Annotated in this window: 198 protein-coding genes, 1 tRNA gene, 1 pseudogene and 1 riboswitch (2 of these 201 cut by a window edge); of the genes and pseudogenes, 99 read left to right on the plus strand and 101 right to left on the minus strand. The window is 36.8% G+C overall.

What is annotated here, in order from left to right; translation table 11 throughout:
* On the minus strand, positions 1 to 151 hold the 5' end (the start) of the coding sequence (locus tag DEU39_RS19365; protein ID WP_120233043.1) for a DNA polymerase III subunit alpha. Its footprint begins 2903 nt before the window's first position; only the first 151 of its 3054 coding nucleotides appear in the window; the start codon lies at positions 149 to 151; its stop codon lies off the left edge, out of view.
* Between the two features lie 7 nt (positions 152 to 158).
* Positions 159 to 1301 carry a DNA polymerase IV gene (gene dinB, locus DEU39_RS19370; RefSeq protein ID WP_120233044.1) on the minus strand — a complete coding sequence of 381 codons (1143 nt, stop codon included), beginning with the start codon at positions 1299 to 1301 and terminating at the stop codon, positions 159 to 161.
* Positions 1302 to 1362: 61 nt separating this feature from the next.
* On the opposite strand from dinB, the gene DEU39_RS19375 reads away from it, so the two are divergent.
* Positions 1363 to 2139: an XRE family transcriptional regulator gene (locus tag DEU39_RS19375; protein WP_120233045.1), complete on the plus strand. Its 777-nt coding sequence runs from the start codon at positions 1363 to 1365 to the stop codon at positions 2137 to 2139.
* 129 nt (positions 2140 to 2268) lie between these two features.
* On the plus strand, positions 2269 to 2883 hold the full coding sequence (locus tag DEU39_RS19380; RefSeq protein WP_120233046.1) for an alpha-ketoglutarate-dependent dioxygenase AlkB family protein: 615 nt from the start codon (positions 2269 to 2271) through the stop codon (positions 2881 to 2883).
* On the opposite strand, the gene DEU39_RS19385 is transcribed toward DEU39_RS19380, so the two are convergent.
* Both DEU39_RS19385 and DEU39_RS19390 read right to left on the minus strand, forming a co-directional pair.
* Positions 2869 to 3711 carry a hypothetical protein gene (locus DEU39_RS19385; protein WP_120233047.1) on the minus strand — a complete coding sequence of 281 codons (843 nt, stop codon included), beginning with the start codon at positions 3709 to 3711 and terminating at the stop codon, positions 2869 to 2871. The genes DEU39_RS19380 and DEU39_RS19385 overlap by 15 nt on opposite strands.
* Before the next feature lie 16 nt (positions 3712 to 3727).
* Positions 3728 to 4765, minus strand: coding sequence for a hypothetical protein (locus DEU39_RS19390; RefSeq protein ID WP_120233048.1), 1038 nt, complete (start codon positions 4763 to 4765; stop codon positions 3728 to 3730).
* A 159-nt stretch (positions 4766 to 4924) separates the two neighbouring features.
* Between DEU39_RS19390 and DEU39_RS19395 the strand changes: the two genes are divergently transcribed.
* The 7 genes from DEU39_RS19395 (at position 4925) to DEU39_RS19425 (ending at position 16577) form a co-directional block, all read left to right on the plus strand.
* Entirely contained in the window at positions 4925 to 5206 is a 282-nt protein-coding gene (locus DEU39_RS19395; protein WP_120233049.1) for a helix-turn-helix domain-containing protein, read from the plus strand.
* 98 nt (positions 5207 to 5304) lie between these two features.
* Positions 5305 to 6759 (plus strand): DUF3945 domain-containing protein, encoded by a 1455-nt coding sequence (locus DEU39_RS19400; RefSeq protein WP_120233050.1) that lies wholly within the window; start codon positions 5305 to 5307, stop codon positions 6757 to 6759.
* Between the two features lie 20 nt (positions 6760 to 6779).
* A complete protein-coding gene (locus DEU39_RS19405) occupies positions 6780 to 8867 on the plus strand; it encodes a type IA DNA topoisomerase (protein WP_120233051.1) in 2088 nt (695 codons plus the stop codon).
* A gap of 645 nt (positions 8868 to 9512) precedes the next feature.
* On the plus strand, positions 9513 to 12515 hold the full coding sequence (locus DEU39_RS19410) for a type I restriction endonuclease subunit R (protein WP_120233052.1): 3003 nt from the start codon (positions 9513 to 9515) through the stop codon (positions 12513 to 12515).
* The gene (locus DEU39_RS19415; protein WP_120233053.1) at positions 12508 to 13779 is read left to right on the plus strand and encodes a restriction endonuclease subunit S; all 1272 of its coding nucleotides are present in this window, start codon (positions 12508 to 12510) and stop codon (positions 13777 to 13779) included. Before DEU39_RS19410 ends, DEU39_RS19415 begins: the two co-directional genes overlap by 8 nt.
* Positions 13780 to 14934 (plus strand): AAA family ATPase, encoded by a 1155-nt coding sequence (locus DEU39_RS19420; RefSeq protein WP_120233054.1) that lies wholly within the window; start codon positions 13780 to 13782, stop codon positions 14932 to 14934.
* A gap of 5 nt (positions 14935 to 14939) precedes the next feature.
* The gene (locus DEU39_RS19425) at positions 14940 to 16577 is read left to right on the plus strand and encodes a type I restriction-modification system subunit M (RefSeq protein ID WP_120233055.1); all 1638 of its coding nucleotides are present in this window, start codon (positions 14940 to 14942) and stop codon (positions 16575 to 16577) included.
* A 115-nt stretch (positions 16578 to 16692) separates the two neighbouring features.
* Here DEU39_RS19425 and DEU39_RS19430 read toward each other — a convergent pair whose 3' ends face one another.
* Complete coding sequence (locus tag DEU39_RS19430; RefSeq protein ID WP_120233056.1) at positions 16693 to 16938, minus strand: helix-turn-helix domain-containing protein; 246 nt, start codon at positions 16936 to 16938, stop codon at positions 16693 to 16695.
* Positions 16939 to 17604: 666 nt separating this feature from the next.
* Between DEU39_RS19430 and DEU39_RS19435 the strand changes: the two genes are divergently transcribed.
* Genes DEU39_RS19435 through DEU39_RS19445 form a run of 3 tightly spaced genes read left to right on the plus strand, consistent with a single transcriptional unit; the run spans position 17605 to position 24458 of the window.
* On the plus strand, positions 17605 to 20595 hold the full coding sequence (locus DEU39_RS19435) for a SusC/RagA family TonB-linked outer membrane protein (protein WP_120233057.1): 2991 nt from the start codon (positions 17605 to 17607) through the stop codon (positions 20593 to 20595).
* 10 nt (positions 20596 to 20605) lie between these two features.
* Complete coding sequence (locus DEU39_RS19440; protein WP_120233175.1) at positions 20606 to 21979, plus strand: RagB/SusD family nutrient uptake outer membrane protein; 1374 nt, start codon at positions 20606 to 20608, stop codon at positions 21977 to 21979.
* A complete protein-coding gene (locus DEU39_RS19445; RefSeq protein ID WP_120233058.1) occupies positions 21966 to 24458 on the plus strand; it encodes a prolyl oligopeptidase family serine peptidase in 2493 nt (830 codons plus the stop codon). The genes DEU39_RS19440 and DEU39_RS19445 overlap by 14 nt, the downstream gene beginning before the upstream one ends.
* Positions 24459 to 24472: 14 nt before the next feature.
* Here the strand turns inward: DEU39_RS19445 and DEU39_RS19450 are convergent, their stop codons facing one another.
* The 3 genes from DEU39_RS19450 to DEU39_RS19460 form a co-directional block, all read right to left on the minus strand.
* A complete protein-coding gene (locus DEU39_RS19450) occupies positions 24473 to 24742 on the minus strand; it encodes a DUF6520 family protein (protein WP_076597476.1) in 270 nt (89 codons plus the stop codon).
* Between the two features lie 12 nt (positions 24743 to 24754).
* Positions 24755 to 26275 (minus strand): DoxX family protein, encoded by a 1521-nt coding sequence (locus DEU39_RS19455; protein ID WP_228436851.1) that lies wholly within the window; start codon positions 26273 to 26275, stop codon positions 24755 to 24757.
* Between the two features lie 201 nt (positions 26276 to 26476).
* Positions 26477 to 26713 (minus strand): hypothetical protein, encoded by a 237-nt coding sequence (locus tag DEU39_RS19460; protein ID WP_120233059.1) that lies wholly within the window; start codon positions 26711 to 26713, stop codon positions 26477 to 26479.
* 277 nt (positions 26714 to 26990) lie between these two features.
* Here DEU39_RS19460 and DEU39_RS19465 point away from each other — a divergent pair, with 277 nt between their 5' ends.
* Both DEU39_RS19465 and DEU39_RS19470 read left to right on the plus strand, forming a co-directional pair.
* Positions 26991 to 28694: a helix-turn-helix domain-containing protein gene (locus DEU39_RS19465; protein WP_120233060.1), complete on the plus strand. Its 1704-nt coding sequence runs from the start codon at positions 26991 to 26993 to the stop codon at positions 28692 to 28694.
* 46 nt (positions 28695 to 28740) lie between these two features.
* Positions 28741 to 29586, plus strand: a complete 846-nt coding sequence (locus tag DEU39_RS19470) for an RteC domain-containing protein (protein WP_120233061.1) — start codon at positions 28741 to 28743, stop codon at positions 29584 to 29586.
* A 51-nt stretch (positions 29587 to 29637) separates the two neighbouring features.
* Here DEU39_RS19470 and mobC read toward each other — a convergent pair whose 3' ends face one another.
* The 4 genes from mobC to DEU39_RS24225 form a co-directional block, all read right to left on the minus strand.
* Positions 29638 to 31638 (minus strand): conjugal transfer protein MobC, encoded by a 2001-nt coding sequence (mobC, locus tag DEU39_RS19475; RefSeq protein WP_120233176.1) that lies wholly within the window; start codon positions 31636 to 31638, stop codon positions 29638 to 29640.
* 124 nt (positions 31639 to 31762) lie between these two features.
* Positions 31763 to 33016 (minus strand): conjugal transfer protein MobB, encoded by a 1254-nt coding sequence (gene mobB / locus DEU39_RS19480; protein WP_120233062.1) that lies wholly within the window; start codon positions 33014 to 33016, stop codon positions 31763 to 31765.
* Positions 33013 to 33447 carry a conjugal transfer protein MobA gene (gene mobA / locus DEU39_RS19485; RefSeq protein WP_120233063.1) on the minus strand — a complete coding sequence of 145 codons (435 nt, stop codon included), beginning with the start codon at positions 33445 to 33447 and terminating at the stop codon, positions 33013 to 33015. Before mobA ends, mobB begins: the two co-directional genes overlap by 4 nt.
* 371 nt (positions 33448 to 33818) lie before the next feature.
* Positions 33819 to 34040: a hypothetical protein gene (locus tag DEU39_RS24225; RefSeq protein ID WP_147367628.1), complete on the minus strand. Its 222-nt coding sequence runs from the start codon at positions 34038 to 34040 to the stop codon at positions 33819 to 33821.
* A 37-nt stretch (positions 34041 to 34077) separates the two neighbouring features.
* Between DEU39_RS24225 and DEU39_RS19490 the strand changes: the two genes are divergently transcribed.
* Genes DEU39_RS19490 through DEU39_RS19500 form a run of 3 tightly spaced genes read left to right on the plus strand, consistent with a single transcriptional unit; the run spans position 34078 to position 35877 of the window.
* Complete coding sequence (locus tag DEU39_RS19490) at positions 34078 to 34845, plus strand: ParA family protein (RefSeq protein WP_120233064.1); 768 nt, start codon at positions 34078 to 34080, stop codon at positions 34843 to 34845.
* Positions 34846 to 34849: 4 nt separating this feature from the next.
* A complete protein-coding gene (locus DEU39_RS19495) occupies positions 34850 to 35245 on the plus strand; it encodes a DUF3408 domain-containing protein (protein WP_120233065.1) in 396 nt (131 codons plus the stop codon).
* Between the two features lie 11 nt (positions 35246 to 35256).
* The gene (locus DEU39_RS19500) at positions 35257 to 35877 is read left to right on the plus strand and encodes a hypothetical protein (RefSeq protein WP_120233066.1); all 621 of its coding nucleotides are present in this window, start codon (positions 35257 to 35259) and stop codon (positions 35875 to 35877) included.
* Positions 35878 to 35907: 30 nt separating this feature from the next.
* On the opposite strand, the gene arsB is transcribed toward DEU39_RS19500, so the two are convergent.
* From arsB to DEU39_RS19520, 4 genes are read right to left on the minus strand one after another with little or no spacing between them, the layout of a single operon-like run.
* The gene (gene arsB, locus DEU39_RS19505; RefSeq protein WP_120233067.1) at positions 35908 to 36939 is read right to left on the minus strand and encodes an ACR3 family arsenite efflux transporter; all 1032 of its coding nucleotides are present in this window, start codon (positions 36937 to 36939) and stop codon (positions 35908 to 35910) included.
* A 21-nt stretch (positions 36940 to 36960) separates the two neighbouring features.
* A complete protein-coding gene (locus DEU39_RS19510; RefSeq protein ID WP_120233068.1) occupies positions 36961 to 37572 on the minus strand; it encodes a low molecular weight phosphatase family protein in 612 nt (203 codons plus the stop codon).
* 14 nt (positions 37573 to 37586) lie between these two features.
* Positions 37587 to 38060, minus strand: a complete 474-nt coding sequence (locus DEU39_RS19515) for a DUF6428 family protein (protein WP_120233069.1) — start codon at positions 38058 to 38060, stop codon at positions 37587 to 37589.
* A 58-nt stretch (positions 38061 to 38118) separates the two neighbouring features.
* Positions 38119 to 38445, minus strand: a complete 327-nt coding sequence (locus DEU39_RS19520) for an ArsR/SmtB family transcription factor (RefSeq protein ID WP_120233070.1) — start codon at positions 38443 to 38445, stop codon at positions 38119 to 38121.
* Between the two features lie 211 nt (positions 38446 to 38656).
* On the opposite strand from DEU39_RS19520, the gene DEU39_RS19525 reads away from it, so the two are divergent.
* The 11 genes from DEU39_RS19525 to DEU39_RS19575 are packed head-to-tail and all read left to right on the plus strand — an operon-like array spanning position 38657 to position 47617.
* The gene (locus DEU39_RS19525; RefSeq protein WP_120233071.1) at positions 38657 to 38962 is read left to right on the plus strand and encodes a DUF4134 domain-containing protein; all 306 of its coding nucleotides are present in this window, start codon (positions 38657 to 38659) and stop codon (positions 38960 to 38962) included.
* A gap of 10 nt (positions 38963 to 38972) precedes the next feature.
* Positions 38973 to 39305 carry a DUF4133 domain-containing protein gene (locus tag DEU39_RS19530; RefSeq protein WP_120233177.1) on the plus strand — a complete coding sequence of 111 codons (333 nt, stop codon included), beginning with the start codon at positions 38973 to 38975 and terminating at the stop codon, positions 39303 to 39305.
* A complete protein-coding gene (locus DEU39_RS19535) occupies positions 39302 to 41812 on the plus strand; it encodes a TraG family conjugative transposon ATPase (protein WP_120233072.1) in 2511 nt (836 codons plus the stop codon). The genes DEU39_RS19530 and DEU39_RS19535 overlap by 4 nt, the downstream gene beginning before the upstream one ends.
* Positions 41813 to 41833: 21 nt before the next feature.
* Positions 41834 to 42466 (plus strand): DUF4141 domain-containing protein, encoded by a 633-nt coding sequence (locus tag DEU39_RS19540; RefSeq protein WP_120233073.1) that lies wholly within the window; start codon positions 41834 to 41836, stop codon positions 42464 to 42466.
* 1 nt (position 42467) lies between these two features.
* Complete coding sequence (gene traJ / locus DEU39_RS19545; protein ID WP_120233074.1) at positions 42468 to 43460, plus strand: conjugative transposon protein TraJ; 993 nt, start codon at positions 42468 to 42470, stop codon at positions 43458 to 43460.
* Between the two features lie 12 nt (positions 43461 to 43472).
* The gene (gene traK / locus DEU39_RS19550; RefSeq protein ID WP_120233075.1) at positions 43473 to 44096 is read left to right on the plus strand and encodes a conjugative transposon protein TraK; all 624 of its coding nucleotides are present in this window, start codon (positions 43473 to 43475) and stop codon (positions 44094 to 44096) included.
* A 1-nt stretch (position 44097) separates the two neighbouring features.
* Positions 44098 to 44376 (plus strand): hypothetical protein, encoded by a 279-nt coding sequence (locus DEU39_RS19555; protein ID WP_120233076.1) that lies wholly within the window; start codon positions 44098 to 44100, stop codon positions 44374 to 44376.
* Between the two features lie 3 nt (positions 44377 to 44379).
* Positions 44380 to 45678 carry a conjugative transposon protein TraM gene (gene traM / locus DEU39_RS19560; RefSeq protein WP_120233077.1) on the plus strand — a complete coding sequence of 433 codons (1299 nt, stop codon included), beginning with the start codon at positions 44380 to 44382 and terminating at the stop codon, positions 45676 to 45678.
* Positions 45679 to 45693: 15 nt separating this feature from the next.
* Positions 45694 to 46596, plus strand: coding sequence for a conjugative transposon protein TraN (traN, locus tag DEU39_RS19565; protein ID WP_120233078.1), 903 nt, complete (start codon positions 45694 to 45696; stop codon positions 46594 to 46596).
* A 1-nt stretch (position 46597) separates the two neighbouring features.
* On the plus strand, positions 46598 to 47158 hold the full coding sequence (locus tag DEU39_RS19570; protein ID WP_120233079.1) for a conjugal transfer protein TraO: 561 nt from the start codon (positions 46598 to 46600) through the stop codon (positions 47156 to 47158).
* A 12-nt stretch (positions 47159 to 47170) separates the two neighbouring features.
* On the plus strand, positions 47171 to 47617 hold the full coding sequence (locus DEU39_RS19575; protein ID WP_120233080.1) for a DUF3872 domain-containing protein: 447 nt from the start codon (positions 47171 to 47173) through the stop codon (positions 47615 to 47617).
* A gap of 254 nt (positions 47618 to 47871) precedes the next feature.
* On the opposite strand, the gene DEU39_RS19580 is transcribed toward DEU39_RS19575, so the two are convergent.
* On the minus strand, positions 47872 to 48315 hold the full coding sequence (locus DEU39_RS19580; protein ID WP_120233178.1) for a RadC family protein: 444 nt from the start codon (positions 48313 to 48315) through the stop codon (positions 47872 to 47874).
* Between the two features lie 508 nt (positions 48316 to 48823).
* Here DEU39_RS19580 and DEU39_RS19585 point away from each other — a divergent pair.
* The 3 genes from DEU39_RS19585 to DEU39_RS19595 all read left to right on the plus strand — a co-directional run bounded on the left by DEU39_RS19585 (position 48824) and on the right by DEU39_RS19595 (position 52070).
* On the plus strand, positions 48824 to 49867 hold the full coding sequence (locus DEU39_RS19585; RefSeq protein ID WP_120233081.1) for a YhcG family protein: 1044 nt from the start codon (positions 48824 to 48826) through the stop codon (positions 49865 to 49867).
* Positions 49868 to 50314: 447 nt separating this feature from the next.
* Complete coding sequence (locus DEU39_RS24495) at positions 50315 to 50476, plus strand: hypothetical protein (RefSeq protein WP_183037448.1); 162 nt, start codon at positions 50315 to 50317, stop codon at positions 50474 to 50476.
* Positions 50477 to 50495: 19 nt separating this feature from the next.
* The gene (locus DEU39_RS19595; RefSeq protein ID WP_120233179.1) at positions 50496 to 52070 is read left to right on the plus strand and encodes a recombinase family protein; all 1575 of its coding nucleotides are present in this window, start codon (positions 50496 to 50498) and stop codon (positions 52068 to 52070) included.
* On the opposite strand, the gene DEU39_RS19600 is transcribed toward DEU39_RS19595, so the two are convergent.
* Together DEU39_RS19600 and DEU39_RS19605 are read right to left on the minus strand one after the other, a co-directional pair.
* A tRNA-Leu gene (locus tag DEU39_RS19600) sits at positions 52024 to 52103 on the minus strand. The genes DEU39_RS19595 and DEU39_RS19600 overlap by 47 nt on opposite strands.
* Before the next feature lie 93 nt (positions 52104 to 52196).
* The gene (locus DEU39_RS19605) at positions 52197 to 52964 is read right to left on the minus strand and encodes an MBL fold metallo-hydrolase (protein ID WP_120233083.1); all 768 of its coding nucleotides are present in this window, start codon (positions 52962 to 52964) and stop codon (positions 52197 to 52199) included.
* Between the two features lie 54 nt (positions 52965 to 53018).
* On the opposite strand from DEU39_RS19605, the gene DEU39_RS19610 reads away from it, so the two are divergent.
* Positions 53019 to 54446, plus strand: coding sequence for a hypothetical protein (locus DEU39_RS19610; protein ID WP_034692241.1), 1428 nt, complete (start codon positions 53019 to 53021; stop codon positions 54444 to 54446).
* Positions 54447 to 54458: 12 nt separating this feature from the next.
* On the plus strand, positions 54459 to 54908 hold the full coding sequence (locus DEU39_RS19615) for a GAF domain-containing protein (RefSeq protein ID WP_062671360.1): 450 nt from the start codon (positions 54459 to 54461) through the stop codon (positions 54906 to 54908).
* 52 nt (positions 54909 to 54960) lie between these two features.
* Here DEU39_RS19615 and DEU39_RS19620 read toward each other — a convergent pair whose 3' ends face one another.
* From DEU39_RS19620 to DEU39_RS19635, 7 genes are all read right to left on the minus strand, one after another.
* The gene (locus DEU39_RS19620) at positions 54961 to 55428 is read right to left on the minus strand and encodes a cupin domain-containing protein (RefSeq protein ID WP_120233084.1); all 468 of its coding nucleotides are present in this window, start codon (positions 55426 to 55428) and stop codon (positions 54961 to 54963) included.
* 53 nt (positions 55429 to 55481) lie between these two features.
* Positions 55482 to 56222, minus strand: coding sequence for an ABC transporter substrate-binding protein (locus DEU39_RS19625; RefSeq protein WP_120233085.1), 741 nt, complete (start codon positions 56220 to 56222; stop codon positions 55482 to 55484).
* Between the two features lie 26 nt (positions 56223 to 56248).
* A complete protein-coding gene (mgtE, locus tag DEU39_RS19630) occupies positions 56249 to 57571 on the minus strand; it encodes a magnesium transporter (RefSeq protein ID WP_047432715.1) in 1323 nt (440 codons plus the stop codon).
* A 346-nt stretch (positions 57572 to 57917) separates the two neighbouring features.
* A complete protein-coding gene (locus tag DEU39_RS24500; protein ID WP_157885751.1) occupies positions 57918 to 58067 on the minus strand; it encodes a bacteriocin-like protein in 150 nt (49 codons plus the stop codon).
* A gap of 153 nt (positions 58068 to 58220) precedes the next feature.
* A complete protein-coding gene (locus tag DEU39_RS24505) occupies positions 58221 to 58367 on the minus strand; it encodes a bacteriocin-like protein (RefSeq protein ID WP_002980914.1) in 147 nt (48 codons plus the stop codon).
* Positions 58368 to 58400: 33 nt separating this feature from the next.
* Entirely contained in the window at positions 58401 to 58541 is a 141-nt protein-coding gene (locus tag DEU39_RS24510; RefSeq protein WP_157885750.1) for a bacteriocin-like protein, read from the minus strand.
* A gap of 534 nt (positions 58542 to 59075) precedes the next feature.
* Positions 59076 to 59624 carry a hypothetical protein gene (locus DEU39_RS19635; protein WP_062671354.1) on the minus strand — a complete coding sequence of 183 codons (549 nt, stop codon included), beginning with the start codon at positions 59622 to 59624 and terminating at the stop codon, positions 59076 to 59078.
* A gap of 173 nt (positions 59625 to 59797) precedes the next feature.
* Here DEU39_RS19635 and rpsO point away from each other — a divergent pair, with 173 nt between their 5' ends.
* A complete protein-coding gene (gene rpsO / locus DEU39_RS19640) occupies positions 59798 to 60067 on the plus strand; it encodes a 30S ribosomal protein S15 (protein ID WP_034692246.1) in 270 nt (89 codons plus the stop codon).
* Between the two features lie 301 nt (positions 60068 to 60368).
* On the opposite strand, the gene DEU39_RS19645 is transcribed toward rpsO, so the two are convergent.
* Together DEU39_RS19645 and DEU39_RS19650 are read right to left on the minus strand one after the other, a co-directional pair.
* Complete coding sequence (locus DEU39_RS19645; protein ID WP_120233086.1) at positions 60369 to 60728, minus strand: DUF4260 domain-containing protein; 360 nt, start codon at positions 60726 to 60728, stop codon at positions 60369 to 60371.
* A 126-nt stretch (positions 60729 to 60854) separates the two neighbouring features.
* Positions 60855 to 62276, minus strand: a complete 1422-nt coding sequence (locus DEU39_RS19650; protein WP_120233087.1) for a sugar MFS transporter — start codon at positions 62274 to 62276, stop codon at positions 60855 to 60857.
* Positions 62277 to 62715: 439 nt separating this feature from the next.
* On the opposite strand from DEU39_RS19650, the gene DEU39_RS19655 reads away from it, so the two are divergent.
* Positions 62716 to 64989 (plus strand): polyribonucleotide nucleotidyltransferase, encoded by a 2274-nt coding sequence (locus DEU39_RS19655; protein ID WP_120233088.1) that lies wholly within the window; start codon positions 62716 to 62718, stop codon positions 64987 to 64989.
* 95 nt (positions 64990 to 65084) lie between these two features.
* Here the strand turns inward: DEU39_RS19655 and DEU39_RS19660 are convergent, their stop codons facing one another.
* From DEU39_RS19660 to DEU39_RS19685, 6 genes are all read right to left on the minus strand, one after another.
* Positions 65085 to 67502 (minus strand): TonB-dependent receptor, encoded by a 2418-nt coding sequence (locus tag DEU39_RS19660; protein WP_120233089.1) that lies wholly within the window; start codon positions 67500 to 67502, stop codon positions 65085 to 65087.
* A complete protein-coding gene (locus tag DEU39_RS19665) occupies positions 67499 to 67948 on the minus strand; it encodes a MarR family winged helix-turn-helix transcriptional regulator (RefSeq protein WP_120233090.1) in 450 nt (149 codons plus the stop codon). Before DEU39_RS19665 ends, DEU39_RS19660 begins: the two co-directional genes overlap by 4 nt.
* A 102-nt stretch (positions 67949 to 68050) precedes the next feature.
* The gene (locus tag DEU39_RS19670) at positions 68051 to 71293 is read right to left on the minus strand and encodes an ABC transporter permease/M1 family aminopeptidase (RefSeq protein ID WP_120233091.1); all 3243 of its coding nucleotides are present in this window, start codon (positions 71291 to 71293) and stop codon (positions 68051 to 68053) included.
* 2 nt (positions 71294 to 71295) lie between these two features.
* A complete protein-coding gene (locus DEU39_RS19675; protein ID WP_120233092.1) occupies positions 71296 to 72168 on the minus strand; it encodes an ABC transporter ATP-binding protein in 873 nt (290 codons plus the stop codon).
* A gap of 187 nt (positions 72169 to 72355) precedes the next feature.
* The gene (locus DEU39_RS19680) at positions 72356 to 72559 is read right to left on the minus strand and encodes a helix-turn-helix domain-containing protein (protein ID WP_002980904.1); all 204 of its coding nucleotides are present in this window, start codon (positions 72557 to 72559) and stop codon (positions 72356 to 72358) included.
* Between the two features lies 1 nt (position 72560).
* Positions 72561 to 73076, minus strand: coding sequence for a DUF2975 domain-containing protein (locus DEU39_RS19685; RefSeq protein WP_120233093.1), 516 nt, complete (start codon positions 73074 to 73076; stop codon positions 72561 to 72563).
* A gap of 334 nt (positions 73077 to 73410) precedes the next feature.
* On the opposite strand from DEU39_RS19685, the gene DEU39_RS19690 reads away from it, so the two are divergent.
* Positions 73411 to 73752, plus strand: coding sequence for a TfoX/Sxy family protein (locus tag DEU39_RS19690; RefSeq protein WP_120233180.1), 342 nt, complete (start codon positions 73411 to 73413; stop codon positions 73750 to 73752).
* Between the two features lie 171 nt (positions 73753 to 73923).
* Here the strand turns inward: DEU39_RS19690 and DEU39_RS19695 are convergent, their stop codons facing one another.
* From DEU39_RS19695 to DEU39_RS19705, 3 genes are read right to left on the minus strand one after another with little or no spacing between them, the layout of a single operon-like run.
* A complete protein-coding gene (locus DEU39_RS19695; protein ID WP_120233094.1) occupies positions 73924 to 74991 on the minus strand; it encodes a DNA polymerase beta superfamily protein in 1068 nt (355 codons plus the stop codon).
* Between the two features lie 19 nt (positions 74992 to 75010).
* Positions 75011 to 75643: a hypothetical protein gene (locus DEU39_RS19700; protein WP_120233095.1), complete on the minus strand. Its 633-nt coding sequence runs from the start codon at positions 75641 to 75643 to the stop codon at positions 75011 to 75013.
* A gap of 6 nt (positions 75644 to 75649) precedes the next feature.
* A complete protein-coding gene (locus DEU39_RS19705) occupies positions 75650 to 76399 on the minus strand; it encodes a DNA polymerase beta superfamily protein (RefSeq protein WP_120233096.1) in 750 nt (249 codons plus the stop codon).
* Between the two features lie 451 nt (positions 76400 to 76850).
* Here DEU39_RS19705 and cobT point away from each other — a divergent pair, with 451 nt between their 5' ends.
* The 3 genes from cobT to DEU39_RS19720 are packed head-to-tail and all read left to right on the plus strand — an operon-like array spanning position 76851 to position 79177.
* Positions 76851 to 77855 (plus strand): nicotinate-nucleotide--dimethylbenzimidazole phosphoribosyltransferase, encoded by a 1005-nt coding sequence (cobT, locus tag DEU39_RS19710; protein ID WP_120233097.1) that lies wholly within the window; start codon positions 76851 to 76853, stop codon positions 77853 to 77855.
* Complete coding sequence (locus DEU39_RS19715; protein WP_120233098.1) at positions 77856 to 78638, plus strand: adenosylcobinamide-GDP ribazoletransferase; 783 nt, start codon at positions 77856 to 77858, stop codon at positions 78636 to 78638.
* A complete protein-coding gene (locus DEU39_RS19720; protein ID WP_120233099.1) occupies positions 78623 to 79177 on the plus strand; it encodes a histidine phosphatase family protein in 555 nt (184 codons plus the stop codon). Before DEU39_RS19715 ends, DEU39_RS19720 begins: the two co-directional genes overlap by 16 nt.
* 260 nt (positions 79178 to 79437) lie before the next feature.
* Here the strand turns inward: DEU39_RS19720 and DEU39_RS19725 are convergent, their stop codons facing one another.
* On the minus strand, positions 79438 to 81192 hold the full coding sequence (locus tag DEU39_RS19725; RefSeq protein ID WP_120233100.1) for a hypothetical protein: 1755 nt from the start codon (positions 81190 to 81192) through the stop codon (positions 79438 to 79440).
* 274 nt (positions 81193 to 81466) lie between these two features.
* Entirely contained in the window at positions 81467 to 82267 is an 801-nt protein-coding gene (locus DEU39_RS24850) for an RtcB family protein (protein ID WP_394360852.1), read from the minus strand.
* 739 nt (positions 82268 to 83006) lie between these two features.
* Between DEU39_RS24850 and DEU39_RS19735 the strand changes: the two genes are divergently transcribed.
* From DEU39_RS19735 to DEU39_RS24515, 3 genes are all read left to right on the plus strand, one after another.
* The gene (locus DEU39_RS19735; RefSeq protein ID WP_120233102.1) at positions 83007 to 83342 is read left to right on the plus strand and encodes a HopJ type III effector protein; all 336 of its coding nucleotides are present in this window, start codon (positions 83007 to 83009) and stop codon (positions 83340 to 83342) included.
* A gap of 70 nt (positions 83343 to 83412) precedes the next feature.
* Entirely contained in the window at positions 83413 to 84432 is a 1020-nt protein-coding gene (locus DEU39_RS19740) for a helix-turn-helix transcriptional regulator (RefSeq protein WP_120233103.1), read from the plus strand.
* A gap of 106 nt (positions 84433 to 84538) precedes the next feature.
* Complete coding sequence (locus DEU39_RS24515) at positions 84539 to 84676, plus strand: hypothetical protein (RefSeq protein ID WP_167348772.1); 138 nt, start codon at positions 84539 to 84541, stop codon at positions 84674 to 84676.
* Between the two features lie 86 nt (positions 84677 to 84762).
* Here DEU39_RS24515 and DEU39_RS24230 read toward each other — a convergent pair whose 3' ends face one another.
* The 3 genes from DEU39_RS24230 to DEU39_RS19750 form a co-directional block, all read right to left on the minus strand.
* Complete coding sequence (locus DEU39_RS24230) at positions 84763 to 84942, minus strand: hypothetical protein (protein ID WP_147367629.1); 180 nt, start codon at positions 84940 to 84942, stop codon at positions 84763 to 84765.
* Positions 84943 to 84962: 20 nt separating this feature from the next.
* On the minus strand, positions 84963 to 86147 hold the full coding sequence (locus DEU39_RS19745) for a DUF1501 domain-containing protein (RefSeq protein WP_120233181.1): 1185 nt from the start codon (positions 86145 to 86147) through the stop codon (positions 84963 to 84965).
* A 169-nt stretch (positions 86148 to 86316) separates the two neighbouring features.
* Positions 86317 to 87699 carry a DUF1800 family protein gene (locus tag DEU39_RS19750; protein WP_120233104.1) on the minus strand — a complete coding sequence of 461 codons (1383 nt, stop codon included), beginning with the start codon at positions 87697 to 87699 and terminating at the stop codon, positions 86317 to 86319.
* 374 nt (positions 87700 to 88073) lie between these two features.
* On the opposite strand from DEU39_RS19750, the gene DEU39_RS19755 reads away from it, so the two are divergent.
* The 7 genes from DEU39_RS19755 (at position 88074) to DEU39_RS19785 (ending at position 94938) form a co-directional block, all read left to right on the plus strand.
* The gene (locus tag DEU39_RS19755; protein WP_120233105.1) at positions 88074 to 88637 is read left to right on the plus strand and encodes a hypothetical protein; all 564 of its coding nucleotides are present in this window, start codon (positions 88074 to 88076) and stop codon (positions 88635 to 88637) included.
* A gap of 116 nt (positions 88638 to 88753) precedes the next feature.
* Positions 88754 to 89803, plus strand: a complete 1050-nt coding sequence (locus DEU39_RS19760; protein WP_120233182.1) for a glucokinase — start codon at positions 88754 to 88756, stop codon at positions 89801 to 89803.
* A gap of 143 nt (positions 89804 to 89946) precedes the next feature.
* Positions 89947 to 90513, plus strand: a complete 567-nt coding sequence (locus DEU39_RS19765) for a YceI family protein (protein WP_062671305.1) — start codon at positions 89947 to 89949, stop codon at positions 90511 to 90513.
* A 78-nt stretch (positions 90514 to 90591) separates the two neighbouring features.
* On the plus strand, positions 90592 to 91218 hold the full coding sequence (locus DEU39_RS19770) for a YceI family protein (protein WP_062671303.1): 627 nt from the start codon (positions 90592 to 90594) through the stop codon (positions 91216 to 91218).
* A gap of 108 nt (positions 91219 to 91326) precedes the next feature.
* The gene (locus DEU39_RS19775; RefSeq protein WP_120233106.1) at positions 91327 to 91992 is read left to right on the plus strand and encodes an alpha/beta hydrolase; all 666 of its coding nucleotides are present in this window, start codon (positions 91327 to 91329) and stop codon (positions 91990 to 91992) included.
* Positions 91993 to 92075: 83 nt separating this feature from the next.
* A complete protein-coding gene (locus DEU39_RS19780; RefSeq protein WP_120233107.1) occupies positions 92076 to 93419 on the plus strand; it encodes an ammonium transporter in 1344 nt (447 codons plus the stop codon).
* 100 nt (positions 93420 to 93519) lie between these two features.
* Positions 93520 to 94938, plus strand: a complete 1419-nt coding sequence (locus tag DEU39_RS19785; RefSeq protein ID WP_120233108.1) for an L-serine ammonia-lyase — start codon at positions 93520 to 93522, stop codon at positions 94936 to 94938.
* Positions 94939 to 95046: 108 nt separating this feature from the next.
* Here the strand turns inward: DEU39_RS19785 and DEU39_RS19790 are convergent, their stop codons facing one another.
* The 7 genes from DEU39_RS19790 to DEU39_RS19820 form a co-directional block, all read right to left on the minus strand.
* Complete coding sequence (locus DEU39_RS19790; RefSeq protein ID WP_062671297.1) at positions 95047 to 95889, minus strand: prephenate dehydrogenase; 843 nt, start codon at positions 95887 to 95889, stop codon at positions 95047 to 95049.
* A gap of 234 nt (positions 95890 to 96123) precedes the next feature.
* Entirely contained in the window at positions 96124 to 96678 is a 555-nt protein-coding gene (locus tag DEU39_RS19795) for a hypothetical protein (protein ID WP_120233109.1), read from the minus strand.
* Between the two features lie 13 nt (positions 96679 to 96691).
* Positions 96692 to 97930 carry an SH3 domain-containing protein gene (locus DEU39_RS19800; protein WP_120233110.1) on the minus strand — a complete coding sequence of 413 codons (1239 nt, stop codon included), beginning with the start codon at positions 97928 to 97930 and terminating at the stop codon, positions 96692 to 96694.
* 52 nt (positions 97931 to 97982) lie between these two features.
* Entirely contained in the window at positions 97983 to 99221 is a 1239-nt protein-coding gene (locus DEU39_RS19805; RefSeq protein ID WP_120233111.1) for a hypothetical protein, read from the minus strand.
* A 5-nt stretch (positions 99222 to 99226) separates the two neighbouring features.
* Entirely contained in the window at positions 99227 to 101878 is a 2652-nt protein-coding gene (locus DEU39_RS19810) for a hypothetical protein (RefSeq protein WP_120233112.1), read from the minus strand.
* Between the two features lie 3 nt (positions 101879 to 101881).
* Complete coding sequence (locus DEU39_RS24520) at positions 101882 to 102733, minus strand: PAAR-like protein (RefSeq protein WP_183037450.1); 852 nt, start codon at positions 102731 to 102733, stop codon at positions 101882 to 101884.
* A 1-nt stretch (position 102734) separates the two neighbouring features.
* A complete protein-coding gene (locus tag DEU39_RS19820; protein WP_120233113.1) occupies positions 102735 to 103757 on the minus strand; it encodes a LysM peptidoglycan-binding domain-containing protein in 1023 nt (340 codons plus the stop codon).
* 432 nt (positions 103758 to 104189) lie between these two features.
* Between DEU39_RS19820 and DEU39_RS19825 the strand changes: the two genes are divergently transcribed.
* Positions 104190 to 104864, plus strand: a complete 675-nt coding sequence (locus DEU39_RS19825; RefSeq protein ID WP_120233184.1) for a hypothetical protein — start codon at positions 104190 to 104192, stop codon at positions 104862 to 104864.
* Here the strand turns inward: DEU39_RS19825 and DEU39_RS19830 are convergent.
* The 9 genes from DEU39_RS19830 to tsaE all read right to left on the minus strand — a co-directional run bounded on the left by DEU39_RS19830 (position 104845) and on the right by tsaE (position 112390).
* The gene (locus DEU39_RS19830; protein ID WP_120233114.1) at positions 104845 to 105384 is read right to left on the minus strand and encodes a hypothetical protein; all 540 of its coding nucleotides are present in this window, start codon (positions 105382 to 105384) and stop codon (positions 104845 to 104847) included. The genes DEU39_RS19825 and DEU39_RS19830 overlap by 20 nt on opposite strands.
* Positions 105385 to 105417: 33 nt before the next feature.
* Positions 105418 to 105921, minus strand: coding sequence for a hypothetical protein (locus tag DEU39_RS19835; RefSeq protein WP_228436853.1), 504 nt, complete (start codon positions 105919 to 105921; stop codon positions 105418 to 105420).
* Positions 105922 to 106004: 83 nt separating this feature from the next.
* On the minus strand, positions 106005 to 108284 hold the full coding sequence (locus DEU39_RS19840; protein WP_410493232.1) for a cation:proton antiporter: 2280 nt from the start codon (positions 108282 to 108284) through the stop codon (positions 106005 to 106007).
* A 96-nt stretch (positions 108285 to 108380) separates the two neighbouring features.
* The gene (locus tag DEU39_RS19845) at positions 108381 to 108770 is read right to left on the minus strand and encodes a hypothetical protein (RefSeq protein ID WP_110009323.1); all 390 of its coding nucleotides are present in this window, start codon (positions 108768 to 108770) and stop codon (positions 108381 to 108383) included.
* 109 nt (positions 108771 to 108879) lie between these two features.
* Entirely contained in the window at positions 108880 to 109590 is a 711-nt protein-coding gene (locus tag DEU39_RS19850) for a LytR/AlgR family response regulator transcription factor (RefSeq protein ID WP_110009233.1), read from the minus strand.
* The gene (locus DEU39_RS19855) at positions 109565 to 110338 is read right to left on the minus strand and encodes a histidine kinase (protein WP_120233115.1); all 774 of its coding nucleotides are present in this window, start codon (positions 110336 to 110338) and stop codon (positions 109565 to 109567) included. The genes DEU39_RS19850 and DEU39_RS19855 overlap by 26 nt, the downstream gene beginning before the upstream one ends.
* Positions 110339 to 110353: 15 nt before the next feature.
* The gene (locus DEU39_RS19860; protein ID WP_120233116.1) at positions 110354 to 110725 is read right to left on the minus strand and encodes a DUF4258 domain-containing protein; all 372 of its coding nucleotides are present in this window, start codon (positions 110723 to 110725) and stop codon (positions 110354 to 110356) included.
* Positions 110725 to 111915: an alanine dehydrogenase gene (locus tag DEU39_RS19865; RefSeq protein ID WP_062671272.1), complete on the minus strand. Its 1191-nt coding sequence runs from the start codon at positions 111913 to 111915 to the stop codon at positions 110725 to 110727. The genes DEU39_RS19860 and DEU39_RS19865 overlap by 1 nt, the downstream gene beginning before the upstream one ends.
* A 67-nt stretch (positions 111916 to 111982) precedes the next feature.
* Positions 111983 to 112390 carry a tRNA (adenosine(37)-N6)-threonylcarbamoyltransferase complex ATPase subunit type 1 TsaE gene (gene tsaE / locus DEU39_RS19870; RefSeq protein ID WP_120233117.1) on the minus strand — a complete coding sequence of 136 codons (408 nt, stop codon included), beginning with the start codon at positions 112388 to 112390 and terminating at the stop codon, positions 111983 to 111985.
* A 103-nt stretch (positions 112391 to 112493) separates the two neighbouring features.
* Here tsaE and dnaG point away from each other — a divergent pair, with 103 nt between their 5' ends.
* Positions 112494 to 114479 carry a DNA primase gene (gene dnaG / locus DEU39_RS19875; protein WP_120233118.1) on the plus strand — a complete coding sequence of 662 codons (1986 nt, stop codon included), beginning with the start codon at positions 112494 to 112496 and terminating at the stop codon, positions 114477 to 114479.
* Positions 114480 to 114591: 112 nt separating this feature from the next.
* Positions 114592 to 115278 (plus strand): ATP-dependent Clp endopeptidase proteolytic subunit ClpP, encoded by a 687-nt coding sequence (clpP, locus tag DEU39_RS19880; protein ID WP_027373257.1) that lies wholly within the window; start codon positions 114592 to 114594, stop codon positions 115276 to 115278.
* A gap of 182 nt (positions 115279 to 115460) precedes the next feature.
* On the opposite strand, the gene DEU39_RS19885 is transcribed toward clpP, so the two are convergent.
* Positions 115461 to 116564, minus strand: a complete 1104-nt coding sequence (locus DEU39_RS19885) for a T9SS type A sorting domain-containing protein (protein WP_120233119.1) — start codon at positions 116562 to 116564, stop codon at positions 115461 to 115463.
* Between the two features lie 62 nt (positions 116565 to 116626).
* Positions 116627 to 116818, minus strand: a riboswitch (cobalamin riboswitch).
* A 225-nt stretch (positions 116819 to 117043) separates the two neighbouring features.
* On the opposite strand from DEU39_RS19885, the gene DEU39_RS19890 reads away from it, so the two are divergent.
* Entirely contained in the window at positions 117044 to 118312 is a 1269-nt protein-coding gene (locus DEU39_RS19890; RefSeq protein ID WP_120233120.1) for an esterase-like activity of phytase family protein, read from the plus strand.
* A gap of 75 nt (positions 118313 to 118387) precedes the next feature.
* Here the strand turns inward: DEU39_RS19890 and tpiA are convergent, their stop codons facing one another.
* The 5 genes from tpiA to DEU39_RS19915 all read right to left on the minus strand — a co-directional run bounded on the left by tpiA (position 118388) and on the right by DEU39_RS19915 (position 123521).
* Positions 118388 to 119146: a triose-phosphate isomerase gene (gene tpiA, locus DEU39_RS19895; protein ID WP_079240960.1), complete on the minus strand. Its 759-nt coding sequence runs from the start codon at positions 119144 to 119146 to the stop codon at positions 118388 to 118390.
* Positions 119147 to 119198: 52 nt separating this feature from the next.
* Positions 119199 to 121325, minus strand: coding sequence for a S9 family peptidase (locus tag DEU39_RS19900; protein WP_120233121.1), 2127 nt, complete (start codon positions 121323 to 121325; stop codon positions 119199 to 119201).
* A gap of 30 nt (positions 121326 to 121355) precedes the next feature.
* Entirely contained in the window at positions 121356 to 121703 is a 348-nt protein-coding gene (locus DEU39_RS19905; protein WP_034692300.1) for a TerB family tellurite resistance protein, read from the minus strand.
* A 140-nt stretch (positions 121704 to 121843) separates the two neighbouring features.
* Positions 121844 to 122953, minus strand: a complete 1110-nt coding sequence (locus tag DEU39_RS19910; RefSeq protein ID WP_120233122.1) for a BT_3928 family protein — start codon at positions 122951 to 122953, stop codon at positions 121844 to 121846.
* Position 122954: 1 nt separating this feature from the next.
* The gene (locus DEU39_RS19915; RefSeq protein ID WP_062671258.1) at positions 122955 to 123521 is read right to left on the minus strand and encodes a DUF1599 domain-containing protein; all 567 of its coding nucleotides are present in this window, start codon (positions 123519 to 123521) and stop codon (positions 122955 to 122957) included.
* 312 nt (positions 123522 to 123833) lie between these two features.
* Between DEU39_RS19915 and folP the strand changes: the two genes are divergently transcribed.
* The 7 genes from folP to ilvA all read left to right on the plus strand — a co-directional run bounded on the left by folP (position 123834) and on the right by ilvA (position 132197).
* On the plus strand, positions 123834 to 124700 hold the full coding sequence (gene folP, locus DEU39_RS19920) for a dihydropteroate synthase (RefSeq protein ID WP_120233123.1): 867 nt from the start codon (positions 123834 to 123836) through the stop codon (positions 124698 to 124700).
* A gap of 368 nt (positions 124701 to 125068) precedes the next feature.
* Complete coding sequence (ilvE, locus tag DEU39_RS19925; RefSeq protein ID WP_062671254.1) at positions 125069 to 125941, plus strand: branched-chain-amino-acid transaminase; 873 nt, start codon at positions 125069 to 125071, stop codon at positions 125939 to 125941.
* Between the two features lie 180 nt (positions 125942 to 126121).
* Positions 126122 to 127804, plus strand: coding sequence for a dihydroxy-acid dehydratase (gene ilvD / locus DEU39_RS19930; protein WP_120233124.1), 1683 nt, complete (start codon positions 126122 to 126124; stop codon positions 127802 to 127804).
* 6 nt (positions 127805 to 127810) lie between these two features.
* Positions 127811 to 129535 (plus strand): biosynthetic-type acetolactate synthase large subunit, encoded by a 1725-nt coding sequence (ilvB, locus tag DEU39_RS19935; RefSeq protein ID WP_120233125.1) that lies wholly within the window; start codon positions 127811 to 127813, stop codon positions 129533 to 129535.
* Between the two features lie 11 nt (positions 129536 to 129546).
* A complete protein-coding gene (locus DEU39_RS19940) occupies positions 129547 to 129828 on the plus strand; it encodes a hypothetical protein (protein WP_062671248.1) in 282 nt (93 codons plus the stop codon).
* Positions 129829 to 129876: 48 nt separating this feature from the next.
* The gene (gene ilvC / locus DEU39_RS19945; RefSeq protein WP_034692308.1) at positions 129877 to 130923 is read left to right on the plus strand and encodes a ketol-acid reductoisomerase; all 1047 of its coding nucleotides are present in this window, start codon (positions 129877 to 129879) and stop codon (positions 130921 to 130923) included.
* An 11-nt stretch (positions 130924 to 130934) separates the two neighbouring features.
* Complete coding sequence (ilvA, locus tag DEU39_RS19950) at positions 130935 to 132197, plus strand: threonine ammonia-lyase (RefSeq protein WP_120233126.1); 1263 nt, start codon at positions 130935 to 130937, stop codon at positions 132195 to 132197.
* A gap of 598 nt (positions 132198 to 132795) precedes the next feature.
* Here the strand turns inward: ilvA and DEU39_RS19955 are convergent.
* From DEU39_RS19955 to alaS, 6 genes are all read right to left on the minus strand, one after another.
* A complete protein-coding gene (locus DEU39_RS19955; protein ID WP_120233127.1) occupies positions 132796 to 134265 on the minus strand; it encodes a M20/M25/M40 family metallo-hydrolase in 1470 nt (489 codons plus the stop codon).
* Between the two features lie 8 nt (positions 134266 to 134273).
* Positions 134274 to 134510 (minus strand): hypothetical protein, encoded by a 237-nt coding sequence (locus tag DEU39_RS19960; protein ID WP_062671616.1) that lies wholly within the window; start codon positions 134508 to 134510, stop codon positions 134274 to 134276.
* Between the two features lie 75 nt (positions 134511 to 134585).
* Positions 134586 to 136913 carry a hypothetical protein gene (locus DEU39_RS19965; RefSeq protein WP_228436855.1) on the minus strand — a complete coding sequence of 776 codons (2328 nt, stop codon included), beginning with the start codon at positions 136911 to 136913 and terminating at the stop codon, positions 134586 to 134588.
* 306 nt (positions 136914 to 137219) lie between these two features.
* The gene (locus tag DEU39_RS19970; RefSeq protein WP_120233129.1) at positions 137220 to 139034 is read right to left on the minus strand and encodes a cytochrome-c peroxidase; all 1815 of its coding nucleotides are present in this window, start codon (positions 139032 to 139034) and stop codon (positions 137220 to 137222) included.
* A 65-nt stretch (positions 139035 to 139099) separates the two neighbouring features.
* Entirely contained in the window at positions 139100 to 140575 is a 1476-nt protein-coding gene (locus DEU39_RS19975) for a hypothetical protein (protein ID WP_120233130.1), read from the minus strand.
* 497 nt (positions 140576 to 141072) lie between these two features.
* Complete coding sequence (alaS, locus tag DEU39_RS19980; RefSeq protein WP_062671236.1) at positions 141073 to 143676, minus strand: alanine--tRNA ligase; 2604 nt, start codon at positions 143674 to 143676, stop codon at positions 141073 to 141075.
* A gap of 254 nt (positions 143677 to 143930) precedes the next feature.
* Between alaS and DEU39_RS19985 the strand changes: the two genes are divergently transcribed.
* The 4 genes from DEU39_RS19985 (at position 143931) to msrB (ending at position 146400) form a co-directional block, all read left to right on the plus strand.
* The gene (locus DEU39_RS19985; protein ID WP_120233131.1) at positions 143931 to 144485 is read left to right on the plus strand and encodes a sigma-70 family RNA polymerase sigma factor; all 555 of its coding nucleotides are present in this window, start codon (positions 143931 to 143933) and stop codon (positions 144483 to 144485) included.
* A gap of 6 nt (positions 144486 to 144491) precedes the next feature.
* Positions 144492 to 144761, plus strand: coding sequence for a hypothetical protein (locus DEU39_RS19990; RefSeq protein WP_062671232.1), 270 nt, complete (start codon positions 144492 to 144494; stop codon positions 144759 to 144761).
* Between the two features lie 80 nt (positions 144762 to 144841).
* On the plus strand, positions 144842 to 145285 hold the full coding sequence (locus DEU39_RS19995; protein WP_062671229.1) for a DUF417 family protein: 444 nt from the start codon (positions 144842 to 144844) through the stop codon (positions 145283 to 145285).
* 17 nt (positions 145286 to 145302) lie between these two features.
* Complete coding sequence (gene msrB / locus DEU39_RS20000) at positions 145303 to 146400, plus strand: peptide-methionine (R)-S-oxide reductase MsrB (protein ID WP_062671612.1); 1098 nt, start codon at positions 145303 to 145305, stop codon at positions 146398 to 146400.
* Positions 146401 to 146442: 42 nt separating this feature from the next.
* On the opposite strand, the gene DEU39_RS20005 is transcribed toward msrB, so the two are convergent.
* The 3 genes from DEU39_RS20005 to DEU39_RS20015 form a co-directional block, all read right to left on the minus strand.
* Complete coding sequence (locus DEU39_RS20005; protein ID WP_120233132.1) at positions 146443 to 147093, minus strand: hypothetical protein; 651 nt, start codon at positions 147091 to 147093, stop codon at positions 146443 to 146445.
* Between the two features lie 125 nt (positions 147094 to 147218).
* Complete coding sequence (locus DEU39_RS20010; protein WP_120233133.1) at positions 147219 to 148064, minus strand: ABC transporter permease; 846 nt, start codon at positions 148062 to 148064, stop codon at positions 147219 to 147221.
* 2 nt (positions 148065 to 148066) lie between these two features.
* Entirely contained in the window at positions 148067 to 148969 is a 903-nt protein-coding gene (locus DEU39_RS20015) for an ABC transporter ATP-binding protein (protein WP_062671223.1), read from the minus strand.
* Positions 148970 to 149085: 116 nt separating this feature from the next.
* On the opposite strand from DEU39_RS20015, the gene DEU39_RS20020 reads away from it, so the two are divergent.
* The 5 genes from DEU39_RS20020 (at position 149086) to DEU39_RS20040 (ending at position 154143) form a co-directional block, all read left to right on the plus strand.
* Positions 149086 to 150438 carry an AAA family ATPase gene (locus tag DEU39_RS20020; RefSeq protein WP_120233134.1) on the plus strand — a complete coding sequence of 451 codons (1353 nt, stop codon included), beginning with the start codon at positions 149086 to 149088 and terminating at the stop codon, positions 150436 to 150438.
* Positions 150439 to 150488: 50 nt separating this feature from the next.
* Positions 150489 to 151592, plus strand: coding sequence for an NAD(P)/FAD-dependent oxidoreductase (locus DEU39_RS20025; protein WP_120233135.1), 1104 nt, complete (start codon positions 150489 to 150491; stop codon positions 151590 to 151592).
* 17 nt (positions 151593 to 151609) lie between these two features.
* Positions 151610 to 152101, plus strand: coding sequence for a hypothetical protein (locus DEU39_RS20030; protein ID WP_147367630.1), 492 nt, complete (start codon positions 151610 to 151612; stop codon positions 152099 to 152101).
* Positions 152102 to 152245: 144 nt separating this feature from the next.
* On the plus strand, positions 152246 to 153358 hold the full coding sequence (gene prfB, locus DEU39_RS20035) for a peptide chain release factor 2 (protein WP_062671212.1): 1113 nt from the start codon (positions 152246 to 152248) through the stop codon (positions 153356 to 153358).
* An 86-nt stretch (positions 153359 to 153444) separates the two neighbouring features.
* Positions 153445 to 154143, plus strand: coding sequence for a DedA family protein (locus DEU39_RS20040; RefSeq protein ID WP_062671210.1), 699 nt, complete (start codon positions 153445 to 153447; stop codon positions 154141 to 154143).
* Between the two features lie 278 nt (positions 154144 to 154421).
* Here the strand turns inward: DEU39_RS20040 and DEU39_RS20045 are convergent, their stop codons facing one another.
* From DEU39_RS20045 to DEU39_RS20055, 3 genes are read right to left on the minus strand one after another with little or no spacing between them, the layout of a single operon-like run.
* Complete coding sequence (locus DEU39_RS20045) at positions 154422 to 155291, minus strand: alpha/beta hydrolase (protein ID WP_120233137.1); 870 nt, start codon at positions 155289 to 155291, stop codon at positions 154422 to 154424.
* A gap of 50 nt (positions 155292 to 155341) precedes the next feature.
* A complete protein-coding gene (locus DEU39_RS20050; RefSeq protein ID WP_120233138.1) occupies positions 155342 to 156733 on the minus strand; it encodes a serine hydrolase in 1392 nt (463 codons plus the stop codon).
* Positions 156734 to 156761: 28 nt separating this feature from the next.
* Positions 156762 to 157244 carry a tetratricopeptide repeat protein gene (locus DEU39_RS20055; RefSeq protein WP_183037452.1) on the minus strand — a complete coding sequence of 161 codons (483 nt, stop codon included), beginning with the start codon at positions 157242 to 157244 and terminating at the stop codon, positions 156762 to 156764.
* Between the two features lie 155 nt (positions 157245 to 157399).
* Here DEU39_RS20055 and DEU39_RS20060 point away from each other — a divergent pair, with 155 nt between their 5' ends.
* Entirely contained in the window at positions 157400 to 158284 is an 885-nt protein-coding gene (locus DEU39_RS20060; protein WP_062671202.1) for a DUF808 family protein, read from the plus strand.
* 138 nt (positions 158285 to 158422) lie between these two features.
* Here DEU39_RS20060 and dnaJ read toward each other — a convergent pair whose 3' ends face one another.
* The 5 genes from dnaJ to proS form a co-directional block, all read right to left on the minus strand.
* The gene (dnaJ, locus tag DEU39_RS20065) at positions 158423 to 159541 is read right to left on the minus strand and encodes a molecular chaperone DnaJ (protein ID WP_062671200.1); all 1119 of its coding nucleotides are present in this window, start codon (positions 159539 to 159541) and stop codon (positions 158423 to 158425) included.
* A gap of 101 nt (positions 159542 to 159642) precedes the next feature.
* Entirely contained in the window at positions 159643 to 160182 is a 540-nt protein-coding gene (locus DEU39_RS20070) for a nucleotide exchange factor GrpE (RefSeq protein WP_394360850.1), read from the minus strand.
* Positions 160183 to 160611: 429 nt separating this feature from the next.
* Positions 160612 to 161946, minus strand: a complete 1335-nt coding sequence (locus DEU39_RS20075) for an Nramp family divalent metal transporter (RefSeq protein WP_120233139.1) — start codon at positions 161944 to 161946, stop codon at positions 160612 to 160614.
* Positions 161947 to 162059: 113 nt separating this feature from the next.
* Positions 162060 to 163385, minus strand: a complete 1326-nt coding sequence (locus DEU39_RS20080) for an OmpA family protein (RefSeq protein WP_120233140.1) — start codon at positions 163383 to 163385, stop codon at positions 162060 to 162062.
* 118 nt (positions 163386 to 163503) lie between these two features.
* Positions 163504 to 164979: a proline--tRNA ligase gene (gene proS / locus DEU39_RS20085; RefSeq protein ID WP_120233188.1), complete on the minus strand. Its 1476-nt coding sequence runs from the start codon at positions 164977 to 164979 to the stop codon at positions 163504 to 163506.
* Positions 164980 to 165123: 144 nt separating this feature from the next.
* On the opposite strand from proS, the gene DEU39_RS20090 reads away from it, so the two are divergent.
* Together DEU39_RS20090 and DEU39_RS20095 are read left to right on the plus strand one after the other, a co-directional pair.
* Positions 165124 to 166221: a prolyl-tRNA synthetase gene (locus DEU39_RS20090; RefSeq protein WP_120233141.1), complete on the plus strand. Its 1098-nt coding sequence runs from the start codon at positions 165124 to 165126 to the stop codon at positions 166219 to 166221.
* Between the two features lie 54 nt (positions 166222 to 166275).
* Positions 166276 to 167661, plus strand: a complete 1386-nt coding sequence (locus DEU39_RS20095) for an OmpP1/FadL family transporter (protein ID WP_228436857.1) — start codon at positions 166276 to 166278, stop codon at positions 167659 to 167661.
* Positions 167662 to 167762: 101 nt separating this feature from the next.
* On the opposite strand, the gene DEU39_RS20100 is transcribed toward DEU39_RS20095, so the two are convergent.
* From DEU39_RS20100 to DEU39_RS20115, 4 genes are all read right to left on the minus strand, one after another.
* Positions 167763 to 169415: a RagB/SusD family nutrient uptake outer membrane protein gene (locus DEU39_RS20100; protein ID WP_120233143.1), complete on the minus strand. Its 1653-nt coding sequence runs from the start codon at positions 169413 to 169415 to the stop codon at positions 167763 to 167765.
* A gap of 10 nt (positions 169416 to 169425) precedes the next feature.
* Entirely contained in the window at positions 169426 to 172164 is a 2739-nt protein-coding gene (locus tag DEU39_RS20105; RefSeq protein ID WP_120233144.1) for a SusC/RagA family TonB-linked outer membrane protein, read from the minus strand.
* A gap of 279 nt (positions 172165 to 172443) precedes the next feature.
* Positions 172444 to 173172 (minus strand): ZIP family metal transporter, encoded by a 729-nt coding sequence (locus DEU39_RS20110; protein WP_062671185.1) that lies wholly within the window; start codon positions 173170 to 173172, stop codon positions 172444 to 172446.
* Positions 173172 to 173897, minus strand: coding sequence for a class I SAM-dependent DNA methyltransferase (locus tag DEU39_RS20115; protein ID WP_120233145.1), 726 nt, complete (start codon positions 173895 to 173897; stop codon positions 173172 to 173174). Before DEU39_RS20115 ends, DEU39_RS20110 begins: the two co-directional genes overlap by 1 nt.
* 137 nt (positions 173898 to 174034) lie before the next feature.
* Between DEU39_RS20115 and DEU39_RS20120 the strand changes: the two genes are divergently transcribed.
* The 3 genes and pseudogenes from DEU39_RS20120 to DEU39_RS24755 form a co-directional block, all read left to right on the plus strand.
* On the plus strand, positions 174035 to 175201 hold the full coding sequence (locus tag DEU39_RS20120) for a class I SAM-dependent RNA methyltransferase (protein ID WP_062671180.1): 1167 nt from the start codon (positions 174035 to 174037) through the stop codon (positions 175199 to 175201).
* Positions 175202 to 175220: 19 nt separating this feature from the next.
* Positions 175221 to 175643 (plus strand): hypothetical protein, encoded by a 423-nt coding sequence (locus DEU39_RS20125; RefSeq protein ID WP_062671177.1) that lies wholly within the window; start codon positions 175221 to 175223, stop codon positions 175641 to 175643.
* Positions 175644 to 175699: 56 nt separating this feature from the next.
* Positions 175700 to 175840: pseudogene (locus tag DEU39_RS24755) on the plus strand (class I SAM-dependent RNA methyltransferase); the annotation flags it as partial.
* A 256-nt stretch (positions 175841 to 176096) separates the two neighbouring features.
* Here the strand turns inward: DEU39_RS24755 and DEU39_RS20135 are convergent.
* On the minus strand, positions 176097 to 176903 hold the full coding sequence (locus DEU39_RS20135) for a helix-turn-helix domain-containing protein (RefSeq protein WP_120233146.1): 807 nt from the start codon (positions 176901 to 176903) through the stop codon (positions 176097 to 176099).
* Positions 176904 to 176942: 39 nt separating this feature from the next.
* Positions 176943 to 177956: an SDR family NAD(P)-dependent oxidoreductase gene (locus tag DEU39_RS20140; protein WP_120233147.1), complete on the minus strand. Its 1014-nt coding sequence runs from the start codon at positions 177954 to 177956 to the stop codon at positions 176943 to 176945.
* Positions 177957 to 178164: 208 nt separating this feature from the next.
* Here DEU39_RS20140 and DEU39_RS20145 point away from each other — a divergent pair, with 208 nt between their 5' ends.
* Entirely contained in the window at positions 178165 to 179169 is a 1005-nt protein-coding gene (locus DEU39_RS20145; RefSeq protein ID WP_120233148.1) for a glycosyltransferase, read from the plus strand.
* Positions 179170 to 179364: 195 nt separating this feature from the next.
* On the opposite strand, the gene DEU39_RS20150 is transcribed toward DEU39_RS20145, so the two are convergent.
* The gene (locus tag DEU39_RS20150) at positions 179365 to 180594 is read right to left on the minus strand and encodes an aminotransferase class I/II-fold pyridoxal phosphate-dependent enzyme (protein ID WP_062671169.1); all 1230 of its coding nucleotides are present in this window, start codon (positions 180592 to 180594) and stop codon (positions 179365 to 179367) included.
* Between the two features lie 157 nt (positions 180595 to 180751).
* Here DEU39_RS20150 and DEU39_RS20155 point away from each other — a divergent pair, with 157 nt between their 5' ends.
* Positions 180752 to 181210, plus strand: a complete 459-nt coding sequence (locus DEU39_RS20155; protein WP_034695278.1) for an Lrp/AsnC family transcriptional regulator — start codon at positions 180752 to 180754, stop codon at positions 181208 to 181210.
* A 17-nt stretch (positions 181211 to 181227) separates the two neighbouring features.
* Here the strand turns inward: DEU39_RS20155 and DEU39_RS20160 are convergent, their stop codons facing one another.
* The 4 genes from DEU39_RS20160 to DEU39_RS20175 form a co-directional block, all read right to left on the minus strand.
* Positions 181228 to 182313 carry a serine hydrolase domain-containing protein gene (locus DEU39_RS20160; protein WP_120233149.1) on the minus strand — a complete coding sequence of 362 codons (1086 nt, stop codon included), beginning with the start codon at positions 182311 to 182313 and terminating at the stop codon, positions 181228 to 181230.
* 200 nt (positions 182314 to 182513) lie between these two features.
* Entirely contained in the window at positions 182514 to 183545 is a 1032-nt protein-coding gene (locus DEU39_RS20165; RefSeq protein WP_062671165.1) for a bestrophin family protein, read from the minus strand.
* Positions 183546 to 183752: 207 nt separating this feature from the next.
* Positions 183753 to 185825 (minus strand): thiamine pyrophosphate-dependent enzyme, encoded by a 2073-nt coding sequence (locus DEU39_RS20170; protein WP_062671163.1) that lies wholly within the window; start codon positions 185823 to 185825, stop codon positions 183753 to 183755.
* Positions 185826 to 185900: 75 nt separating this feature from the next.
* Positions 185901 to 188024 carry a S8 family peptidase gene (locus DEU39_RS20175; protein ID WP_120233150.1) on the minus strand — a complete coding sequence of 708 codons (2124 nt, stop codon included), beginning with the start codon at positions 188022 to 188024 and terminating at the stop codon, positions 185901 to 185903.
* A gap of 258 nt (positions 188025 to 188282) precedes the next feature.
* Here DEU39_RS20175 and dnaE point away from each other — a divergent pair, with 258 nt between their 5' ends.
* From dnaE to DEU39_RS20190, 3 genes are all read left to right on the plus strand, one after another.
* The gene (gene dnaE / locus DEU39_RS20180) at positions 188283 to 192950 is read left to right on the plus strand and encodes a DNA polymerase III subunit alpha (protein ID WP_120233151.1); all 4668 of its coding nucleotides are present in this window, start codon (positions 188283 to 188285) and stop codon (positions 192948 to 192950) included.
* A gap of 344 nt (positions 192951 to 193294) precedes the next feature.
* Complete coding sequence (locus DEU39_RS20185; protein WP_120233152.1) at positions 193295 to 196576, plus strand: fibronectin type III domain-containing protein; 3282 nt, start codon at positions 193295 to 193297, stop codon at positions 196574 to 196576.
* Positions 196577 to 196746: 170 nt separating this feature from the next.
* Entirely contained in the window at positions 196747 to 199071 is a 2325-nt protein-coding gene (locus DEU39_RS20190; protein WP_120233153.1) for a GEVED domain-containing protein, read from the plus strand.
* 195 nt (positions 199072 to 199266) lie between these two features.
* Here DEU39_RS20190 and DEU39_RS24525 read toward each other — a convergent pair whose 3' ends face one another.
* Both DEU39_RS24525 and DEU39_RS20195 read right to left on the minus strand, forming a co-directional pair.
* Positions 199267 to 199425 (minus strand): hypothetical protein, encoded by a 159-nt coding sequence (locus tag DEU39_RS24525; protein ID WP_156106430.1) that lies wholly within the window; start codon positions 199423 to 199425, stop codon positions 199267 to 199269.
* A 43-nt stretch (positions 199426 to 199468) separates the two neighbouring features.
* Positions 199469 to 200296, minus strand: coding sequence for an ion transporter (locus DEU39_RS20195; protein ID WP_120233154.1), 828 nt, complete (start codon positions 200294 to 200296; stop codon positions 199469 to 199471).
* 250 nt (positions 200297 to 200546) lie between these two features.
* Here DEU39_RS20195 and DEU39_RS20200 point away from each other — a divergent pair, with 250 nt between their 5' ends.
* From DEU39_RS20200 to DEU39_RS20210, 3 genes are all read left to right on the plus strand, one after another.
* Complete coding sequence (locus DEU39_RS20200; RefSeq protein ID WP_120233155.1) at positions 200547 to 201395, plus strand: hypothetical protein; 849 nt, start codon at positions 200547 to 200549, stop codon at positions 201393 to 201395.
* A gap of 124 nt (positions 201396 to 201519) precedes the next feature.
* Positions 201520 to 202617, plus strand: a complete 1098-nt coding sequence (locus DEU39_RS20205) for a Nif3-like dinuclear metal center hexameric protein (RefSeq protein ID WP_062671150.1) — start codon at positions 201520 to 201522, stop codon at positions 202615 to 202617.
* Between the two features lie 2 nt (positions 202618 to 202619).
* Positions 202620 to 203396 carry a zinc ribbon domain-containing protein gene (locus tag DEU39_RS20210; RefSeq protein ID WP_120233156.1) on the plus strand — a complete coding sequence of 259 codons (777 nt, stop codon included), beginning with the start codon at positions 202620 to 202622 and terminating at the stop codon, positions 203394 to 203396.
* A gap of 324 nt (positions 203397 to 203720) precedes the next feature.
* Here DEU39_RS20210 and DEU39_RS20215 read toward each other — a convergent pair whose 3' ends face one another.
* Positions 203721 to 204395: a hypothetical protein gene (locus tag DEU39_RS20215; protein WP_062671147.1), complete on the minus strand. Its 675-nt coding sequence runs from the start codon at positions 204393 to 204395 to the stop codon at positions 203721 to 203723.
* Positions 204388 to 206166 (minus strand): AMP-dependent synthetase/ligase, encoded by a 1779-nt coding sequence (locus tag DEU39_RS20220; protein WP_120233158.1) that lies wholly within the window; start codon positions 206164 to 206166, stop codon positions 204388 to 204390. The genes DEU39_RS20215 and DEU39_RS20220 overlap by 8 nt, the downstream gene beginning before the upstream one ends.
* 345 nt (positions 206167 to 206511) lie before the next feature.
* On the opposite strand from DEU39_RS20220, the gene DEU39_RS20225 reads away from it, so the two are divergent.
* Both DEU39_RS20225 and DEU39_RS20230 read left to right on the plus strand, forming a co-directional pair.
* On the plus strand, positions 206512 to 207651 hold the full coding sequence (locus tag DEU39_RS20225; RefSeq protein ID WP_120233159.1) for an acyl-CoA dehydrogenase: 1140 nt from the start codon (positions 206512 to 206514) through the stop codon (positions 207649 to 207651).
* A gap of 21 nt (positions 207652 to 207672) precedes the next feature.
* Positions 207673 to 208038, plus strand: coding sequence for a hypothetical protein (locus DEU39_RS20230; RefSeq protein WP_034695305.1), 366 nt, complete (start codon positions 207673 to 207675; stop codon positions 208036 to 208038).
* A 267-nt stretch (positions 208039 to 208305) separates the two neighbouring features.
* On the opposite strand, the gene DEU39_RS20235 is transcribed toward DEU39_RS20230, so the two are convergent.
* The 4 genes from DEU39_RS20235 to DEU39_RS20250 form a co-directional block, all read right to left on the minus strand.
* Positions 208306 to 209250, minus strand: a complete 945-nt coding sequence (locus tag DEU39_RS20235) for a DUF4349 domain-containing protein (protein ID WP_120233160.1) — start codon at positions 209248 to 209250, stop codon at positions 208306 to 208308.
* Between the two features lie 358 nt (positions 209251 to 209608).
* Complete coding sequence (locus DEU39_RS20240) at positions 209609 to 211204, minus strand: peptide chain release factor 3 (RefSeq protein ID WP_120233161.1); 1596 nt, start codon at positions 211202 to 211204, stop codon at positions 209609 to 209611.
* Between the two features lie 148 nt (positions 211205 to 211352).
* Positions 211353 to 212075 carry a hypothetical protein gene (locus tag DEU39_RS20245; protein ID WP_120233162.1) on the minus strand — a complete coding sequence of 241 codons (723 nt, stop codon included), beginning with the start codon at positions 212073 to 212075 and terminating at the stop codon, positions 211353 to 211355.
* A gap of 13 nt (positions 212076 to 212088) precedes the next feature.
* Entirely contained in the window at positions 212089 to 212778 is a 690-nt protein-coding gene (locus DEU39_RS20250; protein WP_120233163.1) for a hypothetical protein, read from the minus strand.
* 108 nt (positions 212779 to 212886) lie between these two features.
* On the opposite strand from DEU39_RS20250, the gene DEU39_RS20255 reads away from it, so the two are divergent.
* From DEU39_RS20255 to DEU39_RS20290, 8 genes are all read left to right on the plus strand, one after another.
* Complete coding sequence (locus DEU39_RS20255; RefSeq protein ID WP_062671134.1) at positions 212887 to 213717, plus strand: CPBP family intramembrane glutamic endopeptidase; 831 nt, start codon at positions 212887 to 212889, stop codon at positions 213715 to 213717.
* 29 nt (positions 213718 to 213746) lie between these two features.
* Positions 213747 to 214334, plus strand: a complete 588-nt coding sequence (rdgB, locus tag DEU39_RS20260) for an RdgB/HAM1 family non-canonical purine NTP pyrophosphatase (RefSeq protein WP_394364000.1) — start codon at positions 213747 to 213749, stop codon at positions 214332 to 214334.
* Between the two features lie 68 nt (positions 214335 to 214402).
* A complete protein-coding gene (locus tag DEU39_RS20265) occupies positions 214403 to 215317 on the plus strand; it encodes a ribonuclease Z (RefSeq protein WP_120233164.1) in 915 nt (304 codons plus the stop codon).
* A 7-nt stretch (positions 215318 to 215324) separates the two neighbouring features.
* Positions 215325 to 216095 (plus strand): TIGR02757 family protein, encoded by a 771-nt coding sequence (locus tag DEU39_RS20270; RefSeq protein WP_410493233.1) that lies wholly within the window; start codon positions 215325 to 215327, stop codon positions 216093 to 216095.
* Positions 216096 to 216106: 11 nt separating this feature from the next.
* On the plus strand, positions 216107 to 216673 hold the full coding sequence (locus DEU39_RS20275; protein ID WP_062671130.1) for a DUF1003 domain-containing protein: 567 nt from the start codon (positions 216107 to 216109) through the stop codon (positions 216671 to 216673).
* Between the two features lie 193 nt (positions 216674 to 216866).
* Positions 216867 to 219227 carry a choice-of-anchor L domain-containing protein gene (locus DEU39_RS20280; protein WP_120233165.1) on the plus strand — a complete coding sequence of 787 codons (2361 nt, stop codon included), beginning with the start codon at positions 216867 to 216869 and terminating at the stop codon, positions 219225 to 219227.
* Between the two features lie 168 nt (positions 219228 to 219395).
* A complete protein-coding gene (locus tag DEU39_RS20285; RefSeq protein WP_062671126.1) occupies positions 219396 to 222980 on the plus strand; it encodes a choice-of-anchor L domain-containing protein in 3585 nt (1194 codons plus the stop codon).
* A 287-nt stretch (positions 222981 to 223267) separates the two neighbouring features.
* Positions 223268 to 225625, plus strand: coding sequence for a choice-of-anchor L domain-containing protein (locus DEU39_RS20290; protein WP_062671124.1), 2358 nt, complete (start codon positions 223268 to 223270; stop codon positions 225623 to 225625).
* A 129-nt stretch (positions 225626 to 225754) separates the two neighbouring features.
* On the opposite strand, the gene rsmA is transcribed toward DEU39_RS20290, so the two are convergent.
* Positions 225755 to 226525 carry a 16S rRNA (adenine(1518)-N(6)/adenine(1519)-N(6))-dimethyltransferase RsmA gene (gene rsmA, locus DEU39_RS20295; RefSeq protein ID WP_062671122.1) on the minus strand — a complete coding sequence of 257 codons (771 nt, stop codon included), beginning with the start codon at positions 226523 to 226525 and terminating at the stop codon, positions 225755 to 225757.
* Positions 226526 to 226616: 91 nt separating this feature from the next.
* Between rsmA and DEU39_RS20300 the strand changes: the two genes are divergently transcribed.
* The 6 genes from DEU39_RS20300 to rluF all read left to right on the plus strand — a co-directional run.
* A complete protein-coding gene (locus DEU39_RS20300) occupies positions 226617 to 227516 on the plus strand; it encodes a cell division protein FtsX (RefSeq protein ID WP_062671119.1) in 900 nt (299 codons plus the stop codon).
* A gap of 2 nt (positions 227517 to 227518) precedes the next feature.
* A complete protein-coding gene (locus tag DEU39_RS20305; RefSeq protein ID WP_062671117.1) occupies positions 227519 to 227815 on the plus strand; it encodes a DUF3098 domain-containing protein in 297 nt (98 codons plus the stop codon).
* Positions 227816 to 227926: 111 nt separating this feature from the next.
* Positions 227927 to 228745, plus strand: coding sequence for an undecaprenyl-diphosphate phosphatase (locus DEU39_RS20310; RefSeq protein ID WP_062671115.1), 819 nt, complete (start codon positions 227927 to 227929; stop codon positions 228743 to 228745).
* On the plus strand, positions 228745 to 229155 hold the full coding sequence (locus DEU39_RS20315; RefSeq protein WP_120233166.1) for a hypothetical protein: 411 nt from the start codon (positions 228745 to 228747) through the stop codon (positions 229153 to 229155). The genes DEU39_RS20310 and DEU39_RS20315 overlap by 1 nt, the downstream gene beginning before the upstream one ends.
* Positions 229152 to 229850, plus strand: coding sequence for a tRNA pseudouridine(55) synthase TruB (truB, locus tag DEU39_RS20320; RefSeq protein WP_062671113.1), 699 nt, complete (start codon positions 229152 to 229154; stop codon positions 229848 to 229850). Before DEU39_RS20315 ends, truB begins: the two co-directional genes overlap by 4 nt.
* A gap of 272 nt (positions 229851 to 230122) precedes the next feature.
* On the plus strand, positions 230123 to 230686 hold the 5' portion of the coding sequence (gene rluF, locus DEU39_RS20325; RefSeq protein WP_062671111.1) for a 23S rRNA pseudouridine(2604) synthase RluF. Its footprint extends 159 nt past the window's final position; the window shows 564 of its 723 coding nt (coding positions 1-564); it begins with the start codon at positions 230123 to 230125; its stop codon lies off the right edge, out of view.

Below are 230686 nucleotides of genomic sequence, written 5' to 3' on the forward strand. Positions count from 1 at the left end.
AAAGTTTGTAGAAATCATAGATCCCAGTAATGGTATTGATGTCTGTAAGAGCCAGAGTTTTAATATTAAAATGTACAGCCTGATCAACCAGTTCTTTAATAGAAATGGTTCCATACCGAAGACTGTGATAAGAATGACAATTCAGAAACATCTTGTACTTATTTTAATAAACCTGAGGCTCTTCCTACACTTGAAGTTCCAAACCTGTTCTTGATTTTATCCATTGTCTGATACAGTGATATCAACTCTTCCGTATCTTCAAAGAGATCCATTTGATGGCACCCGTGAACCAGTCCGGTAAACTTTACTCCCACTAACCTGATTCTAATACGTCTGGTATATACTTTTTTAAAGAGTTCTAAAACATACCTGAGCAGGGTATGGTCAGCTGAGGTGTAAGGAATCCTGCATTGCTTGGTTTCCGTATCAAAATTGGAATACCGGAGTTTTACCACCACTACCGATACCAGCCACTTCTCTGCCCGGAGCTGATAACAGAGTTTTTCAACCATTCCGGAAAGAATACTTTGGATACCCTGAATATCGATGCTGTCCTGAGCAAAGGTATCTTCTGTAGAAATGGATTTTCGTTCCGAATAAGGAACCACAGGATTTTCGTCAATTCCGTGTGCTTTTTTCCAAAGTTCATTTCCATTTTTACCAATCAGCTGCTGAAGCACATCAACAGGCATTTCTGAAAGCGTTTGTATGGTTCTGATCCCCAGTCTTGACAGCAGCTGAAAGGTTACATCGCCGACCATAGGAATCTTCTTTACCGAAAGTGGGTTTAAAAACGGCTGAATATCAGATTGTTTGACTTCTAATCTTCCGGTTGGCTTTGATTCTCCGGTTCCGATTTTGGATACGGTCTTATTGGTGGATAAGGCAAAACTTATCGGTAATCCTGTATTTTTCTGTACGCTTTCTGCTATTTCATGGGTCCATTTATAGCATCCAAAAAATTGATCCATCCCGGATAAATCCAGATAAAATTCATCAATGCTTGCTTTTTCGAGAACAGGTACTTTTTCCTGAATAATCTCCGTTACCATATGAGACATATTAGAATACATTTCCATATCTCCTTTAATGACTTTTGCTTCGGGACACAGCCGTAAAGCCATTTTAATCGGCATCGCGCTTCTGACTCCGAAAAAACGGGTCTCATAAGAGCAGGACGCTACTACACCACGGTCTCCACCTCCTATGATCACAGGCTTATTCTCCAGTTCAGAGTTTTTCAGCCTTTCACAGGAAACAAAGAACGTATCCAGATCCATATGTACAATTGCTCTTTCCATGTGACAAAATTAGTTACGTTTTGAAACAAATTTTGTATTTTTGTTGTCTAAAATTGTAACAATGTCAAAATTCTCTGATAACATCGTGTTTTTGAGAGGAAAGAAAAATATGACTCAGCAAGAACTGGCAGATCTATTAATTCTTACCCGATCCAGATATGTCGCCTATGAATATGGCAGAACAGAACCTCCTATTGAAATATTGCTTAGAATTTCAAAATTCTATAATATCAGCATCGATCTATTGTTGACTGTAGATGTCAGAAAATTTTCTATAGAGGAACTCATGGAGCTTCCTGAGAATAGGATTGTTCTGCCTATAAAGGTTGATCAGGATGGAAACAATCAGATTGAGATTATTCCCCAAAAAGCCTCTATGGGTTACCTGAATGGCTATGGAGATCCGGAATACATAGAAAGTTTGGAGACCATATCATTACCTTTTTTAAAAGGGGGTAAGTTCAGGGCATTTCCAGCTGACGGAGATTCAATGCCCCCCTATAAGAACGGAACCTATATCGTGGGAAAATATGTAGAAAATCTTTCGGACCTGAAAACGGACAGAACGTATGTTTTCATTACCACCAATGATGGTATCAGTTACAAAAGGTTTCAGTTTCATGAAGCAGATGGTATCTGGGTTAAGTCTGACAATCAATTTTATGAGCCTTATAAAATTCCATTACCTGAAATTAAAGAAATCTGGGAATTTGCCTGTAGTATTACTACCAAAGAATATGAGCCTGATGAATTTGCAGAGCACCATATTCAAAACTTTATCACAGAAATTAAAACCGATATCAAACAGATCAAAGAAAAAATGGGAGATAAGAATTGAATTTATTTTGAGTACATAGCATAATCAAAAAACTTCCCCGAAGGGAAGCCAAAAACACAATTGATGAAAAAAAATTATTCCTGTAGAAACGGAATAAGACAAAGTTAAATGATTTAAAGAAAAATTACAATGAGTCAGCTTAGTTTATTTGACGCAGAAGATTTGTATGAGTTTCCCAAAGATCTTTTGGAATACAGAGAGAAGTTCCTGAGTAGGGAAGAAGCTGATCTGCTTAAAAATAAATTGTTAGAAACGGCTCCCTGGGAACAGCGTACCCAGAAAATGTACGATAAGATGGTGCTTACTCCACGGTTGACTGCTTGGTATGGCGATGCAAAATCCTACGATTCTGCCGATAATAATACCACTAAAAGAAATGAATGGACTCCCGAACTGTATGCTTTAAAAGAAAGAATAGAAAAAGAATTTGGCTGCCAATTCAATGGCGTTCTGTTAAACCTATACCGTGATCATAATGACTCCGTTGCCTGGCATCGGGATAAGGACAGTCGATATGGAAAGCGACCTGTCATCGCATCCATAAGCCTTGGACAAACCAGAAACTTTGATTTCAGAAAAAAAGACCATCATCAAAGCAAATACAGTTTACCATTGCCTCATGGTTCCTTACTTATTATGAAAGGTGATCTTCAGGAAAGTTGGGAGCATCGGATCGCTAAGTCTACTGTTCCAATGAAAGAAAGAATTAATCTCACATTTCGTTTAATATTAACCAATCTTTAAGCTTTTGAAGACGGATTGATAATCGTTTTTAAGAGTTTCTTCATTTAAATGATATTTTCCAAAATTCAAATAAGAAAAGAAATCTTCATTTTGGAAATCTTTCAGGGCTTTGGGATAAAAATCATCAGTATTTAATATTTCAACATTATCAGCATATGTATTGAAATCGATAGTTTTATTAAAATGATTTTGATTACCATAAAACCATTCTATACGAAGGGAGCCATTTATAATACTTCCTGCAAAACCGGTATCATTGCCTTGTCCAACATAGATAGTTGATCCGAACGCAATATTGCTTCTATACTTATTCTTTTGATCAAGCTTAAGATAATCAGTATAATCTTTAGTGGTCTTATTAAAGTATATCTTAATATAAAAATTACTTATATGTTCCTGTCCTAAGATGAAAAGTCTCAGTGGAGTAATATCTACATAACCTAATAAATCACTTGTCATAATTTTGCATCCTGCATGCTTCGCAAAATATCGATAGAGGTTCATTTTAGATACTCTCCAATCATTGCTAAAGATTTCTTGATAGTTAATTTGGTTTGAGGTTTCTATCATATTATTGATAAGATCAATATTTTCAAAGAATTCGGTATAAGCAATATCTGCATTTCTTGTCTGGTTATTGTTACAGTCAATGCAAATTACTTTTGGGAATTTGATCAGTTTATCTTTTGGTGAATTGAATGGATGCGAATTTTCACCATCGTAATAGATGGCATCAAATGACTTACCGAATTGACGCCTGATATCTGAGGCCTTAAATTTATGTTCCTCGGAATTTGCTTCATTATTTTGACATATCCAACATTTCATAATTTTTCAAGGATTTTTAAGAGGTTTGATTCTTTCGTTTTAAGTCTAAAATTTCTTTTATATTAGGAGGATATTCTCCATTAAAATATTCATAGATCAAGGGATTTCTAGAAAAAAAATGACCTGTCAGATCTACCCAAGTTTCGACAGGTATTTTCCCATTTATTTTAAACAATTTTTTTGACTTTGACTTAATTTGGGAATCATCTTTTCTGTTATAGTTAAGGTCAGAATCCCGTCTTCGGAAATATTCTTCTTCAGTATAGAAATGAAAAGCTCCATCAAAATGTCTAAAATTAAGGGTGTTCATATCAAATTCTGCATGGACATATCTGACAGGAAAATAAATAATATCATCAATTTTTACTTTGATATGTTCACTTTTAAATTCTTCTGCCTGAAACGTTTTAATATTTTTTGATAAAGCCCATTTGATATCTAAGGAGTATGTATCTGCAAAGAAAAAGTTAATTTCAGAATCGTTAAAATCAGGAGAAGGCCTTAGTTTTACCAATTGATCAGAAATGTTCTCTACATTTTGATTAAAAACAGAACCATACCAGGTATCTAACTCTAAGATGGCAGCATTATTTACATCAATTTTTAAATTGTGTTGATCCAAGCTTATTTTTATTTCATCATAAGTAGTTGGCTCCATAGCCCAAAATTTATTAATGAATCTAGGCTGGAAGCCATTTAACGAGGAATAGCTTCGTCGGAATAATGGACTAGCCATTGTTATATAATTGTCTGCAAAAAAATAGCCGTCAGAGAATATTTGTTTTTTAAATTTAGAACTGAGCAATTTATAATCTAAAAGACCGTCTTTATCAGGAATTAAATCTTCATTTAACTTCAAAAGTATGTCAGGTGATTCAACAACAACACCCGATATTTGGGTATACTTGAAGTCCTGAGTAGTTAATTCTACATTTTTATTAGCAGCAAAGTGTATAAAGTCAAGAATTATTTTTTCATTGTCTTTTAATGCTTTTTCCGCTTCTTTTTCAAGTTGTTTAATATAATTTTCTTTAAAATCAGACATTTCACTCATAATCGGTAATCCTTGCTATCAAATGCTTTGTAAGTTACAATCCTTTTGTCAAAGATTCCATCATTCTATATTCTTTTTTCGTTACTACGAAAAACTAGTGATTTTATATGATTTCTCTTGTTCAATTTTACATCACCAACAATCATAAAAATCATCATTATGAATATTGAAAAAACAGAATTTATAGCTTGGATGGAACGAATCATGGAAAGGTTTGATATTTTAAAAGAACAGATGCTTAAGAACCAATCCAGATTTATAGAAGTAGACGGAGAGCAGCTTCTGGATAACCAGGATGTTTTACAGCTTTTAAAAATAAGTTCCCGATCATTACAGCGATACCGGACTGATAAAAAGCTGCCTTACTATACCATTAGCGGAAAGCTGTACTATAAGCTTTCTGATGTCCATCAATTAATTAGAGAGTGTTTAAACTCTTGATAGTAACAAGACATCTACAGCCAAATCATTCATCACTATTCCAATCTTCATAATTTTCTTAATTGAGCCAATATCTTGGTTCCATTAAATGAAATACAATGGAAAATGAATTGATAACCCCTCAGGAACCCAAAGAACTAAAACCAGCAACAGACATACTCCTTGTCCTGAACATTCATACCAACCAGGTTGAAATGGTCAAAGGAATTGATCAAGATGGGAATCTTCAAAAAGTTTCTCCACAAGAAAAAAAAGATAATGAGCAGCTGATCAGAGTTGATAAGCACGGCGATCTATTCTCCAACTTCTTTTCCAATTTTTACCGGCAGCTTAAAAATCCCACGCATTTCAACTTTTTCAAAGTATCAGAATACGATGCTGTCAATACCGCTAAGGATCTTCAAAAATATGTAGATCAGGCATCCCCCGAAGAAAAAGAAAAGCTGAAAAACTATGAAGTTTTACCTCAACACAACAATAATCCAAAAAATCAAAATACAATGGACAACAACACAGACAATCAGGAATATCGTTTTCAGCCAGAACAGATCGACTGGAAAACGATGGAGAAGTTCGGACTTAATCAGGAGAAGCTTGAAAAAATGAATGCAATGGATTCATTACTCCGAGGTTTTAAAACCAACACACTAATTCCTATCACCATTAATCTGGGAACGGCAGTGAGCAAAATGGATGTTCGATTATCTCTTCAAACAGGAGATACAGGACAGGTCGCCGTTCACCTGCATGGAATCCGAAAGGAACCCAATCTCAATAATAAATTCCTCGGACATGAGTTCACTGATGAAGATAAAAAGAACCTTAGAGAAACCGGGAATATGGGCAGGGTAGTAGATCTTGTCAATCCTAAAACAGATGAAATCATTCCATCAGTGATCAGCCGTGACCGTTTAACCAATGAATTGGTTGCCTATAGAGCGGAGTACATGAAGATCCCTGATGAAATCAAAGGAATAAAGCTCGATGAACATCAGAAACAAACCCTACTGGAAGGAGGACCATTGTATCTTGAAGGCATGACCTCTAAAAAAGGTGAACTTTTCGATGCCACCGTACAGTTCAATGCGGATAAGCGGTATGTGGAATTTTTATTCAACAATAATCAGGCACCGAAGCAAAGTCAACAACAGCATCATAACCAACAACAAACTCAACCTACGGATAAAGAAGCATCCAAAATATTCAGAGGAAAAGAACTGGACGATTCACAATATGAAAAGTTCAAAGCCGGGCAAACCGTGTATGTTGATGGCCTTACCGATGCTAAAGGTAAAGCCTATCAAGGTTATATTACCTTCAACAAAGAAACCTCCAAAACCGACTTTTCATTCACCAATCCTAATAAGCTCAAAGAGGAGACAAAACCTACGGAAGATCATAAAACCCAAACTGCGGTTAACACCCAGGGTAAAACCAACGAAGCTACTAAAAATGTGAAGGAGCCTTTAGAATCAAAACAGCAGCAACCTGCCAATAAACAGCAGGAAGACCAGCAAAAAAAGATTAGAAAACCAAGAGGACAAAAACTATAATAATCATCTAAATCCATCATATGAAAGCAATCATCGCAGAAAAACCGAGTGTCGCAAGAGAAATCGCACAATTATTAGGAGCGCATGAAAAGAAAGATGGGTATTTATCCGGGAACGGCTATTGTGTCACCTGGGCATTAGGGCATCTGATCGCATTAGGAATGCCGGAGGATTATGGTATAAGAGGCTTTAATAAAGCCTCTTTGCCTATCTTTCCGAATCCTTTTATTCTAACTCCTAAAAAACTAAAGAAAGCAAAAGGCGATGAGCCTGATCCTTCGGCTTTAAAACAACTCAACACCATAAAGCAAGTCATTAGTCAATGCAGCAGTATTATTGTCGCCACAGATGCTGGAAGGGAAGGAGAGCTGATCTTCCGCTATATCTATCACTACATACAATGCAATAAACCTTTTGAAAGATTATGGATCAGTTCCCTTACCGAGAAGGCAATACAGGACGGTTTTAAAAACCTTCAGCCAGGCTATACCTTTGACGGTTTGTATGAAGCTGCTAAAGCCAGAAGCGAAGCGGACTGGTTGGTGGGAATCAATGCCACCCAGGCATTAACCATCGCAAGAAACCAAGATGTTTATTCATTAGGCAGAGTACAAACACCAACTCTTGCTTTAATCTGTCAAAGATTCCTACAAAATCAAAACTTCACTAAGCAAAAATACTTTCAGATTCAGCTGAGCCATAGAAAAGAATATACAGACTTTACCAGCCTCTCATTATTACAATGGGAAGAAAAAAAGCAGGCAGAACAAATCCAAAAATCCATAGAGCGGGAGGGAAGAGCCGTTGTAGAAGATGTATCCATTACAACAGTACAGGAGCAATCTCCGTTACTTTTCGATCTCACAGAATTACAGAAAGAAGCCAACAGAAAGTTGGGGCTTTCTGCTGATGAGGTTTTACAGATTACCCAAAGCTTATATGAAAAGAAATTCATTACCTATCCCAGAACCGGCAGCAAGTATATTCCTGAAGATGTATGGTCTGAAATTCCTGAACTGGTCAGAATCCTCAATGCAACCGATCATTTCAAGCCACCCATATCTACTTTAAAGTTCGGAAATTTCAACAAGCGGATTGTGAATGATCTAAAAGTGACAGATCATCACGGTTTACTCATCACTACGAAAGTTCCATCCGCACTTAGTGCTACGGAAAAAGCCATTTACGAGATGATTGCTTACCGTTTATTAGAATCCCTATCCCATACCTGTATAAAACAAGTCACCCAAATCCAGATAAAAGTACATCATTATGAATTCCAGATCAAAGGCTCTACAATCCTAGAGAAAGGCTGGAGAGCCATCAAAGGAATTCTATCTGACAATGAAAATTCCGATAATAAAAATGAAGTCCTTACTGAACTTCCGGAATTCAAAATCGGAGATGAATTGAAGATCTCAAAAACCGACTTACTTGAAAAAACAACCCAACCTCCCAAACTTTATACAGAAGCCGACCTTTTATCAGCGATGGAAAATGCAGGTCGATCTATTGAAAACAAAGAAGAACAAAAAGCACTCTCCAATATCGGCATCGGAACTCCAGCCACCAGAGCTTCCATTATTGAAACCCTGCTCAGCAGAAACTATATCATCAGGAAAAGCAAAACGCTGCATCCTACAGATAAAGGCTTGCAGGTTTACAACCTTGTCAAAGACAAAAAAATAGCCAATGTCCAAATGACCGCAGAGTGGGAAATAGCACTGGATAGAATTGAAAAAGGTGAACTCAATAAACCCCAATTCATAAGCGACATTCAACACTATACAACTGAAATCACCAACGAACTCTTATCACTTCATATTCCCCAAGAAAATGTTCCCCAACTAAAATGTCCCAAATGCCAACAAAATCATCTTATCATCAAAGACAAAATTGTAAAATGTCCAGATGAACAATGCGGTTGGATTCTCTTTAGAACCATATGCGGAATACAGCTCAGTAGTAAAGATCTTACTTTACTATTAACTCAAAACAAAACATCATTAATCAAAAACATGAAAAGCAAGAACGGTAAAAAGTTTGATGCTTTCATCATTCTTAAAAATGATTTCAGTACATCATTTGAATTTGGAAACAAGAATTAATTTCAAAAAAATAATACTGTAAAGAAGCAGCCGATGAGCTGCTTCTACATTTTACATTTTATCCAAGTCTAATCCCCCTTTTTCGTGCTCTTGAGGTTTTAGTTTTGGTCGCTTTGGTTGATTGGGTTACCCTTCTTCTTCTTCTGTCAGGTTCTCCATCTGGTTTTTTAGGCTTTGGCCCTGGTGTGATTGCTTCGATTGTATTCATAGTACAAATAAAGATTAATTAATAATTATTTTGATATCAAAACAGATTAAAACCAGATCAAAAGTAAATTTTTTTGGTCATTATTTTCATTACGGAAAGCCGTAACCGTTGGTTTCTGAAAGGGTCAACAGGTAGACAGCTTTAATTCAGTATAAAACTAACAAAAGAACGGAGGGATTGGTTTTTTGCTACACCCTAATCAGGAAGCTTTTAAAAATTTCATTTTATCAATTTTTCCATTAAATATTTCTTATATTAATTTTGCTAATCAATTTACCTATTTATTTATATAGAAATGATTCAAAATTGTAAGTCAATTATAGCTACGACAGAGAATAAATGTTTAAAGTTTTATTTATTATAAGGCATTGACGTTTCCTATTTCGGCTGCTAGTTGTATATTTGAAAGTTAAAACGTTTACTCAGATTAAATAAACATGACCAAAGAACAACATATTGAAGATGATTTAATTAAACAATTAATTGAGCAGAAATATAGCTATCGTCTAGATATTAGAAACCGCGAAAGTCTAGAAAAAAACTTCAAAGAAAAATTTGAAACACTTAATCGTGTCAAATTAAGCGAAAGTGAATTCAGTCGTCTAAAAGAAGAAATTATACAGCCTGATGAATTTAAGGCTGCTAAATTGTTACGTAATCGTAATACCTTTTATAGAGAAGATGGTACACCATTACAATATACTTTAGTTAATATCAAGGATTGGTGTAAAAATGATTTTGAAGTGATTAATCAATTACGGATCAATACGGAAGATAGTAGCCATCGTTATGATGTTATTCTGCTGTTGAACGGTTTGCCTTTGGTACAAATTGAATTAAAGACTTTTGAGATTAGTCCGCGAAGAGCTATGCAACAAATCGTGGATTATAAAAATGATGTTGGTAACGGATATAAAAACTCGTTGCTGTGTTTTATGCAATTATTTATCGTAAGTAATCGCAGTAATACGTATTACTTTGCTAATAATCGCAACCAGCATTTTATCTTTAATGCTGACGAGCAATTCTTACCTATTTATCAATATGCTGATGATAAGAATAAAAAAATAACGGCTTTAGATAAATTCACATCTAAGTTCTTAGCGAAGTGTACACTTGGTGAAATGATTAGTCGCTATATGGTATTGGTTGAAACGGAGCAAAAGATATTGGTGATGCGCCCTTATCAGATTTATGCTGTTGAAGCCATTGTAAATTGTATTGATGAAAACCGTGGTAATGGATACATCTGGCATACGACTGGATCGGGTAAAACATTAACATCGTTCAAAACATCTACTTTATTAAAGAGTAATCCAAACATAGAAAAATGTTTATTTGTGGTAGATCGTAAAGATTTAGACAGACAAACAAGATTGGAGTTTAACAAATTCCAAGAAGGAAGTGTTGAGGAGAATACCAATACAGAAAGTTTAGTCCGTCGTTTATTATCTACCGATTATGCCGATAAAGTTATTGTAACTACTATCCAAAAATTAGGTATTGCACTCGATCCTAAAAATAAAAATAATTATGCTGAACGTTTAGCTCCGCTTAAAGATAAACGTGTCGTATTTATTTTTGATGAATGTCATCGTTCACAGTTCGGAGATAACCATAAAGCTATAAAAGAATTTTTCCCAAATGCTCAATTATTTGGGTTTACCGGTACACCAATTTTTGAAGAAAATGCAAGTTATAAAAAGATTGATGGTGGGGAAGGTCGTTATCAAATTACCGAAGATATTTTTGAGAAGCAATTACACGCATATACCATTACCCATGCTATTGATGATAAAAATGTTTTACGTTTTCATATTGATTATTTTAAAGCAGATGGTGTGCCAAAAGAATTGATTACCGAAGCGGGGGCTCGTAAAGCAGTTGTGGAAGCTATTCTTGAAAAACATGATGGGGCGACCAATCAACGTAAATTTAATGCAGTATTGGCAACGGCTTCTATTAATATTGCTATTGCTTACTATCAGTTGTTTAAAGAACTACAAGCAGAACGTAAAGCATTAGACGAAGATTACCGTCTTTTAAATATTACTTGTGTTTTTTCGCCTCCTGCACAGGCGATTGCTCAGAGTGGTGAAGCTAATTCACAGAAAAATGCAGCCGATATTAAACAGTTGCAAGAAGACTTAATACAAGAAGCAGCAGACAACAAAGTCAATCCTGATGAAAAAAAAGAGGCTTTAAAATCGATTATAGCAGATTACAATCATCAATACGGAACTAATCATACTATTAACGAGTTCGATTTGTATTACCAAGATGTACAAGCACGAATTAAAAACCAAAAATACAGTAACCAAGATGTACCACATAAAGATAAGATTGATATTGTTATCGTGGTAGATATGTTATTGACAGGCTTTGACTCACAGTATTTAAATACATTATATGTAGATAAAAATTTAAAATACCATGGCTTAATACAAGCATTTTCTAGAACCAATCGCGTACTAAATGATACCAAGCCATATGGTAATATCATGGATTTTCGAAATCAAAAGGATTCGGTTGATACCGCAATTGTAAGGTTCTCAGACGGTGATTTAAAACAAGCACGTGAAATATGGTTGGTGGATGAAGCTCCTGTAGTAATTGAAAAATATCAAAGTGCAGTAACTAAACTAAGCAATTTTATGGCTGTGCATGGATTAGATTTTATGCCAGATGAAGTGAGTAATTTACGAGGTGAAGCCGCACGTGTGGAATTCTTGCAGAAGTTTAAGGAAGTACAGCGATTAAAGACACAGTTGGAACAGTACACGGACTTGGACCAAGTACAAACACAACAAATAGAAACGGTATTGCCCGAAGATACTTTGCGTGGTTTTAGAGGAATGTACTTGGAAACTGCGCAGCAATTACGTCAAGGCGAAAAAGGTAAAGACAAGCCAGCAGATTCTCCAGCAGAGCAATTGGATTTTGAATTGGTATTATTTTCCTCTTCTTTGATTGATTATGATTATATCATGGGATTGATTGCCGAATACACGCAACGCGATCCTAAGAAGCAAAAAATGTCTAAAGACAAGCTAATAAGTTTATTGAGTTCTAGTGCAAATTTATTAGAAGAGCGTGATTTGATGATTGCTTATATTAATCAATTGCCATTGGATGAAGCCCTCGATGAGAAAGAGATTCGAGAAGGGTACCAAGCGTTTAAGCAACAACAGCAAGATGCTCAATTAATTGCTGTGGCAAAAAAACACGAAATTCCTTTAGACCTTTTAAAACCTTTTGTAGAATTAATTATGCTAAGAAAGGTATTTGATGGTGAAAAATTAAACGGCCTTACCGAACACTTGGATTTAGGATGGAAAGCCCGTGCACAAAAAGAATTAGCATTAATGGAAGATTTAGTGCCTTATTTAAAACAACTAGCCGAAGGGCAAGAAATAGCTGGATTAAAAGCATATGAATAACGATACAATAAATATAAAATATAGATTTCCAATTTTTAAACAAGAAAAATGGAAGTTACATAAATTGTCTGAGATTGCTAAGTATACAAACGGAAGAGCTCACGAACAAGATATTGATGCTAATGGAAAATATGTAGTTATTAATTCTAAATATATTTCTACTGATGGAGCTGTCGTAAAGTATAGTAATACTGCACATTGTTTAGCTGAGAAGAACGATATATTAATGGTTCTTAGTGACGTTCCAAATGGAAGAGCAATTGCTAAATGTTATTTAGTAAAGGAGAATAGTAAATATACTGTTAACCAGCGTATTTGCAGAATAACACCAAACCAAGGAATTGAAAGTAGTTTGTTATATTATTTAATGAATAGAAATCCCTATTTCTTATCATTTGATGATGGTGTGAAACAAACAAATCTTAAAAATGATGATGTTCTAAATTTTGAAATTTTACTACCATCAAACCAAGCTGAACAACAAAAAATAGCGGCTTGTTTAAGTAGTTCAGATGATGTTATTGCTGGTCATGAAGAAAAGGTAACTGCTTTAGAGGAACATAAAAAAGGCTTAATGCAAAACCTTTTCCCACAAGAAGGTGAAACCCAACCGAAATACCGCTTCCCTGAATTTGAAAATGATGGGGATTGGGTGGAGAAATCAATTATAGATACGGCAGATAAAAATATTAAGTGGAGTTTTACAGGTGGTCCATTTGGTTCTAATCTGAAATCTAGTGATTATACTTCTAACGGCATAAGAATTATTCAACTACAAAATATTGGTGATGGAATTTTTAATGATGATTATAAGATTTATACATCATTAAAAAAGACTAATGAACTTTTAAGTTGTAATATTTATTCAGGAGATATCATTTTATCTAAAATGGGGGATCCAGTTGGAAGAGCATGTATAATGCCAGGAGAAAATCAAAGATTTCTAATGGCTTCGGATGGTATACGTTTGGTCGTTAATGAAAAGGAATTTTCAAAATATTTTATATACTCACATTTAAATTCGGTTCTTACTAGAAGTAAAATTGAAGCTAAATCTACAGGTTCAACAAGAAAAAGAATTGGTTTAGATGCTCTAAAACAAATACCAATATTAGTTCCAAAATCCATTCAAGAACAAAAAAAAATAGCCGAAGTTTTATCATTAGTTGATGAGTTGATTATAGCACAACGCGAAAAGATAGAAATTTTAAAAGAACATAAAAAAGGCTTAATGCAAGGCTTGTTTCCTAAAATAGAGATTTAAATGAGTGCAACGAAATATTACCATTATAAAACCTTTAGAGAAATGGTTGTCCGTCTGAGAGATGACTTAAACAATCATGATTTTGTTTTGTTGTACGCTTACAATGGTACAGGAAAAACACGTCTTTCTATGGAATTTAAAGATTACGCAAAAACAAGGAAGAAAAACCCCGGTGCAGATACGCTATATTTCAATGCCTACACTGAAGATTTATTTTCATGGGACAATGATTTAGATAATGACACAGAGCGAGTACTTAAAATAAATGCTGAATCTAAATTTTTCTCTGGATTAAAAGATTTAGCCTTAGAGGAAAGAATTTTCGCTTATTTAGAACGTTATGCAAGTTTTGACTTCAAAATAGATTATGACAAATGGAATGTTATTTTTAGCAAAGAAGTTAAAAATCCTAATTACAAAAATCCTGATTCTGGCGAACCTGAATTAATAAAAATAGATCACATCAAAGTTTCTCGTGGAGAGGAAAATATTTTTATTTGGTGTCTTTTTTTGGCAATTTGTGAATTGGTAATTGAAGGGCATGAATCTTATAATTGGGTGAAAAATATTTATATAGATGATCCTATTTCTTCATTAGACGACAACAATGCTATTGCTGTTGCTAGTGACTTGGCTCATTTAATAAAAAAAGCAAAAGATAAGGTAAATGTTGTTATTTCATCGCATCACGCATTGTTTTTTAATGTGATGAGCAATGAATTAAGACAACATAAAACAGCTAAACATTTTTTACATAAAAATGGTGAAGAAGGTCATACTATTAGAGCTACAGATGATACACCTTTCTTTCATCATGTTGCCATATTATCAGAATTAAAGCAAGTGGTCGATTCAGGCAAAATTAATACCTATCATTTCAATATGCTAAGAAGTGTTTTAGAGAAAACAGCTACATTTTTTGGATATGATGACTTTTCAAAATGTATCTATGGTGTTGATGATGACGTTTTGTTTGCTCGTGCTTTAAATTTATTGAGCCATGGTAAATATTCAATTTATGAACCCAAGGAAATGGGGGATGATAATAAGGATTTATTTAGAAGAATATTTAACGCGTTTTACGACAAATATCAATTTGAACTTCCAGAATTATTAATTGAGCAGTCTGTTGCAGAAGTAGCAACTGAAAAATAAAAGAGATGACACAAAAAGAACAACAAGAACTAGGTAAAACCCTTTGGAATATAGCAGACGATTTACGCGGTGCGATGAATGCAGATGACTTTAGAGATTACATGCTTTCGTTTTTATTTTTACGCTATTTATCGGCTAATTACGAGCAAGCTGCTGCTAAAGAATTACGTGGAGATTATCCACAATTAGCAAAAGGAGATAATCGTACCCCTTTAGCCGTGTGGTACGAAGAAAATGCAGAAGATATAGCTTTCTTTGAGAAAACAATGCGTAAAAAAATGCATTATGTGATTCAGCCTAATTATTTATGGAATAGTGTTTATGAGTTGGCACGTACACAAAGTAATGATTTACTAAATGAACTTGAAGACGGTTTTAAACATATCGAGAACGAAAGTTTTAGTGGTGAATTTCAAGGTTTATTCTCAGAAATTAATCTTAATTCAGATAAATTAGGAAAAACTTACGAAGCTCGTAACGAACAACTATGTAAAATCATTACTAAAATTGCTGAAGGAATTGCCGGCTTTAGCACTGATAGCGACGCCTTAGGTGATGCCTATGAGTATTTGATTGGGCAGTTTGCCGCAGGCTCTGGTAAAAAAGCGGGAGAATTCTATACGCCACAACGTTTGTCAGATATCTTATCAGAGATTGTTACTTTAGATAGTCAAGAGCCAAGGCTCGGGCGTAAAAAGAATTTGGATAGAGTGATTGATTTTGCATGTGGCTCTGGTTCTTTGTTGTTGAACGTGCGTAAAAACATTGTAAATGAAGGCGGTACGATTGGACAAATTTACGGACAAGAGAAAAATATCACTACCTATAACTTAGCTCGAATGAATATGCTTCTGCATGGTGTTAAGACAAATGAGTTTGAGATTTTTCACGGTGATACGTTAAAGAATGATTGGAATATTTTAAGTGAACCCAATCCAGCAAAAAAAATAGAGTTTGATGCCGTTGTGGCTAACCCTCCTTTTAGTTTAAAATGGGATGCTTCAGAAGCTATGGCTGAAGATTTTCGTTTTAGGGGTTATGGTTTAGCTCCAAAATCAGCCGCAGATTTTGCTTTCTTGTTACATGGTTTTCATTATTTAAGCAGACAAGGCACAATGGCTATCATCTTGCCTCATGGTGTTTTATTCCGTGGTGGTGCTGAGGAACGCATTCGTAAAAAGCTTGTGAAAGATAATAACATTGATGCGATTATTGGTTTGCCAAGTAATTTGTTTTATTCTACAGGAATACCAGTTTGTATTATTGTGTTGAAGAAATGTAAAAAGCAAGATGATATCTTAATAATAAATGCTAGTGAACATTATGGAAAAGGTAAACGTCAAAATTTCTTAAGAGATATAAAGAATCATGGAGTTGATGATGTTCAAAAGATTATTGACACTTTTAGAGATCGATTGGAAGAAGACCGCTATTCAAAACGAGTATCTTTAGAAGAAATCGCTAAAAATGATTACAATCTAAATATTACGCGATATGTGAGTACATCGGAAGCTGAAAAGCAAATTGATTTGAAAGAGGTTAATAAAAAGCTAAACGGACCAAATGGAATCAATTCAAGAATAAAAGCAGCAACTAATTTGCATAATTCTTTTCTCAGAGAACTGGGTCTAGATGAAATATGATGAAATAGTTCCAACCATGTCTTTCTTTTGTAAACAATAAATCTTTATTTCGATTGTTTTGAATGTAATACAAAACTATATAGTTAAAGATAAATAAAAAATCCTAACCTTTGAGTTAGGATTTTTCGATTATTTTAAAATTAAATAATTCTTGTGGTATTACGTCTAATCCTTTAGATAGCTCTAAAATTGTAGACATTTGAATATTTCTTAAACCTTTTTCAATTTTACCAATATCGCTATAGTCAATTTCACAATTTTGAGCCAATTGTCTAAGACTAAGTTGTTTTTCTTCTCGTAATTCCTGAACCCTTTTTCCAAAACCTTTTAGAAATGCAATTTTTTCAGTGTTTGTTGCCATATCAATATCAAATTGACAGCAATTTCCATAGAAAGATAAAATAATTTGTGGGTACAATTTCCCACAATATATTTTTTTTATTATATTTGGAGTAAATTACTTAATAAAGTAATTTTGCGATACTTCAATTTAATGATAGAAGCTATTGCTTAGAATCTCGTACTAGAAAATCGCCAATTTTCAAACAAACGCAACGAGACCATAAGTAAAGTAGCTCACGACCTAGGCGTGGGCTTACTTACGGAGTTTGTTGCAAGGTGTTTGGCGATGCCTCTAGTACAAGCGATGATGTAGTAAGTTCCACGCTTTATTTTTCCTATGTTGCCTATATTCGCTAAAATCTAAGCCCGCTTTCAAAATAGTATCAGACTACACGATACAATAGGAGGGTACAACCTATTGCGGCTTTAAAAAGCTTACACGGGAACACAGATTTCATTCATTAAATTCTTTCCGGTGCCTTGCGGTCACTGCTTTTAGAACCTCACCAGTCCTTTTTCATACTGAAGGGCATCAGGAAAGTCTTTATCTAAAAAATGAATCAAAAAACTACTCAACTTAAAATCAGAAGAAAGAAAAAAGCCCCTTCCCATGCAGTTTGGACACTTACGGGAAAGAGCGCAGTTCAGTAATTAATCTTTAGAAATTAAAAACCTTTACAAATCTATGAAAAATTCCTATTACCATATAGGAGGCATTTTCTTTGGGCTCATGTTTACCGCTGTAAGCATTACTGTAAAAGCCCAGACACGCACCATTTCCGGTACCGTAACCTCATCCGGCAAACCTTTACAGGGAGTTATAATCTCCCAAGAGGGTAGTGATCAGGTAACGATGACCGGCAACAACGGAACCTATACTTTACAGGTTTCAGCAGAAAATACCATCCTATTGTTCAGACACCCTGATTATTCAGAGGAAAAATTCACACTCACTAATCAGAAAGTCGTTAATATCAGCTTAGAACAAAAAGTAAAGGGAATCGAAGAAGTTATTCTCAACGCAGGCTACTACAAGGTTAAAGACAAAGAAAGAACCGGCAGTATCGCCAAAGTTTCAGCAAAAGATATCGAAAATCAACCTGTCACGAATTTTTTATCAACTATACAGGGAAGAATGGCAGGAGTTAATATCACCCAGAATTCAGGAGTTCCGGGAGGTGGCTACAGTATCCAGATCCGGGGGCGTAATAGCCTGAGAACCTATGCCAACAGTGAAATTGATGGCAGCCAGCCCTTATATATAGTAGATGGTGTCCCCGTGGGAAGCGGAATGACTGCTGTTTACGGTGCCAATATTTTGTCAGATGCCAACCTGAATCCTCTAAGTAATATCAGCCCCAATGATATTGAAAGCATTGAAGTTTTAAAAGATGCAGATGCTACTGCGATCTACGGTTCAAGAGGGGCCAACGGAGTGGTACTCGTGACCACTAAACGGGCAAAGAAAGGTTCTTTAGAACTTTCCGTTAATACTTCGTATGCACTAAGCAACAGCCTTTCCAATCTTACCATGATGAACACGGAGCAATATCTGGGAATGCGCAGGCAGGCATATGCGAATGATGGAATTTCAGTATATCCGGCCACTGCGTATGATATTAATGGTACATGGGATCAGAACCGTTATACCGATTGGTTCAGGACACTTCTCGGCAATACCTCGGTAACTTCCAATGTCCAGCTGTCTTTATCGGGAGGCGGGGAGAGGACCTCTTTTCTGGTAAGTTACGGACACAATGAGCAGACTACGGTCTTTGCCAAAGATTTCCGGTATAAAACCAATACCTTACTAGGCAACCTGTCACACCGCTCCGCAGACAACCGTCTAAACTTTACCATGTCAACCCTCTTTTCAAAGCTGGAACATAATGTAATCAGTCTGGACAATACCGGCAGTGCTTTGTTTCTGGCTCCTAATGCTCCGGCTCTGTACGATTCACAAGGGAATATCAACTGGCAGAACAATACTTTTGATAATCCTTTGGCTGCTTATAACAGTACCTATTCCAACAACAATGTACAGTTCATGAATAATTTCACGGCGGGTTACGAATTTTTGAAAAATGTACAGATCAGACTCAATGGAGGGATCAGTTATCAGACCTTTGATGAACTTTCCTTACAGCCCAGTACGATCTATAATCCGTCATTGGGTATAGGTCCTGCCAATTCCAGAGCACTCCAGAGTAATAAAAGCAGGCTATCCTACACGTTAGAACCGCAATTGAACTGGACCTTCAAAAAAGGACGCCATCAGGTAGATGTCCTGGCAGGGGGCACCTATCAGGCTGATCTGAATACTCAGGGTGCAATACAGGGGTATGGTTTTACAAGCAATGCGTTTATTGAAAATATTGCGGCGGCTACTACCAAACTGATCTCGGACCAGGTCAAAACGGAATATAAATATACAGCCGTCTTCGGAAGACTTAATTATCAGTTTGACCGCCGGTATATCATTAATATTACAGGGAGAAGAGACGGAAGCAGCCGTTTTGGAATCAACCGTAAGTTTGCGAATTTCGGTGCGGTGGGAGCGGCCTGGCTGTTTTCCAATGAAAGCTTTATGAAAGAACTATCCTGGCTTTCCTTTGGAAAGCTGCGGGGAAGCTATGGTTCTTCGGGAACTGATAATATAGGGAACTATCAGTATAACGATACGTTTATCACTTCTACTTTAGGGTATAATAATGTAACGGGACTGGTCCCTTCCAAACTGTTCAACCCAAATTTCAGCTGGGAAAAAACCGTCAAATTAGAAGCTGCACTGGAAATAGGACTCTTCAAAGACAGATTAAATGTCACGGCATCCCATTACCGCAACCGCTCCTCGAACCAGCTGGTAGGATATCAGCTTCCTTCAGTAACCGGATTTACCTCGGTGTTGGCCAACCTGGATGCTACCATCCGAAACACGGGCTGGGAGTTTGAGATCACGGGACGTCCGTTGACGGGAACTTTTAAATGGGAAGCATCAGCCAATCTCAGTATCCCAAGGAATAAACTTCTGTCGTTCCCGGGGCTGGAAGGATCTACCTATTCCAACTCTTATGCTATTGGGCAGCCGGTTAATATTTTAAAACTGTACCATCTTGAAGGCATCAACCCTCAGAACGGTCAGTATATATTTACGGATTACAATGGTGATGGTAAGATCAGTTCCCCTGATGACAGGCAGGTGATTAAAAATATAGGCGTAGAGTTTTTCGGTGGCTGGAGCAATAATTTCAGCTATAAAAACTGGTCGCTGTCACTGCTTGTCCAGTTTGTCAAACAGCAGAGCCGCAATTTTAATTATCAAATGTCTTCCCCCGGACTGATGCGGAATCTTCCGGTAGAAGTCCTGAATGTATGGTCACCCAACAATCCGAATGGATTGTATATGCCGTATCACGCTACAGCATCACCCCAGCACAGTTTATTTCAGATGAGTGATGCAACGGTGTCCGATGGGTCGTTTATCCGCTTGAAAAATATTCAGCTCAGCTACCGGATTCCTTTGCAGGGCAAACTCATCAAAGAAGCCAAGATTTATTTTCAAGGGCAGAACCTCTATACCTGGACCCGCTATTTCGGGCTGGACCCCGAGTTTTCATCTTTAGGATTTCTGCCGCCTCTTAAAACCTATTCCTTTGGCATGCAGATTAACTTTTAAAACTATGACAATGAAACTTTATCAACAATTCTATATCATAACAGGATTTGTAGTATTATCGAGTATGAGTTCCTGTGAAAAACTAATCGAGGTAGAACTGCCTTCCAATCAGATTGCTTCCGATCAGGTATTTGTGGATGTGCAGACGGCGGATGCTGTTTTGGCAGGACTATATTCAGGACTACGTGATAGCTCTCCGTTTGCGGGAGATCAGTCCGGCAGATTATTAGGGCTTTACACTGATGATCTGGACTTTTATTCCACTATAGCTACCAATGGACTTCCTGAGATTGCCCACAACCTTCAGAACGATTCCAACGCGAGTATTTATACGGATTGGTCAACTTCTTATAAGCAGTTGTATGTCGCCAATGCCATACTGGAAGGTATTGAAAAGTCAAATTCCATTTCCCAGGCAGACCGCAACCGAATCAAAGGAGAGGCATTAATGGTCAGATCCATGCTGCTGTTATACCTTCAGCAGGTATATGGAGATATTCCATATCCGATAACTACCGATTATCAGGTTAATCAGTCGATTTCAAAAACTGATAAGGCACAGGTGCTTATACAGCTCAGTGAAGATCTTAAAGAATCCATCAGCCTGCTTCAGGACAACTACAGAAATACGGAGAGGATTTATCCTAACCGTAAAATGGCGGAACTGCTATTGGCTAAAGTCTGTCTGCTAGAGGGAAAATGGTCAGAGGCAGAGCTTTTATGCAAAGGTATCATTCAAAGTCCGCTGTACCAGTTTCAGAATGACATTACCAAGGTTTTTATTAAATCGGGAAGCCATATCCTCTGGCAGCTGAAGCCTAAAAATTCGGGGGATGGAACCAAAGAGTCCGGAATTTATTATTTTACCAATTCAGCACCTTCGATGACTGCGCTCAGTTCAGGGCTTGTCAATACCTTTTCTTCTGCAGATCTAAGAAAGCAGTATTGGATGGCTCCGGTAACTTTTAACGGAACAACCTGGTACAGGGCTGAGAAATACAAAAACAGGACTGCCAATACAACGGAATATTCAATCATTGCCCGCCTGGAAGAGGTGTATATTCTTTTAGCGGAGACTTTGGTACGGCAAAATAAAATAGATGAAGCCCTTTCGTACCTCAATAAAACCAGACAGAGGGCAGGAATCCTGCCGTTAGCCATGCCTTTATCAAAGGAAGTTGCACTCAACGAGATTGTCATGGAAAACCGCAGGGAGTTTTTTACAGAAATGGGACATCGTTTTTTCGATCTTAAAAGAATAGGGAAGCTCGATACAGCTTTACAGACGAAGCCCAACTGGAAGCCTTATCATAAGCTTTGGCCGATCCCCCAGCAGGACATTTTATTGAACTCTAATTTAAAACCTCAGAATGAAGGCTATTAAGATTAAACCGTTTCTATGCGCCGTAATCACATTTATCTGGAGTAGCGGTTTGTTGGCGCAGTATAATATGGATTCCATCAAGGAGAGGTATGCTAAATTCTACACCATTGCCAACCTTAAAGTTGATAATGAAAACCAGTGGATTTCCTTTACTAAGATTTATAAAAAAAATACGGATACGACGGTCATTGTTAAAGTCGGTCAACAGCAGGATTTTACGGATGCTTTTGTAGGGGTTTCCGAAAGCTGGTTTTTAAAAGGTAACCGTTTTTTATGGTTAGGAAAAGATAAAGCGGAGCTTGTTGACCTTCGGTCCGGGAATAAGAAAGATTTTAAGGAAGCCGGTACCATCGAGGTTCTTCCTTCTCTTGGTTACTATGCTGTTTTATATAAAAACCGTCTTCTGGAAGTATTTGACAGCAAAGACAAACTTGTTGCTTCCGTCGGCGATGTGGCACAGCTGGTAGGCAATGAAAAGAATCAGCTGTACATCCTTGTGAAGCAGAACAATGTCTTATCTGTTTGGTCACTACAGTCCAAAACATTTAAAAAGGTGTATACTTCTGAGCAGGGTATTAAAAAAGTCATGCTGACGCCCTCACAAAGGTATCTGGCGGTTACAGAGCAGGAGAAGTCTTCTGGTGGATTGCAGCTTGTATTACTCGACACCAAATCACTGAAAGTTTCAAGAGTTGGCAATGGCTTTATGAAAGCAGACTATATCGAGGTTCGTGAGATCAATAACGGAGGTGCTTTTTTTCTGGATTGTACTACCCGTCCAAAACCTGCTCCTGCAACCCAGCCGGAAATAAAATACGGTACCGATCAGGATCTTTGGCTCTATAGAATGGGAGAGCAGTACCGCGAGTACTGGGTGTATAATGTAGAGTCAGAACAGTTGGAAAAGATCAATCGCAACGGGATGTTTATGGCCGCTATGGACCATGACAGGTATTTTCTAAGCTTTGACCGGAAGGAGAGGAATGCGTATGTCAGTTCGGTTTCCTGGTTTGACATTTATTTATATGACCGTGTTGGTAAAACATCAAAAAAGATACTCACACAAACTTCAAACCTCGTAGTCAGCCGGGAAGGAGAGTTTATCATAGGCTTCAATGAAGAGAAAAAACGATGGATACTGTACCATACGTTATCATCGAAAGAAAAAACGATTGCAAATGAAGAAATCCAAAGGCCTGTATTCAGTCAAGATAACCGGTATGTTTTTTTTGAAAGCCAAAGCGGTCTTTACCGGTTTGATCTGCGTGCGGAAAACCTGGCACCAATAGCTGTCACAGAAAATAAAAAAGTAAGCATTGTCAATGTCAAAGAAGAGGCTATCTATGGAACATTAGGTGCGGATTTTCGAATCCGTAGTGTTGACACAAATAATCCCATCATCTTTGAGCAGTATGATCCAAACAGCAATGAAACATCATATGCTCAGTGGTTCCACAGTACAATAAAGGTGCTGCTTCCGGCTACTAAAAACAGGGTTAGCGATTTCAAAATTAATCCCGGGAGTCATACGGTTATCAGTCTGGAAGAGAATTTCAACAGTCCTCAGGCAATTTATCAATATCACGGCGGTCAAAAGAAAAAAGTGTATCAAAGCAACAGGCATGATCAGGAGATCATTATGGCTAGGCAGGAAGTACTTTCATATAAGAATAGTTTAGGTGTTCCCATCAAAGGTGTATTGTACTATCCGCTTAACTTTGATGTCCGCGAGAAGTATCCATTGGTTCTGTCGATCTATGAAGTCCAGAATAAAAGTGCATCGGTGTATCCTTATCCTTTTTTTTCAGGTATAGGGATTAACATCCGGTCATTAATTGATAATGGCTATTTTGTTTTTCTTCCCGATGTGGTTTTGGACAGTCGCGGACCTGGATTTTCCGCGTTGGATTGTGTGCATTCAGGACTGGATGCCCTGAAAGGAAATAACAATATTGACAGCAATAGGGTAGGACTTATGGGGCATTCATTTGGCGGGTTCGGCACCAGTTTCATAGCAACCCGTTCCCATCGTTTTGCGGCCTATATATCAGGAGCAGCGGTTACCGATCTGGTGAAATTTTATTTTTCCTTCAGTCAGGAAAGAAAGCTTCCCAATTATCCCCGCTTTGAAAACGGACAGTTTGATATGAAGGTGCCGTTTTCTAAGAACAAAATGCTTTACTATGATAACAGTCCTATTGCCAATGTAGAGAAAATTAATAAGCCAACCCTACTCTGGACAGGGCTGAAGGATGGAAATGTCCCTTATACTCATACAGAAGAATTGTATACCGGTTTACTGCGGAATCAAAAAAAGGCGGTAGTACTGTATTACAAAGATCAGGATCATGATCTGGCAAAAAATAGTTCTGAGAGCATGGACCTGCATTTAAGAATCCTGGAGTGGTGGGATTACTTTCTGAAAGATAAAAAAGATATTCCCTGGATTGATAAAGAAATGAAAAAGGATGCCCTGTAAGGCATCCTCTTTTTTTACTGTGGAATTTCTCTGAGAACATTGTCACAGAAGGTTTCTGAGACCTGTTCTTTCAGCTGAGTGCCGTCTGACAGCTCACAGATAGGTCCTGTAGGAATGTCACTACAATTTTTACCTGCTTGTTCACACGTGAAATTTCCATTACCATCCGGAACCATAACATATCCCGGTACAATTGCTTTGTTGGTCTGATTTGCCATCTTTGTGGCAAATGCTGTTCCTGTTCCTAGTACCACTAGTAAAGCAGGGAAAAGGATCTTTTTCATAACATGAAATATTTAGTGTTGCCTACTCTGTTGATCGGTTTTCGGCTTCCCCGATTTGATATATTGAGATAATACTTTTGTTATTTTGTATTGGGCGAGCTGATTATTATGGAGAGTGTACAGGTATTTGTCCGTGAAAATGATGTCATTGAGTGTATGATCGTCTTTTTTAAAAATATAGATGCTTCCTACATAACTTTTGGAATCCATGTCATATACATCCAGTACATCTGATTTTTTCCATGCTTTTCTCGATTCGTGCCTGCCCATCAGATTGGATTGAACAAAAAGCAGATTTCTGTACACAACAGATCTTATATTGACCTTCAGGGCAGGTGCTGTCATCTTGTAAGTGCCGTCAGAGAGCTTCGTTGTTTTGATTTGGGCAGTTTTTACAGTATCTATCGTCTTAAGTAATTGCTGCACCTGCATACTGCTGTTCATGACAATCACCTGATTTCTGTAAGTATAGGTATATAGCAGTTTTTTTGTATGCTGTTCATAAGCCATGCTTCCGTCAACGTCGAACAGGCCGTCGGTCTGTTTCTGTAAAACGGTTGTTTTTAGTTGTAATTTCTCAGGACTGTCAATATCAAGAAGCCCTAGAACTAAATGGTTGCTCGGACGTATCTGTGTCCTGATGGCAAAACGGGAAGAGTCGATAACCCTGAGATCATTAAAATAAGCGTCTTTATAACTTATTCTTGTAGTAGATTCAGTCCCAAGCCTGCCTTTAAACAGGATGGGTACCGATCCGTCATAGATATAGAAATGTCCGTTCAATACTATTTGCCTGATGTTTTTATAAGGATGATCGGTTTCTATTCGGGCAGAGGTAGAGGCTGTCCGACGCATCGACGAGTCAACTGTGAGAAGCTGTTGCGGATATTTCTGGTTAGACAGATAAATGTTATGATCATCAAACCCTGCAAAATAATAAAAATTATTGTCCAGCTGTAGTGATTGATGCTCGATGACAGGGTGCTTGATAAATCGCCTTGTAAAATTATTTTCCTTTTTAATGACATGCTCAGAGGAAAGAAACAAACCTATCATTACTATAATGCTTACTACGATTGATGTTACTACCGTTAAAGCGGTTTTTGATGTCCGAACATAAATTTTCTTTTCTATTAAGAATAAGGCAATAATTGCAAGTAAAACACACACTGCATTAAAAATTAAATGTTCAGTCCAGCCGAGTTTTTCCAGAATGCCACCACAGGAACAGGGAACAAAGTCACTATAGTTGAGAATGATGAAAATATAGGTTGTAAATGCTGACATCAAAATCAGTGAGAGATATAGGCCTGCACGTCTGCAAAAGGGTACCAACAGTAAAATAGAAGCAACCCATTCTATAATAATGACGCTGTATGAGACAAAACCTGCATAAGCACTTAAAAGTGGCGACTGTGCCAGTTGAATCTGAAATCTTTCAAAGTCAATAAGCTTACTGACACTGGCGTATACAAATAATAATATAAAGAAGTAGCTTACAAAAGGGGGGATTATATTGAGAAAATTTTTCATATCATGTTATTATGAGGTTAACAGACTTGAACCAATCTCCATTTAATTTTACAACCACAGTATTCGGGCATCGGTTCACCTTTGAAAAGGGGTACGGTAGTCTTGAAATTCCCCATACTTTCCCAGATGCCACTCTTTGGACATGGTAAGCCTGTAACAACTGATATGGAGGTATGAGGAATCATGATTTTATTATAGTTTTTAATTTTGGGTAAGCCGCCAATTATCACCATCCCTCACAGGAGGATCTTTTGTTTCAGGATCTTTAATAGTCTCTATGGATTTAGCAGAATCCTGTTTCATTGCCATACTATTTATTGTAGGTTCTGATTTTTCAATCTTTGCATTATTTGATATTATATCATCATCTCGATGGGTGCAGTTTTGCAAAGAAACTACTCCGATCACTATACTAAAAAATGGGATAAGCTTTTTCATTGTAATAATTTTAATCTGGTTATCCCGGCCGGTTTATATTAGAATTCTGATATCAAAATTATCAGGCTTAAGAGGTAAAAAAAACTGATCTGCGGCTCTATTTTAAAATTGATACGTATCAATTTTAAAATTAACACATCTTTAATTTTAGTGTAATATATTGGTTATTAATGCTTTGTGATTGATTTATTCTTGTGGGTATCTAATTCCTCTAATTTTGATTTATTTAAAACATAAATGATTATTTTTGAGATGGTGAGGTTCTAAATATCAGTTTATGAAAAAGTTTTATTACTTTCTCGTCTTATTTTCTGCATTTTCACATTTTTTATTCTCACAAAAGAAAGATGAAAGAACGTACAGTGAAATCAGAAAACCTTATGAAAAAATGACCATAGATGACATTAATGCAATGCCCTATGTAAAACTCTATATTCAAAAAGCAAAAAATGAAAAGAACTTTTCAAAGCTGATTCAAGGGTATAGGGACGGAAGACAATTCGACTACAAAAACAAAATGAAGTTTGCTGACAGTGCGCTAGTCGTTAGTTTGCAGCATGGAACTCAAGATGATATAAGTAAAGAGTATCTAAGCAAGGGGATTATCTACTATTTTTATCAGAAAAAGTATAAGCTGGCCTTAAATGAATATCTTAAAGCTTATTCATATTTGAAGGGTTCGAAAGATCAATACCACTACTACAAAGTTCTTTATCATTTAGGAATTGTAAAAGGCCATTTAGGCTATTACGATGAAGCCATGAATCATTTTCTTGAATGTACTTCATTTTACAGGTCAAAGTTGGATGAAAGCCATCATGAAAATGAAAAGTTTAATTATGAAAAAGCATACCTCAACTGCTTACATCAATTAACCGTACTCAACAGATATCTGAATAACTTTGATAAAAGCGACAGTTTAAGTATGTTGGGTTACCGGTTAACCGTAGATAATAGCGATTTTGCATTGGAAAAAAGCTATTTTCTCAAATGCATCGGAATTTCCAGATTTCATCATAAAGATTATGTTGGTGCTCGGGATCACTTGCAAAAATCTTTACCCAATATTCTAAAGAGAAATGATTTCGCCTGGGCATCTGTAGTATATTATTACCTGGGTAAAACATATGAAGCACAGGATAATGTAAATAGGGCTGTAGGATGTTATAACAAAATAGATTCTATTTTCAATAAACATGATTTTATACTTCCAGAGGTCTATAAGAGCTATCACTATCTTATCGATCATTATAAAGATAAAGAGGTCGAAAAGCAACTGTACTATACCAATCAGCTTTTAAAAGCTGACAGTTTAATCAGTAAAGATTTTCCCTATTTATCTTTGAAACTTCATAAAGATTTTGACCGACGTACACTGATGGATGCAAAAGAAGAAATCGAGAGATCCAGTACTAAAAAAATAGTATTGGCTCAGATACTGATTGCTTCAGGAAGTGTAGTTCTTGGTTTTTTTGTTGTCCGGTATCGAAGAGATCAAAAGATAAAAAAACAATATCAGCTTCTTCAAAAGAGAATTGCTGAAGGAAAATATAATATGAATGATATTTTAAGAGAAGAAATGATAGAGCTGCCTGTAAGAAAGACTTCTCTTACCCCGGAAATGGCTTTAGAAATAAAAGAAAAACTTCAGAAGTTTGAGCAGGAGCAACATTTCAAAAAGAAAGGGATTACGCAGAAAAGTATTGCTTTAAAGCTGGGAACCAATTCCCACTATCTTTCGGTTTATATTAATGAACAAAAAGGGATTAATTTTAATAAATACATGGCTGAACTGAGAATTAATTATATCACTAACCTGCTTAATACCAACAGTAAATATTTAAATTATACTATCGAGGCTCTGGCTGATGAATGTGGTATAGCGGCACGCCAGAACTTTTCAAATCTGTTCTTTGATATCAATGGGATCAGACCTACCGATTATATAAAGAATCGGAAAAAGGAACTGGGTATTAGTTGATTAAGTAGTGCTTTAGGTAATTTTTGTAAATTCCTTAAAAAAGGACATGGTAACAAAAACAATTTTTAAAAGAGTTTCGAAGTTATTGGAGGATCTGGACCTAAAGATTAACGAAGTCAATGCTGACGGAAATGATATGATCAAAATTTCTGAAAAGGCTTTACTCATTATTGACGAGTCTATAAGGAAATTGAAACTTCTGGTTTCCAACCATCATTTTAATCATATTGCCGAAGAAGTATTGTTTTTTAAAAAGCTAAAACCGCAGTTTATCTCAAAATTTATTTATTATTCTGCAGTACTGGATATTGAATCTCATAAACCGGCTGCTGGAAAGAAGACCTTAAAAAAATATTATGAAGCAGAACAGGAAAAATTGAAAGACTTTTATTTGGAGCATTCTGAATTTTACAGTTACTATAAACGGGAAGCAACCTATCTTGATCATAAAATATTTGTTCGCAATTCCTACGACCTAAAAATGAAGCTTTCATCCGGATTTTATAATTATGATCCGAGTTTTACAACTTCTCACGATCATATAATCGCCAGATTTATTTCCAATGAGCAATTCGATCAGTATTTAAAAAAGCAAATTGAAAATTCGAATGATACCTTTACCACAAAAGTATTTTCTCCTTTGAGCTGGTCGGGGTCAAAGGTCGGACTTATAGAGCTTATCTATGCGCTTTACCAGATGCGTTGTTTTAACGGTGGTAATATAGAGTTAAGCGAAGTGATAAAATTTACAGAAAAGTCATTGGATTGCGATTTAGGTAACTTTCATAAAACCATCTTTGAAATCCGTAACCGAAAACAGGGACCAACCAAATTCCTTCAATTGGTGAGTGACAATTTGAATCAATATTTTATGAACAGTGATGCTGAGTAACATACATACAAATGAAAACCTCAAATCGTATGGTATTTGAGGTTTCATTCTTTAATCCAGTTTCAATAAATGCTGCAAATCAGGATCATTTTTTATTCGATCCATTTCATCTGTGATGATATTTAGAATATCTGACTTAATTTCTCTGTAATTATCTTGAATCTGCCTGGTCATAGAATCATTCCCGTCTTCATCAATAAAGGATCGGATTGGTGGTATCTGCTGAAAGCTTTTCATTTCTTGAGAAAGCTTAACATTGTCTACGACAATCTCGGAATGAAAAATCTTCTGCTGAATCCTTTCATTAAAGTTATCAGATACAGCACCGACAAAAAATCCCTGGGTCAGGGTAGAAATTTTCGAAGCTGGAATCAAACTATCCAATTGGGTAGAGATTGAGGTAGAGGTATCATTCCTATTGATGGATATACTTTGTCTTTTTTGCAGTACTTTTCCAAAGCGTTCGGATAAGGTTTTTGCTGTTTCCCCGACCACCTGACCGCTGAAAATATTGCCGACCGTATTCTGAATGACTTTACTTTCCTTGTCTCCATAATCTCTTGTCAGCTGAGAAAAATCTTGGAATCCGAGACATACGGAAACTTTATTACTTCTGGCAGTGGCAATTAAATTATCCAAGCCTCTGAAATAAATAGTGGGAAGCTCGTCAATAATGACAGAACTTTTTAACTGTCCTTTTTTATTAATTAACTTAACAATTCTCGAATTGTATAGCCCAAGAGCTGCAGAATAAATATTCTGACGATCAGGATTATTTCCAACACAAAGAATTTTAGGCTCATTGGGGTTATTGATATCCAAAGAAAAATCGTCTCCGGTCATTACCCAGTATAATTGTGGTGAGATCATTCTTGACAAAGGAATCTTTGCGGAAGCGATTTGCCCCTGCAATTGATCCTGGGCACCCCCTTGCCATGCATCCATAAAAGGAGATAGGTAGTTTTCTAATTCAGAATAAGAAGTTAATATCGTAAAGACCTCTTCATATTTTTTGTTAAGCAGTTCAATAGCATGTGGAAAAGTGCAGTATTTACCGTTCTTATATATCTTAAGAAACCATATGATGGCAGCTAGCAGTATGATAGGACTCTCAACAAAGAAATCGCCCTGTTTTTGTATCCAGCTTCTGTTAAGGTTTAACATAATGGTGTAGGCAGCTTCATATGCATCAGATATATCCGTCATAAAATCGGGATTTAAAGGATTACATCGATGACTTTTTCTTGGGTCGTCAAAGTTGATGATATAGAATTTCGGCTTTACGGTATAAGCATCAGAATGATTGAGAAGATGGTTGTACGCAATAGTAGACAAATCATCGAATTTAAAATCATAGATATACATGGAAAATCCTTTTTCAATATGTTGTCTTATATAGTTGTTGACAACAGCATAGGATTTTCCTGAGCCTGGAGTTCCTAAGACAATGGTAGCACGAAAAGGATTTACCACATTAATCCATCCCTGATGCCACTTCCCTTGATAATAGAATTGTGTAGGAAGGTTAACAGAGTATTCATTATAGAGTAATTGGGTTTCCTGCTGAAAGCTTTCATTCTCATTGTTAAAAACATCGGTCATTAAGTCTGTTTTGAGTAAACGGCTTATCCAGACTCCTGCCTGCATTAGAAGAATGTATCCGGATCCAGTAGATAGCATGTAAAGTACAGGAGTAAAACTGCTGGCAGATTGTAAGAGGATTGTGTTTAAAAAGAATAAGACGAAACCGATAGAAAAAACAATACTAATTTTTTTCCAAGTGATCTTTTCATTCTTGACTCCCTTTGTCCCGAGGCAACTTAAAGCCAGTAAAACTATTGCAAACAGCTTAGAATAAATAGGTTGCGAAAAAAGGCCTGCTGTCTTATTAAAATTATGAAGTATTTTATTGATGAGTTCCAATGTCCATTGTTGCTTTGCAAAAAATCCGTAACAAAACCAATAGAGATGCATTAGTACTAGAATAATGCTTACCGATCGCATAAACGCCATGATTTTGGCAAGTCCTCTCAAATCGTCTTCACCCTGCATATTACATTTTAGAAGCATAAGTACAGGATTACGTATTCTCAACTACAAATGCGTCATTGCAAGCATAAGTTGTCTGTCTTTGGCTCTTTGAGCATCGTTATAAGACCGTTTTTACAAAAGAAGATTATTTTTTTCTTCTTTTTCTTTGGCGCTTTTTCATTTGAGATGCAAAAATTTGTTCCTCCTGATCCGTATTTATATCTGAAGATAATAAACTGCTAAAAAATCCGTCAAAAACTCCACTGATGCTATCCGTAAGAAATTGTTCTGTCCATACTTCCTCAGATAAATTAAAGTGATCATTATGATCGTATTTTGTTTCACGCTTTATTTCTACCTCATTCCACAGTGTATTGAATGAGTTGGCTGAAAGTTCTTTACTCAGCTGTGAACCATTCCAAACAGATTTGGAGTTATGGTCTATGAATGTAATTCCGTATATTTTTCCATGATTATTTTTTCTAATAACTGTAGCAATTCCCTGTTCCAAAAGTTGAGACTTAAAAGAAGCTTCCGATTTACTCGTGCTGAGGGCAGTTTCTACCGTTCTTTTAAGAATATGTTTTGAAGGATCATTTTTCATTTTCAATTTAGATTTCTCAATGAGCACCTGAATATTTTCTACTCCTGCATGCATACCAAAAAGGGATGATTTAAAAGGATTACTTACTTTTTTCCCATTTTTATCCGTAGCAAAATAGACGATTCCCTTTCTCATCTTTCCATGCAGTTCTCCGCTAACCTCTTCAGTTGAAATATTAAATTGAGAGAGTAAAGCGTTATAAGCACCCATACTTTGAAAGCCATAGGTTTTAGGGATATGTCTTATGACGGATGATAATTGTGTTTTGATATTTCCCTTAGTATAATCTACAAGTTTAAAAACAGAGCTTTGATTTAAATTTCTGTTCTCACCAGCGACTTTCAGGTTATATTGTTTTTCCAGTTTTCTGCAAGCTTCCATTGATCGCGGGTGATCATAGCGATCTGATATTTTTGTCCCATCGATCTGTACACAGGTGGTGACGATATGAATGTGAGTTCTATCAATATCCGTATGTTTAAAAACGACATAGGGTTGGTCGCCATAACCCATTTCCTGCATATATTGCTGAGCCATTTCTCTATAATCTTTGTCATCAACCTTATCATTAGGATCAGGATTAAGAGAAATATGTCTTACCGGTTTTTCAGTTTTGTTATTGGCAATCAAGTAGGGTTCAAAATACTGATGAAAAAATTTAACCGAATAAGGTCGATCCCACAAATCGGGAATCTTATTAGTGAATAAAACCGTTCCATTTTCGTTGTCTACTTTTTGCTGATTGTAGGTGAGGGCACCCCAAAGATTTTCACCTTTTCCAATTTTTGCGATCATTTATCAGTAGTTTTTTGAATATGGTTTTGCTCAAATTCTTTCGTGAGTTCTATCACCTGTTTACAGATTACAGCTAGGTTTTTAGTATGATTTTCCAGTTTAAAGAGATACAGAGAAGCTTTTTTCTCCGTAAAATTTCGATATAAAATTTTTACAATCTGATTGTAATTGTTTCCAATCGACTGAAACTGGTAAAAGAATTTAGTGAGTTGAGTATGATAATCCATCGTTGAAACATCAACTTTTATAATTTTTAATTCTCTCCGAAGCAAAATTGTTGTAATAAATTTTGCTTTGCTGCTCATGCCTGAAGCTTCAAATAATTTTAGAAAACCAACATTTTCTTCATCTGTCAATCGAAATACATACCTGTTTTTACTTGGGTTCAGCTTAGGCTTACGCCCTCCTTTATTGTTTCTATTTGTTTCCATATTCTCTAATTTAATGTTAAGAAAATCACGACTTCGGAGTGGTTTTTAAAGCCCCAGCCAGGGCAAGTTGTTTTGAGGCACGAAAAAAGTTATGAGGCACTCAAAACATAACTTGCCCCTTTCGGGTGAAAGGAAATATCTTGAATAGAATAGATTTATAACATTATACTATTCAGACACTACCATTTCGAAAAACTCTTCAATCGTCTGAAACAAATTAAACCACAATCAATTAGAGAAACGGTATAGTAAACAAAGCCAAAGATGGAAGTGAACTGCCAAAAACTACCATTATAAAAGCACTGAAATAGAAATATTTTTCATTTGCATCAGATTGAGGGCGGGACTAACTGCAAATCCGATAGAATTCTTTAATTCTGGAAATCCTGCATTCTTGACTTCAGGAATGCCAGCTTTCGTGATATCATTTTTGACAGATAGAAGTCAGAAATTTCATCTGTCAGGATTGAAAGACGGATGAGATTCATTAACCAATGCCGGAAGCCAATACAGCTTTCAATGGTCATAGCTAACATTCTTGATGACGAAATATCATGCTTGAGTTTATGATGGTTTGAAGGCTTGCTGTCCATCAGTCTTTCAACTTTGGATTAACTAAAATTCAATATAATGAAAACAAAAAAACAACCCACAATTATTGCTTTTTCCACTCAAAAGGGAGGTGTAGGAAAAAGCACGTTTACAACATTAATGGCAAGCATCCTTCATTATCGAGTGGGATATCAGGTTGCTGTCTTTGATTGTGACTTTCCGCAGTACAGTTTACTCCAGATGAGAGAGCGGGATTTAAAAATGGTGATGCAGAATGAGATTTTAAAAAAGATGGCTCACAAACAATTTACGAGTATTAATAAAAAAGCTTATCCTATTTTTCAGAGTAAAACTGATCAGGTTTTACAAGAAATAGATATGTATGTTGATGGCTTGGAAATAACTCCTGACATTATATTTTTAGATCTGCCGGGAACTGTGAATACTGCTGGTATTTTAAAAACATTGACCAATGTACATTATATTTTTTCTCCTATTACTGCAGATCGTCTCGTATTGGAAAGTACACTAAGTTTCACCGATGTTCTAACCAATGTATTGATGAAAGAAACTCAAACAGGAATCCGGGCTATCCATCTTTTCTGGAATCAGGTGGATGGAAGAGAACGGACGTTACTTTACAAAAATTACAGCAAAGTGATTTCAGATTTAGGGCTGCCGCTTATGGAAACAACCATTACAGACAGTAAAAGATTTCGAAAAGAAGGGGAGACCATTACAAAGGCTGTTTTCCGATCAACTTTACTGCCTGCAGATCCTAAGATGCTAGCACAATGCAGGTTGGATCAATTTATAAAAGAATTTTTAAGAATTGTAAAACTATAAAAGTATGGATCACGACAATAATAACAATCAAGATCACAGTATCGATGAACAATATCTGATGTCCATTATGGCTGGTAGCCCCAAGAAAGAAATTCCTGTAAAAAATGCAGATTCCAAAAAGGAGAAAGCTGTAACAAAAAATAAGTTGAAGAGTCAGAAAAGTAATGATACAAGTTATATGGAGCAGTTTCTTACGTATCATACAATGACTAAGCGTGGTGATAAAAGTATTTATATCCGTCCTGAATATCACGAACGCCTCTCACGCATTATTCAAATCATCGCCGATGACCAGATTCCCCTGTATGCTTATCTGGATAATATACTGGCTTATCATTTTGAAATGTTTGAAAAGGAAATTACTGATGATTTCAATAACAAATACCGTCCAATCTTTTAATCTATCATCTTATGGAACAAATTATCATCATCGGTTTATTAATCATTCTTGTTTTAGTTCTTGTAGACAAAAAATTTTCAATCAATATCCTTGGAAATGATAATGTTACTAAAACTAAGAATCTACCATCTATTATGGGAGATACGAAACAAAGAGAAAGACAAGCATCGCCAATCGATACGAATGAGAGACAAAATGAATCTACTTTACAAACAGAAAATAATTTTGAATCAGAAACCAGAGATGCTGAATTTGATACTATGGGTCAGACTAAAAATCTGGATGATATCCTAGTTACAAATGATGAATGGGAGCAGGAGAATGAAGATTGGAAATATGAGAACTCTACCGTTGAAAGCGGGTTTGCTACGGGGGTTACCTTCCAGGAATTGAGTACTGCGGGTCAGTTGCTTCAACAGAACGTGCTGAAGCCTGACTTAGAACGACAAGCAGTGGATATAATTCAAAAAATCCAAGGGACCGAGCTTTTTGATCTGTTAGAAAACTCTTTAGAAGATGCTTCAAAAAGAATTGCCAGTTTGTTAAACGAGAGTATTTCAAATAATGACAAGGCCGTTACTTCTAAGCATAATAATCCTGCAGATGGTTTCGATATAGGGGAGTTTGTATAGAACTCCCTTTTGTCTATATTAATGTTCGTGTTAAGTATAAACCTTTTTCTTTAGCCATAAACTTATTCTAACAAGCAATATTAAAACTGGTACTTCTACCAAAGGTCCTATAACACCTACAAATGCCTGTTGAGAGTGGATTCCAAAAACTGCAATCGATACTGCAATTGCCAATTCAAAGTTGTTTCCTGTTGCTGTAAAAGCTATCGAAGCATTTTTATCATAGGAGACTCCAAGCGATTTGTTGATAAAGAAACTCACAACGAACATTAGCACGAAGTATACCATTAATGGTATAGCTATTTTTACAACATCTGATGGTAATTCTAAAATCTTATCTCCTTTAAGACTAAACATAAGTACAATCGTAAATAAAAGCGCATATAAAGTCAGTGGAGATATAGTAGGAATAAATTTTCTATTGTACCATTCCAAACCTTTCGATTTGATTAATAAGTAACGGCTCAAAAAGCCTGCTAGAAAAGGAATCCCTAGATATATCAAAACACTTTCAGTAACGTCTCTCATTGATACAGTCACATTTAAATTAGCCAAACCAAGCTTTGCCGGTAAAACATTGATAAAAAGCCAAACCAGAAAACTATAACTCAATACCTGAAATATACTGTTCAAGGCTACCAACAATGCTCCATACTCACGATTACCTTTTGCTAAATCATTCCACACAAGTACCATTGCAATACATCTGGCTAAACCAATAAGAATTAAACCAATCATATAATTAGGTTCATCTCTAAGGAAAATAATTGCTAATAAGAACATTAAAACCGGACCGATAATCCAATTTAGTAACAAAGAAATTCCAATTGCCTTTTTGTCTTGAAAAACTTTAGGCAACAATGAATAATCAACCTTTGCTAACGGTGGGTACATCATAATGATTAAGCCAATTGCCAATGGAATATTTGTTGTTCCGATGGACAAGGAATTTGTAATATTAGAAATACTGGGAAAGAAGTATCCTAGACCTATCCCTAAAAACATAGCCAAGAATATCCATAAAGTAAGGAATCTATCAAGAAATTTTAATTTTGGTTGCATTTACATTTGTTTAATCACTTCTTATTTTTTTATCTGAGAAAAGACATAGAACATTTCTGCACCAATCTGCAAACTTCTTTCATTGTAAACCGCCGTTTGTTCGGGCGTATTATCTGAAATTTTAGGGTCTTCAAACGTTATTGGAATGCGTTTATCTGCCCCTGCAATAAAAGGACATCCTCCATCTGCCTGAGAGCAGGTCATAATCGCAACAAAGCCATTAGTAGGATTAAATGAACTGTCATATCTCTTAGAAAAACCAATAATTGGGTGTTTATCTTCATCATACTTGATAGTGTATACAGGATTTTCTGTATCAGAAATTTTATTGATAAAAAGCCCCTGTTCTTGCAAAGTCTCTACAACTTTGGGAAACATAGCTGTTTCTTCCGTACCTCCTGAATAACAAATTACATTCGACAAATTATAATAAACACTTGCAACCTGTGCCCAAACTTGTGACAAATGGCTTCTTCTTGAATTATGGGTACAAATAAAGTTAATGGTTACTTCTTTTTGTTCTTCAACTCTTTTTTGAATAAAATCAACTAATGGTGCTAAAGTAGCTTTTCTAGCTTCGCTGATTTCCTGATTTTTCAATAACTCTATTGTTTTTAGTAGTTTTGAATACATAATTTTATTTGAATTTAGCAACACCCAGAATTTGGAGTGCAACAAGAGGTTTGATTATTAGAAAGTTCAGATAAGTTTACTTTTTGTTTTTCAGCTGGAATTCCGCAAGCATCCTGAGCTAAGCACGCTGTTGTTTTATTTCTAAGAACAAAATTTTTCCCATTAAACTCCAAATCAAATTTGCCTATTGTAGTATTTTGATACTCAACTTCAATTTCATCATCTTCAATACCAAGTTTTTCTTCTGATAGCTTAATAATATTTAAAAGTTTTGCGGGTTTTAGACGATGTTCAAAATCATCAGCATTCCACAATTGAAAGTTTACTACTTTTTCATTTCTGATTGTTCCGCCACAATCGATAAAATGTTTTGTTACAGTTCCTACTTCTGTTACATGAAAATGCTCAGGAACAAATGTTCCATTTTCTAATTGAAATTCAACATTATCCAATGTTGGTAAGATTTCTTTAATTTCAGATAGTTTCATAAATTTTTATTTATTGGTTAAATGCAATATTACGATATATGTATTTAAAAAAAATGCCTTAACAGCATTTCTGATTTGCAGTTGTCAGAATAATATTTGAAAAATAATCTTTTAGTATTGCAAAAGTATTTTCATCAATACAGTAGCAAATCGCAGTTCCTTCAATATTCCCTTTTATAAGACCTGCATTCTTCAATTCTTTTAAATGTTGAGAAACCGTTGCCTGCGCTAATGGCAATTCGTTAACAATATCACCACAGATACAAGTATTTACTTTCAAAAGATATTCAATAATCGCAATTCTTGCGGGATGCCCTAATGCTTTTGCTATTATAGCAATTTTATTTTGTTCATCTGTAAAATGGTCGGTTTTGGTTGCTCCCATAATTTTGTAAAATAATCTATCGCAATATTACGATTAATTTTTTGAAGTTCAAAAATTAATTTTAGTAGAAGTGGTCATCTTACTATTTAGGTGCCACTAAAAGCCATTCACTTCCCACTGCTGACATTTCCCGATAAGTCTGTTTTTCCAAAGCACATTTGCTGTGAGTCCTGCAGAGTGCAGTTCTCAGTAACAAAAAAATGTTTACAAAATGGAAAAACAAAGAAAAAAACTGATGTATGCATTACTGGCGATCTTGATTGCTCCATATGCTTTTTCACAAGGTAATGGCAGTGCCGGGATCAATGAGGCTACTCAGATGGTCACTTCTTATTTTGAACCCGCTACCCAATTAATTTACGCCATAGGTGCAGTCGTAGGATTGATTGGAGGAGTAAAAGTTTACAACAAGTTCAGCAGTGGTGATCCTGACACCAGTAAGACGGCTGCCAGCTGGTTCGGAGCATGTATTTTTTTAATTGTTGCTGCAACAATCCTTCGTTCATTTTTCCTTTAAAATGATGATTATGAATAGTTATCACATAAATAAAGGAATAGGAAGGACGGTAGAATTTAAGGGACTTAAAGCACAATATCTTTTTATTTTTTCAGGCGGATTATTAGGAATACTCGTATCCTTAATGATCATGTATATGGCTGGAGTTAATACGTATCTGTGTTTAATTCTCGGAGGTGTCAGCAGTGGACTTCTTATATGGCAAACCTTCACACTGAATGGAAAATACGGTGAGCATGGTCTGATGAAATTAGGCGCCCGCAAGAAGCATCCAAAATACATCATCAGTCGAAAGGGTATTTACAGGTATTTAAAAACTAACCGTAAAAGAGCAAACATATGAGAAATTCTTCCAAAGCAGCAACGTTGGAAAGTAAATTTCCATTGCTGGCGATTGAAAATCATTGTATTATTTCAAAGGACGCTGATGTTACGGTTTGCTTTAGGGTAAAACTTCCGGAATTATTTACCGTTGCTTCAGCTGACTATGAAGCGATGCACTCCTCATGGTTCAAAGCAATTAAAACGCTTCCCGACTATACGGTAATACATAAACAGGATTGGTTTATCAAAGAGAATTACAATCCTGATCTATCAAGAGAAGATCAGAGTTTTCTTTCAAAATCATTTGAAAGGCATTTCAATGAGAGACCTTTTTTAAATCATTACTGCTATCTGTTCATCACGAAAACCAGCAAGGAGAGAATACGGATGCAGAGCAATTTTTCTTCTCTCTGCAAAGGTAAACTGATTCCAAAGGAGATTAAGGACAAAGAAGTTATCAGTCGATTTCTTGAAGCTGTCGATCAGCTGGAAAGAATAATGAATGACTGTGGCTATATTTATCTCGAAAGAATGACTGAAGATGAGATATCAGGAACTGAAGATAGTTCAGGACTATTGGAGCAATATCTCACCTTGTCCCGTGAAGTCAATCCGTCATTACAGGACATCAAATTAGGATCGGAAGAAATGCGAATCGGTAATAACCGAATCAGTATGCATACGTTATCGGATACTGAGGATTTACCGGGTACTGTATCATCGCATAGCCGTTATGAAAAGTTAAGTACAGATCGGAGTGACTGTCTTTTGTCTTTTGCTTCTCCTGTAGGACTTCTGCTAAACTGTAATCACATTTACAACCAGTATCTGTTCATTGACAACAGCGATGAAAACCTTCGCCAGTTCGAAAAGTCAGCAAGAAATATGCATTCACTGGCAAGATACAGCAGAGCGAATCAGATTAATAAAGAGTGGATTGAAAAGTATCTGAATGAGGCACATTCCTTCGGATTACAATCTATCCGGGCTCATTTTAATGTAATGTCATGGTCTGACAGCCCTCATGAGCTAAAGCAGTTAAAGAATGATACAGGAAGTGCGTTAGCGCTAATGGAATGTAAACCCCGCCACAACACAACAGATACGGCGACATTATATTGGGCAGGAATTCCAGGCAATGCTGGTGATTTTCCAAGCGAAGAAAGCTTTTATACATTTATTGAGCCTGCTCTATGTTTTTTCACTGAAGAAACCAACTATCAGGATTCGCCTTCACCATTTGGCATTAAGATGGCTGACCGCCTAACGGGAAAGCCCATTCATCTGGATATTTCAGATCTACCCATGAAGCAGGGGATTATTACCAATAGAAATAAGTTTATCCTCGGACCTTCAGGAAGTGGAAAGTCTTTCTTCACCAACCATATGGTACGGCAGTACTATGAGCAAGGCGCCCATGTCCTTTTGGTGGATACCGGAAATTCCTACCAGGGATTATGTGAACTGATTAGAGGAAAAACGAAAGGAGAGGATGGGGTTTATTTTACTTATACCGAGGATAATCCGATTGCTTTCAACCCATTCTATACCGATGACGGTGTCTTTGATATTGAAAAAAGAGAGAGTATCAAAACACTGATTTTGACTTTATGGAAAAGAGATGACGAGCCACCGACACGCTCAGAAGAGGTAGCATTGTCCAATGCAGTAAGTGGATATATTGAAAAAATAAAATCCAATGACCAACATCCGTCTTTCAATGGATTCTATGATTATGTTAAAGATGATTACCAGAAAGTATTGGAACAAAAGAAAGTCAGGGAAAAAGATTTTGATATTGCCAACTTTCTTAATGTTCTGGAGCCTTACTACAAAGGAGGCGAGTATGATTATCTCCTGAATTCAGAAAAGCAGCTGGACTTATTATCCAAACGTTTCATTGTCTTTGAAATCGATGCCATTAAAGATCACAAGATTCTCTTTCCAATAGTTACCATTATCATTATGGAAGTCTTCATCAATAAGATGCGAAGGCTCAAGGGAATCAGAAAACTGATCCTTATTGAAGAAGCATGGAAAGCGATTGCCAAAGAGGGTATGGCCGAATATATCAAGTATTTATTCAAAACGGTCAGAAAATTCTTTGGGGAAGCGATAGTAGTGACTCAGGAAGTTGATGATATTATCCAGTCGCCGATTGTAAAGGAAAGTATTATTAACAACTCAGATTGTAAGATTCTTCTCGACCAGCGAAAGTACATGAACAAATTCGATGATATTCAGGCTATGCTGGGATTAACTGATAAAGAAAAATCTCAAGTACTGTCAATCAACATGAACAATGATCCCAAAAGATTGTATAAGGAAGTCTGGATTGGATTAGGAGGAACACACTCTGCGGTCTATGCGACTGAAGTTTCTACAGAGGAATATCTCGCTTATACTACCGAAGAAACAGAAAAGATGGAAGTGATGAATCTTGCATCTGAACTTGATGGGAATGTGGAACACGCCATCAAGCGGATCTCTCTCAAGAGAATCAAATCGAATACGAAAGACAACTAAATCAATTAAAATTTCACAACAATGAAAAATTTAATCATTAAAACAGTAGTGATAGCATTCTTTGCTACCTTGACCTATGCAAAAGCACAATTTGTAGTAACTGACCCTGCTAATCTGGCATCAGGTATTTTGAACTCTGCCAACGAAATTGTACAGACTTCATCGACGGTATCCAACGTTGTTAAAAACTTCAATGAGGTTAAAAAGGTGTACGAGCAGGGTAAAGAGTATTACGATAAGCTCAAAGCCGTCAACAATTTGGTAAAAGATGCCCGAAAGGTTCAGCAAACCGTTCTTTTAGTGGGTGACGTTTCTGAAATGTATGTCAATAATTTCGGTAAAATGCTAAATGACCCCCGTTTTAATGCGCAGGAATTAGCATCTATTGCCAATGGCTATTCTGCTCTTCTTACTGAAAGTACGGAGCTGCTGAAAGAACTCAAAGAGATTATTACTTCAAATGGCCTCTCGCTTAATGATAAGGAAAGAATGGATGTTATTGACCGGGTGTATAAAGAAGTTAAAGCTTATCATAATCTGGTACGGTACTACACCAATAAGAATATTTCGGTAAGTTATCTCAGAGCAAAAAAACAGAACAACACGCAAAGGGTGTTAGATCTTTACGGAACCTCCAATCAAAAATACTGGTAAAATGGAACCGAACAACTTACACGAAGTACTGCGTTCCGTTTACGAAGAAATGATGCCCATGTGTGCTGATATGGCTGCAGTGGCAAAAGGAGTTGCTGGTCTGGGCGCGTTGTTTTACGTGGCTTTAAAAGTGTGGCAGTCATTGAGTCGTGCAGAATCTATTGATTTATTTCCCATGTTGAGACCTTTTGCCATTGGCATCTGCATTATGTTTTTCTCAACATTGGTTCTAGGAGGATTAAATGGCGTTATGAGCCCAATTGTTCAGGGAAGTCATTCAATGCTGGAAAATCAGGTATTGGATATGAATGACCTGCAGCAGAAAAAGGATCTTTTAGAGAGGGAAGCTATGCTCAGAAATCCAGAGATGGCTTATCTGATTTCCAACGAAGAGTTTGACAAAAAATTGGAGGAGCTGGGTTGGTCGCCTTCGGATCTGGTTACCATGTCGGGAATGTATATTGAAAGAGAGATGTTTGCCATTAAGAAAGATATCAGAGATGGTTTTCGTGAATTTTTAGAAATACTATTCCAGGCTGCTGCACTGGTTATTGATACCATCAGAACCTTTTTTCTGATTGTCCTTTCAATCTTGGGACCCATTGCCTTTGCCATTTCCGTCTGGGATGGATTTCAGACCACTTTAACTCAATGGTTGACAAGATACGTTAGTGTTTATTTATGGCTTCCGGTTGCTGATATATTCAGTGCTATACTTGCCAAGATACAGACTTTGATTTTAGAAAGGGACATCGAAATGCTTGCAGATCCTACGTTCATTCCTGATACTTCCAATACCGTGTACATTATTTATATGGTAATCGGTATCATCGGCTACTTTACAGTGCCAACTGTTACAGGCTGGATCATTCAGGCAGGAGGTGCCGGCAATTTTATGCGCAATGTGAACCAAACTGCTGCGAAATCAGGTAATGTTGCTGGAGCGGCAGTAGGTTCGGCAACAGGAAATATTTCGGGAAGATTATTAAAATAAAAATACAGTTCTATGGAATTTAAAACTTTAAGAAATATTGAGAGCAGTTTCAAACAGATCCGATTATTTACGTTTGTTTTTGTGGTGCTGTGTTTTGGTGTTGTAGGCGTAGTCGTCTTCAAATCTTACCAGTTTGCCGAAGAGCAGCGTCAGAAGATTTATGTGCTGGATAACGGCAAATCCCTGATGGTAGCACTATCACAGGATATATCGATCAACAGACCGGTGGAGGCAAGAGAGCATGTGAGAAGATTTCACGAATTGTTCTTCACGATAGCACCTGATAAAAATGCCATCGAGAGTAATGTGAAAAGGGCCTTCAATTTGGCTGACCAATCCGCATTCAACTACTACAAGGACCTCCAGGAGAAAGGATACTATAACAGAATCATTTCTGGCAATATCCAGCAGAGGATTGAAGTGGACAGTGTTGTAGCGAACTTCGACAGTTATCCTTATGATGTAAAAACTTATGCCAGGCAGTTCATTATCAGATCCAGTAATCTTACTATTCGAAATCTAATTACGAACTGTTCATTGGTTAATTCTGTCAGGTCTGACAGTAATCCCCAGGGATTTACTATTGAAAAATTCAATGTGATTGAAAACAAAGATGTAGAAACTGTCGAACGCTAATATGACCACAATGAAAAAATTAAGAGATAAAATCGAACATTATGTGTTAGAGGTGGAGAATCATTGGAAGGTTCTTCCCGTAGCGAAGCAAAGATTGCTAACCAAAATTTTCTTTGGTGGTTATGCTCTGCTAACAGTCATTGTTATTATCAACGTCTTTATTTCTACAAGCCAAAGAAGTAATACCATGTCGATCCATCACATTGACGGAATTTCTAAGAAAACTCTCGAAAAAGATTCAGGACAGAATGATACAGTAAACTCAAAAGTAAAAGAATAGAGCATGAAAGATTCAGAGAAAATTAAAATCACAGAAAATGATCTTACTCAAAATTCTAATGAGTTGAGTGATCATCCGAAAGGACAATGGGAGAGAGTGAAGAAGCCCGTTATTTATTTTTTGATGGCTGCTGTTTGTGCAACTTGCTTTTACCTCATTTTTAAACCAAAATCCAATAATACCCTAGTTGAAGAGGCTGGATTTAATGCTGCTATTCCGCAGGCAAAGGACGGACAGCTGCAGTCAGACAAGCAAAAAGCTTATGAACAACAACTATTGGAGCAAAAAAAAGAAGAGAAAAGAAATTCAATAACCACCTTATCGGACTATTGGAATGACCAAAACACTTTAAATTCGAACAGTAACCCTTCTGCTTCGATGTCTAATACCAGTACTCTTAAGCAATCCGATCAGAATGCAGTGAACAGTTATCGCAATGCGCAGCAGACTTTGAGCTCGTTCTACGGTCGTGATGATCAGGAAGTCAATCAATTGAGGAAAGAAATTTCAAGGTTAAAGAATGAAGCCCTGCAAAATAGTACTGTTCCTGCAGGTCTTGGAATGAACGATCAGTTAGAGCTGATGGAGAAATCATATCAGATGGCAGCCAAATATCTTCCGACAAATTCAAGGCAGGAAGAACCTTCACCAAAAACAGAGGCTAACAAATCTACTGAAAAGAAGATTAATAACACTTCAGCAAGACCTGCATATTCCGATATTGTTTCCTCATTGTACAGAGAGCCGTCAGACAGTGCTTTTGTTGCAGGTCTGAGTCAAAATAGGTTTTATAATGCTCAGAATGAAACAAAAATTTCGGGCCAATCTAAAAATGCAATAAGAGGTATTGTTTACAAGACGAAGAGCTTAGTCAATGAAGGTACATTATCCATAAGACTTACAGAAGCGATGCAGCTTGGGCATACAGAAATCCCTGCGGGAAATTTGCTTATTGCTGCAGGTAAATTTCAGGGTGGGCGACTTCAGCTAACAATATCCTCCATTCAATATAAGGGCAGTGTCTATCCTGTAGAAATCAATATCTATGATAATGATGGACAATTGGGTTTATATGTTCCGTATTCGCCGGAGCAGAATGCGGTCAGTGATATTGTTGCCAATATGAGTCAGACTTCAGGTACTAACATTATGATGACCCAATCGGCAGGACAGCAGGTTGCAGCTGACTTGAGCAAGGGAGTCATACAGGGATTGTCGGGTTATTTTCAAAAAAGAGTTCGGCAATCAAAAGTTACTGTAAAAGCAGGGCAGCAGGTCTTACTTGTGCCTAAAAATAATTAATCAAAAAATTAAAAAATGAATACACAAAAGAGCCATTATATTCTCATTATATTATTTCTGCTGGTTGTAAGCAGGGTGTCTGGTCAGGATTCCGTGATGAGCTATGTTTCATTAGAACAAGCTAAACTGGAACCTTATAGGTTGCAGATTACTTACAGTAAAACCACTCATGTGATTTTTCCTTCATCAATAAGATACGTTGATCTGGGAAGTGAACTTTTGGTTGCTAGTAAAGCAGAACCTATCGGAAATGTTCTACGGGTTAAGTCAGCTGTCAGGAATTTTGAAGAGGAAACCAACTTTTCGGTTATTACGGAAGATGGAAAATTTTATAGTTTCGATGTTTTTTACAGTGCCTATCCTGATGTCCAGAGTTACGATCTTGTAAAGATGCAGAGAAGCGTTGAAAGGGAATATTCAACTGATGTACTTTTTGAAGATCTCAAAGGAAGCTCTTCATCACTTACAGGATTGATTATGGAAAACCTGTATCAAAAGAGCCGGAAAACCATTAAACATATTGCTTCAAAGAGCTTCGGTATTCAGTTTTCTGTCCGTGCATTACAAGTGAATGACAACAAATTCTACTTTACCTTACAGGTTGATAACAGCAGCAATGTCGCTTACGAAATTGAAATCGTGAATTTTAAGATTGTTGATAAGAAGAGTTTAAAGCGAACTGTTATTCAGGATAAGTTGCTGGAACCGATCAGGGTATATTCGCCGATGATGACTGCAAGACATAATTCTAATGTAACGGTTGTTTATTTACTGGATCAGTTTACATTGTTAAAGGATCAAGTGTTAGAAATTGAAGTTCTGGAGAGAAATGGAGGGCGGCATCAAAAAGTTCAGCTTGAGAACAGAGAGCTGATTAATGCTAAGCTGATCAATAGTTTAAATTTCAAAACCAATTAAGATGAAGAGATTACTTATAGCCGTCCTGTTCATAATTACAATGAATGTAGAATCATTTGCACAACAGATGATTCCGAAGCAAAAAGGGTTTGAAATATCTTATTCTTTATTTCCTAGCTCTCCCGAAAAACAAAATTATGTCTTAGCAGCAGGGCTTATTTCTTATGGAAAGAATGGGAATTATTTGTTTGGGCTGGCAGAATATAGCAGAAAGTATTATGAGTATACCAACTACAATATCCCGATAGAAATGTTTCTGTTTAACGGAGGCTACAGTTTTTACTTAGGGGGCGACTTCATGCGAAATGTTAATCTTAATATGGGAATTGGCGGTCTGGCAGGCTATGAGCAGGTTAACAAAGGCAATGAATTGCTATATGACGGTTCAATGCTTACCGAAACAGATCACTTTATTTATGGGGTAAATGGTAAGTTGTCTATCGAAAGCTATCTGACACCACATTTGGTTTTCATGGTCAACGGACAACTTCGCTATTTGAAAAATAGTCAGAAGGCGCAGTTACAAGCCCTATTTGGTGTTGGAATAAGATGTAATTTTTAAAAATAATATAAAATGCAAAATATACTTAATCATAAATTATTGTTAGGGTGTTTCATCATTCCAGTGATGATCTTATTACTTATACTATCATGTGAGAATGATACTTTGGAAATTCAGCAGAATTTTCCTTTTGATGTAGAGGTGATGCCTGTTCAGAAATACATTTCTAAAGGTGAAACTGTAGAGATCAGATGTCGTATTATACCGAGTGGAAATTATGCGGGTACTACTTACTCGCTGCGGTATTTTCAGTCTGAAGGAGCCGGAAGTTTGCGGTTATTTGACAATCCATCCTTTGTTCCTAATGATTTCTATCCGCTAAGTAAAAAGGAATTCAGGTTATACTATACTTCTGAATCTTCAGTCTCTCAAAGTTTTGATATTTGGATTTCGGATAATATGGGTAATAAGCAGGAAGTGAATTTCCAGTTTAATCCTCAAAGTGTAGAAACTTTATAGGAAATCATCATTTAAAATTTCAGGCTATTTCATCAGAAATAGCCTTTTTTTACATCTATGGTTATCTGATATAACCCTACTATGTCCCTGTAACCTTTTTGAGAAAATTGATGTAAGCTAATTTTTTCAATAGGGTTACTCCTTACAATATGCGAAAAGGCTTTTCCGACCACAGGAAGGGATTGTCTTTTCGCCGAATTTTAAATAAGCGACAATGAATGATTGTCGCTTACTCTAGTAATTTTAAAAGTTATTCAAATATGTCCTTCATCGGCAAACGACATATAATCTGTAGAAGTTAGAATACAATGATCTAATAATTTAATATTTAAAAATTCTGATGCACTTTTTATGCTCAGAGTAATTTTTAAGTCTTCCGCTGAAGGTCTTAAATTTCCTGATGGGTGATTATGTGCTACTATAATGGCAGTTGCATTGCACAATAGGGCTGCTTGCATAATAATTCTTACATCAACTATTGTTGAGGTAATTCCTGATTCGGATATTTTCTTTATCCCTAAAACTTTGTTTGCCTGATTTAAATACAGTGTAAAAAATGATTCTCTGTAATCTATTTCTTCAAGGTCAAAGTATTGACGGAATACATCAATGGCATCACGTGAACAGCTTATTAATCTCTCAGAGTTGCCTTTTCTTGAATAACTTAGTTTTATTTCATTGACAATATTAAAATCCATGTGATTGCTCTTATACGGCAGAGACTTGAATTTCCCGTACTTGTTATATTTTTGACTTGTTTTCAGCCTCTTTTCCAATTCATTCCTTAAAAGACTTTTCAAGCTTCGCTGAATATTTTTCAAAAGAAAAACCGGAAAAAAGAAAGCAGATATGAAGTGTTGCCAAAGAATAAAAACCAAAAGGAAACGGAATAATTGGAAGGTACCTTTAGGGAGGAAACCGTTTATGCCGTAGTCTTTTGGTGGGAAAAGCGTTAGCTGGCAACAATACCTTAGCTGCCTTTTTACCGGTTTATTATGGAAAATAGTTTACAGATTTAAGAAATATAAATTTAGTTTCAGACGGTGAAAATCTTAATTATTAATGAAGTTGTAGGTTGTTTTTTACTTTATGTTACAAAGCCAAGTACTGCCACATAAAGCCAAATGCAGTTAATATCCTTAAAATGCCATATTTAACACTATATAATAGCGATATTAATAAAGAAATAATTTTAAATTTGTAAGTATGAGTCAATTGTCATCACATCTTTTCATTTCAATAAAGCAGTTAATCGAAAATGCTAAAAGCAGTATTGTTCGAAATATTAATACAGCTATGTTATTGACTTATTTTGAAATAGGTAAGGCAATCATTGAGAATGAGCAGGATGGAAAGGACAGAGCAGAGTATGCAAAAGAAACCTTGAAAAATCTAAGTCAACAATTGACAAAAGAATTCGGCAGAGGCTATTCAGTGGACAATTTGCAGTGGATGAGAAAGTTTTATTTAATGTATCAAAATAGAATTTCTGAAAAATACGAAACAGCGCCTCGTAATTCTGCTGAGGATGTAATTTATGAATCAGTGTCTCGTAATTCTTTTTTCTCATTATCGTGGTCTCATTACATTCAATTAATGAAGATCGAAAACTCAGATGAGAGAAATTTTTATGAAATAGAGGCGAGCCAGAATAACTGGAGTGTTAGAGAGCTTACAAGACAATTTAATTCAGCCATATATGAAAGGTTGGCATTGAGCAGGAACGAGAAAGAAGTGAAGAAGTTAGCCCAGAAAGGACAGATCATAGAAAAGCCGACCGATGTTTTAAAAAGTCACTATGTTTTGGAATTCTTAGATCTAAAAGAAGATAACCGCTACTCCGAAAGTGATTTGGAAACTGAGATCATCAATAAATTAGAGCATTTTATGCTGGAATTAGGAAAGGGCTTTCTCTTTGAAGGGCGGCAACGCAGATTTACATTCGAAGGCGATAGTTTCTTTGTGGATTTAGTGTTTTACAATCGTTTATTGAAGTGCTTCGTGCTTTTTGATCTAAAAATTGGAAAGCTGACCCATCAGGATATTGGGCAAATGCAGATGTATGTCAATTATTATGACAGAAAAGTAAAGTTGGAAGAAGAGAACCCTACCATTGGAATTATTCTTTGCAAAGAAGAGAACAAAACAGTGATTGAGTTTACACTTCCAGAAAACAACAATACTATTTTTGCAAAAGAGTATAAGGCTATCCTTCCAAGTAAGGAGGAGCTTAAAAAGCAAATTGGATAATTGAGTTCATAAGCCCTTGAATTCAAATTAAGGCTAAAAAGTGTTTTATACGACTGTACAGAAAAACGATTGTACTTTTTTTAATCTTCTTTGCTACTTGACAATTAAGTATAATTAGATTTATATTGTATAATTTTAACATTCAACTGATTATTTGTATTTTAGTTGCATCTAAGAAAGATGAATTTCTTCGCAACCATTCTTGTTGCCACTTTAAAAATAATAAACAAAATTGTAAATTCTGTTGCTGATGCTGACTTACGGGAGGGAACCTGTGCTACTGCATTTGTGTAGAACAATGCTTTGAGAGGCTGTATCTTTTGAGTAAACGTTAAAAGTGCGAGATAAACTATAACAATTTGCACTTCTAAGCCAAGTGTTGCAAGTAAATGCCTCAATTCATTATGATTGATTATGCCGGATATTTTTATTCAAAAGATATCGGTCATGGAAAGGAAACTTGAAGTTAAAAATATAAGCATTGATGAGATTATCAAAATTTTTAAAGAAGAGGAAAAAATTGAGCTAACTATGGCGGAAGCAGAACTGATTGTCGAATTTTTAAAAATGCTGTCAACAATTACTATAAAGCGTTTTTTAGAACAATAACATTTTCTAAGATTTATATATGAAAAAAGCCGATTTATATATCCGTGTGTCAACTGATGAGCAAGCAGATAAGGGATACTCGCAAAGGGATCAGGAAGAGCGATTAAAGCGCTATTGTGAAAACAATAACATTCAGGTAGGTCAAATCATTTATGAAGATTACTCAGCCAAGACTTTTAACAGGCCAGAGTGGATTAAATTACTGGATACGCTAAAGAAAAAAAGCTCGAAAACGAATCTATTGCTTTTTACAAAATGGGATCGCTTCAGCAGGAACGCTGGCGATGCTTATCAAATGATTAATATACTTAGGAAAATTAAAGTAGAACCGCAGGCCATTGAGCAACCTTTAGATCTTTCCATTCCAGAAAATAAAATGATGTTGGCTATATATCTTGCTGCACCAGAAGTTGAAAACGACAGGCGCGCTTTGAATACTTATTATGGAATGCGCCGTGCTAAAAAAGAAGGCAGATTAATGGGAAGGGCGCCTTACGGCTATGCTAACAAAATAACGGAGAATGGAAAAAAGTATGTAACTCTGAAGGAACCAGAAGCTTCTAACATGAGATGGGCATTTAACGAAATGTCAAAAGGCGTATATTCAGCGAGCCAGATAATGGATATGATGAACAGAAAGGAAGGAAAATCAGTTAAGATAAGTGCCTTTCTTGCAAGTTTACGCAATACGGCATATTGTGGGAAAATTTTCGTGGAGCAATTCAATGAAGAGGAGGCTCATTTTGTTAAAAGTATTCATGAACCTCTGATCAGTGAAGAACTATTCGAAAAAGTTCAATGTATAATGGATGGAAATGTGAATCCAGCCAGACCCAATGTAAAAGTATTGTCTGACGATAATTTACCATTAAGAGGTTTCCTAGTTTGTCCGGATTGTGGTCATTTGATCACCGGCAGTGCATCTACGGGACGTTCTGGAAATAAATATTATTACTACCATTGCAAATCTCCGTGTCCATACCGGTACAAATCTGAGATTATTAATTCTAAATTTTTAGAGATATTGCAGTCACTAGAAATGCGCGCATCTATAAAAAATTATTTAAAAAAAGTATTGAAACAAAATTTTGAAAAATTAATTAATAATCCCCAAAAGGAAAGGAAAGCAATTCTATTAGAGATAGATCGTTTAAACAGCAGGTTGAAACAGGCAAGAAATAAACTTATGGAAGGGGTAATTGATGATGAAGATTATTTTGAAATTAAGACCGAATGTAAAGGGCAAATTGAAAAGCTTGAAGTTAAATTAACTAAAGGAAAAGATAATAAAAAAATAGATTTTTTAAAACTACTAGACCAAGCATTATCGAACCTGGTAGATCTCGCGAAAGTCTATACTGACGGGGATATTGACGTTAAACGCAAAATAATTGGTTCGATATTTCCCCAAAAATTGCAATTTTCAAAAAATAATTATCGAACCACCCGACCTAATGTTTTACTCTCTTATATATACCAGATAAACAATGAGTTAGGGACTAAAAAAAACCGGAAGGAAAGTGAATTATCACCTCTTTCCGGTCTTGTACCCAGGACCGGGATCGAACCGGTACTCCTAAGAACTGGTGTTTGAGACCAGCGCGTCTACCAATTCCGCCACCTGGGCTTGATGTTCAATTCAAACATGATGTTTGTTTCAAATTGGTGTGCAAATATAGGAACTTTTTTCAATGTTCAAAAGCTTTTTTAAAGATTTTTTTTAAAAATTAAGTTCCAAACCATCGTAGGCAAGGTGTATTCCGGATGGAAGCTCCTTATCTTCAATATCATGCAGTCCTAAATGGTGACTGATGTGCGTTAAGAATAATTTTTTCGGTTTTAGCTCTTCAAATACTTTAATAACATCCGGAAGGATAAAATGAGCCGGATGAGGATCAAATTTCCTGATACAGTTTAAGATCAGAATATCCAGATCCTTTAATTTTTCCTTTTCCGTTTCAGAAATAAACCCGGCATCCGTAATGTAAGCCAGTTTTTTAAACTTATATCCGAAAACAGTAATTTTATAGTGAATCACCTCCACAGGAGTGATTTCTGTGTCCAATACCTCAAAGGGCTTATTTTCTATTTCGTGTAGTTCAAAAGCGGGTGCACCGGGATACCTTACGTCAGCAAAAGCGTAAGGAAATCTGTTTTTTATCTCATGAGCCACTCTTGAATAGCAGTAGAGCGGTACATCTTTTCCACTTTTAAAAATCAGGGGCCGCATATCATCCAGCCCGATCACGTGGTCATTATGTTCATGGGTAATTAGTGCAATGTCTACGGTATGTTCATGGTTGGTAAGCATTTGCTGCCTGAAATCCGGGCCGCAGTCGATCAGTATTTTTTTATTTTCTTCCGTAGTAATCATTACGGAAGAACGCAAACGTTTGTCTTTGGGATTTTCTGAAGTACACACTTCACATGTACAGCCTATAACGGGTACACCTTGAGAAGTACCGGTTCCTAAAAATTTCAACTTCATTTTGTTTTGAGGTTGGTTTAATTTTGGTAAATTTACAAAAAATTTCACGTCCTAATGTATCAGAAACTAACTCCTAAACAAAAAGCATTAACAATTAATCTAGATCCTACTATTTATGGTACTTTCGCAGAAATTGGAGCCGGGCAGGAGACTGTTCGCCACTTTTTTAGAGCAGGGGGAGCTTCCGGTACGATTGCTAAGGCAATGTCTGCTTATGACAAAGATTTTAGTGATGCCATCTACGGAAAAGAAGTAAAAAACAGGTACGTAACCCAAAACAGGCTTCGCAAAATGCTTCGATATGAAGTCGCTTTGATTGAAGAGAGAATTTCAAGAGATAATAATCCTGACAGGAAATTCTTTTCTTACGCCAATACGGTAACGACCATCAATTTTGATAAAACGGTAAAAGGCCACGGCTGGGTAGGAATCCGTTTTCAGACCAAAGAAAATGAAGATTATAATGAGATCGTTATCCACGTAAAATTCAAAGAAAATGATGCTACACTTCAGCAGGAAACCTTAGGAAACCTCGGAGTAAATCTTATTTTCGGAGCCTTTCATTATTTTGACAATCCAAGAACTTTAGTAGAATCTCTTTATGATGATATTGCAAAAGATAATCTGGAAATTGATATGATCGACTTCAGCGGACCTGCTTTTGCCTATGTTGATAACAGACTGATGTCTCTTCAATTGGTAAAGAATGGAATGACGGATGCGGTAATTTTCAATTCTCAAGGAAACAATATGCTTCCTGCAGATGTTTTGTACAAGAAAAATATTTTCGCGGTAAGAGGAAGTTTCAGACCAGTAACGAAAGTGAACATTGACATGCTTAAAAATGGTATGGATATGTTCTTCAAAGATGCTACCTGTACCCACGAAGAAACGGAGGTCCTTATTGAAATCACCATTTCCAATCTGAGAGCAGACGGAGATATTGATGAAAGGGATTTCCTGGATAGAGTAGACATTCTTGGAAAACTGGGGTACACCGTTATTATTTCAAACTTCTCTGAATATTACAGACTGATTGATTACTTCGCATCTTACACAAGTGGAGACATCGGAGTCGCCATGGGAGTAAATAATATGCTGATGGTATTCGATGAGAAATATTATAAAAATCTCTCAGGAGGAATTCTTGAAGCATTCGGTAAGTTTTTCAGAAACGGAATGAGAGTGTATCTGTATCCTTACAAAGATCCGGAAACTCATCAGCTGTTGGATTCTTCCAACCTGAAGGTAGAAGAAAATCTGAAAGAATTATACAAATACTTCAAACACAACAACCGTATCGTAGATATTACCAACTATAATCCTGAGTTTTTGGAAATTTATTCCAGAGAGATATTGAGAAAAATTGCATGTTGTGTGAAAGGCTGGGAAACTCAGGTTCCGGAAGGCGTAGCAGAAATGATCAAAGAGCGTGGAATGTTCGGATATAAAGAAGAGCTTTCCCTAAAACAATTCTCTTAAAATATAAATACAATGTCAGAATTAAAGAAAAGACTTTCCTCAATTCTTGAAAGTCCCAAACATAATACAGAAGAAAAACTTGAAAAAGTCTGCCACCTGTTGGATCAGGAGATTCCTTACTTCAACTGGACAGGTTTCTATTTCAAAAACGGAGATAAGGATGAATTGATTTTAGGCCCTTATGTAGGAGCGCCAACAGATCATACTATTATTCCTTACGGTAAAGGAATTTGTGGCCAGGTTGCTGTTTCCAATGAAACATTTGTAGTTCCTGATGTACACGAAGAAAGCAATTATTTAAGCTGTTCAATTGATACAAAAGCAGAAATTGTAGTTCCGATTTTTAAGGATGGAAAAAATATCGGTCAGATTGATATTGATTCTCACACCATTGATCCTTTCACGCAGGAAGACCGTGAATTATTAGAATGGCTTTGTAATGAAGTTTCTAAGATTTTATAATCAAAACTTACTATAAAAAAATAAAAACTCCGGCTATATCAGCCGGAGTTTTTTATGGATTGTTGGTGGTAATCACAAACATAATTAAAGGCTCATCTCCCGTATTTTCAATAGAATGATATCCTACAGAACTGATCGCTGTAATATCGCCTTTCTGCAGCACTTTCCTGCGTATTGCTCCTTCTGTTCCTGTTCTTTCACGATATTCTCCGGTTCCATGCACTACAACGTACAATTCCTGTTCATTTCTTAGATTGTGCGTGTGGAATCCAGATTCATCTCCTTTATTCAGTAAAACCATGTAGGCCGCCAGGCGGTTATTGGCCAGTTCTTCCTGATCAAACATCTGTATCATATAAACCGTTCCCTTTCCTCCATACATATTTTCACGTTTTTCTAAACGGGTGATGGTTCTTTCTTCCTTTCCAAATGCCATTACATAAAGATTGATGTATTTTAAAACCTCCTGCATAACATGATTGAATTCTGTTCCTTCAGATAGTATAGCTGTACCAGACATGTGAATTGAATATTTAAAGTTTAATATTTAAAGTGTAAAGATGAGGTGAAAAACTAACCTTGCTGCATTGAATGAATTTCTGTGAGAAGTTTTTTAAAATAATTCTCACATTTGGCAATATGGGTTCCATACCAGGAAAAGGCTTCACCATCTACAATCATTATCTTTTTATCAGGATAGAAAATTTGTAGCTCTTCAATATGTTTTTCTTTAAACGGAAAAGGTTCGGATGAAAGCATAATGACGTCTGCCTCTACCAGATCTTCAGTGGTAATTTGTGGATAACGGGTTTTGTCTTTAAAAATATTTTCAAAACCAATTTCAGATAAAATCCTGTGGATGAAAGTATCTGATCCAATGGTCATATAAGGATTTTTCCAGATAAGATAAGCTGCTTTTACAGGAGATTCCAGTTTTGCCTGATTCAGAACATCATAAATTTTAAGATTGAAAAGCTGCGCTCTGTCTTCCTTTCCAAAAAGTTTTCCGAGGTTTTTAAGCAGGTAGTAATTATCCTCAATGGTATCAATATTGGTGACCATTACCTTGTGATCATCCATCAGAGCTTCCACCTGATCTTTTACATTCTCTTCCTTATTGGCAAGAATAAGATCCGGCTGTAATGCTTTAATTTTTTCAATATTAATATTCTTAGTTCCGCCGATTATGGGTACATTTTTTATTTTATCCTGAGGATGAATGCAGAATTTGGTTCTTCCTACCACTTCATTTTCGGTCAGTCCAAGGTCGAATAAAGCCTCAGTAATAGAAGGTACAAGCGAAACGATTTTCATATTGGCATGTTAGATGATGCCTAAAATTACAAAAGTTTTCCGGTTAAGAAAAGTCCGGCTACGGTAAAATAGATAATAAGTCCCGTTACATCCACTAATGTTGCTACAAACGGTGCAGAAGAAGTAGCAGGGTCAAGATTTAATTTCTTTAAAACAAACGGAATCATAGAACCTGATAATGTTCCCCATAATACAATAGCAATCAGGGAAACAGAAACACTCAATCCTACGTATACCCAATACTGGCCGTAATCAAACAAGCCAATTTGCTGCCAAAGCATAATTCTGATAAATCCGATAACCCCTAAAATTGCTCCGAGACATAATCCGGAGATAATTTCTTTTTTCATGACGTACCACCAATCTTTCAGACTGATTTCCTGCAGCGCCATTGCTCTGATAATCAACGTTGCAGCCTGTGATCCGGAATTTCCTCCACTGGAAATAATCAATGGAACAAATAGAGCGAGAACAACTGCTTTTTCAATTTCTTTATCAAAATATCCCATAGCAGAAGCCGTCAGCATTTCCGAAACAAATAAAATGATCAGCCAGGTAGCTCTTTTTTTGATCATTTCTGTCCATGAAGTCTGGATGTAAGGAAGATCCAATGCTTCCAATCCCCCGAACTTCTGGATGTCCTCCGTGTTCTGCTGCTCAATCTGATCGAGAATGTCATCAATAGTAACAATTCCTACCAGAACACCGGCTTCCGTAATAATAGGAAGAGCACCACGGTCATACTTTTCGAAATAGGTTACCGCATCTTCTTTGGAAGTCGTTGTAGTAATCGCCACAAAATGATTGTCTGTGATGTCGGAAACCAAAGTATCTTCCTCTTCCAGCAGTAAAGTTCCGATGGCAAGGTCATCAATCAGACGGTTTCTTTCGTCTACCACGTACAGGTAGTTCATGGTTTCCACTCTTTTTCCTACTTTTTTGATCTGCTGAAGACATCTTTTTACCGTCCATTCCTTACGGATCTGGATATAGTAAGGTGTCATCAGACGGGCAATCGAATCCGAGTTGTATCCAAGAAGCTTTAAAGCAATCCTTCTTTCCTGGGGGTTAAGATGGTTGATGGAATACTTGATCAGCTCATCCGGGAAATCCTCGAAAAGAGCAGTTCTGTCATCCGGAGTCATGGCATTCAGAATTTCGGAAACTTCATCGCTTCCGATACTTCTGATGGTTTCTTCCTGAAAATCAGGGTCAAGATGTGAAAAAACTTCTGCTTTGTATTCTTTCGGAACCTTCAGGAATGCGAGCAGCCTCTCATCAGCAGGAAGTTCGCTGAGAGTTTCGGCAATATCGGCAGGGTTGAAGATAAGTTCGTCTCTAGAATTCAAAACGTGAAATTTTTTGGATATGCAAAAATAATTCAAATTTTTAAGACTGAGTAATAAACTGGCAAAATTAAGGATTAATTAAAGTTTATTGTTTCAGTATAAGGGTAAAAAAAACACCCGCCGAAGCGGATGTGCAAAAATTAAATTTTAAATTCCAATATTCTTTATATTGGTTCGCATTCTGAAGTGGGAATGTATGTACAAACAGCGTTTGTACAGCATTGGTAAGGGCCACAATCTGAATTGTCACCGCACTTTTTTATCCCGCTTCCTTTAATGTTTTTTTGTTCAAGCCTGTTGAGCTTCTTAAGATTTAAATTCTTCATACTATATGATTGTATTTAAATTAAGGCTCTATCATGCAGTCATGGTCAAGGCATTCTCCATTACAGCAATATCCAACAGAGCAAGGTCTTGTGATGCTGCATCTGAAAGGTCCGATACCGCCGTTAATTTGCTTGGCAGATTCTCTACTGAGTTTTTTTAGATTTTTCATACTGTTATAGTTTAGATTTAATGTCAGACTAAAATAGTAAATATTTCTATATTATTCATTTTGGAGTGAAAATATTTTACTAGTAATCAGTGTTTTATTTATGTTTTAAATAAAAAAACACCTACTAAGGCAGGTGTCTGTAATGATCATATATTATTCCAGGGGACATGGATTAACAACACAGGTGTTGTGACAACACGATCCTCCCGGACATTCGTAATGTTCTGTACATCTTTTGAAAGGTCCGCTGCCTTTAATTTCCTTTTGTACTTGTCTGCTGAGTTTTTTTAGATTTTTCATAAATTTTGATTTTATATGGTTTAGTTTTATCTTTTATTCAAGGCAGATGAAAGGAGAGCAGATTCCAAAGCAACACCATCCAACGGTACATGGATTAGTTTCGCTGCATCTTTCCATAGTTCCTCCATTAATTTGTTTTGCTTTTTCTCTGCTGAGTTTCTTTAGATTTTTCATGAGATTTTGGTTTTAATGTTGGTCTAAATTAGTGAAAAATATTTAATAAATCATTATTTAGTGAAAATATTTAATTGTGTATCAGTTGTTTATGGTGGTTTTTTTAATAAAAAGCACCTGTTCGTAAGGATGAACAAGTACTTTATTTAACATGAAATATTTATAATTCTGGGCATGCATACGCAACACATAGTCTGTGGCAGCATGAACCGCCAGGACATTCGAAATGATATTGACATTTCTGAAGACGTATGATACTCCCCAGGATTTCTTTCTGGCTTTCTCTGCTTAGTTTTTTTAGATTTGAATTTTTCATAATAATTTAGATTTAAGATAAAACTAAACTAATGAAAGCTTTCAACTTATTGATAAGGATAGAGATACACTACAGAATAGTGTCTATAAAAGAATTATGATTATGAATCAGTCTGATATGTGGATTGACCTGCATGAAAAAAATTCACCATTGACTTGCAAAGCAAAATTGACCATTGACGATAAATGACTGTCAATTCCAACCTTAAACCTCAAATCTTAAAGCTCTGCTTCTGTAGGTTTCAGTTTTCTCAGCTTCTTAATGATTCCTTTTATCGCTCCTTCGGTTCCTATTTTAACAGAGTTGACTGTAGAACCCAGCAGACGCATATTTTTACGATAAGTATCATGATCGGTTTCTGTGACAAGAGTTCCGTCAGCACCAAAGAGTTTCATACTCACAACCACCTGATTGGAGAAAACATACTTTCCAAATCCCACTTTAAAATATCTCACTTTGGAAACAATGGCAAAATCTGCATCATTGTTGAGACAGTAATCTGCAATAGTCTGTTTGTCTATACTGTCGAAGGGAACCTGAACCTCCGCCCGGAGCATTTTATTTCTTCTGTTACTGAAATTATCGGTAACAGCATCAAAGAAAGCGTTGTTGGTGGGGTCTTTTATTTCGTCGATATCAGGCTCTACCTCAGGATTGAAGTAAAGAACTTTTTTTATTTTATCATCAGCATTCTTCTGGGCTTTTACCGAAGTAAATCCGATGAATAAAAAAGTAGTAACCGCTGTAAAGAATATAATTTTTTTCATTTGTAATTCGTATGCAAAATTACTGCCTTTTCGTTGGATGGCATACAAATTATTAAGAAATTTTTAACATTTTTTTCTATCAAATTTGATATATGAAATCAATAATGTTTGCAGAATCAAAAAATAGTCGTAATTTTGCACCCGTTACATAATAATCATTAAACAATATTGGAATGTACTTAACAACAGACAAAAAGCAGGAAATTTTCGCAAAACACGGGAAATCTGCACAAGACACAGGAAGTGCTGAAGGACAAATTGCTCTTTTCACTTTCAGAATCAACCACTTATCTCAGCACCTAAAGGCTAACCGTCACGATTTCAACACAGAGAGATCTCTAGTGAAATTGGTAGGTAAGAGAAAAAGTTTATTAGATTACCTTAAAAACAAAGATATCGCAAGATATAGAGCAATTATTGCTGAACTAGGTTTAAGAAAATAATCTATAAAGATTTTCAAAATAAAAAGCAACTTCGAAAGAGGTTGCTTTTTTGTTTTACGCAACAGGGGATTTTTTACCACAAATGCCACAAAAAGTTTCTTACGGAGTGACAAACTGTATGGATAGACCAATGCGCCAATTGTGTCATTCCGTAGGAATCCAGCCGTATTAAAACAACAAGAAAAGCCTCAACAAAAACTCCAATCCTGACCAACGTCACAACTAAAGACGTTATAATTCCCCTCCCTCGGAGAGGTGGCGAAAATTCAAAGAATTTTTGACGGGGTGGTTTACAACCTCACTACTCAGCCTTCTTTCCAATCTTTCCCAAATGTGTATTCTGAAAACTATCGGGATATTTCAATCCATAACCCAGAATTCTGTCAAATGCAGAGTGAGAAAACAAAATAGCTCCGATCATTTGTAAATAGGGCAGAGACAAGGCTGTTCCGGCAAAATAAACGATAATGGCTACTCCTAAATGATGGAAGAGATTGTAGAAGAAAGCGCCCGCTTTATTATTAACCGTATATCCCAGCATAGAAATATCCGGTGCAAGGAAAAGTCCGGCAAACCACCACCACGAATATTCCGTTTGTGCAAAAGCATATATACCTAAGAGTAGAAATGCGGCATATTCAAGCTTTAACTGTATTTTCATAATGATTGTGTTAGTTTATACGATAAGTTCTTTTTTCTCATGAAAAGTTACATTTTAAAATCTGAATAAAGAAAGCGGAATACCTTTGAGATATTCCGCCTTATACATTTTGATTTGAATTTGATTTTAATGCCCGGACTTTGCTTCGGTACTTTCTACATGACCCAGATATTTGGTACAGTACGCTCCGAATATCAGAATTACCAGATAACAGAATACAGGAATAATAAATGAATGCTGTACTCCAAACTGATCGGCAAGATATCCCTGGAAAATAGGAACAATAGCTCCTCCCAGAATAGCCATTACCACTAATGAAGATCCCTGGCTGGTATATTTACCCAGTCCTGAAATAGCCAGTGTGTAAATATTTGAGAACATAATAGAATTGAAAATTCCGATTCCTAAAATACTGTACATCGCCAGCTCACCATGATTCACCATTGCAGAAATCAACAAGGCAACATTGATTGCTGCAAAAATGGATAATGTTCTTGCCGGAGCTGCTTTACCCACGAAAAAAGCAATGAAATTAAGGATGATAAACACAAGGAAAAAGCTGATCTGACTGAAAGTAAGATTGACAATGCTGAAAATCACAAGGAAAACTGCTGCCGCTGCTCCCAGCATATACAGAGCCTTTTTGCTTTGGCTTATGGATTGATTTAAAGAAATGGCTCCCAAAAAACGGCCAATCATCGCTCCTCCCCAATATAAGGAAAGATAATTTTTACTGATGATCTCATTAAAACCCATAATCTGTGGCTGCTCAAGGAAACTGATGATAAAACTTCCTACGGCAACTTCTCCGCCTACATAGCAGAACATAGCGAATACACCGAATTTCAGGTGGCTGAATTCAAGGGCTCCCCAGCCTTTTACGATTTCTTCTTCACCCATCTGGAAGGAAGGAAGCTTCACTCTGGAAATCAATAAAGCAACCAGTAAAAGGATACCTGCAAAAATAAGGTAAGGAATTCTCGTCGCTACCGCGCTGAATGATCCGTCCGGAGATGAGAAAAATTCAAAAATCAGGTGACCTCCAAGTACCGGTGCAATGGTGGTTCCGAAGGCATTGAATGCCTGAGTCATGTTCAGTCGGCTAGATGCAGATTCTTCACTTCCCAGCAATGAAACATAAGCGTTGGCTGTAATCTGCAGTACTGTAAAGCCAAGTCCTAAAATAAACAAAGCTCCCAGAAACAGCGGATAATAAGAGAACGTAGCTGCCGGATAAAACAGAACGCAGCCGAATGCTGCCAGAAAAATTCCGAACAGGATTCCCTTCTTATAGCCTAATTTATTGATAGGATCTCCTTTCGTAATGGAAATCATAAAATAAATCAGTGACCCAATAAAGTAAGCTCCGAAGAAACAGAACTGTACCAGCATGGATTCGAAAAAGGTAAGATTGAAAAGTTGTTTCAGATATGGGATCAGGATATCATTCATACAGGTGATGAATCCCCACATAAAAAACAGCAGGGTGATGGTAATCAACGGAACGGTATAATTCCTGCTTTGAGATTGTACTTCTTTATTAATCATAAACATTTATTTATCTGGATAAGGATAGTTCCTTAACTTTTTTAGCCTACAGCATTGTAATTGGTGAAGTAGGGCAAATATAGGGATCAGCCTATTGGTTTGCAATAATTTTAATCATTTTTAAAATGAAATAAATACTTTTTTTCAGATCAATATGTTATTTTCATTTTTTGAGACAATAATACAAAAACGACGGGATTTTTCAATACATTATCCTCAAAAAAACACTTTTTTATTTTCGTAAATGGTGTATAAGTTCACATTACTAATGCAAATTTTCAAACTTTCATCAATTGATAGCCAATTTTTTGTATTTTAAACGCCTATTAAAGCAATCGAAAAATTTAATATATCATTATTATATAGTACCTTTGCAAACGAAAATTTAAAGAGTTTAAATATTAATCATACTCAATACGGAGTATAAAGAAGCAAATTTATGAGTATACCTCAAGCGTTTACAGAAACGATTATCCTTGCAGACGGCAGGGAAATCACTATCGAAACGGGAAAGCTGGCTAAGCAGGCTGACGGATCTGTAGTGGTGAAATGTGGCGGAACTATGCTTTTAGCAACAGTTGTAGCCAACAAAGAAGCCAATCCTGGTGTAGACTTTTTACCATTAACGGTAGATTACAGAGAAAAATTTTATGCAGGTGGAAGAATTCCTGGGAATTTCTTCCGTAGAGAAGCAAAACCATCTGATGATGAAGTGCTTACAATGAGATTGGTGGACAGAGTATTACGTCCTCTTTTCCCTGAAGATTTCCATGCGGAAGTACAGGTGATGATTTCATTAATTTCTTACGATAAAGAAGTAATGCCTGAAGCATTGGCAGGTTTGGCAGCTTCTGCAGCTATTGCAATTACAGATATCCCTTTCAACGGACCAATGTCTGAAGCAAGAGTAGTAAGAATTGACGGGCAATTGGCTGTTAACCCAAGTTATGAAAACTTATTAAAATCAGATATTGACATTATGGTGGGAGCTACTAAAGACTCCATCGTAATGGTAGAAGGAGAAATGAAGGAGATCTCTGAGCAGGAAATGCTTGAAGCCATCAACTTCGCTCACGCTGAGATCAAAAAACAGATTGAAGCTCAGGAGAGATTAGCTGAAAAAGTAGGAAAATCTTTCCCTAAAAGAGAATACAGCCACGAAGATCACGATGAAGAAATTCGCGAAAAAGTATGGAAAGAGTGCTATGATAAAGTATATGAAGTAGCAAAAACTCCATCAAATAAAGAAGAAAGAGGAGAAAAATTCAAAGCGGTTCTTGAAGAGTTTTTAGCACAATATGCTGAAGACGAAGAGGAATTGGCAAGAGTAACTCCATTCGTTAAAGTATATTACCATGACGTAGAGAAAGAAGCAATGCGTCAGATGATCCTTGAAGACAATATCCGTCTTGATGGTCGTGATCCTCAGACGATCCGTCCAATCTGGTCAGAAATTGATTACCTTCCGGGAGCTCACGGTTCTGCGATCTTTACAAGAGGAGAAACTCAGTCTCTGACTGCGGTAACTCTGGGTTCTGTAAAAGATGCGAACATGATCGACAGCGTAATCACGCAGCACGACGAAAGATTCTTCTTACACTATAACTTCCCTCCATTCTCTACAGGTGAAGCAAGACCTTTAAGAGGTACTTCAAGAAGAGAAGTAGGACACGGAAACTTAGCTCAAAGAGCTTTAACAGCAGTAATTCCGCAAGAAAATCCATATACAATCAGAATTGTTTCCGATATCTTAGAATCTAACGGTTCTTCTTCAATGGCAACAGTTTGTGCAGGTACATTAGCATTGATGGATGCAGGGGTTCAGATTACAAAACCTGTTTCAGGGATTGCAATGGGTCTGATCACCGATACAAAATCAGGTAAATTTACCGTACTTTCTGATATCTTAGGAGATGAAGATCACCTTGGAGATATGGACTTCAAAGTAACAGGTACTGCAGACGGTATCACAGCTTGTCAGATGGATATCAAAATCCAGGGACTTTCTATGGATATCATGGAGAAAGCTTTGATGCAGGCTAAAGACGGAAGATTACACATCCTTAATAAAATCACGGAAACGATTTCCCAGCCAAGAGCAGATGTGAAGCCTCACGCTCCGAAAATGGTGGTTATGGAGATTCCAAAAGATTTCATTGGAGCTGTAATCGGGCCTGGTGGAAAAATTATTCAACAGTTACAGAAAGATACAGATACGGTTATTGCTATCGAAGAGATGGGAGAAATCGGACGTATCGAAATTGCAGGAACAGACAGAGAAAAAATCAATGCAGCTATTGCTAAGATCAATGAAATTACTTTCGTACCGGTTGTAGGCGAAGTTTACAAAGGTAAAGTAGTGAAAGTAATGGACTTTGGTGCATTCGTAGCGATCGCTAAAGGAACAGAAGGACTTCTTCACATTTCTGAAATTGAGTGGGCTCGTCTGGACAAAGTTCCTTATTCAGAAGGTGATGAGGTAGAAGTGAAGTTCATGGGTTATGATGACCGTAAGAAAATGAAACTTTCCCGTAAAGTTCTTTTACCAAGACCTCCAAGACCGGAAGGACAAGGTAGACCTGAAGGGCAGAGAAGACCAGAAGGACAAGGAAGACCGGAAGGACAAAGAAGACCGGAAGGACAGAAACCACAAGGTGAAAAGCCACAAAGCGAAAAACCCGTGGAAAACCAAACTCCATCTAACGAAGCTTAATAAGATTCATTCTTAAACATAAAAAATCCCTCAATTTGAGGGATTTTTGCTTTTTGCGTCATTGCGAAATGCAGAACTTTGAAGTAATCTCATTATTACGTTCCCACTCTCTGCTTCAGGTCCTCAGCACCGCCTGTTTTTCTGGGCTGTCCGTTTTTGGAAGAACCAAAATTGTAAGTATAGGAGAGGGTTGCCACACGGGTATCTCTTTTCACCGCGAAGTTTTCTAAATAATCATTATACACCGTTTGCCCTTTGATATTGCTGGTAAAGAAGACATCAGTGAAGGAAAGCTTCAGAACACTGTTGTTTTTAAACTTCTTCTGCGCTCCAACGTTGAGGTACCAGTTCGGGCTCACATTCAGATAAGCATAAATTTCTCTGGCTTTGTAATTTCCTGTAAGTTCAGCAGTGAAACCATTTCCCAGCTTAAAGGAATTAATACTGTTGATACTGAATGTAAAATTCCCTTTATTATTGATCTGGGTTCCGGAGACATTTCCTGTGTAGGAGCCATAATAGAAATTAGCACTGTTATTCATATCCCACCATTGGGTCACTTTTACCGGAGCGATCAGGTTTAATCCGAAATAAGAAGCAGAATTCAGGTTTTCAATGGTCTGTACGGTTACTATTTGCCCGTTTTCTATGACAGGTTTTAGGATGTCTGTGATATTATCAGAATTCCTGCTGTAGCTTAAAGTGGCAAAGTATTTATTACTCAGGCTGTAGGTTAATTCATAATTCATTGTGATTTGAGGGTTCAGATCAGGATTCCCGGCTTTCAGTGTGGTAGGGTCAAGATAGAATTTAAAAGGATTCAGCTGGTTGTAGCTTGGTCTTGTAATTCTTCTGCTGAGATTGATTTCAAGGTTGCTTTTATCCGTCAGATCATAACTCAGAACAGCGCTTGGAAACAGTTGGGTATAATTTCTTTTATTGATTTGATGGGTGGTAATCTGAGTTCCTTTTACATTGGTGTTTTCAACTCTTAAACCTGCTGTAGCTTTAAATTTTTCCCATTTTTTGGACACATTTCCGTACACTGCATTGATGTTTTCCTCATAAATAAAATGATTGGTTTTTCCAAGATCCGGAACAGGAATACCTGAACTGGCGTTGAAGAATTTCAGGTCATTATCTGTCTTTACAAAACTCGTTTTCACTCCGCTTTCCAGTTTCCAGTCGTTGCTGAAATTTTTTGTAAGATCAGATTTTAAAGAATAGATATTCAGTTTTCCGTCCATATCACCTTTAATAATGTCAAGATTATCCGTATTGCTGGAAATATCATGTGTTCTTGTATCAAAGCTCTGCAAAGAAGAGTTAGCGTAATTAATGTAGTCAAAATCGGTAGAAATATCAGAACCCAGCGAATCAATCGTATATTTATGATTAAGGTTGAATGAAACATTGGTCCAGCGGTCATTCGATCTGTTGACTGTTGTAAAAGTACTTTCAGGAAGGTAGCTGCTGCCCAGTGTGACGTTGGAATTGTCTCCGTTGATGTTGAATTTGTTGGAAACAAGTCCTACAGAGAATCCAAGCACATTCTTGTCGTTCAGATAATAATCCATTCCCGCTTTGGCCACATGGCTGTTGAATTTGAATTTCAGATAATTATCCTGTACATACGCTTTTTTAAAGGTATTGGCTTCATAGAAATTTCTGTCGAGAACCAATCCGTTGTAAGCTTCCCTGTACGCAAAGCTGTAATTTCCGAAAATATTAATGTTTTTATTCCTGTGGTTGATGCTGAAACTGTTGTTGTTTTTTACATATTTACCCGATCCCAGAGAGCTTGAAATAGTTCCGTTAGTTCCTTTTCTCTGTTCCTTTTTAAGTTTAATATTGATAATGGCGGATCCGGCAGCGTCATATTTTGAAGAAGGATTGGTGATGAACTCTATCTTTTCAATGGTGGAAGAGGGGATTCCCTTCAGGTAATTGGCAAGATCAGTTCCCGTCATGGGAGTATTTTTACCATCGATCTGGATCAGAAGGTTTCCTTTTCCGCGAAGACTGATATTGTCGTTATTGTCAATATTCACTCCCGGAGCCTTTTCCAGGACTTCAAAAGCAGAATTTCCGGTGCTGGCAATACTGTTTTCAACGTTCATGATCATCTTTCCATCCTGTCTTTCAATGAGAGGCTTGGTTTTGGTGATCGTTACTCCTTCAATTGATTTTACATTCAGGTCAATGGAACTGAGGGTCTTATTTTCGGTTAATGAAATATTTTCCGAGTGATAAACCTCAGTACCGTTTTTATTAATTTTTACCTGATAAGTTCCTTCTTTTAAATCATTAAAATTGAACTTACCGCTGTTATCAGCAATTTCTGTTTTGATCAATTTCTGATCAGCATCAAAGAGATTGATCTCCATCTGCTCTGCTTTGTCGGATTTTATGTTTCCTGACAAAGTCAAACTCTGCATTGCCTGCTGGGCAGAGATCCTGCTGTTGAACAGCATCAGCATACAGACAATAATAAGTGAGAATATTCTGGTCATAGCGTTTTACTTTTAGGGTTGAGACAGTTTTCTGAAATTTTCAGTAAAGCTGAATACATCACTTCCAGTTCTTCATTGCTGATGCCCTTTAAAGCAGTTTTACGGTTCTTTTCTACGATATTCTGAACCTCTTTAATTACTTTTACCCCGGAATCTGTCACTTCCAGCTGGGTTTTTCTTCGGTCTTCAGGATGAACTTTTCTGATAATGTATTCGGATTTTACCATTAAATCAATCATTCTCGTGACAGAAGCATTGTCCTTAAAAACCAGATCACCAATTTCATTCTGGATAATTCCCGGGTTTTCCAGAATTGCTTTGATGATAAGCCATTGATCAATAGTGATCGTATAACCATGCGCTTTTAGCTGGCGTTGAGCATAGTTTCTGTAAGATCTGATCGCTTTGTCTATGTTGTAGAAGATGATTGAATTTAACTTTTCCATATTTTCAGATTTAAAATGATATATCAATTATTGATATGTCAATTAATTAGTAAATCATCATTTTATTTTGTTACAATTCCTGAAAAATATTTTCAAAAAAAATTAAAAGCTGTTACCGGTTTCTTTGGACTTTGCCTTTACAGAAGCAGTTTTAGACTCTGAAGTAAAAGTTATATTTTCTGTGGTTTTGAATAATCTGTCGATTTGCTTCCTGGTGGAAATATCCGGAGCAATGTTGTAAAACTCATTGATCAGATTCAATGAACCAGGTTTTTGGGGATATTGATTGTTGTTGAGAAAATTTTTCAAAGCCAGGTTCACTTTATCTTCACCGATTACGTTACTCAGCTGTACCATTGCGGCAGCTCCTTTGGAATACGAAATATGGGGAACATCTCCGGTTGCTTTATAAATAGGAACATTTTCAGACAGTCCTTTTTCATTGTCATAGATCTGCTGATGTACGTTGATTCTTTCCATCATTTTTTCTTTGCCATGCATTTTTTTGTAGAGCATCATTTCGGTATACATGGCGAGGGTTTCAGTAAGCATCACAGAACCTTCTCTGTCATCAGGGTCGATCTGGCTGCTGCCCCACCAGAGATGGGAAAGTTCATGGCCTGCCAGCTCATTGATGACATCCTGTTTCTTATCCGCCAGAATATTGGCGTGAAAAATCATGTCTTCCGGCATAAAGATGGCAGAAGGATAGGCTGTAGCGGCAAAACCTCTGGTAAAAGAAGAAATCTCCGCAAAATTGATGCTTTTAAAAGGGTACTGCCCGAAATTCTGCAGACAGTAATCTAAAGTAAGCTTTGTATTTTCAAGAAGGTGATTCACATTCTCAAAGTGTTTCTGATGATAAAAGATATTGATGGAAATTCCTTTATAGTTCTCGCTTTTGATCTTATATTCAGCAGATGAAACGGCAAACCGGAAAGGAATCTGATCTGCTTTAAACTTGAAATAGTTGCGCCCGGCCTGTGACCATTTTCTGACAAGATCTCCTGTTCCTATGGCTGTTTGTTTCTTTTCGGTGGAAATCATCATCGTAAGATTGATAAAATCCCTTTTTGAAACTTCAGGAGCTTCAGGCTTTTTCAGTTCACCAAGTTTTCCAAGCTTGAATTGGCTTCTTTGTTTCTTATCCTGAATTTCATTATCCTTCTGATATCCAATTGTTGGATAATATCTGCTTATCCTCATAAAAGACCCGTTTTCAATAATGGCATTGAAAGACCGGTGTCCGTTGACCGCAGACCATTGATAGGAGATTTTAAAATCAAGAGAAGCTGTTTTACCAGGCAGGAGAGGTTTTTGTAATGAGACTTCTGTAATATGGTTATTAATTTTCGAGATTTCAGTACCACACTTTATCACAGCAGATTCCAGTTTTAAATCCTCATTAAAATTGATCAGAATCTTATTGATAGGTTGATTGGTTTGATTTTTAAGGATATATTTTCCAATGATCTGATAAGCATTTTTCGAAGGATACAGTTTAATTTCTGTAGCAATATCGGTGATATCCGGCTGTAGAAGTTTTTCATACTTTCGATAGTTTTTTTCATATGCTTCCGAGCTTAGAATAGTCTGATCTTCATTTTTTGGGATATAACCTTTCATAAACAATGTTCCGGCAAAGATTCCTGAGATGAGCAGAATGATACTGAAGCCACATACAAGTACAGGAACTTTTTTAATTTTTATAATGCTGTTGAGCATCCATAAAATACTGATAATCCCTGTTCCGAATAAAAGTCTTTGTAGAAAAGCTTCTTCATAGGTTCCATAGCCGTTAAACTCACTGTAAGTCCCTTTAAAATCTGAGAATATTCTGAAAAGAGGGTAGGGTATCAATTTCCCTGAAACCGGACCTGATACTATAAAAACGGCAAGAATGGAAACTCCAAGGGCTATGAATTTGTTGGGAATTCTGTCATTTATCAAAAGAATCAATCCGGAAAACAGCATCAATGGGAAAGTATTGAAAAGAAAAACACCGAGATAAGCATTCCAATCAATATGAAAATACTGATAATCCGCCTGAAAAATAATGCCCTGAATAATTACAATTCCGGTGAAGAAAAACAGCAGAAAACTGATGGAAATGAAATGGCCGGTTAATCTGTTTTTTGATAAATAGGTACTGTTTTCAATCAGAGAAAATCCTGAAGAAGAACTTCTCCAGTAGACATCGTTTAAAAAATAAGCGGAAATAAGAAGTCCAAGCAAATGGAAGTTTTCTGAAATGGTGGCCGCCATAAGACCTGAACTCGCATACTTCTGCGGAAGACGGATGCCTTTTTCAATTTCGGCATACATTTCCATTCCCATACAAAATAACAACAGTATGGAAACGGCAGGAACAGCAGCACTTTTAAACAGATAAGTGAGGTCTGTTTTTGCAAAAGACAAGACAGATCGAAATGAATTCTTCCAACCAAAGTCTGGCTTCACTGTGGAATAATCTGCTTTATTGGTTTCAGAAAATGTAAGAGTATTTCCTAATGTTTTTACTTTCTTTCCTGAGGTATTGGAGAAAGAAAATAATCTGTGCGAAAGCAGAAGAATTCCAACAGATATAAAAGAGAATAAAATTCTGTTAAACAAAAGATAACCAGAGAAAGGTACCAGTTGAATATTTTTCTGATGAGCTGTGAGATCACGGGCTTCCATAAAATAAGCGGATAATCCAAAAGGATCTATTAAAGCCGAAAACTGTTGCGTTTCCAGTGACTGGGGAAGACTTCCCGCCATAAAGGGTGAATTGGAAAACAGCAGGATAATCATGTAAGAAACATACAGAAGCAGTCCGCCTACTACAATCAGCAGTTTTTTCCTGACAATAAATGCAATGAGAAAAAGGAAACTGCAGACAAATAAACTGTTGATAAAACCGAATATGAATAAAGGGTATAAATAATGGACAATGTTAAAACCTTCCTGCATTTCACTTCCCGTCCGCATCATCTGACCTATGATAAATCCTGTCATTAGGAAAGAAAAACTTAAAAACGTCTGTAAAAAATAAGCATAGAATTTCCCTTTCAGATAAGTGAGTTTTGACAATGGGAATGAAAACAGAATACTGTCAAATTTTGAATCCTGGTCTTTAAAAAGCAGCTGCAATGCATAAACCGTAGCGAAAAAAATCACGGTAAGGCTCAGCATTCCGGTCATAAAACCAATGGTGTAGGGAGAGTTTAAATAAATCTCTTCTCCTACTGAAAGATTGAACTGATTACCAGAAAAGATGCCCATTCCTATTAAAAGTAAGGCCACAAGATAGGTGAGCCAGTGCTTGGAAGAGCGTCCGGCTTCAAATAAGAATATCGCGTTCATGATTAAGGTTTTTGGGTGAGTGTATGGAAGTAAACGTGCTCCAGCAAAGGGGTTACAGGGCTGAAATCTTTCGGAGATTCTTCAGAAAATACAGTGATGTGGAGTTCTCTTTCCAGAAGCTGCCTGCTGATGATTTCATAATTGGAATGATAACTTTCCAGTTCGTTTTTGTCGATAGATTTGGACCAGATTCTGTTGTCAAGCTCTGCAATGAGTGTTCCGGGGTTTCCTTTTCGGAGGATTTGCCCATGATTCATCACTACCATTTCTGAGCAAAGGTTTCTGACATCTTCAACGAGATGGGTAGACAGAATGACGATAACCTCCTGGCTGATATCATTGAGCAGCGTATTGAAACGGTTACGTTCCTCAGGATCTAATCCTGCAGTAGGTTCATCTACAATGATGATCTTCGGATCTCCTAATAAGGCCTGAGCAACACCGAATCGCTGTTTCATTCCCCCAGAAAAGGTATGAACTTCTTTTCTAGCAAAATCAGAAAGGTTGACTTTTTCCAGCAGACCCAGAATCTGGTTTTTACGTTGGTTTTTATCATTAATGCCTTTCAGAATGGCAATGTGTTCTAGCAGATCATAGGCTGAAACTTTGGGATATACTCCGAAATCCTGTGGGAGAAATCCGAGATTCTGTTTAATATAATCAGGGTTTTTGGCGATGTCCACTCCGTTGAAAAGTATTGTTCCGGAGGTCGGTTTCTGAAGTCCGACAATGGTTTTCATCAAAGAAGATTTTCCGGCTCCGTTGGGACCAAGAAGCCCGAACATACCTTTTTTGATGTCGAGTGAAATGTCTTTAATAGCCTGAAATCCATTTTTGTAGGTAAGGCTAAGGTTGTTGATGGATAATGTATTCATAACGTTGTGTTTGGGGAATAGAAGGACAGGCGGCCTTTCGGCAGCTGGTTTAGAAGTTAATGGCTGGAAGCTAGAGGCTGGAGGCTAGAAGCTAGAGGTTAGAGGTTAGAAGTTAGAAGAGAATTTTTTACACTTCCACTCTAAAACACTTCAAATCAAACCCCGCAGCTCACAACCCGAATCCCGTCTACTCTTTAAATTCAAGAATATCTCCCGGCTGGCATTCCAGGATTTTACAGATGGCTTCCAAAGTATCGAAGCGGACACCTTTGGCTTTGCCGGTTTTCAGGATAGAGAGGTTCACGGGTGTGATACCCAGTTTTTCTGCCAATTCTTTACTCTGCATTTTTCGTTTGGCAAGCATCACATCTAAGTTGACTATAATTGGCATTTTAAATAAATAGGTCTTGTTCGTTTTGCAAATGTAGTCCTTGCTTAAAGATATTCGCAAGAAACAGGCAGAAAATTCCAAGCATAAAGTGAATAAACACCAGCCCCCATATGATACTTTCTACTTCCACAAAGAAACTCGCGATAATAACCAGAGGAAGCGGAATAAAAATATTGTACAGGTAAAATCTCTTAAGCTGAATGATATTTTCCTGAGTAAACAGTTTCTGTTGGAAAAACACTTTGAAAACCCTGGCAGATAACCAGAAAAAGATTCCATAAGTGATAAGCACCAACATAAAGGAAAAGATCATATAAGGATAATTGTTTTCGATATTCAGAAACGGTTGTTCTGTAAACGGATAATTGATGTGAAGGAACTGGCCTTCTTTATAAGGCGTGACCGCAAATCCGCTCATCAGACAGAATAAGGAATACCCAAAAGTGACTAAATATCCGGCCGAAAGTAAGGCGCAGATATATAATAAAATTCTTGCAATAATTTTGGTCTGGTTCATGGTATGAATTGTAATTACTATTGCAAATGTATAATTAATTATCGTAAAACAATAATTTATTTAAATGAAATTTTAATTTTTGAATTTTGAATTCATCAATAATACTAAAAAATAAAGCGTTAATCACAGTTTTTTATTAATTTTAATAAGAGTAAAGTTGATCAACTTATCCCTTTTAATACCCGAGCTTAATGATTAACAAAGGTTTTCTTATTGATACCCTTCGACAGGCTCAGGGTGGCAACTGGAATACCAGCCGAAATTTTGAAGCGTTTTCAGGCTGAGCTTGTCGAAGCCATTATTATTAAAAGGGATAAATCAAAAAATTGAAATCATGGCTTACAGTACAGAACTTGCCGACCGCGTACGTGAACGGCTTTCGATGGAAAATAATATAGAGGTCGAAGAAAAGAAAATGTTCAGCGGACTGTCTTTTCTGGTGAACGGAAAGATGTGCATCAACATCAGTCATGATAATCTGATGTGCCGCTACCATCCCGAACTGCAAGATGAGGTTTCCGAAAAGAAAGGCTTTCTCCCAATGATCATGAAAGGGAAACAGTTAAATGGCTATTGCTACGTAGAACCCATCGGTTTTCAAAAAGCAGATGATTTTGAATACTGGATTAAAATATGTCTTAATTATAATCCATTGGCGAAGGCGGCGAAGAAGTGAGTTTTGGGTTGGAAGGTTGGAGAGTGGGAGCGTTTGAGGGTATGAGAGTGTGGTGGAGAGTTTCGGGATTCGGGATTCGGTTTTGGAGAGTGTTTTAGGGTAGGTGAGTGAGAGAGTGGGAGCGTTGGATTTCAACAGTCCCACCATTCATAACTCATCATTTATAATTCATCATTCATTATTATTGTACAGTTTTTCTCTGATCTGAATCAATATTTTTGTTGTTTTCTCAAAATCCGGTTGGTTGGGTAGAGTGGAAGTGGAATAATGATTTTCTATAGATTCTATCAGACTTTCGGCCTTTTCCATAGCACTTTCATATGACTGGTTGCCACTTTTGATATCTAACAGTTCATCACGGTCTTCCACACGGATCGTTAGTGAACCGGTTTTAAAAATCTGTTCGCAGGACTGCAGCAGCCGGATGGTGTGCATCATGTTTTTGCTGTCGTAATTCTGCCCGTGAGTCTGATTGACATTATAACGGTCTTCATTACGTTCAGCAACCCATTTCCAATATTCCCTGTAATCTTTGCAGTACACAGAATACGCATCCAGATTGCAAAACAGGTATGCAACCGGTTTTTCATCTTTAGGAACAGAGGATACGGAAACCTGATTAGCTTCTCCATTCTGAATAATTCCTTTATATCCCAATGTTCCCGATTCATCATAAAATAAAGCGAACATTCCCTTGGTATGATCAATGTTTATCAATCCGCATTTTTCCTGTGAGAGACCATCCTCATCCAGCCATTTTTTCAATGGGACAGAACCTTGTCCATCCAGAATAAAGCAAAAATCCAGGATTGATTTTCTTTCTTTATCAATAGGATTGACAATCTTTTTATTGAGACCTTTTGCCTTTTTAATCTGTGAAACCGCATAGCCTGCAAAAGTGTCTTTGCATAGTTTGCATAGGAAATCCTCCGTTTTCAGCAGATCCATCAGCGGATGTTTGTACAGAATACAATCCTCAGGACTTGCCAGAATTTCCAGAATATTAGGATTGTTTTTCTGAAGCAGTTCTACAAATCTTCCGATTTCATAATACGTAAGATCATTCGTCTCATTGGAAACCTGCGGAATATAGTTCAGTCCAAAGAAATCTTCCTTCGGCAGATAATATACCCCGCGGATATCCGTATCAGAATTCTCCGTTGCCAGCCCGAAAGCTCTACTTCCGGAAATGGCTTCGAAGAGGAGGAGGTTTTTGTTTTTTAGGTCTTGGATGGTCATATTAGCTAATTACAGTTTTTTAGATTAATTTGTTTGATTCTAGCTTTTTAATTAAAAAACTACGTTCTTTTTCTGAAATACTATCAAAAATGATCGTGTAACCTCCAGGGTATAATCTGGCGTGGACAAGATTCGAAATATTTTTCCAAAGAGAATGATAACGGTCCGAACATTCAGTAATGAAATCATAATCTGCAAGACCTTTTGAAATTAAACTGATATTCTTAGTATAATATCCTATGGCTGGAAGGTGTTTGTAATCTTGATACTCCTCAAAAAAAGCTTGTTGCTCTATAAAAGTTTCAAAAAATTCAAAATAAAAGATATAATCATTGCTGATATTATCTTTTATGGCAATTCTTCCATCTTCCGAAATACAAAGTCCATTGCAAATAGGGAACAGAACTTGCTCTTCACATAGAAAAGTCTTGATTGTCTTATGTTCTTTTACATTAGCAGGATTGAAAATGTGTATGATATTATCATTTATGATAAGACCAGAATACATTTCTTGAAACCTAAGGATCTCAGAGTAATTTTTGATGGAATACAAGGATAAGTAATTTTCTATCTCCTTTTTATCAATATAAAACTCCTCTTTTCGTTTTTTTCTTTTTAAAAAACTAAGAGCTCTTTCAGATAGTTGTTTCATAAGTTATTATAATTGTAATATCTCCCTAAAAACCCTCTCCATCTCCCCTTTATCCGCCTTTCCTCCTGATAAACTTTTCGATTTCTCTTCATTTTCAGCGATTGTTTTCTCCAGAAAATCAAACAGTTCCCAATCATTCGAATGGTAGTAAGATTCTCCTTTGGTTGCTTTTAAGGTGATAAGATCTTCTATTTTTCTTTTGGTGGCTTCATCCGTTAAAACAAGCAGGTCATTGAACAGTACAGGAGGAACCGTTCCTTTTTCTATGATCCATTTTCCTGTTAATGTGGTTCGTAAACAATAAAAGTAACTTTTTAATTTTACTTCATCATATCTGCAGGCTTCCAGATATTTCTTGCTCATACTCAGATAATGGTAAGAAACTGCAACCGGAGAAAAGCAGGCATCTGCCAAAGGTTTAAAGAGTTCTACAAACCTTTCATCCGCTTTATATACGATAGTAGAATAGAACCAGCTCAGTAAAGCCGCATTCGACTTCAGTAAGAGATGAAACGTCTTTCGCAGATCCCAGCCGGAACCATCCAGATCATCTTCTGTCATAAATTCTATCGTTTCATCCTTATCCCAGGGAGAAAGATACCAATCTTTGTCGTGACGGTATATAAAACGTATATCATAATCACTGTCAGGAGACGCAAAACCCCAGGCTCTGCTCCCTGATTCTACAGCAAGAAGGACTTCTACGCCCCGTGTTGCTTCTATTTCTTTTATTTTTTCAAGTATTTTCGGTGTCATTGGTATTGATTGATGGCGCAAAGTAAAGGGGGAAGTGCGCAATGTACTCGCGTAGCTTTTTTAAGTTTCGAGGTGCGGGTTTCGTGGGGATGGAGTTTAGGGTTTGAGTGTGTGAGAGTTTGAGAGTTTGAGAGTTTGAGAGTTGCGGGGTTCGGTTTGTGAGTAAGTGAATATTGCAGGCTAAAATTTTTCTGACTTTTGAAAATTGGGCGTTAAAAAAATAAATTGTGTGAACGTTAAGAAAATTCTCCTGTCTGAGTGCGACGAATATATTGATACAAAAAAGTAATAATGAATTCGCACGAGTTTAGAATTTTTAGAGAACACATTTTATTTTAGCTCAATTTTCAAGGTCTTGACCTTTTGTTTCTTTTGTGTCAAGACAAAAGAAAAAGACTCATTGAATTTTACTAATATTGCACTTTTCCATTTAACGTAACTATAAACATCCATGTTATCATCAGAATTACAGCATAAAATTGATTTTAAAACAAAACCGTTAGGCGCATTAGGACATCTTGAACATATTGCCCACAAAATCGGAATGGTTCAGAAAACCACTTCTCCGCAGTTGCTCAACCCTCATATGGTAGTTTTTGCGGCCGATCATGGGATTGCTGCTGCAGGCGTAAGTGCCTATCCACAGGAGGTCACCTATCAGATGGTGATGAACTTCCTTGGCGGAGGTGCTGCCATTAATGTTTTTTGCAGACAGAATGGTATCAACATTAAAATTGTAGATGCAGGAGTGAATTTTGATTTCCCGGAAGGGCTGAATCTCATTGATAAAAAAGTCAGAAAATCCAGCCGTAATATTCTGGAAGAACCTGCCATGACTTTCGAAGAATATCAGCAGGCACTTAAAAATGGAAAGTCTGTGGTGAATGATATTGCTAAAAAAGGCTGCAATATCATTGGCTTTGGAGAAATGGGAATCGGGAATACTTCCGCCTCTTCTTTGATGATGAGCAAGCTCTTTGATATTCCTATTATCCATTGTATCGGACGTGGAACGGGACTGAATGATCATCAGCTTGACAATAAGATCAGTATTTTAAAAGAAGCTGTTGAAAAATACCCGGCTGAAATGACTGAGGATGAGATTGCCCAGACTTTTGGCGGATTGGAAATTGCCCAGATGATTGGAGCCATAGAAGAAGCTTATCACCACAATATTCTGATTATGGTAGATGGTTTTATCGCAACAGTTGCGGTAGCCACGGTCTGGAAAAAGAATCCTGAAGTATTGAATAACTGTATCTTCTGCCATGTAAGCAATGAAAATGCCCATCCTCAGCTGTTGGGATTAATGAGAGAACAGGCCATTCTCAATCTGAATCTGCGCCTTGGTGAAGGAACAGGCTGTGCATTGGCTTATCCGATTATTCAAAGTGCCGTTAATTTTCTGAATGAAATGTCAAGTTTCGAAGATGCAGATGTATCAAATAAAAACTAAATGAAAGCTATAAAAAATGAACTGATTTACTTTGCAACGGCACTCATGTTTTTCACGAGAATTCCAGTTCCGTTTACCATTCCGTACTCCAGCGAGATTATGAATAAATCTCAGAAATATTTTGCCTGGGTAGGCTTGATTGTAGGGCTCATCAACGCTTTGGTTCTTTATCTTTCTACACTGCTTTTTAATCTTGAAATCGGGATTGTTTTAATGATGATTTCCAATGTTTTGCTGACCGGAGCTTTTCATGAAGATGGCTTCACAGACATGTGCGACAGTTTCGGAGGCGGATATGGAAAGGAAAAAATCCTGACGATTATGAAAGACAGCCGGGTAGGAGCATATGGTACAATAGGGATCATTTTGCTTTTTGCTTTAAAATTTTATAGTATTCAAACCTTAGGAATGAGTAATCCGGTGGGAGTTTTACTCATTGTTATTTTAGGGCATACAGTAAGCCGTTTTATTGCAGGAACGATGATCTATACTCACCAGTATGTTACGGATATCGATGTCAGTAAGTCAAAGCCTCTGGCCAATAAACCATTGGATGGAATGGCTTTGCTGGTAAGTTTCATCAGTGTTTTAGCCACTTTTGCCCTGTTTCCGGACTGGCGTTTGATTTTTGCTTTTGCGCTCGCTTATTTAGGAAAAATATATATGGGCTGGTATTTTAAAAAACATATCGGAGGGTATACAGGTGATTGTCTGGGATCGGTACAGCAGGTTTGTGAAGTTTTATTTTATTTAGGAACAATCATCGTATGGAAATTCATCTGATCCGTCATACTGCTGTGGACAATCCTGAAAACCTGTGTTATGGTTTTGCTGAAATGCCTTTACGGAAAGAGCGTATCGAAGATTTTAAATTGTTGGATATTGACAGTCATTATGATGTAATTGTTTCAAGTCCTTCTGAGCGATGCCGTATTTTGGCTGATTATTTTAAATTTGAATACCAAACAGATGAAAGACTTCGCGAAATGAATTTCGGGAACTGGGAATTAAAAAAATGGACGGATATTCCAGAAGAAGAAATCAATCCGTGGTACAAAGATTTTGTCAGTGTAAAAGCCTCGGGTGGTGAAAATCTTCTCGAAATGCAAACCCGCGTTCTCAGCTTCTGGAATGAATTCATTCAGAGAAAAGATCTGAAAAAAGCACTTATAGTTACGCATGCCGGAGCTATTCGTCTGATCCTTCAGGCGGTACTTCAGTTCCCATTGGAGAATATGTTTACTATTCAGATTGATTATGGAAGGAAAGTGATCATTCATGTGAATGAAGGAGTTTTTTCTGTGAAAAAGGTGAATGTATAATTACCATAAAGGCTTTTATTCAATAGGAACGGACTTTAGTCCGTTTGGTAAAGATTAGTTTGTAGGCCGAATTCCTGTAAAAAACATACACAGAAATAGTACAATCCCGACCATTCTCCCAACTGAAGACGTGAAAATTCCCCTCCCTCGGAGGGGTGGCGAAAATTCAAAGAATTTTTGACGGGGTGGTTCTCAACGTTTACCCAACCAAACCGCCATAAAAAAACGCCACCCGATACCATCAGATGACGTCATAGAATTTATTTAAAAATTCTGATAAAACTATCTTTTTCCAGGCTTTCCAGTGAGAAATCAAAATCAGCTTCCGCTTTTTCTGTCGTAATCTCACCACCAAGCTCTTTGATAAGCTCATTGAAAGACATCGCTTCATACCATTGCTGGTATAATGCATTTGTTGCCATTGCAGAAATCTGGCTATTTCCTGAAACATGCGAATGTCCGGCTCCGAAATTCAACAGTACGAAACATTGCTTTTCATTCTTCGCTACAAGCATTCCTAGAATCATTTGCTTCTGAACAGAATTACATCTGGCTTCAGCAAAGAGGTGATTAGGATTCATCATATAATCGTAGGAAATATTATCCCCTTTTCCGATCACAATTTTATATCCGCAGTTCGCATCTCCACTGAAAACGTTGTTCATAACAAGGGTTGGTTCACAAAGGCCTTTATTGGCATAAAGATATTCAACAGCGCCATTAGGAGCAGAAGTCATATCTCCGGAGTACATCAACTGTCCGTTACCATGGTTATAAGCGGCATTCCAACCAATTTTTCCTGCGATGTTCAATCCGGAAAGATCAAGGTCATTGGCACCCCACTGATCTTCCCAATAAATACCTACAGCCAGTCTATCCGCATAAAAACGGGTTCCGGTAGGAATATTTCCAACAAACATCTTTTCAGAAGTTGGCAACCCGAATTCTACATTCTCAGGGAAATAGAATTTCTTTCCGGATAGGTTTTCATACTTCAGTTTCAAAAAGTCCAGAATGAAATCATAATTGAACTGATTCACGTAAGTTTCCTTACCTTTTTTAGTCCATGATTTTCCGTTTCGGATTCTGTAGACAAAGGTATCCTGACCATACATTCTGGAGTAACATGCTGATAATGCTTTGAATAATGCAAACGGTGTCGCATTTTCCAGCCAGTGCCAATCGCTGTTTTCCAATAGAGTATTTGTAGCGTCATTCAATGGGTTTGAAATCAATGGTTTATGATGAACCTTAGATAACTTTGATATTTTGTTGATCGCTTTGGGCGCTCTGTTTTTATAAGCCAGAAATAACGGCTTGAATCTGTTGAAAATTTCCGCCATTTTTTCCAATCCAAAACTTTCAAACAAATATGTTGGATTAAAATTACTCTGCTTGATTAAATTAATCAAATCATCATTTTTGATTAAAAGCGTAGTGTTCGTCGTTTTATAAATAACATAACGGAAAAACTCAACGGGATTTTCAGGATAGATATCATATAGATCAGCAATTTTTATAACCGCTTCTTTATTTCTGATGTTTTCTTTTCCGGTAAAATCATATTCCAGCTCCGTATGTAAAATAGAAAGCAAATCATCAATGGTTTCTTCTTTTAAAGCAATTCCTGATCTTAAAAGAGCAAGACATTTTTCCTGCATTTCTTCTACAGAGTAGGCTTTGATTACTTTAAAAACCAGCTTCATATCAGGAATATTCAAAATTTCATTGGGAATATAGATTTCACTTTGAAAATCGCTTCCATAGGTTGAAATATAATGAGTGATCTGTTCAAAAAATAAATCAATTCTGGAAGTGTTCTTTATTTTCTCCCAGGATTTATGAAAGGTTTTATTCAATTCATTACCATTCAGCTTTTCCTTTGCATAATAAGAAATGATCTCATTTTTTGCCCATAGAGCATCCGGTTCAATGATGAAACCATCATTAGAAATAAATGGCTTTTCATCAGATTTTCTGGCCAGTACAGCATTGAATAATTGTAGTGTTTTCATTGTTTTAAGTTTAAAAAATAAGTGAGGAGTAGATTCATTAAAAGTGAAAGGTATAGGAACTCCTTTTACCTATAGTTTATAAAAAGCGGGGAGTATTTTTCCAAAAAATATAGGAACTCCGTTTGCCTTGTAATTTGTAAAAAGGCGGAAAGTAAATCTGGAAATATAGGAACTTTCTTTGCCTTGAATTTTTTAGTGCTTTGAAATTTGGTTTATTGTTTTTATTCAACCTAACGGGTTTAGAAACCCGTTAGGTTTGAACATACTATTAAAATTATGCTTTTCTGAATTTCTTTTTTTTCTTCCATGGAGCATTCTTCTGAACATCTCCGGCCATAATACATCCGTAAGGCATCACTTCATCCAGAACTTCACAAAGTCCGTATTCTTCTATCTGTGCTCTTACATTCTTCGCACTTTTATAAGCGCTTGGAAGTTCAGAAATATCAATCTCATTAGAGTAGAAACGGATATCCAATCCTGCTGTTTCCTCATTGAAGATTTCCTCGGTCGTTTTATGAGCTAAAGATTTTTTATGCTGGCTTCTGCTGAAATTTCTTCCTGCTCCGTGCGGTGCAAAACCTAAGTTTCTTTCATTCGTTTTTCCCTGAACAATCAATACCGGTTCGGCCATATTCAACGGAATCAGTCTAGGTCCGGTGATATCAGGCATGAATTTATCATCCAGCGGAGTAGCTCCTTTCGCGTGATAGAACAGGTCTCCATCTTTGAAAACGAAGTTATGTTCGTTCCAATATCTGTTTTCCTTCTCCGTTTCCAGCTTATTCAGCACGGCATCATGAAGGGAAGTATGGTTTTCTTTTGTCCATTGTCTTATTAATTGAAGTGCTTTCCAATACGATTTACCTTCATCTGTATCATAAGGAATCCATGCATTTTCTCTTAAAGTTTCAGGAGAGATTTCCTGTCTGAAACGGTTGGCAACCTTCATTCCTTTATCATATAAAGCAGCACCCGGAGCTCTTGATCCGTGATGGGTTACCATCATGGTATTTCCAGTATTTTTGGAAATTCCGACAAAAAGGAAGTGGTTTCCGTCTCCCTGAGTTCCCATATGAGAACGGGCAATGCTGATCAGTTTTTCATCCTGTAAGAATTCATTTTCTCTGAAAGCATCCATCAGTTCCTGAGACATCGGTATCTGTTCCCCTCTTGCTCTTCCTCCGTATCCGAAATGAGTGACAGAATGTGCTGCATCCAAAACCTCTTTAGGATTTGTTTTTCCAAAATCCGTCAACATCACAGAACAACAGATATCCGCACTATGGAATCCCGGGTGAATAGCATTTTTTGCCACGACCACACCTCCGACGGGAATCTGACCTTCAGGACCTGTAGGGCAGGCGTCCGGCATTAAAGCTCCGCCAATCAGAGTGGGAGTTTTCATCAGAACTTTCATGGTTTTGATTACTTTTTCCACATTATCATTCTCACTTTCGTGCTCTGCACGTATATTGATTATAAAATCTTTAGCTGTTTCATGAAGCGGAATAAGATCTGGCTGTTTGAACTGTACCAGATATTCTGCGATCTGATGTTCATCCAACTTATTCTCGTTGATATAGGTAATGGCATCTTTAAACCATTTTGCCGGTCTATATCCTAATTCGATTAAATGATTTCCATTAAATTCCATTTTGTTTCATTTTGATGATGCAAAGTAATATCATTATTGCGCAATAGTTTTGCGTAGATAAAGAAATTTTAATTATTTTTACAAAAATTAATTAAAAAGACGAAAAAGCCCAGTGGCAGACTCGTAAAAATAGTATAAAATTAAAAAAACAAGGCTCATGGTATTATTAGAACAATTAAAACATTTCCCGGAAACGATTCAGTTTAATGATGTGATCGCTCATATTGATGAACATTATGAATTTACTCCTACTGCCTTTCAAAACGGAGATACAACCAATCAGGCCGGACAGAACAATGGTTCGTGCAAGGTTTTCAGCTTTGCAAGTATTCAGGATCTGACGAAAGAACAAACCCTTTGGCTTTTTGGTGAGTTCTACAGAGAAGATGTTTTGAAAAATCCTGAAGGAACTGACCACCAAAATATCCGAAACTTTATGAAATTCGGCTGGGAAGGGATTACTTTTGACGAAAATGCTTTGAGAGAGAAATAATTTTCAGGAAAAGAGCAGAAATAAAAGCAGATTGCTATTAAAAAAAACACCAATCATTAAACACTAAGGTATGTCATCCAATAAAAATGCTCTGATCCGGTATAAAACATTAGATAAATGTCTTAAAAACAAATACAGAAAGTATACGCTGGAGGATCTTATTGATGAATGTTCAGAAGCATTGTTTGAATTTGAGGGAAAAGAATCTTATGTAAGTAAGAGGACTGTTCAGCTTGATCTTCAGAATATGCGGAGTGAAAAATTCGGATATGAAGCCCCTATTGAAGTTTACGAAAGAAAATACTATCGTTACAGTGATCCGGAATACAGTATTCATAATATTTCTGTGAATGAAAGTGATCTGAAGGCGATGAATAATGCGGTTCAGATTTTAAAACAGTTCAAGGATTTTTCCATGTTCAAGGAGATGAATGGGGTTATTCAGAAACTTGAAGATTCTATTCATGCCACCAGCCAGAAATCCATTATCCATCTGGATAAAAATGAACAGTTGAAAGGATTGGAACATATTGATATTCTGTACGAAAGTATTGCTAATAAAAAAGTGTTGAAGATCCTTTACAAAAGTTTTACGGCAAGGGAATCCAATATCTTTACAGTACATCCGCAGCTGTTGAAAGAGTTCAACAACCGTTGGTTTTTGATCTGTCTTTACAAACAAAAAATGTACAATCTGGCACTGGACAGAATGGAAAGTATCGAAACAGATGATAGTCTTCTCTATATTGACAAGGATCTGGATGGAGATGAATATTTTAAAGATATTGTAGGAGTAACTGTTGCAGAGTCAATGGACCCCAGAAATGTGGTCTTTTGGGTAGATTCGGGAAATGCTCCCTATGTGAAAACAAAACCACTGCATAAAAGTCAGGAGATCCTAAAGGAAGACCGTGACGGCACGCTGTTTAAAATATGTGTGCAGATCAATTTTGAGCTGGAAAGACTCTTGCTTGGGTTCGGAGACTCTCTGATTGTACATAAGCCCAAAAAACTACGGTTGAAAATGGAGGAAAAGTTCAGGGCAGGCAGTAAAAATTATCAGAATCTGATTGTTCCTGAGGAAAACTAAATTAATTTAAATGTACCATTCACAGGGCTTTGTTGAAGATAATTTATTTTCATAATTTATCTTGGCTTGGAAATTGTAGTATTAACTTAACAATACCAAATTAATTATGAAATCAAGAATATTTAAAGCATTAATTGCAATTATAGCACCGCTGGCGATAGAGTATATCGTAAAAAAAATATCTGAGAAGATAGATAAAAAACAAGAAGAGAAAGAGAACGAAAAAAAGCAGATTACGGCTTAAACGTAAAAGTAGTTTAAATTTGAAATTATTGAAAAGAGACTGTCATAACAAGGTACAGTCTCTTTTTTTGTTGTTAATGGATCTTTTTAATGAGTGCTGAAAACCACTCCGTCAAAAATTCTTTGAATTTTCGCCACCCGTCCGATGGAGTGGAATTCTCGCGTTTTCAGCTGAGGTATGGGGCAGGATTGTGATTTTGGAAAAAGAAGGCTGGATTCCCACGGAATGACAACCTGTGTGGATAGATCACCATTCACTTGTGTCATTCCGCAGAATCTCGGTTTCCTTACACAAAGTCATAGATCCCGTCTTTCCATCCCAATAATTTGGAAGAGTCCGCTTTAAGCCAGTTTTTCAGGATTGTTGCATATACTTTTCTGAAATCCTCTTTATAAATAAGATCACCATCATTCAGATTCTGCAGATCAGGAAGTGTATTTAACAGTCCTTTTTTCTTAAGGTTTCCGCTGATAAAGAACATTTGATTGGCAGTTCCGTGATCGGTTCCGTTGCTGGCATTCTGTGCCACACGACGGCCAAACTCTGAGAATGTCATCAACAGTATATTTTTGAAGAGCCCATTACTTTTCATATCTGCAACAAATGATTTTACCGACTCGTTGATATCATCAAATAACTTTTTTTGTCTGTCATTCTGATTGACATGCGTATCAAAACTTCCTACAGAAAGATAGTACACCTGAGTATTGATGTCTGATTTTATCAAAGAAGCAACCGTTTTAAAATCTTTTCCTAACTGGGAATTGGGGTAAACCTGCTCTGTTTTTTTAGCTTTGCTTTTTTCAAAAATATAATCAGCATTGTTGATGGTAGAGCCTAAAGTCTGATAGAGATAAGACACCGTTTCATCATCATGATGATGGTCGTAGAGAGATTTAAAATACTTTTCCTGACTGGTTTGATACAGTCTTTTAGGATCTTTAAAGGCAAAAGCTTTGTTATTTTCACCTTTTAGGGCTAGACTAAGCATATCATCTACTTCCAGTGCCTGCGTAGGATGATCACAGCGATAACATTCTTCATCCAGAAAACGTCCCAGCCAGCCAGTCTCCAGAAACTGATCGCTTCTGCTTGCCGATTGCCAGATATCCATGCTTCGGAAATGGGATTTATCCGGGTTGGGATATCCTACGTTATTCATCACAGACAGCTCTCCGTTATCAAAAAGTTCTTTAAAATAGGAGAGTGACGGATTAATTCCAGCCTCATCTGTAAGCGGTATAGAGTCATGAATAGCCAATGTCTTCCTTTCCCTGAAATAAATATCGTTTTTGGCCGGAATAATGGTATTCAAACCATCATTTCCTCCCGTAAACTGAAGGACTACCAGAATGTTCTGACCAGGATTCAGCGCTTCATCCTGCGTCATCGCTTTTAAGAAATTAGGCATCAGCATAGAAGCAGTAGCCAGTGAGCTTATTTTGAGGAATTCTCTTCTTTTGATTAGCATAATTTTGTTTTTAGGAGTTAAGATGGCAGGTGGCAGATGACAGGTTGCAGGTTGTAAATTATAGGGCTGGACCACATTTTATTTTTATAGCAGTGAAAACTAAATCAGGGAGGAGCCAAGTTCTACTGCGACAGCTATTACCTGCTGCCTGCAACCTAAAACCTCCTACCTAACATAACTGATATTCCGGAGTAGACATCAGGTTGATGACAGTCATTTTTATACTCTTGTCTGAAAAATTACTTACAGAGTTCATATCGAGGCTTTGGGTATTCTGCAGAAGATAATCTTCACAGTTTTTATAGGCGAAAAGCTTTTCAATACGATCCCAGTCGATGGTGATATTCGGGTTTTTAAAGCTTTTATTTAATGCTGTTTCACGGGATTTCATTCCCATATCAATATCATCATCCTGCCGTGGGCTGTATTCCAAAGGGCGGAGTCCGGACCAGATCTGCGGAACCTGAAGTCTGAGCATTAAAGTAGAGCTGTCAATCCATGATTTTCCATTTGGCCATCCCGCTACATTGGGCGGATAAAGGAGCATTTGTCCCAATAATTTCTGATAAACGATGAGGTTTTCAGGGTTCTGAATATGCATTGGAAGGATTCGCATGATTCCTGCCATCAGTTCTACAGGCGATTTTATACGGTTACCTATATTCTTCTGATCATAAAACCATGTGCTTGAAAATATCTCAGTCATCAGCTTTTTGATGTCATATCCTGAATGGTAGAAGTTTGTACTGAGTGTATTGACGATATCCTGATCCACTTTTTCACTCACAAAAAACTTATAGATCTTTGTGGTAATAAACTGAGCCGTTGTCTTTTGTTCCAGAATCATATGGAGCACATCGCTCCCGTCAAAGTTGCCTGTTTTTCCTAAAAAAGTTTTGCTGCCTTCATCATGGAGATTTTTTCTTTCTTTAAAATTCCCTTCTTTATCATAACTCCATCCTGTAAAAGCTCTGGCACCTTCTCTTACATCTTTTTCAGTGTAATTTCCTCTCCCCATGGTAAACAGTTCCATCACTTCACGGGCAAAATTCTCATTAGGATGGTCTTTTTTATTCTGTTGATTATTCAGAAAATTCAACATGGCAGGCGACTGGCTTACTTCAAAAAGCAGATCTTTGAAATTGCCCAGTGCATTTTTTCTTATCGTATTTAAAAGCTGTTTGTTGAACCTTGGATTTTGTACTCTTGATGCAAAATGCCCATGCCAGAAAAACGCCATTTTTTCCCTCATCTGTTCCTTACTGTTAACGATGGAGTTTAGAAAATTCAGGTTCAGTTCGTTATTTTGTTCCCTGTTGATCCGCTGCATTTCTTTTTTCTTTTCTGCAGGAGCTGTACTGTTCATATAGTCTGCCACAGAAACAGGATCTGGAGTGTCATAAGTGATTTCGCTGAAGCTTTCTTCTTTAAATAATTCATTCATCAGCGTTTTAATGTTTTTATTTTTCAAACCATCAATTTGATTAATGCTAACACCAAAACCTGCCCGCCAAAGAAGATGCTTGTTTTTTAATAATGAATCAGCCATCATGGAGAATTTATTTTTTGATGTATTTTGAACAAAAAGGTTAAAATAACAACGGGTTAAGCATTGTTAATATTGTTGTATTAGACTGGAAGCTGGTAGTAGAAGGCAATAGGCAGGAAGCTTTAGATCGTAGAAATAGAGTTGATTTTATGAATTATATTTCTTCCAGTATCCGGCTTCCTTTCTTCCATCCTTTAATTCACTTTTTAACTATCATTTTTTGATAAATTTTGTTAAACAATTATTTAAATTTTGTTAAAATTAATATATTGATAGTCATTGTTTTATGTTTTTTTTGAATGTTAAAATACAATAAAAACCCTTGCTTGGCATGATTTTTACATCCTCTTGTTTAGTAAAATTTAAAAATTAGAGTTATGAAAATGTTTAAACAAGCAATAGTACTGGCTGGTATTTTAACAGCGGGTATCGCAAGCGCCCAAAGTGCTCAAATGAACAATATGATCAAGGTAGGTGCAAATGTTGGTTTAGCAGTTCCCGCAGATAATCTTTCCGCTGCAGTAGGAGTGGATGTAGCGTACCAGAATCTGATTACCCCAGGGTTTGGATTAGGTATTGCATCAGGATATACTCACTATTTTGGAAAAGAGAACAACGGATATAAAAACAATGATGTAGGAGTAGTTCCTGTAGCAGCTTTAATCAGAATTTATCCAAAACAAACCGGTTTCTATTTCGGAACTGACTTAGGATACGGATTCCTTGTGGGTGATAAAGCAGTGGCGTCAAACACCAATGTTGAAAGAGCTAACGGAGGGTTCTACCTTAAACCGGAGATCGGATACCACAACAGAGACTGGAATTTCTTCGTACAATACCAAAAGGTTTTTGTAGGAACCAAGGGAGATTTGCCAGGTCAGGACTATAATGTGGGGAATATCGGAGTAGGATTCGGTTACAATATTCCATTAGGAAAGTAGTTAGATTTAATATATAAACAATTATTAACCAAAACCTTTTCACGAAAGTGGAAAGGTTTTTTTGTTCTGTGCAGGATTTACAAAAACAATTATTATATTTGGTAAAATTTGAGGTTATGATTCTGAATCCAAAATTTCCACTTTATTTACCAGGAGTAGAGAACAGTAATAATGATAGTGTTTCTATCATTGGAGCAAGTCTCCGTGAAGATATAACAATCTTAGGCTATTTTGTTTCCGGGAACGGAGGTCTTGAGATAAAAGTAGAAAATAAATATGCAACCAAAGAATATTCTTCCTTTTCAGATATTTTAAAGAAGTTTATTCAGGATAATCAGCTTGAAAATGTAAAACGTCTGGGAATGGCTGTGCCGGGTCCTGTATTGGACGGGAAAAGCAGTCCGGCAAGATTAGGTTGGCATTTAGATATTGCCGAGTATACACGCGATTTCGGGTTTGAAAAAGTAGAAATGCTGAATGACCTGGAAGCTTCCGCCTATGGAATGGCTCTTCTTGAAGATAACCATCTTGAAGCCATTTATACCAGCGGACATCTTGAAAAAGGAAATGTGGCGGTTCTTGCTCCCGGAAACGGATTAGGAGAAGCCGGCTATTTCTTTGACGGAAAATACCTGAGACCTTTCGCAACAGAGGGAGGGCACTCAGAATTTTCACCAAGAACCAACGTAGAAGTTGAATTTTACCAGTTTTTAAATAATATCTATGGTATTGTAAGCTGGGAAAATGTATTATCCAAGTCAGGACTATTCAATATTTACAGATTCCTGAGAGATGTGAAAAGACACCCGGAACCTGAATGGTTAGGAGAACGTCTTGCGAAGGGGAATTTTGTGGAAGAGCTTTATAAAGCTGCTGTAGAGGAAAATGTTTTGATCTGCAAAATTGCTTTAGATACTTTCCTTGAGTTCCTGGCAAGAGAGGCCAATAACTTAACATTAAAATTAAAAGCTACCGGAGGATTACTGATTGCCGGAGATATTCCACAGATGATCGCAGAATATATTGATAAGGCGAAATTCTATGAGAAATTCAAGATCAGTGATAAAATGGAGGAAATGCTTAAAAATATTCCCATCTATCTGGTCAAGCAAAATCACACAGCATTAAATGGTATAGCACTTTACACCGCTTACTATCAGCTATAAAATAAAACTCCGAAGAAATTCGGAGTTTTTTTATGGAATGATATTATTCATGAAAATAATAAATTTTATTGATATACATCAATGAAATCTATTGAATAAGATACTTACATTTGCATCATTAAATAAGTAAATAACTCTATTCAATGAAAAAAATATTTTTATTAGCAGTTTTAGCTGGTGGTTTAGCTTTCGGACAGTCAAAAAAAGTAGTAGCATCTGATGTACACTGGTGGGGATACAAAGTAGCAAAATCTGAGGCCAGTTCTCACGACGGTACTGTAAAAGTGAAGTCAGGAGATATGGTAATGAAAGGAAACCAATTGGTAGGCGGAAGCTTCGTATTGGATATGACTTCTATTACTTCTACTGACCTTACAGGAGAATATCAGCAGAAATTAAACGGGCACCTTAAGAACGGGGACTTTTTTGAAGTTGAAAAATATCCTACAGCAAGCTTCAAAATTACAGGAGTAAAGAAAAACAATGATAAAGTTTACAACTCTCTTGTAACAGGAAACCTTACTGTAAAAGGAAAAACAAGCCCAATCTCTTTCCCTGCTAAGATTTCTTACAGCAAAGGAGTAGTAAGTTTAGTATCTAACAAATTCTCTTTCGACAGACAAAAATTTGACGTAGCTTACAAGTCTACGATGCAGGATGTTTTTGTGAAAGATGATATTGATATGCTTGTAAAGGTAACTGCTCAATAAATTAATCAAAAAAAGATTATTAAAAGTGTAGAAGTTCTACACTTTTTTTTATTTTTGTTGAATTGTAAATAAAAAAGAATGAAAAGATTACTATTGTTTGCTATGGTGTGCGCAAGCATGTCATTTGTTTCTGCCCAGAAGAAATTTGATAAAGTTTCAAAAGTGACTTCATCAGAGATCAGATGGTGGGGGTATAAGGTGGTAAAAACCGAAGAAACTTCCCATTCAGGAACAGTAAAGCTGAAAAGTGGAAAATTTAACTTTGACCATACGGTCCTGGTGGATGGAGAGTTTATTATCGATATGAGAAGTATGATGGCGGGAGATGTTTCTGATGAGGATCAGATCAAGCTTACCAACGATCTGAAGAGCTCAAACTTCTTTGAAGTGAAAAAATTCCCTATTGCGAAATTCCATTTGACTAAAATTATTCCTTTAGCAAACAGTGAATACAATTCTACAGTGTACGGTGACCTTACTCTTAAAGGGGTGAGAAAAACAATCTCTTTCCCTGCGAATGTATACGTTACCCAGTTCACAACATCTATTGAATCTGCTAAGTTCTCCCTGAATAGAAGAGACTTTAAAGTATTCTATCAGTCTTCATTGAAAGATTATTTCATTAAGAACGAAATGGATATTCAGTTTAAAGTTTCCACAGAAATGCTGGATAATGAGAATAGAGTACCGAAAAAGAAAAAGTAAAATATATTCTATTAATACAGAAGAGCAGTTCGTGAGAATTGCTCTTTTTTAATGCTGTTAAATCAGGAGGCTCATCCTTTATTTCCTTATTTTTTATAAATTAGTGGTATGAAAATTTATATCGTAAGCGGTCTGGGAGCAGACTTTAAAGTCCTTGAAAGAATAGAGTTTCCCAAACACTGTGAATTGATTTTTATAGACTGGCTTATTCCCGAAAAAAATGAGCCTTTCGATGCCTATGTCAAAAGAATGGCAGATAAAGTGGATGATTCAGAACCATTCTGCCTGTTGGGGTATTCTTTCGGAGGAATCATTGTTCAGGAGATTAATCAATTGAAACCTGCAGAAAAGGTGGTGATCCTTGGAAGTATAAAATCCGATAAGGAAAAATCCAGATTCATAAAGACAGGTGAGCTTACCAAAATCCCAAGAATACTTCCGGTAGGTTTATTCAATGACAAAGCGGCCAATGTATATGCTGTTGTCCGAAAGCTTTTTGACCCTAAAAATCCTAAACTTCTTCAATATTTTAAAGTAAGAGATCCTTATTACCTCAAATGGTCCGTAGAAAAAGTTTCCGAATGGAAATTTGAAGAGAATCCCAATGTCATTCAGATATTAGGTGATAAAGACATTGTTTTTCCCATCCGCTATTCAAATCCGAATTATGTGGTAAAAGGAGGAACACATCTTTTTCCGGCCACTAAATCCAAAGAAGTTTCCAAAATACTGTCAGAGATTTTTTCTGAAAAAATTGAAAGAGTTCCAGATTGAATATTTTTTTAGGGGTGTTTGATTTAAAAATGTAGTTTTTATGGAATTTATATTTAAATTTGATAGGGTTAAATATAAATTTTATGAAAGTAGGATTAAAATGGATCGTTTCATTCTCTGTTATCGCAATCGTTGCCATTGGTGGTTTATTCTGGAATCCGGCTGCCGATATTCCTGATACAAGGGAATTCTTAAGTGAAGATAAAATTGTCGGCGCTGATGTTGCCTGGATTCTGGCCGCGGCAGGACTTGTTTTGCTCATGACGCCAGGACTTTCCTTTTTTTACGGAGGAATGGTCGGAAGGAAAAATGTAATTTCTACCATGCTGCAGAGTTTTATTGCCTTAGGCGTTATCTCCATGGTGTGGGTAGTCGTAGGCTTTTCTTTATCTTTCGGTGAATCTATCGGGATTACAATAGCCGGAAAGCATTACGGTATCGTTGGAAATCCGCTCAGTTATCCCTTTTTTAGCGGGGTAGGAAATCTACCTCATAAACTGATGGCTCCCACGATTCCTTTCATTCTTTTTGCCTTGTTTCAGATGAAATTTGCCGTTATTACTCCGGCAATTATTACCGGATCTTTTGCAGAAAGGGTTCGTTTTATATCTTATTTATTGTTCATTGTTCTTTTCAGTATATTTATTTATACGCCGCTTTGTCATATGGTGTGGCATCCTGAGGGGCTTTTAAACAAATATTTCGGGGTAAAAGACTTTGCAGGAGGAACTGTTGTGCATATGAGTGCCGGTTTTGCTGCACTTGCCGGAGCTTTGGTGGTAGGAAACAGGAAGAATCCTCATCATGAGCCGTCCAATATTCCGTATGTGCTTCTGGGAACAGGAATGCTGTGGTTCGGATGGTTCGGATTTAATGCCGGATCTGCTTTGAGTGCTTCTGCATCTGCGGCTACCGCTTTTGGAACAACTACCATAGCATCTGCTTCGGCGATGATGACCTGGATCTTTTTTGACAGAATCAATGGGAGAAGTGTTTCTGCTTTGGGAGCGTGCATAGGAGCAGTGGTAGGTTTGGTGGCCATTACTCCCGGATGTGGTTTTGTAAGTATTCAGGAGAGCCTTTTTATAGGATTTATCACAGCAATCGTGTCCAATCTGATGGTGAACTGGAAGGTTTTAAAGAAAGTAGATGATACCCTCGATGTTTTTGCCTGCCATGGAGTAGGAGGGATTATGGGAATGATTCTTACCGCCATTTTTGCTCATGGTGAAAAAGCAAGTCTGCTTCATGGTGGAATTGATGTTTTTCTTCATCATATGGCAGCCCTTGTTTTGGTTTCTGTTTTTACTTTTTTAGGTTCATTAATTTTATATAAACTTACAGATTCCATGATCACATTAAGAGTTTCTGAAGAGTCTGAAAATAAAGGGCTTGATCTTTCGCAGCATGAAGAATGCCTGCAATAGCTTTTATATTGTTATGATATGTTGATATCATTAAAAATTTGAAGGTATATTTCAGGATTTATCATGTATCTTTGTTTCTGAGGAAAATGACGAATCATTTATGGAATCAATATCGGTTTTTGAAATTATTAAAGTAGGAATAGGCCCATCAAGTTCACACACGATGGGACCCTGGAACGCAGCAGCAGCATTTATCAGGATTATAAAAAGAGAAAGATCAATAGAAGAAGTTAAAGAGGTTTTTCTTGAATTCTTTGGCTCACTCGCAAAAACGGGAATCGGGCACGGAACTGATATTGCGGGAATGCTTGGGTTGAATGGAGAGGATTTTAAAACGATCAATACTTCAAAAATTGATGAAAAGATAGATTACATCAAGAGTACTCAAACCATTAACCTTGGTGGTGAAAAGGTAATTCCGTTCATCTACGGACATCATTTGATTTTAAACATGAAAAAGAGCCTTGATTTTCATCCGAACGGAATGATCTTCAGAGCTGTTTTCGAAGACGGAACTGAACTTGTGCAGGATTTTTATTCTGTAGGAGGCGGTTTCATTGCCAGCCAGGAAAAAAACTCTATTCAGAAGCAGTGTGTACGTACGCTGTATCCTTGTCATAAAGCTTCAGATATTGCAAAATACTGTGAAAAGCTGGGATTTGATAAAATGTCAGATTTGATTTTCATGAATGAAGAAAGCTGGAGAACCCAGGATGAAACTAGGCAGGAAGCACTTTATATCTGGCAGCAGATCAAAGAATGTATCTACAAAGGTGTCAATAAGGAGGGAGTTCTTCCTGGCGGATTGAACGTTTCCAGAAGAGCCGCAGGAATCAACAGAAAGCTACTCGGAGATAAAATCTATAAAAACAAAGACGAATGGTTCCAGCAGGTAGTAGACGCTGAAGAGAATTTTACGAATATCAACAAATGGATTGCCTGTTTTGCACTGGCAGTGAATGAAGAGAATGCAAGCTTCGGAAGAATTATTACCGCACCTACCAATGGGGCAAGTGGAGTTATTCCGGCGGTATTGATGTACTCTCAGGCATTTACACCATTTACGAGTGAGGAGGATATTATAAGATTCTTGCTTGTAGCGGGAGAAATCGGGACCTTATTCAAGAAAAATGCAACCATTTCTGCAGCAATGGGAGGATGTCAGGCGGAAATCGGAGTATCTTCTGCAATGGCAGCAGCCGGACTTACAGAAATCTTAGGAGGAAGTGTAGGACAGGTATTGATGGCGGCAGAAATTGCGATGGAACATCACCTTGGATTAACCTGCGATCCAATTAAGGGACTGGTACAGATTCCATGTATTGAAAGGAATACGATGGGCGCGATGAAAGCCATTACAGCAGCCAATATTGCACTGGAAAGTGATCCCAACAAAGCAAAAGTAACATTGGATGAAGTGATTCTGACCATGTGGGAAACCGCTCAGTCGATGAGTGACCGTTTTAAAGAAACTTCGGAAGGCGGACTGGCCATTGCAGTCAATGTTCCGGAATGTTAATAGAAATCATTTTATTTCAAAATATAAAACCCTTAGCCACTATGACTAAGGGTTTCTTAATAAAATAAAAGTAAAAACCGTCGGGCTTTTAGTATCGTATAAGGATTTTTATCTTAAAATTCCTCTGATTCTGTTGGCGTTGGAAATCAATTCTTCCAGATATTCATAGTTTTCTTTTTCAAGCGCAGATTTGAATTTTCTGAGCTGAGTGATATGTTCGTTCAGAACGTCCAATACATTTTCTTTGTTTTGCTTAAAGATAGGAACCCACATTTCCGGATGCGACTTGGCAAGACGAACGGTACTTGAAAAACCGGAACTGGCAAGCTGGAAAATCGTTTCTTCTTCACGTTCTTTTTCCAATACGGTATTGGCAAGGGCGTAAGATGTAATATGGGAGATATGGGAAATATAAGCGGTATGAACATCATGATCTTCTGCATTCATATAAATCATATGCATATCGAGAGCATTGACTACTTTTTCAACGGTAGCCAGAGCATCGTCTGCCGATTCTTCTTTGTTGCAGATGACACCAGCTTTTCCCGAGAAACTTTCAGCAATAGCGGATTTTGGACCGTTGTTTTCCGTTCCCCACATCGGGTGGAACGCTACAAATCTTGAACGTTTCGGATGGTTTTTTACCGCATGTACAATGCCTGCTTTGGTGGAACCTGCATCCATTACCGTCTGCTGGTCAGAAACAAGATCCAGAACAGAAGGCAATAGTTTTCGTGCAGCATCTACAGGAATAGCAAGAATAATCAGATCCGAATTTTTAATTCCATGTTCAAGATCTACTCCCGCATCAATGATTTTAAGTTGCAATGCGTCACTGATATGCTGTGTATTGTTATCGATTCCGTAGATGAAGCTGGCCAGGTTTTTCTCTCTTAATTTCAAAGCCATCGAACCTCCGATTAATCCCACTCCAATAATACTTATTTTCATCTTTTTTACATTTTTTAAAATAAAAAAACCTCGTCCCTAGGACGAGGTTCTAAATTATATTCATAAGAATCCCTATCCCAGAGCTGAGGTAAAAATTCTATAATAATATGTTCCGTTGTTAAAAATCACAGAGCAAAGGTATAAATATTTTTTTTAATGAGACGAAATTTTCTTTTCTAAATTATCTGGAGCTGGGATGAATTGTTTTTTTGAAGGTAGGAGTAGGCCAACTACTTATTTTTTATTAATTGAGTTTTGAAATTTTTTGACAAGGTCAGTTTCAAATGTTAAAATATCTTCTGGAATTTTCACAGTTTCTATTTCTCCTATTTGTTCCCATTTATTCTTTTCATATAAATAAAATGTTGTTTTTGCATTTTGTTTTGGTTCAAATTCTCCATCTTCCCTTCCTGTATAAGTGATGAATTTAACAGGTAAATACGAGGCAAGTACATAATAATCATTTTCTTTAATAAGATTTTTTATCGCTTTTGAATTTTGGGCATCATTTTCAAGGTTCGCGGATTTTGAAAAATAACCTCTCGAATTATTAGGATTCCAAAAATATTGAGTTTCATCTGTTTTTCCAATAAAGTCTACGCTGAAAACACCTATTTTTTTATCTGAATAGGTGTATGTTGGGTAAGGATTGGAGATGTCTGGAATGAAAAAACCATTTGTTTGGTATTTTACATTCAGAAAGTTTATATCATTATCTCTCTTTTTTTGACTTTTGCAGAAGCAAAGGAAAAATATAATAGCGAATAAAGTTGAAAAAGGTTTCATCATTTGATTAAGTTATTTATTCAAATTTTATCCTGCTTTTATGAACATATCCCTTTTTACCTTCTTTAGAAACCACTAACCACCAATCTCCGTTTTGGTCTAAAACTTCTACTTGTTCACCTGTGTTGATCTTTTGTAGGATTTGGGAAGAAGAGTTTTTCTCCTTTCTTAAGTTGGTAAAACCATCACTATCCTGAATGTAAAAGGCTGTTTTATTTTGACTTTTCTCTACTCTACATTTTTTTGCTCGTACATTTTCTTCAGGAATGGGTATTATTTTATCAGTCCATCCGGATTTCTGGATATCAATATTTTGGGGAACATCGCAAATATATTTTACTGCATCCTGTGAAATATCTGACATTGTTTTATAGATAATATTTTTAAGAAGCCAAGTGTTATTATTTAGAATAATATGATATTCTTTTTCATAATATCCGCGGTCAGGGAAAGATGTTTTTATAGTGAACCCTTTATTTCCGGATATTGGAAGGATATCATTGATAACATTACCTCCATCCTCAGAGAAGTTTCTTGTTTCCAGTGCTAATATATATTTACCTTGCTTATCCCCCAAAAAGATAAATAAATTTTCTCCTTGATAAGGTTTGTTACTTACAATTTTGTCAGAGATGCCATCCTTGTTGACATCAAAGGTTTTTATGAAATAATATTCATTATTGATGTAGGTTTCGAATGAGTTTCTTTTAGTTTCGCTTGAAGTATTCGTGGATAATATCTCTTTTGCTAAGTTTTGTTTTTCGGTTGTTAAATTGGCTAATAATGTATCATCTGGCTTTTGATGAGGAGAATCAAACAAAAATGTCAAAACTGATTTTGCATCATTCTTTGATAAAGAGTTGATGAGATCATATTTTTTATTTTTGTTAATGTATTCTATTGACTTTATTATAAAATAATTAACAGCATCGGCTTCCCATTTTCCTTTTTTTGAAATTTCTATTATTGAATTTTCATATTTTTTGTATTGAGGTTTTTGAATTAATGAAAACCAGTAATCAATATAAGAATTGGCATGCTGATAAAGAATTTCAGCTGAGTCTTTTTCATCGTTCCAGCCAAATGTATTTTTAAAGGATTGAAAATCCTTTGGAAAATTTTCTAAGAACTCCTTTTCATTTTTATTTGAAAATGACTGCTCAAGATTTGTAACATTAATGTTTTTATTTCCCTCTTGTGAAGGGCTTTTACATGATATTAATATAGCTAGTATTAATAAGAGTAATTTATTCATATGCCTGAGATTAATTACTTAAAATTTAATATCTGTAAATAAAGAAGAATTGCTAACCTCCTTGGGGAGAAAGTGAGGCTTCATCTTCTAACTGTCCATTTTCAACAACATTCTTTAAAGGAGTTAATCCATAATAATTATTTTGTTCAATAATCTTTAATATTTCTGGATGTGCACCTGTTATATTGTAGAACGAAGTTCCTGCCTTTTGCCAAGCACGACTACTGTTTAAAGGTTTATATTTATAAAATGCAGGACTTTCTATATTTGCTACATAAGCTATTATTTTTGCTTTTTCTTCAACACTGAATTTTTTAGACGGTGCTTCAGTAAAAATACCATCTTTGTCATCTTTGAATAAATAATTTAGGTAATTGCTCAATGCATATATCAATCTGTCATCGTTCTCATTGGTGTTGTTAAAAACATAGCTTAATAAACCCTCCTGAATCTTTAATTTTCCTTGGCAATCTTTAGTGAAAAATATTTCACCTAGTTTTACTGCCTGCCAAAGTTGTCCTGATTCTGTATATGATTTGTATAAATCCTCTATAACCTGTTTATTTATTTTTTCTTCTTTATCATATCCAAAAGTAGTAACCAATTGTTTTAAGAAGTTTTTATCATGTGCTAGTAACCAGGCTAAATCAGACTTACTATCATTAAATAGATATTTATTGCGAGCTGCTATTTTATTAATATTTTCGAAACGTTTTTGTGTTAAATTTTTATCTTCATTCCATTTTGTAATGCTTACCTCATTTTGGATTTTTTTAACATTGTCTTCAAAATTTTTAGATTCAGGAAATACTTTTGAATAATCTGTAATTTCAGGAATAGCAAATAATTCAGTGATAAATTTATTATTTTTAACTATATAATAAGATTTAGGAGTCATTTCATCATCTGAGTTTCTATTATAGATAATTGACTTGTTACAAAGATTATTGCCATCTAAATAAACATATTTAGTAGCCATATCATAATCAATCTTTCGGTTGAAAATATCAAATACTTTTTTAATAAACTCTTCTGTAGATGGAGACTTATAGCCTTTTTTGGATAATTCAGATTCTAATATAGGTATAGAGCAATCGAGATCAGTTTCGTTATAATTATAATTAGGATAGTCTGTCTCACTTTTTTCTGCTGAGAAACCCGCCTGAAGTTGAGATTGGAGGCATTGAGGTGTTTCCATAGTTATATTTTTTGAATTATCAATTATTGTCTGTTCTTTCTTTTGACAAGAAAATAATTGGAATATTATTAATGTTATTATTACTTTTTTCATAATCGTTAGCTTCTAGTTGATGAAGATGAGTCTATATCTGCTTCAGATGTCATTATTTTTAGTTTGTACTCTTCTGCTTCAGGGGAATAATCCGGGGGAATAACGAACCAATCTATGTCATTTTTTGAATATTTTGAAATTTTAACTGTTCTAGCACCTTTTGTTCCACCTTGATTTCCACCAACACAATAATAGTGATTTCCATCTTTACTTATGCCAATTACAAAAGTAATATGGCCTGATCCTCCTACGGCACCTCCTTTCCCATTAGGACTTGCTGCTTCATTACTGTCCCAGTCAATAACTGCTGCAGAACCATAAATTGGCTTATCTTGTTTCCAAAACTGCCACATTGCAGCTCTGCAAGATAAAGGTGGAGGAGTGTAGCCTGCTTGTACCATACACCAGCTTGTAAATGCACCACACCAATTTGTAGATTCATTAAGCCCCTTTCCATTAGTTGAGGCGTTAAAGTATTCATTAATTCTAGGGTTGTTTTTGTCTCCTAAGATTGCTTTTTGTCCAATTTCTCCTAAAGCATAAGGCATCCATGGGGCTTTTCCTTTTTTCGCTGGTACCGTTTTACTTTGTTTTTTACCATATGTACAATTATTTACTTTGAAAACTTTAGAAGTTATTTCATCAAAAGCTTTCTGTTTAGGTACATGATTAATAGATTCTCCTTTTTTGTTGAATACATCATTTCCGACAAGAGCACTTATTAAATCTTCATTTGTACATCCATTTGCAATGGTAGGCATTCCACCTCTGTGCAAATATCCCATTGATGTAAGAACAGCGAGTTCCAAACTTGTACCTACTTTTTCAAATTCTTTTAAAATATCTATTTTTAAATACTTAAGAGAATAAGTATTAATATTAGTATAGTTTACCCTTCCGGTTAATTGAACCATACCACGACCTCTATAATTCCACCCATCATCTCCTCCAGTATTGCCTAATTCTTTCCTATTGCTATATGCAGTATTAGCAATCATTTTTTGATCTGCAGTTTGGAATTTTAATGATGGTTTATTATATTTTGTCTTTAATAATTCAATATTTTTTCCATCAATTCTACCATATTTAAAAGCTAAGTCATTAGGAATAATATGTCCATTTTTATCTTTTGCCTGAAAAGCTTTAAAAGGAACAGCAGGTAACGCTTCTACAGCATAATTAAAACCTTCTCCTGTTTTTAAAGATAGCGCATCTCCTGATTCTATTTTTGCCTGTGCGAAAAAATGAGCCTTGTTCCAACATGTATTCATTCCCAAATCCTTCATATATTTGGTATACGTGTCTGCAACAATTTTCCTGTTGGCTTCCGAGGCATTAGGGAAGATGGTTTTTAAGTCATCTGCTGTCACGGGTTTATCACAATTCGGACATTTTCCATTTTCTGGTTTTGGGTTTTGTGTATTCTGCACCCCCGCCGCACTCTTCACCTTCTCCACCTGCATCAGGCCTTCCGAATTTACCCCAAATTTCTGAGATTCTGCAGAAAGATCTTTGGAGATAATTTCGATGAAAAAATTTTGTGTATCGGAATCCGGATCGCCAATAGGGGAGTCTATTCCTTTTTCAAAAATATCTTTGGAAATGACAAATCCTGAAGTATCACATACATCGGCAGGAATTTTAATATTTCCGCTTCTGTAAACTTCATCATTGGAAGTGGTATCATATTCCCAGACTACATATTGGATGTGTTTTCCCACCATATTTTTGGAGTGGATTCTTACCCTTACTTTATCTCCTACAGCAACTTTGGAAAGTTCATTTCCTTTATCATCTATGAAAACCGCTTCTATAATATTGCCTTTAGGATCCGGCTGTTTGGGACCACCTCCTTGTCCGGCCGGGAATTTTGGCGTGTGTTTCTCAGGTTGCGGCTTGGGTTTTGGCTGGTTTTGAGGCTGGCCTTTATAATCCGGATTGGCTACAGCTACATTCACCTGGCTGGCTCCCTGAATTTGCCCTGAATAAGTGGCTGTAACATAATATTCATGATTCGCGCCTTCATTCCTGTCACCTTTCATCAGAAACTGATTGGCCATCTGACGAAGGATTTTTTCATCAGACATCAGAGGTATTGACACTTCTGCAATCCCTTTTTCATTGACGCGAGCCTTATAGCTGCGGGTGTGACGGTTGTTTTTGTTAATACTGGCATCGTGCCCTTTTCCCGGAGCGTCATCTTCCCAAAGATGAAACTCAATTTCTTTATTAAACATTGCAATACAATGAGCCTGCGCAATAAGAGTATCACGGTAGCTGGCTCTATTGACGTCTTTTGCTCCTCTGTTGAAGAGTACTACTTTATCAATCTTCGGAACTTTGTTGCTTGTTGGTATTAATACACAGCTGCCAGCCAGTTCTCTGGTAGAGGGAAGACCAGGTAAAATACCTTTTTTAGTTTCATAGACTTTCATTTGAAACTCTATTCCCAGTGCTATTTCCCCAAAATTGTACGTTACCTTTTCACCAGTCTTGGGCTTTCCGGTGATGTCTTTCCAGCTTCCGTTCTTTTGTTTCTTAAAAAGATACCATTCATAATCACCTTTAAGACCAAATGAAAGGCCTGAAGGTTTTATCTCGTAGGTATAGGTTGTTCCTACCAGAGGATTCTGATTCCCGATAATAGTTCCTGTCATGGCTTAGCTATAATAAAGTTGGTCTGTATCTCTTGTATCTTCCTTGAATTCATCAAAATCCACAACGGGATTATAAACCTGCTGTTCCTGCGTAGTTGCTTTGGCAACCTGGCTTTTACCGACTTCGCTTTGCTGTCCGTGTTTAAGGATGGTAATTTTCCCTCCCGTACTGCACATGAGTTCTGAGATTTCCGTAAGACAGCTTTTTCCCATCACTTTTACTTTTTCATACGTCTTTTGCCACTTTCCGGCTGGAGCATAAGCACACGGAAGATATCCTCCCGAACTTGGCTTGAGCTTGCATTGTCCAAACGGCTGTGCCGCAGGATCGAGCTGAAGATCATCCTCTGTTACGGCCAGATAATCAGCGTTTCCTTCTTCATCATTCCAGTAGTGTTTCTGATGGCTGGTCACTTTAAATTTTGGAAATTTAAATCCCTGATTACATTGCACGGTTCCTTTCTGCACAATGAAATATTTTCCTTCATGAGGACTGGAACCACTGTCTTCTTTTTGATCTTCCTTTGCTTCTTTATCAGTTTGTTGTTCCGTTTTTCCCGATGACTGCTCTTCATTTTGTGGAGTTTCTTCCGTTGAATCTCCTTCATCAGAACCTACATTTTCTGTAGATTCCTCCTGAGAAGATGCAGCCATATTTTGAGGTTCTATTTTTTCAGCCATGAGTTGTGGATCTTCCGGAATCAAGATCGTTTTTCCCGGAACAGGTTCCTGCATGACATCTTCCGGCGGACAGTGGAGATTATGGTAAGTTTTTAAAATACCTTCATTTTTCAGCTTAAACTGCCGGGCCAGAGAACTGAAAGTATCGCCTTTTTGTGTGACATAATTTTTCATATTATCCTTGTGTTATATTGATGTGATGTTGGTGTATCAATACCTCTTCATGGCTGAGTAGAACCGAGGCTTTAGCCTGAAGAAGATTCTTATTTTTAGTGTGAGTGGTGTATTCTAATACAATATTTCCTGAAGCCGGTCTTGCAGCCGGTTTTTTGAGTCTGATCCCGCGCATGATCTCCTGTGAGGTACATAATTCAGTGATTTTTCCGCTTAAAATAGTCAAAACAGAGTCCTCTTCTTTATTTTTATGTTCAGGTTTAATTTCACAGGCTACCGGAAATGAATTCTGTACAAAATAAAAAGATTCTGTCCACTTTATTTTTCTCCTGAACCAGTCTGTTTTGGGGAAAAGAGTCTGAAACAGCAGTGTACTCTGAAATTGTTGTAATAAAAACACTTCATTGCTGATGTTCCTTTCAAAAGAATCCATATAATTTCGAGCGACTTCACCTACATAAAACTCTTCAAGATCTTTACGCTGTCTGGTAAAAGTGTCCGTGATTTTTTTATGATCTGCCAATCCTTTTATCCTGCCTTGTTCATTAAGAATAAATTCAAGCGGCATAATACTTTTCATGCAGGCTATCGAAAGGCCGCTTACCTTATCATCAGGTTCATTTCCTCCTGATTTAAAGTCTCTCTGATTGTAGCTAAGGATATACAAACCTGTGTTTTGGTCTTTTCGGAGATTTACATCAATGGTATAATCGATGTTAACTGAAGATTCAAAAGTCGTTTCAAAAGTCTCATTAATACTATAAGTCTGGGCCCAAAAGGAATCGGAGAACTGGCCGGGAAGAATGTTATTCCTTTCATTTTCCTTCTGTGATTCTGTTTTAAAATGAGTAGGGACAAAAATATTTTTAACGTCATTAAGGTTTTCAAACCAGACTTTATCCATTTTCGGGCAATGGGAATTATGAAACAGCTTAAGCTCCTCACCGGTCATACCCAGCCGGGAAGCGATGGAGGTGAGCGTGTCTCCGTTTCGTACCTGATATTGTAAGAAATCAATTTCCATCCAATGTGAATTATCAGATAAAGCTATTAAAAAACACTGTTGGAAATAAATTTTTTGGGTTAAATTTTAAAAATTGTAGTAGAATTACGACATGAAACTGATGGTGTGAAGAAACCACCCCGAAAACGACCCCGTCAAAAATTCTTTGAATTTTCGCCACCTCTCCGGAGGATGGGAATTGTACGTCTTCAATTGTGGTGCTGGTCAGGATTGGAGTTTTTGTTGATGCTTTTCTTGTTGGTTTAAAGTGGCTGGATTTCTACGGAATGGCAAACTGATGGTAAGACAAGTATTCCAATTGTATCATTCTGTAGGAATCTTAGCTGGTATAAGGATTTTCAAAGCTAAAACAGTTATTTGTAACTTTTGTGGTTTCATTATATGCAGTACAACCAAAAGTTATTATTAATTTTAAAGCTACAAAAAGAAAATATGAAGAATAGATTCTTGCATGGAGTTTTCATAATATTGATCAGTTTGAGTTTTGCATGTGCTCAGAAGTCCGGAGATCAGTCGCCTGTTTTTTTCACTATCCAAGCACAGGATACTGTAAAGAAGGGAGAAGAATACAATGAGAAAGATACAACAGGAAACAAGAGTTTAAAAAATAGGATAAAACCTATTCAGGCAAATTTTAAAAGAATCAATTCCGTGACAAAATGGACTGCTGTCAAAAAGAAAGATATTGAAGGAGAATCTGCAGAAGGCGGGGAGGCCACATTTTATTACACAGATGAAGGTCTGCAAAAGGTAATTGCGAAACATTATGGAGAAATCGGGCAGAAGCTGACAGAATATTATCTTCTTAACGGACAGCTTTCTTTTGTTTTCGAGAAAGAGTATAGGTATAACCGACCGCTTTTCTATGATGCTAAAGCAATGAAAGAGAATAAGGATACGGAAGCTTTTGATTTCAATAAGTCCGAGGTTATCACAACAAGGAATTATTTTGAAAACGGAAATATCATTATGATCACCAATACTACAGGACGCGGATTTAGTATCGGTGCGGATTATCCCGCTGAGCAGGAGGAAAAAATCAAAGAGGATTTTAAAAGGCTTCTGAAGCTTGTAAACTATAGCAGCGTTATGATTTATCAGCCTTGATGATATTGAGTCTTTCCTCAACTTCATTGATTCTTTTAAGCCAATAGTTAATACCTTCCTGATTGGTCACTGTTTCTTTGAAAGCATTACGGTTGACGGCCCATAGGTGTGAGCTGTTTTTCTGATAGTCCAGTTCGCGTTCTTTTTTATTTTCAGGCTCTATGCGGTATCTCCAGAATACCAGAGATTTCATGTATTCTGAACGAACTTTTTCCAGATGATCAATAATGGCCTTCCGATCCTGGGGAATATATCCGGGACCAGAGCATCCACATGAATGAAAAGTGATTCCAACCGTATACAAATCCCGGATATGAGCCCATTGCTTATCATCATTTTTGGGCGGGGATTTAAAGTCAAGTCCCATATTGGCCATCAGATTCCCACATTCCGGACACTTGGCTTCCACAGAGGTCTGAGCATCCCGGTGCACATCTTTCAGGTGGCGGCGTTTGAATGTTTTCTGGCAGTTGAAACAGGCATAATGACCTTTGTAAACCATCATGGCATATCGGCACATAGTGTTCTCTTATTCTTTGGTTATAAGTTATTTTTATTTGTTTTCCTCCTCATTAAAATTGATTCCCATAAAGCTGGCGGCGCTTCTCGGGTCGTAAACCGACCACACATCTCCCCAGGGAAATCTGAAGGTACAGCCGGGATAAGGTTTTTTCTTTTTTTGGGTGGGTGATATTCCAAGGACTTTGGTCAGGAAAGTAGTATTCCGGCGGAAAACCTTCATTTCTTTTTCCTCTGTCCATTCATTCCAGTCTTTGGCATCACTGTTTTCCCATGTATTCATATGGATGATGTCCAGCTGATCTTTAAAAAAGCACAGACTGAAAGATACCTGATATCCCTTTATTTCTACAGGCTTAAAATAATACCAAAAATATCCGGTTTTTACATCCCACAGATCATGATACTTTTCTTTATAAAAATCAGACTGTTTCAGCTGATCAAGACTCATTCCTTTATAAAGTCTGGTAGCAAAGGTTTCCAGCTCTATAACTCCATTTTCACTGTTAATCAGCATGTCCCAAAAAATTAAAGCCATAAATATACCCGTTTTTTCTTTACAGACAACGAATAATATTTACAGCTTCAATAGAAATAGAAATATCGGTGTGTGTTATTGTGTTATGGATTTGATATTATTAATGTTGATGGGATGTCAGACAGCCATAGACTTTTTGTATCGATCAGGTTTTTCCAGCTTTTACTGCTGATGAGCATCAGATCCTGAGAACCCAGAAAATCTTTTTCAATCTTTTTCTCATTGTACAGAGTAATGTGGTTTGGAGCTACCTGTTCAATGCTTCTGATCAGTTCTTTTACTTCAATATTATTTCGGATCTGTCCTGCCGCATCCAGAATGATAATCTGAGAATTATTGTTATTGATCAGCCTTTTAGCATATTCAAGAAGGTAAAAATCACTCAGATTAAAGATCGGAACAAATACTTTATCTGCCGCTTTAAAGTCCTTTTCCACCAAAATTCCTACAGGAATATTGGTTTTGTCGAGAATCTGAAGGGTAAAATCGTCAAAAGGAGAATTGTTGAATATATTTCCTTTGCCTTTTACCGTGTTCAATAGTTTTTCAGGATTAATAATCTTGGTGGTAAAGCCTAATAACCTTCCTAATAAACTTCCCTCATACATAGATTTCCCAAGCATGATCAGGAGAAGATCATAATGTCCTTTGTTGGTAATGCTGGTAAGATCACTTTCGATATCAGTAGATGCTTTGAAGAGGGTAGTAACTTCCAGATTCAGATCTTGAGAGGTTTCAATGACATTCTGAAACTGTGACTCTTCATACTCATTGATGTCATAGGCATGCATTTCATCTACCGGAGCAATATTCATCGCAGTGATGCTTTTATTGCCGTTCATTTTATGGGTGAAATTGTGTGCTAGCTTCAACAAAGTACTTCCGGATTCCGGCTTATCAAATGAGAGAAGAACGCGGTATTTGGAATCATTATCCTGAATGGATTCGTCCTGATTTTTTTTAGATTTAAAAATAAAATTAATAAAATCCAGTGCAGGCCCAGTCATGAAAGTGGTGAATAGAGCCATGATCACAAGCATTGCAAAAATTTCAGGGCTTAAAACGCCAAGGTCATATCCAATGTTGAGTACAATAAGTTCCATAAGGCCTCGTGTGTTCATCAGAGCTCCTATCGTCAGACTTTCTTTCCAGTTAATACCTACAAATCGTGCCGTCAACGCACTTCCTGCAAACTTTCCGAGAACCGCGGTCAGAATAATAAATCCGGCGGTCATCCACAGATGACTGTCGTTAAGAAGGCCGATTTGGGTACGGAGTCCTGTGAATACAAAGAATAATGGGAGCAGAAGTACTAATGCCACATCCTCTACCTTATCAATAAAAAGGGTACGGAACTTTGTATTTTCAGGCATAATAGCTCCGGCCATAAAAGCTCCAAATAAAGCGTGAATACCGATTACTTCAGTAGCATATGCAGATAAGATCAATGTCAGAAAGAAAATAGCCACCATGGGTTTGCTGATCGTATTTTTTCCGGCCTGAAGGTCTCCGACTCTTTTCAGGAAGGGTCTTACAATTTTAATCATTAAAAATACATAAGCAACAGCCATGATAATCACATAGATAGAGCTTGCAAAAGAACCTGCTTTTACAATAGCAATTACGGCAGCAAGAATACACCATGCGGTAATATCATCGGCAGCAGCACAGGTAATAACAATCGTTCCCAGTTTGGTTTTCTGGAGGTTTCTTTCCTGTACGATTCTCGCCAGTACCGGAAATGCGGTAATACTCATAGAAATGGCTATGAATAAAGCAAAAGAGGTAAACTGGATACCATCCGGAGCAAATTCCTGATACACAAAATAAGAAAGGCCTATTCCCAGAGCAAAAGGAATAATAATACTTGCATGGCTGATGACAACCGCATCATGAGCTTTTTTCCTTAATACACTCAGATCCAGCTCCATTCCAACAATATACATGAACAGGATAAGACCTATCTGGCTCAGAAACTGAAGGTTGCCTAATGATTCTTTTGGGAAAAGAAAGGCGGAAAACTCAGGGAAGTACATTCCCACAAGTGAAGGACCGAGTACAATCCCTGCAATCATTTCTCCGATAACCGTAGGCTGTTTTATTTTCATACAAATCCATCCGAAAAGCCTTGCTGTCATAATAATAGTGACAATTTGCGCCAATAATAGCGCAAGCGGATGGTGAAGATTGGTTTTGAATGATTCCAGGAAATTATCCCAGGTAGAGCCGCTGTTGGTATTGGCAACGATATTTTCTTTTACTTCCAGCGTCTGCCCTTCAATGATGAAATAATACATCAGAGCGGAAAAGACTGCGATGGTGGTAATGTAGAAAATTAAATTTTTGTATTTCCCCAAATTCATGATTCCAATATTTTATGCAAAGTTGAAAAGAATATAGTTATGTTAAATACTCTTTTTTTTTAAATGTAATGAATGTTCTAAAAAATGTAATAAAATCTATTTGAACGAATAACCCATTCCAAATCCTATTTTCCAGTTCCCATTCAGATCTGCTGTCTTAGCGTTATAGTAGGCAGGAATCTGGAAGGCTATTTTTTTATAGACCACAGTAAGACCTGCTCCCAGCGTAGGCATAATAGGACTGTTTTTGGTTCCGGAAGAATGGTCTTCTTTAATTCTCAGAGAAGGAAGCATTCCAACAATGAATTTTACGCTTTTATGGGTAAGACTTACATTTGGACCTGTAAAGTTGAGATAAGCACCATGATCTACATATCCGCCTATTGCTATTCCGTCAAAAAAAGAGATCTTCAGTTTTGAAGAGGCTTCCTGGGAAAAACACAAGCCGGATAGGAGAAGTCCTGCAGCATAGAAAAAGTTTTTCATTATAAAATCAATTAATTCCATACAAAATTAAAGGGATTCAATACTGAAAAAGGGGAGTTGTAATAAAGGACTTATATTCTGTAATGAAACCGGAAAGATTTGAAAAGATCTATTTTCCGAAGAGCTCCATCAATGAATTTTTATAAGCATCTCCGATCTGAAGTTTCAGAAAAGAGTGATCTTCCGCATGAATGGAGGTAATAATTTCGTTGGTTGAAAATACCTTAATGGAAGACAATGCGATAATTTCTTTTTTGTTGACCTGAGCAAAATCTTTTGATGGCAGCATTTCCAGAAGGTTTTTGAAATTCAGGTTTTTTAAGACGATGGTAGTGCCGTCACTGAGGATGATATCTTTGTCTCTGCTGTCTATTTCAGAGGTTTTGATGTAGGAAATCTGTTCTGTGAATATAACGGTTTTTCCAATATTGGTATTCCACTCGATAAAAGTTTTTTTAGGAGCATTTTCTACCAGTTCTTTAGCTTTTTCGAAAGCTTGAATCAGTCTTTCTTTTTTGATGGGTTTTCTTACATAATCCACCACATTTAAATCGAAAGCTTCAGCAGCATATTCTTTGTAAGCTGTTGTAAAGATGATTTTTTTAGAACCTGAAATAATCTCAGCCACCTGAAGACCTGTCATTCCGGGCATTTCAATATCCAGAATGCACAGATTACAGTCGAGGCTGTCTATTTCATTCAGAAAAATTTTAGGATCATTGAATGCTTTTACCACCTCTACATTCTCAATCTGCTCGCATAGAAGTTTTAAATAACTGATGGCCAGTAATTCATCATCCAGAATAACGCATTTTATCATAGAATTCTCCTAAATTGATTTTTAATTCCGCCGTAAATATTCCGTTTTTTGAGCTTCTTTCCAGCTGATAATAGGTACTGTAGATCATTTTAAGCCTTTGATCAAAAGACTGGCTTCCAAAGCCGCTTTTTTCTTTTTCCAGAATATTTTTAAGAGACGCTTTATTACTGACTTTCATAGTGAAAATGCCGTCTTCAAGCTCCATATAAATAGAAATAAAAGAGTCCTGAGCCAGAAAATCCGTATGTTTGAAGGCATTTTCAATAAGATCCACAGAGATCAGCGGAGCAAATACCTTTTCTTCATACAAAGCATCAGATTTATTGATTCTGGATTTAATTCTGAAGTCAAAAAGTGGATTGATCTTGATTTTATTAATCTCAATAAGGCTTAAAGCAAAATTAAGCTCTTCTTTCGGGCTTACATACTTATTGTTGCTTTCGTATAAAATATAATCCAGCACATTGGCCAGCTTATCCAGCGACATATACGTCTGATAGGCATGAGACTGCACGGAATTCAGAATATTTTTAAACAAATGCGGATTCAGCTTTGTGCCGATATGTTCCAGACGGACTTCATTCAGGCGCTGCTCAATAAGTTTATTGGTTTCTGATAATTTGGTATTCCTCTGTTTCAGCTTCTGATTCTGGCTGAAGAGATAAATACTGATAGTCAGAAACAGGAAAATGGCAAAAACTCCGATGAATATCAGATAATCATGAATCATGTAGTAATTGCCGTCCATAGCTTGTACTTGAAACTATTTCAGTTTTTTAAGATTGTTTACCGTCACCGTTTCTTCACATTTTTCATACGTGATCTCATAAGACGGATTTTTTTCAGGATAGGTTAAAAGATAGTCCGGACATGGTTTCTTTTGTGCATGGCTGCGGTCAAAATCTACCTTTCCGTTGGTAATGATGCTGTCTTTTATAAATTTCTCATCAATCTTGTAGGTTGCCATTGCATTTTTAGCTTCTTCAGAATATTTGAATTCTTTGGAAAGACTTTCAGCAATCACACGGCTGTTCGGTAAATATCCGCTGCAGCTTGCTCCTTTTTTGTTTAAAATAAAAAATACGATCAAAAGCCCCGGAACGAAGCCTATTGCATAAAATTTCAGTTTCTTCATTAGAAAATTAAAAGATTGATATCGTGGTACGTAAGTCCGAAACGATCGCAGATGATCTTCTTGGTATGTCTTCCTTTGTACATATATAAGCTCTGCTTCATTTCGTTTTTGCGGATCAGCATGTTTTCAAAGCCGCCCTCTTCGTCATAATTTAAAATATAGGAAAGGAAGAAATTCGAGATGGCCTTAGTGGTAGTTCTCGGCATTCTTGAGGTAAGATTCGGAAGTCCGCAGTGGATGACACCGTGTTTGATGACATAAGGATCCTCCATGGTAGTAAGCTCTGAAGTTTCGATCACTTTACCGTTATCTATGGTAATATCGATGATGACACTGCCTTTTTTCATTTTCATCACCATATCTTCAGTAACGATAGGGGTCATGTTCAATCTTGGAAGAGCTCCGATCACTACATCAGCACGTCTTAGACTTTTGCTGAGTTCTTTAGGATCAATAATAGAAGTCGGTACACGGCTGTCAACAATCGTGTGAAGCCTTCTAAGCTTGGATAAAGAATTATCGAAAACTTTTACACTTGCTCCTAAACCAATGGCTGCCTTTGTAGCAAACTCACCTACAATTCCGGCTCCAAGGATAACAACTTCTGCAGGTCTTACTCCTGTAATTCCTCCCAGCATTAACCCGTTTGATAAGGCTAATAATTCGGAGGCATATAAGATTGAAACGGTTCCTGCAATTTCCCCAACCAGTCTTACCAAGGCCAGCTGCTTGTATTCATCAACGATAAATTCAAAAGCGATGGCGTTTATTTTTTTCTCTGCAAGCTTTAAGAAATACTCCTTGTCTCTAAGATTGATCTGAAGAGCTGAAACCAGATACGTATTAGGCTTCATGTACTCAATTTCATCTTCTGTAGGAGGGTTCACCTTCAGGATAAGATCCTGCCCGAAAGCTTCTTTTGGATCATTGGTGATCTTCGCTCCAGATTCGGAATATTGTAAATCTGTAAAAAATGAACCTTGTCCGGCCCCTGATTCAATAATGATCTCATGGCCGTGCTCTACCAACACCTGTACGGCGTCAGGAGTAATGCAGGTTCTCCTTTCGTTGAGACAGGTTTCTTTAGGAATTCCAATACTGAACTGTTTCCCTTTCTTTATAACCTCCAATTTTTCCTCTTTCGGCATTAATTCTTCTTCTGTGAAAGGAGTAAAAATATTTGTACTCATCCTTAAATTAAATTATGTCTTACAGATTGTTTTTTACACTCAATTAATGAGCAAAGATACATAATATTTAATCGAATGAAATCTCTCTGTTTTCACCCGTATTTACAATGCTCATTGTATGGTAGTTAAGACCATAAAGGTCATCTTCATAGACTTCCGGCCATTCGATGATGCATAAAAAAGAGTTGTCCAGATATTCTTCAATTCCGATATCATAGACTTCTTCAATGTTTTTTAAGCGGTAAAGATCAAAATGAAATACTTTCCCTTTTTCGGTATTGTATTCATTGACAATAGAGTAAGTGGGAGAGTTTACTTCGTCATTACTGCCCATGTTTTTAAGCAGAAATTGAGTGAATGTGGTTTTACCTGCTCCCAGGTTTCCCTTTAATAAAAGAATATTATGTTGTAATTGAGGAATGATGCTGTCAACAACTTCCTGCCAGTCTTCGATTGTATTGATAGTGAACTGCATATATTAGCAAATTTATTTTGCAAAAATAATGATAAAACTTACTAAATATAATGCACTTGTATTATATAATTGTAAGGTTTTTTTTTATGTGTATTTTTGTACTATGATTTCCAAACAGACCATTGATAAGATATTCTCCACGATCCGCGTTGAAGAGATTGTGGGCGAATATGTGCAGTTGAAAAGAGCAGGGTCTAATTACAAGGGGCTCAGTCCTTTTCATGATGAAAAAACACCCAGTTTTGTAGTTTCTGCCAGTAAGCAGATCTGGAAGGACTTCTCCACAGGAAAAGGAGGAACGGCGATCTCTTTCCTTATGGAAATTGAAAATTTTACGTATCCTGAGGCACTCCGCCACGCTGCAAAAAAATACGGAATTGAAATTGAGGAAGACCAGCGTGAAATTTCTGAAGAAGCAAAAAATGCCCAGACAGAAAAAGATCTGCTGTATAAAATCCATGAGGTTGCCAATACTTATTTTCAAGAGATCCTTTGGGATGATCAGGAGGGCAGAAGCATAGGTCTTTCTTATTTCAAAGAAAGGGAGTTGAGGGATGATATCATTAAGAAATTCCAGCTGGGATATTCTCCCGAGAAGAAGAATGCTTTTACAGCTTATGCCCTGGAAAAAGGATATAATAAAGAAATTCTTGAAAAATCAGGACTTTCTATTTTTCCTGAAAATACTCCTGCAGGCGTAGACCGTTTTAGGGAAAGGGTTATTTTCCCTATTCACAGTTTTTCTGGCAGGGTTTTAGGCTTCGGAGCAAGGATTCTGAAGAATAATGTCAAAACTGCAAAATACCTCAATTCCCCGGAAACCGAGATTTATCATAAATCCAATGTTCTTTACGGATTAAACCAGAGTAAGCAGGCTATTTCCAGGAAGAATGCCTGTCTTTTGGTGGAAGGATATATGGACGTGATTTCGCTTCATATGTCCGGAATTGAAAATGTAGTGGCAAGTTCAGGAACTTCTTTGACGACAGAGCAGATCAAACTGATTAAGAGGCTTACAGAAAACGTAACGATCCTTTTTGATGGTGATAATGCCGGTATCAAAGCCAGTTTCCGAAGTATTGATATGTTACTGACTGAGGGAATGAATATCCGTGTTCTGCTTTTCCCTGATGGAGATGACCCGGATTCCTTTGCCAGAAAACACCCGCAGGAATACGTTGAAAAGTATATCGAAAATGAAGCGATGGATTTTATCGACTTCAAGGCGGAAATTCTCCTGAGAGATATCGGAAATGATCCGATTAAAAAGGCTGAAGCAATCAGAGATATTGTGAAATCTGTCTCTTTCGTACAAAATGCCCTGAAAAGAGAGGTTTATCTGAAAGAGGTTTCCAATAAATTCGGGCTTTCTGAGCAGAGTCTTTTCAATGAACTGGATGTTCAGAAGCAGATCACACAGAATCAGACCCATCATGTTCAACAGCAGCAGAAAGAGAAAACATCCGCTCCAAAGATGGAGGTTGTGCCTTTGGATCAGGAAAAAGAAGATCCTTTTCTGTATGATGTATTGTTCATGGAGAACAAACTTGTTGAACACATGCTGGCATTTGGAGATATTATTCTGAAACGTAGAAATGAACAAGGAGAAGAATATCAGATTACAGTAATTGAGGAAATTCTTCATCATTTTGAAGAAGAGCAGTATGAATTTTTAGTTAAAGGGAATGAAATCATTATTACTCAGGTGAGGGAAGGAATTCAAAAAGATGAGTTGAGAAGTGGAAACTTTTTTGTATCTTTTATGGACGAAGAAATTACCACAAAGGTTGTAGACGCTCTGATCCCGTTGGATGAGCTTGAAAACTGGGCTTCCAGAAATATTTATCCTCCCAATTACGGTGATAAAGTGGCAGATCAGATCAAGGGAGATGTTTTGCTGCACAAATTCAGATATATTGATTATTTAATCACAGAAACAGATAAAGAGCTGGATGTGTACAGGGATACTGATGAAGGAAAGTACTATGAGCTTATCAAGAAAATTACGCTATTGAAACAAGCTTCCATGCGATTGAGTAATATCATTGAATATTCACCTATCAAAGGAATCTATGGTAGAAAACGGTAATTTTTAAGTCAGTTATTTTAATATTCTGTGACAAAAAGTCCTATAAAATTTTAGGAATAAATATTGTAATTTAAACTTCGAGAATATTTAAAAAATAATACATAATAGAAATATGGACATTAAAAAAGAATTCAGAGATTTCTCTGTAAAACATTTAGGAAACAACGGTTTGGTTACCGATCAGTATATGGGAATGTATGGGCCTACGAATCTTACTCCGTACATCATGGAAGAGAGAAGATTAAACGTTGCTCAGATGGACGTTTTCTCCCGTCTGATGATGGACAGAATTATTTTCCTTGGAACAGGTATTGATGATCAGGTAGCAAACATCGTTACGGCTCAGCTTTTATTCCTGGAAAGTGCTGACCCTTCAAAAGATATTCAGATCTACATCAACTCTCCTGGTGGTAGTGTATATGCAGGTCTAGGTATTTATGACACCATGCAGATCATCAAGCCGGATGTAGCGACAATCTGTACAGGTATGGCTGCTTCAATGGGAGCTGTATTACTGGTTGCCGGAGAAAAAGGAAAACGTTCTGCGCTTAAGCATTCAAGAGTAATGATCCACCAGCCTTCAGGAGGTGCTCAGGGGGTTGCTTCTGATATGGAAATCAACTTGAGAGAGATGTTGAAACTGAAGCAGGAGCTTTATGAAATCATCGGTCATCACTCAGGACAAACGTATGAGTGGGTAGAAAAATCTTCTGACAGAGATTACTGGATGACTTCTGAAGAAGCTAAAGGTTACGGAATGGTAGATGAGGTTTTACAAAGATCCACAGAGAAAAAATAATTGATGATAACATCATCAGAAAACCGCACCAATCTGGTGCGGTTTTTTTGTTGGATTATATTTTAATCACTCATTTTACATTCGCTGGAGGGGTGGCAATAATTCAAAGAATTTTTGACGGGCGGTTGTAACAGTATATTTTATCCATATCCTCACAAAAAAAGCGCCTTGAGGCGCTTTCTCTATTTCTTAACAATCTTATGTACCGTAGAACTTTCAGCTGTTTTAATCTCCACAAAGTAAACTCCTGAGTTTAAAGAATGAATATCAATCTTAGTAACCTGAGAAGTCATTATTTTTTGTCCTGTCACAGAGTAAATATTCACTTCTTTCAGTTTCTCAGCCGTTTCAATCTGAATGAAATCACTTGCCGGATTTGGATAAATATTGAATTTTTTCTTGGTCACAGAAGAAATTCCTAAAGTCAGCTGTGCCTCGGTGGGGGTAAATGGTCTTCTTTGCCCGAAACTTAATCCAAACCAGTCATTGTTACTCAGTTGAATCTGAGAAAGATTGGCTTTTGTTTGCCAGCTTGATAGATCTTTTCCTTTATATAACTTCCAGCTGTCTGATCCGGAAGTATTTCCAGTAAATGAATTCAATGTTAAATTAGTAATCTGATTATTCGCTGATGCAAAATTGAAATAGGAAGCTTGAGACTGGATCAGTTGTAACGCCTGTTCAGCAGTTATGCTTCCGTTATATTTAATTCCAAAAACAAAAGAATTGGCATTTCCGTTGGCATTATCAGTTCCGAAATCAATAACGACAAGACTTTTATTAGTTCCGCTTCCTACCCAGTTTGTAACCTGCGAGGGAACAAACCAAGCAGAACTGTAGGCTGGAACTGGTGGGGAAGGCATTGTAGGAGGGGAAAAACTATAAGAAGCTCCATACCATCTTCCGTCCACTAAAAGATCATTGTTCACACCATTATTGAATGCCATAGTTGATGGAGTGTTTCCTGACCAGGTTGACCAATAGTCGTCAAGGCTGGGAGTATGATGATTGTAATTTAAACTGTACAGAAATCCGGATGGTATTTCAATTTCCATTTTAGGTTCTGCAGCGGCAATAGCAGTAATCATGTCTTCCATGGTTAAGCCATTTCCGTCAAAACGGTATCCCCAAGCATAAGAATTTGGGGTGCTGTCATCATTAAAGTCTGCAATGAAATATGCTTTTTTAGAACCGGTTCCTACCCAAAATTTAATGTCGTTTTCTGTGAATTGGGCCGACAATACCTGCATGCAAAGCAGTAAGAAAAAAAGATAGATTTTTCTCATGATATAATTAATTTAAAGTTTTATTCCCGAAACTTATCTTCAGAGCAGAACTAATTCTTTCTCTGAATCTGGTGTTTTAAGGCAGGTCTCCTGGCTCACATCTTACAACTTCCTTCCCGGATTTTCAGATCCAGTGGTTTTTGTGCAGTAAGTTTAAACAGTTTACAGTTGCGGGTACAGCTCAAGATTTGAATATTATTCTCACTTGATTCCCTATTAATGAACATTGTTCAGCCTTAAAACGCTGCAAATATATCATATAAATTGATAAGTCCGTTTTGTGAATTATTTTCCTTTAAAAAAAATGATTTTCAAATTGATTAATAATTTGGTTGGATTGTCGGTTTTTCATTTTTAAATAGATTCTTTTCTTATTTATCTTCAATGCATTCTGTCTGTTCAATTGTTAAAAAACAATTATCATTGTATTTAAGATCAGTTTACAATCAAGTCCTATTTTCGCAGCCATAAAATAGCATATGAAAAAATTACTATGTTCTGTGGGTATACTGGCTGTATTGGCTTCATGTAAAAGTGATGACGATATCGCAATGGTTAATCAGGATATTAATTATTCCAAACTCCCTCAGGAGTTTCCATTTTCAAAACTGACTACGATAAACGGAGTGGATGTTATCAACGGAGGTTTTGGATCCGGAGCTGCGGCTCATCCTACCAGAAAAGGCGAATTCTATGTCATTACCGATAGAGGACCTAACACCGACTTGCAGAATGGGAAAAAGTTTCTTACTCCTAATTTTACTCCAACCATTATGCATTTTAAAATCAATGCTGACGGAAATGTAAAGGTCATCAAATATATTAAACTTAAAAATCCATCCGGACAGCCTATTACCGGACTTCCAAATCCTGTTGGAATGGGGAGCACAGGGGAAGTAGCATATGATGCTTCCGGAAATGTCTTAGGTACTGATCAGTATGGTCTTGACAGCGAAAGTATTGTTGCTGCCGCTGACGGTACATTCTGGGTTTCTGATGAATATGGACCGCATATTGTACACTACAGTGCTGATGGAATGGAGATGGAAAGAATAAGCCCGATCGGAGTAAATACAGGACCAAGAAAATTACCTGCTGTTTTAGCGAAAAGAAGAGCCAACAGAGGAATGGAAGGACTTTGTATGAGCCCGGACGGAAGAACGCTGGTAGGAACCATGCAGTCGATGATGTATGTTCCCAGTAAGGCATTGGCTGCCAATAAAACTTTAACGAGAATTGTCACATTTGATACGGTTACAGGGCAGACTAAACAGTTTCTATATAAGCAGGAAGGAGGAGCTTCTGATTCAGTGTGCGATATTACCGCATTAAGCAATAATGAATTCCTGGTGATTGAAAGAGATGGAAATTTCGGTTCTCAGGGAGGAATAAAAAAAGTATACAGAATCAATCTTAGCAATGCAACAGATGTAAACGGAGCCGATATCACCGATGTGGACGGAATGAAAGTTAACGGAAAAGCTTTAGAGCAATGTTCATGGGATGAAATTACCAATGCCGGAATAAAAGCTGTTACCAAAACATTAGCCGTAGATCTGGTAGCAAAACTGGGTTATGAACATGATAAATTCGAGGGAATTGTTTATTTAGGAAATAATAAACTGGCTGTTTTCAATGATGATGACTTTGGAGTAGTGGATGATGGAAACGGAAATCCAAAAGCTAAAATTTTGCCTAAAACGGGTAAAGTAGACAAAGGAACAATGTATGTAGTCGATATTCAATAATTAGATTTTTTTAACGGAAAAGCGGCGGAATCGAAGATTCCGCCGCTTTTTATTGGATAATATATCAATCCTCTATTAATTAAAAGCTTCAATAATCTTAGAGAAATCCTCTAATTTTAAAGCTGCTCCTCCGATAAGACCACCGTCGATATCCGGCTGAGAGAAAATTTCTTTTGCATTGTCTGGTTTTACAGAACCTCCGTAAAGGATAGAAACCTCGTCAGCAACTTCCTGTCCGTATTTTGAAGCAATAATATTTCTGATGTGAGCGTGGATTTCCTGAGCCTGCTCAGGACTAGCCGTTTCTCCGGTTCCTATAGCCCAAACCGGTTCATAAGCAATCACTACTTTTTTGATTTCTTCAGCAGAAAGCGTGAAAAGAGCTACTTCAGTCTGGTTTTTTACTACCTCAAGGTGCTGTCCTGCTTTTCTCTGCTCAAGAGTTTCTCCGTTACAGTAAACAGGAATAAGACCTTTGTCAAGAGCTAATTTGATCTTTCTGTTACAGTGAGAATCTGTTTCTCCGTGATATTGTCTTCTTTCAGAGTGCCCGATTAGTGAACCGGTTGCATCAATGGATTCCAGCATATCTGCAGAAATTTCACCAGTATAAGCGCCACTTTCATACTCGCTCATATCCTGAGAAAATACTCCGATTTCATCCTTTTCAAAAACGTCTTTTGCCATCATCAAATACAATGCTGGGGGAGCAATCCAAACCTCACAGTTCGTTGCATTGTTGTTTTTATAGCTTAGTAACTGAATCATTAATTGTTGTGCATCAATTACATTTTTGTTCATTTTCCAGTTTCCTGCAACTATTTTTCTTCTCATAAGATTTAAATATAGATTTATTTATTTTTTAATTTTCTTTTTGCAAAACTTATTACTTAGTAATCCCTTCCAGTTTAAACATGAAAGCATATACCAAAGCTACATCCTTCAGATAATCAAACCTTCCGGAAGCGCCACCATGGCCATATTCCATATCTGTTTTCAATAACAGTACATTTTTGTCCGTTTTCATATCTCTTAGCTTGGCAACCCATTTCGCTGGTTCAAAATATTGTACCTGAGAATCGTGTAATCCTGTTGTTACCAAAAGATTCGGATAGTTTTTCTTCTCTACATTTTCATATGGAGAATAAGATTTCATATAAAAATAAGCTTCCTTATTATTGGGATTTCCCCATTCGTCATACTCATTGGTCGTAAGTGGAATACTAGTGTCTAACATCGTATTCACTACATCTACAAATGGAACCTGTGAAATAACACCATTCCATAAATTAGGACTCATATTGGCTATAGCACCCATCAGTAAACCACCTGCACTTCCTCCCTGAGCGTAAAGATGCTTAGGTGAAGTATATTTTTCTTTAACCAGATACTCTCCGGAATCGATGAAATCGGTAAATGTGTTTTTCTTTTTCATCATTTTTCCATCTTCATACCACTGTCTTCCCATTTCCTGACCTCCGCGGATATGAGCAATTGCATATGCAAAACCCCGGTCCAAAAGGCTCAGTCTGGTGCTGCTGAAACTGGCATCCATAGAACTTCCATAGGAACCGTAAGCGTAGAGTAGAAGAGGGTTGTTCCCATCTTTTTTGAACCCTTTTTTATAAACAATGGAGATTGGAATTTTCGTTCCGTCTTTTGCTGTGGCAAAAAGTCTTTCCGTTGTATAATTGTCTTTATTGTAACCTCCCAGAACTTCCTGTTGTTTTAAAAGAACTCGTTTTCCGGTTTTTAAATCCTGTTCATACTGAGAACTTGGTGTAATCATAGAAGTATACCCAAAACGGAAATTATCCGTGTTATATTCAGGGTTATCCAGCGAATAAACAGTATAAGCAGGTTCATCAAACTTTAAAAACTCCTTTTTTCCTGTTTTTCTGTCATAAATTACCAGTTGGGAAAGTCCGTTTTGTCTTTCACTGAATATCAGATAATTTTTAAATGCAGTAACATCCTCCATGAGAACATCTTTTCTGTGCGGAATAAAATCCTTCCAGTTTTCAACTCCCGTTTTATCTAAAGGAGTTTCTACAACCTTAAAGTTAAGAGCATCTTTATTGGTTGTTACCAAAAATTTATCTTCAAGTGAAGTTACATCATAAAGTACATTATTGATCCTTGGCTGAAAAATTTTGAAATTTCCGTTAGGATCATTGGCATCCAGATACCTGGTTTCAGAAGAAGTGGTAGCACGGGAATCAATCAGGATAAACTTATTGTTTTTTGTTTTTCCTACACTGATATAGTTGGTTTTATCTTTTTCTTCATATACCAGAATATCTTTACCGGAATCTGTTCCCAGCGTGTGTCTGAAAATTTTTTCTGTTAAAAGAGTCTCAGGATTTTTAGAAGTATAGAAAATTGTTTTGTTATCATTGGCCCATGTTGCAGAACCTGTTGTATTTTTAATACCAAGATCCGTGATTTCTCCTGTAGAAAGATCTTTTAAAAATAATTTGTACTGCCTTCTGGAAACATCATCCACTCCGTAGATCATTTTTGTATTATCCGGACTTATGCTGAAGCCTGCAGCAGAATAATATGGATGACCTTCTGCCATTTTATCTACATCCAGAAGAACTTCTTCCGGAGCAGTAAGGCTGCCTTTCTTCCTGCAGTATTTAAAATACTGTTTTCCGGTCTCTGTGCGGCTGTAATAGTAATATCCGTTTCTAAAAACAGGTACAGATTCATCCTTCTCCTTGATTCTGGCCTTCATTTCCTGGAAAAGCTTTTCTCTGAAGGGTTCAGTATCCTTCATCATGTCTTTCCAATACGTGTTTTCAGCCTTTAAATAATCAACAACTTTGGTAGAATCTTTTCCTTTTTTAAAATAATCAATCATCCAGTAATAAGGATCATTAACCTTATCACCGTGGATTTCTCTGATATGTTCCTGCTTTTCTGCAACAGGAGTCTTCATATTGGGAAATGTCTGAGATTGAAATGTAGATGCACTCATTACTAATAGTCCTAGATAAATTTTTTTCATGGTATTTTTTGGCTTGGATCTGTTCTTAGATTATAGTCCCCAAAGATTTTTCAACAGTACGTAGAACGTATGTTCCTCTTCCGTTACTTTATTGTCTGCTTTGATCAGTGATTTTGCAAACTGAACAAATTTCACACGCTCGTCCTCTGTAGAATCTTCGTGGAAACATCTTGCATGGAATTCAAAATGATCTTTCCATTCCTCAGGCTGTAAAAGAGCCAGGGTTTCAAGTTCATTATCAAGATTCATTCTGAAAGGAAATTCATCTGCCATGTATTGCTGTACCAGCATTCCTTCCTCAGGAGCAAATTCTCCATCTACAGAAGAAAGGATCATAAGTAAATGATAACCGGCGATTGATTTATTTGATTTTTGCATGAGTTGTTGTATGTTTAAGTTTAGTGTTTAAATTTGATAATTGATAATTGATAATTGATAATTGATAATTGATAATTGATAATTGATAATTGCATACAAATATCTGTCGTAACATATCATTTATAATTCATCATTTATAATTAATCAACGTAGTCCTTTGCAGGTTGTTTGTCTACAATTTTTCCGTTTTCAAGAATCAGTACAAATGGGTTGCTTCTTGCTATTGTTTTGATGGCAGTTCCGTCCATTAGTACATTCTTGATAGTTTTAAAAGTATTCGGTTCTGTAGAAATTCCGTAGATAAGAGCACCTTTCTGTGTATTTACTTTCGTTTCCACTTTCTGAAGCATGTCTGCAGGAACATCTTTTGGATGATAGGAGAAAACAAGAACGGCTTTTGGTGCGTTGATGATTTCATGGGTAACTTCCATTCCTGTAGGATCTTCAATCTTGAATTTTACAATTTCAGATTTATATCCTTCTTTGATCAGGACAGATTCGTTTTTCCCATCTTCAATTTTCCATGGAGAGCCTTCTGCCCAGTATTCTGTTTTTTTGATATAATCATCCTGATTTACTTTTACAACAGCTCCTGTTTTCTGATTTTTCAATGTGTAGAAAGTTTTATATTCGGAAGGATTTTTATCAATTTTTGCTTTTTCAGCTTTAATGTCTGTTCCTATTTTATAATCACGGAAATCTATGATCGGTTCATGCATAATTCCTTGAGCCATAACATAAATCATTCCTAAAGAAAATACTGTTAAAAGGATATATTTAAATGTGTTGGAAGACTCTTTCGGAGTAACTCCATATTCATCTTTTTTACGGAAATCTTTTCTGTAAAGGATGAATAAAATAATCAATCCTACCAGCAGCACAACGTCTTTTAAGAAGCTCTGCCAAGGAGTGAATTTGATAGCATCTCCAAAACATCCACAATCTGTTACAACATTGAAATACGCTGAGTAAAAAGTAAGAAATCCGAAGAAAATACAAAGTGCAATTAATATGGATAAGGTAAATTTAAGCTTTAATTTAAGCAGCAGCATAAATCCTAAGAAAAGCTCCAGTACCACTACAATAATGGAAAATAACAGGGCAAACTTTTCTAAAAATGGCATGTTGAAAACCGGAGGTGCGAAATATTCTTCCATTTTGAAAGAAAAACCTACCAGATCCACGGCTTTTACAAAGCCTGAAAGGATAAAAATAACAGCAATAATAAAGCGTAATAAACCTTTGAGCATATTAAATATTTTTGGGTTCGAATTGATTTTCTTTTTCTGAGAATTTGATCAGGCAGAAGACTGCATAATTCAGCATATCGAAATAGTTGGCATCAAGCCCTTCCGAAACAATGGTTTTTCCCTGATTGTCCTCAATCTGTTTAGTTCTTAATACTTTCTGATAAATAAGATCTGTGATTGAAGAAATTCTCATATCCCTCCATGCCTCACCATAATCATGATTTTTTCTTTCCATCAAAGCTTTTGCTTCATTGGCATACTTATCATAAAGGCCTAAAATTTCTTCTTTATTTTCATTGAAATCATTGGAAAGGCCTTTCTCCAGCTGAATAAGTCCAATGATAGAATAGTTCACAATGGCGATAAATTCATCTTCTTCACTCTCATCCACCATTTTTTTATCAGTCATCTGCAGTGTACGGATCCTGTTGACTTTGATATAAATCTGATCCGTAATAGAGCTTGGTCTTAAAACCCTCCATGCTGCACCATAATCCTGTAATTTTTTACCGAAAAGATCACGGCACTGACTGATAACTTTCTCGAACTGTACTGATGTTTTTAGCATAAATTTTCTTAATCTTCCAAATATACGAATTCGGTTTTAGATTTTTGAATTTGATGAGCTGAGTTTGTGAGTGAGAGGGTGGGAGAGTTTTAGAGTTTCGGGTTTCGGGATTCGTGTTACCGTGGTTTAGAGTAAGAGGGTTTTAGTGTTTGAGAGGGCTTACTTAGCTTCCTGCCTCCAGCTTCCAACTTCCATCCTCAATTTAATCTCTTTTTAAAACTCATAAATCACTAATTTTGCAGCACAGAAATCATTCATCAATTATCAATTATCATTTATCATTTATAATCATCATCTCTCAATACTAAACTCATGCTTTCCAACCTTCCAGCCCTCCAACCCTCCAACTCTCCAACATACTCAATCAACTGCAACGGTCGTTTAGTACAACTGGACACCCCAAAAATCATGGGAATACTTAATATGACACCGGATTCTTTCTCCGATGGCGGAAAGTTCAATAATGAAAAATCAGCATTAAAGCATGCTGAAAAACTGTTGAAGGATGGAGCAGAAATACTGGATATTGGCCCTCAGTCTACACGTCCCAATGCCGAATTTTTAAGTGCTTCCGAAGAAAAAAACAGAATTGGAAATCTGATTTCTCTGATCAAAAAAGAATTTCCGGAAGCCCTGATTTCCCTGGATACTTTTTATGCAGAAACAGTGAGATTTGGATTTAATGAAGGAATTGATCTGATTAATGATATTTCTGGAGGTCAGTATGATACAGAAATGTTTGATACAGCTGCTGAAAAGAGGTTGCCTTACATTCTGATGCATGTAAATCCTTCTTATGAAACCATGCATGATAAAATAAAATTTGAAGATATTACGCTGGAAGTGAACCAGTATTTTGCTAAAAAAACAAAAGAACTTTTAGAAAAAGGAGTGAATGATATCATTCTTGATCCCGGTTTTGGTTTCGGAAAAACAGTAGAAGATCAGATGAAAATGATCCATGAAGTTGAATATCTGGGATTCGGACAATTTCCTCTTTTAATAGGTATTTCCAGAAAGTCATTTATCTACAAACCTCTTGGAAAATCACCGCTGGACATCAATGAGGAAACACAGAAACTGCACATGAAAGTATTGGAACAGGGAGCTAAAATTTTGAGGGTTCATGATGTGGCTGAAGCGAAGGAAACACTGAACCAGTTTTTACGAAAAAAATAAAAAGTGCAAAAAAACTTGTGAGTAATTAAAAAGTTTATACATTTGCAATATGAATTTTACGAATCAGAAAAATATTATTGTCATTTCTATTATTGCTGTTGTCATTAACAACAGTAAGGAAACGGCATTTTAAATAGATTTTAATTTAAATTATATATAAAACCGTTTCAAACTATGAAACGGTTTTTTTGTTTTTAATTTTTTATAGTATAAAAGTATGTATCAGTTATTATCAGTAATTATTATCGTCATTATTATTCCCTTACGGCTGTGAGAAGGAACATGTATGACTGTACATATATTGAGCCCTCTCACACTGTGAGAGGGCTTTTTTTATTCCCATTACTAATTTTTTAAACCTCTATAACATGTATTACAACGACGACACGACCATCTACTTTGACGGAAAATTTATGAAAGCGAAAGATGCCGGAACAGATCTCTACAGCCAGTCACTTCACTATGGGTACTCTGTTTTTGAAGGCATCAAATCCTACAGCACAGATCATGGAACTCAAATTTTCAAAGCAAAAGAACACTACGAAAGACTTAAGAGATCGGCAGAACTCATGCATATTCCTTTTGATTATTCCGTAAATCAGCTTACAGAACTTACCTATGAACTTCTGGATCGTAATGGATTTACAGATGCTTATATCCGTCCGTTGGTTACGTGTTCGCCCAATATGTCACTCTCAAAAGGACAAAAATCTTATCTGTCACTTCTTGCCTGGGAATGGAATAACGGCTATCTGGCAGATAAAATGAAAATCATGACTTCCCCTTTTCAACGTCCTAATCCTAAGGCTTTCAAGGTGGAAGCCAAAGTAGGCGGACATTATGTAAACTCCATATTGGCCTGTCAGGATGCCAAAGACAAAGGATATGATGAAGCACTGGTTCTGGATGAAAACGGAAATGTTGCCGAAAGCTCAGGTGCCAATGTTTTCTATGAGAAAGACGGGGTTTTATATACTCCGGCTAAAGGAAGTATCCTTCCGGGAATCACAAGACAAACCGTTATGGAGATCTGTAAAGAGCTTGACATTCCTGTAAAAGAAACCTTTTTTAAACCACAGGAAATGCGTGGTGCAGATGCAGGATTTTTCTGTGGTACGGCAGCAGAAATTGTTGCCCTTGATTCACTTGATGATGTTCCTTTTACCAAAGATTGGGAAAACACAGCAAGTGGGAGAGTACAACAGGCATATTTAAAATTAGTAAGAGTTCTGTCATTGTAAATATTATGAATTTAAATATTTGATTATCAGTTAAATGGTTCTATTTTCTTAATAATTGAATATTGTAGTTTTTAGAAAAAATGAAAATGAAAAGAATATTACAAAATGTAGTTTTGGATCAAAATTTAGTAAAGAACTCTGTTTGAAGAAAAGGAAAAGAATAGAAAATGTAGGAAAAGTATGTTAAATAAATATTCAAAAACATTCACGCAAAATAGCGAACAACCCGCAGCCAAAGCCATGTTGTACGGGATAGGATTTACAGAAGAAGATATGCATAAGGCTCAGGTCGGAATTGCCAGTATGGGCTATGACGGGAACACTTGTAATATGCATCTGAATGATCTTGCCCAGGTCGTAAAAAAAGGAACATGGAACCACGGATTAGCCGGATTGATTTTTAACACCATCGGAGTAAGTGACGGAATGAGCAATGGAACAGATGGAATGCGCTATTCTCTGGTAAGCCGTGATGTAATTGCAGACAGCATAGAAGCCATCTGTGGAGCACAATATTACGACGGATTAATCGCATTGCCGGGCTGCGACAAAAATATGCCGGGAACCATCATTGCGATGGGAAGGTTGAACAGACCATCCATCATGGTGTACGGAGGAACGATTGCTCCCGGTTGCTATAAAGGTGAACAGCTTAATATCGTTTCAGCTTTTGAAGCATTGGGGAAAAAGATTGCAGGAGAAATTACGGAAGAAGATTTTGATGGGGTTGTGAAAAATTCCTGCCCCGGAGCCGGTGCATGTGGTGGAATGTATACAGCCAATACAATGGCTTCCGCGATAGAGGCTTTAGGAATGAGTCTTCCGTATTCCTCTTCCAATCCAGCTTTAAGCAAAGAAAAACAGGAAGAATGTCTTGAAGCAGGAAAATACCTGAAAGTACTATTGGAAAAAGATATTAAACCTTCGGATATCATGACCCGCAAAGCTTTTGAAAATGCGCTGCGCATGATTGTTATTCTTGGAGGAAGTACCAATGCCGTTCTGCATTTTATAGCTATGGCAAAAAGTGTGGGAGTACCACTTACTCAGGATGATTTCCAGAAGATGAGTGATAAAACTCCGGTACTGGCAGATTTAAAACCAAGCGGGAAATACCTGATGCAGGATCTGTATGAACACGGAGGAATACCATCCGTCATGAAATACCTTTTAAATCAGGGATTATTACATGGGGATTGTTTAACGGTAACCGGAAAAACAGTTGCAGAGAATTTAGAAAATGTTCCCGATCTGGATTTTACGACTCAAAAAATTATTAAACCATTATCAGAACCTGTAAAAGAAACAGGGCACCTGAGAATATTATACGGAAATCTTGCTGAAAAAGGAAGTGTAGCCAAAATTACAGGAAAAGAAGGGGAGCGCTTCGTAGGAAAAGCCCGCGTATTTGATGGCGAAAAAAATCTAATCAGAGGAATTCAGGATGGAACCGTACAGCATGGCGATGTCATTGTCATCCGTCATGAAGGTCCGAAGGGAGCTCCCGGAATGCCGGAAATGCTGAAACCCACCAGTGCTCTGATTGGAGCAGGACTGGGAAGCAGTGTCGCTTTGATTACTGATGGAAGATTCAGCGGAGGAACTCATGGTTTTGTAGTAGGACACATTACTCCCGAAGCGCACGAAGGAGGTTTGATAGCCTTTGTAAACGATAATGACCTGATTGAAATTGATGCTGTCAACAACACCATACAGCTCAAAGTTTCAGAAGAAGAAATAGAAAGAAGAAAAAAAGGGTGGCAAAAACCAGCTCTTAAAGTACAGAAAGGATTGCTTTATAAATATGCATTAACCGTATCATCAGCTGCAGAAGGCTGTGTAACAGATGAAATCACTCAATAAAAAAATATGGAAAATCTGAATCTATCAACAGAAATACAATTGAGCGGAAGCCGGATTATTCTTGAAGCATTTCTTCAGGAAGGGGTGAAAACCGTTTTCGGATATCCGGGAGGTGCCATTATCCCTATTTATGATGCCCTTTATGATTATAAAGAAAATCTGAAACATATATTGGTACGCCATGAGCAGGCAGCAGTACATGCAGCACAGGGCTTAGCAAGAGTCTCAGGAGAAGTTGGTGTTGTATTGGCTACCAGCGGCCCGGGAGCTACCAATCTTGTAACAGGATTGGCAGATGCGTTATTGGATAATACCCCTTTGGTCTGTATTACAGGACAGGTTTTTGAACATCTTCTCGGTACCGATGCCTTTCAGGAAATAGATGTGATGAACGTTACAAGTCCGGTTACCAAATGGAATTATCAGGTAACCGATGCTAATGAACTTCTCGAAGTATTGGCAAAAGCATTCTACATCGCAAAGTCAGGCCGCCCTGGTCCTGTTCTGATTGATGTTACCAAAAATGCCCAGCTGCAGTCTGTTGATTATAAAGGATATTCTCCATGTTCTTCACTGAGAAGCTATAAACCCGATCCTGATCCGTGTTTTGATAGTATTGAAAAAGCAGTACAGCTGATCAATAATGCTGTAAAACCATTTATCATCGCAGGACAGGGGGTTATGTTGGGGAAAGCTGAAAAGGAGTTCTTACAGTTTGCAGAAAAATCAGGAATTCCGGTAGCATGGACGGTTCTGGGAATGAGTGCTATTCCAACTTATCATCCACAAGCGGTGGGAATGGTAGGAATGCACGGAAACTATGGCCCGAATATATTAACCAATGAATGTGATGTTTTAATTGCTGTCGGAATGAGGTTCGATGATCGCGTGACCGGAAGACTGGATCAATATGCAAAGCAGGCAAAGATTATTCACCTGGATATTGATAACGCAGAGATTAATAAAAATGTAAAAGTAGATGTTCCCGTTCTGGGAAACTGCAAACATACGCTTCCTCTTCTTACAGAAAAGATCGTAAAAAGAGAACATCATCACTGGCATAAAAGATTTAAAAAATGTCATGAAATTGAAAGCATCAATCTGATTCATAGGGAGCTCTACCCTGAAGAAGGTGAGATTACAATGGGAGAGGTTATCCGCGAGTTGAATGAGATCACAGATGGAGAAGCAATTATTGTAACAGATGTAGGACAGCATCAGATGGCGACATGCCGATACTCTCAGTTCAAACATTCCCGAACCAATGTCACAAGTGGTGGGCTGGGAACCATGGGATTCTGTCTTCCCGCTGCGATAGGAGCTTCTTATGCAGAAACAAACCGTCCTGTTATTGCTGTGATGGGAGACGGAGGAGCTCAGATGAATATTCAGGAACTGGGAACCATTATGCAGTATCATCCGGAAGTGAAGATCTTAATTCTGAATAATTGCTATCTGGGAATGGTAAGGCAGTGGCAGGAATTGTTTCACGAAGAAAGATATTCCTCCGTAGATATTCAGAGTCCCGATTTTGTTCAGGTGGCAAAGGGATATAATATTCCCGGAAAAAAAGTATCCGAGAGGGAAGACTTAAAATGGGCGCTCCGTGAAATGTTGGATCACAAAGGATCTTTCCTTCTTGAAGTAATGACAGGAAAAGAACACAATGTATTTCCGATGATCCCTCAGGGAAAAAGTGTTTCGGAAATTGTATTAAATAATAAAGTTTAAAAATAAAAAAGATGAAAACAGATCATAAAGAATATACCATTACAGCGTATACAGAAGATTATTTAGGATTGATCAGCCGCATCAATGCTATTTTTTCAAGAAGAAGAATTTCTATGGTGACCTTCAATGTAGGACCCTCAGAAATAGAAAAAGTAAAAAAGTTTGTCATCGTAATCAGAGAAACAGAAGATTCTGTTCAGAAGATCAGCAGACAAATGGAAAAACAGGTAGACGTTCTGGAAGTACATTACCACAGAAATCCATACCTGACGGCAGTAGAATATGCCAGCTAAGTGTAAAAATTAAACATCACAATCAATAATAAATAAAAATCAAAAAAAATGGCAAAATTGAATTTTGGAGGAGTAGAGGAGAATGTAGTAACAAGAGAAGAATTTCCGTTGGAAAAAGCTCAGGAAGTATTAAAAAATGAAGTCGTAGCAGTGATTGGTTATGGAGTACAGGGACCTGGACAGGCTTTAAACCAAAAAGATAACGGAATTAATGTGATTGTAGGACAGAGAAAAAACTCCAAATCTTGGGATAAAGCAGTCGCAGACGGATTTGTACCGGGAGAAACTTTATTTGAAATCGAAGAAGCACTGGAAAAAGGAACTGTTATCTGCTATCTTTTGAGTGATGCCGCACAGATAGAATACTGGCCGAAAGTAAAACAGCATCTTACCCCAGGAAAAGCATTGTATTTCTCTCATGGTTTCGGAATCACATTCAGCGAGCGTACTGGAATTGTTCCTCCAGCCGATGTAGATGTATTTCTGGTAGCTCCTAAAGGTTCAGGAACTTCATTGAGAAGAATGTTTCTGCAGGACAGAGGTTTAAACAGCAGTTTTGCCGTTTATCAGGATGCTACAGGAAAAGCCAGAGAAAGAGTAACAGCATTGGGAATTGCGATAGGAAGCGGATATCTTTTTGAAACCGACTTTAAAAAAGAAGTTTACAGTGATCTAGCTGGAGAACGTGGAACTTTGATGGGTGCTGTACAGGGAATATTTGCCGCTCAGTATGATGTATTGCGAAAAAATGGACACAGCCCTTCTGAAGCCTTTAATGAAACCGTAGAAGAACTGACTCAGTCATTAATGCCTTTGGTAGCAGAAAACGGAATGGACTGGATGTATGCCAACTGCAGTACAACCGCTCAGAGAGGAGCTTTGGACTGGTGGAAACGTTTCAGAGATGCTACTTCACCTTTGTTTGAAGAGCTGTATGATAATGTAGCCAAAGGAAATGAAGCTCAACGTTCCATAGACAGCAACAGCAAACCGGATTATCGTGAAAAATTGGAAGCCGAACTTACAGAACTGAGAGAAAGCGAAATGTGGAAAGCAGGTAAGACGGTACGAAGCCTGAGACCCGAAAACAATTAATTACTAAACAGATGATGAAAGAGGAAGTAAGTTCCTCCGTTCTAGAAAATGTCTATAAAGCGGAGGAACGATTAAAAAATGTAGTGGTAAAAACACCTTTAGCTGTGAATAATAATCTGTCAGCTATTTATGAGTCTAATATTTGTTTTAAAAGAGAAGACCTTCAAAGGGTCAGATCCTATAAAATAAGAGGAGCCTATAATAAGATGGCCACCATGTCTGAGGAAGAACTTTCAAAAGGTGTTGTTTGTGCCAGCGCCGGAAATCATGCCCAGGGCGTAGCTTTTGCATGCCAGACCATGAAGGTTAAAGGAACGATTTTCATGCCTTTGCCAACTCCCGGACAAAAGCTTGAACAAGTGAAGATGTTCGGTGGAGAATACATTGATGTTGTTTTATTTGGAGACACATTCGATGAATCTAAAGATGCTGCGATGAGGTTTTGTAAAGACCATAACAGCGTATTTATCCATCCTTTTGATGATCCGGCAATTATTGAAGGACAGGCAACAACAGCACTGGAGATTCTGGAACAGACAGAAGGTGTGGTTGATTATCTTTTTGTTCCGATAGGCGGCGGGGGACTGGCAGCAGGAGTCTGTACTGTATTTCAGCAGTTGTCTCCGCAAACAAAGATTATAGGTGTAGAACCATCCGCAGCAGCAAGCATGAAAAAAGCCCTTGAAAAAGGGAAACCCGTTCTTCTCGAAAAAATAAGCCGTTTTGTAGACGGTGCAGCCGTACAGCAAGTGGGAGATCTCACTTTTGAACGTTGTAAAGATGTACTATATGATATGGCTACAGTAGATGAGGGACTTGTCTGTGAAACCATATTGTCACTGTACAACAAAGATGCTATCGTGGTAGAACCGGCGGGAGCACTTTCAGTAGCAGTATTGGAAAAATATAGAGAAGAAATAAAAGGTAAAAACGTAGTGTGTATTATCAGCGGCAGCAATAATGATATTACCCGTATGGAAGAAATCAAGGAAAAAGCATTGCTTCATGCAGGACTTAAGCATTATTTTCTGGTCAGATTTCCACAGCGTCCCGGAGCATTGAAAACCTTTGTAATGGATGTACTGGGACCTGATGATGACATCACTTATTTTGAATACACCCAGAAAAATTCAAAAGAAAAGGGAATAGCAGTCGTAGGAATTGCTCTGAAGCAAAACAAAGATTTCATTCCTTTAATTGATAAAATGAAACAATATGATTTCTTTGTCAACTATCTGAACAATGATCCTTCTCTGATGAATTTGCTTATTTAAAAGGATTTAGATGTAAAAAGAGACCTATTTTTTTGATGACATTGAAAAACGACATAAGAAACTGAAGCGTTAAGAAAATGAATTCTGTGAACGTTAAAAAAACTCTATTGTTTGAGTGCGGGACAACATATGATTCTCAACATAGAGTGTTTCCGCACGAGTTTAGAGTTTTTAGAGAACAGATTTCATTTTTAGTTGAAGTTTCTAAGTCTTGAATTTTTGTTTCTTTTGTTTCAAGACAAAAGAAATATGATGAATTAAAAAAATTAACGGTTTCCAATCATAATCAATATTAAATTATTTCGTATTTCAGATTCTAAAAACACAATGATGAAAAAAGCTTCACACTCTGTGAAGCTTTTATGTTTCTGGCAATATCAAATGACATAAGAAAGTGAAGCGTTAAGAAAATGAATTCTGTGAACGTTAAAAAACTCTACTGTCTGAGTGCGGGACAAAATATGATTCTCAACATAGATTGTTTCCGCATGAGTTTAGAGTTTTTAGAGAACAGATTTGATTTTTAGCTGAAGTTTCTAAGTCTTGAATTTTTGATTCTTTTGTTTCAAGACAAAAGAAATATAATTCTTTTTATAAATTATCTTTCAAGCGAAAAATTCGAAATTACTTTCGGACGTTCTATTTCATTAGCTACTTTCCAGGATGTTCTGTACATCCATTCAGTCATTTTATAAAGCTTTTTGTAATTGATATTTTCTGATTCATCCTGTGGAGTATGATACTGATCGTGCAATACACTTGTGAAGAATATTGCAGGAATTCCAATCTTAGCATACGGAAGATGATCACTTCTGAAATAGAAATACTCAGCATGGTTTGGAGAATCCCAATCTTTAAGGTATTTGAACTTTGTACTTTCATTGTTGGAATCTTCGGCCATTTTTACCAGCTCTTCAGAATTTTTGTGAGGAGTATTTCCTCCTAATAGAGCAGCTTCATTATTGTCATTTCTTCCGATCATATCACCATTCAGAACGGCTACAATTTTCTCTTTCGGAACAACAGGATGTGCTGCATGCCATCTTGAACCCAGCAATCCTCTTTCTTCAGCGCCATGGAAAACAAACAGGATACTTCTTTTTCCCGGCTGTTTTTTATAAGCTCTTGCCATTGCTAACATGGCAACACAAGTACTGGCATTATCATCAGCACCGTTGTAGATCGTGTCATTCTTTACAGGATGTCTGATCCCGTCATGATCCTGGTGTCCGCTTAACAGAACATATTCATTTTTAAGAACAGGATCTGTACCATCAATTTTTCCGATAATATTAACGGATGGATATTTATAAGTTTCAGTGATCAGGTTCAGAGAGGCTTTAGGATTGTTTTTTACCCAGCCAGCATTTTCTCTTTTGATCCACAAAACAGGAATATTATTGGTGATTTTTTCTCTTAATCCTTCCACGCCGTAGCTTCCTCTTGTCATTTGAGGCAGAACTTCCACCCAGCTTTGTTCAGAAATATCATCAGTGATGAAAATAATAGCTTTCGCTCCCAATTCAGAAGCTTTATTGTAGTATTTATTTCTTACAAATCCAGGATATCTTCTTACAAAAAGTGTCATATCTTTTGAAATATTCTTGTCAGAAGCGTTTACAGCAAGAACTTTTCCTTTGATATTCAATTTCGCAAGCTCTTCAGGCTCTGCGTTTCCGGCATACACTATGTCAGCATCTAATGAAGCGTTTACAGGTTCAGCGACAAGGAAATCTTTCCATAATTTCAAACTGGTATCTCCGATTTTCAGACTGCTTTGTGGAATTACCTGATGCCTGTACATATCAAAAAACTGGAAAAAAGTTCCGTTATCTCCGGCTGGTTTCATTCCTGCTTCCTTAGCTTTGTCAGCCAACCACATAGAAACTTTCAATTCATCCAGAGTTCCGGCTTCACGGCCCCAGAACTGGTCTGCAGCAAGCTGATACATATCGGTGCGGAGATCAGATTCTTTGATAGCAGAAACTAATGGTTTTTTATAATTCTGAGCATTTCCGAGGGTAAACAGGAAAAGGCTTAACAGAGAAAAAATATAATTTTTATTCATAACATTGCTTAATTAAATTCAGCTAGTTTCTCTGAAAACTGTTTTGAAAACTCCTTTCTGTCTTCTTCCAGTTTTTCCTGTGTAGAAGGTAAAATATAATTAAAAAGGATTTTGTCTTCATTGTCTAAAAAGATAATTTCCTTTTCATTTCCATCAATCATCTGTGAGAAAATCTCCCACATTGGAGTGTCTTTTAACTTTAATAATTCAAAAAACTGTTCTGCTTTGATTTCGATTTTCTGCATGTTCTTTTTTATATATTGTCGTTGAATATTTCTGAATTCTGATTCAAAAATAAAGATTTTGTATTGGAAAGAGTATTAAAACTCAAGAAACTTCAGCTTAAACTGGATGGCGAAGTTTTCCTTGAAATGTGGTGTTGCATAATAACCCACTCTGTAAAATACCCCAAGATTGAAATAGCTGGAAAGGAAATTGTTCCATTCTACACCGACTTCCTGATACAGGTGATCCAGTTTTCTGAATTTAAACTGGTGGTATTCCGGATGTTTCATATCTCCTATAGTTCCTCTTAAAACAAAATCAAAGCTGGAAATATTGTGTCCGAAACTTTTCAGATACCATGGAAGTTTGTGTGTAAAGTAGTATGCAACAAATCTGTCATTATAGTATTTCCCACCTTCCAGCGTTGCAAACCCAAGATAAGAAGTAAGGTTAAAATTAAAATCTTTGCCCGGAGACGCAAGCCCGTTCATCGTAAAGTTTTTCCAGATAGGCGCCCCCCCAAGAACAAGACCTCCATATAATCGGAACCCTGTAGTCCCGATCGGTGTTTTAAAATTATGAACAAACAATGCGTCAAAACGGGAATAATTAAAATCCCCCTGCAGTATTTTGTAACTCTGCTCATAATTAAAATACAGTTCAGGATATTTCTGATCAATCAGAGATTTTCCCTGCGGAGTCATAATATTGGTAGAATTCGGAGAATATTTCAGGGTGAAAAGGGTATTGAAGTTTCTGTAAGATGTTCCCCGGTCTCTGAACTGATAATCGAATTCAGCTTCTTCTGTGTTTCTTCTTACGGCAAGAGCAACGGTAAGTCCATTGGTGACATCGTTCAGGTAAGATAATGACATCCCTTTAAAGTGGAAATACCGGTCATTATTCAAATTATTCCCGAAGTTCATCATTCTCATCTTGAAATTCCACATCTTTCGGTTGAATTCTCCGGATGCTGTTACATCATCATACACTTCAAATCTGAAAAAGGAATTCTTTTCCAGTGTGGTTTTCATATCAAGCCCCATTCCGTACTTCCATTTTCGGTCTTTCACACCATATGCAAAATAGTAGTCGGGTGAAAAATAAGGGTTGAAATTTTCATTCAGCTTGGCTTTTAAACCTAATCTGAAACCTTCATAGGAGTTATAATTGACAATTTCATCCACAGCAAAGTCTACAGAACCGACTCTGATCTGCCCGTTCAGTAAACCTGATAAAATCTGTGCTTTGCTGTCGATTTTATATTTTTTACCTAAACTGTCGATGGTTTTATAGGTATTTTGTTCCCTTTCGGTAAGGGGATCTGTCCTGTAGCGGTCCAGAGATTGACCGTCAATATTTTTTACCGAGAAAGTATAGCCTTTAAAATCCTTTGGATCTTCTTCAATAGGAGATTCGAAATCAAAATATTTTGAGGTAAGGAAAGCATAGGTCCCAAAGCTTTTTTTGTCTTTCTTATCATCGGCATGCACTTTGTCATCCATGGCCATTTTACCCATTTTAAGCTTGGCTTTTTCATGGGCAAGGAACCATTTGTTATTGTAGAATACCCAGGTACTGGTAATAATTCCTTCGTTTTTATTTTTACTGAAATTCTCAATTTTTTTGATTCCGTACGTTTCAGTATCTACATAAATAGCACCGTTATACTTTCGTTTTCTGTCCGGCTTTTTGTAATTTACCTCACGGAAGCGGATTACAAAGTTTTTCCTTCCGTCAAGGGTAACCGTATCTGAAAGAAAGAATCTGTAAAGTCCTCTGTTTTCGGGTTTTATCTGTTCGGGAACAACATCCCTGTTACTTTGCTGGAGTGCGATCATTTCGTAAATAGGCTGCTTCAGACCGGAGATTCTGTTGTCCAGAATATTGATCTTTTCACCATACTTTTTGGAGTACAAAAACTCCTGAGCCCTTTCCCAAAGGAAGAGTTTACTTTTTGAAAATATTTTTCTTGCATTGATATTATTCAGCGAGTCTTTTTCCCTTTTTTTCTTGAAAATATTTAAATCATTAAAATACTGATTAAACTGCGAAAGACTGTCCTCATCAATATCAAGAGAGATTTTTTCGTAGGATTTGTAAGAATAGGAACCTAAACTTTTGGGTGAGTTTTCTTTGAATAATTTATTGACTTTTTTAAGAATTTCCAGAGCTCTGGGGTCACTTTTATCCTCAATAACTACAGCTTCAATATTGGTTGTCTTTGATGTTTTTTTAAGCAGGGAAACTTCCATGCTGCTTTCTACGGTAAGGGTTTCTTTCTGATAAGATTCAGCATCTATATCAATGTTTTTGCATCCGGTTTTAAACTCCAGAATACCCTGTTCATTGGTGTATCCGATAACTGTATTGTCACAGGATACCTTTGCTTTATAGACAGGCTTTTGACTGGCGTCATCCACAACCTTAATTTTTGATTGTGAATACCCCAAAAAGCAGATCAGGAAAAATAATAACAGTAAACCCCTTTTCATGTAAAAAAACTACGTCAAAAATAATGATATTTATTCTTGTAGAAAAGTTTTTAACAGAGTATAACATTGATTTAATCTAATGTTTTCATGGACTTTGTAAAGACAAAGACAAATGAAAAAATGATCAGATAGTCTTTCTGTATTTTAAAGGAATTTTCAAATAAAAAAACTCCTTAGCAATTAAGATTCAGGAGTTTTGTGGTTTTTCGTTGTTTTGTGTTTTAGAATCGTCTTTTATTGATCATTGAGCGCTTTCATGAATTCAATGATATCATCTGTTTCTTTATCAGTAAGTTGTAACGGATCATCAGAAAGAGTCTGATTTTCCACTTTAAATCCAAAAGCTTTTCCACCACCTTTGTTGTAAAAATTCATCACTTCTTTCAATGTTTTGTACCCTCCGTTGTGCATATAAGGAGCTGTTTTTTGAATGTTTCGGAGAGTTGGTGTTTTGAAAGAATGCTGCAAAGAAGGAACTGTTTCATGAAATTTTCCTCTTCCCGGATCGGCATCAAGTGTTTTATTCTCTGCATTTACTGCCAAACCCAATATTTCCTGCTCAGTTTTTTTGAAATTCGGAGGCACTGTTCCATTGAATAAAGGAAGGAAATGACAGATGGCACACTGGGCTTTTCCCACAAAAAGATTGAAACCACGCTTTTGATTGTCTGTCATCGCTGATTTATTTCCTCTCATATATTCATCAAAATCTGAATTGAATTTTGCGAGCGAACGAATATAGCTCGCCAATACATTCTGAAGCTGCCATACTTCAGTTTTTTGGGAGTGATAAATTTTTTTGAATGCGGCCTGATAATTTTTATCCTGATTGATTTTGGCAAGAATGATATTCAGGTCACCGTGCATTTCTTCTTTATTGGAGATCACATCTGAGCTTTGTCCTTCCAGATCATCCTTTCTCATATCCCAAAACTGGCCATGCTGATATCCTGCATAGTTGAGTGAAGGTGTATTTCTCGCCAGTTCTGAATTTTCAAGGGACATTGCTCTGGCTAGACCGTCTGTAAATGCTTTCTCTGGAATATGGCATGTTGCACAGCTTCGGTTATTGCTGTTGGATAATATTTTATCATTAAAAAGCTGATGTCCAAGAGCTGCCTTTTCTTCAGAGTAGGCGTATTCTTTTCCGGGAGTGAAAGCATTAGGATTAAAAGCATTTTTACTAAAGAATGTAGCTGCATTTTTGTTTAAAGCGATCGTTACGTCAACATCAGGAATGTTCTCCTGCTTTTTAAAATCAAGCATCAGAGCTGTGATCCTGTTCAAATGATCCGGAATGAAATTGACGTAATCAAATGTGTTTTTGTCGGGGTTTTTCTTCAGTACATTAATGGCTGAACTGATCTCTGCCACAAGACTTTTTAAGGCTTTATTTTTCGAACGATCAGTGGAGATCTGTTCCAAAGTTTCTTTTATTCCTTGCAGAGAAGATGGCATTTCCTCTAAAAATACTCCTGAAACGGGTGTGTCAAAACCTGAAATTCCCAGGCTGGAAATTCTGAAAGCTTCCTGTCTTAAGGCATCAAAAACCTGATCTTTACTGATAGTAATAACCTGAAAGTTGGTTTCTATGGTATTGCTTTTATTGATGAGCTTATTGAGCATCCGGATTACTTCTTCTTTATTTCCTTTATCATATGGATACAACATTTCTTCCAAAACCTGAAGCCCTTCGGGTTCTATTTCCGTATGTTCGTCCATCTCTATTTCAGGAAGGGCAGGACCGTTGATAAACCTTGCGGAGTGGGGTAGGAAGTATTCTACCGCCCATTCCATTGTTTTGTAGGTTTTTCGGATATCCTGAAATTTTTTCTGAAGAAGCTTTTCATCAGCGTTTTTAGTAACCAGAGTTTTCAGTTCGTTAATTTGCTTTTCGAAATCAACATTGGTTTTGATAATCCTGTTTTTGACAGAACCAAGATCTTCGTATATCGGCTGCTGCTTATCGTTTTTACAGTAATAAAGGGTAAAAAGCGCTGCTGCACAGTAAAGAAAAAGGAGTATCGGGTATTTTGAATGCTTATTCATAGGTATGAAAAAGTATCAACAGAGATTTTCTATTGATACTTTAATTGGATATGAAGGAATTAAAACTATTTTTCTACGTTTCTGATGATAACAATTTGTCCGCCTTCTTTGTTGGCGTTGATTCCGGAACCGTCAGGATTTTTGAATTTATCCAGTTGCCATGTATGAGAATGGACATTCACAGAGAAGGTATTAGGGATTCCGATGATGTCTGAAATATCAACCATTGCCCCGAACTCCCATGATCCGTACTTCTGCAGATCTCCGGATTGGTTGTATGCTGTCTGCCATGCAGAGTCACCTCTGTTGTGCCTCATATTCAGCCACGGTTTGTATTGTTTGGTGGCAATATTTAGCTGCCAGATATAAGAATCGTGATTGGCATTTTTGTAATAAGAATCTCCGTCTTCCTGGATGTATACAAAGTTTTCAGTTACACATAAGTTGTCAGGATTGATCAGATTATTTCCCGGATTAGAATCACCTTCAGCCACCACTTCCAGTTTTCCTGTCAGCATATTATTGGCGTTCAGAACAAGCTTGTAGACTCTTCCCCACATGGTTAATCCGGCTTTTGGATTAACACCGTCAGAAGATTCTCCGGTTGCAGTAAAGTAGATTTCTCTTCCTTTTCCAGCTCCTTTTCTGTAATCTACATCTTCCACTCTTGAAAAACGGATCGCATTATTGTCAATATTTTTCTGGTTGATCTGAGCTCCGGTAAGGTTTTTAGCGTTAGGAATTTCTACGAACTCTACGTCGTAGCTGCTTCCTTTCGTCATATCTGTTTCCGTATAGTTGCTGTTGGTTCTTTTTAAAGAATACAACTTACCGTTATCAAGATCTCCCTGTGTATCTGCTACATACATAATCAACTGTCCTGCAGATTGGTGAGAAGAAGAATAAGACTGGTCTTCACCAATGATGATATAGGTTTTTCCGTTAGAAACATCTTTAGGAAGCGGAACTGCATTTTCCATAGAAGCCTTTCCTAATGCCGGTTTTACCCTTGATTTATCAGTTGCCTGAGACACTGGTGCCAAAGGGTTTAAAGCATGTACCATACTTTCTTCACCTGATTCTCCGGCGGTAAGGAATGCACTGAAACCATGAATTTCCGGGGTTGCCAATGTAGCGGAGCATAATCTTGTCATTCCTCCGGTTCCATTTAAGATATATTCTCCTTTTACAGGCTTAAAAGTTTTGTCTAAATAGACTCTTGATACCGATTGTTTGATCTCGTGGTTGGTGATCATCAGGTAACCGTCTGAGTTTGGATCTTTCATAAGACCCATTCCGTCCGGCTGGCCTCCGAAAACGAAATCGGGAGAACCTGGAAGAACGTCAGAACTGGAAATAAGGGTGGTTATATTTAAATTTTCAAAATCTTTCATTCCATAAACGAAAGCGGGTTCTTTAGAAAAATTTTCAAGTTTGATTTTATCATTGACAGGAGTGTCCGAGTTACCGTTGTCATCATTGCAGCCTTGAAATATAAGAGAAGCAAAGACCAGCGCTCCAATAGTTTTGTTTATTTTCATAATTATATTTTTTGAATTTCGATTATGGCAAAACTAAAGGTCTTGTATTAACTGAGTTTTAAAAAGATAAAACAAATAGTTTAAGATTAAGTAATGGTTTGTTAAGATAAGATCAATAATTAGAACGGGTATAAATAAAAAAGACTGTGATGAAATCTTAGGAATAAAGAATAGTATGGTATAGCGCAGAGTACGCAAAAGTTTTATTTCCTGCTTTTTTCGATCGAAAAGGCATTTGCGGACGAAAATATTGATGATAGCATGAGCGTTATATCCGGCTTATGTAATTTTTCAAAATTTTTTTCATCTGCGAGAAGTAAGAATAGTACACACGCTTAGTCAGAATCAATGAAGTTGATTCCATTCTTTGCCACTTGAAATATAAAGTAATATAGAAAAAACTTTGTGTTAAAATAATATGATATGCACTAAAAACAACTCCGGCTGTCTCAAAATTGAGACAGCCGGAGTTAAAATTTATAATAGAGGTTTCTATTTTAGATATTCAAAGCTTTTTGGTATGCGTTTTCTAACCCTTCGAGGTTTTTACCACCAGCTGTTGCAAAGCCAGGGTTTCCACCACCGCCACCTTGGATTTCTTTAGCAAGGTCTTTTACGATAGCTCCAGCCTGGTAATCAGCAGCAAGATCATCAGAAACTCCAACGGTAATCATTGGTTTTCCATCTGCATCAGAAAGAATAATCGTTACTGAAGTTGGAATTTCTCTCTTTAACTGGAATACGATGTCTTTTACAGAACCTGCATCCAGAGAAGTTTTCTTTACTAAAAGCTGTTTGTTGCCTTTCTGCTCATAAGCATTCTTCCATTCTCCGATTTCTCCTTTTGCTTTTTCCTTTTTAAGAGCATCTACTTCAGCCTTCAATGAAGTATTTTCTTCGATCAGTTTTTCGATCGATCTTACCACATCTTTAGACTTTAATAACTGAGAAAGTTCAGTGATCTGTTTTTCAAGATTGTTGAAATACTCCTCAGATTTGTCTCCCGAAATAGCCTCAATTCTTCTGATTCCTGCAGCAGCAGAACCTTCGGAAGTGATTTTAAAATGGCCGATTTCGCTGGTGTTTTTTACGTGAGTTCCCCCGCAAAGTTCTTTTGAACTTCCAAACTGGATCATTCTCACACTGTCACCATATTTTTCACCAAATAAAGCCATTGCTCCTTTATCCAGAGCTTCCTGAATCGGAATATTTCTGAACTCCTGTAAAGCAATACTTTCTTTGATCTTTTTATTTACTTTTTCTTCAATAAGTGCTAATTCTTCTTCCGTCATTTTGTTGAAATGAGAGAAGTCAAAACGAAGATAATCAGGACCTACATAAGAACCTTTCTGTTCTACGTGAGTTCCTAACACCTCTCTTAAAGCCTCGTGCAGAAGGTGAGTTACAGAGTGGTTGGCCTGAGAATTTTTTCTTTCGGAAGCGTTTACTTTAGCATAGAAAACAGCACCGGCATCTTTAGGAAGCCCGTTGATCAATGAAATGATTAGTCCGTTTTCTTTTTTGGTTTCCAATACTTCAAAGCTTTCAACCGCATTTTCAAGAACACCTTTGTCTCCAACCTGTCCACCTCCTTCAGGATAGAAAGGAGAGCTGCTTAATACCACCTGGTAAAATTCTCCGTCTTTATTTTCTACCTTTCTGTATCTTGTGATATAGGTTTCGGATTCAATCTGATCGTATCCTACAAAGTTTTCATCTCTTTCTTCTAAGGTAACCCAATCGTAAACTTTCTGAGCAGAATCAGCTTTTGAACGAAGCTTCTGTTTCTCCATTTCAGCTTTGAAACCTGCTTCATCAATTGTTAATCCTTTTTCCTCAGCAATAATTCTTGTTAAGTCATCAGGGAAACCATAAGTATCATACAGTTCAAAAACTTCTTCACTTGGTAATACCTTCTGATTATTGGCAATAGTCTGCTGGATCAGTTTTTCTACTCTGATCAGACCGTTTTCAATAGTTTTTAAGAAAGAATCTTCTTCACTTTTGATCACTTCAGCAACAAGTTTTCCCTGTTTTTCGATTTCCGGGAAGAAGGTTCCCATCTGTTCCTGCAGTACAGCTACCAGTTTGTAAAGGAAAGGCTCTTTCATATCCAGGAATCGGTAAGAATAAGAAATTCCTCTTCTTAAAATTCTTCTGATAACATATCCCGCACCTCCGTTGGAAGGCAATTGTCCGTCTGCAATAGCAAAAGAAACTGCTCTGATGTGGTCTACCACAACACGGATGGCAATATCTTTTTCGTCTTGTAAAATTCCGGTATATTTTTTACCTGAAAGTTCCTCAACTTTAGCAATAAGCGGAGTGAAAACATCCGTATCATAGTTGGAAGACTTCCCTTGAAGTGCCATACAAAGACGCTCAAAGCCCATTCCCGTATCTACGTGCTGAGCAGGAAGCTTCTCTAAAGATTTATCTGCCTTTCTGTTGAATTCCATGAAAACCAGGTTCCATACTTCAACTACTTGAGGGTGGTCATTATTTACCAATTCAAGTCCGGAAACTTTCGCTTTCTCTTCAGGTGTTCTCAAGTCAACATGGATTTCTGAACACGGTCCGCATGGTCCGCTTTCACCCATTTCCCAGAAGTTATCTTTTTTATTTCCGTTGATGATTCTGTCTTCTGAAATATGAGATTTCCAGAAATCGTAAGCGTCCTGGTCTCTGTCCAGATTTTCTGAAGCATCACCTTCAAAAATGGTAACGTATAAATTTTCTTTTGGAATTCCGTATACTTCAGTCAGTAATTCCCAGGCAAAAGCAATAGCCTCTTTTTTGAAGTAATCCCCGAAAGACCAGTTTCCCAACATTTCAAACATAGTGTGGTGGTAAGTATCTCTCCCTACATCATCCAGGTCATTGTGCTTCCCTGAAACTCTCAGACACTTCTGTGTATCCGCAATTCTAGGGGCGGTAGGGGTTTTGTAGCCAAGGAAAAAATCCTTGAACTGCGTCATTCCGGAGTTGGAAAACATAAGGGTAGGGTCGTCTTTCAGCACAATAGGAGCTGAAGGAACGATTAAATGCTCCTTACTTTTAAAATAATCTAAAAATTTTTGACGTATCTCTTGTGATGTCATAGTATTGCTTTTGCTTTTTTTAGTATCAAATTTTGATAAGATGCAAATTTACTATTTTTAAGCGATTTGTAATAATTTTATGCTATGTTTTGAATGGTGCCCGGCTTTGGATATGGATGTGTCCTAAACCTCACGGGTTTTCAAAACCTGCGAGGTTTGAGACGGCTATAATTTGTAATAATCTATCTTGTTTTGCATTTTTCGGCTTAACTTACTACCTTCGCTATGATCTTAGATAAGGCAAAACACTTTCAATGACAAAAGATGAAGAGCTGAAAAGCTGGATAGAACAGTATTCAGGGGCGCTTTTGAAACGGGCACTGTATGTACTTTCGAATAAAGAAGATGCACAGGATGTGGTTCAGGAAGTTTTTCTTGCAGCTTATTCTGCTTATGATTCTTTTGAAGGGAAAAGTAATGCGCTTACGTGGCTGATGGCTATTCTGAATAGAAAAGTTGCAGATTTTTACCGGAAAAAATACAAATCGGAACCCAATATCCGACTTGATCATTTTTTTGATGAAACCGGATCATGGAAAAATAATGATGTTTTAAATGACTGGAATGTATCAGGAGAGGAAGATGAGCTTTTAGACAACAAGGATTTTAATAAAACACTTGAAGAGTGCATTGAGGAATTGCCCTCCAAATGGAAGATTCTGTTGAAAATGTATTATATCGAAGAAAAAAAAGCACCGGAAGTCAGTCAGGAATTGAATGTTTCCACGACTAATCTATGGAAGATTTTGCAGAGAAGCCGCATGCAGCTCAGAGAATGTCTGGAGTTTAACTGGTTTTCAAAATCATAAGAAATCATGATACGAAGAATACTACATATATTATTTTTACCGTGCAGTGAAGCTACTTTACTGATGGAAAAAAGGAATGCCCAATCTATTTCTGCCAGAGAAAACAGGATGCTCAGTATGCACCTGATGATCTGTAAATGGTGCAGGATGTACAATGAAAAGCTGGCTCTTCTGGATAAAGCTTTTAAAAAGACTTTTTCTGAAAAAGAAACTGAAATTAATGATTCTGAAATTCAGGACTTTAAAAATAAAATGATCGATAAATTAAATTTTTAGGATAATTTCTGTCAGGATTTTAAAATAGCACCGACTATACTTTTGAAAACAATAAAGTATTCATTTAAAATCTTAAAAATATGGTCGGAACAGTACAGGAATCTAAAAATCAATTAACCCGAATCGGGTATTATATTTCGCTTTTCGGAGCAGCACTTATTTTACTGTGGATTGGTATCTTCAAATTCACTCCCACAGAAGCAGCTGCAATAAAACCTTTGGTAGAAAACCATTTCTTAACTTTTTTCGTATATAAAATTATAAGCGTCCAGACAGTGTCAAATCTTATCGGAGCGATAGAAATTATCATTGCCTTACTCCTGATATTTAGTGCGAAATTTGCTGTATTGAAAAAGTATGCAGGGATAGGAATGATCGTAACCTTTCTGGTGACATTAAGCTATTTGTTTACAACACCGGGAATATGGAAAATAGTGGACGGAGTTCCTGTGACGGATTTCTTTATTTTAAAAGACCTTATGCTTTTAGGATTTGGATTCATGATCGTTCAAAATAATAAGTAATGAATAAAAAGGTAAAAATGAAAAATATATTAATTGTACTCGGAATCATTCTGGGTATAGCAGTCTTTGCTGCGGGATCCGGGCTCTTCAAAAAGAACAGGCCTGATGTAGTGGAAGTAAAAAAAGAAAATGAGAAAATTATGGATAACAAAAACGTTAGAGAGATTTATTTTGCAGGTGGATGTTTCTGGGGAACAGAACATTTTTTTCAACAAATTCGTGGTGTTGTAGGAACAGAAGTTGGTTATGCCAACGGTAATACCAAAAATCCTACTTATGAAGAAGTCGTAAGCCATACAACAGGTTTCGCAGAAACCGTAAAAGTAAAATATGATCCTGAACAGGTAGATCTGAAACTATTGATTGATCTGTATTTTAAAACCATTGATCCTACAAGCAAGGATCAGCAGGGAAATGACAGAGGAAACCAGTACAGAACAGGAATTTATTTCACTGATAAAACGGATGAAGCGGTGGTAAAAGATGAAGTTCAGAAGCTGGCAAAGAATTATAATAAACCCGTAGTCGTAGAAACTATTCCATTGAAAAATTTCTACAGAGCGGAAGACTATCATCAGGATTATCTGGATAAAAATCCAGGCGGTTACTGCCATATTGAACCGGGACTTTTTGAAATGGCCAAAAAAGCCAACCCGCTTCCAAAACCGGCTTATCAAAAGCAGGATAAAAAAGTTTTAAAAGAAAAACTGACAGCAGAACAATATAATGTTACCCAGGAAAACGGCACCGAAAGACCTTTCCAGAACGAATACTGGAACGAAACCCGTGAAGGAATTTATGTAGATATTACCACAGGAGAACCTTTGTTTGTTTCTACCGATAAATTTGAATCCGGATGCGGATGGCCAAGTTTCTCCAAACCGATTACCAAAGGTTTGATTGATGAAAAGCTGGACCGTTCCCATGGTATGGATAGAGTAGAAGTAAGAAGTAAAACGGGAGATGCCCACTTGGGACACGTTTTCACAGACGGGCCGCAGGATAAAGGAGGACTTCGTTACTGTATCAACAGTGCTTCTCTGAAGTTTATTCCGAAAGCTGAAATGGAAACAAAAGGATACGGAAAATATCTTCCGTTGTTAGATAAAAAGTAATGTGAAAGGAAGGCTGCCATTTGGCAGCCTTTTTATTTTGAATTAATAGTGCAATTGAAATCTTTCCTTAATGCTGAACATGGATATATTCAGAAATATAAGAAACCCGAAAATAATGTAGGAAGTTTCTTTGGAAGCGGTTGTAAACAGGTTAAAGATTTGCCCATAGCAGGTAGATTCAAAAGCATTCATAGTTTCTGCTGGCCCCCAATCTATAGTATCATTACAAAGTAAACATTCATATTCAGGATATTGCACCTTAGGATCAATATAGCTATAACCCGCAAAAATATGTCCTGTTTTCTCCAGGTCAACGGCATATTGTTCCTGTTTGGCAATTGCCAGATCATTCAAAACAGAGACAAAATCACCATAGCTATTATTTTGATCTAAAATAAACTCAATACCAGACTCTTTCTCATTTCTTTCCTGAAGCTTTTTCAGTTCAGAAACATATGATTTTGAATTTTCTTTGGCAGTACCGGGGACTATTTTTATTTTTTTGTAATCCCAGTTTCTGTAAGTTTCAAAACTTTCAAATGTATTTTTACTCCCTTCTCTTTCTTTGGCAGGAAGTCCAATATCTATCACAGAAACGTTAATATCTTCAGACTTTTGGCTTCCATAATACCAAAACAAAACAGGAATCAGCAAGGCGCTGATCAATCCTGGAAAGTAGTATATTTTTTTCATGGCTGGTTTTTGATAGTACCGAATGAAAATTTTAAGCCAAAAAAAAGTGATCCGAAAACGAACCACTTAAAAAATAATCTTTAAATATTGTAATTTTTAAATCTTTAAATTCCAGATATTACCATCTACCAATCTCTTTTTCTCAGAATCCAGTACGAACCGAATATAAAAACACCACACCACACCAGACAGGCGATAAGGCTTTCCGTAGGGTAGTGGAATTCATATTTTAATCCCATCATTTTTGCCATATCCAATCTGATCATCGGATTGGGAATAAGGTTAGACATACTTTCCAGTGGTAAAAGATGCGAGATGAAAAAATCATTTTGAAGAACCTCATTTCTTTGGGGCCCCTGCATTCCTTTTACTTTTGAATAGACTTCAAGAGCCTTTAAAATTCCCTCACCAATCCAGAAAATAAAGAGAGCAAGAAATACAAACACAGATTTCCTCAGTAAAATAGAAAGGAACATTAAGAAACAGAAGAACGTAAATAGTTTTACCAGGTAATTTCCAATAAAGAACATCTCAGCAAAAACCTTTGTAGATTCTGTTGTCTTCGAATATTGATATCCTAGAAACAAAGTAATTCCCAATACAATGGCTGTTGAAACAATAGTGAAAATACTTATTGTCAGTAATTTTGAAGTGATGAATTCCTTTCTGCTCAATCCATCAATGGTGTTCTGCTTGAACATCCGGTTACTGAATTCCTGTGAAATAGAGAAAACAATGATCAGTCCCAGGAAAATTTTCAGTAAGGCAACAATCCATGTGGTGAAGTTCCAGATTTCCGGGAAATTGTAAATCCCCTGTTCTTTTAAGTTAATGGTTCCTCCAAAAATATCAAAGTCAACCAATCCTATGAAAAGCAGCGCAGTAAGAATGGCGAAATAGAGTATAGTGAAAACCTTAAACGGTTGATAGTTCAGGTTTTTGTAGTATTCCAGTTTTAATAATTTGATCATGATTAATTAGTGTTTTTTACAAGTTCAAGGAATTGAGATTCAAGAGACAGTTTTTTCTTGGTCAAGTGGGAAAGATAGATTCCTTTCTCTGCCAGTTTCTGATTCATTGCCGAAGCTGAAACAGAAGCATCATCGCGGATCTGGGCTTTGATAAGATCACCTTCCTGATGGATGGAAGAGAACCATTGAAGTTCATTCAAAGCATTTAACAGCAATGTGTTATTATCAGCTTTCAGTTCAAAATATCCATTATTGGAAGTCATTTCATCCACTCTTCCACAGTAGATGGAATTTCCTTCTTTTAATACAATCACGTGGCTGCAGATTTTCTCAATTTCATCCAGAAGATGGCTTGCAATGATAATGGTGATTCCCTGTTTGGCAATATTGCTGATGATTTCTCTGATCTGAATGATTCCTTCAGGATCCAGTCCATTGGTAGGTTCATCCAATATCATCACTTCAGGATTGTTGAGCATCGCTGAAGCTATGGCAAGACGCTGTTTCATTCCCAAAGAAAAAGTTTTGAAAGTATCTTTTCTCCTTTCATACAGATTAACGGTCTTCAGCACTTCGTCAATCCTTGAATAGGGTGCGTGCTTAATTTCAGCGACAATCTTAAGGTTGGTTTCTGCGCTTAAATAAGGATAAAAGTTAGGCTGTTCGATAATTGCTCCGATCTTTTTTAAGGTGTCAGGATCAGTTCCTTTTTTTCCAAACCAGAACCAGTCTCCGCTGGTGGGATTGATGGTTGAAAGCAGCATCCCGAAAGTAGTGGACTTTCCGCTTCCGTTCGGACCCAAAAGGCCATAAACATTTCCTCTTTCGACATCAAAAGAAATATTGTTCACCACAACTCTTTTGAATTTTTTCGTCAAATTTTTTACTGATAAAATCTTTTCCATGTAATTTGTTTTACATAGTAGTAGTCTATATAAATTAGAGAATGTTACAGAATTATCATAAATCAATATTAATTTATGGACAAATACATTAAATTTGATAGAATTAATCAACAGTTATGAAGCTAATTGAACTGGCAGAAGAATTAAATGTATCTGCAGAAGCCATAAAACAGTTTATCCAGGATTTTGATCTTGAACTGGTAGACTGTGTCAGTACAAATTTTGACGTAAAAGAAGATTTTGAAAAATTTGCCCGTGAGAATGTAGATTTTTTGAGGTTATATGAAAAAGATCTTGATAAAAATAAAACGTTGGAGCAGATTGCCGAAGTCATTAAGCAGCCAAAAGATAAGGTTGAAAAGGTGATTAAAGACAATAATCTCAATATTTTCGATAATGGTTTTTTCAAATCCTCCATATCAAGCTATGGAATTGATAACAAACTTGGAGGGAATTATCAGTTTGTCTACGATTATTTTGGGCATAAAACCAGCCTTCAGCAAAGAGATTTTATAGGGTACAGAGACCTTTTCTTTTATACATCCACTGTTCTGGAACCCTTCCTGAATCCACAGCAGATCAAAGACTGGGGCATCAACAAACCTGCAGGGATTATTCTGTACGGACCTCCGGGAAGCGGAAAGATATTCTGGGCCAATAAAATTGCTGAAATTATCGGTTATCAGTTTAAAGAAGTCAAAAAACATTATTTGGGAACTTCGCTGATTGATGGAAATGAGATCAATTTCAGTGATTTCCTGGTGAGTATGATGAAGGAAAACAAAATGCTTCTTTTTATGGATGATTTCGATGAAATTATGATGCAAAGAAGGGCGGAAACAGACATTGCTTCCTGCAATCTTGAGGCTCAGGAGCTGATTCTTCACTACATTGGAAAATTTGAAAAAGAAGGTGTTTTAATGGTAGGTTCAGCTAATTCTGTGGCTGAAATTGATGAGGAAATTCTGGCGCCCGGAAGATTTGATGTGTTGATTCCTATTTTTCCTCCCAATGCTTCTGAGCGCTCGGAAATCATTCTTTATGCCATGACCAGAGGATTGGAAGAAGATTCTTTACTCTACAAAATACTTAAAAATAACAAAGCTGATAAGGTTCCTTTCTGGCATGAAATCTCTTCAAAGATGAAAGCCTTCAGTAACACTATGCTGATAGACTTTACCCAAAGTTTAAAGAAAAGAATTAAAAATCTTTATCAGAGAACCAGAAACGAAAAGCTAAAAATTGATCAGAAACTTTTGGAGAGTGCGCTGAGGGATGCCGGGTCAAAACTTACCGAAGAATATCTTGATCAGGTAGCTAGATTTCTTGCGGATGCCATTATCAATAATTTTGATGACTTCAGGTTTAGGATTCAGGCTCTGAAAAATGAACTGGAAACCTACAGAGTTGTCGAAGAGCCGCAAAGAGCCATCGGATTCCAGCATAATGAAGAAGGAGATAAAGGATAAACTGTTTAAGGTTTTATAAAAATTACTCATTACCTAATTACTCATTATTTATGAACAGTATCTGGGAATTGGATACATTCTACAGAAAAAGAGACATCATCATTATTGGTGCGGGGTTTTCCGGGCTTTGGACAGCCATATCCATAAAGGAGAAGTATCCTGAAAAATCTGTTCTTATTATTGAACGGAATACCATTCCATTGGGTGCTTCCACAAGAAATGCCGGGTTTGCCTGCTTTGGAAGTCTTACCGAAGTGATTGCCGATTCTGAGAAAATGGGCTGGGAAAAAACACTGGAGCTTGTTACAATGAGATTTAACGGACTTCAGAAAATCCAGCATTATTTTAAACATGATGAAATTGATTTTGAACTGAATGGAGGCTATGAAATTGTAAACACTGAAGAGCCTTTAACCCAGATTGATGCTGTAAATAAAAAACTGAAAACAATAACCGGACTGGATCAGACTTATACTTTAAAACAGAATAAAATAAAGGAATTCGGACTTGGAAAATCTGAATTCCTGATTGAAAATCCTTGTGAAGGAGGTCTTCACTCCGGAAAGTTAGTACAGAAACTACTGGAGAAATGCCACGAACTGAAAATTGAGTTTTTATTTGGAACGGAAGTTCAAAATATTGAAGAAATGGACAAAGTTGAGGTGCAGCTTTCAACAGATCTTTCTGTAATCGCCGACCAGCTTATTTATTGTACCAATGCATTCACTTCAAAATTTCTGGAAAAAGAGAATATCATTCCTGCCCGCGGACAGGTTCTCCTGACAGAACCAGTAGACGGTTTAAAACTTAAAGGTACTTTTCATTATGATGAAGGCTATTATTATTTCAGAAATATAGGAAACCGGATATTGCTGGGTGGCGGAAGAAATCAGGATTTTAAGACAGAAGAAACAACGGCTTTTGAAACGACAGAATTTCTGCAGAATCATTTAGAAAATTTTTTAAAAGAAGTCATACTTCCTCATAAAGATTTTAAAATTGCCCTCCGCTGGTCAGGAATCATGGCTATGGGTGAAGAAAAATCGCCCATTGTAAAACAGCTTTCAGAAAGACAGTTTTGCGCGGTAAGACTTTCCGGAATGGGAGTGGCCCTGGCCCCGAAGATAGGTGAAATGGTGGCAGAAATGATATAATTACAACGTTGGGAAACATGAAATACTTACCCTTTGAACGTATTATTTACAAAACAAATTTGTCTGAAAAGGAAGTTTTAACAAGACTTTCTGGTTTTGTAGAACCTAAAAAATTTGGTTTGGGGAAAAATTATATCAAAGAATATGAAGGATCTATCTATAATAATAGCTTTGAAATAAGCAGAGTGATACAATACAGAAACTCTTTTCTTCCTCAGATCAACGGTAAAATTCAAAATGAAAATAATGGAACCCAAATACAGGTGACCATGTCATTACATGCTTTTGTCTTCTTTTTCTTAATAGTCTGGTGCTCATTTGCCCTGATTTTCTTCATAGGTGTCTCTATAAAAACTATAAGGGAAAAAGAAATATCAGTAGAACTTTTTCTTCCTCTGGGTATGCTCTTGTTTGTCTACGCTTTAACTATGGCAGGGTTCAAATCGGAAAGTAAACAAGCAAAAGAATATCTTAGAAGAAGCTTTGACGCTGAAATTATCAAGGAATAGTTCTCCTAAATCAGATCCTGAACCTCTATTAAATTTCCAAAAAAATCAAGTATTCGAAAAACTCGAATCCCGAACCCCGAAAACTAAAACCCCGAACCTCTCCACTCTAAAAGAATTCCTTATTTTTGCAAAAAAGAAACATTCGTGATTAACAACGACCAGATAAAAGAAGTTCAATCCAGAATTGAAGACTTACACAGATACCTTCAGATTGAAAAAAAGAAGATTGAAATAGCCAATGATGATGAAAAAACTGCGGCACCCGAATTTTGGGATAATCCAAAAACTGCTGAAGCATTTCTAAAACAGCTTCGTTCCAAGAAAAAATGGGTAGAAAGCTATGACGAAATTCAGACACAGTTTGAAGATTTACAGGTTTTGGCTGATTTTGCTAAAGAAGATCCGGATTCTGAAAAAGAACTGGATGAGACTTTCCCGCAATTGGTGGAAAAAATTGAGGACCTGGAATTCAAAAATATGCTTTCCAATGAAGGGGACGAACTTTCTGCAGTACTTCAGATTACAGCAGGAGCAGGAGGAACAGAAAGTTGTGACTGGGCAGCTATGCTGATGAGAATGTATACCATGTGGGCAGAAAAACAAGGCTATAAAATCCGTGAACTTAACTTCCAGGAAGGAGATGTAGCAGGTGTGAAGACTGTTACCCTTGAAATTGAAGGCGAATTTGCTTTTGGATATTTAAGAGGTGAAAACGGAGTACACCGTTTGGTAAGGATTTCTCCTTTTGACAGTAATGCGAAACGCCATACCAGTTTTGTTTCGGTATATGTTTATCCTTTGGTGGATGATACCATTGAAATCAACATCAATCCTGCCGATATCAGCTTTGAAACCATGAGAGCTTCCGGAGCCGGAGGACAGAACGTAAACAAGGTGGAAACGGCTGTACGTCTTCGCCACGCTCCTACAGGAATTATCATTGAAAACTCAGAATCCCGTTCTCAGCTTCAGAATAAAGAAAAGGCCATGCAGCTCCTTCGTTCAAGACTTTACGAAATGGAACTGGAAGAGCGTATGAAAGCCAGAAATGAGATTGAAGCCAATAAAATGAAGATTGAGTGGGGAAGCCAGATCAGAAACTACGTCATGCATCCATACAAACTGGTAAAAGATGTACGTTCCGGTCATGAAACTTCAGATGTGGATGCCGTAATGAACGGAAATATTACCCCATTCCTGAAAGCATTCTTAATGGCCGATGGAACGGCAGTTTCCGATGATGATCTGGACTTATAAAAATCATGTTTGAATTTTAGTTAAAATCTTATAATTAATTTTTGTTTCAGACATTTTAGACTTACTTTTGTTGTTCATCGATATTTATGGAAGATTTCAATAGCTGGAAGGATTTATTAAACCCGGAGTTTTATATAAAAATGGGAGGGTTTTGGCTGATTTTGTTTATTGTTTTTGCTGAAACAGGTCTTTTTGTAGGATTTTTTCTACCTGGAGATTCACTACTGTTCGTTTCGGGAATTTATGCTGTTGAAATCATCAAAGAGACTTTTGGCTCTACAGGGAGCGATTTCCTAGATACTACAATATTAGCTTCTGGTGTAGCTCTTGCTGCTGTTATTGGAAATGAAGTTGGATATTATTTCGGGAGAAAAGCAGGTCCTGCTTTATATAAAAGACCGGATTCAATGCTTTTTAAGAAGAAATACCTTTATCAGGCCCACGATTTCTTTGAAAAACATGGTGCATTAGCTGTTATTATGGCAAGATTCTTACCGGTTGTAAGAACTTTTACACCCATTGTGGCAGGTATTGTCAAAATGGATAAAAAAGAGTTTTTAAGAGATAATATTATTGGAGCTGTATTATGGTCATTCATTTTGATCTTTGCAGGGCATTATCTGGATAAACTTTTCATGGACCAGTTTGGAATCAATCTAAAACAGAAACTGGAATATATCATTATCGTCATTGTATTGGTAACGACACTTCCGGTCATCTTCAAGTTTGTTTTCGGAAAAAAAGAAGACCTTTCAAAAAAATATGAAGATCAGGACTTTGAATAGATAAAGAATTCAATCAAAAATATAGAGCCGTCTCAATTATGAGATGGCTTTTTTATTGCTTATCAATAAATTTTTTAAACGCAAAGATTAATTTGTATTGAGTATTATTTTGAGAGAGCAAAGGTAGGAATCAATGAAATTGATTCTTTCTAAGCGTATGGATATATATTCGTGAGCTTCATCAGTGACAAAGTCACGACTTCTTTGCTTTTTTACAATGATGTGTTGTAATTATTATCCTTTGCGTTTAATAATCAAAAAAATTCTGTTAGACACCTTTACTTTTTAATCCATTCCAGAATATTAGGATAGATAATGCTGTCTCTTTTTCTTTTACTGAAAAATCTGGGTGCATGCCCGGCTCCTTTCATAAAAATAAATTTGTGTGGAACGTTCATCTTGGTAAGCGCAGAGTCCATCGCAATTCCCTGGTGTTGATTTACCAGTACATCATTATTTCCCTGAAATAACATGGTAGGAACATCTGTAATATTAGCAATAGGGCTGGCTTCCTTAAAAGCTTCAGAAACGTTTTTCCGGTCAAACTTAGTCCCTACTACCTTTTGAAAAGTAGGAGAGGTATATTTTGAATAAAAAGATTTGAGATATTCAGAGCTGTAAAAATCTGTTGGTCCGCTTAAGGAGATTATTTTTTTTATTTGTTCAGGATGCTGGTAACCATAAAGTAAGGCTAGATGGCCACCGGCACTTTCTCCCAGAAGAATGTAATTGTTGGGTTGAAGCTCTGCTTTTTCTGCTAAAGAGTTGAATTTTTCAATGGCAAGCCCAATATCTTCAAGCTGTTGTTTATAAGTGATCTTTTCTTTGGTAGAAACAAACCTGTAATTCATATTGATACTCGGAATGTTGTTTTGAAAAAGCATTTTCTGAACCTGGATCATATGCTCTTTTTTACCCAAAGTCCAGGCGCCACCATGAACGATAAGTACAACAGGAGAATTTTCAGAATAATCTTTGGGAAGAAAAACATCCATTTGCTGTCTTTTATGTTCCCCATATTTCAGATTGTAAATCTTCTGTTGTCCGCCAGGACCTACCCAAACTCTGAATTTAGTATTACATGATTGCAGAAGGAAACCAACGCATCCCATGACGAAAAAATGATACCGGAGAATGAGTTTTTTCATTACTTAAATTTACGAAAAATTCTATTAATTATGAAGCAAACAAGGTCTAATTAAAGCTTTTCTGCTGTTTTTGATGACAATCCTTTTTTGATGGTAATAACTCCTTTTTCACCTTCTTTGAAAATGAAAGAAATCTCAGTGTCATCATCCTGAAGGAAAAATGCATCTTCTTTTTCAGCTGAAATTCTGACCTTAGGATCTTTATTGTTCTGCATAAAAAGCTGCCCGTTTTCGTAGAGAATATGGATAATGCTATCATCTGAAAGCTGGTAATCTCCAACATATTTTTTAAGAATATCAGCACTTAGTGTTACTTCTTTATTTGGTTGTGGAAGAGTGTAAGGCTGATGTAAAAGAGCCGCTAAAATAGTACTACCTGCTTTCTCCAGTTTTTTACTTGTGATATTGTTCAGAAGGATAATGCAGAGATCATCCTCCGGAAGCATCGCAAAATAACTTGTGGAACCCTCTATATTTCCGCCGTGATTAATGAGTTTTTTTCCGTAAAGATCATCAATAAACCAACCATAACCGTAGCCGCTCAAAAAAGGAGTGGTTGCTTTTTTAAATGCCTCTTTGGAAACAATTTTATAATCTCTCAATCCAATATAGTAATTGTACAGATCTTCAACGGTACTGTAGATTTGTCCTGCAGGACCGGTTAGTGTAGAATTCCAGACTTGTGTTTTTTCCTGTTTTGTGTTTGAAATATAAGAATAAGGAACGGTTTTGTACGGGCTTTTCAGTGCAAGGTAGTTAAAACCGGTGTGAGCCATCTTCAGAGGATTTAGGATGAATTTTCTTACAGCATCTTCATAAGAAAGTCCTGTTATCTTTTCAATGATAAGTCCCAATATGATATACCCTGAATTGGTATAAGAAAACTGAGTTCCGGGTTTAAAATCCAATGGTTCATTTTTAAAAAAAGAAAGTTCTTTATCTTTTGATATAGATTTTCCGGTGTGAAGAAGATTGAAATACTCTTTATTTCGCAATACTTCATAAATTCCGGAAGTGTGGGTAAGGAGATGTTCGATCGTAATTTCATTTCCTCTTGGATAATCGGGAATAAACTTTGAGACAGGATCTTTAAAAGAAAGTTTTCCTTCCTCGCTTAGCTTTACAATGACCAGAGCTGTGAAAGATTTGGTTAAAGAAGCAATCTGATACACACTTTTGTCCTGATTGGGGATCTTTTTTTCTGCATCCTGCCAGCCGTATGATCTTTCAATAATGTTTTTATTCTGATAATGGATCAAAGCAGTTCCATTAAATTTATTAATTGCTGCAAATGCTTTTATAATGTGGTCTATTTCTTCTTTCTTGCTTTCGTGATTAATAGTGTTGAGATGATTTTCCGTCTGAGCTTTCAGAGCAGAGTAGAATGCACTGAACAAACAACACATACATCCTAAAGCTAAAATATGAAATTGACGTTGCATAGGGATCAGATTTAAAAAACGGTTAAAATTACAGGTTTTCAGCGTAGCGGCTCAAAGAATTATTGTACCTGGGCAAATGTTTGGAAAGAGCTTTCAATATTAAAGACAGTGCTTCTTTGTATTCTTCTGCTGAAGAAAGGGACAGTGCTAAAAAAGAATCTACCGCATCATCCAGTTCATCAGAATAGTGGGCTTTTTCCTCCCTTAAAATATGGATACTTTCTTCTATTTTTCCATTATTTCTTAAGGTGCTTGCGAGCTGAATTCTTGCTCTTCTTCTTCGTAAGCCAGTTAATCCTTTTTCTAATGCTGATCTGTACAAAGGTTCTGCTTCCTTTTCATGCCCGGTGGAATCAAAAGCACAGGCTCTTTCAAAATCAGCAATAGCCTGGGAATCCTTTTCTGTAAGTAATTCTACATGATCTTTAATTTGCTCAATAAACTCTTCACTGTTTATGGTTCCAAGTTTTAGCCATATACTTTGTAATTGATTTTCCCAGTTTTTATTCATCCAATAGATTTTAAACAAAGATATAAAATATTGAAAGTGAAGGATTGTTGAAAGGTTCATATAATTTTCAAAATAATTGTTAGATTATGAATCCAAAAACGGAATTAAATAATTATTTTTGCTGAACTTAACAAAGATTAAAAAATTATTAAAATATGGCATCAGGCTTTTTTGCAATTTTGGATGATATTGCAGCATTGATGGATGATGTAGCGGTTACCAGTAAGGTTGCTACCCAAAAGACAGCAGGAATTTTAGGAGACGATCTGGCTGTAAATGCAGAAAAAGCCACTGGCTTTCTTTCCTCAAGGGAAATTCCCGTTTTATGGGCAATTACCAAAGGATCATTTATCAATAAACTGATTATTCTTCCTATCGTTTTTTTACTTAATTGGTTATATGCTCCGGCTATTAATTATGTATTGATCCTTGGAGGATTCTATCTGGCCTTTGAAGGCGTTGAAAAAGTAATAGAATTTCTTTTTCACCGTGACAAAAAGGGGCATGAAGTTATAGAGGAAATTGAAGAAGACGAAAAAAGTTCTGAAGAAATTGAAAAAGAGAAAGTAAAATCGGCAATTACAACTGATTTTATTTTATCCATCGAGATTGTTATTATTGCTTTAGGAACCGTATTGGAAGAAAGTCATCCTTTCATTACGCAGATTTTAGTAACAAGTCTGGTTGCATTTATTGCTACTGTTGGAGTGTATGGAATTGTAGCTTTGATCGTAAGAATGGATGATGCTGGGTTTAAATTAATAAAGAAAAGTAAGGATAAAGGCTTTTTCGGAGGGCTTGGACATCTATTAGTGAAGGCTTTACCTATTGTTATTAAAATATTAGGAGTCGTAGGAACAATTGCTTTAATAATGGTTGCTGGTGGAATTTTTCTGCATAGGATCGAATTTTTCCATGGCATATTACCAACCTGGCCGGATGTTTTGAAAGAGCTTACACTTGGAGTTGCTGGCGGATTGGCAGCGGTTGCTGTCTTCACTTTAGGAAAAGGAATCTATTCCCTGGCAACAAAAAAATAAAACAGAATTAGAATTAAATAACCAAAAAATCCTGTACTCGAGAGAGTGCAGGATTTTTTATGATTAGATTTAAACTTTGAATATAAAACTTTGAACGTTAAACAAAAAAGAGACCTGTAAAAAGTCTCTTTTTCTATATTAATTGAATAAATCTTTTACTTTATCAAAAAAAGTTTTTTCTTTTCCGGATGGTTCTGCAACCATTTCTCCGCTGGACATCTGCTTTTCAAAGAATTCTTTCTGGTCCTTGGTAAGCTTCTGTGGAGTCCAGACATTGATGTGGATGAACATGTCTCCTTTACCATAGCTGTCGATACTTGGAAGCCCTTTTCCGGCTAATCTCAAGATTTTTCCGGATTGAGTTCCCGGATCAACGGTAATTTTTACTTTTCCGCCTACGGTAGGAATTTCTTTCTTCGTTCCTAAAGCAGCTTCAGCAAATGAAACATATAATTCCTGGTGAAGATTATCACCTTCTCTCTTGATAGTTTGATCTACTTCCTCTTCAATGATCACCAATAGATCTCCCGGAACACCTCCAAATGGAGCATCATTACCTTTTCCTCTTACATTAAGCTGGATACCGTCTCTTGCTCCTGCCGGAATGTTGATTGCGATTTCCTCTTCATCTTTGATAAGTCCCTGTGCATTGGCTCCTGCAGGAATTTTGTCAGCAACTTTTCCAATTCCCTGACAAGTACTACATGTAGTTTGAGTCTGCATTTGACCAAACATGGTATTCATTACTTTTAACTGAACACCGGAACCGTTACAGGTAGGACATGTTTTTGAAGTGGCACCTTCCGCCATCTTCATTTTCTTTACTTTGATGGTTTTCTGAGTACCATTTACCATTTCCTCAAGGTTCAGCTTGATTCTGATTCTTAAATTAGAACCCTTCACCTGCTGACGGCCTCCACCGCCACCACCGAATCCTCCGAAACCACCACCGAAAATATCTCCAAACTGGCTGAAAATATCTTCCATGTTCATTCCGCCTCCGAAGCCTCCGCCTCCGAAACCACCATTTCCACCCATTCCGGCATGTCCGAACTGGTCGTATCTTGCACGTTTCTGATCGTCGCTCAGAACTTCGTAAGCTTCAGCAGCTTCTTTAAATTTTTCTTCAGCCTCTTTATCTCCCGGATTTTTATCCGGGTGAAATTTGATGGCCATTTTACGGTATGCTTTCTTTATTTCGTCGGCCGATGCAGATTTGCTGATCTCAAGAACCTCGTAATAATCTCTTTTTGACATGACAACTTTATAATTGATTGTTGATAAATGATAAAAGATATTGTAAAGCTAATAAGTGAAACATTTATCAATTATCACTCACCATTTATCATTTATGAATTTTAATTTCCTGTTACTACTTTTGCAAAACGGATCACTTTATCATTTAAAGTATATCCTGTTTCAATAACGTCTACGATTTTTCCTTTCAAATCTTCCGATGGAGCAGGGATTTGAGTAATCGCTTCATGGAAATCAACATTAAAGCTGTCACCAGCCTTTACTTCCATTGTTTTTAGTCCTTTTTCGGTAAGTTTGTTCTTGAATTTCTGATAGATAAGTTCCACACCTTGCAGGTCAGCCGGATTTCCATTTTTAGCGATTTCTTTTAAAGCTCTTTCAAAATCATCCAAAACTCCTAACATTGAAACCATCATTTCCTGGTTGGCATACTGGAAGAATTCGATCTTCTCTTTGCTTGTTCTTTTTTTATAGTTTTCGAATTCAGCATACAATCTGATGTAACGGTCTTTCTCTTCTGCCAAAAGTTCCTCTGGAGAAGGAGTAACTGTCACATTGTCCTGAGACGTTGCGTCATTCTGAACATTGTTTTCTTCCTGATTATTGATGCTTTCTTCGTTAATATCCTGGTTTTCCATAATTCAATATTTATTTACTGATTGTTTGACAAAGAGCCTGCCAAATCTAAAATCTGGACATTAAGGCAGAAAAAGGGAGTAATGGCGAATCGTGAAGATGTCAATGCGCTTCGCTTGTGAATTTTGAGTAGTATAGGTTTAATAATTGACTTTGCAAAGCAAAAATTGACCATTAACCATTCACTAATCAATGGTGAAGATGTCAATGCGCTTCGCTTGTGAATTTTGAGTAGTATAGGTTTAATAATTGACTTTGCAAAGCAAAAATTGACCATTAACCATTCACTAATCAATGGTGAAGATGTCAATCCGCTTCGCTTGTGAATTTGTTGTAGGGTAGGATTAATAATTGACTTTGCGAAGCAAAAATTGACCATTGACTATTCACCAAAGAATGTCCAATAGTCAATTTTAAAACTATAGTTATATTTTCTATTCTCCCGTAAACGTCTGGTACAAAAGGTACAGATTTAGAACAATGATAATGATGGAAATTATCCATACACAGACTTTCAGGAATGGTTTATTGACAAATTCTCCCATTTTAGCTTTGTCATTGGTAAACATCACCAATGGAACAACTGCAAAACTAAGCTGCATGGAAAGAATTACCTGGCTTAAAACCAATAATTCAGTTGTTCCCTGTTCTCCGTAAAGAATGGCAACAATAAGTGCCGGAATTACAGCAATAAGTCTGGTGATCAATCGTCTCAGCCATGGTTTTAATCTGATATTCAGGAAGCCTTCCATGACGATCTGTCCGGCAAGAGTTCCAGTTAATGTTGAATTTTGCCCGGATGCTAATAAAGCAATGGCAAATGCAATACTGGCCATAGAAGCTCCCAGAATAGGAGTTAACATTTTATAGGCATCATGAATATCCGCCACATGTTCATTACCTGTAGTATGGAATGTAGCAGCAGCCAGAATAAGAATTGCTGCATTGATGAAAAATGCCAGCATTAATGAAACGGTACTGTCTATGGTGGCAAACTTTATGGCTTCTTTTTTTCCTTCGGTATCACGGGTATAATCTCTGGTCTGTACAATACTGCTGTGCAGATACAGATTGTGTGGCATTACGGTAGCTCCTAAAATCCCGATTGCTATATAAAGCATGGCAGGGTTCTGAATAATTTCCTTTTGCGGAACCAAACCTCCCAGAATCTCATTAAAAGCAGGCTGCGAAATGATGATTTCATATACAAAACAGGCTAGAATAATGAAGATAAGCCCTCCTACAATACTCTCTATCCATCGGAAACCTTTGGACTGAAGTAAAAGAATGATTAAAACGTCCACTGTTGTAATGACAATCCCCCAAGTCAGCGGGATATGGAATAACAGGTTTAATGCAATGGCTGAACCGATGACCTCAGCGAGATCACAGGCGGCAATGGCTATTTCACAGAATACCCAGAGAATAAAATTAGTGGTAGGATTGAAGTGGTCTCTACAGGCCTGAGCAAGATCTCTTTCTGCAACAACACCAAGTTTTACGGATAAGTGCTGTAAAACCATTGCAAAGATATTGGAAATAAGGATGACCGAAAGGAGTGTATAACCGAATTGAGCTCCCCCGGCAATATCTGTGGCCCAGTTTCCTGGATCCATGTAACCTACGGCAATCATCAGACCTGGTCCTGCAAATGCAAGATATTTCCTCCAGAAAGTTGCATTTTTAGGGACTTTGATTGATGAATAAACCTCTGATAAGGAATGGTTTGTTTTATCTTTTCGCCAAGCGTTTTTTATATTGAAATTCATAAATGTTAGAAATGGCTAACAAATTTAATTAAATAAATGTAAACAGAAAAATCATGGCATAAAAAAATCCCGGAAATTGCTTCCCGGGACCTAATTTTTATTGACTCTAAAGATTATTTTGCAAATCTTACAGCCATTTTTCTATCGGCAGCTCTTTCAGCATCAGAAGCTTTTGCATCTACTTTAGCAAATTTACTTCCATAGCCTTCAGCTTCTAAAACCTGAGTACCAACTCCTGCTTTTACTAAAGCAGCCTTGATGTATTCAGCTCTGGCTTTTGATAGTTTTACATTGTTGGCTTCGTTTCCGGTTTTGTCTGTATAACCTCCAATTTTGATTTTTGCATCAGGGAAAGCTTTAAGGATAGCCACTAAGTTATCCAATTGCCCTTGTGAACCTGCTTCAAGTTCAGTAGCACTTCCCATTTTGAAATTGACGTGATCGAAGTCATACCACTTATCTTTCAATGCTGCATCATCAGCTGCATTTTTGTAGTTTCCGGATTTCAGGAATGTAATCATCTGATCTTCCATTCCTCCTTTGTAACCTTTTAACATCACTCCATTAAGATCAATATCTTCATCTGTTTTAGCTGTTGCAGGAGCAGGTGTTGCTGTTGTAGCAGCAGTATCCGTAGTTGTGCTGGTTGCAGTAGAATCAGATGTTGTAGTAGTGGTTGTAGTGGTTTGTTTTTTCTCACACTGCTTCCATAAGAAATAAGCAGCAGCGATCAATAATAAAAGCGGAAGCAACCATTTCCAGATTGAACCTCCGCCTTGATTATTATTGTTATTATTTTCAAATCTTTCTCTTACTTCTCTTGCTCCTTCTGAAACATTTTCTCTTGCTGTAGCTACACCTTCAGCGATGTTATCTTTAGCAGTAGATGTTACTGAAGAAACCGTTTCTTTTGCCTGGCCAAACCAATTTTCAGCTCCTAATCCAAAGGAAGCCAAAGAAAGACCTGCAGGCAATAAAGAAGAAATAATGCCTTTCTGATCATGCAGTAAGCTGGAAATACCTGAAGCACCCAGATTATTGTCTGCTGCATATTTTCCAATAGTGCCTACTGTAGCTCCAGTCACCAGGTTTAACAAAGAACCTGCAGAGGTATTGCTGACACCTGAAAAACTGGCAATAGAATTAACTAATGCACCTACTTTATCTCCAAAAATAGAAGATAATAAGTTTGAAATAACAGGACTGCTCGACGAACCGCCTAATAAATTTCCTAAAATTCCACTTGAAGAGGCTTGTGTAATAGCATCCACAACGCCAGGTTTATCTGCATTATTGGCTAATCCACCTACTACAGCAGGTAATAATCCGCCAATTGCTTTAGAAATACCAGATTCACTTTCTCCAAACTGCGATGCAGCCTGTGAAACCAATGCGGGACCTAATTGTCCTTTAATTAAATCAATGACATTTAAAGACATAATAATAAATTTTTTTGATTAATGTTGAGATAAATTTAAACAAAAATCCGTCCAAATGTCACTTTTTTTTGAATATTTCTTTAAAAATTAATGATTTTTTTCTAAATCATTAAAATTTTTAATAAGCTTTTGCAAATAATACACGTCTCTTAGATGGTTTTCCTGAAATCAAAGAAATTCCTTCTTCTACGTCATTATCCAAAGGAATACATCTTATTGTAGCCTTCGTTTCATCCTTGATTTGTTCCTCTTCTTCAGCCGTTCCATCCCAGTGTGCATAAATAAATCCTCCCTTCTCTTCCAGAACTTTTTTGAATTCTTCATAAGTATCCACTTTCGTGATATTATTTTTTCTGAATTCAAATGCTTTATTATAAATATCCTGTTGAATCGTTTTCAATAAATCTTCGATATAAGAATCAATTCCTTCAATAGAACGAACTTCTTTAGTCAGATTATCTCTTCTCGCAATTTCTACAGACTTATTTTCAAGGTCTCTTGGTCCCATAGCGATTCTTACAGGAACTCCTTTCAATTCATATTCTGCAAATTTCCATCCTGGTTTGTTCTGAGTATCATTGTCAAACTTCACAGAAATTCCTTTTGCTCTCAGTTTAGCCTGAATATCTAAAGCCACTTTACTGATTTGTTCCAGTTGCTCTTCTCCTTTAAAGATAGGAACAATCACCACCTGAATCGGCGCAAGGGTAGGAGGCAATACCAATCCGAAATCATCAGAGTGCGTCATAATTAAAGCTCCCATCAGACGGGTAGATGTTCCCCATGATGTTGCCCATGCATGTTCGATTTTCCCTTCTTTGTTGGTGAATTTTACGTCAAATGCTTTTGCAAAATTCTGACCTAAGAAGTGAGATGTTCCAGCCTGTAAAGCTTTTCCATCCTGCATTAATGCTTCAATACAATAAGTCTCATCAGCTCCTGCAAATCTTTCAGAAGGCGTTTTTAACCCTTGAATTACAGGAATAGCCATAAAGTTTTCTGCAAAATCTGCATATACTTTATTCATCTTTTCTGCTTCTTCAATAGCTTCATCTTTTGTAGCGTGAGCGGTGTGCCCTTCCTGCCATAAGAATTCTGCTGTTCTCAGGAAAAGACGTGTTCTCATTTCCCAACGAACAACATTTGCCCATTGGTTGATTAGTATCGGTAAGTCTCTGTAAGACTGAATCCAGTTTTTATAGGTATTCCAGATAATTGCTTCTGAAGTAGGACGAACAATAAGTTCTTCTTCAAGTTTTGCATCCGGATCTACAATCAGTTTGGAAGGGTTGTCCGGATCGGTTTTTAACCTGTAGTGGGTAACAACAGCACATTCTTTTGCAAAACCTTCTGCATTTTTTTCCTCAGCCTCAAACAAGCTCTTGGGCACAAAAAGCGGGAAGTATGCGTTAACGTGACCTGTTTCTTTGAATTTTTTATCCATTTCATCACGCATTTTTTCCCAGATCGCATAGCCATACGGTTTGATCACCATACATCCACGCACGCCTGAGTTTTCAGCTAAATCAGCTTTTACAACCAGCTCATTATACCATTTGCTGTAATCTTCGCTTCTTGAGGTTAATTTTGCCATTATTTTTTTAAATTTTTTTAACTTTTGTACATTATTGTTATCTAAAAATAAAAATCTATTTTTGATAGATTTTTTTACCAGTATTTTGGTACATTTTTGGTACAGATTGCAAATATAATTTAAATTAAAAATTTTTACGTTATCATGAAAAGAAATATACATAAAAATTTGCTTGGTCTGCTAAGATCCAAAGTGATATTGGCTATATCGGGCGGATTATTACTTGTGTCTTGTGGTGCTCAGATGGGAGGGTATAGCGAGACAGACGGGGTGTATTACGACCCCAATAAGGATACGCTACCTGAAGGAGTTATCATCAATGATAGCGGAAACAGAGTAGGAGAATACTATGATTACTATCAGGATTCCAATGTAATTCAAAATGCACAGGCGAATTCCAGAGAGCAACAAAACAGATATAATGACTGGAGTGGTACCAACACCAATTGGAATTCCAACGCTACAGACTCGGATTGGGGACTTTATGCAGGTTCTCAGACCAACTATTATGACAACTCATGGGGATGGGGATCTCCTTGGGGATGGTATGGTGGTTACAGCCCGTATTGGGGTTGGGGTATGAACCGTGGCTGGGGGTGGGGTGCTAGTATGTCCTGGGGTTGGGGCGGATCATTCGGATGGGGCTGGGGAGGCTCTTACGGATGGGGAAGTCCATACTGGGGATACGGATATGGCGGATATTATGATCCATTCTGGGGCGGATACTACGGAAATCCCTACTGGGGTTACGGAGGTGGTTACTGGGGTGGTGGCTACTACAACAGACCTGTTTACAGAAGAAGTGGTATCAGTGGAGGTGGATTCCAGAATACAGGGGTAGCCAACGCAGTTTACAGAACGAATACAAATAATTCAGGTTTCAGAAACACTAATAATAATGGTGGTTTCAGAGATACCAACTCAAACGGAGGCTTCAGAAACAGTAATGGCGGTTTCAGAGATGGCAATTCCGGAGGTTTTAGAAACGGTAATTCCGGAGGTTTCAGAAATACACAGTCTAATGGTGGATTCCGTAACTCTGCGCCACAAACAAGACCTAATTACAATTATCAGCAACCACAACCAAGATATAACAATAATAACGGAGGCTTCAGATCTAATGATTCAGGAGGTTTCAGATCGAGTGGTGGCTTCAACTCCGGAGGAGGAGGCTTTAGAGGCGGTTCTTCAGGAGGTGGCGGAATGAGATCCGGCGGCGGAGGCAGAGGTGGCTTCAGATAATTTTTCAAATTAATAAACTATTAAAAAATAATGTTAAAAAAATCTTTAGTATTAATGAGTATTTCTGCTGCATTTTATGCACAGGCTCAGGATGTTTCTGTCATAAGAAATACGGTAGAGGTTTATTCAAGTACTCCTATGGTGGGATCAGCTAAGTTTAATGCGATGGCTGGAGCTAATGGTGCGCTAGGTGGTGATGCAAACTCTTTGCTTACGAACCCGGCAGGTTTAGGAGTAGCTATTTCAGGTGAGGTTTCAGGAACTTTATCTATTTTAGGAAATAAAAATAAAAGTACTTTAGGAGGATCTACAATAGATTATAGCAAAACCAGAGGAGACCTTGGGAATGCAGGAGGTGTAATTGCTTTTCCTTTGATGACAGAAACCGGATGGAAGTTTATCAACATTGGTATTAATTTTTCTAATCAGACTTTGGACAATGTAATCCAGTCACCAGGAAATAATAAGATCGTTTATGCTTTTGATAAGGATGATATTAGCAAGGATGCTGCATTAGCGGGGCATATGTATGAAAGATACGGTAACTTGTCAAAGATGAGTTTTGGAGTGGGTGCCAACTATAATCATAATTTATATTTAGGAGCAGGTTTCAACTTTTTCAATGCTTCATTGGATCAGTATGATACTTTGTTGTACCGAAACATTGCCAATGGTTCTACAGAAGCATTCAGTAAGCAGGATACTCCGTACTCAGAAAGATCTTCAGGTTTTTCTGCTTCATTAGGGGTGATTGGAAAGTTGAGTCCTAACTTCAGAGTCGGAGCCTCTCTTGAAACTCCTACATTCTGGACAATAGACAGAAATTATTATTTCTATAATGATCCTGTTTATGGAGACGATATTGGAGCTGAAAACAGAAAGTTCACTTCACCTCTTAAAGCAACGGTGAGTGCTGCGTTTGTAGCAAGTAAAAACTTCTCATTGAACGTAGACTATACTCTTGGACTTACAAAACCTGATTATAAAGTATATGGAGGTGCAGAAAGAGAATTAAATGATTTCTTCAAAGAAAACTACAAGAATCTTTCAGAAGTAAGAGTGGGAGCTGAGTACAGAGTACAGCAGTTCAGATTGAGAGGAGGTTACGCCTACCAGTCAACTCCTTTTGATGCCCTTACGATCAGCAGATTTAATGATGCAGGTACTGTAGGAGATCAATCGTACAGCAATATGATGCTAAGTGACAGAAATACCCTTTCTTTTGGTATCGGGTATGATTTCAAATCATTCTATGTAGATGCGTCTTATCAGAATATCTCATCTAAGTATACTAATCCTTTTATGAGAGGATATATGGATGGTAATTCTGATTCATCTTATTATTCTGCTAAAAATATCTTCGCAAGTGAAGCATATGCGGCAAGTGAGGTGAAAAACAACAGAAATAATTTCTTCCTTACGGTTGGATGGAAATTCTAAGTTAAGATATCAAAATATATAAAGAGAGGCTGCCCATATTTAGGACAGCCTCTTTTTTGTTGATTTGAAATTTTTGAATGCTGTTGATTTCCGTATCATTCTTAATCCGGATTCTGCACCAGATTTGGCTGGATCTGGATCTGCTGCTCGGGAATATATTCTACCACTCTATTATGGGTATAAGGTACTGTATAAAAAGCATTGCTTCCACTTAAATGAGTTCCGGGATATTGTCTGTCGAGATCCAGTTTGTTTCTGAAGACATCGTATCTTCTATGTCCTTCAAAAGCCATTTCCAACCTTCTTTCCTGTAGAACAACGTCCAGAATAGTCTGCCCTGCAGGGACTGAATTATATACAGGTATTCCTGCTCTTGTTCTGATAATGTTTATGTCTGCGAGTGCTGAAGCAGTATTTCCTTTTTTCGCATAGGCTTCGGCTCTGTTCATGTATATTTCTGCCAGTCTTATAACAACCGGAGACCACAGTTGCGGAACTCCCTCTTGTAAGGAACATTTTAAAACATAAAATTTAGGATATCCGTTTCTTTTATCCATATCATTATCTAAGTAAACATAAGTTTTTCCACCGTTTGCGTTAACAAAATAATAGTTTGTTTTATTGGGTGCTGCCTCAGATTGTACCTTATAATTGATATTATTCATGGTGAAGTAAGTATTTCCATTCTGCTGGAAAGTCTTTTGAAATTGATAACTGTAGGTGGTGGCACCGGATGAGTTGGTTCCTTTTTGTACCCAATATGCAACCGGAACCGCCGGACTGCTGTATTTGGGAGAAATAAACTTCAGCCTTGCATCCTGAGGATTCTGATTGATCAGATCAAGATAAGAGGAAGAAGCATACATTTCACCCCAGCCCACATTCTGTATGGTAGCATACATTGAGCCTATAGTATACCAGCCATCACTATAGTCTCCATCTTTATTGTATTTAAATGCAAAAATAGTTTCGGTATTGGATTCAGGAGTTTTGGTAGCATAAGCAGGCAATTCTGCTTTAGACAGAAGGGTATACTTCCCGGAATTGATGACTTTATCTGCATATTCAATCGCTTTATCATTATTTTCCATGTATAAGTAGACTCTGGAAAGTAAAGCCTGTGCTGCTTCTTTGGATGCATATATATTGTTTTTGTCCAGGGTCATCAGTTTTTCTGCTTTCAGAAGGTCGTTTACCACTTGATTGTATATCTCTCCTACAGTGGCTCTGGCAGGCAAATCGTTGACATCGTCAGATAGTTTTAAGGGTACTCCGGGATTACCTGTCCCCTGATTATAGGGTCTTCCAAATACATTGACCATAGAAAAGTATACATAAGCTCTTAAAAAATAATTTTCGCCTATGAGCTGATCTGTTTCTGTGTCTTTTCCTTCCGTAACCTTTGATATCACTCTGTTACATCCGATAATAGCTTTGTATCCCGAGTTCCAGATCGTATTGGTGCGGGCATTGTTTTTAATGCTTTTATAATTATAATAATAAAAAAATGAATCGGTGGTAGTTCCGCTGATATCAATATTATCACCACCATATTCACTGATCCTGTACAGGTTGTTGTAAAAACCACCGCCATCCGCATCTCCTTTAAGCAATGCATAATTTCCCAGCGTTATGGTTTTGAGTCCGGTTGCATCTGCAAGGATAACATCAGACTCCTTTGAATCATACGGTGAACGGTCTATGTTACATGCCGTTAATGATACTATGAGAATGGGAATAAGTATTTTTTTCATAATTATTTTTTTAAAAAGAAAAGTTTAAGCCTAAGGAAAATCTTCTCGGAATAGGGTAGATAGCTCCTGCATTGCCAGAATAAACGCTTTGATTATCTGCATTACCAACTTCAGGATCCACTCCGGAGAATTTGGTGATGGTAAATAAATTTTCACCCATAATATAAATATTCGCTGATTTTATTTTCATCTTTTCTGTTAGAGATGCAGGCAAATTATATCCTATTCTCAAGGATCTTAACTTGACAAAGCTGGCATCCTCAAGATACCGTGATGAAGGCTTATTTGTTAATGAATTATTGTTGTATACAGCAGCCGGATGGGTTGCGATATCTCCCGGCTTTTCCCATCTTGTCCATCCATCTTTTAAAACCATCTGGTTGTAATACGGATAGGCACCGTCTGAATCAAATAATTCTCTGTACGAGTTATATACTTGCCCACCCTGAGAGAAATAAAGATTTGCGGCAAGATAGAAATTTTTGATGTTCAGATTAGTACTTACAGAGCCGTAATAATCTGGTGTGGCAGCTCCTACCACTTGTACGGTAGCCAGGTTGTATTTTGAGGTCGCACTTCTGCTTCCATCCGGATTAATGATCTCCCATTGTGCTTCACCATTTTCCGGATTTACACCCAGCCACTTTCTCATATAGAAAGAGTTAACGTCATATCCTTGTATAGCTACATGATAATTGTCCAAGACCTGTGTGCCGTTATTACGGGTTGAAAGGACATTGTTTTTATAGGTGCTGATATTGAACCCCAGATCCCAGTTGATATCTTCTGAGCGGATAATGGAATAATTTACATTGAACTCCCAGCCTTTGTTTCTGACGTCACCGATATTCACATATTGTCTGTCAACTCCAGTCAATGATGGCAGAGGGACAAGCATCAGCAGGTTTTTTGTTTTATTATTAAAATAATCAATATTTAAAGTAAGTCTGTTATTAAATACCTTGATATCGGTACCGATATTATTCTGATAGATTGATTCCCAGGTTAACGCAGGGTTTCCGAGCTGATACCATGTTGCTCCTATTTGTCCATCATATTTTTCTGTAAGTCTATATAGGTCTTGCCATCCGTAATCCGGACTGGGTGTATTTCCCACAAGTCCTCTGCTTGCCCGTAATTTCCATTCGTTAACAGGTTTTATTTTGAAGAAATTTTCTTTATGGATATTCCATCCCACACTATACGCATAAAATAAGCCGTTTCTGTTGTTGGCACCGAATGCAGAAGACGATTCGCTTCTTAAAGACCCTTGGATAAAATATTTTTTATCATATACATATTCTGTGTTAAACAGGAATGCATTATAAGCGCGGTCAAACTTTCTTCCTGTTGGCTTTTGTCCTGTAGAAGCACCGGTATTAAAAATATCTGTACCGGGTACTACTCCATAAACACCAGCTCTTGATGACTTATAGAATCTGTCGGTATATTCATATGCAGCTAATGCGTTGATGTTATGATTTCCAAAATCTTTGTCAAATCTCAGCATCTGGTTGAAAAATTTGCTGATGTCTTTTTGATAGTTTTCTGTTAATTCCCCTTTATTACTTGTTCCACTGATCGATCTGGGATCGGTATAGTACATGTCATCATAGTTTTTGTAGGTAACATTGTTAGTGGTAATGAATTTAAGATAATCAGTAAATCTGACTTCAGCATCCAGATTTCCTATGAGATCCAGCTGATTACTTTTGCCATAGTTCCATTGAAGGTCATAAAGGTAACTGCTTTTATCCCTTCCGTACCAATCTGCGTAATCCTCATCCACCCGGATCAGATTTCCATTGGCATCTCTGGGATTGTCCCATGGCATATTAAGGTACATCTGATAAAGGGAAGCCTGAGTATCTTTTCCCGTGGTGTATGATAAGCTGACTTTGGGTTTCACTATCAACCAAGGCTTTATAGTCTGTTCATGATTGATTCTGAATGATAGCCTGTTGTATTCATCTCCTTTTATTGTTCCGGTTTCATTATAATAATTTCCTGAAATATAGGTTTTGGAATGGTCTGAGCCACCTCTGAAATCAATAGTGTAATTTTGTACAACTCCTGTTTGTGTACCGCCTTTCAGCCAGTTGTAGCCATCGTTTCTAAGGGTTTTAGGGATTTCAGGTGCTCCTTTTAATGAGGTGAAATAATCATACAACTGCGTTCCGTTCATAAGCTTGAAGCGCCCGTTGTTAAACACATTAAAAGAATTATTAAGAGATGCACTTAATATTCCTTTCCCTGAATTTCCTGATTTGGTAAACACCTGTACAATACCATTTGCTGCTTTAGAGCCATATAAGGCTGTTGAAGCGGCATCTTTTAAGATGTTGATGCTTTCTATCTGATTGGGATCCAGATTGGGAGCATAGGGCATTACTACGCCATCCACCACCCAAAGGGCAGAACTGGGACCATTGATAGTAGAAGTACCCCTGATTTTTACAGTGGCTACAGAACCTGCAGAACCTCCACCGGGTAAGATTTGAACTCCGGCGGCTTTTCCCTGCAGAAGACCGGATACGCTTGGGGTATTGGAGTCCTGAAGTTTTTTGTCAGAAATAACAGAAACGGCAGCTGTAAGGCTGGATCTTTTCTGTGCCTTGTAGCCGATAATTACAATGTCATCAATTTTTTTTTCTTCTAAAGAATCTGTTTTCTTTGTGGTCTGGGCTGCTATAAAACCTGTCATTAAAAAAAAACAGACTGATGTCGTTAATTTCTTTTGTTTTTTCATACAATTTTTAGATGATGGTAATGTCGCTAATGTACAAAAAACAATGTATAGGTGTTATATGTATGTTAAAAAATGTTAAAAATTGTGTTTTATTTTGTTTTAAAGTGTAAATATTTAATTTTTATTAATTCTTTCGTGTAAAATATTTTTAAAAAAACAAATTTTAACTGATGAGTCTAAAGAGGAATGAGTATAGATTAAGGATAATGATCATGAAAAACGTGGATCATTACTAGAAATATAATAAAAAAAGCTCTGGATTTCAGAGCTTTTTTATTTTTAATGAGAATGAGCAGTGGGATGTTGATGGAAAACATGCATCATCAATGCAAGTGAAACTCCTAAAACAACCAGCCCGATTTTTACCCAATCAATATTGTGATTTTTATTACTTTCAAAAATAATTACGGATGAAATATGGAGGAAAATTCCGCCTACGATCGCCAGAAAATAAGGCTGAAGATTTGGATTGAAATAATTACCCAATAACATTCCCATTGGAGAAGCCAATGCAAATAAGGCTACAATGAGAATAGAAGGATAAGATGAAGAACTTTTAGATTCTCCCTTTCTGTTAAATAAAAATGCTCCCAGAATAAATGAAATAGGGAGATTATGAAATACAATTCCCCAAAGATAAGGCGACATTTCGTGTTGCTCGTTAGCCAAAGGAATCCCCTCAATAAAAGCATGGATAAATAATCCTACCATTAAAGCAACAGGAAGAATATTGTGTTCGCTATGATGATGGAAGTGCCCGTGTTCAAAACCTTTGGTAAGAGCTTCCAGGATCATCTGCAGCAGAACTCCCGCGATTACGAATATCCCAAGACTACTGCTTCCGGAAGAGGTATAAACCTGCGGAAACACTTCATTAAGACAGATTGTAATCAAAAAACCGGCACTTAATATCAGTAGATTTTTAGCCAGTTTCTCTTTTTTACCAAAGTGTTTTCCCAGAAATACTCCTGTTACGACACTTAAAATCAGTAAAAGTACTGTTGTCATTATTTTTTCTTAAATAAATTGATGCATCGCGGGGAATTTTCTTTCTTAAATTCATTCAGCTGATAATCTCCCCAGATTTTTATTCTTTCAAACCCACATTCAGAAGCATAGGCATGAATGGCTTCCAGAGTATGAAGTTTTACTTTCTCAAAGAAATGAAACGGTTTACCATCGGCTTCAAAACGGATGTCTTTGATGACGTGTCTGCCTTCGATTTTCTTTAGGATTCTGAACTCAATATTCCCTTTCGTGATCGTTGTTTCAGGAACCAAGGTATTTCTTACAAATTCCTCATTCAGATAGTCCAGAACAAAATATCCTCCTGGTTTTAAAGCATTGTAAACTGATTGGAATACTTTTTTATCATCGCTCTCATTGTCAAAATACCCAAAACTTGTAAATAAATTGAATACAGCATCCATTGGATCTGCATCAATAGGATTTCTCATATCATGAACTTCAAAAAGTAAAGTTTGATTTTCGTACTGTTTGTCAGATTCAATACTTTGTCTTGAAAGATCAAGTCCCAAAACATCATATCCTAATTTATTAAGGAAAACAGAGTGTCTTCCCTTTCCACAGGCAAGATCTATGATTTTCGACTGAGGCGGCAACTGAAGGTCCGCTGTGAGCTTTGTAATGAAGTTTTCTGCTTCAGTATAGTCTCTGTTGCTATAAAGCAAATGATAATAAGGGGTATCAAACCAAGATTCAAACCATTCCATAATGCAAAAATAACTAAATTTGTGCGGTTAAAAGCAAAGTATTTTACAACATTAAGAGATTGAAAAATTCAATTGGACAAGAAGTTGAATAGTTAATCTTTTAATTTTTAAAGCTTTAAATCTTTTAATTCAAACTTATGGATACAGAAAATATTAAAATACAGATAAAAACATTCTTCGGATTGGAGCAGATTCTGGCAGAAGAAATCAAAAAATTGGGTGGAAGAAATGTTGAAATTAAAAACAGAGCGGTAAACTGTGAAGGAGATCTTGGTTTTCTTTATAAAATCAATTACTCTGCGAGAACAGCATTGAAAATTCTGGTGCCGATTCATGAATTCAAAGCTTTTAATCAGCATCAGTTTTATGATAGATTGTTTAAATTTGAATGGGAGAACTTTATGGATGTTGACCAGTCTTTCTCTATTGATGCCACTGTAAACTCTGAAACCTTCAAGCATTCTCAGTTTGTGACTTTGAAAATGAAGGATGCTATTGTGGATTATTTCCAGGAAAAATTTAAAAGACGTCCTAATGTAGAAACGAGAAATCCGGATATCAAATTCCATCTTCACATAGACAGAGAATTGGTAATGATTTCAATGGATTCTTCAGGAGATCCTTTGTTTAAAAGAGGATACAGAAGAGAACAGGGAGAGGCTCCTATCAACGAAGTCTTGGCAAGCGGAATGCTTCAGCTGGCAGGCTGGGATGGAAAAGGAAATTTCCTTGATCCTATGTGTGGTTCCGGAACATTATTAATTGAAGCAGCAATGATTGCGATGGACCTTCCGGCTCAGATTTTCAGAAAGAGATTCGGATTCCAGAACTGGAATAACTATGATGCAGACTTATTTGCAAAAATTAAAGAATTCAGAATTAACAGAGTAAGGCAATTTGATGGAAAAATTGTTGGATATGATATTGATGCAAGAATGCTGAATGCTGCAAGAATGAATGTAGAGGCTGCAGAAATGGATGATGTTATTGAGATTAAAAAACAGAACTTCTTTGATTCTAAAAAAGAACTTTTCCCATTATTAATGGTATTCAACCCTCCATACGATGAGAGAATTTCTATTAATGATGATGATTTTTACAAGAAAATCGGAGATACTTTTAAAACGCATTACCCGAATACACTAGCCTGGTTAATCTCTTCCGATCTTGAAGCAGTGAAGAAAATCGGTTTACGTCCTTCAAGAAAGATCAAACTTTTCAACGGAAAACTGGAAACGAGATTTTTACAATATGAAATGTATGAAGGAACGAAGAAAGTACATAAACTGGAGGAGAATAAGTAGGATTTAAAATAATAAACTGATGTTATTAGATCTATTGGGAATAATTGTAGACGCGTTGGGATTGTTTAGCTCGGGCTCAGGCTCGTTAAGTTCAACCTCTGACAGAAAGAGTCTTAATTATGATGAAAAACCTAGAAAAAAGGAATCAAAAAGATCTAAATATTTTACTGAGAAAGTAAGTGCTGTAGCTTTGGTATTAGCGGCATTTGGTTTTTTTATGGTTTTTAAAGATCCTTTACCGGTACAAAATTATACACAAACCTTAATAGTAGCTTCTTTAATAGGAATTGGTATTTCGCTGTTAGTGTTTTTTGTGCTCTATATTTTGGAACTTTATTACTTTAAAACCCCGTTCAAATTGCTTCTTTTCAGTTGTTCAGTGATTACTTTTTTTATTTCTGCAGTATTGTGTGCTTACTTTAAGTCAGGATGGTTTATATAACAGAACGAATCAGGTTTAGTAAAATATATAGACCATATAGCCGGCTGATGTTCCAAGACTTTGAAACAGTGAAGAAAATCGATTGACGTCCTTCAAGAAAGATCAGACTTTTCAACGGAAAGGTGGAAACGAGATTTTTACAATATGAAATGTATGAAGGAACGAAGAAAGTATATAAGTTGGAGGAGAATAAGTAGGATTTAAAATAATAAACTAATGTCCTGGAATTTTTTTGACATATTTGATGTAGTTTTTGATTTATTTGGTCTCTTGGGTTCTGGATCAAAATCGTCACGTTCAAAATCATCTTCACAACCTGAAAGAAAAGCTTTAAATCATAATGTAATATCTCAGAAGAAGGATTCAAAAGATCCGGATAGCTTACCAAAATAATAATTCCAGTGGTAATTAAAATAAAAAACAGGTTGTACGAATGTGTACAACCTGTTTTGTTTATCGAGCCAGTGAAGGCGCAAAGCCATACTGTTTTTTAAAGGCATGTGAAAAATGGGAAAGGTCTTCAAAACCTACTTCCAGAAAAACATCGGAAGGTTTTTTATTCTTTTCTGATAAATGATAATAGGCAAGTTCAAGACGTTTTTGAGTAAGCCATCGCTGCGGAGTTGTTTGAAAAATCTTTCTGAAATCACGGTTAAAAGTTGATAAACTCCTTCCTGTCAGATATCCGAATCGTTCCAATGGCATATTAAACATATAATTCTTCTCCATAAAGTTAATCAGATCTACTTTTCCCGGTTCCTCAAAATCTGCAAGTAAAGTATCGATATCCGGATCAATTTCTCTTAAAATACTGATGGCTTCAGTGATTTTTAGATGAGCGATATTTTCAGGAAGTGTGCCTTCAATCTCAAAGTAAGGAATCAGGGACGCAAGACAGCTGTTCAGAAGCGGATGGCTGCTGAAACTGTGAATGCTGGATTCCCGATGTCCGTTTTTCCTTTCATAATCAACAGAGCTATAAAAATTCTTCAGCCGTTCTGTGGTAAGATGCATTACTACAGCTTTATGTGGAAGCCCATCCTTGGGATAATTGATAATCGTGGCAAGATGATTTCTAGGAATCAGAAAAATATCTCCTGCTTTGAACAGATAGGTTTTGTCTGCCTGAATAATTTTCGTTTCTCCTGATATGAACCATACCAGCATATGATATTCAAAAACCGTTTCCGTTTTGAACAGCTTGTCGTCATAACTGGAAATTTTGATATCCGGAGTGAGGTATTGTATCTGGAAATCCATTGTCAAAAGTTTTTCATTACAAATGTATTTAAAAAACAGTTATTTGGTATCAAATTTAAACCCCAGCATTTCTTCGCTTAATTTCCATAAACGCTCAGCATTGTTTTTATCAACAGAGTAGGGCTGTACTCCTCGAATGGTTGCCGGTTCATCAAATCTATGCTCAATTTGTCCTTTGTCTATTTCAGCAATATCACAGTTTTCGCAATAAACTCCACCTATTTCATTAAGTTGAGGGCTTACAGCACACCAGACTGTTGTTGCAGCACCTTGTGGGATAGTTTTTAATCGTGCTTCCACCTCGGGTTTGATATTTCCATTTTCATCATGCGTTCCAAGCTGTTTAAAAAGTTCAACAGGTTGTTCTCTGCCCAGATCAGTTCCATATACAGAACCAGGATGAAGTGAATACGCTCTGATATTGAATTCTTTTCCTCTTTCATCGAGTTCTACAGCAAACAGATTGCAAGCTGTTTTAGATTGCCCATATCCGGAAAGGGTATCGTAATCTCTTTTTTCAAAATTAGGATCTTCAAAATTAAAAGGAGCCATCTGGTGCCCATAAGAAGAAACGCTGATAACCCTTGCACCATTTGCTTTTTTCAGAGCGGGCCATAATTTTGAGGTAAGATGAAACTGTCCAAAATAGTTGGTTGCCAGTTGGGATTCAAAACCTCTGCTGTCTCTTCGGAGTGGTACCCACATGATTCCTGCATTATTAATGAGAAGATCCAGGCTTCTGTCTGACGCTATAAATCTTTCTGCAAAGGCATCAATAGAGGCAGGATCCATTAAATCCATTTTTTCAAGTTCAAAATTTTCTAGTCCTGTAAGGTTTTTTCCTGCTTTTTCGATATCTCTTGCGGGAATAATAACATGCGCTCCGGCTGAAGTAAGAACTTTGGTAGTTTCAAGTCCAATTCCTGCATAACCACCGGTAATGATGACTGTTTTTCCTGTAAGATCTATTCCTTTGATAACTTCCTGAGCTGTAGAAGATGCATCAAAACCTGATTGAATAGGTTGTTGTAATGTGCTGATCATTGTTTCCATTTTTTATTGGTTTAAATTTCTATAGCAAAATTAGGAGGGATTTTTCGTGTTTATTTTGTTTAAAATGTCAAATGACTTGGCTTAGAATTTCATTTGTAATCTCCATGTAGTAAGGCAGATAAAATTCTCTATCGTTAATTTATCTGAATAAGCTGTTAAACTGTTTGTAGGTTGTTCTGCGAATAAGTAATTTTGAAAAATTTTCAATTTGAAGCCTACTATTTCTATTGTCGTTGCCATTTACAACCGAAAAGATGAACTTTTCGAGTTGCTGACCTCTCTTACTCAGCAGACAGATAAGGAGTTTGAGATCATTATTGTGGATGATGGTTCTTTAATCGATCTGAAACCTACCATTGAAAATTTTGATGGAATCCTGGATATTAAATATTTCAGAAAAGATAACTCAGGACCCGGACTGACAAGAAATTATGGGGCAGCAAGAGCCGCTAACGAATGGCTGGTATTTGTAGACAGTGATGTCATCGTTGAAAAAGATTATATCGAACATATTAAAAAGGATATTCAGGCTATTCCTTGTGATGCGTTTGGAGGAGCTGACAAAGCACATAAAGGATTTAATCTGATGCAGAAGGCTATTTCGTATTCTATGACTTCTGTTTTTACAACCGGAGGAATCAGAGGAAGTAAGAAAGCTGTTTCAAAATTTCAACCAAGGAGTTTTAATATGGGCGTGAAAAAGACTGTTTTTGAAAAAGTAGGTGGATTTTCAGAAATGAGGATAGGTGAGGATCCGGATCTTTCCATGACTCTTTGGGAAAATGGCTTTAACACTGTTTTTTTTGATGATATCGCAGTATATCACAAGCGTAGGGTTGATTTTGGGAAATTCTCCAAGCAGGTTTACCAATTTGGCTGTGCAAGGCCGATTCTTAATCAGAGGCATCCGAACTATGTAAAGATTTCCTTTGCATTTCCTACCTTATTTATGCTGGGATATATAATGGGCTTTCTGGAGTATTTTGTGATGGGCAGAGGAATTATCCTTGCTTTCTACGGATTGTATACCTTTTTGGTGCTGTTTCATGCCTTATTGTTGACTAAAAATATCAGCATTGCCGGAATGGCAGTTATTTCTACCTATATTCAGATGTTTTCTTACGGGTATGGTTTCCTGAAATCATGGATTTTATTGAATGTTTTCCGAATGAAGCCTGAGGAGGCTTTTCCGCATCACTATTATAAGAAATAGCAGGGATAATTATTATAAACGAATTTTAATAGGAATGGGCTTTAGCCCATTCATCAAATAAATAAAATCTTTCAATGGCTTTAGCCTAAACCTATAAAAGATTACACACAACATTTGTTAATCAATATCAAAACAGGTAAGTAGATAAATAAAAAAGGCTGTTTCTCGCAAATGAAACAGCCTTTTACAATAAATTTAGGAAATGGAAATGTTTTCATGGTGGTTAAGAACTCCTACTTTCAACATACATTCCTTCATTTTTTGGTAAGTTCTTTTGATATCGTGGTCAAGACCGATGGAGAATCTGATCAGTCCGTCTGAAATCCCTATGGAAGCTCTTTCTTCTTCAGGGATTTCAGATGAGGTAGATTTTCCTGAGCAAGAGAATAGGGTTTTATAGAATCCTAAACTCACGGCAAGATACCCCAGATTTTCTGTCTGCATCAGTTCCATCAGTTCGTTTGCTTTTTCTGTTGTTCCGGCGTCCAGAGTCAGTAATCCTCCGTATCCGTATTCTTCATGAATCATACTTTTCATTAATTCATGGTTTTTGTGGGATGGTAAGCCCGGATAAGATACTTTTAAGCCATCTTTTTCAAACCTCTCAGCCAGATACATGGCATTGTGGCTGTGCTGTTTGATTCTGATGTGTAATGTTCTCAGGTTTTTTAATATGCTTGAAGATCTTAAACTGTCCATCGTTGGACCAAGAAGCATACACGCACCGGAATTTACATTTTTGGTGTCATCAATAAATGACTGAGTTGCACAATATACTCCTCCTACCGTATCACTGCTTCCGTTGATGAACTTTGTCAAACTGTGAATTACTACATCAGCCCCGAATAATGTCGGAGAGATAGAAAGAGGAGAGAAGGTATTATCTACAATCAGCTTCAGATTGTGTTTTTTACAGATTTCGGAAAGTTTTCTAAGGTCTGCTACTTCAAGCAGCGGATTGCTTACACTTTCGCAATAAATGACTTTAGTATCTGGAGTGATAGCTTTTTCTATAGATTCAAAATTATTGATATCTACAAAAGTGGTCGCTACATTGAATTGAGGGAAGAAATTTTTAAGAAAAGCATAAGTTCCTCCGTAGATCGTTCGGCTTGAAATAATATGATCTCCACTTTTGCACACCTGCATCAAAACAGAAGTAATCGCTCCCATTCCGGATGCTGTAACGTTGGCGGATTCTGTGTTTTCCATCTTGGCAAGAGCCTGCGCCAGATAAAGATTCATTGGCGATGAATGTCTGGAATACAGATAGCATCCTTCCGCATTTCCTTCGAAAGTATCAAACATTGTCTTTGCAGAAAGGAAGGTATAGGTAGAGCTGTCAGAGATAGAAGGATTCACTCCCCCGAATTCACCAAAATACTGAAGATCCTGGATCTCATTGGCTGCGTTAAAGTTTTCCATAAATATTGTTTTTATTTTATCGTTCCAATTTGCATTAATTTCCTAATAATTACAATATAAAATTGAATTTGTAGAATATAAAACTGTAAAATATTGTTTATTTAGAAAAAATATTTAGTATCTTCGATATTATTAAATTTTTACCAAAAAAATATCTATGGAACTTGACGAAACAGATAAGAAACTGTTACTTTTTTTACAGGAAGATTGTAAGCAAACCACCAAAGAGCTGTCCGGTAAGCTTGGATTATCTGTAACAGCAATTTATGAGCGTGTAAAAAAGCTTGAAAATGCAGGTGTTATTTCAAAATATGTAGCCTTGCTGGACAAGAGTAAAGTTAAGAAAAATTTTATCGTGTTGTGTCATGTAAAACTAAGTCAGCACAAAAAAGAATTTGTACTGCAGTTTGAAAAGGAAGTGATGGATCTCCAGGAAGTAACAGAATGCTTTCATGTAAGCGGAGATTATGACTATATTCTTAAAATAGGAGTGAAAGATATTGAAGATTACCGCAGTTTTATGTTAACAAAACTTACAACGCTCCAACACATTGCAAGTACGCACAGTTCTTTTATGATTTCCGAAGTGAAAAATACGACGGCAATCATATTATAGATAAATTTCCCACTCAGTTATTGGTCTGCTTTGGTTATTTTATCAATGAAATAATGGAGTCTTTTAATCTCTGTTCTGCCTTTATTTTTATCATTCAGAAAGCAAGTGGTTACAATGACCATTTTTAAATCAGGAATGACACAGATAAGCTGTCCGCCATATCCGGTTGCTACGAAAGCCTGGTGCCCATTGGTTTTTCTTCGCCACCAGTAATAGCCGTAACCGTTGGCATTCGGCATGACATCCCAGGCATCCAGTTGTACCTGTTCAGAAGTAGATTCCTGAATCCATTTTGAAGAGACGATTTGTTTGCCGCTAAATTTTCCGTTGTTCAGGATCATTGTACCAAACCTCAGCATGTCTTCAGGTTTCATAAACATTTCCGAACCTGCAATATTCCTGTTCATGGAGTCTGTATCCCATCGTGGAGTATTCATTTTTAACGGCCTGAAAAGATTTTCTGTAGCGAACTGTTTCAGATTAGTCTTTACGATTTTAGCTAATGCCGCACCGAAAAGATGGGTTTCACCACTATTATAATTGAAGACTGTCCCCGGATATTCTTCAAAAGGAAGATCCAGTACAAACTTTACAGGATCACCGGAAAATGACATGGCTGTTGAAATTTTTGAATTTTCAACCCAGTCAAAACCACCCTGCATGGTCAATAGATTTTTTAACGTTAATGTATTTCTGATGGAATCATGAGCTACTTTTCCTTCAATATTTGAAATGTTTTTGAAGCTGCTTCTCGATATATTGTATTCCGGAAGAATTTTTAAAACCGGAGTATTGAGGTTGGGAAGTATGTTTTTATCCTGTGCGATACCTGCCAGCACAGAAACGATACTTTTGGTAACAGATTTTATACTGAAAATAGTCTCTTTATTGGCACCATGGAAATACTGCTCATAAATTACCTTATTATTTTGTGAAACAATGAAAGATCCCAAAGAAGAAATGCTGTCATTAATTTCTTTGGTAAATCCGTCCGTAAACTCTTTGGGTAACTCTTTGTTGAAAGCTGCCTGTGATTTCACTTTAGGGGAGAATAAGGCAAGACATACCATTGTGATAGCCTGCAGAAGTTGGTTGGATTTCATTGTTTACAAAAGGAAGGATAAAATTATTAGTTGATGGAAAAAGTAAAAGCTAAATCAATTCGGATGAATCAATATAGCTTATGCTTTCAATGCTTCTAAATTATGAAAAACAATGAACTTTTTGAATACTTTTTAGAGAATATTTTAAAGTTTTACAATGATTTTGATATAAAGTTTAGGTCTTCAAGATAACTAAGAAATTATACCAACACTCCATTTTTAGAAGAAATAGGATCCGGAAGGTCTGTTTCTCCGCTCATCTGAAGAAGGTCTATTTCAATCGTTCTGCAGATTGAAAGCATCGGAACATCAAACATTAATCCTGCAAAAGGATTTTCAGAATAATCTCCTACCAGTTCCATAATGATATAAATCCATCCGATAATGATACAGAAAGGAATAGAAGTCCAGATTCCCCAGTCGCCAAGCTTTGCAAACTCATTCACTAATCCTAGTGGAAGAAGCATGATAAAGAGAATATTGAAAACAAAGGCTGTGCTGGCAAACTGTCTTGGAGAAGGAAATTTCTTGATTCTTTCTGCCTGTCCCTGAAAATTGTAGAATTCATTCAGTGCGTTCTGAAGCTGTGTCTGATTGAAATCTGTGATAGCATTCATGTTTTTCAGCTCATTGATATCTTTTGCCTGTTGGGCAACCAGATAGGTGGCGAAGTTTTTATAATCGTTTTTGAGTTCGTATTCTTCTTCCGAAAGGTATTTGTGCAGGAAAATAGGAGCTCTTCCGTAGTCAGGAAAACCGGCTTTTATTAACCTGTTTCTTCTCAGGTTGATATTCCCGAATTTATTATTTTCTGTGCTGATATGCTCCCATTCTGTAGGAATCAAAAGTTGTTCCCGGAAAGTATATAACCATGCTATGTGACGGTAGACGATTCTTTTTTTACGGTCTTCAAGATCAAAAACTCCAATTTCTTCATTTTTAGTATCGAAGGCATATACCATAGAGGCAAATGAACGGCTGGAATTCACAATTCCACCCCAGATTTTTCTGGCTTCCCAAAGTCTGTCATACGCCTGATTGTTTTTAAAACCTACAAGGAATGCTTCTGCCGTACCAATTAAAGCTACAGGAACCCATGGAATCGTCATCCACTGCCAGTTGAAAAAATAGAACAGGACAGCGATCAGAGTACACCAGATTGAAATCAGTATAAGATGAAAACCCGATAAATTGAGAACCTGTTTATAATTGACGTATTTTGTAGTGATCATAAAAATGGATGTGTTTTGCGTGTATAGACAAAATAAATACCAAACTGGGATTAATTGTATTTTGTAGTAACTCTCAGATAATGGATAATTGTGTTTTCTTGGTTGATAATAGATTAGAATTGAGATTGATAATCTTAAATAAAAGTAGTGAAAAAAATGCATAAAAAAACCTCTAAATATTTTTAGAGGTTTTAAGTTTATATAAAATTAATATTTCAGCATTTCTTCGATCTTACTGCTGAGCTTTTCAGCATTTGGGAGCATCTCTTTTTCCAGCACAAGATTGATCGGAACAGCAGGTACATCCAGTGATCCCATCGTCTCTACCGGAGCATCAAGATACTTGAAGCAGTTTTTAGAAATACGATGCGCAAAAGCTTCTGCAAAAGAGTTGTTGAGTTGCTCTTCTGTAAGAACGATACATTTCCCGTGCGCTTTTACTCTTTCAAAAACAAGTTCTTCATCCAGAGGAATTAATGTTCTTAAATCAATTACTTCAACTCTTCCATTGAAGTTTTTGGCTGCTTCTTTAGCCCAGTAAACTCCCATACCGTAAGTAACCACTAATAAAGTTCTGCCTTTTTCAGTTTCATCTTTATCAGCTTCAATGATCACTTTACCTTTTCCGAATGGAAGAACATAATCTTCAGCAGGTTCTATCGTTTTAGCATCTTCAGTTCCCGGAACTTTACTCCAGTATAATCCTTTATGTTCCAGCATTACTACAGGGTTCGGATCATAATATGCTGCTTTTAATAATCCTTTAAAATCGGCAGCGTTACTTGGGTATGCTATTTTGATTCCTTTGATATTGGCTAAGATACTTTCAACACTTCCACTGTGGTAAGGACCACCACCTCCATAAGCTCCGATAGGAACACGGATGATATTGCTTACAGGGAATTTTCCACCACTTAAATAATTTGATTTTGAAATTTCCGTAATCAACTGGTTGATTCCCGGATAAATATAATCTGCAAACTGGACCTCAACAATTGGCTTAAGCCCAACAGCACTCATTCCTGCTGTAGATCCAATGATATAAGCTTCCTGGATGGCTGTATTGAATACTCTCTTGCTACCGAATTTTTTTCCTAAAGTAACTGTTTCACGAAAAACTCCACCAATTCTTTCCCCTACATCCTGTCCGTAAAGAAGTGCTTCCGGATGTTTCCACATCAATTCCTGTATTGCGTGGATGGCAGCATCTACCATTACAATCTTTTCTCCATTGGCAGGTTCACGAGTTCCTGTTTCCTCTGTAATTGGAGTAGGAGCGAAAACGTGCTGCATTACGCTTTCAGGCTTTGGATCCTCTGCATTTTTAGCTTTTTCAAAAGCTTCTTCTGCTTCAAGACGTGCTTTTTTAGTGATTTGCTTTAAAAGATCTTCATCAACACCTGTTTCCAGTAAATGTTTTCTAAGGATCTCTCCCGGATCTTTGGCCCTGTGTTTTGTTAAATCTTCTTCGTCTCTATAGAATTCTCTTCTTACTCCTGAAGTGTGATGGCCGATCAATACCGTTTTGGCACAGACAACAAGAGGCTTTCTTTCTGTTCTAACAAAATCTACGGCTTTTTTCATGGCTTCAAAACTTTCCACAAAATCAGTTCCATCTACTCTCATTCTGCTTAATCCGGTAAATCCAGCTACGAAATCATAAGCGTCACAGGTTCTTGCCTCGTCTTTTGTTACGGAAATTCCCCATTCGTTATCCTGAACCAGGAAGATGATAGGAAGCTGGTGTAAAGCTGCAAATTGTAAAGCTTCACTTACTTCACCTTCTGTAACGGAATTGTCTCCAAGGCTGCAAACCACAACAGGATTATTTTCAAATTGCTGAAGGTTGAAATCCTGAATGTATTTGATACCCTGTGCTACTCCTGTCGTAGGAATGGTCTGCATTCCTGTAGCAGAACTCTGATGAACAATTTTTGGTTTGTTTTCATCCCTACTTGAAGGGTGTGAGTAATATGATCTTCCTCCCGAAAAAGGATCATCAGCTTTGGCTAGTAATTGAAGCATTAATTGATAAGGTTCAAAACCAATTCCTAAAAGAATACTTTCGTCTCTGTAATAAGGAGAAACCCAATCTTCTTTCTTTAGTTGATAAGCTGTTGCAAGCTGAATAGCTTCGTGACCTCTGGAAGTACTGTGAACGTATTTGCATACATTTCTGTTTTCTTCGTAGATGTCTGCCATGGCTTTTGCCAGCATCATATGATTATACGCTTTGAGTAATATATCCTGAGAAACTTTTTCGTGAAGTGCATTTTCCATAGGAAGCAAATATACATAAAAAAACAAAATACTAACAACTGTTAGTATTTTGTGTAAAATCTTTGTTGATATAGGTTATTCCTTGATCACTTTTTTAGAAATAACATCTTTGTCTGTTTTTATTTCAATGATGTAAATTCCTTTTGTGTAAGCGGATAAATCTACTGTTTCTTTATCATTATTAATGATGCCTGTCTGTAGTTTTTTACCTGAAAGATCATAAACATTAAAAGTAGACTTTTTAGGCGCTTTTAATATATTGGTAAAGTCTTTTACAACAGTTGGAGCTACTGTTACAGCATCCATTGCGAATCCGGTTTCTTTAGTTCCCAATACTTCAGTAAATCCTGTTACGATAACAGAGTAGTTTTGAGGAGAAGTAACACTTGGAGAAGCGTTATTCTTTAATGTTCCTTTATGAGAAATTTCAATTCTGTAAACAGCTCCTGGTGTCGGAGTATCAATAACTACCTGCTCAACATTGTCCACTGTATTGTCTCCTTTTGTTGCTGGCAACATTGGGTTATTGGCATCCAGTTTCCACGGAAGGTAAGTTGTGTTGTTTGTTGTATTGATAATTTTTACATCTAAATCATTAATTAATCTTGAGGTTCTGTTGTTGTATAGATTATCCCATTGATTCGTAATGTTGGTATACTCTGGATCAATCCAGGATATAGTTACTTTTAAAGGTTCAGTTCCGGATGCTTTAACTGTTTTGGTATTAACTGCACCATTATTTAATGTTTCATCATTAAATATGATGGTGTTGTTGGATTTTCCTACAAGAAGTTCAGCACCTTTTTTGGCATTAATGTATCCCCATCCGTACCATGGATCTGGACCTATCTGACCAGCTTCAAGAGCTGAATGCACCATTAAAGTTTTTGAAGCAGAAGCAATAAGCTGAGCATTGTTGAACAGGGATTTATAAATCTGCATCCAAAGTCCAATAATTCCGGCTACCTGAGGAGCTGCCATTGAGGTTCCACTATTCACCTGCCAGGTTGTACTTCCTGTTGTATTTTCTGCAGTAGATGCCATCCAGACATCGGTGCCCGGAGCGGAAATATCTGGTTTAATACCACCATCATCTCTAGGTCCTGCACTACTATAATCAGACTTTAAAACATCTGTAACGGCACTGTATCTACTGTTATTTGTAGTAATAGGATCTGTTGCTCCAACTACAATAATATTTTTAGCCAATGAGCCATAACCTATACAGTCATAACCTTGTGCACAGTTAGCAGGTGGTTCTGTACCTGTTGCATAGGTAGAATACCCCGATCCATTATAATAATAAGCTGTTGTAGTACTGCCTGAATATCCTGGTCCGAATCCGAAATAATTTCCGGCAGATTTCACGATAGTATAAGTTGGGTTATTATAAACGATAGCGTCATAAGATCTGTCGTTTGTATAATAGGTTCCCATTAGATCGTAATTAGTTCCGGAAATATAATTTCCTCCCCAATACCATCCGTTAGCAGGATATCCGTTTGCCGTAGTTTTATAATCCCAGGCAGCATTTATACCATAAGAGTGATTGGATATTTTAGGTTGGGCCAGCAAGATTTTATCAAATACAGTACTTGTAGTTGAGTTACCAGGTAATGTTGTTGTTGCAAATCTGTAAGAATCCATTGTTGAATTTAATGCAATTCCCATTGCATTTCCTGTGACTACAACTCCATTACTTGTGGCTGATAAAGGGGAAGATTTAGCACCAATAATACTTGCTACACCTGTTGAATGGGCACTATAAGCATTAGTGGCTGCTTCTTTGTTGGAAATTCTACCTGCCGCGTTATTAAAAGCGGTATGAGCTTCATAAATTCTTCCTCCATCAAAAATTGCATATACAATTCCTTCACCTTTAAATGATCCGGCTAGACCATTGACACCTCCGGCAGTTGTTAGGGCATCAACATTGTTATTTAAAATTTGAGTTTGATCTTCTGACTGGTAAAAGTTGGGAACATTTCCACTAAACCCGGCCAGATTTTCTCTCATTTCCTGAATTATTTTTTGAGTTTCAGGATTTCTATCACTACCAAATCTTCTAGAAACATAAGAGTCAAACTTTTCATTATTCTCTTTGTTTTGTCTTTCAAATTCTCTCTTTAAACCATCGTTGTTTTGAGCACTTACTAAAGCTATTGCTAATGTGCTGATGAGAAGTAGATGTTTCTTCATTTTAGTTGTTGAAATATTAAAATTGTAATTTGTCAAATATATGGTAAATATTTAGTAATTAATAGTTTTAAATGAATAATTCTAATTTTTTTAATTGCATTTTAATATTTTATTTCAACATTGTTTGAGTTGGTTGTTTTTTTTACAAAACGAAATTGTTTAGCTATTCTGAATATTGTGAGTTTTTGTCATAAACTAATAATTAGAAAAAATGAAGTAACTTTACATTCTCTTTTTATAAAAAAGTTAGAACATTATATGTATTTAATTTTTGACACAGAAACAACCGGTTTACCAAAAAATTTCAACGCTCCGCTTTCAGACTCGGATAACTGGCCAAGAATGGTTCAGATTGCATGGCAGGTACACGATGATGATGGAAACTTGATTGAAAACCAGGATTATATCATAAAACCTGAAGGGTACGATATTCCCTTCAATGCAGCACGTATTCACGGGATTACAACCAAAATTGCCAATGAAGAAGGACGGGATCTGCAGGAAATTCTTGAAGAGTTTTCTAAAGTCCTTGAAAGGGTAAGGGTGGTTTCCGGACATAATGTAGAATTCGACTATAATATTGTAGGAGCAGAATTTTATAGAAAAAATCTGAAAGATAATCTTCAGGAAAAACCCAAAGCAGATACCATGATTTTGGGGACTGACTTCTGCCAGCTGGGCGGAGGCCGGGGAGGCCGTTTTAAACCTCCAAAACTTGAAGAACTGTATGAAAAACTTTATGGGAGCAAATTTGATGAAGCCCATAATGCTGCTGCCGACGTAAATGCTACTGCCAGAGCTTTCTTTGAAATGGTAAGAATTGGAGTAGTACCGGCTGAGACATTAAAGATTTCAGAAGATCAGCTTGCTTATTTCAGAAGCCTTTATCCGGATCCTATTAAGCCTTTCAATATTGTGATCAGAAGGCAGGTCGCTGATTTTCATAATAAGAAAAAACAACAGGATTTCGGAAGTATTGATGAAATTGATTTAGGAAAATATTTCAATTTTGATAATCACAGTGTTTTCTCTACACTTACCGCTACTTCGAGTATCAATGATTTGATTAAAAAAGCTACTGATGAAAACTTCCCTGCTGTCGGTATGGTAGATCTGGGAAATATGATGGGAGCTTTCAAGTTTGTGTCAGCAGTTGAGAGTGCTAATGGTGAAAGGGCAAAGAAACATAAAGAATACCTGGCGAAAAAGCAGGAAGCAGAAGAAAACGGAACGGAATTTAATGAAGCTGAACCTGTTTCCGAACCGCTTATCCCGGTTGTAGGTTGCGAATTTTATATTTCAGAACGTTATGAACAAAAGCAATTTACCAAGGATGATCCGGACAGGAGAACCCAGGTAGTGCTTTTGGCAAAAGATTTCAATGGTTATAAAAATCTGGCAAAGCTTTCCAGTATCGGATTTCTGAAAGGTTTCTATTTTGGGGTTCCAAGGGTAAGCAGAGAATTGATTGCGCAGTATAAAGAAGGAGTCATTGCTTTGACTTCCGGAATTATGGGAGATATTCCTGATGCGATTTTAAATACCGGTGAACAGAAAGGGGAAGAGCTTTTCAAATGGTGGAAAGATACCTTTGAGGATGATTTTTATGTTCAGATTCAGAATCACAAACTGCCTGAAGAAGAGCATTTGAATGAAGTTCTTTTGTATCTGGCTGATAAATATGATGTTAAAATTCTTGCTCAGAACGAGACTTTTTATACCAATAAAGATGATTCTAATATCCAGGACATTGTAAGCTGCATCAAAGATGGTGAAAAGCTGACAACGCCTATTGGAAAGGGATTCGGTAAAAGAAGAGGGTTGGCAACAGGTGAATATTTTATTAAAAATTCTGATGAAATAAAAGAAGCCTTTCTAGCGTATCCTGATGCTTTTGATGCCTATGAAGAATTTACGGCAAAGTTTAAACCATATACTTTAAAAAGGGACGTTCTCCTTCCAAAATTTGATATTCCTGAAGAATTTATCCATCCGGAAGATGAGGTAGACGGAGGAAAAAGAGGGGAGATGGCTTATCTTACCTATCTTACTTATGAAGGAGCGAAAAGAAGATATGAAGATACAGGCATTACTGATGAAATTAAAGAACGACTGGACTTTGAGCTTGAAGTAATTGCCAATACCGGTTATCCGGGATACTTCCTTATTGTACAGGATTTTTGTAATGAAGCTCGTAAGATGGGGGTTTGGGTTGGTCCTGGAAGGGGGTCAGCTGCGGGATCTGCGGTGGCTTACTGTATCGGAATTACCAACGTAGACCCTATTAAATATGATCTCCTTTTTGAGAGATTCCTGAATCCTGAAAGGGTTTCCATGCCCGATATTGATATCGACTTTGATGATGAAGGACGAGATAAAATTATCAAATGGGTAGTTGAAAAATACGGAAAAACTCAGGTAGCACAGATTATCACATACTCAGTGTTGGGAGGAAAATCTGCCATTAAAGATGCCGGAAGAGTTTTGGATGTCCCAATTCCCGACACGAACAATATTGCTAAATTGATTCCTCCGAGTCCGGGGATGAACATTGCGAAAGCTTTAGCAAAATATGATAAATTAAAGCCGGAAGAACAGATGCTCGTTGATGAAATGAGATATGTTCTTGATACTCCTGATGATGCGAGACATGGAGTTTTGGCAAGCGCCAAAAAGATGGAAGGTTGTATCAGGAATACCGGGATTCACGCCTGTGGTGTAATCATTACGCCGGAAGATGTGAGTAACCTGGTTCCGGTGACTATTGCAGCGAAAGATGCAGATATCCTGGTGTCACAGTTTGATAACTCAGTGGCGGAAAGTGCGGGGCTTCTGAAGATGGATTTCCTGGGGTTGAGAACTCTGACTATTATTAAGGATGCATTGAAGCTGGTAAAAGCAAGATATGATATTGATATTGATCCGGATCTTATTCCCCTTGATGATGCTAAAACATATCAGCTATTTAAAGAAGGAAGAACAGTAGGGATTTTCCAGTATGAAAGTCCAGGGATGCAAAAATACATGAGGGAGCTTAAACCAACGGTTTTTGCCGATCTCATTGCCATGAACGCATTGTACCGTCCGGGTCCTATTAAATACATTCCAAACTTCATCAACAGAAAGCATGGAATTGAAGAAATTGTCTACGATTTACCAGAAACAGAAGAATATTTAAAGGAAACATACGGGATTACCGTTTATCAGGAGCAGGTAATGCTTTTGTCTCAAAAACTGGCCAACTTTACCAAAGGTGAAGCCGATACTTTGAGAAAAGCGATGGGTAAAAAGCAGATCGATGTTCTTAATAAAATGTACCCGAAATTCATTGAAGGAGGGAGAAAAAATAACCTGAATGAGGAGAGATTAGAGAAAATCTGGAACGACTGGAAGGCCTTTGCAGAATACGCCTTTAACAAGTCTCACTCAACCTGTTATGCGTTTATTGCTTATCAGACTGCTTATTTAAAAGCGAATTATCCGGCGGAATATATGGCGAGTGTAATGAGTAATAACATTAACAATACGGATGCAATTACCATGTTCATGGAAGATTGTAAAAGTATGGGAGTTGATGTATTAGGACCGGATGTAAATGAATCTCAATACAAGTTCTCCGTAAACGAAAAGGGGCAGATCCGTTTTGGATTGGGAGCAATCAAAGGAATTGGTGAAGGACCGAGTGAATGTATTACAAGAGAAAGAGAGAACGGAAGATTTAAAAATATTTACGATTTTTTCGAAAGAATAATGCCTTCCCAGATGAACAAAAGAGTAGCGGAAAGTTTGGTGCTTGCCGGAGCTTTTGATGAACTGGATTCTTTCCACAGAGGACAGTATTTTGACATTGATATGGCTGGAAAGACCAATCTTGAAAGGCTTATCAGATATGGGCAGAGCTTCCAGGAAAGTAAAAATGAGATGGAACATTCTTTATTTGCAGATTTTGCGGAAGAAGTTCAGATTGAGCAGCCGAAATTGGCACCTTGTCCGGAATGGCCAAATATGCATAAACTTAATAAAGAAAAGGAGATTATCGGTTTCTATCTTTCTGCCCATCCGCTGGATGAATTTAAATATCAGTTCCAGTTTATGCAGGGGCGGCTTTCTAAAAAATCTGTTCTTGAGAAAAATGAGGAAGATAAAGTAGTTACGGATGAAGCACCCGTATTGGAGAAGGATGCTCAGGATGATGCTGTAGATCTTATAGAAATTGTCTCAGATGATGTAGTGGCTGGCGAAGAGGAAGTAGTGGAGGAAGTGACTAAAAAAGCAGAACCAAAAGGAAATTTCTTATTCCTGAATCTGGATGAGGTAGATGCTTATAAAGAACAGGCTTTTTCTAATAAACAGGAAGAGTTGTTTGAAGAGAAAAAGAAAGACTGGAAAACGCTTCAGAAAGAAAGAGAAAATGGCGGCGGAGGAAAAGAATATACTGTAGCTGGTCTTATTACTGAATACAGAGTTCAGGATGGTTTCAGGAGTGGTGAGAAAGTAGCTTTTGTTACGCTCGAAGATTATTCAGGATCATATTCATTCAGACTGGGAGACAGAGATTATATGAGGCTGAAGGAGAAACTGGAAGTTCAGAGATTTGTTATTTTTAAAATAAAATTTGCTCAGGTAAAAGATGGAAGAGTCTTCGTGAATGTAAATGATGTGATAGAACTTCAGGAAGCATTTGAACGGTTTGCAAAAAGTATATCTTTAGTAATGGATGTAATGGATGTAAGACCTGAGGATCTTGACTTTTTCAGAACAGTTCTCGACAGAAACAAAGGAAATCAAAAACTGAAATTCTTTATTAAAAATCTCGAAGATGACTCCCATATTGAAGTGCAGTCTATGAAGCATTCGGTGGATCTTAATGGAGATTTGATTAAAGAAATTCAACTTCTTAATAAATATGAGTTTTATTTAAACTAAAAAAATACTTAATAATATAAAAGAGTGGCTTAGGTCGCTCTTTTTTTGTTTGCTATTTGATGATATTGATGAAAAATTTTAAATATTTATTTATGTTAAATAGAAAAATTTTCTGAAGTCTATTTTGGTTGTATAGTATTTAAGTATTTGATAATTAGATGTTTAATATTTTTCAATATATTGCGAAATAATTGTTAAATTTAAATAAATGTTTAATTTTATTATGTTTTAATGGTGGTTTTAGTTGTTTTTGCGTAAAAAATTATGATAATTTTTAATATTTCGTTTAAAAATTAAATTAATATTTATACATTTACCGCCCAAACTATTATTATTACTATTTTATGAAGAAATTACTACTTTCGTGTTTAGTCTCCCTGAGTATGGGAGTCTATGCACAAACCAATGTTGCCAACTATACTTTTTCAAAAAGTACTGGGGTAGCTTACACCTCGATTACAGGAGGTACAAAATTATTTCCTACCGGAACCAATACTACTTATGACAATGAAGTATCCGCGGCAATTCCTCTGTCTTCTCCTTTTAATTTCGGCGGCGTTTCTATGACTACGTGTTATATAAGTGCCAATGGATTTATAACTTTTGGAGCTGCTCCTTCAGGGACAAATTATACTCCAATGTCATCTTTAGGAACAACTACAGGAGCAATTTCCGCTTTTGGACAGGATGGAGGTTTCTCATCATCGGATGCAACACAGCCGCCTGGAAATCATGAAGTAAGATATGAGGATCTGGGGACTGAATTTGTTGTGCAGTGGCAGGATCATGCTAATTATAGTAACCGGTCTACCGAAAGATTGAACTTTCAGATCCGTCTGGTGTATGCTACAGGTGAAATCAAAATTATTTATGGAAACTGTACAGACCCAGGAACCAGTACCTCAAATAGTACTCCTCAGGTAGGAATAAGAGGAAACAGTACTACTTACGCATCCAATGTAAATTCTCTGATGATTGGAAATGTACCGAACGGAACTACCTGTGATTGGTCTAAAGCAGTTACTGGTAGTGCTAATAACAGTACTATGCTTTTCTCCAGTACAACCAATGCAAACGTTAAAATTCCCGCAGGTTTACAATATAAATGGACTCCTGGTACGCAGGCGCCTGTAAGAACTTTTGCTGCTGCAACCGGAATCACCAATAGTGCTGCAACTGTAAACTGGACCGCTCCAACCGGGGCAACCGGCTATAATGTTCAGTATAGAGCAGTTGGAAGCTGCGATTGGACAGATCTTGTGGGTAATCCCGTTTCTGCTGCTTCTGCTACAATTACAGGTCTTACTCAGAATACGGCCTACCAGGTTCAGGTACAGGCTTTAAATGGTGCAGTACAATCCGTGTATTCTCATATTCCAAATGCAGCCGGATCCGGAAGCGGATATGTGTCTGCAGGATCTTTTTCAACTACACCGAACTGCGCAAGTACAGTAACCGGCCTTTCTTCTGCTGCTCTGACTCCTGAATCTGCAACGATAAGCTGGACGGCGTCAACAACGCCTCCGGGTAATGGATATGAATATTATTATTCTACCAATTCAACTGCTCCGATTTCAACAGTTACTCCTTCGGGTTCTGTAGGTGCAGGGGTAACAACAGCTAACTTATCAGGTTTGACTCCTTCAACTCAGTATTACTATTGGGTGAGAGGAAACTGTAACGGAACAGATAAAGGGGTATGGTCAAGCTCGGCTAACTTTACAACATTAGGTCTTTGTCCTACAGTAACAGCTCCGGCTTCCAGCGCTACAGGAGTAAGTGTAACTCCTACCATTACATGGACTGCCATAAATGGTGCTGCAGGATACAAACTAAAAGTCGGAACCACTTCAGGAGGAAATGATGTTTTAGATATGGATATCGCGGGTGGAGCTAGTAATTCTTATACGATCACTACACCTCTCAACTTTGCTACTACATATTATTACTCTGTTACTGGCTACACTGCCAATATTACAGGTCCTGCAACAGCATGTACAGTAAGGTCATTCCAGACAGTGTGTAGCTCAACTGGCTTACCATATACTTTAGATTTTGAAAGTGTTACTACTCCGGCTTTACCGACTTGTACAACAGTTATTAATAGCGGTTCCGGGAATTTATGGAAAACAGCAACTGCTCCAACCGGATTTACAGGGAAAGTACTTAATTATTCATACAACAGTAGTAATGCTGCCAATACATGGTTCTTTACCCAAGGTTTAAACCTTACAGCGGGCGTTAGCTATAGAATTAAATATAAATATGCAAACGCAACCGGTACAACACAATATCCTGAAAAAGTAAAAGTAGCGTACGGATCTTCTCCTGCAAGTTCGGCGATGACGAATACCATAGCAGATCATGGTAATATTACCGGTGGAACTGTTACAAATACTTTTACAGACTTTACGCCAAGCGCAACAGGAGTTTATTATATCGGATTCCAGGCATATTCTCTTGCAGATATGAATCAAATCTATGTTGATGATATCAATATAGATGTTACTCCTACTTGTTCAGAGCCATCTGCTGTTACAGTTTCAGCGATTACAACTACTGGAGCAAGTGTTTCATGGACAGCTCCTGCCACAGCACCTGGAAGTGGATATGAGTATTACTATTCTACAAGCAGTACAGCTCCTACCGCTTCTACAACAGCTTTGGGAACCAGTACTACAACTTCAGCTCCTCTATCCGGACTTTCTCCTTCTACTACCTATTATTTATGGGTGAGATCGGTTTGCAGTTCTTCTGATAAGAGTGCATGGAGTTCTACTGTTGCTGTTTTCAATACACTTTGTGGAACAGTTATGGCACCTTTTGTTCAAAACTTTGATAGTGGAGCAGCACCAAACTGCTGGAACAATGTAAACCCTACAGCAACAGGTACGGATGCAACTCTTTTCTGGAAATTTGCAGGAAGTGCAGATTATGGTGCAAGTCCGGCTAATAACCAAAAAGCAGCTGGTACCTATGCATGGGTGGATGCGAGTTCGCCATATGCAGGAGCTGGTGTAAATACTGTACAATTAGTTACTCCTTCTGTAAATTTAACGGGATTAACTGCGCCAATTGTTTCTTTTGACTGGTTTAAAAACCATTCTATGTCAAGTGGTACTACAGTTTCCCCTTCTACTTATGATAATAATAAACTTACGGTAGAGGTAAATGATGGAAACGGTTGGGTAGTGATCTTTAGTGATAATACCAACTTAAATCAATGGAGAACAGTTGCTGTTCCTTTAGCAGCTTCTTATATCGGAGCAACTATTCAGGTGAGGTTTACTGTAGATAAAAACGTGAGTGGTAACGGATACTTCTATGATGATGTTCTTTTAGATAATGTGGAAGTAAAGCAGAATCCTAATTTGGCAACTTCTGAAACTGCAATAAAAGAGAATAAACTTACTGTATACCCTAATCCGTTTACAGATAGATTAACGATCTCTGATGTATCCAAAGTACAATCTGTTTCAATTGTTGATGTTTCCGGAAGATTGATTAAAACAATAGAAAAACCTTCTTCTGAACTTCAGTTGAGAGATCTTAAAGAAGGATTGTATTTAGTAATCCTGAATATGAAAGACGGATCTAAACAAACCGTTAAAGCAATTAAAAGATAAAATAATTTCTTACTAATAAAGAGAGAGACTGTTCAATTTGAGCAGTCTCTTTGTTTATAAGGGGGATTATCTTTTGTTGAAAGAAAATTTATATTTGTTGTCATATGATGAAAAAAATATTTTTTTTATTGCTGATTTTCACTAGATTTGATTAACTAATACTGATTTATATGAAAAATTTTTTACTCGTTGGTTTCTTAATAACTGGCTTTTTATCCTCCGCGCAAACCTATTGTACGCCTGCTTTCGCTAGTGGCTGTAGTGGCGGGGATATGATAGATACTTTTGCAATTCCGGGTGCCGGATTTGATCATTCTAATACAGGTTGCTCTACTAATGCTTATGGAGATTATACCTCGATGACGATTAATCTCAGTGCAGGTTTAAGTTATGATTTTAGCGTTAAACATGATTACAGTGATCAGAATGTTCGTATCTGGATTGACTTCAATAACGATGGAACTTTTGATGATGCTGCTCCGGAGCTTGTGGCTTCTGCAAGCAGTACGCTTATAGGAGGGAATGATATTACGGCAGGGCTTATCACAATTCCTTCAACTGTAACTCCAGGTACTTACAGAATGAGAGTAGGGGATAGATTCTCCGGAGATCCTATTCCTTGTAATACAGACGGATATGGAGAGGCTCATGATTATACAGTAGTAATTGGGGCGGTTCCGACTTGTTTTGCTCCGTCTGCTTTAACAGTATCTGCTGTTACTGCCAATTCAGCTCAGTTAGGATGGACAGCTCCGTCTTCTGCTCCAGGAAGTGGTTATGAATATTATTACTCAACTTCCAGTACATATCCTACTGCTGCGACAGTAGTTTCCGGGTCTATCAATGGATTGACTGCAAATCTACCTTCTCTTACACCAGCCACTACTTACCATGTCTGGGTACGTTCTGTATGCAGTGCTTCTAATAAGAGTGCATGGTCTCAAATGGCCACATTTATGACCTCGTGTGTTGCTGTGGGAGTGCCTTATGCATTGGATTTTGAAAGTATAACTCCACCAGATATGCCAACTTGTACCTCTGTAGTGAATGATGGGGCAGGAAATATATGGGAAACAGGTGATCTGGATGCTCAGGGATTTACAGGAAATGTTCTTCAGTATTCATATGACTATGCAGAGAATGCGAATACCTGGTTTTTTACCAACGGAATTAATCTTACTGCAGGAGTGACTTACAGAATTAAATATAAATATGCCAATGCGGAAGGAACTGTATATGCTGAAAAACTGAAAGTAGCCTATGGGACTTCAGCTACCAGTGCAGGAATGACTAATACATTAGCAGACCACTCGGATATTGTGATCAGCACTGCAACAAGTTCTTTTACGAACTTCACACCAACAACTACCGGAGTATATTATTTTGGATTCCAGGCCTATTCTGATGCTAATATGAATAAATTATACGTTGATGATATTAATATAGATGTTGCACCGGCTTGTAGCGAACCTAATGCATTAGCTGTTTCAAATATTACCGCTGCAGGAGCTACAGTTTCCTGGGCAGCAGCCACTCCGGTTCCGGCTAACGGCTATGATATTTATTACAGTACAACGAATACAGCACCTACGGCAACAAGTACACCTAACTTTACAGGAGTTACAGCAACCACTTATAATATTCCAGGCTTAGCTGCTTCCACTCCTTATTACGTATGGGTAAGATCTGCCTGTAGCGCAACAAGTAAAAGTATATGGAGTGATTCTGCTACCTTTACAACATTATGTTCAAGTACGAATCTTCCTTACACGATAGATTTTGAAAACGTTACTGTTCCAGATCTACCTGGTTGTACAAATAATGTTAATGCGGGAACAGGAAATGATTGGGTAACAATGGATCCTCCTTCTGATAGCCAGGGATTCACCACCAATGTGTTGAAATACCAGTATAACTCTTCCAATTCCGGTAATGCATGGTTCTTTACACAAGGATTGAATTTGACAGCAGGAGTGCAGTATACTATTAGTTATAAATATGGTAATAACTCATCAACCTATGTCGAAAAATTGAAGGTAGCCTACGGAACTTCACCAGCTGCAGCTGCTATGACAGGTTCTATTGCAGATTATCCTTCAATCAATGATGAAATGGCACATACAGAATCTATAACGTTTACTGTACCTACAACAGGAGTATATTTCTTTGGATTTAATGCTTATTCAGATCCAGACCAGTATAATCTATATATTGACGATATCAGTATTAATAACGCGAATCTGGCAACAGCTGAAGTTGGTAAAGCGAAAAATAATATCCAGCTTTATCCTAATCCATTTACGGATGTATTGAATATCTCTGATGTGAAAAATGTAAAAAATGTAATAGTGACAGATGCGACAGGAAGACTGGTGAAAACTATTACCAACCCTGAATCTACAATCCATTTAAGAGATCTGATGCAAGGAGTTTATGTAATAACACTTGAAATGAAAGACGGATCTAAGCAGACTATTAAAGCTATAAAAAAATAATTCATCATTTAAATAAAAAAAGGGAGGCGGGTCATTGATGATCCGTCTTTTTTATGGAGATTGAATAGAATCTTATTAATCGTATGAATGAAAAAAGATGAGTAAAATATTTCACTCATCTTTTTTATTTTATCCTGTGGCCGTTATCGATTATCGAATATTTTCCATCACATATTGCCCAGCATACATCACTCATCATTTATTGGGTACAGGCTGTATTTCTCCTTTATTCATAAGGTCAAATACGGTAGGGAAGAACATTGCTAATATAAAATAGATGATGATCATAAGCACAATCAGTGCAAAAAGAATAATCACTAAGCTATTGGGTCTGTTTTTCTTTTTTGGTTCCATGATTTTGTGGTATTTAGTGAATAAATTTTACTTATACCAGATGTTAAGCTAATTTCTTGCCACATTTCTTGCAGTATCTTGCATCATCATCAATATCTTCATTGCCACAACGTTCACATACCATTTCCAGGTTCTGTCTTTTGTTTCTCATTTCAGCTGTTACAATACCGGTAGGAACTGCAATAATGGAATAACCTGCCAGCATGAGAATAACTGCAAAGAACTTCCCTAAAGGGGTTATGGGTGATACATCACCGTAGCCTACAGTAGTTACCGTAACAACTGCCCAGTAGATGGATTGAGGTATTGTTTCAAAGCCCTGTCTTCCGCCTTCTACCATGAACATAAGTGATCCTACAATCACAGAGAATATAATCAGGAATAAAAGGAAAATATAAATCTTTCTCGAACTGTTTTTCAGAGCCCGCACAATAAAATACCCGTCATTCATAAAATCAAGCAAATTGAAAATTCTGAACACTCTCAGCATTCTCAGCATTCTGAAAATCAGAAAATATTTAGTAACAGGGAAAATAAAGCTTAGATAAAAAGGAACAAGAGCAAGGAAATCTATAATTCCGAAAAAGCTGAATATATAATTACGTTTATTTTTTACCACCGCAATCCGCATAGAATATTCTGCTGTAAAAAAAATAGAGATGACCCATTCGAGGATCAGAAAGGTATAATGGAATTTTTTATCAAGCTTTGGTACACTTTCCATCATAATAATAGCAGTACTGGCAAGAATCAATGACAATAATATGATGTCGAACAGTTTTCCAAGCTTCGTATCGGAGCGATAAATTATCCGGTAAAGGAATCTTTTCCATAAAGTGTCCTCAGGAATCAGATTATGTTCTCTTTCCATTTATATAAGGTTATTTCACAGCGAAGTTAATAATTTCTGTAATGTATACGGTAAATATATGATTGTTAAAAGAATCTTGCAAATGTTAATAAAAAATCTGTCATTAAAAAGTGAATTATTGTATATTAATTGTATGGTTTTCAATATGTTATAATTAGTAAAATACGAATAAAATATGACATATAAAAATTAAATTTTTAACATTTTTTTCATTCAAGTTTGTAATTTTATTCTACAAAAGCTTTATATCATGAGAAAAATTTTAACCTTGTTTATTCTGTTTTTTATAAGCAGTTTTGCTAAAGCCCAGGTTGGGATTAATACTTCAGCACCAAATGGAGCTTCAGTACTGGATATAGTTTCCAACCAAAAAGGAATTCTTATTCCTCGTCTTACAGATACTGACCGGGATACTAACCTGGCAGATAACGACGTTTCCACGGTACCTCCTGCAGGTGTGGTAAACCCTAACCTTACTGCAGGAACCCTTATTTTTAATACGACAACGAATAATTTCCAGTATTGGGACGGTACCCTCTGGAGACAGCTTTTTGTTCCCACATCTTCTCAGGCTGGTAACGACGGTGTCGTTAAAGTAAATTCTGGAAACGCAAATGTAAAACCCTCATTCAGTTTAAGTGCTGCAGGAAGTGGCTATGGCCCAAGACAGCAGGTACTTTATAACACTCCATTGGTCTTTGCCGCAAGCCCTACGACAAGCTGGCCGGAAACCACAGTTCCTTTTCCGGGAGTTACCAGTAATATCTATATTGCAGCTACCGGCAAATGGAGAGAAAATGAAATTAACGGGCAGGTTCACGTTTGGAGAGCAATTGCTACCATCACTCCGGGGTCCAACTCTTCAGGATCAATAAAGGCTACCTTAAAAAATCCCGATTCCGGTTTTGAAATTAACTCTATCCAGTTGGTACCGAGTGGTTCCAGTGGAACAGGGAATATTCTTACCTTTTATTTCTATACCATTGCAGACCCGGCGAGTCTTGATCCGGGAAGAGGATATCAACTTTTTATGGAGTCTGATATCAACTGTAGTGTTGTCATGGAATCCTTTACAAGAGTATCTCTTTTCAAAGATTAACAGTGTTACTTTATTCTTTTTTAATATCAAAATAAAACCGGTTTATGAAAGCCGGTTTTTTTGGGGGTTGGAAATTTTTCCCGTAAAATTAATATCTTCGCTGTAACTGTAAAATATAAAATTAATGAAGCTAAAAACTGTAATTGCAAAGATTGAAGAGGAAATAAGTATCAGACAGGCAGAAGATTTTGATAACGTAGGATTGCTTTGCGGGGTTTACGACCGTGATGTATCAGGAATTCTGGTTTGCCATGATGCATTGGAAAATGTGGTTGATGAAGCTATTGAAAGAAACTGCAATCTGATCGTATGCTTTCATCCCATTATATTTTCCGGATTAAAATCTTTAACAGGGAAGAACTACGTAGAGAGAGCTGTTTTAAAAGCTATTGAAAATAAAGTAGCTATTTATGCCATCCACACTGCATTTGATAATGATTTCTTTGGAGTGAACCATGGGATATGCAGTCAGTTGGGATTAAAGAATATGAAAATTCTGCAGCCTAAAGAAAATAATTTAAAACAGTTAACGGTTTTTGTTCCCAAAGACTATTCAGAAAAAGTAAAAGAAGCTATGTTCTCTGCCGGAGCTGGAAATATCGGATTTTATGACGAATGCAGTTTTACAGTGAATGGTAACGGAACATTCAGGCCTGCAGAAGGTTCAAATCCGTTTTCAGGACAACAGGGAATTCGCGAAAATGCAGATGAAGATATGATTTCTGTGATTTTTGAAGGTTTTAAACAAGGGCAGATTGTGGGCGCAATGAAGACAGCGCATCCTTATGAAGAAGTAGCTTATCAGATTTATAATCTGGATAATAAAAATCATCATGCCGGCTTGGGAATGTATGGAGATCTTGAAGAAGAAATGGATGAAAAAGATTTTCTTGGATTGGTAAAAGAAAAATTTGGTTTGGAAGTGATTAAACATTCCTCTTTTAACAATAAAAAAATCAAAAGAGTAGGGGTTCTGGGAGGATCTGGGGCAAGTGGAATACGATCTGCAGCTGCCAGGAAATGTGATGCTTACCTTACCGGAGATCTCAAATATCACGACTATTTTCTGGCTGAGTCTAAAATGCTGATCTGTGATATTGGACATTATGAATCAGAACAATTTGTTAGTCAACAATTATTTGAAATTTTATCACAAAAATTTAGTACATTTGCAATTTCAAAATCTATTGAAAAAACAAACCCAGTAAATTATTTCATTTAAATATGGCAAAAACCAACGATATTTCAGTTGAAGAAAAATTAAGAGCTTTATACGATTTACAGATCATTGATTCAAGATTGGATGAAATCCGAAATACTAGAGGAGAATTGCCAATTGAAGTTGAAGATCTTGAGATTGAGATTGAAGGTCTTGAAAAAAGAGCTGAAAAATTTCATGCTGATATCAAAGATCAGGAGGATCAGATCAAAACAAAGCATGAAGTGATTAACCATGCTAAAACTTTAATTGAGAAATACAAATCTCAGCAGGATAATGTAAGAAACAATAAAGAGTTTGAAGCATTAGGGAAGGAAATGGAATTCCAGGATCTGGAAATTCAGCTTGCTGAAAAAAGAATTAAAGAGTTCGGAGCTAAAATTGCTCACAAAAACGAAACTTTAAGCGAACTGAACTCTAAGATCGATGATTTGAAAAGCCATTTGAAATTCAAGAAAGAAGAATTGGATGGTCTGATCTCTGAAACGCAGAAAGAAGAAGAATATCTTTTAGAGCAGTCTAAAGAATTCGCAGGTAAAATTGATGAGAGATTATTGGCTTCTTACAACAGAATCAGAACCAACTCTATCAACGGTCTTGCTGTTGTAGGATTAGAAAGAGGTGCTCCAAAAGGATCATTCTTTACTATCCCTCCTCAAAAGCAAATGGAAATTGCTCAGAGAAAGAAAATCATCATTGATGAGCACTCTGGAAAAATCCTTGTTGATGATGAATTGGTAATGGAAGAAAACGAAAAAATGAAATCTGTAATTAAATTCTAATTATTGATTTTATAACATACAAAAGCTGTTTCAAAAATGAAGCAGCTTTTTTTTATCTGAACTGATCTAAACATAGCAGTACAATTTAATCAGAGTCTTTGTCATTCCGAAGAATCTCGGCTCTTTTTTCGACATAGCATGGATTCATACGGAATGACGGTGATAGTGTTGTAATTGATTAAAAAACTAAATGATGGGGATCAGTAGGAACGGGCTTTAGCTTGTTTAATCAAAATAAAATTTTAGCCAAAACTATAGAAATATCCGAAATAAAATACTTTGTTATAAATAAAAAGTTATTCTTCAATCTATTTTATTAATATATTACTCTTTCTTGTTTCCATAATGAAAGTTAATCTCCTTACACAGTTTGATGATTGCTGTTTTTCCAGACGGTTTGAAACCAGTAAAGGAATACTCATTATCTGTTCCCTTATTAAATATTTTATGTGTTCTGGCGGGAATTTCAATTTCTGTAATCGAAGTGTTACAGCTTAAACAAATACTGATCTGATTGATTTTTTTATTGCCTTTAAAAAATACTAATCCCAGATGAGGTTGAAAACATGCCGCAGAGCTTTCACCATAGCTTGAATTTTTTGCTAAAGCAGATAAGATCTGATCAGCTTGTTTTTGAGTCAGAAACTGTTGTTTCAAGATCACAGGTGTAAATTTTCCTTTTCTATCAATAGGATTAGGATAGGTCTCTTCGTCACCAGCAAAATCATAAGCAATAATTTTATCATAATCAAGCTTGTTAAAAGGAACCCCGTTTTTTACATTGGGTTTTATGGTTTCAGCAGTTTGAATATAATCATTCAATGTTTTCTCTTTTAAAGTGGAATCTGACAAAAGTTGTGGAATTTCAATTTTTTTCTCAGATATTGATTTTGTGTTTTCTATCTGTTGTTTACATGAAAACATAAAAAATACCAATCCTACAAAAGTGGATTGGTAGATGAATCTATGCTTACATAATTTCATTGAATAATTAATCATGATGATCATACATCTTATTATACAAAGCAATAAATTTCTCTTTTACGGCCTTTCTCTTCAGTTTTAATGTTGGAGTAAGCAGTCCGCTTTCAATGCTCCATACCTCAGGAGTAAGTTCAATTTTTTTGATTTTTTCCCAATTTCCAAGGTGTTCATTGATACCTTCTATTTCTTTTTCAATTCTTTGTTTCAGTTCAGGGCTTTTTGCAATCTCTTCAGGTGTGGAACCGATGTTGAGATTGTTTCTCAGAGCCCAGTTTTTAGCAAATTCAAAATCAGGCTGTACCAAAGCACACGGCATTTTCTCACCGTCACCTACCACCATGATCTGCTCTATGAATTTTGAAGCTTTCGCTAAGTTCTCAATAGTCTGAGGGGCAATATATTTTCCTCCGGAAGTTTTGAACATTTCTTTCTTACGGTCAGTGATCTGTAAAAATCCGTCGCTGTCTATATGTCCGATATCTCCGGTTTTAAAGAATCCATCGTCTGTAAAGGCTTCTTTTGTCATTTCCTCATTCTGGAAATAGCCTTTAAATACGGACGGTCCTTTTACTGTAATCTCCCCGTCTTCCTGAATTTTAACTTTTAAATTATCCAATGGAACTCCTACGGTTCCCACTCTCATTTTATCAAAGCTATTAACTGAAATTACAGGGGAAGTTTCTGTTAAGCCATAGCCTTCCAGAATTGGAATACCAGCATTCTGGAACATCAGGTTGAGCCTTGTAGATAATGCTGCAGATCCTGAAACCAAAGTCACGATTTCACCACCTAAACCTTCTCTCCATTTAGAAAATACAAGCTTGTCAGCAATAATTTCCTGAAGTCCGGACGGTTTTGAAATGGTTTTCTTTTTGCTAATCAGATTCAGGGCCCAGAAGAATATTTTTGATTTTAAACCTCCGGCTGAAGATCCGGTATTATAGATTTTGTCATATACTTTTTCTACCAGTCTTGGTACTACAGTCATATAATGAGGTTTCACTTCTTTTACGTTTTCACCCATTTTTTCGATGCTTTCAGCAAAATAAAGAGAAAAACCATTGTACTGATAAAGATAGAACAACATTCTTTCAAAAATATGACAGATAGGAAGGAAGCTTAATGCTCTGGCATCTTTGTAATCAAAGCCTCTCTTTTTTGGAATTCTTGGAATAGATCCCAATATGTTTGAAACAATATTATTGTGCGTCAGCATTACTCCTTTCGGTCTTCCTGTAGTTCCGGAAGTATAAATAATAGTTGCAAGATCTTCTGTGTTGATTGCGTTAGAAAGGTCTTCTACTTCAATTTGGGTAGATTCATCCTTACCCAGATCCAGAATTTCTCTCCAGTTGGCTGCTCCACTGATAGTATCAAAAGTAAAAATTCCCTGTAAGCTCGGAATATTGTGTTTTACTTTCATTACTTTATTCAAGAGCTCTTTATCAGAAACAAAACAATACTGAATTTCAGCATTATTGAAGATAAATTCATAATCTTCAGGAGAAATACTTGGATAAACCGGTACTGAAACAACGCCAATCTGAGAAAGTCCAAAATCCATGATAGCCCATTCTGTACGGGAATTGGTTGTAATCAAAGCAATTTTATCACCTGGTTTTATACCAAGTTTCAATAATCCTCTGGATATCTTATTTCCCTCATTAATAAACTCCTGTGTAGAAGTTTTTTTCCACTCCCCATGATATTTGGTTACAAACATATCCGTTTTAGGATATTTTTCTAAAGCATAGTGTGGAATATCGAATAATCTCTTGATCGTCATGATTTTTTACGTAATTTATAAAGAAATTTAAATATAAGCATTTTTTTTAATTGAAACCATCCGAAGGTAAGATTTAGAAATTAGTTAAATGCTTGCCATAATAGTTTGAATCAAAAAGGAGGCCGGAAGCCCTGAAGTAGGGATTTTATATTTTCAATGATTCTTTTATAATGGTTTATTTTTCTCCAGGCTTTTTATATTGCCTTCTTAACTCATTATCCGGAATCCCGAAACGGGTATCCGCCATCAATAAATCTCCCCAAACCTGCCTTTTTCCCGTTTTTAATTTATTTTTTCAGATTTGCTTAAAAAGTGTAAATTTACGGCTATCTAATTATTTTTTTTATGGACTTTAATTTATCGGAAGAACAGCTGATGATTCAGCAGGCAGCAAGAGACTTTGCACAGAACGAACTTTTACCTGGAGTGATTGAAAGAGACCGTGACCAGAAATTCCCTGCAGAACAGGTGAAGAAAATGGGAGAAATGGGACTTTTAGGAATGATGGTAGATCCAAAATACGGCGGTGCAGGTATGGATAGCGTTTCTTACGTACTTGCAATGGAAGAAATTGCAAAAGTGGATGCTTCTGCGGCTGTTGTGATGTCTGTAAACAACTCATTGGTTTGTGCCGGTCTTGAAAAATTCGCTTCTGAAGAGCAAAAAATAAAATATCTTACTCCACTGGCAAGCGGGCAGGTTATCGGAGCATTTGCATTATCTGAGCCGGAAGCAGGTTCTGATGCTACTTCTCAGAAAACTACTGCGGAAGACAAAGGAGATTACTATCTTTTAAATGGTATCAAAAACTGGATCACTAATGGTGGAACAGCTACTTATTATATCGTAATTGCACAGACAGATCCTGAGAAAAAACACAAAGGGATCAATGCTTTTATCGTTGAAAGAGGATGGGAAGGATTTGAAATCGGACCAAAAGAAGACAAATTAGGAATCAGAGGAAGTGATACTCACTCTTTGATCTTTAATAACGTAAAAGTTCCAAAAGAGAACAGAATTGGTGCTGACGGATTCGGGTTCAACTTTGCTATGGCAGTGTTGAATGGGGGAAGAATCGGTATTGCTTCTCAGGCTTTAGGAATTGCTTCAGGAGCTTACGAACTGGCATTGAAATATGCTAAAACGAGAAAAGCTTTCAAAACTGAAATCATCAACCACCAGGCGATTGCATTCAAATTGGCTGATATGGCGACTCAGATCACTGCTGCAAGAATGCTGTGCTTCAAAGCTGCGTGTGAAAAAGATGCAGGAAAAGATATCTCTGAAAGCGGAGCTATGGCCAAATTATACTCTTCTCAGGTGGCAATGGATACTACTATTGAAGCAGTACAGATCCACGGTGGATACGGATATGTAAAAGAATATCACGTAGAAAGATTAATGAGAGATGCGAAAATCACTCAGATCTATGAAGGAACTTCTGAAATTCAGAAAATAGTGATCTCCAGAAGCATCGCAAAATAACATTTATAAAACACACTACCTATGAAAAAATCTTTGTGGATCACCCTTGGGGTTGTATTGCTGCTACTGGGCGTATTTGTCTGGTATAAGTATTATTTTGTTTTCGGAGAAGGAGTAAAGTCCGGATACCTGAACTATGCGATGAAAAAAGGTTATGTTTTCAAAACTTATGAAGGCAAGCTGATTCAGGAAGGTTTTGGGAGGGGAAAAACAGGAACTATTACAAGCTATGAGTTTGAATTTTCCGTAGATGATCCCGAAGTTTTCAAACAACTGGAAACCAACAGCGGTAAAACTTTTGACCTGCATTACAAAGAGTATAATGGCGCGCTTCCCTGGAGAGGAAACACAAAGTTCATTGTAGATAAAGTAGTGAATATGAAATAAAAACAAATAAGGCTCTCAATATGAGGGCCTTATTTTACACCAAATCACAAAATATTAATATATGAAATAAAATTTCCAAATTTATTTTTGAACCTTGTTTCACAACAAAGATTCTTTACATTTTGCTTATACTTAAAGTTAAGAGTTATTTTTCTAATAAGCAAGCACTTTCTTTTAACGTTTGATAAAATTAAACATTAGTATCGAACTTCTATTCTAAACCTCATTAAAAAATTATTAAAATCTATCCTGAGTAAAGATTGAAACTTAGTGAGAATCGTTATTAGGAATGTTTCTGTTCTTCTTTTTATAGAAATAATACCCAATGCCGGCAATCAGGAATAAAGGCCATAATGGAAGGATAAACAGGAATATGGAAGTAATAACATCCCAGCCGGATTCAATGGCAGCCAGTGATTTTCCACCAAAGGTTTTAGGCTCTGTTTCTGTTTTGGCTTTCTCACTGATATTTACACTGATTGTGCAGATGGTATTGTCTGCGTAGTTTCGTCCTGAAACCTGAATATCTTTTGTATCAATATCTCCAACATTGCTATTGATATCCTCCATTAACCCATCAAAATGCTGTATGGGAACTTTGATATCCAGACTGTATACTTTTTGATCCTCTCTGTTAGGACTGGCTGATTCCACATAAGATAGATTTTCACTTTTGATATAACCGTTATTTCTGTTCGCTTCTTCCCGGATAATTTCCTTTACCGTTTCCACATTCTCTGCGGTTATAGAAAGATATCCTGATTTTACCATTTTATCTTTAGGCATATTCAGTTCGTAACTGTCATTCTTAGGCTTTTCTTTATAAATGATTTTGGTTTCTTTAATAACCTTTGGAGCCGGAGCTTTTACTGCAATCTTTTCAGTCTTCTTTGTTATAGAATCTTTTTTCTCAATTTTTGATTCCAGTTTTGTATTGGCAATTTTATCCGATAAAGAATCTACCATTTTGGAAGTGTTCTCTATATTTTGCCGGATATCATTTTTTGTGTTCTCAAAGTCTTTTATTTTAATACTTGCAGAATCCATAGCCTGGTCTACTGTTTTACTGGCATTTTCAACGGTTTCTGTAGCCACTGTAACCGCGCTGTCGGCTGAATGGATGGCTTCATGTATTTTATCCTGTGTAGCTTCCGCTTTTTTACACATAATGAAAGTGCTTGCTGCAGCAGTGAGTAAGATGAACTTTTTCATAAGATTAATTTTTTTGATGAAGTAAAATTAGAAGGGAAGTTCTTGTAAAGATTGTAAATGAAATGTATTGTGCTGGTAAAATTATAAGTGTTGTATTTTCAATCTTTTGTATTCGTTTTACAAAAGATTTACAAAGTGTTTTTCTGATTTTGGGGTATTGAAATGATTCGAAAGCTTTGTCTTTTCACTAAATATTAGCTCGGAAATCTAAAAATTCTCATCCTCCGGAGTGGTGGCAAAAATTCGAAGAATTTTGGACGAGGTGGTTTCATACGATATATATTATAAAAAAATCCGCAGAAATATTCTGCGGATCTGTATTGTAAACAATTTCGCCTTTTTGCGATTTGTCTTTTATTTAATTTTCTCTGAACTCACTGATGAAGTGTAATTTCACATTCGGGAATTTCTCCTGCGTCATGTGAATCGTGAAAGAAGAATCTGCAAGGAATACCAATTGATTGTACTTATCTCTTGCCAGGAATCTCTGCTTTAATCTTGCAAATTCCTTAAATTCTTCAGACTTCTCATCAGCTTCTACCCAACATGCTTTGTGCATCGATAACGGTTCATAAGTACATTTTGCACCATATTCATGCTCTAAACGGTATTGGATAACTTCGTACTGAAGAGCTCCAACCGTTCCAATGATCTTTCTTCCGTTCATTTCAAGCGTAAATAACTGCGCAACCCCTTCATCCATCAGCTGATCAATACCTTTCGCCAATTGCTTGGCTTTTAACGGATCGTTATTATTGATATAACGGAAATGTTCAGGAGAGAAGCTAGGAATTCCTTTGAAGCTTAATTTTTCGCCACCAGTCAATGTATCTCCGATTCTGAAACTTCCCGTATCATGTAAACCGACGATATCACCAGGGAAACTTTCTTCCACCACTTCTTTCTTATCTGCAAAGAATGCGTTAGGAGAGGAGAATTTCATTTTTTTACCTTCTCTTACCAGTAAGTAGTTTTCGTTTCTCCTGAATGTTCCTGAAACAATCTTAACGAATGCAAGCCTGTCTCTGTGCTTAGGATCCATATTCGCGTGGATTTTGAAAACAAATCCTGTGAAAGTGCTTTCCTCAGGTTTTACCAGACGCGTATCACTTTCTTTGGGCTGTGGCATTGGAGCAATATCAATAAAAGCATCCAATAATTCACGTACTCCAAAGTTATTTAAAGCAGAACCGAAAAATACCGGCTGAAGATCACCTTTCATATAATCGTCACGATTAAATTCAGGATAAACAGACTGGATCAGATCAAGCTCTTCTCTTAATGTTTTTGCCGCTTTTCCACCAATCACATCATCAATAGATGTGTCATTGATATCATCAAACTTAATAGAATCTCCAACTTTCTGTTTTTTCTCCTCTAAGAATAACTGAATATTATTTTCCCAGATATTATAAATTCCCTGGAAGTCACTTCCCATACCAATTGGTAAAGAAAGCGGACAAACGGTTAATCCTAATTTTTGTTCTACTTCATCCAAAAGATCGAAGGCATCTTTACCTTCACGGTCCAGTTTATTGATGAAAACCAGCATCGGAATGTTTCTCATTCTACAAACCTGAACCAGTTTTTCAGTTTGTTCCTCAACCCCTTTTGCAACGTCAATTACAACGATTACGGAGTCTACAGCAGTTAATGTTCTGTAAGTATCCTCAGCAAAGTCTTTGTGACCCGGAGTATCGAGAATGTTGATTTTGTGGTCTCTATATTCAAAAGCTAATACGGAAGTCGCTACAGAGATTCCTCTCTGTCTTTCAATTTCCATAAAGTCGGAGGTAGCTCCTTTTTTTATTTTGTTGGATTTTACCGCACCCGCTTCCTGAATAGCTCCCCCGAAAAGAAGAAGCTTTTCTGTAAGAGTCGTTTTTCCGGCATCCGGGTGGGAAATGATCCCGAAGGTCTTTCTTTTTTGTATTTCTTTGATTAAGTCTGACATATCGTATTTTGAAGTTGCAAAAATCGTGATTTTTTACGAGGTTTTCAAATTTAAATGAAGACAATATTAATTAGACAGAATAATAGAAGGATACTCAGGTTTCGGAATGATGAATATAGCTGTGAAACGGCCAATAGCTGGCTTTTCTTCAATGCAGCTTATCAACTATTATTTTTACAAGCAACATAAAAACATACACCAGTCCGGCAGCAATCAGGATAACAATGGCTCCTATGATATATTCAAATATCCCAAATTCTTTTTTTTGTGGTTCTGAACTAAGATTGTACTGATCAATCGCCTGTTGACTTATTCTCAGATCCGGACGAAAGTGTTGAATCCCTTTTAGAAAATGATGGTATAGATCATATTGGTTACTTAAAATTACCAGTTCAAAATTGAAATCAACACGTATTGGTCCAATTTCTCCTGCTTTATTTTTCAGGTAGATCTGCAATGTCGTTTTGCTATATTTTACGTTTTGGGTATTGGATACATGTACATCGGTGGATGAGTTCTGAGCTGGCTGAAGTTCATGATATAATATGGTTTCAATGATTACATTTCGGTTGTTATAGAATGTTACTCCTTTTTCATCTACAATGGCTTTTCGTATCTTTTGCTTTTTTCTGTAAGTTAAAGCCATTATCAAAGCGATACAACAAAATATAAGAAGCAGTTGTGCAATAATAAGCGTAAAAAAAATGCCCAGATCCTGTTCTAAATATTGTCTGAAATTATTGTAAATAAGATTGAAAACAACCCCGATTACTACCATAATCAGAATGACAGCGATCCAGAGAATTCCCATTAGAAAATAAGTAATGGGTTTGCTGATTTTGGATTCTATGGTCTGGAACTTTTCAATCATATTAATTCTTAGCCTAAGTTAACAAAAAAACAAGCCCGCATATAAGTGCTGTAATAACAAGTGCTGCCAGAAATAAAAGCCAGCCTCCCAAAGAAATCCCTTTACTGTTCACTTTCCATGTTTCCGTATCAATAGAATAGCTGCGGAAAACGAGAGGATTTATCTTCAAATCAGGACGGAAAGTGCTGATGCCGTGTAGAAAATGGGCATACAAAGCAGATTTGTTTTTTACCACTCTCAAAGGGAGATTCATATCAATACGTCTTAGAGTTTCTTCTTTTTTATCTGATAAGACTGTTACCTCCAATAAAGGAGTGATTCCTGATCCTACCGGATTGACTGTGTAAATATCAAAATCCTGTTTTGAAGGCCGGAGATCTGTGTAGAGGATCTGATCTGCAATTTCATTTCTTGAATTATAAAATAAGAGGCCGGTTTCATCAACCACAATTGTATGGGCCGGCTTTTTCCTTTTAATAATATAACGGATCGCAGGAATCAAAATCAACAATGAAAGTCCCCAACTGATCAAGGCAGGGTACAGCATAGCATCAAACCCTCTTCTGTAAATTCCGTAAGCAGGACCTAAAACAAAAAGCAAAACGAAAGAAATAAACATCACAAAGAAAAGAGCATTCAGAACAACAGTCATCCACCTGTTGGTTGCAGACTCAAATCTTTGGAATGGAAATTCTGTATTCATTTTGTGATGTTCATGGATAAAGGAACGAAAATAAGAAATTCCTTTTTTAGTTGCCTGTAGCAGTCAAAAAAATTATCTTTGTTTCTCATAAACTTTTACAGAGAAAGGATGGAAAATAGCAAATATCCGAAGTTTACGTTCACATGGTTTGGCGGTGTTGTTTTGGTGGTTGGATTATTCGTGGGAACAATGGCCGTTTCTTTATTCAGCACTTTCTGGAAGGTTGTTTTCAGAGAAAATATTGAATTGAAAGACTGGTTTCTGATGGTAGCAAATTCTGTAGGATTTCTTACAGCTATTGCTTTCTTTGATTTTTTCATTGTAAGACGTACTACTCAAAAGAGGCTTAACTTCAACTTTTCATCGGTTAATTTTTCTACCTATCTTCTCATCTTTCCAATGATGGCGGGGATGATGTTTATTTCCGAATTTATTGCGGCTCAGATCCCAACCACAGGACCGTTTTTCGGTGACTTTTATGAATATTTTATCCAGCTGATGAGCCAATTGACAGATAATCCTGTTGTAATGATTATCATGACGGTAATCATGGCTCCGATTTTTGAGGAAATTATATTCAGAGGAATTATCCAGAAAGGATTGATCAATAAAGGAGTAGAACCATGGAAGGCGATTCTGTATGCTTCCATAATTTTTGGCGTGGTTCACGGAAATCCATGGCAGTTTATCAGCGCTGTAATGTTGGGCTGTGTACTGGGATTGGTCTATCATAAAACAAAGTCTTTGCTGATGCCGATATTACTGCATGCGTTTAATAATTTAACCCTGTCGCTATTGGTGCTTTATGGTAAAGACGAGAGTTTTGCAAAGGTTCTTCATATTTCAGAATGGCTTGTGCTGGCTGTTGGAATTGTACTTTTCTCCTTGTTCTATTATCTTTTTATGAAAAAGTATAAAATACATTATGCTGAAATGTAAGTAACCCGATTAAAAAAATAAAATTGAAAATGAATATAGAAATGGAATTATTAGTAGCTACACACAACGAACATAAAAAAGAAGAAATCCAACAGATCCTGGGAAGTGACTGCGTGGTGAAAAGTCTTACCGATTATAATATTCACGAAGAAATTGTAGAAGACGGAGATTCATTTCATGCCAATGCCCTGATCAAGGCCAAATATTGCTTTGAAAAAACAGGGGTTCCAAGTTTGGGAGACGACAGCGGTTTGGTAGTAGAATCTTTGGATGGAAGACCTGGAATTTTCTCAGCCCGTTATGCCGGAGATCATGACTTCGCAAAAAATATCGAAAAGGTATTGGAAGAAATGGAAGGAATTGAAAACAGGAAGGCTTATTTTGTGACGGTTCTGTGTTATTATGATGAAAATGGCGCTCAATATTTTGAAGGCAGAGTTCATGGAAATTTACTGACAGAAAATAAAGGTTTCAAAGGTTTCGGATATGATCCGATTTTTGTTCCTGAAGGATATGAAAGAACTTTTGCAGAAATGGATCCTGAAGACAAAAATAAGATCAGCCACCGTAAACAGGCATTAGACCTATTTATGGATTTTTTAAAAGTAACTGATTAAGTTTAAATATCAGGACGAAATCCCCATTTATATTTTCTGTTGTACATTTGTTATCATAAATTATTGATTTGAGTACTTATTTAACAATATTAGGTTTTAACTCTGCGATTCCGACCATCAATACATCACCCACAGCACAGCTGCTGGAAATGGAAGAAAGACTCTTCCTGATCGATTGTGGAGAAGGTACACAGGTACAGCTGAGAAAGGCAAAAGCAAGATTTTCAAAAATCAATCATATTTTTATCTCCCATCTTCATGGAGATCATTGTTTCGGACTTCCGGGGCTTATAGCCTCTTTCCGTCTTTTAGGAAGAGATATGCCCTTGAATGTTTATGGTCCTAAAGGAATTAAGAAGATGTTGGAAACCATTTTTCAGATTACAGAAACCCACCGTGGTTTTGAAGTGATTTATCATGAACTGGATAAAGATTATTCTGAAAAAATATACGAGGATAACAGGGTAGAAGTATACACTATTCCTTTGGATCACAGGATTTACTGTAATGGGTATCTTTTTAAAGAAAAACCGAAAGACAGGCATCTTAATATGAAAGAGATTGCCAAGTACAGCGAAATTGAAACCTGCGATTATCACAATATCAAAGCAGGGAAGGACTTTGTACTAAGCGATGGTTATGTCCTTAAAAATGAAATTCTGACTGTTGATCCGGCTCCATCGGTATCCTATGCATTTTGTAGTGATACCCGTTATCTTGAAACTGTGATTCCTATTATTAAGAATGTAACGGTTTTGTACCATGAATCTACATTTTTACATGATCTGAAGGAAATGGCAGATTATACAGGCCACACCACAGCTTTGGAAGCAGCTACCATTGCTCAGAAAGCTCAGGTTGGAAAACTGATTTTAGGTCACTTTTCCAACAGATATGGAGATCTGACAGTATTTACTGATGAGGCAAGAGAAATATTTCCCAATACATTTTTACCAAAAGCATTGGAAAGTGTAAAGATTTAGAATGAATATGTTGAAATTTGAAGAACTCAGAGATTTTCTCAACGAAAAAGCAGATCAGTATAACGCTCCTGATTTTATTGAAAATGATCCGATACAGATTCCGCATCGCTTTTCTTTAAAACAGGACATTGAAATTGCAGGATTTCTGGCAGCAACAATTTCCTGGGGAAACAGAAAGTCGATCATTAATTCTGCAGATAAAATGCTTGATATTATGGGAAATTCACCCTATGATTTTGTCATGAATTATTCAGAAAAAGATCTGGAAAGTATTCAGGATAAAAGCATTCACAGAACGTTCAACGGACAGGATTTTTCCTATTTCATCAGACAGTTCAACAGAATTTATAATGAAAATGAAAGCCTGGAAAGTTTATTTAAAGTAAAAGAATCAGAGAATAACTTTCTCCACGCTATAGAAAGATTCAGAAGTGGTTTCCTGGAAACAGAGAAGCACAGAAGCCATAAACACATCAGTTCACCTTATAAGAATTCCTCTGCCAAAAGGATTATTATGTTTTTGAGATGGATGGTGCGTAAAGATAAAAGGGGAGTAGATCTTGGCATCTGGAAGAATATAGACCAAAAAAATCTTTCCATTCCACTGGATGTGCATACAGGAAACATCTCCAGAAAATTAGGCTTGGTTTTCCGAACACAGAATGATTGGAAAACAGTAGAAGAGCTTGATATTGCCATCAGAAAATTTGATGAAAAAGATCCGGCAAAATATGACTTTGCATTGTTTGGATTAGGAGTAACAAAGGAACTGTTGTAAAAATATAAAGGATGAAAAAATATAACGAAAAAACAGAAGTTCTTGAAAAAATAGCAGACAGCATTACATCTTGGATAGGATCTATTCAGTCCCTGATTGTTCATACTCTGCTGTTCCTTACCTCGTTTTTACTTCCGATGCTGAATATCGTTGATTTTGATAAAATGCTTCTGATTCTTACGACCGTACTTTCCCTGGAAGCTATTTATCTGGCAATCTTCATTCAGATGTCTGTGAATAAAAGCCACGAGAAAATTGAAGATATACAGGAAGATATTGAAGACATTCAGGAAGATATTGAGGAAATCAGCGAGGATATAGAAGAAATCAGCGAAGACATTGAAGAGATCAATGAAGATATTGAAGATATCCAGGAAGACATTGAGGAAATCAGCGAAGATATTGAAGAAATTAACGAAGACGAAGATGAAGAAGACCACAATGAAAGAGCGAAAAATGTAATGCTCAAGAGTAATGTGAGCTCGAACAAAAACGAAATAAAAGCCTTAAAAGATATTATCTCTCAGTTGCAGAATGAAATAGACCAGTTGAAAAAAGATGATAAAGAACCGGAATAGTGGCCGTTAAAGTTTAAACAGATCAATACGTTGATCTGTTTTTTTATGGATTAATTTCTGTTCAAAATGATTTGCGGAAAATGTAATAATAAGAAAAAAATGTTATGAATCTACCTGCTGGATTATAAAATAGTAATGTTAAAGGCTGATTTGGTATGATTATTTTTGCTACATTTGAACAAATGAAAACAAAATGTTAATCTATAGACTAAAAAACTATTTTTTCCTTTTTTCTTTTTTATTGATTTCTGTTTCTGCATTTTCTCAAACGAGACCTGTCAGAAAATCAGAAAGAATAAAACCTTCTGCCGCCGCTCTCAGGGCCGGAGCATTTATAGATGTGAATGTACCGCCTTACACCCCTTCAAATTATACTCCCGAGCAGTTGGTAAAGAATATTTTGATCAATGGCGGTACCAATTGTACAACAGCCAATGTTACCAACGTTACTGTATCTCCTAATCATGATGTGACAAACAGCAACAGATTCTGGGGGTATTTTCATAAAGGAACTACTAATTTTCCTTTTACGGATGGGATTGTCCTTACTACAGGATATGCATCTGAAGCTGGAAACAACTATGTAGCCGCTGTAGGACAATCAGTAGGAACAGGAAGTGATGCGGATCTTGTAGCCGCTACCGGAGCCAATGTAAGTTTAACCGATGCGGTAGCCCTTGAGTTTGATTTCGTTCCGAATTCAAACCAGGTGAAATTTAATTACATATTCGTTTCTGATGAATATACTTCCAATTATCCATGTCTGGGCTATTCTGATGCCTTTGCTCTTTTATTAAAGAAAGTTGGAGATCCTACCTATACTAACCTGGCTGTATTGCCGGGAGGTGCCGGACCTGTAAGTGCAACCAATATTGTTCCTGCAGGAAATGGATTCAGCTGTGGGCCAATTAATGCAGCTTTTTTTGGAGCACTGGCAAATCCACATTTAGTAATCAATTATTTTGGAAGAACAACTCCTTTAACAGCTGTGGCAGACGTAATCCCAGGACAAACGTATCATTTCAAAATGGTATTAGCAGATGCCAAAGACCCGTCTCATGACTCAGCAGTTTTCTTAGAAGGAGGATCTTTCGACGTGGGAATTAAAATTGTAGACGAAACAGGAGTTGTGTTACCAGGTACTATCAACATGTGTGATAATACTCCGAAGCAGTTAAAGGCACAGGTAGCAGCAATTCCGGGAATGACTTATCAGTGGTATAAAGATGGAGTGGCTATTCCAGGGGCAACAAGTGCTGTGTATGTAGCTACCCAACCGGGAGTTTATACTGTAAAAGTAATGGTCCCGGGAAATCAATGTCCAAGTGAAGCTACTATTACCATTATCGGAGGAACGAGCCCTACCGTACAGAATGCTGAACTTAAACTCTGTACTACACCTGCAATTACCAGTTTTAATCTGGAAACAGCAAAACCTTTAATCAGTACAACGCAGGGAGCAGTATTCCGTTTTTATGCAAATCAGGCCGATGCACAGGCTCAAAATAACAGCTACATCACTAATCTCACAAACTACTCAGGAACAGATGGACAGATATTATACGTATTGGTTTCCAATGGAGCTTTCTGTAGTAAGATTGCAACATTAACTTTAAGAAAAGAAGAGACACCAACGGCTTTACTTACCGCACCAAGATTGAAAATCTGTGCCGGAGAATCTGTTTTGCTTACAGCTACAGGCGGTGTAACCTATGAATGGAGTGATTCAGCAGCCACTACCGGAGGAATCAGAACGGTAAGCCCAACTCAAACTACTACCTATACTGTATATGCTATCGGGGCACAGGGATGTAAATCTCTTCAACCGGCACGTATTACCATTGAAGTAGTTCCGGCTATCGTTTCCAACTTAAAAGGAGGACATATCTGTCAGGGTGATAAAATCATTCTGGATGCAGGTTCTGGTCCAGGATATACATATCAATGGAGTTCTGGTGAAACAAGTCAAAGTATTACAGTCGCCACACCTGGAGAATATTCGGTAACGATCAGTAACGGAGTTTGTTCAAAAGAGTTCAAAACTCAGGTTATTAAGGCCGTGATCCCTGAAGTGATAAAAGTGGATTATAGTGAGAATGGAGTTATGATCGTTACAGCAAGTAATCCAAGTAATGGTATCCTGGAATATTCAGTAGATAACGGGGTTACATGGCAGTCTTCAAATGTGTTTAACAATGTGCCTAAAAATAAAGTCATTTCGATTAGAGTTAGGGTTAAATTTACCAGCTGTGTAGGTTTCCTTGAATTCTTTACATTCGTGATGAAAAATGTAATTACTCCAAACGGTGATAATATTAATGATGTCATTGATTTCAGCGGTGTGGTTAATTATAAAGATTTCAGCGGACAGGTTTTCGACCGATATGGAAGAGAAGTGTTCAAAGCAGCGAAGATCAATCCATATTGGGACGGATATTTCCAGGGTAAAAAGCTTCCTACTTCTACCTATTGGTATCAGGTAACCTTCGAAGATCCTGCAAGTAAAGAACTTACTGTAAAAACAGGATGGATATTACTTAAAAATATAGAATAATTTAAACTATAACTGAAAGACTGACTATTTCGTCAGTCTTTTTTTATTATTTTAAAATAAACAGAGTTGATATTCTAATATAAATAAATTTGCGTTAGTAATAATGTAAATTGTGTTAACTTGAATTTCAATCAAAAAAAATAGTATTTTTGTTCAAAATAATATAAAATGTTAAATAGGAGGAGAGGAAATTTATTTTTAGCGTTATTTTTAGCTTTCATGGGGAACTTTGTTTTGGCTCAAAATAAAGGAAGGGTAGAAATTGCTGCAAAACCTAAAGCTGCTTCTTTGAGGGCAGGTGTTTTTATAGATGTAAATGCACCTAGTTACCCGGAGTCCGGCTATCCTATAACCCAGCTTATAAATGATGTGCTTATATCAGGAGGCTCTACTTGTACCAGTTCAACGGTAAGCAATGTAACCGTTTCTCCTAACTTGTCTGCCACCAATCAGAACCGTAGCTGGGGATATTTTAATAAATCAAATACCAACTTTCCTTTTAGTAAAGGGATTATACTTTCAACCGGATATGCCAATAAAGCAGGGAATACTTTTCAAGGAACATTAAGTGATGATCTGGGAACCGGAGGAGATGTAGATCTTGCGAACGCTTTAGGGATTGCTAACAATAACCTAACCAATGCAACCTCTATAGAGTTTGACTTTGTAGCCGCCTCTACTGAAATTACTTTCAGATATTTGTTTGCTTCTAAAGAATATCAGCAAAACTTTCCATGTACTATTACAGATGGTTTCGCTTTGCTGTTAAAAAAGGCATCTGATCCTACTTATACCAATCTTGCAGTGCTTCCCGGAGGAGCAGGACCTGTAAGTGTAACGAATATTCACCCGCAATATCAAAACTGCGGACCTAAGAATGAAGCCTATTACGGAGGAACAAATACCGCTCAGATTGAAACCAATTTTAACGGACGTACTATTCCTCTGACAGCAAAAGCAACTGTCATTCCCGGGCAAACCTACCATTTTAAAATTGTGTTGGCGGATTATCAGGATCCCAACTTTGATTCAGCAGTATTTCTTGAAGCAGGATCATTTGATATCGGGGTGAAAATCCTGGATCCGGCTGGCGTGCAGCTTCCTGATTCTGTTAATATGTGTGATAATACGCCACAGACTTTTACAGCCTCTGTACAGGGACCTAATATAACGTATCAGTGGTATCAGGGTACCACTCCGATTGCAGGAGCTACCAATGCAAGTTACACGGCAACAGCACCAGGGGTATACACCGTTAAGGTTTTCATCCAGGGGAATACCTGTCCGGGGGAAGCTACTATTACAGTAGTTGGCGGAACATCTCCTACAGTACAGAATGCTACATTAACAGCCTGTTATGCTGCCGGAAATGCAACTTTTAATTTAACATCAGCACAAGCTTCAATAAGCACCACACCGGGAGCTGTGTTTACCTACTATACCACATTGGCGGATGCTAATGCAGGAAATGCAAATACAATTCCTAATCCAACAGCTCATCAGAGTGCAGGTGGAACGGTGTATGTGAGAGTAGCAAACGGTTTCTGTGCAAAAGTAGCACAGCTGCAATTGGTAAAGGCGCCACAAATGACGCCTACTATTGCTCCTCCGGCTGTACTTACCTGTGCTAACTCTCAGACTACACTGGATGCTTCAGCCTCTGTTTATCCGGCAGGAGCTACTTTCAACTGGACAACTACAGGAGGAAATATTGTTTCAGGAGGAACTACTTTAAACCCTGTCATTAATGCGGCAGGAACATATACTTTAACTATTACAAAAGTTTATCAGCCTGGAAATATCAGCTGTACCGCTGTAGGAACTGTAACTGTAACAGGAAACAGTGCCCCGCCAGTTACCGGGCTTACAGCAAGCAAAATAAAAATCTGTAAAGGAGATTCTGTAACACTTACCGCTTCAGGCGGGGCTACCTATAACTGGGGTAATGGCCTTACAGGAAACGGAAGTACACAGGTTGTTTCACCTACTGTTACCACTACTTATACCGTAACAGCAGTAGGTGCAAATGGTTGTGTCTCTCAAAACCCTGCAACGATAACAATAGAAGTTTCAGAGCCTTTTACAGCACAAAATGCAACACTGCATAAGTGTTATCAGCCAGGATTAACTTATAATCTTACTGAAGCTCAGCCTCAGATTACAACTACTGCAGGCGTTACTTTTACTTACTATATCAATCAGGCTGATGCCAATGCAGCTAACGGAAACTTTATTGCAGTACCTACAACATATACACCTCCCGGAGGAAGCCAGACTATTTATGTATTAGTAAGCAATGGAGGCTGCAGCTATGTAGTATCTCTGCAATTATTAAGCACAGCCCAAACTACTCTTACTATTGCTGCACCACAAACAATTACCTGTACAACTCCTCAGGTTACTATCAATGCTTCGGCATCAGTAGTTCCTGCAGGATCTACAATTGCCTGGACAACAACCGGAGGAACTATTGTATCAGGAGGTAATACTCTTACCCCTGTTGTAAGCTCTGGAGGAACTTATACTCTAACGGTTACTAACATATCACAACCAGGAAACCTGAGCTGTACATTTACTGCTACAGTAACAGTTCAGGAAGATAAAGTACAACCGGTTGCTGCATTGGTTTCATCACAACCTCGTATTTGTGTGGGAGAATCAGTGACGTTGACCGCTTCCGGAGGGGTAAGCTATAACTGGGGCAATGGTCTTACAGGAAATGGAAATACTCAGGTTGTTTCACCTACTACGACTACTGTTTATACGGTATTTGCAGTTGGAGCTAACGGATGTATTTCTGCAACGCCCGCTACTGTTACAGTTCAGGTAGGACCACCTATAGCAGGTCTTACAGCATCTAAATTAAAAATCTGTGAAGGAGAATCTGTAACATTAACTGCCACAGGAGGAATTACTTATAACTGGGTAGGACTTACAGGAAACGGAAACACACAGGTAGTGACGCCTACCGTAACAACAGAGTATTCAGTATATGCATTAGGAGGAAACGGATGTAGCTCTGTGAATCCGGCTAAAGTTACTATTGAAGTAGTTCCGGCGATTGTTTCTACCTTAAAAGATGTATTTGTCTGCGCAGGAGATAAAGGAACTCTGGATGCCGGGGCAGGACCCAACTATACTTATGTATGGAGTACAGGAGCAACGACTCAGACGATAACCACTAATATTCCCGGAACGTATTCTGTGATAATCAGCAATGGGGTTTGTTCCAAAACATTCTCTGCACAGCTTATTAATCCTGATCTGCCACAGTTTACCAATATTGTTTATGATAACCATATTCTTACACTTACGGCAAGTAATCCTACAGGTGGAACTTTAGAATATTCTATAGATGGAGGATTGACATGGCAGCCATCCAATATATTTACAGGTATTTTGAATAATACGATGTATTCTGTAATGGTAAGAGTGAAAGGTGCCAAATGTGGTACTTCACTGGATTACTTTACATTTGTTATCAGCAATGCTATTACTCCAAATATGGATGGTGTAAATGATACCATTGACTTTACTGGAATCAGCGGATACAAAGACTTCGCAGCTTCAATTTTCGACCGATACGGGGCGGAAGTATTTAAAGCAAGTAAAGGTAATGTTATATGGACAGGATCTTTAAAAGGAATCAATCTTCCTACCGCTACTTATTGGTATAGAGTACAATGGGAAAATCCGGCCAGCAAGAAAATGGAACAACGTTCAGGTTGGATTCTCTTAAAGAACAGAAACTAGAATTTACTAAAATAAAAAATCAACAACAAAATCTTTCAGCAATGAAAGATTTTGTTGTTTTTAGGAATAAAGATTGTTGCGTTTTGTGAATTATTTGAAATAGGGGAGGAATATGTTAAAATATTTTGTAATACAATGCTACCACACTATTTATGATTTGTCCGAATAGGGATTGATTAATGAAAATTTACTGTAAGAGGTTCTTATTTTGTTTTTTTGTGGTAAAAAATATAAATATGTATATGATATATTTAAAAAAAAATTAAATTTGTTGAAACAAAAATATTATGAGAAGATATCTACCGCTTTGTTTATTTTTTTTAGTCATCTCGACTTTTTTATTTTCACAAGATCTGCCTCCGCGAAAACAGGCAAAAGAAATTCCTTCCAATCTATCCGGAAGGGCTGGTGCTTTTATTGATGTGAATGCTCCGCAGTATCCTGAAACAGCTTATACTATTGAAAAAATGGTTAAAGATGTATTGATCTCATCCGGGACCAATACTTGTCTTACTCCCAATGTAACCAATGTGAAGATTACACCTAACCATGCTGCAAGTGAGGCAAACAGAGCATGGGGATATTTTCATAAGGCTGCAACCAATTTTCCGTTTAAAGATGGACTTATTCTTTCCACAGGATTTGCAAGAAGAGCTGGTAACACCTTTGAGGGTGGCCTTAGTGATGTGAACGGTGGAGGATCTGATGCTGACCTTGCACAGGTGATTGGGGTAGTGGAAAGCAGATTGAATGATGCTGTGCTTTTGGAGTTTGACTTCGTTCCAACCACCTCTCAGATTAAATTTAATTATCTGATTGCCTCAGAAGAATATACAGGCTCATTCCCTTGTACCTTTGCAGATGCATTTGCCATCTTATTGAGACCTACTTCAGGTGGACCTTATGTAAATATGGCTGTACTTCCGGGAGGAGCAGGACCGGTAAGTATTACCAATATCCACCCTGCAATTGCAGGGAGTTGTGGTGCCGTAAACGAACAATATTTTGCAGGATATAACACCGGGAACGTTGAAACAAATTTTAACGGAAGAACGATTCCATTGACTGCTACGGCAACCGTAGTAGCAGGACAGCAATACCACTTCAAAATGGTAATTGCCGATTACAGTGACCACAGTTATGACTCTGCAGTATTCCTTGAAGGTGGATCTTTCAATATCGGAGTAGACCTTTTAGATCCTGCAGGAACCAAATTGCCTTCAGATATCAATGTATGTGATAATGTCCCTCAGGTAATTACAGCTTCTGTAAATGACCCTAACCTTGTATATCAGTGGTTCTATAACGGTGCACCAATACCTAATGCAACGACTAATACAATTACTGCAATACAGCCTGGTACTTATACTATCGAAGTAAGTGTTCCAGGTAATCCATGTCCGGGTAAAGCTTCCATACAGATTCACGGAGGAACAACACCTCAGGCTCAGGATGCAACATTGCTGCTTTGTACCACACCGGATATTACTACTTTTGATTTAAGTACAATTATGCCTACCATCAGCCCAACGCCTGGAGCTATCTTTAAATTCTACGAAAATCAGGCGGATGCTGTTGCACAGAATAACAACTATATTCAGACTCCTTTAAACTATAATGGTAACGATGGACAGATTTTGTATGTTTTGGTTTCCAATGGAGGATTCTGTAGCAAAATTGTAGAACTGACATTACAGAAAGAAGCAACCCCAACCGCTAAAGTGAAAGCTTCCAGAATAAAAATCTGTCCGGGAGAATCTGTAACTCTTACTGCTGAAGGAGGAGATACTTATCTTTGGAGCAATTTTATGGGAACAGGGAATATGCAGACCGTTACTCTGTATCAGACTACCACATTTACAGTATATGCAATTGGAGCAAAAGGATGTAAATCTCTGAATCCGGCAACAATTAGAATTGAGGTGACACCAGAAATTACCTCTACATTGAAAGATGTTGAAATGTGTGTAGGTGATGTTGTAACCCTGGATGCAGGAGCTGGTGACGGTTATAAATATCTTTGGAGCACAGGTGCTACAACGCAGAAAATTAATGTAAACCAATGGGGTATTTACTCAGTGGAAATTGATAACGGTATCTGTAAGAAAGTTTTTGAAGCTAAAGTAATGGGAGCAGCAACTCCTTTCGTTACCGCTTTAAATTATGAAAGTATCAAAAAGTCAGTAACAATTACAGCGGAAAACCCGCCAATGAACAATACACCAAGTACTTTGGAATATTCTATTGACAATGGTATTACATGGCAGGCTTCTAATGTATTTACTAACCTTTTAGATAATACAAACTACACTGTTTTAGTAAGAAGAGTAGGAACACATTGTGTGGGATCTCTTGAATTCTTTACATTGCAGATTAACAATATCATTACGCCAAACGAAGACGGAATCAACGATGTACTGGATCTTAAGGCTCTTGGAGACTTTAAAAACTTTACAGGTTCTGTATATGACAGGTATGGAGTAGAAATGTTCAGATTCTCAAAAGAAAATCCTACCTGGGACGGAACAGTAGGTGGTAAGAGACTTCCTACAGCAACATACTGGTATAAGTTCAACTTTGAGTATCCAAAATCAAAAGCTCAGATGAACTGGTCAGGATGGATCATGCTGAAGAACAGAAACTAAAATTGATAATGTACTATAAAAGAAAGCCTTTCGAATTTATTTGAAAGGCTTTCTACTTTTAACGAATAAGGGTATTGTACTTTATTCAACAAAAAAGCTCCTGATAGAGGAGCTTTTTATAATAATTGTCTATTGATTTTCTTTCCAGAGATTCGCAAAGTGTATAAAATCTGCAACACTAAGTTCTTCCGCTCTCTTATCTAAAAATTCATGTCCTTTTAGGGCTTCAGGAATGTTTAATGATTTCAGAGCATTAGAAAGCTTTTTTCTTCTTTGGTTGAAACCTGTCTTAACAATCTGCTTAAACAGAACCTCATTGCCTGCAAGTCCTTCTTTAGGGTTTCTTGTAAGTCTGATGACTCCAGATTTTACTTTTGGCGGAGGATTGAAGACGTTCTCATGTACCGTAAACATATAAGATACATCATAATACGCCTGTATCAGAACAGAAAGAATACCGTAATCTTTAGTTCTGGGAACAGCAGCCGTTCTTTCAGCAACCTCTTTCTGGAACATTCCCACCATTTCCGGGATCAATTGGTAATGATCTACAATCTGAAACAGAATCTGTGACGAAATGTTGTAAGGGAAATTTCCAATGATAGCAATCTGATCGTCTTTGATAAAACTGAAATCCTGCTTCAGGAAATCTCCTACAAAAGTTTCTTCCGTTACTTTTTTATAATTGTTTTTCAGGTATTCAATAGATTCTGTGTCTATTTCTGCAAGGTAAATGTTCTGATCCTTTTCAAGAAGATATTTGGTAAGAACTCCCATTCCAGGGCCTACTTCCATGATGTTGGTATAGTTCTCAAAACTAAGACCTTCTACAATTTTTCTTGCGATATTTTCATCTGTCAGGAAGTGCTGTCCAAGATGTTTTTTTGCTTTTACACTCAAAGTTTTTTATGATTTTATTAACAGTGATTTTCTTTATTTCGTCCCAAATTTCGGAAGATTTTTTCTATTTTAGCCAAAAATTTTAATATTAATGGCTAAATCTGTAGATGAATTTAATAAGAAAAGGCTTCGGTCCAGCAATATTACAGTAGTGATAAGTATTGCCTTAGTGTTATTTTTGTTAGGATTAATGGGGCTTATTCTGATTAATGCCCAGAAGTATTCTGACTATATCAAAGAGCAGTTGGTGGTGAATGCCTACTTTGATGAAAACTATGACGCTAAAGATTCTGTAAAAATTGCAAAACTTGAGGAAGAAACTTTTAAAAAGGTACAGTTATTAGCTCCTGTAAAAAAAGCGACTTATATTTCAAGGGATATGGCGGCTAAAGAAGCCAAAAAGAGTATGGGAATCGACAGTGATGCATTGTTCGAAGAAAATATTTTCCCTTCCTCTATTGAAGTAGCTTTAAAACCTGAATTCGTAGATCCAGCAAAAATTGATGAAGCCATCAAAGAGATCAAATCTGTTCCAGGTATTATCGATGTTAAAAATGACAGTACTTTGATGGTAGATGTTTACAATAACCTGAGCAGAATTCTGAAATGGATTTTAGGATTTTCGATTCTGTTTCTGATATTGGCAGTTGTATTGATCAACAACTCTATCCGTCTGAAGATATTCTCGAAGAGATTTATTATTAAAACAATGCAGTTGGTAGGAGCGAAAAGAAGATTTATCCTTAAACCTTTCATTGTAGAAGCTATTATTCTGGGAGCTATCGGTTCTGTAATAGGTCTTATTGCGTTAGGTGGAGTCTGGTATTATTTCACAAGTCAGATTGGTTCAGCTTTCGTGCAGGACAACAATCAGTACTTCTGGTTAGTTATCCTGGTACTTGGAGTAGGAATTTTTATTTCTGTGTTAAGTACCATTTTCGCTACATGGAGATTCTTAAAATCAAACGTTGACGATTTATATTACTCTTAATAATGAGCAAAAAAACAAATAAATTTTCCGCTTCAGACTTTGGACATGAAGCTGAAGTACCACAGGAAAACACTTTCTATTTCGGACAGCAGAATTTCAAATGGATGCTGATCGGATTAGCATTTATTGTAGTAGGATTTCTACTGATGATGGGACCTGATGCCAATACTGTAGATGGAAAATTTGATCCTAACTCATGGAATGACGGGATCTTTTCTATCAGAAGAATCAGAATAGCACCTTTGTTTGTTGTTATAGGATTTGCAATAGAAGTGTACGCGATCTTAAAAAGAAAATAAATAAAATAATTTTATTTAAGGATTAAAAAATTTAAGAATTGAAAGATGTAAGCCAATGAGCTGATTTTTCTAATTCTTAAATCTTTTAATCTTTTTAATTTTTAAAAGAATATGGATTTAATCAAAGCAATTATTATTGCCATTGTAGAAGGCTTGACGGAATATCTTCCGATTTCCTCTACAGCACATATGGGATTTACTGCGAATCTTATGGGGTTGGAAGAAACAGAATTTTTAAAAATGTTTCAGGTGTCTATTCAGTTTGGAGCTATTTTATCTGTGGTAGTAGCCTATTGGAAAAAGTTTTTTGACTTAAATAATATTCAGTTCTATTTCAAACTTGCATTTGCCGTAGTTCCGGCTTTGGTATTGGGATATTTATTCGATGATAAAATTGAAGCCGTTCTTGGGAACCAGATTGCGATTTCTTCCGTATTGGTTTTAGGGGGTGTTGTTTTGCTGTTTGCAGATAAATGGTTTAAGAATCCTAAGATTGATGATGAAAAAGGAATTACGATAAGAAATGCTGTTACCATTGGTTTCTGGCAGTGTCTTGCAATGATGCCGGGTACAAGCCGTAGTGCTGCTTCCATCATTGGGGGAATGGCACAAGGTCTTACCAGAAAGGCTGCTGCAGAATTCTCTTTTTTTCTTGCAGTTCCTACCATGCTTGCGGTAACTGTGTACTCAGTTTTTGTTAAGACCTGGGGAAAAGAAACCGCAAATCCACAGAAAGGATATGAAATGATTATGTCTTCACAGGATCACATTATGATCTTCGTGGTAGGAAATATTGTAGCATTTATTGTAGCACTTATTGCCATTAAAGCATTTATTGGTGTGCTTAACAAATATGGATTCAAACCTTGGGGCTGGTACCGTATTTTTGTTGGAGTTGCCCTGTTGATTTATTTTTATTTCTTTAAATAATGCAAAACATATTATTTAAAGAGAAATTTGTTTATCTACTTTGTCTGTTATTTTTCATCCTTGGTGGCTTTATCTTTATTCCTTTAAATATCCATCCTTTTGCTTATAATGTAGGTTTAGAACATGATATTTTTGTAACAAGTATTCTTATTTTTGCAATTATAATTTTCATTTTCTTGATTAACAAAAAAAGAATTACAATACGATTAATAAATATTTATCTCATATTAGTTTTATTAATAAATATTAAATCTTTTATTGCTTTATTTTTTAATCATTATTATGATTATACCCCTTATTATTGTAAAGCTGTAATAACTGTATTTTTAATAATTCTTCTTTATCTTGTAAATAAATATAAAGTTAGTTTCAAACAAGTGAGAGAAATAGACAATATTGGAAAAGAATGACTGCTGAAGAACTGAAATCAGGATACATTTTTTTATTGGATAAGCCTTTGGACTGGACTTCTTTCCAGGCTGTCAATAAAATGAAATATAAACTTAAGAGGGAGTTTGATCTTCCTAAAAAATTTAAAATCGGACACGCCGGAACTTTAGATCCCAGAGCAACTGGGCTTCTTATCGTCTGCTGTGGAAAATTTACAAAGAAAATTCCTGAAATTCAGGATGCTCCCAAAGAATATTGGACAGAGATCAAGATTGGTGTACAGACGGAATCCTATGATACTGAAAAGCCTGAAATTCTTCAACAGGATATCTCGCATATTACTGAACAACAGGTAAAAGAAGTGTTGGAAAAATTTGTTGGAGAAATTGAACAGAAACCACCTGTTTATTCGGCTATTAAAATTGATGGTGAAAGAGCATACAACCTTGCCAGAGCTGGTGAAGAAGTGGAAATGAAAGCAAGAAAAACAACGATCCATTACATCAAGGATATTAAAATTGATTTTCCTGTGGTGAGTTTTATGGTAGGATGTTCAAAAGGAACCTACATCAGAAGTCTGGCCCATGATATCGGGCAGGAATTGGGAGTAGGAGCTTATCTGACACAGCTGAGACGTACCAAGATTGGTGACTATGCCATTGAAGATGCTACAGATCAGTTCCTGAATAATGAGTATAGATTTGAAGGTCTGTAAAAATTAAACCAGCAATTCTCAGGATATTGAAAATCATACACCATCAGGAAATATTGATTATGGTATTACTTTCATAAGAATATCATTTTCTTCCTAACTTTGCATTAGGAAATACTGAAAATACAAGTTTCCTATTCAAAAATATTGAGCCAAAAGGAGGAATCGTTTTCAAATCACATAAACTGAAAGATGGGATGATGATTTTTCATAGATTTAAGCTATGGAAACCCCAATTTCAGTAATAAAAATTATACCGGCTACGGAAAAGACTAATGGAAAAAACGCGTATCAATAAATATTTATCAGAAGTGGGATACTGTTCAAGGAGAGCAGCAGATAAACTTTTGGAAGAAGGAAGGATCAAGATAAACGGGAAAATTCCTGAGTTAGGAACCAAAGTTTCTGATGAAGATCTTGTAGAAGTAGATGGAAAACCGATCAGAGAGCCTCAGGAAAAACCGGTGTATATCGTTTTTAATAAGCCGGTAGGAATCGTCTGTACCACGGATACAAAACGTGAAAAAAATAATATCGTAGATTATATCAATCACCCCAAAAGAATTTTTCCGATCGGAAGACTGGATAAACCAAGTGAAGGACTTATTTTCTTAACGAGCGATGGTGATATCGTTAATAAAATTCTTAGAGCACGAAATAACCACGAAAAAGAATATCTTGTTCGGGTAGACAAGCCTATCACACCAAGATTTTTGGAAAAAATGCGAAACGGTGTTCCAATTCTTGATACCGTGACTAAAAAATGTGAGGTAGAAAAGATTGATGAAATGAATTTCAGAATCGTTCTTACTCAGGGATTGAACAGACAGATCCGAAGA

This window comes from Chryseobacterium sp. AG363 (assembly GCF_003610675.1).
GTDB classification, from domain to species: Bacteria; Bacteroidota; Bacteroidia; order Flavobacteriales; family Weeksellaceae; genus Chryseobacterium; species Chryseobacterium cucumeris.

Excerpts from the sequence above, each read along its gene's own strand:
- DEU39_RS19530 (WP_120233177.1), top strand. The coding sequence starts at position 38,973 with ATGAATAGTTATCACATAAATAAAGGAATAGGAAGGACGGTAGAATTT.
- DEU39_RS19415 (WP_120233053.1), top strand. The coding sequence starts at position 12,508 with ATGAATAACGATACAATAAATATAAAATATAGATTTCCAATTTTTAAA.
- DEU39_RS20140 (WP_120233147.1), bottom strand. The coding sequence starts at position 177,956 with ATGGAAACAATGATCAGCACATTACAACAACCTATTCAATCAGGTTTT.
- DEU39_RS20005 (WP_120233132.1), bottom strand. The coding sequence starts at position 147,093 with ATGAAAAAAATATACTACTTTCCAGGATTGATCAGCGCCTTGCTGATT.
- DEU39_RS19845 (WP_110009323.1), bottom strand. The coding sequence starts at position 108,770 with ATGAAAAACTTTTTCTATGCTGCAGGACTTCTCCTATCCGGCTTGTGT.
- proS (WP_120233188.1), bottom strand. The coding sequence starts at position 164,979 with ATGGCAAAATTAACCTCAAGAAGCGAAGATTACAGCAAATGGTATAAT.
- DEU39_RS19885 (WP_120233119.1), bottom strand. The coding sequence starts at position 116,564 with ATGAGAAAAATCTATCTTTTTTTCTTACTGCTTTGCATGCAGGTATTG.
- traN (WP_120233078.1), top strand. The coding sequence starts at position 45,694 with ATGAATACACAAAAGAGCCATTATATTCTCATTATATTATTTCTGCTG.
- DEU39_RS19970 (WP_120233129.1), bottom strand. The coding sequence starts at position 139,034 with ATGAATAAGCATTCAAAATACCCGATACTCCTTTTTCTTTACTGTGCA.
- DEU39_RS19715 (WP_120233098.1), top strand. The coding sequence starts at position 77,856 with ATGAAAGCTATAAAAAATGAACTGATTTACTTTGCAACGGCACTCATG.
- DEU39_RS19910 (WP_120233122.1), bottom strand. The coding sequence starts at position 122,953 with ATGCTCAAAGGTTTATTACGCTTTATTATTGCTGTTATTTTTATCCTT.
- DEU39_RS20050 (WP_120233138.1), bottom strand. The coding sequence starts at position 156,733 with ATGCAACGTCAATTTCATATTTTAGCTTTAGGATGTATGTGTTGTTTG.
- DEU39_RS19425 (WP_120233055.1), top strand. The coding sequence starts at position 14,940 with ATGACACAAAAAGAACAACAAGAACTAGGTAAAACCCTTTGGAATATA.
- DEU39_RS24510 (WP_157885750.1), bottom strand. The coding sequence starts at position 58,541 with ATGAAAAATCTAAAGAAACTCAGCAGAGAAAAAGCAAAACAAATTAAT.
- DEU39_RS19610 (WP_034692241.1), top strand. The coding sequence starts at position 53,019 with ATGTATCAGAAACTAACTCCTAAACAAAAAGCATTAACAATTAATCTA.
- DEU39_RS19790 (WP_062671297.1), bottom strand. The coding sequence starts at position 95,889 with ATGAAAATAAGTATTATTGGAGTGGGATTAATCGGAGGTTCGATGGCT.
- truB (WP_062671113.1), top strand. The coding sequence starts at position 229,152 with ATGACTGCTGAAGAACTGAAATCAGGATACATTTTTTTATTGGATAAG.
- DEU39_RS19785 (WP_120233108.1), top strand. The coding sequence starts at position 93,520 with ATGGAATCAATATCGGTTTTTGAAATTATTAAAGTAGGAATAGGCCCA.
- DEU39_RS20090 (WP_120233141.1), top strand. The coding sequence starts at position 165,124 with ATGAAAAGAAATATACATAAAAATTTGCTTGGTCTGCTAAGATCCAAA.
- DEU39_RS19675 (WP_120233092.1), bottom strand. The coding sequence starts at position 72,168 with ATGAATACATTATCCATCAACAACCTTAGCCTTACCTACAAAAATGGA.
- DEU39_RS19690 (WP_120233180.1), top strand. The coding sequence starts at position 73,411 with ATGGCTTACAGTACAGAACTTGCCGACCGCGTACGTGAACGGCTTTCG.
- DEU39_RS20010 (WP_120233133.1), bottom strand. The coding sequence starts at position 148,064 with ATGATCAAATTATTAAAACTGGAATACTACAAAAACCTGAACTATCAA.
- DEU39_RS19780 (WP_120233107.1), top strand. The coding sequence starts at position 92,076 with ATGAAAGTAGGATTAAAATGGATCGTTTCATTCTCTGTTATCGCAATC.
- DEU39_RS19470 (WP_120233061.1), top strand. The coding sequence starts at position 28,741 with ATGGTAACAAAAACAATTTTTAAAAGAGTTTCGAAGTTATTGGAGGAT.
- DEU39_RS19805 (WP_120233111.1), bottom strand. The coding sequence starts at position 99,221 with ATGAAAAAAGTAATAATAACATTAATAATATTCCAATTATTTTCTTGT.
- cobT (WP_120233097.1), top strand. The coding sequence starts at position 76,851 with ATGTTATCATCAGAATTACAGCATAAAATTGATTTTAAAACAAAACCG.
- DEU39_RS19975 (WP_120233130.1), bottom strand. The coding sequence starts at position 140,575 with ATGAAAATAAACAAAACTATTGGAGCGCTGGTCTTTGCTTCTCTTATA.
- dnaE (WP_120233151.1), top strand. The coding sequence starts at position 188,283 with ATGTATTTAATTTTTGACACAGAAACAACCGGTTTACCAAAAAATTTC.
- DEU39_RS19580 (WP_120233178.1), bottom strand. The coding sequence starts at position 48,315 with ATGGATTTTAATATTGTCAATGAAATAAAACTAAGTTATTCAAGAAAA.
- rdgB (WP_394364000.1), top strand. The coding sequence starts at position 213,747 with ATGAATATAGAAATGGAATTATTAGTAGCTACACACAACGAACATAAA.
- dnaG (WP_120233118.1), top strand. The coding sequence starts at position 112,494 with ATGATTTCCAAACAGACCATTGATAAGATATTCTCCACGATCCGCGTT.
- DEU39_RS20290 (WP_062671124.1), top strand. The coding sequence starts at position 223,268 with ATGAGAAGATATCTACCGCTTTGTTTATTTTTTTTAGTCATCTCGACT.
- DEU39_RS20115 (WP_120233145.1), bottom strand. The coding sequence starts at position 173,897 with ATGGAATGGTTTGAATCTTGGTTTGATACCCCTTATTATCATTTGCTT.
- DEU39_RS19575 (WP_120233080.1), top strand. The coding sequence starts at position 47,171 with ATGCAAAATATACTTAATCATAAATTATTGTTAGGGTGTTTCATCATT.
- DEU39_RS19700 (WP_120233095.1), bottom strand. The coding sequence starts at position 75,643 with ATGAAACAACTATCTGAAAGAGCTCTTAGTTTTTTAAAAAGAAAAAAA.
- DEU39_RS19585 (WP_120233081.1), top strand. The coding sequence starts at position 48,824 with ATGAGTCAATTGTCATCACATCTTTTCATTTCAATAAAGCAGTTAATC.
- dnaJ (WP_062671200.1), bottom strand. The coding sequence starts at position 159,541 with ATGTCAAAAAGAGATTATTACGAGGTTCTTGAGATCAGCAAATCTGCA.
- DEU39_RS19570 (WP_120233079.1), top strand. The coding sequence starts at position 46,598 with ATGAAGAGATTACTTATAGCCGTCCTGTTCATAATTACAATGAATGTA.
- DEU39_RS19755 (WP_120233105.1), top strand. The coding sequence starts at position 88,074 with ATGAAAATGTTTAAACAAGCAATAGTACTGGCTGGTATTTTAACAGCG.
- DEU39_RS20225 (WP_120233159.1), top strand. The coding sequence starts at position 206,512 with ATGGACTTTAATTTATCGGAAGAACAGCTGATGATTCAGCAGGCAGCA.
- DEU39_RS19385 (WP_120233047.1), bottom strand. The coding sequence starts at position 3,711 with ATGAAATGTTGGATATGTCAAAATAATGAAGCAAATTCCGAGGAACAT.
- DEU39_RS20230 (WP_034695305.1), top strand. The coding sequence starts at position 207,673 with ATGAAAAAATCTTTGTGGATCACCCTTGGGGTTGTATTGCTGCTACTG.
- DEU39_RS19840 (WP_410493232.1), bottom strand. The coding sequence starts at position 108,284 with ATGAATTTGGGGAAATACAAAAATTTAATTTTCTACATTACCACCATC.
- DEU39_RS19860 (WP_120233116.1), bottom strand. The coding sequence starts at position 110,725 with ATGAAGAAACTGAAATTTTATGCAATAGGCTTCGTTCCGGGGCTTTTG.
- DEU39_RS19520 (WP_120233070.1), bottom strand. The coding sequence starts at position 38,445 with ATGGGAGCAACCAAAACCGACCATTTTACAGATGAACAAAATAAAATT.
- mobB (WP_120233062.1), bottom strand. The coding sequence starts at position 33,016 with ATGATCGCAAAAATTGGAAAAGGTGAAAATCTTTGGGGTGCCCTCACC.
- DEU39_RS19500 (WP_120233066.1), top strand. The coding sequence starts at position 35,257 with ATGGAACAAATTATCATCATCGGTTTATTAATCATTCTTGTTTTAGTT.
- folP (WP_120233123.1), top strand. The coding sequence starts at position 123,834 with ATGCTTTCCAACCTTCCAGCCCTCCAACCCTCCAACTCTCCAACATAC.
- DEU39_RS19960 (WP_062671616.1), bottom strand. The coding sequence starts at position 134,510 with ATGCAGAAAATCGAAATCAAAGCAGAACAGTTTTTTGAATTATTAAAG.
- arsB (WP_120233067.1), bottom strand. The coding sequence starts at position 36,939 with ATGCAACCAAAATTAAAATTTCTTGATAGATTCCTTACTTTATGGATA.
- ilvB (WP_120233125.1), top strand. The coding sequence starts at position 127,811 with ATGGAAAATCTGAATCTATCAACAGAAATACAATTGAGCGGAAGCCGG.
- mobC (WP_120233176.1), bottom strand. The coding sequence starts at position 31,638 with ATGCAGGGTGAAGACGATTTGAGAGGACTTGCCAAAATCATGGCGTTT.
- DEU39_RS19765 (WP_062671305.1), top strand. The coding sequence starts at position 89,947 with ATGAAAAAAATATTTTTATTAGCAGTTTTAGCTGGTGGTTTAGCTTTC.
- DEU39_RS20240 (WP_120233161.1), bottom strand. The coding sequence starts at position 211,204 with ATGTCAGACTTAATCAAAGAAATACAAAAAAGAAAGACCTTCGGGATC.
- DEU39_RS24850 (WP_394360852.1), bottom strand. The coding sequence starts at position 82,267 with ATGGGAACTCAGGGAGACGGAAACCACTTCCTTTTTGTCGGAATTTCC.
- DEU39_RS19670 (WP_120233091.1), bottom strand. The coding sequence starts at position 71,293 with ATGAACGCGATATTCTTATTTGAAGCCGGACGCTCTTCCAAGCACTGG.
- DEU39_RS19490 (WP_120233064.1), top strand. The coding sequence starts at position 34,078 with ATGAAAACAAAAAAACAACCCACAATTATTGCTTTTTCCACTCAAAAG.
- DEU39_RS24230 (WP_147367629.1), bottom strand. The coding sequence starts at position 84,942 with ATGACACAAGTGAATGGTGATCTATCCACACAGGTTGTCATTCCGTGG.
- dinB (WP_120233044.1), bottom strand. The coding sequence starts at position 1,301 with ATGGAAAGAGCAATTGTACATATGGATCTGGATACGTTCTTTGTTTCC.
- ilvE (WP_062671254.1), top strand. The coding sequence starts at position 125,069 with ATGTATTACAACGACGACACGACCATCTACTTTGACGGAAAATTTATG.
- DEU39_RS19400 (WP_120233050.1), top strand. The coding sequence starts at position 5,305 with ATGGAAAATGAATTGATAACCCCTCAGGAACCCAAAGAACTAAAACCA.
- DEU39_RS19650 (WP_120233087.1), bottom strand. The coding sequence starts at position 62,276 with ATGATTAATAAAGAAGTACAATCTCAAAGCAGGAATTATACCGTTCCG.
- DEU39_RS20275 (WP_062671130.1), top strand. The coding sequence starts at position 216,107 with ATGAAAAAATATAACGAAAAAACAGAAGTTCTTGAAAAAATAGCAGAC.
- DEU39_RS20155 (WP_034695278.1), top strand. The coding sequence starts at position 180,752 with ATGGAACTTGACGAAACAGATAAGAAACTGTTACTTTTTTTACAGGAA.
- DEU39_RS20315 (WP_120233166.1), top strand. The coding sequence starts at position 228,745 with ATGCAAAACATATTATTTAAAGAGAAATTTGTTTATCTACTTTGTCTG.
- DEU39_RS19660 (WP_120233089.1), bottom strand. The coding sequence starts at position 67,502 with ATGACCAGAATATTCTCACTTATTATTGTCTGTATGCTGATGCTGTTC.
- DEU39_RS20270 (WP_410493233.1), top strand. The coding sequence starts at position 215,325 with ATGTTGAAATTTGAAGAACTCAGAGATTTTCTCAACGAAAAAGCAGAT.
- DEU39_RS20135 (WP_120233146.1), bottom strand. The coding sequence starts at position 176,903 with ATGGATTTCCAGATACAATACCTCACTCCGGATATCAAAATTTCCAGT.
- DEU39_RS19615 (WP_062671360.1), top strand. The coding sequence starts at position 54,459 with ATGTCAGAATTAAAGAAAAGACTTTCCTCAATTCTTGAAAGTCCCAAA.
- msrB (WP_062671612.1), top strand. The coding sequence starts at position 145,303 with ATGAAAAATATATTAATTGTACTCGGAATCATTCTGGGTATAGCAGTC.
- DEU39_RS20285 (WP_062671126.1), top strand. The coding sequence starts at position 219,396 with ATGTTAAATAGGAGGAGAGGAAATTTATTTTTAGCGTTATTTTTAGCT.
- DEU39_RS19680 (WP_002980904.1), bottom strand. The coding sequence starts at position 72,559 with ATGCCAATTATAGTCAACTTAGATGTGATGCTTGCCAAACGAAAAATG.
- DEU39_RS20310 (WP_062671115.1), top strand. The coding sequence starts at position 227,927 with ATGGATTTAATCAAAGCAATTATTATTGCCATTGTAGAAGGCTTGACG.
- DEU39_RS20125 (WP_062671177.1), top strand. The coding sequence starts at position 175,221 with ATGTTATTAGATCTATTGGGAATAATTGTAGACGCGTTGGGATTGTTT.
- traJ (WP_120233074.1), top strand. The coding sequence starts at position 42,468 with ATGGAACCGAACAACTTACACGAAGTACTGCGTTCCGTTTACGAAGAA.
- DEU39_RS20220 (WP_120233158.1), bottom strand. The coding sequence starts at position 206,166 with ATGACGATCAAGAGATTATTCGATATTCCACACTATGCTTTAGAAAAA.
- DEU39_RS20175 (WP_120233150.1), bottom strand. The coding sequence starts at position 188,024 with ATGAAGAAACATCTACTTCTCATCAGCACATTAGCAATAGCTTTAGTA.
- DEU39_RS20245 (WP_120233162.1), bottom strand. The coding sequence starts at position 212,075 with ATGATTGAAAAGTTCCAGACCATAGAATCCAAAATCAGCAAACCCATT.
- DEU39_RS20105 (WP_120233144.1), bottom strand. The coding sequence starts at position 172,164 with ATGAAAAAACAAAAGAAATTAACGACATCAGTCTGTTTTTTTTTAATG.
- DEU39_RS19525 (WP_120233071.1), top strand. The coding sequence starts at position 38,657 with ATGGAAAAACAAAGAAAAAAACTGATGTATGCATTACTGGCGATCTTG.
- DEU39_RS24520 (WP_183037450.1), bottom strand. The coding sequence starts at position 102,733 with ATGAAAAATTATGTCACACAAAAAGGCGATACTTTCAGTTCTCTGGCC.
- DEU39_RS20015 (WP_062671223.1), bottom strand. The coding sequence starts at position 148,969 with ATGGAAAAGATTTTATCAGTAAAAAATTTGACGAAAAAATTCAAAAGA.
- DEU39_RS19705 (WP_120233096.1), bottom strand. The coding sequence starts at position 76,399 with ATGACACCGAAAATACTTGAAAAAATAAAAGAAATAGAAGCAACACGG.
- DEU39_RS20250 (WP_120233163.1), bottom strand. The coding sequence starts at position 212,778 with ATGAATACAGAATTTCCATTCCAAAGATTTGAGTCTGCAACCAACAGG.
- DEU39_RS19810 (WP_120233112.1), bottom strand. The coding sequence starts at position 101,878 with ATGACAGGAACTATTATCGGGAATCAGAATCCTCTGGTAGGAACAACC.
- clpP (WP_027373257.1), top strand. The coding sequence starts at position 114,592 with ATGGACATTAAAAAAGAATTCAGAGATTTCTCTGTAAAACATTTAGGA.
- tsaE (WP_120233117.1), bottom strand. The coding sequence starts at position 112,390 with ATGCAGTTCACTATCAATACAATCGAAGACTGGCAGGAAGTTGTTGAC.
- DEU39_RS19645 (WP_120233086.1), bottom strand. The coding sequence starts at position 60,728 with ATGAAAATACAGTTAAAGCTTGAATATGCCGCATTTCTACTCTTAGGT.
- DEU39_RS19720 (WP_120233099.1), top strand. The coding sequence starts at position 78,623 with ATGGAAATTCATCTGATCCGTCATACTGCTGTGGACAATCCTGAAAAC.
- DEU39_RS19620 (WP_120233084.1), bottom strand. The coding sequence starts at position 55,428 with ATGTCTGGTACAGCTATACTATCTGAAGGAACAGAATTCAATCATGTT.
- DEU39_RS20215 (WP_062671147.1), bottom strand. The coding sequence starts at position 204,395 with ATGATTAATTATTCAATGAAATTATGTAAGCATAGATTCATCTACCAA.
- DEU39_RS20185 (WP_120233152.1), top strand. The coding sequence starts at position 193,295 with ATGAAGAAATTACTACTTTCGTGTTTAGTCTCCCTGAGTATGGGAGTC.
- DEU39_RS19625 (WP_120233085.1), bottom strand. The coding sequence starts at position 56,222 with ATGAAAATCGTTTCGCTTGTACCTTCTATTACTGAGGCTTTATTCGAC.
- DEU39_RS20080 (WP_120233140.1), bottom strand. The coding sequence starts at position 163,385 with ATGTCTTTAAATGTCATTGATTTAATTAAAGGACAATTAGGTCCCGCA.
- DEU39_RS19375 (WP_120233045.1), top strand. The coding sequence starts at position 1,363 with ATGTCAAAATTCTCTGATAACATCGTGTTTTTGAGAGGAAAGAAAAAT.
- DEU39_RS20025 (WP_120233135.1), top strand. The coding sequence starts at position 150,489 with ATGAACAGTATCTGGGAATTGGATACATTCTACAGAAAAAGAGACATC.
- DEU39_RS20200 (WP_120233155.1), top strand. The coding sequence starts at position 200,547 with ATGAGAAAAATTTTAACCTTGTTTATTCTGTTTTTTATAAGCAGTTTT.
- alaS (WP_062671236.1), bottom strand. The coding sequence starts at position 143,676 with ATGACATCACAAGAGATACGTCAAAAATTTTTAGATTATTTTAAAAGT.
- DEU39_RS19750 (WP_120233104.1), bottom strand. The coding sequence starts at position 87,699 with ATGATGGCTGATTCATTATTAAAAAACAAGCATCTTCTTTGGCGGGCA.
- DEU39_RS19510 (WP_120233068.1), bottom strand. The coding sequence starts at position 37,572 with ATGTATTCAAAACTACTAAAAACAATAGAGTTATTGAAAAATCAGGAA.
- DEU39_RS19745 (WP_120233181.1), bottom strand. The coding sequence starts at position 86,147 with ATGCTAATCAAAAGAAGAGAATTCCTCAAAATAAGCTCACTGGCTACT.
- DEU39_RS19460 (WP_120233059.1), bottom strand. The coding sequence starts at position 26,713 with ATGAAAAAGCTTATCCCATTTTTTAGTATAGTGATCGGAGTAGTTTCT.
- DEU39_RS19890 (WP_120233120.1), top strand. The coding sequence starts at position 117,044 with ATGAAAAAATTACTATGTTCTGTGGGTATACTGGCTGTATTGGCTTCA.
- DEU39_RS20280 (WP_120233165.1), top strand. The coding sequence starts at position 216,867 with ATGTTAATCTATAGACTAAAAAACTATTTTTTCCTTTTTTCTTTTTTA.
- DEU39_RS20055 (WP_183037452.1), bottom strand. The coding sequence starts at position 157,244 with ATGAATAAAAACTGGGAAAATCAATTACAAAGTATATGGCTAAAACTT.
- DEU39_RS19465 (WP_120233060.1), top strand. The coding sequence starts at position 26,991 with ATGAAAAAGTTTTATTACTTTCTCGTCTTATTTTCTGCATTTTCACAT.
- DEU39_RS19915 (WP_062671258.1), bottom strand. The coding sequence starts at position 123,521 with ATGCTAAAAACATCAGTACAGTTCGAGAAAGTTATCAGTCAGTGCCGT.
- DEU39_RS19835 (WP_228436853.1), bottom strand. The coding sequence starts at position 105,921 with ATGGCTTTAATTTTTTGGGACATGCTGATTAACAGTGAAAATGGAGTT.
- DEU39_RS19395 (WP_120233049.1), top strand. The coding sequence starts at position 4,925 with ATGAATATTGAAAAAACAGAATTTATAGCTTGGATGGAACGAATCATG.
- DEU39_RS20060 (WP_062671202.1), top strand. The coding sequence starts at position 157,400 with ATGGCATCAGGCTTTTTTGCAATTTTGGATGATATTGCAGCATTGATG.
- DEU39_RS19820 (WP_120233113.1), bottom strand. The coding sequence starts at position 103,757 with ATGGAAATTGATTTCTTACAATATCAGGTACGAAACGGAGACACGCTC.
- DEU39_RS19825 (WP_120233184.1), top strand. The coding sequence starts at position 104,190 with ATGAAGAATAGATTCTTGCATGGAGTTTTCATAATATTGATCAGTTTG.
- traK (WP_120233075.1), top strand. The coding sequence starts at position 43,473 with ATGGAATTTAAAACTTTAAGAAATATTGAGAGCAGTTTCAAACAGATC.
- DEU39_RS19435 (WP_120233057.1), top strand. The coding sequence starts at position 17,605 with ATGAAAAATTCCTATTACCATATAGGAGGCATTTTCTTTGGGCTCATG.
- DEU39_RS19380 (WP_120233046.1), top strand. The coding sequence starts at position 2,269 with ATGAGTCAGCTTAGTTTATTTGACGCAGAAGATTTGTATGAGTTTCCC.
- DEU39_RS20195 (WP_120233154.1), bottom strand. The coding sequence starts at position 200,296 with ATGGAAAGAGAACATAATCTGATTCCTGAGGACACTTTATGGAAAAGA.
- DEU39_RS19850 (WP_110009233.1), bottom strand. The coding sequence starts at position 109,590 with ATGATAAAATGCGTTATTCTGGATGATGAATTACTGGCCATCAGTTAT.
- DEU39_RS19760 (WP_120233182.1), top strand. The coding sequence starts at position 88,754 with ATGATTCTGAATCCAAAATTTCCACTTTATTTACCAGGAGTAGAGAAC.
- DEU39_RS19740 (WP_120233103.1), top strand. The coding sequence starts at position 83,413 with ATGTCATCCAATAAAAATGCTCTGATCCGGTATAAAACATTAGATAAA.
- DEU39_RS19800 (WP_120233110.1), bottom strand. The coding sequence starts at position 97,930 with ATGAATAAATTACTCTTATTAATACTAGCTATATTAATATCATGTAAA.
- DEU39_RS19865 (WP_062671272.1), bottom strand. The coding sequence starts at position 111,915 with ATGAGTACAAATATTTTTACTCCTTTCACAGAAGAAGAATTAATGCCG.
- DEU39_RS19410 (WP_120233052.1), top strand. The coding sequence starts at position 9,513 with ATGACCAAAGAACAACATATTGAAGATGATTTAATTAAACAATTAATT.
- DEU39_RS19430 (WP_120233056.1), bottom strand. The coding sequence starts at position 16,938 with ATGGCAACAAACACTGAAAAAATTGCATTTCTAAAAGGTTTTGGAAAA.
- DEU39_RS19985 (WP_120233131.1), top strand. The coding sequence starts at position 143,931 with ATGACAAAAGATGAAGAGCTGAAAAGCTGGATAGAACAGTATTCAGGG.
- DEU39_RS19770 (WP_062671303.1), top strand. The coding sequence starts at position 90,592 with ATGAAAAGATTACTATTGTTTGCTATGGTGTGCGCAAGCATGTCATTT.
- DEU39_RS20040 (WP_062671210.1), top strand. The coding sequence starts at position 153,445 with ATGGAAGATTTCAATAGCTGGAAGGATTTATTAAACCCGGAGTTTTAT.
- ilvA (WP_120233126.1), top strand. The coding sequence starts at position 130,935 with ATGATGAAAGAGGAAGTAAGTTCCTCCGTTCTAGAAAATGTCTATAAA.
- DEU39_RS19420 (WP_120233054.1), top strand. The coding sequence starts at position 13,780 with ATGAGTGCAACGAAATATTACCATTATAAAACCTTTAGAGAAATGGTT.
- traM (WP_120233077.1), top strand. The coding sequence starts at position 44,380 with ATGAAAGATTCAGAGAAAATTAAAATCACAGAAAATGATCTTACTCAA.
- DEU39_RS19450 (WP_076597476.1), bottom strand. The coding sequence starts at position 24,742 with ATGAAAAAGATCCTTTTCCCTGCTTTACTAGTGGTACTAGGAACAGGA.
- DEU39_RS20305 (WP_062671117.1), top strand. The coding sequence starts at position 227,519 with ATGAGCAAAAAAACAAATAAATTTTCCGCTTCAGACTTTGGACATGAA.
- DEU39_RS20045 (WP_120233137.1), bottom strand. The coding sequence starts at position 155,291 with ATGAAAAAACTCATTCTCCGGTATCATTTTTTCGTCATGGGATGCGTT.
- DEU39_RS19495 (WP_120233065.1), top strand. The coding sequence starts at position 34,850 with ATGGATCACGACAATAATAACAATCAAGATCACAGTATCGATGAACAA.
- DEU39_RS19955 (WP_120233127.1), bottom strand. The coding sequence starts at position 134,265 with ATGAATAAAAATTATATTTTTTCTCTGTTAAGCCTTTTCCTGTTTACC.
- DEU39_RS24505 (WP_002980914.1), bottom strand. The coding sequence starts at position 58,367 with ATGAAAAATCTAAAAAAACTCAGCAGACAAGTACAAAAGGAAATTAAA.
- DEU39_RS20110 (WP_062671185.1), bottom strand. The coding sequence starts at position 173,172 with ATGACAACAGTACTTTTACTGATTTTAAGTGTCGTAACAGGAGTATTT.
- DEU39_RS20120 (WP_062671180.1), top strand. The coding sequence starts at position 174,035 with ATGGATACAGAAAATATTAAAATACAGATAAAAACATTCTTCGGATTG.
- DEU39_RS19905 (WP_034692300.1), bottom strand. The coding sequence starts at position 121,703 with ATGCAAAAATCAAATAAATCAATCGCCGGTTATCATTTACTTATGATC.
- DEU39_RS19940 (WP_062671248.1), top strand. The coding sequence starts at position 129,547 with ATGAAAACAGATCATAAAGAATATACCATTACAGCGTATACAGAAGAT.
- DEU39_RS19665 (WP_120233090.1), bottom strand. The coding sequence starts at position 67,948 with ATGGAAAAGTTAAATTCAATCATCTTCTACAACATAGACAAAGCGATC.
- DEU39_RS20150 (WP_062671169.1), bottom strand. The coding sequence starts at position 180,594 with ATGGAAAACTTTAACGCAGCCAATGAGATCCAGGATCTTCAGTATTTT.
- DEU39_RS24495 (WP_183037448.1), top strand. The coding sequence starts at position 50,315 with ATGGAAAGGAAACTTGAAGTTAAAAATATAAGCATTGATGAGATTATC.
- DEU39_RS19990 (WP_062671232.1), top strand. The coding sequence starts at position 144,492 with ATGATACGAAGAATACTACATATATTATTTTTACCGTGCAGTGAAGCT.
- DEU39_RS19795 (WP_120233109.1), bottom strand. The coding sequence starts at position 96,678 with ATGATGAAACCTTTTTCAACTTTATTCGCTATTATATTTTTCCTTTGC.
- DEU39_RS20300 (WP_062671119.1), top strand. The coding sequence starts at position 226,617 with ATGGCTAAATCTGTAGATGAATTTAATAAGAAAAGGCTTCGGTCCAGC.
- mobA (WP_120233063.1), bottom strand. The coding sequence starts at position 33,447 with ATGGAAACAAATAGAAACAATAAAGGAGGGCGTAAGCCTAAGCTGAAC.
- DEU39_RS20030 (WP_147367630.1), top strand. The coding sequence starts at position 151,610 with ATGAAATACTTACCCTTTGAACGTATTATTTACAAAACAAATTTGTCT.
- DEU39_RS19440 (WP_120233175.1), top strand. The coding sequence starts at position 20,606 with ATGAAACTTTATCAACAATTCTATATCATAACAGGATTTGTAGTATTA.
- DEU39_RS19595 (WP_120233179.1), top strand. The coding sequence starts at position 50,496 with ATGAAAAAAGCCGATTTATATATCCGTGTGTCAACTGATGAGCAAGCA.
- ilvC (WP_034692308.1), top strand. The coding sequence starts at position 129,877 with ATGGCAAAATTGAATTTTGGAGGAGTAGAGGAGAATGTAGTAACAAGA.
- DEU39_RS19405 (WP_120233051.1), top strand. The coding sequence starts at position 6,780 with ATGAAAGCAATCATCGCAGAAAAACCGAGTGTCGCAAGAGAAATCGCA.
- DEU39_RS20170 (WP_062671163.1), bottom strand. The coding sequence starts at position 185,825 with ATGGAAAATGCACTTCACGAAAAAGTTTCTCAGGATATATTACTCAAA.
- DEU39_RS19830 (WP_120233114.1), bottom strand. The coding sequence starts at position 105,384 with ATGTGCCGATATGCCATGATGGTTTACAAAGGTCATTATGCCTGTTTC.
- DEU39_RS20255 (WP_062671134.1), top strand. The coding sequence starts at position 212,887 with ATGGAAAATAGCAAATATCCGAAGTTTACGTTCACATGGTTTGGCGGT.
- DEU39_RS19995 (WP_062671229.1), top strand. The coding sequence starts at position 144,842 with ATGGTCGGAACAGTACAGGAATCTAAAAATCAATTAACCCGAATCGGG.
- DEU39_RS19725 (WP_120233100.1), bottom strand. The coding sequence starts at position 81,192 with ATGAAAACACTACAATTATTCAATGCTGTACTGGCCAGAAAATCTGAT.
- DEU39_RS20095 (WP_228436857.1), top strand. The coding sequence starts at position 166,276 with ATGAGTATTTCTGCTGCATTTTATGCACAGGCTCAGGATGTTTCTGTC.
- DEU39_RS19655 (WP_120233088.1), top strand. The coding sequence starts at position 62,716 with ATGAGTATACCTCAAGCGTTTACAGAAACGATTATCCTTGCAGACGGC.
- DEU39_RS19535 (WP_120233072.1), top strand. The coding sequence starts at position 39,302 with ATGAGAAATTCTTCCAAAGCAGCAACGTTGGAAAGTAAATTTCCATTG.
- DEU39_RS19775 (WP_120233106.1), top strand. The coding sequence starts at position 91,327 with ATGAAAATTTATATCGTAAGCGGTCTGGGAGCAGACTTTAAAGTCCTT.
- DEU39_RS20165 (WP_062671165.1), bottom strand. The coding sequence starts at position 183,545 with ATGATCACTACAAAATACGTCAATTATAAACAGGTTCTCAATTTATCG.
- DEU39_RS20205 (WP_062671150.1), top strand. The coding sequence starts at position 201,520 with ATGAAGCTAAAAACTGTAATTGCAAAGATTGAAGAGGAAATAAGTATC.
- DEU39_RS19555 (WP_120233076.1), top strand. The coding sequence starts at position 44,098 with ATGACCACAATGAAAAAATTAAGAGATAAAATCGAACATTATGTGTTA.
- DEU39_RS19695 (WP_120233094.1), bottom strand. The coding sequence starts at position 74,991 with ATGACCATCCAAGACCTAAAAAACAAAAACCTCCTCCTCTTCGAAGCC.
- DEU39_RS19605 (WP_120233083.1), bottom strand. The coding sequence starts at position 52,964 with ATGAAGTTGAAATTTTTAGGAACCGGTACTTCTCAAGGTGTACCCGTT.
- DEU39_RS24515 (WP_167348772.1), top strand. The coding sequence starts at position 84,539 with ATGAAATCAAGAATATTTAAAGCATTAATTGCAATTATAGCACCGCTG.
- DEU39_RS24500 (WP_157885751.1), bottom strand. The coding sequence starts at position 58,067 with ATGAAAAATCTAAAAAAACTCAGTAGAGAATCTGCCAAGCAAATTAAC.
- DEU39_RS19685 (WP_120233093.1), bottom strand. The coding sequence starts at position 73,076 with ATGAACCAGACCAAAATTATTGCAAGAATTTTATTATATATCTGCGCC.
- DEU39_RS24525 (WP_156106430.1), bottom strand. The coding sequence starts at position 199,425 with ATGGAACCAAAAAAGAAAAACAGACCCAATAGCTTAGTGATTATTCTT.
- DEU39_RS20190 (WP_120233153.1), top strand. The coding sequence starts at position 196,747 with ATGAAAAATTTTTTACTCGTTGGTTTCTTAATAACTGGCTTTTTATCC.
- DEU39_RS19540 (WP_120233073.1), top strand. The coding sequence starts at position 41,834 with ATGAAAAATTTAATCATTAAAACAGTAGTGATAGCATTCTTTGCTACC.
- DEU39_RS19855 (WP_120233115.1), bottom strand. The coding sequence starts at position 110,338 with ATGGACGGCAATTACTACATGATTCATGATTATCTGATATTCATCGGA.
- DEU39_RS20100 (WP_120233143.1), bottom strand. The coding sequence starts at position 169,415 with ATGAAAAAAATACTTATTCCCATTCTCATAGTATCATTAACGGCATGT.
- DEU39_RS20210 (WP_120233156.1), top strand. The coding sequence starts at position 202,620 with ATGGCAAAAACCAACGATATTTCAGTTGAAGAAAAATTAAGAGCTTTA.
- DEU39_RS20075 (WP_120233139.1), bottom strand. The coding sequence starts at position 161,946 with ATGAATTTCAATATAAAAAACGCTTGGCGAAAAGATAAAACAAACCAT.
- DEU39_RS19900 (WP_120233121.1), bottom strand. The coding sequence starts at position 121,325 with ATGAAAAAAATTTATCTAGGACTATTAGTAATGAGTGCATCTACATTT.
- DEU39_RS19445 (WP_120233058.1), top strand. The coding sequence starts at position 21,966 with ATGAAGGCTATTAAGATTAAACCGTTTCTATGCGCCGTAATCACATTT.
- DEU39_RS19515 (WP_120233069.1), bottom strand. The coding sequence starts at position 38,060 with ATGAAACTATCTGAAATTAAAGAAATCTTACCAACATTGGATAATGTT.
- ilvD (WP_120233124.1), top strand. The coding sequence starts at position 126,122 with ATGTTAAATAAATATTCAAAAACATTCACGCAAAATAGCGAACAACCC.
- DEU39_RS20160 (WP_120233149.1), bottom strand. The coding sequence starts at position 182,313 with ATGAAATCCAACCAACTTCTGCAGGCTATCACAATGGTATGTCTTGCC.
- DEU39_RS24225 (WP_147367628.1), bottom strand. The coding sequence starts at position 34,040 with ATGGACAGCAAGCCTTCAAACCATCATAAACTCAAGCATGATATTTCG.
- DEU39_RS19455 (WP_228436851.1), bottom strand. The coding sequence starts at position 26,275 with ATGAAAAATTTTCTCAATATAATCCCCCCTTTTGTAAGCTACTTCTTT.
- DEU39_RS19390 (WP_120233048.1), bottom strand. The coding sequence starts at position 4,765 with ATGAGTGAAATGTCTGATTTTAAAGAAAATTATATTAAACAACTTGAA.
- DEU39_RS19635 (WP_062671354.1), bottom strand. The coding sequence starts at position 59,624 with ATGAAAAAAATTATATTCTTTACAGCGGTTACTACTTTTTTATTCATC.
- tpiA (WP_079240960.1), bottom strand. The coding sequence starts at position 119,146 with ATGAGAAGAAAAATAGTTGCAGGAAACTGGAAAATGAACAAAAATGTA.
- DEU39_RS19735 (WP_120233102.1), top strand. The coding sequence starts at position 83,007 with ATGGTATTATTAGAACAATTAAAACATTTCCCGGAAACGATTCAGTTT.
- DEU39_RS20235 (WP_120233160.1), bottom strand. The coding sequence starts at position 209,250 with ATGAAAAAGTTCATCTTACTCACTGCTGCAGCAAGCACTTTCATTATG.
- DEU39_RS20020 (WP_120233134.1), top strand. The coding sequence starts at position 149,086 with ATGAAGCTAATTGAACTGGCAGAAGAATTAAATGTATCTGCAGAAGCC.
- rpsO (WP_034692246.1), top strand. The coding sequence starts at position 59,798 with ATGTACTTAACAACAGACAAAAAGCAGGAAATTTTCGCAAAACACGGG.